Raw genomic sequence first — 226815 nt, 5'->3', positions numbered from 1 at the left:
CCGAGCCGGCCTCGACCGAGACGCGCGCCTTCACCGACGACGGCAGGACCGACTCGCGGTACGCCTCGTCCTGCTCGGCGAACCACTCCAGCGACGGGGCCGACACGACGCGGGCGTGGACGCCCTCGGCGGCCAGCGTCTCGCGCGCCTCGACGGCCAGCTGCACTTCGGAGCCGGTCGCGATGAGGATGACGTCGGGCTCGCCGTTCTTGGCCTCCGCGAGCACGTAGGCGCCCTTGACGGCGCCCTCGGCCGACGCGAACTCGTCACCGGATGCCGCGCCCTCGCCGCGCGCGAACACGGGGATGTTCTGGCGGGTGAGCGCGATACCCGCGGGCCCGGCGGTGCGGCGGAGCATCTCGAGCCACACGACGGAGGTCTCGTTGGCATCCGCGGGACGCACGAGCGCGAAGTTCGGGATGGCACGGAGGGTCGCGAGCTGCTCGATCGGCTGGTGCGTCGGACCGTCTTCGCCGAGGGCGACGGAGTCGTGCGTCCAGACGAAGATCGTCGGGATGTTCATCAGCGCGGCCAGACGAACCGGCGGGCGCATGTAGTCGCTGAAGATGAGGAACGTGCCGCCGAACGGACGGGTCGGTCCGTGCAGCACGATGCCGTTGAGGATCGCGCCCATGGCGTGCTCGCGGATGCCGAAGTGCAGCACGCGGCCGTAGGGGTCGCCCGACCACTCGTGCGTCGACCACGACGAGGGGATGAACGACTTGGCGTTCTTGATCGTCGTGAGGTTGGACTCGGCGAGGTCGGCCGATCCGCCCCAGAGCTCGGGGAGCTCGGCGGCGAGGGCGTTGATGACCGTGCCCGAGGCCGCACGGGTGGAGACGTCCTTGCCCGCTTCGAAGGCGGGGAGGGCGTCGGCGATGTCGGCGGGGAGCTCGCGGGCCTGCATGCGGTCCCACAGCTGCTTGCGCTCGGGGTGGGCAGCGGCCCACGCGTCGAACTTCTCCTGCCAGGCGGCCTTCTCTGCCTCGCCGCGCTGCACGAGCTCGCGCGTGTGGGAGATGACGTCGTCGGCGACGGCGAAGTGCTGCTCGGGGTCGAAGCCGAGCACCTCCTTGGTGGCCTTCAGCTCGTCGGCGCCGAGGGCGGAGCCGTGGATCTTGCCGGAGTTCTGCTTGCCGGGCGAGGGCCAGCCGATGATCGTCTTGAGGATGATGAGCGAGGGCTTGCTGGTCTCGCCCTTCGCGGCCTCGATCGCGGCGTGCAGCTCGGCGACGTCTTCGACGTATTGACCGGTCTTCTTCCAGTCGACCGTCTGGACGTGCCAGCCGTACGACTCGTAGCGCTTCCGGACGTCCTCGGTGAAGGCGACGTTGGTGTCGTCCTCGATCGAGATCTGGTTCGAGTCGTAGATCGCGATGAGGTTGCCGAGCTCCTGGTGGCCGGCCAGCGAGGAGGCCTCGCTCGTCACGCCCTCCTGGAGGTCGCCGTCGCCGGCGATCACGTAGACGTAGTGGTCGAAGGGGCTCTCGCCGGCGGGGGTCTCGGGGTCGAAGAGACCGCGCTCGTACCGGGCGGCGTACGCGAAGCCCACGGACGAGGCCAGGCCCTGGCCGAGCGGTCCGGTCGTGATCTCGACGCCGTCGGTGTGGCCGTACTCGGGGTGGCCGGGGGTGAGCGAGCCCCAGGTGCGCAGCGCCTCGAGGTCCTTCAGCTCGAGGCCGAAGCCGCCGAGGTACAGCTGCACGTACTGCGTGAGCGAGGAGTGACCGGCGGAGAGGATGAAGCGGTCGCGCCCGGGCCAGTGCGTGTCGGCCGGGTCGTGGCGGAGCACCCGCTGGTACAGCAGGTAGGCGGCGGGGGCCAGCGACATGGCCGTGCCCGGGTGGCCGTTGCCCACCTTCTCGACGGCGTCAGCCGCCAGGATGCGTGCGGTGTCCACCGCGCGCCGATCGATCTCGTCCCATTCGAAGTCCGACAACACGGTGCCTTTCTCGATCCTGCGCCCGATTCACGTACCGACGTCCGCGCTCGTCACCGTAGGAGTGGGAGGGGGGTGGGGTGTCGGCGCGGGGCGCGCGTTCCCCGCCAGCATAGCGAGAACGACCGAGGCCGTTGCCGTTCGTGACGGGGGGTCGACAGGCGGCCGGGGGTGTGGTGGAGATGGCCTAGAATCGACAGGGTTACATCCGCGCTACCCCGGGGGACGATGGACATCTCGACGACGTCGCACGTCATTGCGACGACCGATCGCCGCTCCGTCGGACGCACTCTTCGGGCCTACGTCGCTCTGACGAAGCCCCGCGTCCTCGAGCTCCTGCTGGTGACCACCGTTCCGGTGATGATCCTCGCGCAGGGCGGCTTGCCGAACCTCTGGTTGATCCTGGCGACCGTCATCGGCGGCTCGCTGAGCGCCGGATCGGCGGCCGCGTTCAACATGTACCTCGACCGCGACATCGACGCACACATGCAGCGCACGGTGAACCGCCCGCTCGTGACGGGAGAGGTCTCGCCGCGCGGGGCCCTCGTCTTCGCGTGGACGCTCGCGGTCTTCTCGACGGTGTGGCTGTGGGCCTTCACGAACCCGCTCGCAGCGGGGCTGTCCGCGGCGGCCATCTTCTTCTACGTCGTCATCTACACGATGATTCTCAAGCGCCGCACCGAGCAGAACATCGTGTGGGGCGGGATCGCCGGCTGCTTCCCGGTTCTCATCGGCTGGTCCGCGGTGACGGGCTCGCTGTCGTGGGCGCCGTTCATCCTGTTCGCCCTGGTGTTCCTGTGGACGCCGCCGCACTACTGGCCGCTGTCGATGAAGTACGCCGCCCAGTACGACGAGGTCGACGTGCCGATGCTCGGCGCCACGCGCAGCGGATCGCAGGTGGGCCTGCAGGTCATCCTCTACGCGTGGGCGACCGTTGCGTGCTCGCTGCTGCTGATCCCCGTCGCTCCGATGGGACTGGTCTACTCGGTCTCGGCGCTGGTCTTCGGCGGATGGTTCATCTACGAGTCGCACCGCCTCTACTCGCGTGCCGTCCGCGGTGGCGAGCCGCGGCCGATGCGCGTGTTCCACGCGTCGATCACGTACCTCACCCTGCTCTTCGTGGCCATCGCGGTCGACCCGCTACTGCCCTTCTGATCGGATCCGACCAGCGCCCGTCCCGTTCTCGGGGCGGGCGCTTCGACGTTTCCGGATGCCGGCTCTCGGCCTCGCGGGGACGCCCCGCGGTCACGGTCAGTCGGGGGACGCGGGGCCGCTCTCTCAGCCACCCGGAGTCGCCGGACCGTTCCGCGCGGATCTGCCCACCGCACGATGGAGCCGAGCAGGACATCGGCGACGCCGTTCTCGCGCCCTCGCGCGTCGGGGGTCACGGAGACGCCCGTGAGCACGGGCTCGGGGCCGTGCGCGTCGCCGAGCTGCGCGTTCAACGCGCGAAGCGCCCGCCCCCGGGTGCGTGGGGCGGGCGCTTCGCGCAGAGCGGATCAGCGACGCGTCGCGTCGTCTCCGGCGTCGAGGCGGGGCTCGTCGTGGTTCGCGGCCGCGCGGGCCTGCGGGGGAGCCGGGGCCGTCGAGGGCACCTCGACGTCGGCATCCTCCACCGCGAGGGGGGTGGCGGTCGTGGCGGGGGCGAAGGGAGCGGCGTTCTGCGGAGCCGTCTCCTCGTCGCTGGACCAGTCGATCGTCTCGACCGACACGTCGGGGCGACGCACGAGGGCGGTCGCGGCGGCGAGTGCCAGGACGGCGACGATGCCGATGGCGCCGGCTCCGAGGACGGCGGCGCCCACGACGACCCAGGACTGGCCGACGTACACCTGCACGACGGTGGCGTTGGGGTCGTCGAGCACCTGCTCCATCGCGTCGATCCCGTTGAGGACGATCGCGAGTCCACCGGCGATGGCGGCCAGGGATCCGACGACGAGCACCCAGAACGGGATGCTGGTCACCAGGCGGGGACGGGTCTTCATGGGATGTACTCCTTGTCGTTCCGGTGCGGGGGTCACCGGACTGGCGTGTCCCGACGCGGTGGCATCGGGCGGCCCGGGCGCGAACCCGGAATGTCCAGGGTGTCCCACCACCCCTCACGGGCCCTAGGGGTCGCCGATGAATGCCCTATGAGCGTATAAGGGGCCCGCGAGCGCTCACGCGTGGGCGTCGGCGGTCGCGCGTCGGCGCTCCGCGTCGGCGGCGGCGACCGGTTTCTTCAGCCGCAGGACCACGACGGTCATGGTCGCGGCGGCGAGGGCGGCGAGCACCATGTGCGTGCCCACGGCGATCTCGGGCAGGCCGTTGCGCGCCTGGTACAGGCCCACGGCGATCTGCACGAGCTCGACCGCCAGCAGCGCGGTCGCCCATCGGCGCACCGGCAGGCGCAGACGCCAGGCGGTCACCACGACGACGAGGGTGAGGGCGAAGAGGGCGTACCCGGGCCACGCGTGGACGTGCTCGAGGATCTGCGCATCGAAACCGTTGCGCACCGAGGCCTCGTCGCCGGAGTGGGGGCCGGCCCCCGTGGTGAGCACGCCGAAGACGATCGTCAGGGCGAGCACGCCGGTGGTGGCGTGCACGAGACCGGCGAACCACCGCGGCACGGCGAGGGTGCGCGCCCCCGCGGGCTGGTACATCCGCACGAGGAAGGCCGCGCACACCGCAACCAGCGACACCGAGGCGACGTAGTGGAAGCCGACGATGAAGGGGTTGAGGCCCGTGAGCACCGTGATGCCGCCCACGATCGCCTGGGCCACGATGCCGCCCAGCACGATGAGCGAGAGCACGAACAGCACGCGGCGCTCGTGCCGCATGCGCCAGACGAGCACGACGACGGCGAGGGCGAGGATGCCGACGAGACCCGTCAGTGTGCGGTTGCCGAACTCGATGATCCCGTGGATGCCCATCTCGGGGGTGTTCACGAGGGAGTCGGGCGTGCATCGCGGCCACGTGGGGCAGCCGAGGCCGGAGCCGGTGAGGCGGACGGCACCGCCGGTGCCGATGATGAGCACCTCGGCCACGAAGGAGAGCCAGGCGAAGACGCGGACCCGGCGGTCGACCTGCGCGGGCAGCCAGGCGACGACGCGCTGCAGCACCGCGGGGACGCGGGTCGAGGGGGAGGAGGACGGGGCGGAGGGCATGCGTGCGGCTTCCTGGCGTCGGGGCGGTCCCGGCGTGCGGGGGAGTGGGTCTGCCATGCCGGGAGCGGGTGTTGCCTGTAGAATCGAAGGGTCCGTGTGCAGTGCTCACGCGATCCGCACGAGAGACAGTCTAGGCGCGCAGCCAGCGCCTTCGAGCGGGCCCACCAGCGACGAACCTGGGACTTCGACCGGAGTCCGGAATGTCGGGGCGGATGACACCGTTGAGGCCCGAGAAGGAGAGTGATCACCATGTCCGATGTCCTCATCGACCGACCAGAGCTCGAGAGCCTGGGGCAATACGAGTTCGGCTGGCACGACACCGACGCCGCAGGCGCCGTCGCGCAGCGCGGCATCAACGAGGACGTCGTGCGCGGCATCTCCGCGTTGAAGTCCGAGCCCGACTGGATGCTGAAGACCCGTCTGAAGGGGTACCAGCTCTTCGGCAAGAAGCCGATGCCCACCTGGGGCGCCGACCTCAGCGACATCGACTTCGACAACATCAAGTACTTCGTGCGCTCGACCGAGAAGCAGGCGCAGTCGTGGGAGGACCTCCCGGAGGAGATCCGCAACACCTACGAGAAGCTCGGCATCCCCGAGGCGGAGCGCCAGCGTCTCGTCGCCGGCGTCGCCGCGCAGTACGAGTCCGAGGTCGTCTACCACCAGATCCGCGAGGACCTGGAGCAGCAGGGCGTCATCTTCATGGACACCGACACCGCCCTGCGCGAGCACCCCGAGTTCTTCGAGGAGTACTTCGGCACGGTCATCCCGGCCGGTGACAACAAGTTCGCCGCGCTCAACACCGCGGTGTGGTCGGGCGGGTCGTTCGTGTACGTCCCGAAGGGCGTGCACGTCGAGATCCCGCTGCAGGCGTACTTCCGCATCAACACCGAGAACATGGGTCAGTTCGAGCGGACCCTGATCATCGCCGACGAAGACAGCTATGTGCACTACATCGAGGGCTGCACGGCCCCGATCTACAAGTCCGACTCGCTGCACTCGGCCGTCGTCGAGATCATCGTGAAGAAGAACGCCCGCGTGCGCTACACGACGATCCAGAACTGGTCGAACAACGTCTACAACCTCGTCACCAAGCGCGCCGTCGCCCACGAGGGCGCGACCATGGAGTGGGTCGACGGCAACATCGGCTCCAAGGTGACGATGAAGTACCCCTCCATCTACCTGATGGGCGAGCACGCCAAGGGCGAGACGCTCTCGGTCGCCTTCGCCGGTCCCGGTCAGCACCAGGACGCCGGCGCGAAGATGATCCACATGGCGCCGTACACGCAGTCGTCGATCGTGTCGAAGTCGATCGCCCGCGGCGGTGGTCGCGCCGGCTACCGCGGCGAGGTCCGCGTCGACGCCAACGCGCATCACTCCGCGAACACGGTGCGCTGCGACGCCCTGCTGGTCGACACGATCTCCCGCAGCGACACGTACCCCGCGATCGACATCCGTGTCGACGACGTGCAGCTCGGCCACGAGGCCACGGTTTCGAAGGTCAGCGAGGAGCAGCTCTTCTACCTGCAGTCGCGTGGCCTCCCCGAAGACGAGGCCATGGCGATGATCGTGCGCGGCTTCATCGAGCCGATCGCCCGCGAGCTCCCGATGGAGTACGCGCTCGAACTCAACAAGCTCATCGAGATGGGCATGGAAGGCAGTGTTGGTTAAGTGACGACTGCGACCGAAACCCCCGCAGCCGCCGAGGGTCACATCGACCCGGCAGCCCTCGTGGCATCCGTCGTTCCGGTGCAGACGCGCTCGGAGCGGAAGACCTCGTTCGACCCGGCCGACTTCGGCACCCCCACGGGGCGCGAGGTCAACTGGAAGCTCAGCCCGATCGACCGGCTCGCGCCGCTCTTCGTCGATGAGGCCGGTCCCACCGGCGTCATGACCGTCGACGTCGAGGCGCCCGCCGCGGTCGAGCAGCTGCGTCTCGCGGCCGGCGACGCCCCGCGCGGGGAGCACTTCCGTCCGGAGGATCTTCCCGCCGCCCTCGCCTGGACGCACGAGGCCGAGGCTCCGCTGCTGCGCATCCCCGCGAACGTGGAGCTCGACGAACCCGTCGTCGTGCGCCTCACCGGCACGGGCGGCCTCGCTCACGCCCACGTCGTGATCGAGGCGCAGCCGAACTCGCGCGGCACCGTGGTGCTGCGCCACGAGGGCTCGGCGAACCACGCGCAGAACGTCGAGATCATCGTCCGCGACGGGGCCGAGCTGACCGTCGTGTCGGTGCAGCGCTGGAATGACGACACCGTGCACGCGGCCTCGCACCAGGCCCGCGTCGACCGCGACGCCAAGCTCACGCATGTCGTGGTGAGCTTCGGCGGCGGCGTCGTGCGGGTCAACCCCTCCGTGGAGCTTTCGGGTCCGGGTGCCGAGGGGCGCCTGTACGGCCTGTCGTTCTCCGACGCCGGCCAGCACCTCGAGTCGCAGGTGTACCTGCACCACAAGGGACCCCACACGGTCGGCGACGTGCTCTACAAGGGTGCGCTGCAGGGCGAGAGCGCTCGGAGCGTGTGGATCGGCGACGTGCTCATCGGACCGGATGCCACCGGCACCGACTCCTACGAGGCCAACCGCAATCTCGTGCTCACCGACGGCGCGCGCGCCGACTCGATCCCGAACCTCGAGATCGAGACCGGCGACATCCAGGGCGCGGGTCACGCCAGCGCTACGGGTCGCTTCGACGACGAGCAGCTGTTCTACCTGCAGGCCCGCGGCATCGCCGAAGACGAGGCGCGCCGCCTGGTCGTGCTCGGCTTCCTCAGCGAGATCGTGCAGCGCATCGGCATCCCCGAGCTCGAGACCGAGCTCATCGAGGCCATCGAGCACGAGCTGGCCGAGGGGGCGGCCGCGTGAGCGCGACCCGCGCCTGCGCGCTGAGCGAACTCGTTCAGGACGAGGCCCGTCGCGTCGAGATCGACGGCGTCGCGATCGCCGTCGTCCTCGACGGCAACGGTGACGTGCACGCCATCGGCGACGTCTGCACGCACGGCGACATCTCGCTCTCCGACGGTTTCGTCGAGGGCGAGACGCTCGAGTGCTGGGCCCACGGCTCGGCGTTCTCGCTGAAGACCGGCCGCCCGTTGAACCTCCCGGCCTACGAGCCGGTCCCCGTGTTCGAGGTCGTGATCGACGGAGACGACGTGCTCATCGATCCGTCCGTCACCAAGGCGACGGCCTGAGCCGCGCCCGACCCGAGACTTTACGAGTAAGGAATCACCCCCATGTCTGTCCTCGAGATCCGCGACCTCCACGTGACGGTCGAGACGGAGAACGGTACGACCCCGATCCTCAACGGCGTGACGCTGACCATGCGCACCGGTGAGACCCACGCCATCATGGGCCCCAACGGCTCCGGCAAGTCGACCCTGGCGTACACGATCGCCGGCCACCCCAAGTACACCGTCACGAGCGGCTCCATCACCCTCGACGGTGAGGACGTTCTCGAGATGAGCGTCGACGAGCGCGCTCGCGCGGGCCTCTTCCTCGCGATGCAGTACCCGGTTGAGATCCCGGGCGTGACGGTCACCAACTTCCTGCGCACGGCCAAGACGGCCATCGACGGCGAGGCGCCGGCGATCCGCAGCTGGACCAAGGACGTCAAGGGCGCCATGGAGAACCTGCGCATGGATGCGAAGTTCGCGTCGCGCAACGTCAACGAAGGCTTCTCGGGCGGCGAGAAGAAGCGCCACGAGATCCTCCAGCTCGAGCTGCTCAAGCCGAAGATCGCGGTGCTCGACGAGACCGACTCCGGTCTCGACGTCGACGCGCTGAAGATCGTGTCGGAGGGCGTGAACCGCGCGAAGGAGCAGACCGACCTCGGTGTGCTGCTCATCACGCACTACACGCGCATCCTGCGCTACATCCGCCCCGACTTCGTGCACGTCGTGGTCAAGGGCCGCATCGTCGAAGAGGGCGGCCCCGAGCTCGCCGACCGACTCGAGGAAGAGGGCTACGACCGCTTCCTCGAGCCCGGTACGCCGATCGACGCGTAAGATCGTTACATGACCGCAACGCTCGCTCCCGAGAAGTACGACGAGGTCACCGAGGCCCTGAAAGACGTCATGGACCCCGAACTGGGGATCAACGTCGTCGACCTCGGCCTCATCTACGACCTCGCGTGGGACGACGAGAACGACGCGCTCGTCATCCACATGACCCTGACCTCGGCCGGATGCCCCCTGACCGACGTCCTCGAAGAGCAGACGGCTCAGGCCCTCGACAACGTCGTGGATCGCTTCCGCATCAACTGGGTGTGGATGCCGCCGTGGGGCCCCGAGCGGATCACCGACGACGGCCGCGACATGATGCGCGCTCTCGGCTTCGCGATCTGACGACTCCTGCACGAACGCCCGCCCCTCCGGGGGCGGGCGTTCGTCGTTCGCGGCAGCGGAGGGACGTCGAGAGGGCGGCATCCGCGGTCGTCCCGGGCGGCGTCGTGTTGCGAAACGACAACACTGCCCCGCGGATCGTTGCCGTCCGGGTTCCCGGCGAGCACACTTCGCGCATGAGAACGCGTGCAACCCGAATCGCCGCGGTCGTCGTCCCCGTGCTGCTGCTCCCGGCGGTGGCATCCGGATGCACCGCCGACCCCGTTCCGGCGTCCGAGACGACGTCCGCCCCCGTCGCCGCGGACCCTCGCGTCGACGCTCTGGCGCACGTGACGGATGCCACCGTGGCGGCCGCCGTGGCCGACATCGACGCCTCCGTGAAAGCGGCGATGGACGCGACCGGGACGCCCGGTGTCGCGGTCGCCGTCGTCCACGGGGGAGAGACCGTGTTCGCCCGCGGCTACGGCGTGCGCAACCTCGACACCGGGGAGCCGGTCGACGAGGACACGGTGTTCGCGATGGCATCCGTGTCGAAGTCCGTCGGCGCGACGGTGATCGCGCGCGCGATCGACGAGGGCGTGGTCACGTGGGACACGCCCGTGCAGGAGAACCTGCCCTCTTTCGCGCTGTCGGACCCGTGGGTGTCGGCGAACCTCACGATCGGCGACCTGTACGCGCACCGGTCCGGGCTGTTCGAGCACGCGGGCGACGAGCTGGAGGAGATCGGCTACGACCGCGCCGCGGTGCTGGAGCGGCTGCGGCTCGTCCCGCTCGAGGGGTTCCGCCGCACCTACGCCTACGGCAACTTCGACATCACCGCCGCGGCCGAGTCGGTCGCCGCCGCGGCCGGTGAGGACTGGGCCGACCTCTCCGAGCGGCTGCTCTACGCGCCGCTCGGCATGACCTCCACCTCGTCACGGTTCGCGGATCTCGAGACGCGCGAGAACCGCGCCCTGGGGCACCAGCGGGTGGACGGCGCGTGGGTCGTGAGCCCCGAGCAGCGCCGGCCCGACGCGCAGTCGCCGGCCGGAGGGGTGAGCTCGAGTGTCACCGACATGGCGCGCTGGATGACGATGGTGCTCGCCGCCGGAGCGGGCGACGACGCATTCGTCAGCCGCGAGGCCCTGCTGCCCGCCGTCACCCCGCAGATCACGACGGGGCGCGACCCGGCCGTGTCGACGATGAGCCAGAGGGCGGGCTTCTACGGGTACGGTTTCAACGTCACGACGACCGCGGGCGGTCTCGTCGACGTCAACCATTCGGGTGCGTTCCGGCTCGGCACCGGCACGACGGTGAAGATGCTGCCCGCGGCCGACCTCGGCATCGTGGTGCTCTCGGACGGCGAGGCCAACGGCGTCGCGGAGGGTATCGCGGGTCGCTTCGCCGACATCGCGCAGTACGGCGCGCAGCGTCAGGACTGGCTCGGGCTGTACACCGGGATCTTCGCGGACATGGCCGCGCCGCTGGGGACCCTCGCCGGGAAGGACCGCCCCGCGGATGCGACGCCCCCGGCCGCGCTGGACCGGTACGCGGGCGTCTACCGGAACGACTACTTCGGCGACGCCACTGTGAGCATCGTCGACGGCGCGCTGCAGCTGGCGCTGGGCCCGACCGGGCGATGGACGCTGAGCCCCTGGGACGGCGACGTGTTCACGTTCGCCCCCACGGGCGAGAACGCCACCGAGGGAACGGTCTCGCAGGCGACGTTCGGCTCCGACGGCTCGCTCGTACTCGAGTACTTCGACCAGCATCGGATGGGGACGTTCCGGCGGTGAATCGCGCATGACGCAGGGTGTCGAGGGACCGCGAGGCGCCGGCGCGCCTTCGGTAGCCTCGATGACATGAGCGTCACCCCCCTGAAGGCCCTGCCCCTGGACCTCCTCCGCCAGCGCTCCAGCACGAAGTGGCGCTCGTACGGCGACGACGTGATCCCCATGTTCGTCGCCGAGACCGACTTCCCCCTCGCGCCCGCGATCACCGCGGCGCTGCATCGCGCGGTCGAGATCGGCGACACCGGCTACACCCCGCCGCGTCCGGGCATCGATCTCGACTTCGCCGCCTACGCCGACCGGCGGTGGGGGTGGACGATCGACCCGTCGCGCGTGCGGTGGACGGGTGACGTCATGATGGGCGTCGTCGAGGTGCTCCGCGCCGTGACCGCCCCCGGCGATCGCGTGGTGGTGACGCCCCCGGTCTATCCGCCGTTCTACGACACGGTGGAGGAGGCGGGCGCGGTCGTCGAGCGCGTGCCGCTGGTCGACGACGGTGACCGGTGGAGCCTCGACCTCGACGGGATCGAGAGGGCCCTGGCATCCGGGGCCCGTGCGGTGCTGCTGTGCAATCCGCACAACCCGACCGGAACGGTGCACACGCGCGACAGCCTCGCCGCCCTCGCCCGCCTCGCGGCGCGCTACGGCGCGAGCGTGGTGAGCGACGAGATCCACGCCCCCCTCACGCACGCTCCCGCGGTGTTCACGCCCTTCCTGGATGCCGGTCCCGAGGCCGCCGCGGTCGGCTACGCCGTGACGAGCGCGAGCAAGACCTACAACCTCGCGGGGCTGAAGTGCGCGGTGATCGTGACCGGGGCGGAGGAGACGGCCCAGGTCGTGCGCTCGCTGCCCTGGGAGGTGGAGTGGCGCGCGGGCCTGTTCGGCGTGATCGCCAACCGCGCGGCCTTCGCGGCGGAGAGCGACCCGTGGCTCGAGTCGCTGCTGGCGTCGCTGGACGAGAACCGACGGCTGCTCGCCGACCTGCTCGCCGCGCACCTTCCGCGCGCGCGGTATCGGATGCCGGACGCGGGCTTCCTCGCGTGGGTCGACGTGTCGGCCTACGGGTGGGGCGACAATCCGGCCCCGTTCATCCGCCGCGAGGCGCACGTCGCGCTGCATCACGGCCCGTTGTTCGGCACGGAGGGCATCGGTCACGTGCGCATCAACGTCGGGTGCGCGCCCGAGGTGCTGCGCGACGCGGTGCAGCGCATCGGGCGACTGGCCTCGAGGGCGTGAGGCTCCGAACGACGCGCGGCGCCCGGGTCGAGTGGCGTGCCGTGACGGTCGGGGTCGTGACTCTCGGCCGGTGACCGGTATGCCGTGACCGGTATGCCGTGACCGGGTGTTCGTCCACGCGTGAGGTTTCGCGCGGCGCTCGCCTGGCATCCGAGGATAGGTAAGGATATCCTTAGCGAGTGAAGACTGCCACGCGCCCCGCCTACCGTCCGTACGTCGCCGTGGTGAAGAAGGCCCGCCGCCTGTCGCCGCACTTCGCGCGCATCACCTTCACCAGCCCCGATTTCGCCGTGTTCGGCACCGACCGGCGCGACCAGCGCGTGAAGCTCGTGCTCCCCGGCTCCGACGGCCGCCTGTGCGACATCGGGCAGAACGACCCCGCGGCGATCGACGGCGGCGAGTGGTACACGCGCTGGCGCGACCTTCCCGAGGCGGAGCGGATGCCGTTCCGCACCTACACCGTGCGACGGATCGACCCCGAGGCGCTCGAGCTCGACATCGATTTCGTGCTGCACCACGACGCCGGTCCCGCGGGGACGTGGGCCGAGACGGCGGCGGAGGGGGAGAGCATCCTCGTGGTCGGCCCCGACGCGCGCAGCGAGGACTCGGCGCAGGGCATCGACTTCCACCCCGGAACGGCGCAGCGCCTGCTGCTCGTCGGCGACGAGACGGCCGCCCCGGCGATCTGCGCGATCCTCGAGGGCCTGGGTTCCGGCTTCGTCGTCGACGCCTTCGTCGAGGTGCCCACGATCGACGACGCCCTCGCGCTCGCGCCCGGGACGCTGCCCGTCACCTGGATCGCCCGCGACGACCGCCCCCACGGCGAGGCGCTGATCGACGCGGTCGAGGCGTGGACCGCGGCATCCGGGGCCGTCCTCTCGCGCGCCGCGGCGCCCCGCCCCCAGGTGCTCGAGGACATCGACCTCGACGTCGACCTGCTCTGGGACAGCCCCGCCGATTCGGAGGGTGAGTTCTACGCCTGGATCGCGGGGGAGTCGCAGACGGTCAAGACGCTGCGCCGACTGCTCGTGCAGGGGCACGGCGTCGACCGCAAGCGCGTCGCGTTCATGGGCTACTGGCGCGAAGGCCAGGTCGAGCGCACCGCCTGACGCGGCGCCGAGGGGATCGGGTCGCGCGCGCCGAAGGCAGGACCCGGGCGCCCGGTTCACGCGCGCCGCATCCGGACAGGTGTAGGCGTGCCCGCGTGCCCTCCGCGCCGAACCCCCTCAGCGAGCCGTCGCCGGCTCGTCGACGACCGTGTGGTGCCGACCGATCGGCACGATCATCGGCCGGCCCGTGAGCGGATCCGCGACGACGCGGCTGCGCAAGCCGAAGACCTCCTCGACCGTCTCCTCGGTCAGCACCTCGGCCGGGTCGCCCGCGGCGACGATGCGGCCCTCCGCCATCGCGACGAGGTGGTCGGCGTAGCGCGCCGCGAGATTGAGGTCGTGCAGCACCATCGCCACGGTCGTGCCGCGCTCGCGATTGAGGTCGGTGAGCAGGTCGAGCACGTCGATCTGGTGGCTGATGTCGAGGAACGTCGTGGGCTCGTCGAGCAGGAGTACGTCGGTCTCCTGCGCGAGGGCCATCGCGATCCACACGCGCTGGCGCTGCCCCCCGCTGAGCTGGTCGACGTGACGGTCGGCGAGGTGGGCCGTGTCGGTCGCGTCGAGCGCGCGCGCCACGGCGTCGTCGTCGGTGCGCGTCCACCGTGAGAGCGCGCCCTGGTGCGGGTGCCGACCGCGGCTGACGAGGTCGGACACGGCGATGCCGTCGGGGGCGACGGGGGACTGGGGGAGGAGCCCGAGCACGCGCGCGACCTGCTTCGTCGGCATCCGGTGGATCGCCTTGCCGTCGAGCAGCACCTGTCCGGTGGTGGGGGAGAGCAGACGCGCCATGGCTTTCAGCAGCGTCGACTTGCCGCACGCGTTCGCCCCGACGATCGCGGTGACCTTGCCCGGGGGCAGGGAGAGGTCGAGGGAGTCGACGATCGTCCGGTCTCCGTAACCGAGGGTGACGCCCTCGGCGGTCAGGCTGCGCTCAAGAGTCATCGGGTCGTTCCTTCGAGGCGGGTGGCGGCGGATGCCGAGACGGCTCGCGTCATGGCGGCTCGCGTCATAGCGACGTTCCTTCGGATCGGCTGCTGCGGATGAGCAGGAAGATGAGGTACGGCGCGCCGAGCACGCCGGTGATCACACCGACGGGCAGACGCGTGCCGAAGGCGTACTGGGCGACGTAGTCGGCCACCAGCACGAGCAGGGCGCCGACGAGGCCGGCGGGGAGGATCGGCGAACCGACGGGTCCGAGCAGGCGCACCGCAATGGGCCCGGCCAGGAACGACACGAACGCGATCGGGCCCGCCGCCGCCGTGCCGAAGGCGAGGAGACCGACGGCGGCGACGATGAGCAGCAGGCGGCTGCGCTCGACGGGGAGGCCGATCGCCGCGGCGGTGTCGTCGCCCATCCGCAGGATCTCGAGGCGCCCCGACAGGACGAGCAGCACCGGCCCGAGCACGAGCACGGCGAAGAGCACCGGGAGCGCGCGGTCCCACGTCGCGTCGTTGAGGTTGCCGGTGATCCAGCGCATCGCGGCCGGGAGGTCGTACTGCGCGGCGCGCGCGATCACGTACGACACCACCGCCTGGCACATCGCGGCGACGCCGATGCCGACGAGGATGAGCCGGGCGCCGGAGCTGCCGTCGCGATACGACAGCAGGTAGATCGCGAGAGCGGCGATCAGGGCCGCCGCCATCGCCAGGAACGACACCGCGGTCTCGCCCCAGCCCAGCACGACGATGCCGATCACCGCGGCGGCGCTCGCACCCGTGTTGATCCCGATGACGTCGGGGCTCGCGAGGGCGTTGCGCAGCATGGTCTGGAACACGACACCGCCCATGCCGAAGCACAGTCCCGTCAGCAGAGCGGTCATCGCGCGCGGCAGGCGCAGCTCGCCGACCGTGAACGACGCGCCAGCGACGCGCTGGCCGGTCACCACGCCCCACACCTCGGCGGGCGTGTAGAAGGTCTGGCCGAGCATGAGGCTCAGCACGAACGCCACGACGACGAGCGCAGCGAGCGTGCCGGTGACGGCCACCCAGCGGCGGTGGCGGCGACGTCGGCCGGAGACGACGGATGCCAGGGTGTCGGGCGCGGCGGACGCGAGGGCGCCAGGGCGGGTCAGGGACGTGGTCACAGGGCCCTCATCTTCTGGCGGCGGACGAGGGCGATGAAGAAGGGGGCGCCGATGAGCGCGGTGACGATGCCGACCTCGATCTCCTCGGGGCGGGCGACGACGCGACCGACGACGTCGGCGAGGGTGAGCAGGGTCGCGCCTCCCAGGGCCGAGACGGGCAGCAGCCAGCGGTGGTCGACGCCGACGATGAGGCGCAGCATGTGCGGGACGACGAGTCCCACGAAGCCGATGGGCCCGGCGACGGCGGTCGCGGCGCCGCACAGGACGACGGCGCCGGCGGTGGCGACGAGGCGGGCGGTGCGCACGCGGGCGCCGAGGCCCGCGGCGAGCTCGTCGCCCAGGGCGAGGGTGTTCAGCGCGGACGCGCTGGCGAGGCAGACGAGCAGACCCACGCCGAGGAAGGGCAGCACCTGCAGGATCGTCGGGAACGAGGCGCCTCCCACACCACCGATCTGCCAGAACCGGAACTCGTTCAGCACGTCGGTGCGGGGCAGCAGGATCGCACTCGTCACAGAGCTGAACGCCACCGCCGTGACGGCTCCGGCGAGGGCAAGACGCAAAGGGGTCGCCCCTCCCCGCCCGAGGGAGCCGATGGCGTACACCAGAACGGCCGCACCGGCCGCACCCAGCATGCCGGTCCAGATGTACATCGAGGGCGAGCTCAGACCCAGGAAGGCGATGCCCGTGACGATCGCGAGTCCCGCGCCGCCGTTGATACCGAGGATCTGGGGGTCGGCGAGGGGATTGCGCGTGGCCCCCTGCAGCACGGTGCCCGCAACGGCGAGCGCGGCCCCGACCAGGATGGCGAGCACTGTCCGGGGGATGCGCTTCGCGACCGCGGCGCTGGACGCCGAGTCGGTGGAGCCGTTCAGACCCGCCCAGACATCGGCGGCCGTGACATCGCGTGCGCCGAAGGTGACCGACAGGACGACCGCGACGAGCAGGAGGAGCACGAGAGCGATGACGCCGACGACGCGTCGCCGCCCCCAGCGGCGCGGGCGCGCGTCGCCGGGGGCGGAGACGGTCGGAGCGAGAGCGGTCATCGCGCCGACGGGCGGGAGGCCTGCATCAGGACGCGGCCTTCTCGGCGGCCGCGCCCACCAGGGCGATGTAGTCGTCGCCGTAGGTGGTGCCGATGTTGAGGGGGGTCGGCGTGATCGCGGACGAGAGGGTCGAGTTGTCTTCGACGACGGCGATCGCGCCGTTCTGCACGGCGGGCACCTTCGACAGCAGAGGGTCGGCCTGCATCGCGGCGATCATGTCGTCGCTGCCGTAGGCGACCATCACGTCGACGTCGGCGAACTTTTCGATCTGCTCGGTGCTGGGCGTGAACCAGAACGTCTCCGACGCGGCCGACTCCTCAGACACGTACGAGGAGGGCGCGAGCCCGAGCTCCTGCAGGTACCCCATGCGCGGGTCGAGCGTGCTGTAGAAGCCGAGGGTCGACAGGTTCGTCGGGTCGAAGTAGGTCAGCAGTGCCTTCTTGTCGGCGAGGGCGGGGTACTTCGCCGCTTCGGCGGCGATGTGCTCCTCCTTCTCCGTGACGAGCGCGTCCGCTTCGTCCTTGAGACCGAGGGCGGTGCCGTCGAGGACGGTCATCTCCTGCCAGGTGGTGCCCCAGGCCACGTTCTGGTACGTCACCACCGGCGCGATCTTGCTCAGCGTGTCGTACTGCTCCTGCGTCATTCCCGAGTAGGCGGCCAGGATGACATCGGGTCGAGCGTCGGCGATGGCCTCGTAGTCGTAGCCATTCGACTCATCCATCAGCACGGGCGTCTCGGCGCCGAGTTCGGCCAACTTGTCTTTGGTCCAGGGGAGCAGTCCGTCGCCGTCCTCGTCACCGTAGATGACCTTCGGCATGGCCACCGGCACAACGCCGAGCGCCAGGGCGACGTCCTGGTTCCCCCAGTCGACGGTGACGACGCGCTCGGGCTTGGCGTCGATCGTGGTCTCGCCGAAGACGTTCTCGATCGTGACGGGGAACCCGGCGTCGTCCGACGCGGCTTGGTCCTCTCCGGGGGCGGCCGAGGTGCCGGCGCAGCCGGTGAGGACGAGGGCGGAACCGACGGCGAGGGCCGCCAGAGCGCGGAATCGGGACACGAAGAGCCTCCTGCGTGTTAGGTAAGGATAGGCTTAGTTTAGGTCAGGCGCCGGGTGAGAACGCAAACCCGGATGCCGATGAACCGGGCGATCATCTCGACGCCGAGGTACTGGCATCCGAGGTCTCCGCCGTCGGGTGACGGCGGTCGCGCCGAGGCCGCTCGTGGCGCGCCGTATACTGGATGGCTGGCCTCTCTCGGCCTCTCACCCTTCCCCGACTGAACGGACGTTCGCTGTGCTCGCCGTGCACGACCTCGAGATCCGCGTGGGCGCCCGCGTGCTCATGTCCGACGTGGCGTTCCGCGTCTCCGACGGCGACAAGATCGGCCTCGTCGGACGCAATGGAGCCGGAAAGACCACCCTCACCAAGGTGCTCGCCGGCGACCTGCTGCCCTCGAACGGCGGCGTCGACCGCTCCGGCGAACTGGGGTATCTGCCCCAGGATCCGCGTTCGGGCGACCCCGAGATGCTCGCGCGTACGCGCATCCTCGATGCCCGCGGGCTGGGCTCGCTCGCCCTCGGCATGCACGAGGCGTCGATGGCGATGGGCGACGACGACGCCGCGGTCGCGGCGAAGGCGATGAAGAAGTACGCGCGCCTCACCGAGCAGTTCGAAGCGGCGGGCGGCTACGCCGCCGAGGCCGAGGCGGCCTCGATCGCGCACAACCTGTCGCTGCCCGACCGCATCCTCGACCAGCCGCTGAAGACCCTCTCGGGTGGTCAGCGGCGCCGCATCGAGCTCGCGCGCATCCTCTTCTCGGACGCGCAGACGATGATCCTCGACGAGCCGACCAACCACCTCGACGCCGACAGTGTCGTGTGGCTGCGCGAGTTCCTCAAGGGCTACAAGGGCGGGCTCATCGTGATCTCGCACGACGTCGAGCTCGTCGGCGAGACGGTCAACCGCGTGTTCTACCTCGACGCCAACCGCCAGGTCATCGACGTCTACAACATGAACTGGAAGAACTACCTGCGCCAGCGGGTGGCCGACGAGGAGCGTCGCAAGAAGGAGCGCGCCAACGCCGAGAAGAAGGCCACGGCGCTGCAGCTGCAGGCCGCGCGCTTCGGCGCGAAGGCCTCGAAAGCCGCGGCCGCGCACCAGATGGTCGCGCGCGCCGAGAAGATGCTGTCGGGCCTCGACGACGTGCGTCAGGACGAGCGCGTCGCCAAACTCCGGTTCCCGAAGCCCGCGCCCTGCGGCAAGACGCCGCTCATGGCATCCGGTCTGTCGAAGTCGTACGGGTCGCTCGAGATCTTCACCGACGTCGACCTGGCGATCGACCGCGGCTCGCGCGTCGTCATCCTGGGCCTCAACGGTGCGGGCAAGACGACGCTGCTGCGCATCCTCGCGGGCGTCGACCAGCCCGACACCGGCCAGCTCGAGCCCGGTCACGGCCTCAAGATCGGCTACTACGCGCAGGAGCACGAGAACCTCGACGTGAACCGGTCGGTCCTCGAGAACATGATGTCGTCGGCGCCGCACATCACGGCCACTGAGGCGCGCAAGGTGCTCGGTTCGTTCCTGTTCGTCGGCGACGACGTGCTCAAGCCCGCCGGGGTGCTCTCGGGTGGAGAGAAGACCCGTCTGTCGCTCGCGACGCTCGTGGTGTCGTCGGCGAACATGCTGCTGCTCGACGAGCCGACGAACAACCTCGACCCCGCCTCGCGCGAGGAGATCCTCGGCGCGCTCGCGCACTACGAGGGCGCCGTCGTGCTCGTCTCGCACGACGAGGGCGCCGTCGAGGCGCTCAACCCCGAGCGCGTGCTGATCCTCCCCGACGGCGTCGAGGACATCTGGGGTCGCGACTACGCCGACCTGATCACGCTGGCCTGAGCGCGAGGGGCCGAGCGAACGGTCTCGATCGCAAGAAGCGGGCGTCGCCCCGCGCGTGCGCCGGTCGGTGCGCGTCGGTCAGCGTGCGCCGGTCGGTGCGCGTCGATCAGTGCGCGTCAGTGCGCGTCGGCCAGCGCGTGCCGGTCGGCGCGCGTCGGTCAGCGCGCGCCGGTCAGTGCGCGTCGAGAAGGGCGTCTTCGTCGTCGGCGTCGCGGTCGCGCGGACGCTTGCGCGCGCGGTGCAGAGCGACCGGGTCGACGCGGCGACGGCCCGATCCGGCCGCGACGGGTTCGGCCGCGGCCTCGACCTCGGCGTCCGCGTCCGCGGCAGCGGGGGTTGCGGTGGCATCCGCGTCGTCGTCGTCTTCGGCATCCTCGCGACGGAGCTTGCGCTCGTTGATGATGACGTAGGTGATGAAGCCGAAGCCCATCACGGCGAAGAGGATCCACTGGATCGCGTACGAGAGATAGGGGCCGGGGTCGTTGCTGGGCGGGTCGACCGCGAGGGGTGCCGTGGCCGGCGCGGGGGTCTCCGACATCAGCAGTCCGTAGGCGCCCTGCTCCAGCGGCCCGGTCTGCTCGGCGACGAGGCCCAGGTTGATGGTGGGCACCTGTCCCGCCTCGGCCGTCCGGCCCGAGGTGGGCGCGGCCTCTCCCGGCCGCAGGCGCACCTCGACGACGACCTCTCCGGAGGGGGGAGCGGGGATGTCGTCGGGCTCGGACTGCTGGTTCCCGGGTGGCAGCCAGCCGCGGTCGACGAGGAAGACGCGTCCGTCGTCGAGGCGGAAGGGGACCAGCTGCTCGTATGCCGCGGAGCCCCCGTGCGCGCGGTTGCGCACCAGCAGCTGCTCCTCGGCGAGGTACTGCCCCTCGAGGCGCACGGGGCGCCACTCGTCGGAGGGGGTGAGCTGTGCTCCGGGGGAGAGCAGGTCGCCGAGGGGGACGACCGGTGCGTCGTAGTTGTCGGCCACCAGTTGCAGTTGCTCGCTGCGTTCGGCGTTGCGCGAGAACTGCCAGTTCGACAGGAACGCGCACGCGATGGCGAAGACGACGGCGATGCCGACGTAGATCGCCCAGCGTCCGGCGGCGGGCATCTCGCGGGCGCTCACGCGTCCGCCTCCGGCGAAACGTCCGCGCGCACGGCATCCGCGCGCGTCGCGATCGCGAGCGTCGCACCCGCGCGCGTCGAGGCAGCGGGCGTCGCACCCGCACCGCGCGCGTCGCGCACGATCACTCCACGCCTCGCATCCACGTCAACCAGGGTACGTCGCGTCGGCGCTCAGGCCGATTCGACCGTGAGCGCCGCGACCTCGACGGGGAAGTCGCGGGCCGCGAGGAACTCCCGCAGGTAGGCGACGTGCGCGTCGCACGCGACCCACACCTTGCGGCGGTCGGCGGCGTGGATGCGCGGATTGCGCCACCGCACGGCCCAGACGGCGACGTCGCGGCATCCTGCTCGGGAGCACTCGACGGGGGCGTCGCTCACGAGCGGTCGTCGCGGTCGCGCGCGTCGAGCCGCGGGGTCTCGGCGATGCGGATGACCACCGGGGCATCGGGTCCAGCTGCGGCGGCGGCGGGTGCGGGACGGGGAGCCTCGATCGCCCGCTCGGGGCTGATGGCGGTGGTGTCGGCGGCATCCTGGCCGACGTTGGCGACGATGACCGCGAGATACGGCAGGAAGATCGCGCCGGCGGCGAAGACGAACGTGTACCAGCCGTAGGGCGTGACGACCGCCATCGCGATGAAGCACGCGATGCGGATCCCCATCATCACCATGTACTTGGCGAAACGGTTGTCGGCGTCCTCCCGGGGAGCCTTGGGGAGCGACGTCGCGGACTGGGCGCGGTTTGTCTTCACAGTGGTCTCAGGGTACGCCCGTCCGGGGGAGGGGCGGCGCGTTCGGCGGACGGTCTTCTCGACGTCATGACAAGCGACATCTCGCCCGCCGTGGCGGTGGCGGGCGGGATGTCACCGGAGAGGGTCAGACGCCGTAGCGGGAGCCGCTCGACCCGGTGGTCACGGCGATGAGGATCGCGATCCCGACGGCGAACAGCACTCCCAGGCCGAGGCTGATGTAGCCGATCAGCAGGCCGGCGAGTCCCATTCCGCGTCCGCGTTCGCCGGTCGCCTTGATCTGCCGCAGGGAGATGTGGCCGGTCACGATGCCCACGATCTGGCCGATCACCGGGATGACGAGCAGACCGATGAGGGATGCCGCGAGCGACACGATCGAGAGGGAGTTCGTGCGCATGGAGGCCATGCCGTATCCGGAGGCTCCGTACGCGCCGCCACCGTAGGCGGGAGCACCGTAGGCGGGGGCGCTGTAGGCCGGGGCGCCGTACGCCGGGGCATCGGGCGCGGGGGGAGCGCCGTACGCGGGGGCAGCGCCGTACGCGGGTGCGTCGGGAGCGGGGGCAGCGCCGTAGGCGGGGGCAGCGCCGTACGCGGGGACCTCCTGCGATCCGGCCGTGTCGTAGGGCGGCGTCGCGGGCTGGGCCGGGGCGTCCGCCGCAGGGGCGCCGTACGGTGCGGACGACGCGCCGTACGCGGATGCCGCCGGGGCGCCGTCCACCGCGTCGCGCGCGGCGGCCGCGTCGGTGTGCGCCGCGGAGTCCGAGCCGCTCGTCTCGTCGCGAGCGCTCGTCTCGTCGCCGGCGCTCGACGCGTCGCGGGGAGCGAAGGGAGTGTCCGACGGGGACGACGCGGAGAGGGGCGTGCCGTTCTCCGTCGTGTCCTCGGGTCGATTCGAGGCGGGGGTGCGGTCGTCGCTCACGGTGTTCCCTTTCGTCGCGCTCGTTCCAGCGTTCCAGCGCCGCTCGTCCCGTGTCAAACCTCGCGGCCGCGGATCGACGGTCGTCCGACCCCCGCTCGGTAGGCTGGGGCGGTTCTGTCCCTCGCATCTCAGGAGTTCCGCCATGTCCCAGGACCGCGTCGTCGTCGTCACCGGAGGAAACCGGGGCATCGGCCGTGCCATCGCCGAGCGTTTCGTGGCGGAGGGATGGAAGGTCGCCGTCACCGCCCGCTCGGGTGAGGGCCCCGAGGGCACGCTCACGGTGCGCGCCGACGTGACGGACGCAGCCGCCGTCGACGCGGCGTTCTCGCAGGTCGAGGCGGAGCTCGGTCCGATCGCCGTCGTCGTCGCGAACGCCGGGGTGACCAAGGACACCCTCCTCCTGCGCATGAGCGAGGACGACTTCGACAGCGTGGTCAACACGAACCTCGGCGGGGCGTTCCGCGTCGTCAAGCGCGCGTCGAAGGGGATGCTGAAGGCCCGCTGGGGCCGCGTCATCCTGATCTCCAGCGTCGTGGGACTCTACGGTTCGGCGGGGCAGATCAACTACGCCGCGTCCAAGAGCGCGCTCGTCGGCTTCGCGCGTTCGCTCACCCGCGAGCTGGGCGGTCGGGGGATCACCGCGAACGTCGTCGCTCCCGGGTTCATCGAGACCGACATGACGGCCGAGCTGCCCGCCGACACGCAGGCGGAATACAAGAAGAACATCCCCGCGGGCCGGTTCGCCTCGCCCGACGAGGTCGCGGGAGTCGTCACCTGGCTCGCCGGTGACGACGCCGCGTACATCTCCGGCGCGGTGATCCCCGTCGACGGCGGTCTCGGGATGGGGCACTGACGGGCGGTCTGCACGTCGTGGCGGGGTGATTCCCGTGGGCGGTGGCCTCGGCGGGGGGCACTGACGGCGAGGTCAGCACGTCCCGGCGGGGGAGCGCTTTCCCGGCGGGCCCGTCCCGGCGCGCGCACGCGAGGGGCGCCCGCCGGCGCGCGCACGTGAGGGGCGCCCGTCGCCGCGGGGAGCGCTTGCCCGTACGGCGACTCGCGTCTTGCTCCGACACCCCGCTCCGCCCCCTCTCGTCACCGCACGGACGCCGTGAGCCTCTCCGCGAAGCGCCCCGGCTGGGAGAACTGCGGCCAGTGGCCGGAGTCGAGGTGAACCACCTCGACGTCGGCGAGACGTTCGAACTCTCGCGCGAAGGCCTCCCACTCGGCGTGCATGCGCGGCAGCGTCTCGGCGTCGAGGCGACCGGACAGGATCGTGACGGGGATGTCGTAGCGCCGATCGTCGGTCAGGGTGATCGGCGAGCTCGGGACACGTCCGGGTACGTCGACCACCTGGGCGGCGGTGCGGCGACGGGTGACATCGTCGATGTCGGAGACGTCGTCGTCGTCGAAGAAGTCCCACCCGGGGAAGTGCACGACGTCGTCGTCGACGGGGAACTCCGAGATCATCGCGCCGGGCGGGGGCACCGCGGTGTCGACGAGCACGACGCGCCGGACGCGCTCGGGGCGGCGATCGGCGGCTCCCCAGGCGACGTTGCCGCCGCCGGAATGACCGACGAGCACCACCGGGGCGTCGAGCCGGTCGATCTCGGCGACGACCGCGTCGACCCAGTCGTCGACGACGAGGTCGCCCGCGGCCGGACCGGGGAGGGTGAGGGGATGCGGGCGGTGGCCCGCGGCGCGCAGGGCCGGGAGTGCGGCATCCCAGGAGGAGGCGTCGAGCCAGAGACCGGGTACGAGGATCACGTCCATGACCGCAGCGTAGAACGCCCCTCCGACATCGTCGAGAGAACGCCCGGTCGCGGGGGATCGGCGTCGCGCCACGCCGCCGCGCCCGGTGCCGCGCCACGCGATCGCGCCCGGCGTCCCGCCCCGCTCACCGTCCCGCCCGGCGTCGCGCCCCGCTCACCGTCCCGCCCAGCGCCCCGCCTCGCCGCCGCGCCCGCCGCCCCGACGAACTCAGCGCGGCAGCAGCGCCACGACCTGTGCCAGGTCGACGTCCCCCACCACGAGATCGGCCTGCCGGCGCACCGCGGGCTTGGCGTTGAACGCGATCCCGAGCCCCGCGACCCTCATCATCTCGAGGTCGTTCGCGCCGTCGCCGATCGCGAAGGTGAGGGGCAGGGGAACGCCGAACTCGTCGGCCCACCGGTGCAGCGTGTCGGCTTTGGCCGCGGCATCCACGATCTCGCCGTCGACCTCTCCGGTGAGCGCGCCGTCGCGGACGGCGAGGCGGTTCGCGCGCCAGACGTCGACGCCGAGCGCGGGGGCGACGGTGTCGAGCACCTCGTGGAAGCCGCCCGAGACCACGCCGACCGCGCCGCCGCGCTCGTGCACCGCGGCGACCAGTTCGTCGACGCCCGGGGTCGGTTCGATCCGGGCGATCGCGCGGGCGAAGGCGTCGGTGGACACCCCGTTGAGGGCGGCGACGCGGGAGCGCAGGCTCGTGGCGAAGTCGACCTCGCCGCGCATGGCTGCCTCGGTGGCGGCGGCCACCTCGGCGCCGCGGCCGGCCTCGTCGGCGAGGAGTTCGATGACCTCGTTGCGGATCAGGGTCGAATCGGCGTCGAGGACGACGAGGAAGCGAGCGGTGTCAGGCACGCGCTCGACCCTAGCGCCTGGCATCCGGGCCCCGTGTCGCCCCGGCCGGAGCTCGCGCGAACAGCTCACCGCCGCTCGTGACGGCACCCTCGCCGTACGCCCGCACCGAGCGCCGCGCGCGGCGGCGTCGCACGGCGTCACGATCGGCGCCCGGAGGCGGGGCCGCCCGTAGGCTGGGAGTTTCCGCCGCCTCCTGAGAAGGGACCCTCCCATGGCCGACGTCGAAAGCTTCACCCTCGACCACACCGCCGTCCTGGCGCCGTACGTCCGCCTGATCGGCACCGAGTCCGGCCCCCGCGGCGACGTGATCTCCAACTTCGACCTGCGGTTGGTGCAGCCCAACGAGCAGGAGATCCCGACCGGCGGTCTGCACACCATCGAGCACCTGCTCGCGAGTCTCGTGCGCGACCGCATCGACGGTCTCATCGACATCTCGCCGTTCGGATGCCGCACCGGCTTCCACGTGATCATGTGGGGCGAGCCCGACGTCGAGGCGCTGGTTGCGGCGATCTCCGATTCGCTGCGCGCGATCGCCGAGGACGTCACCTGGGACGACGTGCCCGGCACCGACGCGTTCAGCTGCGGGAACTACCGCGACCACAGCCTGCACAGCGCGCGCGAGTGGTCGAAGGCCGTGCTCGAGAAGGGCATCTCGCGCGACGCGTTCGCGCGCGTCGGCGTCTGACCCCGGATGCCGAACGGGGCGGTGACCATGTCGGTCACCGCCCCGTCGCGTCGGCGGAATCGTCCGCTCAGGCGTGGACGTGCACGTCTTTGCCGACGACGGTGATGCCCGTCTCGGTGACGGTGAATCCGCGCGCGAGATCGCGTTCGCGGTCGACGCCGATGGTCGCTCCCGGCTCGAGGACGACGTTCTTGTCGAGGATCGCGCGGTGGATGCGCGCTCCCGCACCGACCTGCACGCTGTCGAAGAGCACCGAATCGGTGATCGTCGACCCGCCCCCGGCGAGGGCCCACGGGCCGACGACGCTGCGTTCGAGGTGGGTTCCCGACAGCACCGAGCCGAGCGAGACGATCGAGTCGATCGCGTTGCCGATGCGGCCGACCGAGTCGCGCACGAACTTCGCCGGCGGGGCGTTGAACGTCTGCGAGTAGATCGGCCAGTCGTTGTTGTAGAGGTTGAACACGGGCAGGGTCGAGATCAGGTCCATGTGCGCGTCGTAGAACGACTCGATGGTGCCCACGTCGCGCCAGTACGACTGGTCGCGCGGCGTCGAGCCCGGCACGTCGTTGCGGTTGAAGTCGTAGACGGCCGCTTCTCCGCGGTTGACGAAGTACGGCACGATGTCGCCGCCCATGTCGTGTGCCGAGGTGGGCAGTTCGCCGTCGTGGGTGACGGCGTCGACCAGGGCGTCGGCGTCGAAGATGTAGTTGCCCATCGACGCCAGCACCTCGTGCGGGGCGTCGGCGAGACCGGTGGGGTTCTGGGGCTTCTCGAGGAACTCGCGGATCTTCGTCGGGTCGCTCGGGTCGGTGTCGATGACGCCGAACTGGTTCGCGAGCGAGATGGGCTGACGGATGCCGGCGACCGTGGCCCGCGCGTCGGAGGCGATGTGGGCGTCGAGCATCTGCTTGAAGTCCATGCGGTACACGTGGTCGGCGCCGATGACGACGACGATGTCGGGCTTCTCGTCGCGGATGAGGTTCATCGACTGCAGGATCGCGTCGGCCGAACCCGAGAACCAGCGCTTGCCGAGACGCTGCTGGGCGGGGACGGATGCCACGTACGCGCCGAGCATGGGCGACATGCGCCACGTCTGCGAGATGTGGCGATCGAGGCTGTGCGACTTGTACTGCGTCAGCACGACGAGCTGGCGCAGGCCCGAATTGATGAGATTCGAGATCGCGAAGTCGATGAGGCGGTACTGGCCGCCGAAGGGGACGGCGGGTTTGGCGCGATCCGCCGTCAGGGGCATGAGTCGCTTTCCCTCGCCGCCGGCGAGGATGATTCCGAAGACCTTCGGCGCTGCAGGCATGGCACCACCCTAGGGGTCCGAGGAGGATGCGGAAACACGTCGTCGGCGCGCCCTCCGCTGTACTACCGTTCGTCTCATGCGCGTCGACATCGTGACCAAGGAGTACCCGCCGGAGATCTACGGGGGCGCCGGAGTCCACGCCACCGAACTCGTCAAGGCGCTGCGCGCCGAGGGCACCGAGGTGCAGGTGCGCGCGTTCGGTGCGGAGCGCGACGAGGCGGACACCACGTCGTACGGCGTACCCGTCGAACTGGGCTCCGCCAACGGTGCGATCCAGACGCTCGGCACCGACCTCGAGATCGTCTCCGACGTCGCGGGCGCCGACGTCGTGCACTCCCACACCTGGTACGCGAACTTCGCCGGGCACCTGGCATCCCTGCTGCACGGCATCCCGCACATCGTCACCGCGCACAGCCTGGAGCCGCTGCGGCCCTGGAAGGCCGAGCAGCTCGGCGGCGGCTACGCGGTGTCGAGCTTCATCGAGAAGACGGCCTACGAGGGAGCCGCGGCCGTCGTCGCGGTGAGCGAGGGCATGCGCCAGGACATCCTGCGCAGCTACCCGTCGTTGGATCCCGCGAAGGTGCGCGTGATCTACAACGGCATCGACACCGGGTCGTGGCATCCGGTGTCGGACGACGCGTTCCTGCGCGCGCAGGGCATCGATCCCGCGCGGCCGTCGGTCGTGTTTGTCGGCCGCATCACGCGGCAGAAGGGGCTGCCGTACCTGCTGCGCGCGGCGGAGCAGCTGCCGCCCGAGGTGCAGCTGATCCTGTGCGCCGGTGCGCCCGACACACCCCAGATCATGGCCGAGGTGCAGGAGCTCGTGCGGGGGCTCCAGGCAACCCGGGACGGCGTCGTGTGGATCGAGCGACTGCTTCCGCGCGACGAGCTGTGCGCGATCCTGACCGCCGCGACGACGTTCGTGTGCCCCTCGGTGTACGAGCCTCTCGGGATCGTGAACCTCGAGGCGATGGCCTGTGGCGCGGCGGTCGTCGGCACCGCGACCGGGGGCATCCCCGAGGTCGTCGTCGACGGCGTGACGGGGCGACTCGTGCCGATCGAGCAGGTGCAGGACGGCACCGGGACGCCCGTGGATCCCGACCGTTTCGTCGACGATCTCGCCCGCGTGCTCACGGAGGTCGTGACGGATGCCGAGACGGCTCGCGCGTACGGCGAGGCCGGGCGTCAGCGCGCCGTCGACGCGTTCAGCTGGAGCGCGATCGCGCACGAGACGGCGGCGCTGTACGCCGAGGTCGCGGGGGCGTCGCGGTAGCAGCTCCGGGTGGGCGGCGCGGGTTTCGCGTCGAGGTCGCGGGGACGCCGGTTTCGCGGCCCGTGGGGACTCCGCGCCGAGAGCGCGGGAACGCCGCCTCAGCCGTGGGGACGGGCCGTGTGGCATCCGGGTCGTGTCGTCGCGCCCGTTAGGCTAGCCACATGCCTCAGGTGCTCGAGTTCTCCGACGTCGTCGTCCGCCGGAACGCGCGGGACATCGTGTCCCACCTCGACTGGACGGTGTCGGACGACGAGCGGTGGGTGGTGCTCGGCCCGAACGGTGCCGGCAAGACCACCGTGCTGCAGCTCGCCGACACCCTGCTGCACCCTACGTCCGGGGCGGTGACGATCCTCGGCGAGCGGCTGGGACGCACGGACGTGTTCGAACTGCGTCCGCGCATCGGGTTCGCGTCGTCGGCGATGGCTCGTCGTGTGCCGCCGGAGGAGACCGTGCTCGACGTCGTGCTGACGGCCGCCTACTCGGTGGTCGGGCGGTGGCGCGAGGACTACGACGACATCGACGAGCGCCGCGCGCTGCGGGTGCTGGCCGAGTGGAAGCTCGACCACCTCGCCGACCGTACGTTCGGCACGCTCAGCGACGGCGAGCAGAAGCGGGTGCAGATCGCCCGCGCCGTGATGACCGACCCCGAGCTGCTGCTCCTCGATGAGCCGACGGCGAGCCTCGACCTCGGAGCCCGCGAGGAGCTGCTGTCGCTGCTGTCGGGGTACGCGCAGGCGCCGACGACCCCCGCGATGGTGATGGTGACGCACCACGTCGAGGAGATCCCCGTCGGGTTCACGCACGTGTTGCTGCTGCGGGACGGCGAGGTCGTGGCATCCGGGCCCCTGAGCGAGGCGCTCACGGCCGAGAACCTCTCGGCCACCTTCGGGCTCGACATCACCCTCACGCAGGAGGCGGGGCGGTACGCCGCTCGCGCGGTGTGAGCCAGGGGCGGGTCGCTCCGCCCGCTTCGGGTCGGGGGTGAGCCGTTCGGGGTGACGCCTCAACGTTCGGCTCTGGCTCTGGCTCTGGCTCTGGCTCTGGCTCTGGCTCTGGCTCTGGCTCTGGCTCGAGCCTGGTAGACTCTTCAGTTGGTGCCTCCGGCGCCGCAGACTTTGACGTCCTGGCAGAATCCAGGGCACCACTTCTCAAAGGACCTCCCATGCAGACTGACATCCACCCCACGTACAAGGCCGTCGTGTTCCGCGACCTCGGTTCGGGCGACACCTTCCTCACCCGTTCGACCGTCTCGAGCGACAAGACGATCGAGCTCGACGGCGTGGAGTACCCCGTCATCGACGTGGAGATCTCGTCCGCCTCGCACCCCTTCTACACGGGCAAGCAGCGCATCATGGACTCGGCCGGCCGCGTCGAGAAGTTCAACCAGCGCTTCAAGAACTTCGGCGGTCGTTGATCCTCAGCGGTTCCGCTTCGAGAGCCCCTCGTCCTTCGGGACGGGGGGCTCTCGTCTTTTCATGAGCGGGCCGCGGGGCCACGGGCCGCGCCCGGGGTGGGTAGGGCGGCCGGTGGGGGCGTCGAGGGGGCGGGGCGCATTGCCTTGACGACGGGGTATCTATCGGTGCGGCTCGAGGCGGCGGCGCGTGGGATAACCGATCGGTCGACGTGGGCATCCGGCTGTCGGTGCGCCTCGAGGGGGCGGCGTCGGCGCGTGGCTGATCGGTCAGTAGGCGTGGGCATCCGGCTGCTGTTGCGGCTCGAGGGGTGCCGTCGGCGCGTGGGTGGTGGGTCAGCCGACGAGGGCGTCGAGGTGCCGGTGCGGCCCGAGGGTATCGCGCCGGTCGCGCCCCATGCGCTGCTCGTCGCGCGTAGCGGCGATGATGTCGGGATCGATGTCGACGACGGCGATCCCCTCGCGCTCGTCGACGCGCGCGACGAGGCGACCGAGCGGATCGAATACGCCTGATCCGCCGATGAAGTCGTGCGGTGCGCCGACCAGGCCGCTGAAGACGACGTAGACGCCGTTGTCGAGGGCACGCGCGGCGTAGTGGAGGTCGCGGCGCCGCTCGCCGCCGGGGAAGTAGGCGCCGCTGTTGACGTACACCGTGGCTCCGGATGCCGCGGCCGACGCCGCGTGCTCAGGGAAGTTCGCGTCGTAACAGACGGAGAGGGCGATGCGGGTGTCGCCCACGTCGAAGGAACATCCTCCGTCGCCCGCGGTGAAGACGTCCCGTTCCGGGGCGTGCAGGTGCTGCTTGTCGTAGGCCGCGACGGGGACGCGGTGCGGCGCCAGGACGACGTCGGTCAGCGTGCGGCGGTCACCGCGATCGAGTGCGGTGTTGACGACCGCCACGAGACCCGCGTCATCCACGACCTTCTGGATCGGCGCGAGCCAGCGCGAGTCGGTGAGCGTAGGGAGGGGGCCGGCGAAGGCGTCGGCGTCGTACCCCGTGACGAACGCCTCCGGGAAGACCACGACAGACGCACCGGCTCGGGCCGCGCGGTCGGTGAACTCGGCCGCGCGGCGCACGTTGTGCGCGACGTCGGCGGGGCGTGCTTCAGCCTGGACGGTGGCGATGCGACAGGTCACCCGTTCATCCTGCCAGCGGAGGGGCGGGGCGTCGGCGGAGTCGTGTCGGGCGGCTGCGTTGCGGTTCGGGCGGGATGATTCCGGGATGTGCGGGGGCGCAGTTCCACGAGCGCAAGGTGGAGGGCGGTGGTCGTGTCCCGCTCCCGCTCCCGCACACGGTTCCGTTCTCGCTCCCGCTCCCGCACACGGTTCCGTTCTCGCTCCCGCTCCCGCACACGGTTCCGTTCTCGCCCCCCGATTCCGGCCCCACTTCGGGGTCCCGTTCTCGCTCCCGCTCCCGCACCGGGTCCCGTTTTTGTTCCTGCTTCCGCGCCCGTTCCCGATCCCGCTCCTCGTGTGCGCATTGCCGCACCTCCCGTGCGGTCAGAACGGTGGGGGATCGGCACCGTAGGAGCCTCCGAGGGGTGATGTCCAGGCGGCATCCTCTTCTGAGGAGGTTCGAAGCGGTGACCAGAGGGTGTCGTGACGAAGACGGTGATGATGTCGACACGTCGGCTCGAGGTTGTCGGCGTCGGTTCCCCCACCCTCGGCCCAGGCGCGTCGGTGATCCATATCGCACTCGGCCGCCCGTCGCGCGCACCCGGGGAAGGCGCAGGTGGGCGAGGTGACTCCGAGCCACCGGCGGAGCGCGACGGGCACGCGGTACGTCTTGCGATCGAGGACCAGCGGCGCGGCGGTCACGGGGTCGGTCAGCAGCCGGATCCACGAGCGAGCGTCACCGGCGAGACGACGGGCCGTGTCGAGGTCGATCGGACCGTACCCCTCGAGAACAGCGGGGTCGCTCCCGCGACCGAGAAGCGTGAGAGCGGGGACCGTCACGATGACGGTGGCCTGCACGGGGGAGGGCGTCGCGGGGCGGCCATCCGCCGCCCCGTCGCGGAACGTCTCCGACGCGGCCGAGGTCGGAGCATCCGACCGGACGATCAGATCGGCGAGCACGTCGGCGCGGAGCTGCGCGAGCGTGCGCTCTTCATCGGGCGCCGCGCGGAGATGGCGAGCGGCACGATCGAGCTGAGCCATCATGCCGCGCGCGCTCGCCGCGGGGAGCAGAGCGGAGATCGATGCCATTCCATCGAGTTCGGCGGTCATCCAGACGCCCCGATCGGCGGCCGCGCGTCGATGCCGTCGTTCGAGGGACTCGGCGTGCACCCTCTCGCGGATCGCGCGCGCGGCGACGGCGAACTTCGCGGGCACGAGACGCACCGCGCGATCGGTGACGGCGGCGTCGAAGGCGCGCCAGACCGCGTTCGCCGTGGCGGGGGCATCGGTGTCGGCGTCGCCCTGCGCGCCGTGGGAGTCGGGGGCGCCCGCGCCCTCTCGATCGGAGCCGTCCGCCGTGTCTCGGTCAGGGTCGACCGAGTCGACGGCACCAGGATGCTGCGACCCGACCGCGTCAGAAGTCTCCTCGTGAGGGTTCGGGTCCTCGCAGCCCTCCGCTGAGAGCGCCACGTCGTCGGCGGGGAGCGAATCGGCTAACCGGGACGTCTCGATCGCGTGTCGCTCGGAGATGCGCCCGGCAGCGAACGCCCGCCACGCTTCGGGGCACCGCTCCTGCAGGACCTCCGCGCGAGCGGCCCGCGCCCGGACGGTCTGCTCGGAGAGGTGCAGCCGCACGGCGATCTCGGCCACCGCCGCACGCTGGGCGAGGTCGATGCGGTCACGACGAACGGCCGCGATGGTGCGACGACGCGCGTCGCTCCACGCCCGGTCGAGCGTGGGGTCGGGGCCGACCCACGGAGTGGGATCGACGACGGCGTCGGCCAGAACCATCGCGATCAGGCGGTACTCCTCCGCCGTGGCGCGGTGCCTCTCGGCGACCACATTCTCGAGGTGACCGAGGGTCGCGTCGAGTGCGGATGCCGCGAGATCGGTCGCCGCGGGACCGGACAGGGGAACCCGGGCCCCCGCTCCTCCGGTCGTGAAAGCAGATGATGGCTCGTCCCCGAGGTGTCCGGCCTCGAATGGGTCATTCCCGACGGGAACGCCCCCGACCGTCTCGGACGCCACCCACCACTCGACGTCGGCGCTCTCGCGCAGCGCCGCCCACTCGGCGTCGAGGTCGAGCTCGTCGTCGGAGGGCCACGGAACGCCATCGCTCGCCCGGAATTCCGGCGTCGGCCGGGGCGAGGAGCGGAGGCGTCGGGTCATGCGGCGAGAGTAGCGCCGACCTCCGACATCGCCCCCGGGCGGTCGATCCGACGACCGGTCGGCGACCGTCGGATGTTCGTCGAGACTCCCATCCGCGAGCTCCGCCAGGGGTAGGGGATGTTCCGTCGATCAGCGGCCCGGCCGTGTTCCGAAGCCGGTTCCGACGGCACGGTCTTGCTCGCCGGCTCAAGCGCGCGGCGCGGGGGTCCGGGGCGTGATCTCGATCGACGGTCCGATCGCCCGTTGTCGTCCTGTTGCGCAGCGTGGTCTTGCTCGCCGATCCGAGCGGCTCCTCAGTCGTTCGCAGCGACGCGGTCTTGTTCGCCGCCTCGAGCGTTCTTCGCGGGTCATGGTCGTCGGCGTGATCGTGCTGGCCGGTTCGAGCGGCTCCGCAGTCGTTGGGGGCGGCGCGGTCTGCTCGCCGGTTCGAGCGCGCTTGACGGCTGGTTCCAGGGCGGATCCGTTGGCCGGCTCGAGCGCGCTTCGCGGCCGGTCCCGGGGCGCGGCCTCGATCGCCGGCCAGAAATCGTTCCCCCTCCGCTCACGGCGACACCGTTCTCGCCCGCCGTGACGGCGCCTCCGTTCTCGCCCTGGCGGAGGGCCTCGATCAGCGGATCGGCCACGCTCCGTCGAGCGGGGGTGCCGCGGCATCCAACCGCCCGATCTTCACGAAGTACTCGGTCAGGCTCGCGGCCTGCGCCCGTGCCCACGCGATCTGGCGCGTGTGCAGTTCGTCGAGGGTCGGTGGCATCCAGGGGCCGAACTTCTCGGCGAGGGCCAGAGCCAGACGTCCCGCGGCGACCGCGTCGGCGCAGGCTTCGTGAGCAGCGTCCAGGGGCACGGCGTAATGCTCGGCCACCACCGACAGCGTGCGCTTGCCGCGACGGTACCGGTCGAAGGTCTTGTCGACCACAAGGGGATCGATCACCGGCGACGGGGCGTGGATGGGCGCCACGCCGTGCCGCACGGCCTCGTTCTTGAGCATCGAGAAGTCGAAGGGCGCGTTGTACGCCACGACCGGGATGCCGGCGGCGAAGAGCGCCGAGAGAGCATCGACGACCTCGGCCACCACACGGGGAAGCCGGCGCGCCCTCGGCACGGGCGCGCTCGGTGGAGATGCCGTGGATCGCCGCGGCGCCGGCGGGGATCTCGACTCCGGGGTCGGCCAGCCAGTCGCGCGCGTCGACGACGTGGCCGTCGGCGTCGAGCACTCCCACGTGCGCCGTCACGATGCGATCGTTCTCGACGTCGACGCCCGTCGTCTCGAGATCGAAGACGCCGATCAGGCGCGCCCACTCGGGCGTCTGGAAGAGGGGGAGCGGCTCGGCCTGCCACGTGGTCATGCGCCCCACGGTAGAACGGGCGTCCGACATCGCCGGCCAGGCGCGCAGGGGCGGGGCCGCGCGGCCTGCCCGGGCGGCCGACCCCGGGCGGTCGGCCCGGGTGGCCAACCCCGGTGGCCAACCGGTGGCCAACCCCGGTGGCCGACCCCGGTGGCCAACCCGCGCGGCCTAACCGGGCGGCGGGAAGCCGGCGATGTCGGAGCCCCCTCGTAGACTCGACCCATGCCCAACCCCTACGCCGAGCGCCTCGCCGAGATCGCCGTCGCGCGCCGCGAGATCGACGTGCTCGGCGGCACCACGGCCTACTGGGTCTACGGAGACGACGACGCCGCGACGACGATCGTCGCCGTGCACGGGTTCCGCGGCGAGCATCACGGGCTCGATCCCGTGGTGGCCTACCTCCCCGGCATCCGGGTCGTCTCTCCCGATCTTCCGGGCTTCGGCGAGACGGCGCCGCTGCCCGGTCGGCGTCACGATCTCGACACCTACGCCGCCTGGTTGCGCGATTTCGTCGACGCCGTCGCCCCGGGTGCGGTCGTGCTCGGGCACTCGTTCGGCTCGATCGTGTCGTCCGCGGCGGTCTCGGCGGGACTCGAGACCCCGAGGCTCATCCTCGTCAATCCCATCGGCGCCCCCGCGCTCGAGGGGCCGCGCGGTGTGCTGACCCGGCTCGCGGTGTTCTACTACCTGGCCGGGGCGAGACTGCCGCGCCCGATCGGCGAGGCCCTGCTGCGCAACGGGCTGATCGTGCGCGTCATGAGCAACGCCATGGCCAAGACGCGCGACCCCGACCTGCGCCGCTTCGTGCACGAGCAGCACGACGAGTACTTCTCGCGCTTCGCCGACCGCGACGTGCTGCACGAGGCGTTCGTCACCAGCGTGTCGCACGACGTCCGCGAGTTCGCCCCGCGTATCGCTCAGCCGACGCTGCTCATCGCCGCCGAGAAAGACGACATCACGCCGATCGAGGCCGAGCGGCACCTCGCGACACTGTTCCCGGATGCCGCGCTGGTCGAGATCCCCGACGTCGGGCACCTCATCCACTACGAGACGCCCGAGGCGGCGGCATCCGCGATCAGGGAGTTCCTCGACGCGGGCTGAGGCAGGGCCCACGTTCGGCGACCCGGGGGAGGTGGGACGGTGCCTGACTGTGAGAGACCGCGCCCGGGGGTGAGTCGGGACGCTGCCCGGCGGTGAGGCGGGGCGGCGCCCGGGGGTGGCGGGGCTGTGCCCGGCCGTGAGGCAGGACAGCGCCTCGGGGCTGAGCAGGACAGATCCCGCGGGCGATACGGGACGCCACCCGGCAGCCCTGACCGCGCCCTACGCCGTCTCGGCCTTCCGCTTGCGATACGCGATGACGTTCATGCGGTTGCCGCAGTTGCCGGAGTCGCAGTAGCGCTTCGAGCCGTTCTTCGAGAAGTCGACGTAGACGCCGTCGCAGTCGTCGGCCTCGCACACGCGCACCCGGGCGTACTCGTCGGCGCGGATGACGTCGACGAACGCCATCGCCGTCTCCACGAGCATGCGCTGGGCGAGGTGGTCCGACGCCTCGGACGCGTGGATGTGCCAGTCGAATTCGTCGTGCCGCACGAGCTGGGGGAGGGCGCGTCCGTCGCGCAGCATCGCGTTGACGAGGGGGACCGCGTCGTCTCGTCCGACGCTCCACAGCTCCTGGATCCGGCGCCGGATGCCGCGCACGGCGGCCAGTTCACGGTCGTCGCGCGAGCGCGAGCCGGTGTAGGTGTGCCGCTCGGCGAAGTCGTCGAGCTCCGCCATCGTCGTGAGGGTGTCGACCCCGCTCACCTCGGTGTGGGGCAGGGTGTTGACCAGTTCGACGGTCGCGCGCAGCACCAGTTCGGTGTCACGGATGAAGACCATGTTGACTCCTGACATTCTCAGGTCGTACTGTCACGAGTGTAATCACTCTTGACCCCTGACAGCAGGCCCGCATGACCACGTCGTCCGTCACCCTTCCCCGTCCCACGCACCGCGGCTCCGGAGCCGTCACGGGACTCCTCATCGCCGTCGCCTCGGCGCTGGCCTTCTCCTCCAGCGGCCCGTTCGTGAAACCCCTCCTCGACGGGGGCTGGTCGCTCGGCGCCGTGCTCCTCGTGCGCATGGGGGTCGCGGCGCTGCTGCTCTCGCCCGCGCTCATCGCGGCGATCCGACGCCAGCGCGGATTCCTGCGGCGACACGGCCTCCTCATCGTGGCGTTCGGACTCACCGCGGTCGCTGGATGCCAGCTGTTCTACTTCGCCGCGATGCAGCGGATGCCGGTCGCGGTCGCCCTCCTGATCCAGTACATCGCGCCCGTGCTCATCGTGATCGCCGTGTGGGTGCGCACGCGCCGCGCCCCGTCGAAGGCCGTGCTCATCGGCTCGGTCGTCGCGATGACCGGGCTCGTGCTCGTCGTCGACATCAGCGGAGCGCGCTTCGACCTGCTCGGCACGCTGTTCGCCCTGTGCGCCGCCGTCTGCGCCGCCGCGTACTTCGTCATCGCCGGGCGCGCGGGCGACGACCTCCCGCCCCTCGCGCTCGCCGCCGGAGGGCTGGTCGTCGGCACGCTGCTGATGGGCGCCCTCGTGGGCGTGGGCGTGCTGCCCTTCGCCGCGCCCTCGATCACGGTGTCGCTCGCGGGGCTGCAGGTTCCCGGCATCCTGCCCCTGCTCTGGGTGGGCGCGGTCGCCACGACCCTCGGATATGCGCTGGGAGTCATCGCCGTGCCGCTCATCGGCTCGCGCCTGGCATCGTTCGTCGGGCTCAGCGAGGTGCTGTTCGCGCTCGGCTTCGCCTGGCTGCTGCTGGGGGAGACGCCGGCGCCGGTCCAGTTCGTCGGCGGGGCGCTCATCCTCGTCGGGGTGGTGCTGGTGCGCCTGGATGCCGGGAGCCCGGCCGAACCGAAGGCCGAGACCGCGAGCATCCCGGTGGTGCCGGCTCCCTAGGGAAACGCGGCGTCCGATCGCGGGGGCGGGCTCGGGGCTCGGGGCCCGGGCCGGGGTTCCGCGTCCGGCGCGCGCCCTCTAGATCTCCTCGCGGGCCAGCTGCATCAGCGGACCCACCCGGTAGCCGATGACCTCGCCCATCACGAGCGACGTCTCGGTGCGCTCCACGCCCTCGATCGCGAGGATGCGGGCGTCGGTGTCGAACAGGTGCTGCGTGTCGCGGCACGCGACCCGCACGAGCAGGTCGACCTGACCGCTCAGGCCGTGCGCCTGCAGCACCTCGGGGACCTTCGCGAGCTCCTCGCGGATCGCGGGCAGCTCGGCCTGGCGCACCGTCACCTGCAGGAACGCCTCGATCGGGAAACCGAGGGCCTCGGCCGACAGCGTGCGCTCGAAGGAGAGGAAGACGCCCCCGCGTTCGAGGCGGCTCATGCGCGCCTGAACGGTGTTGCGCGAGAGGCCGAGCTTCTCGGCGAGCGCGACGACGGTGGCGCGCGGATCGGCGGACAGGGCGCGGAGGAGGTCGAGGTCGACCGCGTCGAGCTTGCTCATGCTGCGAAACATTAGCAGTGCCTCTGTGCCGCGCAACGTGCACTGTGCTCAATATGACGGCGAGGTCTTGAGCGGGGTGCATTCCGCGCGTACGGTCGGCCTCGTCGGCGCTGTTGCCGGCACCCGGACCGCCCCCGCTCTCACGAGGAGCCCGGGCCGCACCTGGAGGGATGACGATGACGTACACCCAGACCACGCCGGAGCAGGGAGCCGCCGACCGCGGACCCACCGGCACCCGCGGCGACGTCGACGACGTCGCGCGCCTCCTCGAGCCCGACGGAACGCGCGTCCCCGACGCCGACCTCGACCCGTGGATCACCGACCTCTCGCCCCACGAGCTGCGCGCCCTCCACCGCGACATGGTCCTCACCCGGCGCGTGGACGCCGAGGGCGTCGCCCTGCAGCGCCAGGGCCAGCTCGCGCTGTGGGCACCCTGCCGCGGTCAGGAGGCCGTGCAGGTCGGCACCGCGCACGCCCTCGCCCCGGGCGACTTCGTCTTCCCCAGCTACCGCGAGCACGGCGTGCTCCTCGGCCGGGGTGCGAAGCCCGCCGACTACGTGCTGGCGTGGCGCGGCGAGGAGCACTCCGCCTACGACCACACCACCATCAACGCCGCCCCTCCCCAGATCATCATCGGCGCGCAGTCGCTCCACGCCACCGGCTGGGCGATGGGCGCCCAGCACGACGGGTCCACCGACGTCGCCGTCGCCTACTACGGCGACGGCGCCACGAGCCAGGGCGACGTCAACGAGGCGATGGTGTTCGCCTCCTCGTTCCGCGCCCCGGTCGTCTTCGTGTGCTCGAACAACCAGTGGGCGATCAGCGAACCCGTCACCGTGCAGGCGAAGTACCCGATCGCGGGTCGGGCGCCGGGATTCGGCATCCCGAGCATGCGCATCGACGGCAACGACGCCCTCGCGTGCGTCGCCGCGATGCGGTGGGCCCTCGACCGCGCTCGCCGCGGAGAGGGACCCTCGTTCATCGAGGCGGTGACCTACCGCCTGGGCCCGCACACCACGAGCGACGATCCCACGCGCTACCGCGACGCCGACGAGGTCGAGGCGTGGAGCCGCCGCGACCCCATCGCGCGCCTCGAGGCGTACCTGCGCGCCGAGGGCGTGCTCGACGACTCCGCCCTCGACGAGGTGGCCCGCGCGGCCGACGCCCTCGCCGCGGAGGTGCGTTCCGCGTGCATCGGGGCGACCACGCGCTCTCCCGAGACGATGTTCGACCACGTCTACGCCGAGCCGCACGCGGGTCTGGACCGTCAGAAGGCCGAGTACGTCGACTACCTCGCGGGGTTCGAGAAGTGACCGCGCTCACGCTCGGTTCCGCGATCAACGCGGGCCTGTCGCAGGCGCTCGAGAACGACGACAAGGTCCTGCTCATGGGCGAGGACATCGGCAAGCTCGGCGGCGTCTTCCGCGTGACGGACGGGCTGCAGCAGCGCTTCGGCGCCCAGCGCGTGATCGACAGCCCCCTCGCCGAGGCCGGGATCGTCGGCACCGCGGTCGGCCTCGCCCTGCGCGGCTACCGACCGGTCGTCGAGATCCAGTTCGACGGCTTCGTCTACCCCGCGTTCGACCAGATCGTCTGCCAGGTCGCGAAGCTCCACTACCGCAGCAACGGCCGCATCCGGATGCCGCTCGTCATCCGCATCCCGTGGGCCGGCGGCGTGGGCGCGGCCGAGCACCACTCCGAGTCGCCTGAGGCGTACTTCGTGCACACCGCGGGACTCCGCGTGGTCGCCCCGAGCACGCCGCAGGACGCCTACGTGATGCTGCAGCAGGCCATCGCGTCCGACGACCCGGTGATCTTCTTCGAACCCAAGCGCCTGTACCACTCCAAGAGCGAGGTCGACCTGGATGCCGATCTCGCCGACGCCCCGCCGATGCACCTCGCCCGCGTGGCCCGCGAGGGCACCGACGCGACGATCGTCACATACGGCGCGCAGGTGCGAACGGCTCTGGACGCAGCCCTCGCCGCGGAGGACGAGGGCCTGTCCCTCGAGGTCATCGACCTGCGCTCGCTCTCGCCGATCGACATGAACACGGTCGCGGCATCCGTCCGCAAGACCGGACGCGTCGTGGTGACCCACGAGGCCGCGCGGCAGGCGGGGGTCGGGGCGGAGCTCGTCGCGAGCATCACCGAGCAGTGCTTCGCGTACCTCGAGGCGCCCCCGCAGCGCGTGACCGGACACGACATCCCGTATCCGCCGTCGAAGCTCGAGAAGCATCACGTGCCCGACCTGGATCGCATCCTGTTCGCCGTCGACCGGGTGCTCGAGCGCGAGACGCCCGGGATGCCCGGTGGGGCGAGCGCGTCGACCGTGGAAGGGGGCGTGCGATGATCGCCGAATTCCTTCTCCCCGACCTCGGGGAGGGACTGCCCGAGGCCGAGATCGTGGCCTGGCTGGTCGCCGAGGGCGACGAGGTCGCGCTGAACCAGACCATCGCGGAGGTCGAGACCGCGAAGGCCGTCGTCGAGATCCCCTCGCCCTACGCCGGGACCGTGCAGGGGCTGCACGCCGCCGCGGGAGACGTGGTCCTGGTCGGGTCGCCCCTGGTCTCGTTCGCCGTCGGCGGGCCGGATGCCGAGGACCCGGCATCCGGAGAGGGGCGGACCGACCGTCCCGCGGAGTCGGGGTCCGGCGCGCCGGAGCGGGCGGTGCCGGCCGGTCACAGCGGCGGCGAGGTCCGCACGGCGGCGGGCGCAGCGGCGGAGGCCGCCGGGGCCGACCGTCCTGCGGAGTCGGGGTCCGGCGCGCCGGAGCGGGCGGTGCCTGTCGGGCGCAGCGGCGGCGACGTCCGCACGACGGCGGCCGCCGCCACCGAACCCGAACGCGCGACCCCCAACCTCGTCGGGTACGGCGCCGCACCGAGCTCGGGTGCGCGGCCGCGGCGGCGTGCCCGCGGGGCGGGGGCGACGACGACCCTCGACCTCGACACGGCCGTGCGCGAGGCGGCTCCGCATGACGTCGTGCGCACGGGACCCATCGACCTGCCGCTGGAGCGGCCGCGATCCACGCCCCCGGTGCGCAAGCTCGCGAAAGATCTCGGCGTCGACCTCGTGCTCGTCGCCGCGGCCCACCCGGGTGAGACCATCACCCGCGCGCACGTCGAGGAGTACGCGGCGCGCGTGTCGGCCGCAGCTCCCGCTCCCGCGTCGACGGTCCCCCCGGCCGGTGGTTCCGCGACCGGGGATCGCGTCACGCGCACCCCCATCCGGGGCGTGCGCAAGCACACCGCCGCCGCCATGGTGCACAGTGCCTTCACCGCTCCGCACGCGACGACCTTCCTCACGGTCGACGTGACCGCGACGACCGAGCTGTTGGCATCCCTCAAGACCGACCGCGCCCTCGACGGACACCGCATCGGCGTGCTCGCGATCGTCGCCAAGGCGGTGTGCCTCGCCCTCGGGCGCACGCCGGCGCTGAACGCGCGGTGGGACGAGGACGCCTTCGAGATCGTCGAGCACCACTACGTCGACCTCGGCATCGCGGCCGCGACCGATCGCGGTCTCGTGGTGCCCGTCATCCGGGATGCCGACCGCCTGCCGCTCGTCGACCTCGCCGACGCGATCGCCGAGCTCGCCGGCACCGCCCGCGCCGGACGGACGGCCCCCGCCGACATGACCGGCGGGACGTTCTCGATCACGAACGTCGGGGTGTTCGGGGTGGATGCCGGCACGCCGATCCTCAATCCGGGCGAGGCCGGGATCCTCGCGGTCGGCGCCGTGCGGCGGACGCCCTGGGAGTATCGGGGCGAGATCGCGCTGCGCGACGTTCTCACGCTCAGCCTGTCGTTCGACCATCGCGTCGTGGACGGGGCGGAGGCCGCGCGCTTCCTGACCGACGTCGCCGGCGTGCTGCGCGAGCCCGGGCGGGCGATGCTGCTGCGCTGAGACGGATCCCCACCGGCACGACACGGTGGGCTCGCGGACCGGGTGCCGGGGGAGTGGTCGCCCTCGGCACCTCCGCTGTGCCCGCGGGTGCGGGTGGTCCGATTTCGGCTGTTCAGAACACCCGGAGGCTTCTCCGGGCCCTCCGGGTGTTCTGGACACCCGAGGGGGCGTCGCTCGACGGTGACCGGGGGCGGGGCGGATGCCGGCGCTCAGGCCATCAACGCCGCGAGCGCCATGCGGGTCAGGGTCGGCCGCACGCGAGCCGCGGGCACGCCGCGCACGCTGTGCGGCGTCGAGTTGATCAGCCCGAAGCACGCGAGCGCGCGGACGCGCCGCGCGGCGGGGTCCTCGGCATCCGGGAGCGCCGCGGCGAGAGCCTCGGTCCACACGGCGACGTACGCGTTCTGCAGGGTGCGCACCGTGCGGCGGTCGTCGGGCGAGAGCCGGTCGAGGTCGCGGTCCTGTACCCGGATGACGTCGGCCTCGGCGAGCGCGAACGCCACGTGGAAGTCGACGAGCGCCCGCAGCGCCGCGGCGGGGTCTGCCGTCGTGCGGATGTCGGTTGCAACACGCCGGTCGGGGGTGGGGGGAGGCGGCGTGTCGGCGGGGAGTTCCGCGGGACGGTCGAGGGGGGATGCCGCGGCGGCGGCGACACGGCGCCCTCCTTCGAGCAGGCGCTCGCTGACGTCGACGAGGATCGCGCCGAGGAGGGCCTGCTTGCCCGTCACGTGCCGGTACACCGCGGGTCCGCTGACGCCGACGGCCTCGCCGATGTCGCCGAGGGTCACGCCGTCGAATCCGCGCTCGGCGAACAGGCGGGCCGCGGCGGCGAGCAGGGCGGCGCGCCGGTCGGCCTTGGCGCGGTCGCGCGCGGTGGCGGGGGAGCCGTCGCGCGCGGTGGCGGGGGAGCGGTCGGGTGTCGGGGAGCGATCGGGTGTCGGAAGGCGGTCGGACGTCGGGGAGCGGTCGGGCGCGACGCTGGCGGGCGGCGGATCGAGAGGTGTCGTGACGGGAGGGTCGACGGCCGCGCGGGGCGGGTCGAGGGGGTCTTCGGAAACTCTTGTCATCGGCATCCGCTCGGGTTAGCCTGGCATCTCAGTTAGCCAACATTAACTGAAACCCCTTCCCGAGGGAACGACCCCGCGGGAGACGACGGCGCCGTCGACGATGCGGCGCCGAGACGGAGCCGCCATGAGCACAGCACCGGTCACCGACCCCGCACCCGACGCCCCCGCGCGGGACACGACGCCGTCCGCACCCGCGCCGGACGCAGCACCCGCGCCGGGCGCAGCACCCGCGCCGGGCGCCACTCCCGCCCCTACCCAGCGCGACCTCGCCCAGGAACTGCGCGCCACGCTCGCGCGTACGGCCCGCGGGGGATCGGACGCGGCCCGCGCCCGCCACACGGCACGCGGCAAAGTCCTCGCCCGCGACCGCATCGATCGCCTGCTCGACGAGGGCAGTCCCTTCCTCGAGGTCGCCCCGCTCGCCGCGCACGGTCTCTACGACGGCGGAGCGCCGGGAGCCGGGGTCGTCGCCGGCATCGGCCTCGTGCACGGACGCCACGTGATGGTCGTCGCCAACGACGCCACCGTGAAGGGCGGGGCGTACTTCCCCCTCACCGTCAAGAAGCACCTCCGCGCGCAGGAGATCGCCCTCGACAACCGGCTCCCGTGCGTCTACCTCGTCGACTCGGGCGGAGCCTTCCTGCCGATGCAGGACGAGGTGTTCCCCGACCGCGACCACTTCGGCCGCATCTTCCGCAATCAGGCGCAGCTGTCGGCCCGCGGCATCCCGCAGATCGCCGCGGTGATGGGCTCGTGCACCGCGGGCGGGGCCTACGTGCCGGCGATGAGCGACGAGAGCGTCATCGTGCGGGGCCAGGGCACGGTGTTCCTCGGGGGCCCGCCGCTGGTGAAAGCCGCGATCGGCGAAGACGTCACCGCCGAGCAGCTCGGCGGCGGCGACCTGCACGCGCGCCGCTCGGGAGTGGTCGACCACCTCGCCGACGACGACGAGCACGCGCTCGAGATCGTCCGCGACATCGTCGCGACCCTCCCGCCCACGCCCGCACCGGTGTGGCAGGTCGCGGAGACCGCCGAGCCCGTCCGCGACCCGCACGATCTGTACGACCTCCTCCCCGTCGACGTCGCGCAGCCCGTCGACATGCGCGCCGTCATCGAGACCCTCGTCGACGCGGAGTCGCTGCACGAGTTCAAGGCCCTGTACGGCGAGAGCGTCATCACCGCGTTCGCGCGCCTGCACGGCCACCCGGTCGCGGTCATCGCGAACGACGGCGTTCTCTTCAGCGAGTCGGCCCTCAAGGCGGCGCACTTCATCGAACTCGCCGACCAGCGCGGCATCCCCCTGCTGTTCCTGCAGAACATCACCGGCTTCATGGTCGGACGCGACGCCGAAGCCGGGGGCATCGCGAAGGACGGAGCGAAGATGGTCACCGCGGTCGCCACCACCCGCGTGCCCAAGCTCACCGTGCTCGTCGGCGGCTCGTACGGGGCCGGCAACTACGCGATGTGCGGTCGCGCGTACGACCCGCGGTTCCTGTGGACCTGGCCCGCGAGCCGCATCTCGGTCATGGGCGGCGCGCAAGCGGCATCCGTCCTCTCGACCGTGCAGCGCGATCAGCGCTCCGCGCGCGGTGAGCAGTGGTCGGATGCCGAGCGCCAGGCGTTCGAAGACCCCATCCGCGCCCGCTACGACGAGCAGGGCAGCCCATACTACGCCACCGCCCGCCTGTGGGACGACGGGGTGATCGACCCCGTCGACACGCGCACGATGCTGGGCCTCGCGCTCGACGTCGTCAGCCGCGTCCCGCTGGCCGACCGGGGCTTCGGCCTCTTCCGGATGTGATCATGAGCCTCTCCGACTTCCGCACGTCCGACGTCACGACCCGCCGGTCGGGCGAACCGCTCTTCTCCTCCGTCCTCGTCGCGAACCGCGGCGAGATCGCCCGCCGCGTGTTCCGCACGCTCCGCCGGCTCGGCATCCGCTCCGTGGCCGTGTACACCGACGCGGATGCCGACGCCCCGCACGCCCGCGAGGCCGACCACGCCGTGCGCGTGGGCTCGTACCTCGACGTCGACGCGGTGATCGCCGCCGCGGTGTCGAGCGGGGCGGACGCCGTGCACCCGGGATACGGCTTCCTCAGCGAGAACGCCGCGTTCGCGCGCGCGTGCGCCGCGGCCGGGGTCGTGTTCGTCGGGCCGGGCGTCGAGGCGCTCGAGGTCATGGGCGACAAGATCCGTGCGAAAGAGCACGTCGCGGCGCACGAGGTGCCGACCGTGCCGGGGTTCTCGGCGGTGGGACTCGACGACGACGAGATCGCCGCGGCGGCCGCGCGCGCCGGATACCCGCTGCTCGTCAAGCCCTCGGCGGGAGGGGGCGGCAAGGGGATGACGATCGCCACCGCGCCCGCCGACCTCGCCGACGCGCTCGCCACCGCGCGCCGGGTCGCGCGCGCCGCGTTCGGCGACGACACGCTGCTGCTCGAGCGGCTGCTCGAGCGTCCCCGCCACATCGAGGTGCAGGTTCTCGCCGACGCGCACGGCACGACCCTCTCGCTCGGCGAGCGCGAGTGCACCCTGCAGCGGCGGCATCAGAAGGTCATCGAGGAGGCCCCCTCGCCCGTGGTGGATGCCGCGACCCGAGCCCTCCTCGGAGAGGCCGCCGTCGCCGCCGCCCGCAGCGTCGGCTACCTCGGCGCGGGGACCGTGGAATTCCTCGTCGCGGGCGACCGCCTCGACGAGCCGTTCTTCATCGAGATGAACACGCGCCTGCAGGTCGAGCACCCCGTCACCGAGATGGTTACGGGCGTCGACCTCGTCGAGCAGCAGCTGCGGGTCGCCGCCGGCCTCCCGCTCGAGGTCGGCGAGATCCGCCTCGACGGGCACGCGGTCGAGGCGCGCGTGTACGCCGAGACGCCCGCCCGCGGCTACCTGCCCGCGACCGGGACGGTGAGTCTCTGGCATCCGGGATCCGCCCACGTCGACGGTGCCCGCGTCGACGGTGCAGTTGAAACCGGAACGGTCGTCAGCGCCCTGTACGACCCCATGATCGCGAAGGTCATCGCTCACGGTCCCGACCGCGAGACGGCCCTCGCCCGCCTCGACGCGGCGCTCGCCGACACCGTCGTGCTCGGCATCGACACGAACCTCGCCGACCTGCGGGCCCTCCTCGCCGACCCCGCCGTGCGCGCGGGCGACCTCGACACGGGGTTGCTCGATCGCCGGGGGATCCCCGACACCCCGGAGCCGCCCCGGGCCGCGCTCGCCGCGGTCGCGCGGAGCATCGCGGATGCCGCGCCCCCGGCCCTCGAGTCGGTGTGGAGCCGCGTCGGACCCTGGCGCGCCGGGGGAGCGACGGGCGCTCGCACGGTGTTCCTCGAAGACGACGCGGGGCGCGTGCACGCGGTCGCGCCGAGCGCGGCGGAGGACGCCGTCGTGGCGGGCGGCCCGGTCGAGTACTGGGTGCACGCCGACGGAGGAGCGCACCGGCTGCGGGTGGTGTCGCGACGAGACGCGGCCGCCCGGAGCCGGGCCGCGGCGCACCGCGAGCCGGGTGCCGTCGCCCCCGACCTGCTCGCCCCTCTTCCCGGAACCGTCGTGGCCGTGCACGTCGCCGACGGCGACACCGTGGAAGCGGGTGCCCGGCTCGTCACGATCGAGGCGATGAAGATGGAGCACACGGTGACCGCGCCGCACGCCGGCACGGTGCGGCTGCGCACGACCGCGGGCGCCCAGGTCGCGCGCGACGCGGTGGTCGCGACGCTGTTGCCAGAGGTCGGTGAGCCGCGCGATCACAGCGATGATCCGGCTCCCACGCGAACAACCTCAGAGATCCGTGCAACCTCCGACGCAGATGCGGGAGGCGCGGCTGAGGATGTGCGAATCGCTGAGCCGACGCCGACGCCGAACGACCACCCCGAACCGCACGATTCCGCCGACACTCCGGCATCCGTCCCCACCCCATCCCCCGAGGAGACCCTCTCGTGAGCATTGACAGCCAGCAGGCCTTCACCGACGACGAACGCGAACTGAGCGCGATGGTGCGCGAGTTCTCCGACGAGGTGATCGCGCCGCGCTCGTACGAGGCCGACCGCGCCCACGAACTGCCCCTCGACCTCGTCGCGCAGATGGGCGAGCTCGGCCTGTTCGGGCTGCCCTTCCCCGAGGAGGTCGGCGGGCAGGGCGGCGACTACGCGAGCCTCTGCGTCGCGATCGAGGGCGTGGCCCGCGTCGACCAGTCGATGGCGATCACCCTCGAGGCGGGAGTCGGCCTGGGTGCCATGCCGATCCACCGCTACGGCACCGACGCGCAGAAGGCCGAGTACCTGCCCGACCTCGTCGCGGGTCGCGCGCTCGCCGGGTTCGGACTCACCGAGGCCGAGGCGGGAAGCGACGCCGGAGCGACCCGCACCACCGCGCGCCTCGAGGGCGGCGAGTGGGTGATCGACGGGACGAAGCAGTTCATCACCAACTCGGGCACCGACATCACCCGCTTCGTCACCGTCACGGCGGTGACCGGGCGCACCGACGCGGGCCGCCCCGAGATCTCCACGATCATCGTCCCGAACGGCACGCCCGGGTTCACCGTGGGCCCTGCCTACGACAAGGTCGGCTGGAACGCCAGCGACACGCACCCCCTCACCTTCGACGGCGTGCGGGTTCCCGAGGCGAATCTGCTCGGCGAGCGCGGGCACGGGTTCAAGAACTTCCTGCGCACGCTCGACGAGGGGCGCGTCGCGATCGCCGCGCTCGCCACGGGAGCCGCCGAGGGGTGCCTCGAGGCCGCGGTCGACTACGCCCGCAGCCGCACCGTGTTCGGCGAGCGCCTCTCGACCCGGCAGAACATGCAGTTCCTGCTCGCGCGCATGCACGCCCGCGTGCACACCGCCCGCCTCGCGTGGGTGCACGCCGCGCGCCTGTGCGACGCCGGCAAGCCGTTCTCGGTGGATGCCGCGGTCGCCAAGATCACCGCGAGCGACGCGGCCATGGCCAACGCCCGGGATGCGACGCAGGTGTTCGGGGGGAACGGCTTCATCAACGAGTACCCCGTCGCCCGGCACTACCGCGATTCGAAGATTCTCGAGATCGGCGAGGGGACGACCGAGGTGCAGCTCATGGTGATCTCGCGCGCGCTGGGACTCACCGGTACCGTGGCCGCATGATCGAGCAGCGGGGCCTGTATCTGGAGGAATTCGTCGTGGGGGAGAAGTACGCGCACCGCCCGGGGCGGACGGTGACCGACGCCGACAACGTGCTGTTCACCACCCTCACGATGAACCCGCAGGCGCTGCACCTGGATTCCGCGTACGCGGCGTCCCAGCCGTTCGGGCGGCCGCTCGTGAACTCGATGTGGACGCTGTCGACCCTCGTCGGGCTGTCCGTCGGTCAGCTCACGCAGGGCACGCTCGTCGCGCAGCTCGGTCTGACCGACGTGAGCTTCCCGGCGCCGTTGTTCGTCGGCGACACCCTGACGGCCGAGACGGAGATCATGTCGGTGCGGCCCTCGGCCTCCCGCCCCGGTCAGGGCGTCGTCGTGATGGCGCACACGGGTCGTTCGCAGAACGACGAGGTCGTCGCCACGGCGACGCGCACGGTGCTGGTGTGGGCCCAGGAGGCGGCGGCGTGAGCGTCGTCGTCACGAGCGCCGCCCGGAACGACGAGGGGCTGCGGGCATGAGCGGCGCGCACCCCGATTCCCGCGCAGGGTCGCGACCGTTCGCCCTCGGCCCCGCGCTGCTGTTCGTCCCCGCCGATCGCCCCGAGCGGCTCCCGAAGGCCCTCGAGCGGGCGGATGCCGCGATCCTCGACCTCGAGGACGCCGTCGCCGGACACGCCAAGTCCGTCGCGCGCGAGGCGATGATCGCCGCGGATCCCGACCCCGACCGCGTCATCGTGCGGGTCAACGGTCCCGAGACGCCGGAGTTCTCGCGGGATCTCGCCGCTCTCGCGCAGACCCGCATCCGCACGGTCATGGTCGCCAAGGCCGAGGACCCGGCATCCCTCGCCCCGCTGGCGGGATACGACGTCATCGCGCTCTGCGAGACGGCCCGGGGAGTGGTGCACGCGGAGCAGCTCGCCGCCGTCCCCCAGGTCGTCGCGCTCATGTGGGGAGCCGAAGACCTCGTCGCCAGTCTCGGCGGCACCTCCAGCAGGTTCGCCGACGCCACCTATCGCGACGTCGCGCGCCTCGCTCGCGCGCGCGTGCTGCTGGCCGCGGGAGCCTTCGGCAAACGCGCGATCGACGCGGTGCACGTCGACATCGGCGACCTCGAGGGTCTCTCCCTCGAAGCTCAGGATGCCGCCGCCTCTGGGTTCGCGGCCACCGCGTGCATCCACCCGGGTCAGGTCGCGACGATCCGCGAGGCCTACGCGCCGACGCAGGAACAGCTGCGGTGGGCGCGCGGAGTGCTCGCCGAGGCCGAGGGCGGGGCGTTCCGCTTCGAGGGGCGCATGATCGACGAGCCGATCCTGCGGCACGCGCGCGCGCTGGTCGCGCGGGCCGGGGCGGAGCCGGGGCGCGGATGAGCGCCTGGGGGTCAAGGCGTGAGGGCCCCGCGGAACCTCCGTGCCGCGCACGGGATCGCGGGGTCGTGCGCGCGGATGAAGCCCGCGGGTCAGCTCGCGACGCCCGCGTAGGCGAGCATCTCCCACGCGTCGCCGTCGAGGCGGAACGTCGTCGCCGAGCAGTTCGGCAGACGCTCGCCCTCGCGAGGGAACTCCCCGTCGGTGGCGAACATGATGACCTCGCGGATCAGCGCGCCGTGCGCGACGGCGATCACGTCGACGCCGTCGGGGGTCTCGGCGACGACCTCGGCGATCGCGGCCAGCGCGCGCTCGCGCACGACCGGCCACGCCTCCGCGCCCGGGACGTCGGCCGCGTGCCACGGACCGTACGTGTCGTAGAAGGTGGGTGCGTCCATGCCCTCGGCCTCGCCGTAGGAGCGCTCCTGCAGCCCCGGCATCCGTCGGCTCACCGTGGTGCCCAGGGCTGCGGCGATCACGTCGGCCGTCTCGGCCGCGCGCGACAGGTCGCTCGAGACGACGACGACCTCGCGACCGGCGTACTCCGCGGCGAGCGTCTCGGCGATGCCCTGCGCCTGGATGCGGCCCGTGTCGTTGAGGGGGATGTCGGTCGAGCCCTGGATGCGGCCCCCGTAATTCCAGGCCGTCTCACCGTGTCGCACAAGAGTCAGGATCGTCACCGTTCGAGCCTAACCGGCGGCTGGTGGTGGGGGTTTCGCGAGCCCGGACCTCTCAGGGCGCGAGGAGCGAGCGTGCGGCGTCAGAGCAGCCCCGGTAGCCGGTCGGCGAACGCCTGCAGCACCTCGGTCGTGCTCCCGTCGATCTTGACGCTCGCGCGCTGATCGGCGCGGGTCTCGCCGCGGTTGACGATGACCACCGGCAGGCGCTTGCGCCGCGCGCGCTCCACCAGGCGGATGCCGGAATTCACCACGAGCGAGGATCCGGCCACCACGAGCGCCTCGCTCGTGTGCACCAGCTGCTCCGCCTCGCGGAACCTCTCGACGGGGATGTACTCGCCGAAGAACACCACGTCGGGCTTGAGCGTCCCCCCGCACACCGAGCACACCGGCACGACGAAGCCCTCGGCAGATGCCGGGGTGACATCACCGTCGGGGCCGAGCTCGACGTTCTCGGGGAGGGTGATCCACGGGTTGTCGGCCTCGACGCGCTCCGCGAGGTCGCGGCGGTCGAACACCTGCCCGCAGTGCAGGCAGCCGACGCGGCGCATTGTTCCGTGCAGCTCCACCACGCGCCCGCTTCCGGCGCGCACGTGCAGGCCGTCGACGTTCTGCGTGACGACGCCGTTCGCGACGCCGGCCGCCTCAAGGGCCGCGAGGGCGCGGTGACCGCCGTTCGGCTCGGCCGCGGCGAACACCTTCCAGCCGAGGTGACTGCCCACCCAGTAGCGACGCCGCGCCTCGGGGCTGGAGAGGAACTGCTGCGCCGTCATGGGCGTGCGCGTGGGCGCGCCCTTGCCGCGATAGTCGGGGATCCCCGAATCGGTCGACACGCCCGCCCCGGTCAGCACCGCCACGCGACGGCCCGCGAGAACCTCGACGGCACGATCGACGGATGCCGAGAACTCGGCATCCTGCACCGTGTCGGTCATGCGCACCTCCGTCGCATCGAGTCTATGGCGGGGCGCCGACACCCCGGCCCGCCCGTCGGGCGTCGAGGTCTCGCGACGGGCGTCCCCTCCCGCGCGTCGTGGCGCGACGCCCAGTCACCGCGCCGGATCGCCCCGACCCGCGCGCGGCACCCCGATTCACCAGCGCGCCGCGCCGATACTGAGCCCATGCCCCCCACCGCTGCACCCGCCATGCTCGACGTCACCTGTCTCCGCCGCGTACGCCCCTGGGGCGCCGACCCGGTCGACATCGACATCGCCGACGGGGTCATCACCGGCATCCGCCCTGCCGGCACCACCCCCATCGGGGTACGCGAACTCGACGGCCGCGGCCTGCTCGCCCTCCCCGGGATCGTCAACGCCCACGCCCACGTCGACAAGTCGTGGTGGGGACTGCCGTGGCAGTCGTACGGGGGAGAGGGCTCCACCGAGGGTCGCATCCGCCACGAGCGCGCGCAGCGCGACGCCCTCGGCATCCCCTCGCTCGAACGGTCCGCCCTCGTGCTGCGCGAGCTCGTGCGCCACGGCACCACCGCCATCCGCACGCACGTCGACGTCGATCTCGGCGTCGGACTGGGCGGGATCGAGGCCGTCGAGGAAGCCGCCGCGGCGTACCGCGGCGCGCTCGACGTGCAGCTCGTCGCCTTCCCGCAGGACGGCGTCCTGCGCCGACCGGGCGTGCTCGAGCTGCTCCGCGAGGCAGCCGGCCGCGACAGCGTGCGCGCGATCGGCGGTCTGGATCCCGCCTCGATCGACCGCGACCCGGTGGGCCAGATCGACGCCCTCACCGCGCTCGCCGCCGAGACCGGGGTCGGCCTCGACATCCACCTGCACGACCCCGCCGAGCTCGGAGCGTTCCAAATCGAGCTGCTCGCGGAGCGCACGGCGCGGCTCGGCCTGCACGGCCGCGTCAACGTCGCCCACGGTTTCGCCGTCGCCCAGCTGGATCCCGCGCGCCGCCGCGACCTGCTGGCGGTCATGGCCGACGCCGGGATGACGATGACCACCGTCGCGCCCCTGCGCGGAGCGCAGCTGCCCCTCGCCGAGCTCGACGCGGCCGGAGTCCCGCTGGGCCTCGGCACCGACGGCATCCGGGATCTGTGGAGCCCCTACGGAACCGGGGACACCCTCGGCATCGCGTGGCAGTACGCCCGCGCCGGGGGCCTCGTGCGCGACGACGAGCTGCAGCGCGTGGTGCGCCTGGCCACGAGCGCGGGAGCGTGGGCCGTGGGCCGCGAGGTGCACGATCTGGTCGAGGGCGCGCGCGCCGACATCGTGCTGATGGATGCCGAGAACCCGATGGACGCGCTCGTGCGTCAGCCCGAGCGGGCCCTTGTCATCGCCGGGGGCAAGGCGCTGCACGTGGCGTGAGCCCCGGGGCCCGCCCCCGCGCGCCCCTGCCCCCGAGCGCCCCCCGCCGAGTGTCCGAGAAACCCGGACGCTACCGTCACCTCGCCCGGGTGTTTCGGACGTTCGATCCCGGAGGGGCGGAGGCGTGCGAGGAGGACGTGCTGCGAGGATGGGACGATGCCCGTCATCCCCCTCGACTCCGCCGACGATCCGCGCCTCGCCGACTATCGCGACCTCACCGACGTGTCGCTGCGGCGCGTGTCCGAGCCCGCGGGCGGGTTGTACATCGCCGAGTCGGCCAAGGTGCTCGACCGCGCGCTGCGGGCCGGACACCGCCCCCGCTCGGTCCTCGTGCAGGAGAAGTTCCTCTCCGACGCCCTCGCCCTCGTGGGGGAGGATGCCGAGGTCTACGTCGTCCCGGCCGAGATCGCCGAACAGGTGACGGGGTACACCGTGCACCGCGGGCTTCTCGCCTCGATGCATCGCCCGGCCCTGGTATCCGTCGCCGACGTCGTGCGCGACGCGCGGCTCGTCGTCGTACTCGAAGACATCGTCGACCACACGAACATCGGGGCGGCGTTCCGCTCCGCAGCAGCCCTCGGCGCGGATGCCGTGCTCGTCACGCCGCGCTGCGCCGATCCCCTCTACCGCCGCAGCGTGCGCGTGAGCATGGGCACCGTCTTCCAGGTGCCGTGGACGCGCCTGCCGGAGTGGTCGGATGCCGCACCGCTCCTGCATGACGCCGGATTCCACCTCGCCGCCCTCGCCCTGTCGGACGACGCGGTCACCCTCGACGCCTTCTCGGCCGCCGGCCACGAACGGGTCGCGCTGCTGATGGGATCGGAGGGAGACGGGCTCAGCCGTCACGCGCTCGCCGCGGCCGACACGGTCGTGACGATCCCGATGGCCGGGGGAGTGGACTCGCTCAACGTCGCCGCGGCGAGCGCGGTGGCGACGTGGGAACTGGGGCGCGGGAGGCGCTGACGCCGGAACAGAGCACCAACTCCCCCCACGCGGGGCACGACATTTTGCGTATTGTGCGTCGAGTGTTGTCGACCCGACTGCGCCGGGATCCGCGGAGCATCGATCAGAAACATCGGGCGCTTCGCCGAAGGGTAAGAGGTCTCACGGTCCTCAAAGTACGTTCAGGCATCCGTCCGGCAATTTCTTGGTCGAACCGTGTGGTCGCACGTACCCGTGACTGAAATGGCGGACGGGAATCCGAATCTCGAGGGAGAGAAACTCGACTTTGTGGCGGTTCCCTATCAGGGTTCGAAGAGGTCTCCGAGGCCGTCGTAGCGCCAGCCAGTCAGCGTCGTGCTGTCTGGACTGAAGATCGCAACGAACTCGTTGTTCACGGTTCGTTCCCAGAATGTGAGGCCGAGACGTCCCTCGTAGAGCGTGACGATCGCGAGATCCGCGTCGTCGTCCGGCACAGCAGCCTTCAGATGCTCGAGCTGTCGCAGTGCGTTTTGCAGGATCGGTAACACCTCGTGCGTGAGTTCTGCGGCGGATGCCGCGTACGCACAGATTCCCAGTTCGTCGGTCGTTCCCCGAAACAGATCGGCCTCGAACTCGATGAGGCCGTTGTCGGTGAGGCCTCCGCTGCCGAACGCGACGTTACGGAGCTCCACTGCGTAGTCCACGATCTTCACCGTAGCTGGCTGGCGGGGTGAAACGCGTTCGAGCAGTCTTCTCCCGTGACCGCCAGCACGCCCGGCGCTTCGGACATCACTTCTGCGTGCCAACGGTGGGGAGGGAGGCGGCTACCGTGGCACTCAATCGCTGTGTGACCTCTTCGTGAGAGGTCCTGCGCATCCGTCGTTCCGGCCGAGATCGCCGAACGGGTGACGGGGTACACCGTGCACCGCGGGCTCCTCGCCTCGATGCGTCGTCCGGCCCTGGCATCCGTCGCCGACGTCGTGCGCGACGCGCGGCTCGTCGTCGTGCTCGAAGACGTCGTCGATCACACGAACATCGGGGCGGCGTTCCGCTCCGCGGCAGCCCTCGGCGCGGATGCCGTGCTCGTGACGCCGCGCTGCGCCGATCCCCTCTACCGCCGCAGCGTGCGCGTGAGCATGGGCACCGTCTTCCAGGTGCCGTGGACGCGACTGCCGGAGTGGTCCGATGCCGCACCGCTCCTGCACGACGCCGGATTCCACCTCGCCGCCCTCGCCCTGTCGGACGACGCGGTCACCCTCGACGCCTGGACGGGAGAGGGTGACGCGCCCGGTGCGCGCGTGTGGGAGGGAAGCACGACACGGCTCCGCACGCGTGGCGGTTCGGCTCGACGTCGCCGTACGCGGCTCCGCGTGGCTCGAACCGGAGCCGCCGGAGCGACCTCGACCGGTCGCGGTCAGACCTGCGTCTCGCGTGAGCCCGCGGCATCCGGACCCGGGGCGAGCGTCACCACCGGGAGGGGATCGGGTCGCTTCGCCTGGATGTGATCGCCCGACGACTGATGGCGCAGCCGTCGTAGAACCCACGGCACGAGGTATTCGCGCGCCCACACGAGGTCTTTCTCGCGCGCGGCGCGCCATGTGGTGATCGCCTGGGTCTCGGCCTGCAGGGGCTCGAGGTCGTTGGGGACGTTGAGCGCGCGCAGCACCATGCGGGCGACCTCGTGATGACCGAGGGAGTTGTAGTGCAGGCGGTCGTCGTCGAAGAAGCGCATGTCCTGCACCTCTTTCAGCCCCCACTGGTCGGCGACGACGCAGTCGTAGCGGTCGGCGATCGCGCGGATGTTCTCGTTGTAGATCGCGACCTTGCCCCGGATGCCGCGGAACACGGGCGTGAACTCGGTGTCGACCCCCGTGAACACCACGAGCGTGGCGCCGTCGGCGCTCAGCCGCGCCACGGCGTCTTCGAACTGGCGGGAGACCGCGTCGGGATCGCTGCCGGGGCGGATCACGTCGTTGCCGCCCGCCGAGATCGTGATGAGGTCGGGCTTGAGCGCCAGGGCGGGTTCGATCTGGTCGGCCACGATCTGGCCGATGAGCTTGCCGCGCACGGCGAGGTTGGCGTACGCGAAGTCGTTGACCTGCGCACCGAGCACCTCGGCGACGCGGTCGGCCCAGCCGCGGTGTCCGCCGTCGGGCAGCGGGTCGCCGATGCCCTCGGTGAACGAGTCGCCCAGGGCGACGAAGCGGCGCCAGGGGTGGGGTCCGGCGTTGTCGGGCGAGGACGGGGTGCGGGGCGAGCGCGGATCGAGAGTCATCGAAACCTCCGTCCCCCACGCTACCCCGGGCCTCCGACATGGCGAGGGGGGATGCCGGAACGACCTGCTCCCGCGCGGTGTCGGTCGCGGCAGCCCCCACCTCGACGCCCCGATAAACGCCATTCGTGCCGAGAAACGCCGCGTCGCCGCGTTTCTCGGCACGAATCGCGTTTATGCCCGGTGGGAGGGCGATCCATCCCCAACCCGGGCGTGGCGGACTCCGCGTTCGCCTATCGTGGATGTTCGCGCTCGCGAGGGATGGAGGTTCGATGCTGGAAGAAGAAGCCCGCACCTCGAACCCCCCGCAGGCGGATGCCGCGACGGCCACGCCGCGCATCGCGAGTCCCGGTCCGGTCGCGAGTCCCGGTCCGGTCGCGAGTCCCGGTCCGGTCGCCAGCCCGGGCCCCGTCGCGAGTCCCGGTCCCGTCGCCCCTCCCGGTCCCGTCGCAAACCCCACCCCGGGCGCGGAGCCCGAGGTCGTGGCATCCGTCGCCCCTCCGTCCACCCCCCTCGACCCGTCTCACGCCACCGCCCCCGTCGCCGACGCCCCCGCCCCGGGGGCGATCCCCGACCCGGCGTTCGACGGCGCCCTCGACGGAACCGAGCCGCACTTCGGCTCCTTCGCCGCCGAGCACCTCTCCCCGTCGTTCCCGCAGCGCGCGCCGTGGGGAACCGCGCAGCGCCTGCGCGCGTGGCAGGCCGAGGCGCTCGATCAGTACTTCGGCTCCGACGGACCCGACGGCGTCGGCAAGGGCCCGCGCGACTTCCTCGCCGCGGCCACCCCCGGCGCCGGTAAGACGACGTTCGCCCTCCGCCTCGCCTCCGAGCTGATGCGTCGTCGCGTCGTCGACCGCATCGTCGTGGTCGCCCCCACCGAGCACCTCAAGACCCAGTGGGCCGAGGCGGCCGCGCGCGTCGGCATCCGACTCGATCCGTACTTCTCCAACCGGCACGCCACCCCCTCCCGGCAGTACCACGGCGTCGCCGTCACGTACGCGCAGGTCGCGGTCAAGGCCGAGGTTCATCAGCGGTTGACGATGGATGCCAGGACCCTCGTCATCCTCGACGAGGTGCACCACGGCGGCGACGCGCTCAGCTGGGGCGACGCCCTGCGCGAGGCGTACAACCGCGCGACCCGGCGCCTGCTGCTGTCGGGCACGCCGTTCCGCAGCGACACCGCGCCCATCCCGTTCGTGGAGTACCACCCCAACTCCAAGGGCATCCGCCTCTCGCGCACCGACTACGCCTACGGCTACAAGCGCGCCCTCGAGGACGGCGTCGTCCGGCCCGTCTTCTTCCTCGTCTACGCCGGGCAGATGCGCTGGCGCACCAAGGCCGGGGAGGAGATGGAGGCCCAGCTCGGCCAGGACAACACGAAGGACATCACCTCGCAGGCCTGGCGCACCGCGCTCGACCCGAACGGCGACTGGATCCCCGCGGTCCTCCGCTCCGCCGACCGTCGTCTCACCGAGGTGCGCGAGACGGTCCCGGATGCCGGGGGCCTGGTCATCGCGACCGACCAGACCGCCGCGCGCGCCTACGCCGCCATCCTCGAGGACATCAGCGGAGAGAAGGTCACCGTCGTCCTCTCCGACGAAGCGGAGGCCTCGGGCCGCATCGAGACGTTCTCGAAGGGCACGACCCGCTGGATGGTGGCCGTGCGCATGGTGTCGGAGGGCGTCGACGTCCCGCGTCTCGCCGTCGGCGTGTACGCCACGAGCGCCTCGACGCCGCTGTTCTTCGCGCAGGCCATCGGCCGCTTCGTCCGAGCACGGCGCCGGGGTGAAACCGCGAGCGTGTTCCTGCCGAACGTGCCGCAGCTGCTCGCCCTCGCCGGCGAGATGGAGGCGCAACGCGAGCACGCGCTCGACCGCGACAGCGACGCGGACGATCAGTGGAACGCCGAAGAAGACATGATGGATGCCGCCGAGCGCGAGGACAAAGCCTCCGACGCGCTCGAGCAGGAATTCGAGTACCAGGCGCTCGGCTCGCTCGCGCACTTCGACCGCGTGATGTTCGACGGGCAGGAGTTCGGCCAGCTCGCGGTGCCCGGGACGATCGAGGAGGAGGAGTTCCTCGGCATCCCGGGCCTTCTCGAGCCCGAGCAGGTGCACGAGGTGCTCATGTCGCGGGCGACACGGCAATCGCGCCACCGCTCGACCCGGGAGGCGCACGAGAAGGAGAACGGCGTCGAGCCGCCGTCGGTCGACGAGGGCGGGCTGCCCGGCCCCCTGCACCGCACGCTCAAGGAGCAGCGCCAGCTGCTCAACACGATGGTGGGGTTGTACGCCCGCCAGACCGGCGAACCGCACGGACTCGTCCACGCCGAACTGCGCCGGCTGTGCGGGGGCCCCGCCGTCTCGCACGCCACGGTCGCCCAGCTGCAGGCGCGCATCGACCTGCTGCGCAAGCGCGTGCGCTCCTGAGCCACGCGCGTTGCTGCCCCGCGCGCTGCCGCACCGGCGAGCGTTCTGCACCGCGAGACTGCATCTCGCTGACAAACCGCCGTCACGCTGCAGCCGTCTCGTCGGCGGCGCGCAGTCTCGCGCCCGAGGACGCCGCCGCACGGTCCGTGCGACCGCGGGCGGAGGGCGGCCGCGACCCGGCTTTCGCGGCCCCGAAATGCTGGCATCCGCCCCTCGGCATCCGCGTCGTTCCGGGCTTCGGAGGGCCGAAATGCTGTCAGTATCGGTCGACGCGCCCGGGGGAGGCGAGGGCCCTCATTACGGTGGGGGACGACCCGAAGGAGACCCGTGACGAACCTCGCCACACCCACCGCCCGTGATCGCCGCCGCTGGGCGCGCTATCTCGTCGACGAACGCGCCGAGGCCCGCGTCTACCGCGAGCTCGCCTCACGCCGCACGGGCGAGGAGCGCGACATCCTGCTCGAGCTCGCCGAGGCCGAGGGGCGTCACGAGCAGCACTGGATCGACCTGCTGGGGGAGACGCCGAAGCGCCTGCCGTCGCCCGGCATCGGCACGCGCCTGCTGGCGTGGATGGCCCGGCGATTCGGGTCGATCTTCGTGCTCGCCCTCGCCCAGAACGCCGAAGCGCGCTCGCCCTACGCCGACGAGCCCTACGCCACCGCCGCGATGGCCGCCGACGAGCGCGTGCACCACGAGGTCGTGCGCGGTCTCGCCGCTCGCGGTCGTCGACGTCTCTCCGGAACCTTCCGGGCCGCCGTCTTCGGCGCCAACGACGGCCTCGTGTCCAACCTCGCGCTCGTGATGGGCGTCGGAGCGACGGGCGTGGCGCCGAGCTTCGTGCTGTTCAGCGGCATCGCGGGCCTCCTCGCGGGAGCCCTGTCGATGGGCGCCGGCGAGTTCGTCTCCGTCCGCTCGCAGCGCGAACTGCTCACGGCCACCGAGGAGAGCGACTTCGCCGACTCCGCCCTTCCCCACCTCGACCTGGATGCCAACGAGCTCGCCCTCGTGTACCGCACGCGCGGCATGGACTCCGACGACGCGCTCGCGAAGGCGCGCGAGGTCGTCACGGCCGCCCAGGCCGGGTCGGCCCCGGTCGCCGCGGCACCGGGGGAGTCCTCGCACGACGTCGTCGGCAGCGCGTGGGGTGCCGCCCTGTCGAGCTTCCTGTTCTTCGCCTCGGGCGCGATCATCCCCGTGCTGCCGTGGATCTTCGGCATGAGCGGTATCGGCGCCGTGGCGCTCGCCCTCGGGCTCGTCGGCATCGCGCTGCTGGCCACCGGCGCGATGGTGGGTCTGCTCTCGGGTGCCTCGCCGCTCAAGCGCGGCCTGCGCCAGCTCGCGATCGGCTTCGGCGCCGCCGCGGTGACGTACGTTCTCGGTCTGCTGTTCGGGGTGTCGGCGGCCTGACCCCGGGCCGGGGCGCGGCGCGGTTCGCTGTGACGGCGGGCCGCGTCGCGCCCCGTGTTCCGCGCCCACCGTTGGCGTCCGGCCCGCGCAGGCCCCTTGCCTCAGCCTCGCCCCGCCGCAGCCACCCGCGCGGCCTCACGGACCGCGCCGACGTTCTTGCGTCCGGCTCGCGACCCGGCGAGCTTCGCGGCGATGTGGTCGCGCACCGTGACCGGCTCGTACACCGCGGGGGCCTCGGGCGTGACGAAGTGCGGCAGGGGACCCACCACGGCATCCGCGTTCCCGTCGTGGAAGAACGCCGCCGATCGGCGCCGCTCGATCGACCCGTCGATCACCGGGGGCTTGACCCGGTGCAGCGTCGACAGCCACTTGTCGTTGGTGAGCCGGGCGGCGACATCGCCGAGGTTGACCAGCAGGGCGCCCTCGGCGGGGACCACGTCGTTCCACGACCCGTCGAGGCCCAGCACCTGCAGCCCCGCCACGCGGTCGGCCCACAGCACCGTGACGAGGCCGAAGTCGGTGTGCTCGCCCATGCCCGTCAGCTCGGCGCCCAGTTCGATCGAGCCCGGCGGCAGGGCGTAGTTGTTCATGCGCAGCACGTCGATCGAGTGATCGGTGACGTCGCCGAAGAAGTCGTCGGGCACGCGCAGGGCCGCCGCGAAGACGCGCGTGAGGGTCTGCGCCACGCGGCGCGCCTCGCCGTAGTAGGTCGAGACGGCGGGCTCGAACAGCTCGGTGTCGTCGGGCCACGTGTTCTCGGCGTAGTCGTCGGCCGTGGCCGCGGTTCCGGGGTACTCGCGCCACGACGTGCCGACGTTGAAGGCCTCGAAGAAGTCGTTCATACGCGTGACCGGATCGACGCCGAGGCTGTAGCTCAGCGACTCGCTCTTGGGCGGGCTGTACCCCCGGTTCTCGGCCGCGGGACGTACGTAGCGCTTCTTCGCGTCGAGGGGGAGGGCGAAGAACTCGTCGAGACCGCTGCGCAGGTCGTCGATGACCGCCTGAGGGATGCCGTGACCCACCACCTGCATGAACCCGACCGTGCGGCACGCGTGGTCGACGGCCGCCACGACGGCGGCGCGGGCATCGGGCGAGCCGGGCCCGACCCAGGCCGAGATGTCGATGGTGGGGACGTGGAAGCGGGGCATGCGTGATCCGATCTGCCGGGGACGCCTCGACGCTAAGTGCGCGATGCTACGCCGGTGTTTCTGAGGCGTCACGGTTCGCGCGGCGCGCGAAGCCTCCGGCGGCGTGGGCCCGACCCCGCACGGGTTCGCAGCCCTCCCGCTCCCGCAGACGACGAAGAAGGCCCCGGATGAATCCGGGGCCTTCTTCGTTCTGTGCGCGAGGGGGGACTTTCCCCACCGCCCCTCCACCCGCCGCTGCGCGGCGCGCGGAGCCTCCGGCGGCGTGGGCCCAACCCTGCACGGGTTCATAGCCCTCCCGCTCCCGCAGACAACGAGAAAGACCCCCGGGGATGAACCCCGGGGGTCTTTCTCGTTCTGTGCGCGAGGGGGGACTTGAACCCCCACGCCCTATACGGGCACTAGCACCTCAAGCTAGCGCGTCTACCTATTCCGCCACCCGCGCATCTGGGTGTTTCGCTGCTTTCGCAACGAGGAACGACATTACCACGCCCGAAGCTCCGCCTCGAACCGACGGTGACGCCCGGGCGCGTCCGACCCCGGAACGGCACCCGTCTCACGACGACACGCGTCGGGGGAGCACCCCGGCCGCCGGTACCGTAGTGCGCATGCCCGAGCTCGAAACCGACGTCCCCGAGGTCGCCCGCATCGCATCCGATCTCATCCGTTTCGACACCTCGAACTACGGCGGGGGCCGCGCGAAGGGCGAACGCGAGGCGGCCGAGTACGTGGGCGCCTACCTCGAGGGGCTCGGGCTCGAGACCGCGTACTACGAGCCCGTCGAGCGGCGCACGAACGTCTGCGCCCGCGTGCCCGGCCGCAACCCCGACAAGCCGGCGCTGATCCTGCACGGACACCTCGACGTCGTGCCCGCCGTCGCCGAGGACTGGAGCGTCGACCCCTTCGCGGGAGAGATCCGCGACGGCATCCTGTGGGGCCGCGGAGCGGTCGACATGAAGGACATGGATGCCATGATCCTCACCTCCGTCGCCGACATCCTGCGCGCGGGGGAGCAGCCCGAGCGCGACGTGATCGTGACGTTCTTCGCCGACGAGGAGAACGGCGGCGTCGAGGGCTCGGCGCGCGTCGTGCGGGACCGGCCCGAGTGGTTCGCCGGCGCCACCGAGGCCATCAGCGAGGTGGGCGGCTACTCCATCGCGGTCGGCGACCGGCGCGCGTACCTGCTGCAGGTCGGCGAGAAGGCCCTCCTGTGGATCAAGCTCGTCGCCCGCGGTCGCGCCGGTCACGGCAGCGGATTGCACGCCGACAACGCGGTGACGAAGCTCGCGACGGCCGTGGACGCCCTCGGCCGCACCGAGTGGCCCATCCGGCTGACCGACACCACGACGAAGCTGCTGGCGGGCCTGGCGGAGATCACGGGTGATGACGCGGGCGATCCCGACGCGCTCGCCCTGCGCACCGGCGCGGCATCCAGCTTCATCCGCTCGACGCTGCGCACCACGACGAACCCCACCGGTCTGACCGCCGGGTACAAGCACAACGTGATCCCCGACCGCGCCGAGGCGCTCATCGACGTGCGCGTGCTGCCCGGCACCGAGGACGCCGCCCTCGCCGACATCCGCCGCATCGTGGGCGACGACGTCGAGATCGAGATCGTGCACCGCGACATCGGCCTCGAGGTGCCGTTCTCGGGCGACCTCGTCGACTCCATGGTGGCCCAGCTGGACCGGCACGATCCCGGCGTGCCCGTCGTGCCGTACCTCATGGGGGGCGGCACCGACAACAAGGCGCTGTCGGCCCTCGGAATCTCCGGCTACGGATTCGCGCCGCTGCGACTCCCCGCCGGTCTCGACTTCACCGGGATGTTCCACGGTGTCGACGAGCGCGTCCCCGTCGACGCGCTCGAGTTCGGTCGACGTGTTCTCGCCGACCTCCTCCGGACGTACTGAAGGACCGCATGCATATCTTCGAGGTCATCATCCTCGGGCTCGTCCAGGGCCTCACCGAGTTCCTCCCCATCTCCTCCAGCGCGCACCTGCGCATCGTGGGCGAGTTCCTCCCGTCGCAGACCGATCCCGGGGCGACGTTCACCGCGATCACCCAGATCGGCACGGAGCTCGCCGTGCTCATCTACTTCCGCAAGAAGATCGGGCGCGTCATCTCGCGCTGGTTCGGCTCGCTCACAGGCAAGGTCCCGCGCAACGACCCCGACGCCCGCATGGGCTGGCTCGTCATCATCGGTACGATCCCCATCGCGCTGCTGGGCGTGCTGCTGCAGAGCCTCATCCGCGACAACTTCCGGAGCCTGTGGATCACCGCGATCGTGCTGATCGTGTTCGGCATCCTGCTGGGTCTCGCCGACCACTACGGAAAGCGCCGTCGCGACCTCGACGACCTCACCTACCCGCACGGCATCGCCTACGGTTTCGCGCAGGCCCTCGCCCTCGTCCCCGGCGTCTCGCGCTCGGGAGCGACGACGACGCTCGGTCGCGCGCTCGGCTACAAGCGCACCGCCGCGGCGGAGTACTCGTTTCTGCTCGCCGTGCCCGCGGTCTTCGCGAGCGGTCTGTTCGAGCTGTACAAGAGCTTCGACGAGGGAACCGGCCCGTACAACCTCGGCGAGACGGCCATCGCGACCGTGATCGCGTTCGTCGTGGGCTACCTCGTGATCGCGTTTCTCATGCAGTACCTCAAGCGCGGCAGCTTCCTGCCCTTCGTGGTCTACCGCATCGCGCTGGGCCTGCTGATCATCGTCCTGCTGCTGACCGGCGTCATCCCCGCCGTGTCGACGGTCATCACCAGCTGATCCCGGATGCCACGACGGCGCCGTCCCACTCGGGGCGGCGCCGTCGTCGTGTGCGGGCGAAGGCGGAGGGTTGCGGTGGCTTCGACGAGCTCAGCCACCTCGTTCCGCGCACGCGCAACCCTCGTCACGGAGGGGAGGTCCCTGAGCCCGTCGAAGGGACCGGGCGCGGCCCGGAGCGCCGCCTAGCGACGCGGCGGGTCGTCGCGACCGGGCTTGGTGGGGCCGTCGCCGCCGCGACGCAGGTACCGCTCGAACTCCTGGGCGATGGCATCCCCCGACGCCTCCGGCGAGTCCCACGTGTCGCGGGTCTGCTCGAGCTGGCGGATGTAGTCGCTCATCTCCTCGTCGTCGGCCGCAGCGGCGTCGATCGACGCCTCCCACTGCCGCGACTCGGCCTCGAGGTCGCCGTGGGGCACGGTGATGCCGGTGATGCCCTCGAGCTTCTCGAGCAGCGCCAGGGTGGCCTTGGGCGAGGGCGTGTGGCCCGCGACGTAGTGCGGGACGCTGGCCCACAGGCTCGCGGTCGGGATGCCGACCTGCTCGGCCGCGTGGCCGATCGCGCTCAGGATGCCGACGGGCCCCTCGTACAGGCTCCGCTCGAGCCCCAGCGTCTGACGGACCGCGTCGTTGTCGCTGCCGGCGAAGACCGAGATGGGGCGGGTGTGCGGGACGTCCGACATCATCGACCCGAGGGCGACGAAGCCGGTCACGTCTTCGCGCAGGGCCACGTCGATGAACTCCGCCGCGAACGCCTGCCACGCGCGCGCGGGCTCCACGCCCACGAGCAGCCAGATCTCGGCGTCGGTGGAGCGCTCGATCGGCCGCAGCAGCTTCGCCTCCGGCCACGTCAGGGTGCGCCGCCCCTCGGCGTCGAGGCCGATCTGGGGGCGCGTGTACTGGTAGTCGAAGTAGAGCTCGGGGTCGACCGTGTGCACGACCTCGTACTCCGCGTCGGCGCGCAGCAGCGCCGCCGCGGCGGACGCGGCTTCTCCGGCGTCGTTCCAGCCGTCGAACGCGGCGACGATGATCCGGCGACCCAGTGCGTCCACGCAACCTCCTCTGCCCCGTCGGGGCTTCGTTCCAGGATAGGCGCACGCGTGCGAGGGCGGTCGGACCCCGCGGCGCCGCGAGCCGGGGAGGCCCCCGCCCCGCGGGAGCGGGGGGAAGCCCGGCCTTCCATAAGATGGAACGATGACTTCTTCCGCCCTCGCTGCGGTCCTGTGGGACATGGACGGCACCCTCGTCGACACCGAGCCCTACTGGATGGCGGCCGAGGTGCCCCTCGTCGAGCGGTTCGGGGGCACCTGGTCGCACGACCAGGCTCTCGGCATGGTGGGCCTCGCCCTCGAGGACTCCGCCCGGCTCCTGCAGAACGCCGGGGTGCCGTGGGGCGTCGACGAGATCATCGCGCACCTGACCGACGAGGTGCTGCGCCAGCTCGCGAGCACGGGCGTGCCGTTCCGGCCGGGCGCGCGCGAGCTCCTCGCCGACCTCAAGGCGCACGGCGTCAAGACCGGGCTCGTGACGATGTCGATGCGCCGCATGGCCCTCTCGATCGCCGAGCTCATCGACTTCCCGGCCTTCGACGTGGTGGTCGCCGGCGACGACGTCGAGCGACCCAAGCCGTATCCCGACCCCTACCTGCAGGCGGCGGAGGCGCTCGGCGTCGACATCCGCGACGCCGTCGCGATCGAAGACAGCCCCAACGGCCTCCGGTCGGCGATCGCCAGTGGCGCCGTCTCGCTCGGGGTTCCGCTGATGGTGCCGCTCGACGGCGTCGGGGCCCACGCCCTGTGGCCCAGCCTCGAGGGGCGGACCGCCGCCGATCTCCGCGCCCTCCACGGTGCGCACACCCCGACCCGACCCTCCGAAACGCGAGCGAACCGATGAGCGAGACCCCCCACCTGAGCGGACCCTTCCGCATCGGCGACCGCGTGCAGCTGACGGGCCCCAAGGGCCGCATGCACACGATCACGCTGCGCGAGGCGGGCGAGCTGCACACCCACAACGGCGTGCTGAAGCACGCGCTCCTCGTGGGGCAGCCCGACGGCAGCGTCGTCACCAACAGCTCCGGGCACGACTACCTGGCCGTGCGCCCCCTGCTGCGCGACTTCGTGATGTCGATGCCGCGCGGGGCGGCGATCGTCTACCCCAAGGACGCCGCGCAGATCCTCGCGCAGGCCGACGTCTTCCCCGGCGCGACGGTCGTGGAGGCCGGTGTCGGCTCCGGAGCTTTGTCGCTCTGGCTCCTGCGCGCGATCGGGCCCGCCGGCCGCCTGCTGTCGTTCGAGCGTCGCGAGGAGTTCGCCGAGGTGGCCCGCGCCAACGTCGAGACCTTCCACGGCGAGCACCCCACGACGTGGGAGGTCGTCGTCGGCGACCTCGTCGAGAGCCTCCCGGAGGCGGTGGCCCCGGCATCCGTCGACCGCGTCGTCCTCGACATGCTCGCCCCCTGGGAGTGCATCGACGCCGTCGCCGACGCGCTCACCCCCGGCGGCGTGGTGCTCTGCTACATCGCCACCGCCACGCAGCTCAGCCGCGTGGCCGAGTACATCCGCGGCACCGGCCTGTTCACCGAGCCGGATGCCAGCGAGACGATGGTCCGCGGATGGCACGTCGAGGGCCTCGCGGTGCGCCCCGACCACCGCATGGTCGCCCACACGGGGTTCCTCATCACGGCGCGACGCCTCGCGCCGGGCGCGGTCCCGCCCGAGGTAAAGCGTCGCGCCTCGAAGTCGAGCTATGGCGACGAGGACGTGGAGCTGTGGACGCCGGGCGCCGTCGGCGACCGCGAGATCACCGACAAGAACCTGCGCAAGCGCGTGCGCGAGGCGCAGAAGTCCGCCGAGGGCGTGCGGCAGTCGGTGGCCGGTGCGCCCGGGCGCGGGCAGGACGATCCCGCCTGAGCCGACCGCGCCCGTCGGGGCGGCGGGGGAGGCCCACGGGAGCGCCTAAACTGTTCCGGTGCGCAGACTCCCCGCTCTCGTGGCCGTGACCGCTCTGGCCGGATTCGGCCTCGTCGGGTGCTCGGCATCCGCCGCGTCGTCGTGCCCGACCCCCACCGACAGCGCGATCGCCTCGGTCGTCGAGGCGACCGGCGACCTCGGCTCGGCCCCGGCCGTCACCGTCCGCTCGCCCTTCGTGCCCGCCCAGGCCGGCACCGAGACCCTCGTCGAGGGCGACGGCCCGCGCATCACGAGCGACAAGCAGCTCGCGCTGGTCGACGTCACCGTGCTCGACGCCGCGACGGGCGAGCAGCTCGTCGCCACGAAGTACGACGCCGACCTCACCACGGCGACGCCCCTGCCGCGGCTGACCCAGGCCGTTCCCTCGATCGCCCCGCTGCTGGAGTGCGTGTCCGAGGGTTCGCGCGTGGCCGTGGCGATCCCCGGCTCCGACCTCGGCGCCCAGGGCGCCCAGGCCCTCGGCGTCACCGAGGGCGACGGCGCGGTGTTCGTCTTCGACGTGCGCAAGGTGTTCCTCCCGGCCGCGAACGGCGCCGACCAGTACAACGCCGACTCGGGGATGCCCTCGGTCGTGCGCGCGCCCGACGGCCAGCCCGGCGTGGTGATCCCCGCGGGCGACGCCCCCACCGAGGTGCGCTCGCAGGTCATCAAGAAGGGCGACGGCGACGTGCTGACCGCCGACTCGTCCGCCGTGATCCACGTGCAGGGCATCGCCTGGGGCGCCAAGACGACCTTCGCCTCCACCTGGAAGAACGGCGCCCCCGGTCAGGCGAAGGTCTCGGCCCTGCCCCCGGCGCTCGCTTCGGCCCTCGAGGGGCAGCCGGTCGGCTCGCAGATCCTCGTCGTCGTTCCCGCCGACCAGACGCAGCAGGACCAGCAGGCGCTGCAGGCTCCCGCGAACACCGCCCTGGTGTACGTCGTCGACATCCTCGGCACCGTCGGCTGAGCACCGACCGGTCACGACCTCCGGCACCGGCCCCGGACGCACGAGCGTTCGCGGGCCGGTGTCGTCGTTCGGGGCGGGGCCCCGGCCTAGGATGGGCGGGTGGCCGCCGCTTCCCGAAACGCTCCCGAGGAGCGTCTGGTGAACCTCGTTGTCGCGCTCATGGCGACCGAGCAGGGTCTGACCAAGGACACGATCCTCTCCTCGGTGGCCGGCTACCGCGAGCAACTCGAGGCCGGCGCCTCCAAGGATGCTCTCGAGAAGATGTTCGAGCGCGACAAAGAGAATCTCCGCGGACTCGGCGTGCCGATCGAGACCATCGGCAATCGCGCCGACCCCGACGACCTGCGCGAGGCCCGCTACCGGGTTCCGACGGCGGAGTACGCCCTCCCCGACGACATCTCGTTCAGCCCGGCCGAGGTCGCCCTGCTGAACATCGCCGGCGGCGTGTGGGGGAGCGAGTCGCTCTCGGCGGACGCGCGCAGCGGCCTGCGCAAGATCCGCGCCCTCGGCATCCCCGTCGACGAGCCGATCATCGGCTACGCCCCGCGCATCCGCGTGCGCGACTCCTCCTTCCCGGCGCTGCAGCGGGCGATCGAGCAGAACCGCGTCGTGACCTTCACCTACCTGCGCCCGGGCGAGGCGCAGCCGCGCGAGCGGCGCATCCGCCCCCTCGCGCTCGTCGAGTACGAGGCGCGCTGGCACGTGTACGGGTTCGACCTCGTCATGGACGCCGACCGTACGTTCCTGCTCTCGCGCATCGTCGGCGACGTGACCCTGCGTCGCGAGAAGTTCGCCCCCGAGCTCCTCGAGGGTGCGGGCGAGCGCGCGGTGGCGGGACTGCGCGCCGTCGCCGCCCGCCAGCGCGCCCTGCTCGAGGTGCACCCCGGCACCGAGGCATCGCTGCGCCTCGCCCGGCGCGCCCAGGAGGCGCCGCAGGATGTTCCGCAGGGGATCGTCGTGCCCTACGTCGACCTGCACGTCTTCGCCGACGAACTGGCGTCGTACGGTCCCGAAGTGCGCGTGGTCGAGCCCGCCGATCTGCGAGCCGAGGTCATCCGCCGGCTCGAGGCGACCCTCGTGCTGCACGGGGGTGCCGCGTGAATCCCGAACGCCCCGTCGCCGCCCTCGACCGGGCGGCCCTGCTGCTGCAGCTCGTGCCCTATCTCCTCGGCAAGGGCGAGGTGCCCGTTGCCGAGGCCGCGGCCGACTTCGACGTGACCGTCGACGAGATGCGCGCGATGGTCGAGCGACTCACGGTGATCGGGCTGCCCGGCGAACGCGGCTACTGGCAGTTGCCCCACGACCTGTTCGACATCGACTGGGACCTGCTCGACCGCGACGACGTCATCGCGATCACGAACACCGTGGGCCTCGAGCGCTCGCCCCGGCTCACCGCGCGCGAGGCGGCCGCCCTGCTCGCGGGTCTGCAGCTCGCGCGCAGCCTGCCGGGCTTCGGCGACAGCGAGGTCGTCACGGCGCTGCTCGCCAAGCTCGCCCGCGGGGCGGCCACCGCTCCACCGCCGGTGATCGTGGCGCCCGGCCCCGTCGACGGCGTGCGCGAAGTGGTCGACCGCGCGCTGCGCGCCCGGGTGGCCGTGACGTTCACCTACCGCGCTCCGGGGGCCGATCCGATCACGCGCACCGTGGATCCGATCAAGGTGCACATCGCAAACGACCAGTGGTATCTGCAGGGGTGGGACCACCTGCGTCGAGCCGTTCGCACCTTCCACCTCGATCGCGTCAGCGATCCGAGCGTGACCGGGATCCCGGCCGTGCACGGCGCCGACCCCGTCCCCGACCTGTTCGCACCGGGCGACGACGAGGTGGTCGCGCGGTTCCGTTTCCCGCGCGCCGTGGCACCTCTGCTCGCCGACCACCTCGAGCGCGCCGACATCGAGGATGCCGACGACGGCATGGCCGTGGCATCCCTCCGTCTGGCCGACGAGCAGAGCCTGAAGCGCCTCGCGGCGCGCCGCGGGGGAGAGGTCGAGCTGCTGGAACCGCTGGGTGCGCGTCGCGCCGCGGCGGCGTGGGCGGCGGCGGGGCTCGAACAGTACACCGGATCGACGACCTGAGTCACGCGCGGCTCGTCGTGCCCCGCAGTCGCTACCGGGATTTCCGGCGAGTCGGAACGACGCCCGTGTGCGCGGGTTAGACTGATGACTCGCCCGAACGAGACGAGGAGTTCGCATGTTCCAGGGATTGACCGGATGGCACCTGCTAGTCGTTCTGGCTGTCATCCTTCTGCTGTTCGGTGCCGCCAAGCTTCCCGCGCTCGCCAAGAGCATGGGTCAGTCCGCTCGGGTGTTCAAGAGCGAGATGAAGGAGATGAAGCGCGACGACGAGGTCGCCGCGCAGTCCTCCGAGGCTCCGCGCCCCACCGACTCCGGCACCGCGACGACCGCTGCGCCCGAACCGCGCAGGTCGACCGACCCCACCGTCTGACCCGTGGCGACGGCAGGACCGCCGCGTATCGACGTGCCCGAGGGGCCGCGGCGCGATAAGCGCATGTCGATCGGCGCGCACCTCGTCGAGCTGCGCAAGCGGCTGATGATCGCGGCCGCGGCGCTCGTGGTCGGCATGGTGGTGGCGTTCATCATCACCGACCCGATCATCCACCTCATCACCGAGCCGATCCGCGTGATCGCCGAGCGTCGCGGTGACGATTTCTCGGCGCTGAACTTCACCTCGGTGACCTCGGCGTTCGACCTGCGCATGCGCATCGCCTTCTCGATCGGCATCTTCCTGTCGGCGCCGATCTGGCTCTGGCAGCTGTGGGCGTTCATCATGCCCGGCCTCACGCGCAAAGAGATCCGCTACACGGTCGGGTTCGTGGCATCCGCGGTGCCCCTGTTCTTCGTGGGCTGCTGGGTGGGTCTGCTGATCGTCCCGCACGTGATCGAGCTCATGTGGGGCTTCACCCCCGAGGGCGGGGTCAACTTCTACAACGCCGTCGATTACTACGACTTCGTCTTCAAACTCCTGATCGTCGTGGGCGTCTCGTTCGTGCTGCCGGTGTTCCTCGTCGCCCTGAACGTCGCCGGTGTCATGAGCGGCAGGGCGATCCTGAAGGGCTGGCGCGTCGCGATCCTCATCGCCGTCATCTTCTCTGCCCTCGCCACCCCCGCGGCCGACGTCGTCAGCATGCTGATGCTCGCCGGCATCCTGATCGTGCTGTTCTTCGCCGCCGCCGGTCTGTCCCTCCTGTTCGACCGCCGCAAGGCGCGTCGCATCGCCGCGGAGATGCCGTCGGGGCCCATCGCGTGAGTTCGCCCAGCCCCGCGGAGCGTTTCGCCCGCGCGAGTGCCCGTTCGTCGCACCCGCACACGGCCGACTTCGCCGAGATGCAGCGTTTCGAGCTCGACGACTTCCAGATCGCCGGATGCCACGCCCTCGAGGACGGGCGGAGCGTGCTGGTGGCCGCCCCCACCGGGGCCGGGAAGACCATCGTCGGCGAGTTCGCGATCCACCTCGCGATGCTCGAACCCGGCGACAAGGCGTTCTACACCACGCCGATCAAGGCGCTGTCGAACCAGAAGTTCCACGAGCTGCAGGAGGTGTACGGCGACGACGAGGTCGGCCTGCTCACCGGCGACACGAACATCAACGCCTCGGCGCGCATCGTCGTGATGACTACCGAGGTGCTGCGCAACATGCTCTACGCCGACTCCCCGGCGCTGCGGGGTCTGCGATTCGTCGTCATGGACGAGGTGCACTACCTCGCCGACCGCTTCCGCGGCGCCGTGTGGGAAGAGGTCATCATCCACCTCCCGCCGTCGGTCAAGCTCGTCTCGCTGTCGGCCACGGTGTCGAACGCTGAGGAGTTCGGCGACTGGCTCGACACCGTGCGCGGCGACACCGAGGTGATCGTGTCCGAGACGCGCCCGGTGCCGCTTGAGCAGCACGTGCTGGTCCGCGGCGACCTGCTGCCGCTGTTCGACGACCGCGCGGGGGTGGCCACCGCGCAGGTCAATCAGGAGCTGCTGCGCATCCGCGGCGGTAACGCGGGCGGGTACGAGAACAACCGACGCGCGCAGGAGTACCGCTCGGCGCGGCACGCCGGGGGACCGCGACACGCTCACCAGCGCCGCGGTGGACACAAGCCGCTGCGGGCGCAGCAGGGCCCGCGCATCGAGCGAATCGACCGTCCCGAGGTGGTCGAGCTGCTGCAGCGCAACCACCTGCTGCCCGCGATCTTCTTCATCTTCAGCCGCGCCGGCTGCGACGCCGCCGTGCAGCAACTGCGCCGGGCGAACGTCCGCCTCACCTCGGCCGAGGAGCGCGTCGAGATCCGGCAGATCGTCGACGAGCTGACCTTCACGCTCAAGGACGAAGACCTTGCCGTGCTGCACTTCTGGGAGTGGCGCGACAACCTCGAGCGCGGTGTGGCCGCGCACCACGCGGGGCTCCTCCCGGCCTTCAAAGAGGTGGTCGAGGAGCTGTTCCGCCGCAAGCTCGTCAAGGTCGTCTTCGCGACCGAGACCCTCGCCCTCGGCATCAACATGCCCGCGCGGACGGTCGTGCTCGAGAAGCTCGAGAAGTTCAACGGCGAAGCCCGCGTGGCGATCACCTCGGGGGAGTACACACAGCTCACCGGTCGCGCTGGTCGCCGGGGCATCGACGTCGAGGGCCACGCCGTCGTGCAGTTCACCGAGGGGCTCGACCCGCAGTCGGTCGCCGCCCTCGCCTCGCGCCGCACCTATCCGTTGAACTCGAGCTTCCGGCCAACCTACAACATGGCCGTGAACCTCATCGATCAGTTCGGCCGGGCCCGGGCGCGCGAGATCCTGGAGTCCTCGTTCGCCCAGTTCCAAGCCGATCGCTCGGTCGTCGGTCTCGCGCGTCAGGTGAAGGATGCCGAGGAGTCGCTCTCCGGATACGAGCAGGCGATGACGTGCGATCGCGGCGACTTCCGCGAGTACTCCACCATTCGCCGCGAACTGAGCGACCTCGAGAAGATCAACCGCCGCGACGCCACGGCGCCCCGCCGCCTCCGCGATGAGCGGCAGCAGCAGATCCAGTCGCTGCGCAAGCGGATGCAGCGGCATCCCTGCCACTCGTGTCCCGATCGCGAGGCGCACGCGCGCTGGGCGGAGCGCTACTGGAAGCTCAAGCGCTCCACCGACAAGACGCGTCACCAGATCGATCAGCGCACGGGCACCGTGGCGCGCGTGTTCGACCGGGTCGTCGAGGTGCTCGCTGCGCTCGAGTACGTCGCGATCGACGACGACGGAGCGACGGTGCTCACCCGCGCGGGGCGCACCATGCGCCGCATCTACGGCGAGCGCGATCTGCTGGTCGCCGAGTCGCTGCGCCAAGGACTGTGGGCGGGTCTCGACGCCCCCTCTCTCGCTGCCCTCGCCTGCTGCCTGGTCTACGAGCCGCGACGCGACGAGGCGGGCCCGGGCGAGCGCGGACTGCCGCGCGGGGCGTTCCGGGGAGCCCTGGATGCCACGCAGACGCTGTGGCAGGAGCTCGACGACCTCGAACGCGACCACCGCCTGCCCGGCTCCGAGAGCCCCGCCTCGGGCCTGTCTCCTGCGATGCACGCGTGGGCTCGCGGACTCCCGCTCGACACCGTGCTGGGACTGGCCGATATGGCGGCCGGAGACTTCGTGCGCTGGGCGAAGCAGACGATCGACCTGCTCGATCAGATCTCCCTCGTGGCCGAACCCCCGCTCGCGAAGACGGCGCGGACGGCGTTGGACAACGTGCGCCGCGGCATCGTGGCGTACACGTCGGCATGAGCGCCGCGACCCCGGCGGCGCGGCCGCTGCTGCGCCTGGCGTTCGCGGCGCCGCTGTCGGTCGTGGCGGGCCTGCTGCTCGTCACCGCCTACCCGGCGCTGGCGTGGTGGCCCATGGCCCTGCCCGCCGTGGCCCTCGCGCTGCTGACGCTCATCGGTCGGCGGTTCTGGTCGGCGGTGCTGGTGGGCTTCCTCTTCGGGGTGGCGTTCTTCTCCGTGAACCTGCTCTTCACCGCGCGCTACCTGGGCCCGATCCCGTGGGCGGCCCTGTTCGTGCTCGAGTCCCTGCTCACCGCGGTGTTCGCGGTGCCGATCGCCCTCGCGTACCGGTGGATGCCGCGCGTGGCTCCCGGGACTCTCGGACGGCTGCTGATCCTCCCGGCGCTGGTCGCGGGGCTGTGGGTGCTGCGCGAGCAGATCGTCGGCTCGTGGCCGTACGGCGGTTTCCCGTGGGGGCGCATCGGCGTCTCGCAGGTGAACGGGCCGTTCGCCGAGGTCGCGTCGTGGGTCGGGATGTCGGGGCTGTCGTTCCTCGTCGTGCTGCTGTGCGCGATGGTGATCGAGCTCGTGCGGCATCGGCGCGTCCGACGCGGGATCGCCGTCCTGCCCGCCGCGGCTCTCGTGGCCGTGCTGCTGCTCCTGCCGCAGTTCCCGACGACGGCGGCGGGCTCGCTCCGCGTCGGTGCGGTGCAGGGCAACGGACCGGCCGGATACTTCGACCAGCGCGCGCGCAACGCCGTGCTGAACGCGCAGCTGGCGGCATCCGCCCCGCTCTTCGGCCAGCGGATGGACGTGCTGCTGTGGCCCGAGGGCGGCGTCGACTCCGACCCCACCGCGAACGGCGCCACCTCGGCGGTGCTCGAGGAGCTCTCGCGGCGCGTCGACGCCCCGCTGCTGATCTCGGCGGTCACCGAGCGGGGGTCGGAGCTGTTCAACTCCGCGCTGCTGTGGACGCCCGACGGGCAGAGCGGGCCGACGTACGACAAGCGGCATCCGGTGCCGTTCGGCGAGTACGTTCCCGACCGGGCGTTCTGGGAGCCGTTCGCCCCCGACCTCATCGGGCTGATCGGACGCGAGTACACCCCCGGCACCGCGACGCCGCTCATCGACCTGAACGGCGTCGGCGTGGGGCTCGCGATCTGCTTCGACGTGATCTACGACGACGTCGTCTGGGACGGTGCGGACGCGGGCGCCGAGGTGTACATGTTCCAGACCAACAACGCCGACTTCCGCGGGACCGATGAGAACCTGCAGCAGCTCGCGTTCGCGCAGATGCGCGCGATCGAGACGGGCCGCTCGGTGGTCAACCTCTCCACGGTCGGCACGAGCCAGGTCATCGCCCCGGACGGCTCGACCCTCGATGCCCTGCCGATCGACACGGCCGGCCACATGCTCACCGACGTGCCGCTGCGCACGGGGCTCACCCCCGCGGTCGTCATCGGTCCCGCCGTGAAGATCATCGTCGGCGCGGGGAGCCTCCTCGGTCTGCTCGCGGCGGGAGTCGTGGTCTTCGTGCGTCGCCGGGCGCACGAGAAGACGCCGGCCCCCGAGGGGACCGGCGTCTGAGTTCTCGAGACGTCCTGATCGGGACGTCAGGCGCTGAGCTTCTCGTTGCCCGCACCGCGACGCGAACGTACGAACGCGAGGCGCTCCTCGAGCAGCTCTTCGAGCTCGGGGATCGTGCGGCGCTCGAGCAGCATGTCCCAGTGCGTACGGGCGGCCTTGTCACCCGAGTGGTCGACGGTCGCGGTGCCGTCACCGATGCGCAGCAGTGCTTCTGCGCCGCACGTGCGGCACTCCCAGGACTCCGGAACCTCGGCATCGGCAGCGAAGGTCAGGACGGTGTCGCGTCCGCAGGTGCTGCAGGTGTAGGTGTGTTGTGCACGGTCGTGGAACACGACGCCGTCTTCGCTCTGGAGGCTTTGGGCGCCGAGTCGGATGCCGCGGAGACTGCGGTCTGCCATTGTGTGGTCCTCTCGTCGGTCACCATGTATAACGCTCGCACCTGTGCGCTTTATTCGAACTCCGGGCATCGCGACGGCTTTCACAGAGGATGCTCAGTCAGCCGTGGTTCCCCGGCCGTTCACCATCGCGAGGGCGGCGTCGGCGCGGTCGGTGACGAGCCCGTCGACGCCGAGATCGAGCAGTCGACGCATGTCGTCGTCGTCGTTGACGGTCCACACGTGCACCTCGACGCCGTGGGCGTGCGCGTCGCGCACGAAGCCCCGCGTGACGATGCGCAGCGGTCCCTGTCGTTCGGGGACCTGCAGGGCGTCGAGCCCGTCGAGGAGGGCGCGCACGCGGCCCCGTCGTCGCAGGGCGCGAGCCGCGACGAGCCGAGCGACCGTGGCCGACCCCGGCGAGGTCGCGGGGGGCCGGGCGGCGCCGGCCGCGCGGGCAGCTGAGAGCGCCTCGAGGCGGCGGTCGTCGGAGAAGCTCGTCACGAGCACCCGCTCGGCGTGGGCGGCGACGAGTCGGCCGACCCCCTCCGCCGCGGCGGCGGCTTTGACGTCGAGGTTGAAACGCAGGTCGGGGAACGCGTCGAGGGCCTGAGCGAGCGTGATGAGCCCGCCCCGCTCGGCCATGATCTCCTCGAGCTCGGGCAGGCGCACGTCGGCGATCGCGCGGGGGTCGTCGGCGACCCGCTGGAGGTCGTCGTCGTGGAAGAGCACGATCGTCCCGTCGGCCGTCGCGTGGCAGTCCGACTCGACGTACAGGACTCCCGCGGCGTGCGCCTCGGCGACCGCGGCGAAGGAGTTCTCGACGACGCCGAGCGCGGCGGCATCCGGAGTCACCAGCCCCCGGTGCGCGAGCACGCGCGGAGCGTCGGGCGAGAGGTACGGATGCCGCGCGGAGGAGGATGCGTTCATGGTCGCCGCCTTTCGCCGCGAACGTAGCACGCGTCCGTGGCGGCCGATGCGCGGTGGACACGCCGCCGCCCGCGGGGAACGACGCCGGGTCGATAGTCTGGTCTCTTGTCGTGGCGCCCGCGTCGGCCGGCGGCATCCGTTCCGACCACCCTCAGGAGTACTCCCGTGTCCCAGACCCTCCCGTCCGGCTCGCTGGGCGGCAAGACCGCCCTCGTCACCGGCTCGTCGCGCGGCATCGGCGCCGACACCGTCCGTTACTTCGCCGAGGCCGGCGCCAACGTGGTGATCAATTTCCGCAACAAGGCGCCCCGCGCCGAGAAGCTCGCCGCGCAGCTGCGCGAGCTCGGCGTCGAGGCCCTCGTCGTCGGCGCCGACCTCACCGACCCCGAGTCGGTGAAGGCGATGTTCGACGAGATCGAGCGCACCTTCGGCGGCCTCGACATCCTGGTGCTCAACGCCTCGGGCGGTATGGAATCGGGCATGGCCGAGGACTACGCCCTGCTGCTCAACCGCGACGCCCAGGTGAACGTGCTCGAGACGGCCCTCCCGCTGCTGAAGGACGACGCGCGCGTGGTCTTCGTCACCAGCCACCAGGCGCACTTCATCCGCACGACCCCGACCATGCCCGAGTACGAGCCCGTCGCCCTCTCGAAGCGCGCGGGAGAAGACGCGCTGCGCGAGAAGATCCCGGCGCTCGAGGAGCGCGGGATCGGCTTCACCGTCGTCTCGGGCGACATGATCGAGGGCACGATCACCGCGACCCTGCTCGAGCGCGCGAACCCGGGCGCGATCGCCGCCCGTCGCGACGACGCCGGCAAGCTCTACAACGTCGCCGAGTTCGCCGCCGAGGTCGCTCGCGCGGCCGTCGATCCGGTGCCCGCCGACAACACCCGCCTCGTCGGAGACACGGGTTCGTTCGGGGGCGAGTGAGCATGCGGCCGACCGACATCGAATCCCTGATCGGGGTCGGTCGGCCCGCGATCTCCTCCGACGGAGCGTTTGCGGTCTTCGCGTCCTCCCGTCCCGACCTCGCCGCCGACCGCGCGGTGGGGCAGCTGTGGCGGGTCGACCTCGCCGCGGGGACGACGCGCCGTCTCACGCGCGGGATGCACGATCGGTCGCCCCGGCTGTCGCCCGATGACGCCGTCGTCGCCTTCCTGCGCGAGGACGCGCGGGGGCGCGCGCAGATCTTCGTCATCGATGCCGGCGGCGGTGAGCCCGTCCCGGTCACCGACCAGCCCGGGGGAGTGACCGCCCTCGCCTTCTCCCCCGAGGGAGGGCGCCTCGCCTTCTCGGCGCGCGTGCCGGAGCCCGGGCGCTACGGCACGGTCGAGGGGAGGGATGCCGCGGCCGAACCGCCGCGCCGCATCACCGGCATCCGCTGGCACGCGAACGGCCTCGGGTATCTCGACCGCCCGGCGCAGCTGTTCGTCGTCGACGTGCCCGCCACCGACGCCGAGCCGTTCTACCCGCCCGCGCCGGCGCTCGACGAGCCGCGGGCGCGCGTCGTCGCCGGGCCGGCGACGCAGCTCACCCACGGCGACGCGGACTGGAGCGGCGTGGCCTGGACGGCCGACGGCGCCGAACTGCTCAGCGTCCCCGACGAGATCGAGTCCCGGCGCCGCGACCTGCGTGACCGCGTCGTCGCGATCGCCGTCGACGGGGGAGTGCAGCGCGACGTGCTGGGCACCGCCGAGAACCTCTCGATCGCCTCGGTCGACGTCGCGCCGGACGGCACCGTCTTCGCGCTCGCGAACGACGTGGGCGAGGGCGGCGTCGACTTCGTCGCCCCCGGTGTCGCGCTGTTCGTCGTCGAGGCGGACGGGCCGCGGGCGCTGACGGATGCCGAGACGATCGACCTCGGCGAGGTGGGCAGCCACCTGACCTTCGACGGCGACGACGTGCTCGTACAGGACCGCGCGCGCGGGCGGGTGCGCCTGCTGCGGGTGACCCGACGCGGCGCCGTGAGCGAGGTGCTCGGCGGCGACCTCGAGGTGAACGGCCACGCCGCGGCGGCGGGCCGGGTGGTGGCATCCGTCGCTTCTCCCGAGTCGTTCGGCGAACTCGTGATGGTGCACGGGCGGGAGATGCGGGCGCTCACGTCGTTCGGTGCGGCGGTGCGCGAGCGCGGTGTCGTCGTGCCGGTCGAGCGAGAGGTGACCGGCCGCGACGGGTACCCCGTGCACGGGTGGGTCGCGGTGCCCGAGGGCGAGGGGCCGTTCCCGGTCGTCCTGCAGATCCACGGCGGCCCGTACGCGGCCTACGGCGTGCACCTCTTCGACGAGACCCAGGTGCTCGTGGATGCCGGGTACGCGGTGCTGTACGCCAACCCGCGGGGGAGCGCCGGGTACGGTCGCGCCCACGGCCGGTCGATCCGTGGACGCATGGGCACCCTCGACTTCGCCGACGTCATGGACTTCTTCGACGCCGTCGTCGCGGACGACCCCCGGCTCGACGGCGACCGCGCCGGTGTCATGGGCGGCTCGTACGGCGGCTACCTCACGGCGTGGATCATCGCGCACGATCACCGCTTCGCCGGGGCGATCGTCGAACGCGGTTTCCTCGACCCCGCGGCCTTCCCCGGTTCGAGCGACATCGGCTCGTTCTTCGGTCAGGAGTACGTCGGCACCGACCCGGCGCGGATCGCCGCGCAGAGCCCGATGGCGGTGGTCGACCGGGTGCGCACCCCGACGCTCGTGCTGCACTCCGAGCGCGATCTGCGCTGCCCGCTCGATCAGGCGACGCGCTACTACGCCGCGCTGAAGAGCGGTGGCGTCGAGGCCGAGATGCTCGTCTTCCCGGGCGAAGACCACGAGCTCACCCGCGCCGGCCGCCCGCAGCACCGCGTCCAGCGTTTCGACGCCGTCCTCGAGTGGTGGAGCCGTCACCTGCCGGTGGGCTGAGAAACGAAGGGGGGGCGGATGCCGCGGCATCCGACCCCCCTTCTTTCGCGATCAGGCGGCCTTGCCGAACTGGATCGCGCGCACGATCTGGAAGACGCCGAGGATCACCAGCGAGATGCCGATCAGCAGGAACAGCGTCACGGCTCCCAGCAGCGGCGAGAACAGCAGCACGACGCCGGCGATGATGCTGACGATCGCGAAGAAGATCGTCCAGGCGCGCGCCTTCGAGCTGTGCCCGACGGTGGTGAGCGAAACGACGCCCTCGACGATCCACAGGATGCCGACCAGGGTGCCGATGAAGACCCCGAACCAGGCCGCGGTGGCCGGCAGGTTCGTGAAGGAGAAGATCCCGGCGACGATGAACAGCACGCCCAGGACGATGTAGCCGATCCGGGCCCAACCGGAGCGCCAGAACAGGCCGATCCCGATGTTCACCAGTCCGGCGATGATGACGTAGACGGCGATGATCCCGACCGCGACCTGGGCGGTGCGTCCGGGCCAGAGAAGGATCAGGAGACCGATGACGAGCGAGAGGGCGCCGCTGATGCCGAGCGCGGTGCGCACGGCTCCGACGGCGGGATTCGTCGTGGACGAGGACGACATGGCGAGCCTTTCTGTGTGATCGCTGGGAACAACGCTCACCCTAGACCCGACGGTAAGAGTCCGGCGAGCGCGCCGTGACGCGGCGTCACGCGGGGGAGTGCTCGAGCAGCAGCGCCACCGCGAACAACACGGGCAGACACCCCACGGTCGAGATGAAGACGACGTCGCGCGAGAGGATCTCGCCCACGCCGTACCGCTGCGCGAAATTGAACACGTTCTGCGCGGTGGGCAGAGCGGCCAGCACCACCACGATGAAGACCTGGTCGTCGGGCAGCCCGAACATCAGCGCGACCGCCAAGGCCACCGCCGGCATGACGACGAGCTTCAGTGCCGAGGCGATCACGACGTCGAGGCGCCGCCCGGGCTCGGTGAGGACGCGCTGGCCGTACAGCGACATGCCGTACGACATCAGCAGCACCGGTACGCACGCGCCCGCGATGAGGTGAAGGGGGTCGAAGACGATCGGCGGCAGATCGACGTCGAGCAGGGCGACGACCACTCCGAGCGCCGAGGCGATGAGCATCGGGTTCTTCGCCGTCTGCAGCACGATCCGCCCCAGATTGCGCGAGCCCGAGGTCGCGGCATCCAGGACGGCCAACGCGATCGGCATCAGCACGAGCAGCTGGAACAGGATCACGGGCGCCGAGTACGCGGCGTTTCCGAGCATGTAGAGCGAGATCGGGATGCCGATGTTGTTGCTGTTCACCTGACCGGCGGACAGCGCCGCGATCACCGTCTCGCCCACCGGCCGCCGCAGGATCAACGCCGACACGAGCACCGAGACGGCGATGATCACGGCGGCCGTGATCATCGACACCGGCAGCAGCGCGGAGAAGAGCGTCGCGACGTCGGCCTGGGCGAGCACGGTGAACAGCAGGAACGGCGACAGCACGAAGAACGTCAGCCGGCCGAGGACCGGGCGCGCGTGCGGCCCGAGCAGGTCGATGCGCGCGATGACGTATCCCACGACGACGGCGAGTCCGACGACGGCGAAACCGGTGAGGATGCCGCTCACGCGCGACCCCGCCGGGGGGAGCGGGCGCGGAACGGAGGCATCGGTTCGAGCGTAGCGGGGGAGGGCCGGTGCTCCGGACGCCTCGAGTCCGGAGCGCTCCCGGCGGCGAGGGCAAGACCCCGGTGCGGCAGAGGTCGGCGGTCTATCGTTCCGGTCATCGGCCGGTGCGGCCGTTCCCCCGATCCCCAGGAGGCCCGCGTGCCCACCTACGCTCCGAATCTCACCGCCATCCTCGATCGCGAGCCCGTCCCGGCATCCGGGATCGAATCCGGTGACGTCGCCTACGAGGCCGACGGCGTCGCGTACAGCGGCTACCTCGCACGGCCCGCGGGGGAGGGGCGGTACCCCGGTGTGATGGTGGTGCACGACTGGCTCGGGGTGACCGATTACGTGCGCATGCGCTGCGACATGCTCGCCCGGCTCGGATACGTCGCGTTCGCCGCGGACGTCTTCGGAGCGGACGTGCGCCCGAGCCCCGAAGAAGCCGCGGCTGTCGCCGGGGGCTTCTACCAGGATCGGCCGCTCTGGCGGAAGCGCCTCGTCGAGGCCTTCGCCCACCTGCGCGGCGAGCCGTCGGTCGATCCCGCTCGCACCGCGGCCATCGGCTACTGCTTCGGAGGGTCGTCGGTGCTCGAGCTCGCGCGCACGGGCGCGGACGTCGACGCGGTGGTGAGCTTCCACGGCGGCCTGCTCACGGGGCCCGAGGGCGAGGCGGCACGCATCACGGCGAAGGTGCTCGTCCTGCACGGAGCGGCCGATCCCGTCGCCCCCGACGACGCGATGCTGGCGTTCGAGGACGATCTGCGCACCGCCCCGGCGGTCGACTGGCAGCTCGTGTCGTACGCGAACGCGATGCACGCCTTCACGCTCCCGGATGCCGACGCCCCTGAGCAGGGCGCGCAGTTCCAGGCCACGGCCGAACGGCGCAGCTGGGCGGCGATGAAGGCGTTCCTGACGGAGGTGTTCGACTCCGCCCCGGCCGGGACGGGAGCACTCAGGGGGTGACGTGCGGGGCGGGGCGTGCTCGACCGTAACTGGAGTCAGGCTGCGTCGAAGGGCTCACGGATGGGCAGAGGGATGCCGCCGAGATTGCCGGTGGCCTCGTCGGCAGTGAAGGTGACGGCGGGATTGGCTCGCACGCGCCAGTGAGATCCGGCGGCGCCCGCGATGAGCGCAGCAACCCCGAGTGGGACGAAGACGAATGGCGGGGTGAAGATGACATCGCTGAACGCGACCACAGACGATCCAAGGGAGCCCGCACTGAGCAGGCTGAGGCGCAGACCGGCCAGCCTGTCCCGTGCGGCAACTGTGATCGCAGCTGCGCCGAAGAGGAGTCCCGCGATTGCACCGAAGAGGCCGAAAGGCACCCACAGCACGAGCCCCCAGGTCCACGGCCAGAGCCAACCGATGAGCCACACCACCGCCGCCGTGAGCGCCACGCCGCCGCCCACGCCGCGGGTCGACCGCCGTTCCGTCAGCATGGAAACGACGAGCGCTGCGAATCCCACAGAAAGCCCCACCCACAGCGCGGATAGCTCGGCAGCGGTTCGTCCCGCTACGAATCCGGAGAGGCCGAGGATGATCCCGGCGAGAGCAAGCGTCGCGGCACGTACGCGCGCACTCACCCGTGCCGATCTTTCCTCCATGGCCATATCTTGGCACTGGGAAAAGCCTGCCGCACGGCCGACGCCGATATCGGGATTTCGGGTGCGCTGTGAGGCTCGAGAAGCCAATTCTGCATCGTCCGAATTCCACCGCTCCGGGCCCACGCGCGCGGCGAAAGCCGGTTCGGCCGGAGCTCTCGCACCTGGAGACATTCGGGTGGGCGCAAATCCGATAATGCACATTATGTCAGGTAAAGATTGCGGGACCCCCCTCAGGGCGCTCGGCTTCGCCCGTCCGCGAGTTGATGCCGGGTTGTTCGCCCTCGGCCTTCCCGCGCTTCCCTCGGGTGATCCGGGTGGTCGTCGGCGGGAGGTGCGCCTCCGGGGGTGACCGGCGTAGGTGGATGCCCGCGATCGACTCCGCCCCGCGTGACTTCCCTACCGTTATCACTATCAATACTGATACGGTTGAGACATGAGCGACCCCTCTTCCCTTCTCCACCCGGTGCGATTGCGCGTGGTGCAGGCTCTCCTCGGTGCCGAGAGTCGAACGACTCGGCGACTGCACGAGATGCTGCCCGACGTCCCCATCGCGACGCTCTATCGCCACGTCGCGCACCTCGTCGCACACGACGTCATCGAGGTCGTCGATGAACGGCAGGTTCGCGGAGCGAGTGAGAAGGCGTACCGGCTGAGGCCGGGACTGGAGAATCCGTCCGCCGACCACGTCAGCGAACTGAGCCCCGACGAGACGCTCACCGCCTTCACCGTGTTCACCTCCGGGGTGATCCGCGATTTCGCCGCCTATCTGGCATCCGGAGATCACGACCTGCACGCCGATCGTGTGAGCTTCGCGCAAGCCCCCTTCTGGGCCAGCGCGGCCGAGGTCGACGCCTTCGGGCGAGCCCTGATGGAGGCGCTGACGCCGCTCCTCCGCAATGAGCCCACTCCCGATCGTCGTCGACGCACCCTCACCACGGTGCTCCTCCCGCAGGCGGACGAGCATGTCCCCCGTGCCGCGGAGCCCGGTGACGCGTCGTGAACCTCCTCCCCGCAGACGCGCTCCTCCCCCTCCTGCCGGTGTTCGTCCTGCTCATCCTCCTCATCGGCTGGGCGCTCGTCGACATCGCGCGAGGACCGGTGCAGCATCTGTCGAAGATCGTCTGGGCGATCGTCGTGCTGCTGTTCATCCCCGCCGGCGCGATCCTCTACCTCGTCCTCGGCCGCGGTCGCGGCCCACGACTGCGAGACGCGGACCTCCGATGAGCGCGATGATCGTCGACGACCTCACGCTCACCTACGACGGCGGCGGCGGAGTGCGCACGGTCTCAATGAAAGCCGCCGACCGAGCGGTGACCGCGGTGATCGGCCCGAACGGCGCCGGCAAGACGGTGCTCTTCAGCATCTTGGCGGGCTTGAGCTCCCCGCAGAGCGGCTCGGTGCGATTCGGGAAACCGGACGCGAGAGTCGCCTTCTGCCCCGACGTGCCCCAGTTCGAGCCCTGGCTGAGTGCATCTGAGGTGGTCCGCGCGTCGTTGGAGCTGACGCAGCGCGCTCCGCGCAGGGGCGGCGCCCGCGCAGCGGAGCGCGTCGACGCGGCGCTCGACGCGTGCGGCTTGACAGTCGTGGCGCAGCGGAGAATCGCGGCGTTCTCCCGCGGAATGCTCCAGCGTCTCGGGATCGCCGCGGCGCTGGTGACGGACCCGGACATCCTCATCCTCGACGAACCGAGCAGTGCGCTCGACCCGGTCGGACGGGCAGACGTCCGTGCGCTCGTCGAGGTCGAGAAGACGAGGCGATGCGTCGTGCTCTCCAGCCACCTGTTGAGCGAGGTGGAGGTGCTCGCCGACCACATCGTGGTCCTCGACGGTGGCACGGTCGTGGGGCAGGGAACTCCGGCGGAGCTCTTGCGTGCGGGGCAGAAGCCGGTGTGGGCCGTCCGCTTCGACGCCCCGATCTCAGAGTCGGTCTGCGAGGGGCTGACCCCTGCTCCCGGTATGAGACTCACGCGAGTCGCACGCGACCAGCTCCTCCTCGAGTTCGCGACGTTCGCGGATGCCGCTTCTCATCTCCTCCCCGTCGTGAGCGAGGTGGGCGTCCCCGTCCTCGAGATCGCTCCGTGCGGTCGCGACCTCGACTCCTTTTTCGCCCGCCTGCTCGACGGGGCCCGTGCATGACCGTCGCCCTCGTCGCCGCGCGCATCGAGATGCGACGCCTGTCCCGCTCGGGCCTGCTCATCGGCTTGGTCCTCGTCTTCGCCTTCTTCGGCCTCTCCGGACCCGTCCTGGCCGCTCACCTCCCCGACATGCTCCGTGCGGCGGCCGGAACCGAGCAGCTGACGATCTCCGCAACGCGGGCCACGCCCGAGGACGGGATAGCGCTTTTCACCCAGAGCGCGATGCAACTCGGGCTCGTTTTCGCGGTGGCCACGGCCGTCACCGCTCTCGGATGGGATGCGCGTCCGGGTTCGTCGATCTTCTATCGCACGCGCGTCCGTTCGCTCGCCGCTTTCGCGCTCCCCCGCCTCGCGGTCGTCTGCCTGAGCGTGTCGGCGAGCTACCTCGTCGGACTCCTGCTCGCCGCGGTGACGACGGCCGCGACCATCGGCCCCCTCGCCCTGGGCGCCGTCGTCAGGGTCGGCTTCGCGTCCTGCCTGTACCTCGTCATGGCGATGAGCGTGGGCCATCTGGTGATGACGTCTTCGCGACGCACGGCGTCGGCCCTGGCGATGTCGACGGTGGTAATGCTCGTTCTCCCGCTACTCAACAGCGTCGGCGCGGCGGGATGGGCGCCGACGGCGTTGCTGACCGCAGCGCGATCGGATGCCGGGAGCATCGTGATCCCCGCGATCATCGCGGCGCTGACGACGGTCGTGTGCGTGGTCGTCGCGAACGAGGTGTGCCGACGGCAGGGGTTGCGGCGCGACGCGTGATCCTCCCGATCGGTGCCGCGCGATGCGATGCGCTGCCTCCATCCGCTCACGCCACAGGCAGGCGGACCCGCTCGCGTCGACCGACCGCGCGGTTGTGCACGAAGATCGCCGCGGCGCTGGGCGCGAACACCGCCGCGAGCGGTACGGCAACCCACGGGCCGACGGCGGCGCCCACCCCCCACGGGACCGAGAAGGACACGAGCACGACGCCGAGTGATCGGAACCCGATACTCGCTCCGCGGCGTGTGGTCGGATTCGACCACACCGGGAACCGTTCGTCGGGTGCCGCCGTGGTCACGACCAGCACCGAGCCGAGGAAGGCGGTGGCGCCGAGCAGGAGCAGCGTCGTCGAGAGAACGAGAGCCATGCCTCCAGGCAACCTCAGGGGTGTCGTGAGTGCAACCATCCCCCACGCCCCGGACGTCTCGACGGGGCAGGCTCTCGCCGCGAGCTGAGGTCTCCCTACTCCTCGGACCCCTCCGGCACGACATCGACCACCCACGCGATCACCGACGTCGTCCGACGTTCGGCCGGGGGCTCCGCGTCCTCGATGGGTGGCGCCTCCTCCCCCTCCTCCCCCGTCGCCTTCCGCGGCACGCGATCCCGCGGCACGAGGGTTACGGCGCCGGGCACCGGAACGCTCTCGATCATCCACCTCGATGGCCGGGACCCGATCAGCATCCCGTTGCCCAGATCGCGACCGCTGAACGGCCACTCCTCCCCCTCCGCGGGCATCTCGGCATCCGGGGGCGCGCCGAAGCCCGGACGGCGCAGGTGGCGGGTTTCGACGTGGTCCTGGGCGACTCCGTGGATGGCGCGGACCCGACCACGCACCCGGTCCTCCCGCGTCGACGGCGTCTCCTGGTGGTGGGATTCGATCGCGTCGACCGTCGCAGCGAGCTCGGGTCCGACGCCCTCGATGAACGCCGCCGACGGCGCGCGCGTCGCGATCAGCAGATCGACCTCGTCGCCGACCCCGAACGGCTCGCCGCAGCACGCCCACTCCCACGTGTCGAGCCAGACGCGCGTGATTCCGGGCGCGGGCACGATCAGCGGATCCACTCCGACGTCACCCCGATCACCCGCGATCCGTCCAGATCGCCCAGCGACAGGCCCGCGAACCGCACGGCGGCCTCCGACGTCTGCCACCGGAACTTCGGCTGCGACGTGGTGGCCGCCTCGACAACGGTCTTCGCGGCATCCTCCGCCGACTGCGCCGCCGCGAACGACGCGGCCGTGCGGTCGAGGTAGGCCTGCTGCAGCTCGGCATAGGGACCGGCCGGAGCGCGGTGCACCGAGTCGGTGAACGACGACGCCACCGCCGCGGGCTCGACGATCGCGACGTCGACGCCGAAGGGCGCGACGACCGGGGCGAGGGACTGCATGAGCCCCTCCACGGCGAACTTCGCGCCGCAGTACGCGTCGGCGAACGGCTGGCCGACCGCTCCCCCGACGCTGGTGACCGTGACGATGCGCCCGTGGCCGCGTTCGCGCATCCCGGGGAGGACGAGGCGCGTGAGACGGGCGACGGAGAGGTAGTTGGTGTCGAGCTGGGCCTGCAGGTCGGCGTCCGACATCTGCTCGAGCGTGCCGACAGCGCCCCGCCCGGCGTTGTTGACGAGGATGTCGACGGGACCGACGGCCTCGATCAGGGCCTCGGCCGCGGCGGCATCCGTCACCTCGAGGGCGCGGATGTCGAGCTCGACCCCCGCCTCGGATGCCGCGGCGCGCAGCGCGTCGGCACGGGCGGTGTCGCGCACCGTGGCGATGACCGTCACCCCCGTCTGTGCGAGTCCGATGGCCGTGTGCAGGCCGATGCCGCTGGAGGTGCCGGTGACGATCGCGAGAGTCATGTGCTCAGTCTGCTCCCGTCCACGCGGGAGGAACATGGGGTTCTCATCCAGCGAACGCTGAGAGGCTGGCGCAATGACCATCGATCGGGGGCGAGGTCTCCGCCGCGCCGTGAAGCGCCGCCCGCGGGCCGCCGTCGCTCTCGCCGCGACCGGACTGCTCGTCCTGTGTCTCGCGGTGATCACCATCGTGATCACCGTCGGAACGCGCGGCGACGGGATGACCGAGGTCGTCGTCGGATCGTGGGATGCTGACGCGATCCTCGCCGCGACGGGACCGGCATCCGCTCTGCTCCTGCTGATCGTGCTGTGCGCGATCCGGGCTCCGCGCTGGTGGCTGCTGCTTTTCGTGCCGCTGCGCCTGGCGGCGGGCGTGGTGCTGCTGGGCGCGCTGCTGCTGGGCGCGCTGCTGCTCGCGGCCTTCAAGACGGGGGGAACCGTCGTGCCCCTCGTCGCAGACGGATGCCGGAGCGGCTACGTCGTCAGCGAACGTCGGCCGTGGGACGAGACCGTGGTGCGGGTGCTCCGGATCGACGGGCTGACCGGAACCCTTGTCGCGAGCGGGACGGCTCGCGATGGCGGGCACCCGTTCGCCGAGGGCGACTACCGGGTCGAGAGCGACGGCCAGAACCTGCGCGTGCGATCATCTCGCCTCACCGGTCCGACCTTCGTCCTTCCGGTGGTCGCCGACCCGGTATCCGCGTCGTGTGGTGTGCCGGATGGGCAGGGCCCCCTTCCCACCCCAACGGCGGAACCGGCGGCGCGACAAGCCGACGAGGGGCCCGCCCCCGTTCCGCTCCCCGGCGACACGCGCGCGGAGGTGGCCCGAATGGTGCAGGTGACTGTGGATGCCGCGGGCGCGGCGGTCACGGATGCCGCCGGAGCACCGGTGGCCGCCCCGGCGGTATCCACCCTCCCGTGCGACGGAACGACCGCGTACGACTTCGCCATCCGCACCGACGACAACGCCGCTTCGTACGCGGCAATCCTCGATGCGTGGACCGCGGAGGGCTACGCGAAGGACCGGGCCATGCAGGAGGACCTGCGGTACAACGGCGTCGTCCGCCTGTCGGCCCGCGATCGCTCGAGCATCGACGGGCTGATGCACTTCTCGCTGACCGCGGACTGCCGCGCGCCCTGAGCGTTCAGCCGCGCGGCGTGACCTCGATCCAACCCCCGCCGAACTTCGGCTGGCGTCCGTCGCCCGACGACGTACCGGTCAGACGGCGGCGCACCCAGGGGGCGACGTGCTCGCGATAGTAGGCGGTGCCCTTCAGGCGCTGCGTCTCGGGGATCTCGCGGAGGCGCCACCACTCCGACGGTGGGGTGAGGCCGACGGCCTCGATCACGCGGGCCGCGACCCGGTGGTGACCGCGCGCGTTCATGTGGAGGCGGTCGACCGACCAGAACTCCCCGCCCGCCAGCTCGCGGTCGAACCAGTTGTAGGCGGTGAGGACGTCGGGGCGCGCCGCGAGGCGCTCCTCGACCGCGTGCGACAGGCGGTCCCCGCGGGCCTCGATGACTTTGCCGAGCGGGAGTCCCGCCGAGGGGTTCGCGCCCGACAGCACGATGAGCTGCACGCCCTCCTCGTCGCAGCGGCGCACGACGTGCTCGAACAGATCGACGACGCGGCCGATCCCCGTACGCGGGCGCAGCATGTCGTTGCCGCCCCCGTTGAACGACAGGTGGGTCGGCCCCAGCGCGAGCGCCGGCTCGAGCTGCTGGGCGACGATCGGTTCGATGAGCTTGCCGCGGATCGCGAGGTTCGCGTACTCGATCGGCTCGCCCGCGGCATCCGCCCATCCTTGAGCGGCCAGGTCGGCCCACCCTCGCACGGTGCCGTCGGGCAGTTCGTCGCCGACCCCTTCGGTGAACGAGTCGCCGATCGCGACGTAGCGCACGGATGCCATGTCCCGAGCCTACGCGCGCGCGATGCTCCGTCCGTCGCCCGCCGCACCCACCGGTTCGGGGCGCATCCGGACGTTCGGGGCGGATATCGAGCTCCCCGAACGCCCCGATCCGGACACAGGCTGCGGTCCGTGCCCGCGAGGGGCTACGCCAGAGAGCGGCCGCGCTGCTCGCGCAGGAACAGAGCGGCCACCACCGCCACGGCGAAGAACGCGGCGAAGACGACGAACAGCAGGGGTGCTCCCCCGACGCCGAGCAGCGGCGGCACGGCCAGCGGCGCGAGGATCGAGGCGATGCGCCCCACGCCCGCCGCCCAGCCGGCTCCCGTGGCCCGAAGGGCCGTGGGGTACGTCTCGGGCGTCGCGGCGTACAGCGCGCCCCACGCCCCGAGGTTGAAGAACGACAGCGCCATGCCCGCGGCGACGACGCCCGCCTCGCCGGTCGCGGTGCCGAACAGCACGGCGGCCACCGCCGACCCCGCGAGGAAGGTCGCCAGCGTCGCACGCCGCCCCCACGCCTCGATGAGCCACGCGGCCACGGCGTAGCCGGGCAGCTGAGCGAGCGTGATGATCAGCGTGAAACCGAACGAGCGTACGAGGTCGTACCCCTGGGCCACGAGGATCGTCGGGATCCAGATGAAGGCCCCGTAGTACGAGAAGTTCACGCAGAACCACAGCACCCACAGGGCGGCCGTGCGCGCCCGCAGCGCCGGCGCCCACAGCGCGCTCACGCGCAGACGCGGCGCGGGAGCGGATGCCGCGACCCCCTCGGTCGACGCCTCGAGAGCGACTCGACCGGCCGCGGCCTCCAAATCGCGCACGATCACGATCGCCTCGGCGTTGCGGCCGCGCCACGCGAGCCAGCGCGGCGACTCCGGAAGACCCCAGCGCACCACGAGCGCGTAGACCGCGGGGATCGCGCCGAGGGCGAACGCCCAGCGCCATCCGTCGTCCGACGCGGGGACCACGAGGTAGCCGATCACCGCGGCCGCGGTCCACCCGACCGCCCAGAACGCCTCGAGGAAGACGATCAGCCGACCGCGCATGCGCGCGGGAGCGAACTCGCTCACGTAGGTCGACGCCACGGGCAGTTCGGCGCCGAGACCCAGGCCCACCACGAACCGCAGCACGAGCAGTGCGGCGAGACCGCCGACCAGGGCGCTCGCGCCGGTCGCGACGCCGTAGACGAGCAGCGTGAGCGCGAAGACGTGCCGCCGTCCGAACCGGTCCGCCAGCAGCCCGCCGAGGCTCGCGCCGATCGCCATGCCGGCGAAACCGGCCGAGGCGATCCACGACGCCTGCGTCGACGCCAGCTGCCATTGCACGCTGAGGGCGGCGATGACGAACGAGATGAGCCCCACGTCCATGGCATCCAGGGCCCATCCCAGACCCGATCCGCCCAGGATCCGGGCGTGCCGACGGGTGAAGGGAAGGGCGTCGAGGCGTTCGGACACCCGGACGGTGTCGGTGGTCGTGGTCACCGGATGCCGGCGGCGTCGACCGCGGCGGGCGTCTCGGCGAGCATCTCCTCGACGAGGGGGCGCACCTTCGTGCCGTACAGCTCGATGCTCGACAGCAGCCGGTCGTGCGAGATCGACCCGCTCGCGATCTTCATCTGGAAGCGCGAGTTGCCGAGCGCCCGCACGGTCGCGGCGATCTTGCGCGCGACGGTCTCGGGCGAGCCGACGTACATCGACCCCTCGGGTCCGACGTCGTGCTGGAAGCGCAGGCGGTTGTACTCCGGCCATCCGCGCTCGCGTCCGATGGTGTTGTTCAGCTCCGCCACGCCCTCGTACGCCTCTTCCCAGGCCTGCTCGTCGGTGGGGGCGATGTGCCCGGGCGAGTGCACCGAGATCGGCATCTGCGGCGTGCCGAGCTCGGCGAGCGAGCGGCGGTACAGATCGGCGTAGGGCCGGAAACGGGCCGCCGATCCCCCGATGATCGCGAGCACGAGGCCGTAGCCGTAGCGGGCCGTGCGGACGACCGACTCCGGGGAGCCGCCGACCCCGACCCAGGCCTTCAGGCCGTTCTCGGTCTTGGGATACACGTCGGCGTTCTGCAGTGCGGCGCGCGTGCGGCCCGACCAGGTGACGGGCTTTTCGTCGAGCAGCAGCGAGAACAGCTCGAGCTTCTCTTCGAAGAGCTGCTCGTAGTCGGCGAGGTCGTAGCCGAAGAGGGGGAACGACTCGATGAACGAGCCGCGGCCCAGGATGACCTCGGCGCGACCGTTCGAGATGGCGTCGAGGGTCGCGAACCGCTCGTAGACGCGCACGGGGTCGTCGCTCGAGAGCACGGTGACGGCGGTGCCGAGGTGGATGTCCTTCGTGCGCGCGGCGGCCGCGGCCAGCACGATCTCGGGGCTCGTGACCGCGAAGTCCTTGCGGTGGTGCTCCCCCACCCCGAAGAACGACAGGCCGACCTCGTCGGCGAGCACCGCCTGATCGACGACGTTGCGGATTGTCTGGGCATCGCTCAGCATCGACCCGTCGGGGCCGCGGGAGATGTCTCCGAAGGTGTCGAGGCCGAGCTCGAGGGGGCGAACGTCCATGAGGTCTCCTTGCATTCGGATGAATGAACTTTACGCGAGCCCGGGGTATTCCCCCGCATCGACGAGGGGCGCCGCCGCGGCGACGCCCCTCGGGGAGATCAGGTGGATGCCAGGGCCGCGCGCAGCGTGTCGAGACCGACGCCGCCGATGTCGAGGGCCCGCGTGTGGAACTGCTTCATCGAGAAGTCGGCGCCGCGACGCTGCTGCTCCTCCTCGCGCACCTGCTCCCAGATGCGCTGACCGACCTTGTACGACGGCGCCTGCCCCGGCCAGCCGAGGTAGCGGTTCACCTCGAACCGCACGAACTCCTCGCTCATGTTCACGTTCTTCAGCATGAACGCCAGCGCGTAGTCGTGGTCCCACGTGCCGCTGCCGTCGAGACGCGGCTTCTGCAGGTGCACGCCGATGTCGAGCACCACGCGGGCGGCGCGCATGCGTTGTCCGTCGAGCATGCCGAGACGGTCGGCGGGATCGTCGAGGTAGCCCAGCTGCTCCATGAGGCGCTCGGCGTAGAGGGCCCACCCCTCGGCGTGGCCGCTCGTGCCCGCCAGCAGGCGGCGCCACGAGTTCAACTCGGCGCGGTTGTACACCGCCTGCGCGATCTGCAGGTGGTGACCGGGAACACCCTCGTGGTACACCGTCGTGAGTTCGCGCCACGTGTCGAACGTGTCGACGCCCTCGGGGACCGACCACCACATGCGACCCGGTCGGGAGAAGTCGTCGGTGGGACCGGTGTAGTAGATGCCGCCCTCGTTGGTCGGCGCGATCATGCACTCGAGGCGGCGGATGGGCTCGGCGATGTCGAAGTGCGTGCGACCGAGCTCCGCGACGGCCTTGTCACTCGTGCGCTGCATCCACTCCTGCAGGGCCTGCGTGCCACGGAGCTTGCGCGACTCGTCCTTCTCGAGGAAGGCGACGGCTTCTTCGACGCTCGCGCCGGGGAGGATCTCGTTCGCGATCGCCTCCTGCTCGGCGACCATGCGCGCGAGCTCTTCGACGCCCCACTCGTACGTCTCGTCGAGGTCGATCTCGGCGCCGAGGAACTGCCGCGAGTGCAGGGCGTACATCTCGCGCCCGACGGCGTCGGTCTCTCCCGCGGCCGGCGCGAGCTCCGACGAGAGGAACGACGCGAGAGCGTCGTACGCCACGCGCGCGGCGTTGGCGTTGGTCGAGAGGTCGCGGGCGAGGGATGCCGGCAACTGGCCCTCTTCGGGGGCGGCGTCGCCGACGAACTCGGCGAAGAAGCCGTTGTCGGCGGTGTACCGCGCGATCTGGGTCACGACCTCGCTCACCTGACGGCGGGCCGGCACCACACCCTCGGCGATACCGCGACGCAGCGTGGCGACGTAGCCGTCGATCGCGGCCGGCAGGGCCTTCATGCGCTCCGAGATGGTCGACCAGTCGTCCACCGTGGCGGTGGGCATGAGATCGAAGGTCGAGCGGATGTCCTGCGCGGGAGAGGCGATGACGTTGAGGTCGCGCAGGTGGGTCTTGGCCTCGTGCTGCTCGATCATCAGGTCGAGCTCGCGGACCAGGTCCATCTTCGTGACCGTGTCGATCGCGTCGACGGGCTCGGCCGCGTCGAGCGCCGAGCGGGTCGCGCGGGCGTCGGACATGAGGGCCTCGGCGCCCTCGGGGCTGTAGTCGCCGAAGCGGCCGTTGTGCTCGAACCGCCCGATGTAGGTCGCCAACGTCGGGTCGTGCTCGGCCAGGGTGTCCACCCACGCGTCCGCGATCGTGTCGATCGGCGTGGGTGTGCGCTGTGCGTCAGTCATGTTCCGAGCCTAGGGAAGGCGCGGGGATGGCGCACCCCGCCCCCGGCCAGCGCACGCGTCGGGGCGAGGTGCGCCGGGATCAGTGCCCCGCCTCGTCCCAGTCGCCGCCGCGGCCGATCTGCACGTCGAGCGGCACCGACAGGTCGGCGGCATCGGCCATGCGCGCGCGAACGATCTTCTCGACGGCATCCCACTCCCCCGCCGCCACCTCGACGACGAGCTCGTCGTGGATCTGCAGCAGCACGCGCGAGCGCAGACGGTGGGCGGCGAGCTCGTCGCGGATGCGGAAGAGCGCGACCTTCATGATGTCGGCGGCGCTGCCCTGGATCGGGGCGTTCAGCGCCGCGCGCTCGGCATTCTCGCGCAGGACGCGGTTCATGCTCGTCAGGTCGGGGAACGGACGCCGACGACCGAAGATCGTCTCGGTGTAGCCGTCTTGACGCGCCTGCTCGACCGAGCCGCGCAGGTAGTCGCGCACCGCGCCGAATCGGGCGAAGTACTCGAGCATGAGCTTCTTCGCCTCGGACTGCTCGATGCGCAGCTGCTTCGAGAGGCCGAAGGCCGACAGCCCGTAGACGAGGCCGTACGACATCGCCTTGACCTTGGTGCGCATGGCGGGGGTGACGTCCTGCGGCTCGACGCCGAAGACGCGCGCCCCGACGAAGCGGTGCAGGTCTTCGCCGGAGTTGAACGCCTCGATCAGCCCCGGGTCGCCCGAGAGGTGCGCCATGATGCGCATCTCGATCTGCGAGTAGTCCGCCGTCAGCAGGGTCTCGTAGCCCTCGCCGACCTCGAACGCGGCGCGGATGCGACGGCTCTCCTCGGTGCGGATGGGGATGTTCTGCAGGTTCGGATCCGTGCTCGACAGGCGACCGGTCTGGCTGCCGGTCTGCACGTACGTGGTGTGGATGCGTCCGTCGGCGCCGGTCGCGGTGTCGAGGGCGTCGATGATCTGCTTGAGCTTCGTCGCTTCGCGGTGGCGCAGCAGCAGGTCGAGGAACGGGTGCGGCGCGCTCTCTTGCAGATCGGCGAGGGCGGCGGCATCCGTGGTGTATCCGCTCTTCGTCTTGCGCGTCTTGGGAAGCTGCAGCTCGTCGAACAGCACCTCCTGCAGCTGCTTCGGCGAACCGAGGTTGACCTCGTGCCCGATGGCCGCGTAGGCGTCGCGGGCGAGGGCGTCGGCCCGCGCGCCGAGTTCGGCCGAGAAGCTCGAGAGCTTCTCGTGCGACACCGCGACGCCGGCAAGCTCCATGTCGGCGAGGGCGGTGAGGGTGGGCAGTTCGATGTCGTCGAGGACGCTCGCGACCTTCTCGGGCATCGCCGCCCGCTGCACCTCGGCCACGCGGCGGGTGAACCACGACAGCTGGCTCGGGGTCGCGCCCTCGGTCTCGGGGACGAGCTGCGTCGGGTCGGCCACGGGCAGCTTCTCGTCGAGCTCGCGCTGAACGAGGTCGGCGAGCGTCTTGTCGGGGAAGCTCGGGCGCACCAGCCACCCGGCGAGGATGACGTCGAAGGCGACGCCGCCCACCGGGACGTCCTCGCGGGCCAGGGCCTTGATCTGGGGCTTGGCGTCGGCGAACACCTTCGGAGCATCGGATGCCATCCACCCGGCCAGTGCGTCGCGCACGGCCGGAGACCAGGTGGCCTCGACGGCCTCGTCGGCGGAGGCGAGTCCGATCGCGGTGGGGGTCGCGCCCTCGAGACCGACGGTCACGCCGATCTCGCCCGTGGCCGCCTCGGCCCAGGCCGCGAGGGCGTCGGCGTCGAGACGCGCGGGAGCCGGGGCCGTGGCGGTGGGCTTCGACTCCTCGACGATCCCGCCCTCGCCGCCCAGGGCGTCGAACACGCGCGGCAGGAGCGTGCGGAACTCCAGGCGCGCGAAGATGTCGCGCACGGCCTGGGCGTCGAGCGGCTGGACCGCGAGGTCGCCCGGACCGACCGGCAGCTCGACGTCGCGCAGCAGCCGGTTCAGCGCCCGGTTGCGCCTGACGTCGTCGAGGTGCTCGCGCAGGTTGTTGCCCACCACGCCGGTGACCTTGTCGGCGTTCTCGAGCAGTGCCTCGAGCGATCCCCACTGCGTCAGCCACTTGACCGCGGTCTTCTCGCCGACCTTGGGCACACCGGGGAGGTTGTCGCTCGTCTCACCGACCAGCGCGGCGATCTCGGGGTACTGCGCCGGCGGCAGGCCGTACTTCTCGATCACGGCGTCGGTGTCGTAGCGCTTCAGCTGCGAGACCCCCTGCACGTTCGGATACAGCAGCGTGACGTCGTCGGTGACGAGCTGGATCGTGTCGCGGTCGCCCGAGCACACCAGCACCGTGTAGCCCTGCTGCTCCCCCTGCGTGGCGAGCGTGGCCAGGATGTCGTCGGCCTCGAAGTCCTCTTTCTTCAGCACCGGCACGCCCATGGCGGCGAGGCACTCCTGCAGCAGGGGGATCTGCCCCTTGAACTCGGCGGGCGACTCGCTGCGGTTGGCCTTGTACTCCGTGTACTCGCGCGTGCGGAACGACTGCCGCGACGTGTCGAACGCGACCGCGAGGTGCGTCGGCTTCTCCGCCTTGACGAGGTTGACGAACATCGACAGGAAGCCGTAGATGCCGTTCGTGTGCTGGCCGTCCTTCGTCGAGAAATTGTCGACCGGCAGGGCGTAGAACGCCCGGTAGGCCAGCGAGTGGCCGTCGACGACGAGGAGAGTAGGCTTTTCGGCATCCGTCACTCCCCCAGCGTAACGAGAACCACGGACACTCCCCCGGCTCGGCCCGAACACGGCCGCCCGCACGGCACGACGAAGGCGACGATGAGCAGCTCCCCCACCCCCGACACCCGCAGCGGACTCGACTGGGCGCGCGAGCGCGGAATGGGCGCCCTCGCCGAGAAGATGGGCATCGAGTGGGTCGAGTTCTCCGTCGAGCGCAGCGTCGCGACGATGCCCGTCGAGGGCAACACCCAGCCGGTGGGACTGCTCCACGGCGGCGCGTACGTCGTGCTCGGCGAGTCGCTCGGCTCGATGGCCGCCAACCTCTACGCCGGGTCGGGCAAGCTCGCCGTCGGCATCGACATCAACGCCACGCACACGCGCTCGGCCACCTCGGGCATCGTCACGGGCGTGTGCACCCCGGTGCACCTGGGGCGCTCGCTGACGGTCCACGAGATCGCCGTGAGCGACGAGCAGGGGCGCCGGTGCTCGACGATCCGCATCACGAACATGATCAAGGACGCTCCCGCGGCCTGACGCTCGTCGCGCGGGCGCTGGTGGCTTCGACGGGCTCGGCCACGGGTCCGGCCCCAACGAGAAATGGATGCCACCGAAGTGGCATCCATTTCTCGAAAAGTCCTGAGGTCAGCCCTTCTTCGGGGCCAGCTGCTCGATGATCGCCTTGGCGACGTCCTGCATGGTCAGGCGGCGGTCCATCGACGCCTTCTGGATCCAGCGGAAGGCCTCGGGCTCGCTCAGGCCCATCTTCTCGTTGAGCAGGCCCTTGGCCCGGTCGACGAGCTTGCGGGTCTCGAAGCGCTCGACCATGTCGGCGACCTCGGCCTCGAGCGTGATGATCTGCTCGTAGCGGGCGAGGGCGATCTCGATCGCGGGCAGCAGGTCGTTCGGGGTGAAGGGCTTGACGACGTAGGCCAGCGCGCCGGCCTCGCTCGCGCGCTCCACGAGCTCTTTCTGGCTGAACGCGGTCAGCAGCACGACGGGCGCGATGTGGTTCTTGCTCAGCTTCTCGGCGGCGCTGATGCCGTCGAGCTGCGGCATCTTGACGTCCATGATCACGAGGTCGGGACGCAGTTCGGTGGCCAGCTGCACGGCGGTCTCGCCGTCGCCCGCCTCGCCGACGACGTCGAAGCCGTTGTCGCGCAGGATCTCGACGATGTCGAGGCGGATCAGCGACTCGTCTTCCGCGACGACGACGCGACGCGGCGCGGTCGGCGCGGTGGCGGGGGCGGCTTCTTGATCAGTCACGGGACCATCCTAGAACGTGGATTCGCGCACCCACGGGAAGCCGCGGATGCGATAGGGCGTACCGGTGGTGGGACTCGAACCCACACGTCTTTCGACAGAGCATTTTGAGTGCCCCGCGTCTGCCATTCCGCCACACCGGCAGGTGTTGCGTTCCCAATGTACCGGGCGGGAACGCGACACGACGCGCGCCGGGGTCACCGGCGCGCGTCGTGAGGGCTCAGACTTCCTGGTACCCGGGGGCCGCGCCGTGCACGGCGTCGCCCACGCGGTGCACGCGCAGGTCGTTCGTCGACCCGGCGATTCCGGGAGGGGATCCCGAGATGACGACGACCTTGTCACCGACCTTGGCGAGGTCGTGGGTGAGCAGGTAGTCGTCGACCTGCAGGAACATCTTGTCGGTGTGCGACACGTGCTCCACGAGCGTCGAGCGCACGCCCCAGGTGAGCGCCAGACGACGGCGGATGCCGGGCTCCGGCGTGAACGCGATCATCGGGATGGTCGAGCGCAGGCGCGACATGCGGCGCGCGGAGTCGCCCGACTCGGTGAAGACGCAGAGGTACTTCGCCTCGACGAAGTCGGCGACCTCGACGGCGGCGAGGGTGATGGCGCCACCCTGCGTGCGGGGCTTGTTGGTCAGCGGCGCGATGCGCTCGAGACCGTGCTCCTCGGTCGACTCGACGATTCGGGCCATGGTCTCGACCACGACGACCGGGTACGTGCCCACGCTGGTCTCGCCCGAGAGCATGACCGCGTCGGCGCCGTCGAGCACCGCATTGGCGACGTCGGAGGTCTCGGCGCGCGTGGGGACGGGGTTGGTGATCATCGACTCGAGCATCTGCGTCGCGACGATGACGGGCTTGGCCATGCGGCGGGCGAGCTCGACCGCGCGCTTCTGCACGATCGGCACGGCCTCGAGCGGAAGCTCCACGCCGAGGTCGCCGCGGGCGACCATGATGCCGTCGAACGCGTCGATGATCTCCTCGAGGTTGTCGACCGCCTGCGGCTTCTCGATCTTGGCGATGACGGGGATGTAGCGCCCCTCTTCGGCCATGATCTCGTGCACGCGCTCGATGTCCTTGGCATCCCGGACGAACGAGAGGGCGATGAGGTCGGCGCCGGCGTTCAGGCCCCAGCGCAGGTCGGCTTCGTCCTTCTCGCTCAGCGCGGGGACGTTCACGGCCACACCGGGGAGGTTGATGCCCTTGTTGTTCGACACCGGGCCGCCGACGATGACCTTGGTGGTCACGACGGTGCCGTCGGTCTCGACGACCTCGACGCGCACCTTTCCGTCGTCGATCAGCAGGAAGTCGCCGGGGCGGACGTCCTGGGGAAGGCCCTTGAACGTGGTGCCGACGATCTCTTTGGTGCCGAGGATGTCTTCGATGGTGATCTTGAAGATGTCGCCGGGCAGCAGGTCGTGGGGACCGTTCTCGAACTTGCCGAGGCGGATCTTCGGGCCCTGCAGGTCGACGAGAGCGGCGACCGGGCGACCGGCGTCCTCCGCGGCCTTGCGCACGTTGGCGAAGTTGGCGTCGTGCACGGAGTAATCTCCGTGGCTCAGGTTGAGGCGGGCGACGTCCACCCCGGCGTCGATGATGGCGCGAACCATCTCATACGACGACGTGGCGGGCCCGAGTGTTGCGACGATCTTGGCGCGTCTCATCCGTTTTCAAGCTCCGTGAGGATTTTCGGGAAGTGGCCGATCGGCCCTTGCCAGCTTAGGCGGGCAGGAGGCCGATGGCGACATCGGTCGGGCGCACCGGCGCGGGGAGCACCGTTTCGCCCATCAGGAAGGTGTCGACCTCGGCGGCGGCCGCGCGGCCCTCGGCGATCGCCCACACGATGAGCGACTGACCGCGTCCGGCGTCGCCGGCGACGAACACGCCGGGCGTCGTGGTGGCGTAGGTCGCGTCGCGCTCGAGGTTGCCGCGGTTCGTGAACTGCGTGCCGAGCTGGCTCTCGAGCAGCTCGCGCTCGGGGCCGGTGAAGCCCATCGCGATGAGCACGAGGTCGGCGGGGATCTCGCGCTCGGTGCCGCTCTTGGGCACGCGGCGTCCGTCGACGTACTCGGTCTCGGCGACGCGCAGGGCGCGCACCTCTCCCGCGGCGTTGCCGAGGAACTCCACGGTCGAGGCGAGGAACGTGCGCTCCCCGCCCTCCTCGTGGGCGGAGGCCATCTCGAAGAGGTTGGGCATCATCGGCCACGGCTGCTCGGCCGGGCGCTCGGAGGGCGGCTGCTTGCCGATCGCGAGGTTCGTGACGCTCAGCGCCCCCTGACGGTGGGCCGTGCCGATGCAGTCGGCGCCGGTGTCACCGCCGCCGATGACGACGACGTGCTTGCCCGAGGCGCTGATCTGCTGCGGGATCTGGTCGCCCGCGACGGCCTTGTTGCCCTCGATCAGGTACTCCATGGCGAAGTGCACGCCGTCGAGGTCGCGACCGGGGATGGGCAGGTCGCGCGGCACGGTCGACCCCGTGGCCACCACGACGGCGTCGTAGCGGGCGCGCAGGTCGCTCCACGAGATGTCCTTGCCGATCTCGACGCCCGCGCGGAAGCGGGTGCCCTCGGCCTGCATCTGGCGCAACCGCTGCTCGAGGTGGCGCTTCTCCATCTTGAAGTCGGGGATGCCGTAGCGCAGCAGGCCGCCGATGCGGTCGTCGCGCTCGAAGACGGCGACCGTGTGCCCCGCTCGCGTGAGCTGCTGGGCGGCCGCGAGACCGGCGGGACCGGACCCCACGACGGCGACCGTCTTGCCGGTGAGACGCTCCGGCGGCTCGGGCTCGACCCAGCCGTTGCCGAACGCCTCGTCGATGATCGAGACCTCGACCTGCTTGATCGTGACGGCCGGCTGGTTGATGCCGAGCACGCACGAGCTCTCGCACGGGGCGGGACACAGGCGTCCGGTGAACTCCGGGAAGTTGTTCGTCGCGTGCAGGCGCTCGATCGCCGCGCGGCCCTCACCGCGCCACGTCAGGTCGTTCCACTCGGGGATCAGGTTCCCGAGCGGGCACCCCTTGTGGCAGAACGGGATGCCGCAGTCCATGCAGCGTCCGGCCTGGCGCTTGATGACGGCCGAGTCGCCCGGCTCGTACACCTCTTTCCAGTCCATGATGCGCACGGGCACCGGTCGACGCTTCGGGAGCTCGCGCTCCGTGGTCTTGAGAAAGCCCTTCGGGTCAGCCACCCGTCACCTCCAGAATGCGCGTCCAGACGACGTCGCCGTCGGGGTCGAGCCCCTCGGCGACAGCCTCCTGGCGGGTCTGCAGCACGGCGGCGTAGTCGCGCGGCAGCACCCGGACGAAGTTGTCCACCTCGGCCTCGAAGTCGTCGAGCAGACGACGGGCCAGCGTGGAATCGGTCTCCGCGACGTGCTTGGCGAGCAGGTCGCGAAGGATCTCGGCATCCCCCGATCCGAGGGCGCCGAGGACGAGCTCACCGGATGCCAGGGCCTCGCGGTTCACCTTGTCGCGGTCGAGCTTGTAGACGTACGCCTGACCGCCCGACATGCCCGCGCCGAGGTTGCGGCCCGTGGCGCCGAGGATCACGGCGAGTCCGCCGGTCATGTACTCGAGCGCGTGGTCGCCCACGCCCTCGACGACCGCGGTGGCACCCGAGTTGCGCACGAGGAAGCGCTCCCCCACGACGCCGTTCAGGAACATCTGCCCCTGCGTGGCACCGTAGCCGATGACGTTTCCGGCGATGACGTTCTCACTCGCCGCGAAGGTCGATCCGCGCGGCGGGCGCACGACGATCGTTCCGCCCGAGAGCCCCTTGCCGACGTAGTCGTTGGAGTCGCCCTCGAGGCGCAGCGTGATGCCGGCGGGCATGAACGCCCCGAAGGACTGCCCGGCCGAACCCGTCAGGCGCACGTCGATCGAGTTCTCCGGCAGGCCGTGCTCGCCGTGCGCCTTGGTGACGTGGTGGCCGAGCATGGTCCCCACCGCGCGGGCGGTGTTGCGGATGGGCAGGTCGATCGTGAGCTGACCGCCGTGCGCGATGACATCCTGCGCGCGCTCGATGAGCTGCACGTCGAAGTGGTCCTCGAGCTCGTGGTCCTGATTGCGCGCGTGGCGGCGCGGCTCGTCGTCGGCGAAGCGCGGTCCCTCGAGGATCGGCGCGAGGTTGAGGCCGCGCGCCTTCCAGTGCTGGATCGCCTCGTTGGCGTCGAGCAGCTCCGCGCGGCCGACGATCTCGTCGATCGAGCGGTAGCCGAGGGCGGCGAGGTACTCGCGCACCTCCTGGGCGATGAACTCCATGAAGTTCACGATGTACTCGGCCTTGCCCGTGAAGCGCTGGCGCAGGACGGGGTTCTGCGTCGCCACGCCCACGGGGCACGTGTCGAGGTGGCACACGCGCATCATGATGCAGCCCGAGACGACCAGGGGCGCGGTGGCGAAGCCGAACTCCTCGGCGCCCAGCAGAGCGCCGATGATGACGTCGCGACCGGTCTTCATCTGCCCGTCGACCTGCACGACGACGCGGTCGCGCATGCCGTTGAGCATGAGCGTCTGCTGCGTCTCGGCGAGACCGAGCTCCCAGGGCGTGCCCGCGTGCTTGAGCGAGTTCATCGGGCTCGCGCCCGTGCCGCCGTCCTGACCCGAGACCAGGATGACGTCGCTCAGCGCCTTCGCGACACCCGCCGCGACCGCCCCGATACCCGACTGGCTCACCAGCTTCGTGTGGATGCGGGCCGAGGGGTTGGCGCGCTTGAGGTCGAAGATGAGCTGCTTGAGGTCTTCGATCGAGTAGATGTCGTGGTGCGGCGGCGGCGAGATGAGTCCCACGCCGGCGGTCGCGTGACGCGTGCGCGCCACCCACGGGTACACCTTGGTCGGCGGCAGCTGACCGCCCTCGCCGGGCTTGGCGCCCTGGGCGAGCTTGATCTGGATGTCGTCGGCCTCGGTGAGGTACAGGCTCGTGACGCCGAAGCGACCGGATGCCACCTGCTTGATGGCACTGCGCCGCGTCGGGTCGAGCAAACGGTCGACGTCTTCTCCGCCCTCACCGGTGTTGCTCTTGCCGCCGATCCGGTTCATCGCGACGGCGAGGACCTCGTGCGCCTCCTGGGAGATCGAGCCGTAGCTCATCGCCCCCGTCGAGAAGCGCTTGACGATCGCCGAGACCGGCTCGACCTCGTCGATCGGCACGGCCGGACGCGTCCCCGTGCGCAGACCGAACAGGCCGCGCAGGGTCTTCAGCTCGTGCGCCTGGTCGTCGATCAGCTGCGTGTACTCGCGGAAGATGTCGTACCGGCGCTCGCGCGTGGCGTGCTGCAGGCGGAACACCGTGTCGGGGTTGAACAGGTGCGGGGCGCCGTCGCGACGCCACTGGTACTCGCCGCCGGTCCACAGGCGCTCGTGCGCGCGCGCCGCGGCATCCTGGGGGTAGGCGTACTCGTGACGAGCGGCGTTCTCGGCGGCGATGACATCGAGTCCCACACCGCCGAGCTTGGTCTCGGTGCCGGTGAAGTAGGCGTCGATGAACTCGCGCGAGAGGCCGACGGCCTCGAACACCTGGGCGCCCGCGTACGACGACACCGTGGAGATGCCCATCTTCGACATGATCTTCAGCACGCCCTTGCCGAGGGCGTAGATGAGGTTCTTGACGGCCTTCTCGGGCGTCACGCCGGTGATGAAGCCGGCACGCACGAGGTACTCGACGGTCTCCATCGCGAGGTACGGGTTGACCGCGGACGCGCCGTATCCGATGAGAGTGGCGACGTGGTGCACCTCGCGCACGTCACCGGCCTCGACCACGAGGCCCACCTTCATGCGGGTCTCTTTGCGGATGAGGTGGTGGTGCACGGCCGCGAGCATGAGCAGCGACGGGATCGGCGCGAGGTCCTTGTTGGAGTCGCGGTCGCTGAGCACGATGAACTCGGCGCCGTCCTCGATGGCCTGGTCGACCTCGGTGCACATCTGCGTGAGGCGCTTCTGCAGGCCCTTGTGGCCGGCCTCGACGCGGTACAGGCCGCGGATCGTCACCGACGAGCGCCCCGGCAGGGCGGTGTCGATGTGCTGGATCTTGGCGAGCTCGTCGTTGTCGATCACGGGGAAGTCGAGCGTCACCGTGCGGGTGTGCTGGGGGCCCCAGTCGAGGAGGTTGCGCTCGGGGCCGAGACCCAGCGACAGCGAGGTGACGACCTCTTCGCGGATCGAGTCCAGCGGCGGGTTGGTGACCTGCGCGAACTGCTGCGAGAAGTAGTCGAACAGCAGGCGCGGGCGGTCGCTCAGGACGGCGACGGGCGCGTCGCTGCCCATCGCGCCGAGCGGCTCGGTGCCGCCCTGGCCCATCGGCGTCAGCAGGATGCGCACCTCTTCTTCGGTGTATCCGAAGGTGCGCTGGCGCCGCGTGATCGAGGCGATGGGGTGCACGATGTGCTCGCGCTCGGGGAGTTCGCTGAGCTTCACGCGGCCCTTGTCGACCCACTCGCCCCACGGCTGGAGCGCGGCGAGGTCGGCCTTGATCTCGTCGTCCTCGACGATGCGGCGCTGCGCCGTGTCGACGAGGAACATGCGACCCGGCTGCAGGCGACCCCGGCGCTTGATGCGCTCGGGCGCGAAGTCGAGCACGCCGGTCTCGGACCCGATCACGACGAGGCCGTCGGTGGTCTCGGTCCAGCGGCCGGGGCGCAGACCGTTGCGGTCGAGCGTGGCGCCCACGAGCGTGCCGTCGGTGAAGATGAGCGCGGCGGGGCCGTCCCACGGCTCCATCTGCATGGAGTGGTAGTCGTAGAAGGCGCGCAGGTCGGGGTCGATCGAGGCCTGCTTCTCGTAGGCCTCGGGCACCATCATCATGATCGCGTGCGGGAGGCTGCGACCGGTGAGGGTCAGCAGCTCGAGCACCTCGTCGAAGGATGCCGAGTCGCTGGCGCCCTCGGTGCAGATCGGCAGCAGCGGACGCACGTCGCCGATCAGCTCGGACTCGAGCTGCGACTGACGCGCGCGCATCCAGTTGCGGTTGCCCTTGACGGTGTTGATCTCGCCGTTGTGGGCGAGCATGCGCAGCGGCTGCGCGAGCGGCCACGACGGGAAGGTGTTGGTCGAGTAGCGCGAGTGCACCACGGCGAGCTCGGACGCGAAACGCTCGTCCTGCAGGTCGGGGTAGAACGGCTCGAGCTGCAGCGTCGTGACCATGCCCTTGTAGCCGAGGGTGCGGCTCGAGAGCGAGACGAAGTACGCCTCGAGCTCGTGACGCGCGCGCTTGCGCAGACGGTAGACGCGGCGGTCGAGCGCGATGCCCGACAGCGCGGGCTGGTCGCCGACCGCGGGCCGCGACACGAAGAGCTGTTCGAACGCGGGCCGCGCCTCGTAGGCGAGCTTGCCGAGGTTCTCTGTCTCGACGGGCACCTCGCGCCAGCCGAGGACCTCAAGGTTCTCGTGACGCGCGATCTCTTCGATGCCGGCCTTCATCGCGGTGCGCTCGTCGTGACCGAGCGGCAGGAACACCATGCCCGCGGCGTACTCCCCCACCGGCGGCAGGTCGAAGTCGACGACGGCGCGCAGGAACGCGTCGGGCATCTGGGTCAGGATGCCGGCGCCGTCACCGGTGCCCGCGTCGGAGCCGATGGCGCCGCGGTGCTCGAGGTTGCGCAGCGCCGTCAGCGCCAGGTCGATGATGTCGTGACCGGCTTCGCCGCGGAGAGTGGCGACCATGGCGAGGCCACAGGCGTCTTTCTCGAACGACGGGTCGTACATTCCCTGTCGGGCGGGGAATGCTCCTCCGACGGTGTCGGAGCGCAGGCTGGAAGCCATATCAACCGTCCTCACGTTGATGCTTCGAATGGGACGACGTCGGCCCAGAGAGTTAGTTCGTGGCGGGGCTGCTTGTGGCGCTCGTGCCGACGGTGTCGCTCGTCGCGGGCGGCTCGCTCACGTCGACGAAGTCAGAGGGGTCGCCTGAGTCTACAGCCCCCGGAGCCTTGGACTCGCGCCCGGGCACGTACGCCGAGGGCTCGAGACCGTGGTGGCGGCGCGACTGCACGGCGAAGATGACGATGCCGAGGATGACGCCGAAGATCGCGGCCCAGACGTTCGTGCGCAGGCCGAGGATGATGTCGCTGGGGTCGATGCGAATGGATTCCCAGACGATGCGGCCCGCGGAGTACCAGACGAGGTAAATCGCGAACTGCTTGCCCCACTGCAGGGTGAAGCGCTTTCCGACGTACAGGATCACCGCGGCGCCGAGCAGGTTCCAGATGACCTCGTAGAGGAAAGTCGGCTGGAAAAGAGTGCCGGCTGGCAGTCCGACGGGGATGGCCGGGTTGCCCGCGGCGATCTCCAGGCCCCAGGGCGCGTCGGTCGGCTGGCCGAAGAGCTCCTGGTTGAACCAGTTGCCGAAGCGGCCCATGGCCTGGGCGATGATGAGGCCCGGGGCGAGGGCGTCGGCGAAGGTCCAGAAGCGGATGCCGGTCCAGCGGCATCCGAGGATCGCGCCGATCGCGCCGCCGATGAGGGCACCGTAGATCGCGATCCCGCCCTCCCAGATGGCCCACACGGATCCCGGCTGCGTGATGTTCCACGGGTTGGAGCCGGGGCCGAAGTAGAAGCCCAGGTGGGTGACCACGTGGTAGATGCGCGCGACGATGATCGCGAGCGGCACCGCCAGGATGCAGATGTCGATGACGACCCACTTCTCGGCGCCGCGTCGCGTCAGACGGGCGTTCGTGAGGAGCACCGCGACGATGATGCCCGCGACGATGCACAGGGCATAGAAGTGGATGCGGAGCGGACCGAGGTCGACGTAGGAGATCGACGGACTCGGGATGCTGGCGAGCACGCCGGAGGCGGCGCTCGAGAGGGCGAACGTCATGCAGACGAGTCTAGGCGCGCTGAACGGCGCCCGCGGACAGCTCTCTCGCGAGCGAGGAGAGGCCCTCGACGCCGCCGTCGCGCAGCGCCTTGACCAGCGCCGTGCCCACGATCGCCCCGTCGGCGTACTCCACGACGCCGGCGACCTGCTCGGCGTTCGAGATGCCGATGCCCACGCACGCGTGCTGCGCCCCGAAGGTCCGCAGGCGCTCCACGAGACCGCGCGCGGCGGCGTCGAGCGAGGCCCGCTCCCCCGTGATCCCCATGGTCGAGACGGTGTACACGAAGCCCGTGGAGGCCTCGACGATCATCTCGATCCGCTCGTCGGACGAGGTCGGCGCGGCGAGGAACACGCGGTCGAGGCCGGTGCGCTCGCTCGCGGCGATCCACGCGGCTCCCGCGTCGGGGGTGATGTCGGGCGTGATCAGGCCCGCACCGCCCGCGGCGACGAGTTCGTCGGCGTAGCGGTCGACGCCGTACTGCTCGACGAGGTTCCAGTACGTCATGACGAGGATCGGCACCTCGGTGCGCGCCGTGACCTCGCGGATGATCGTGAAGAGGTCGCGCATGCGGAACCCGTTCGCGAGCGCCGTCTGCGTGGCCTCCTGGATGACCAGGCCGTCCATCACCGGATCGCTGTAGGGCGGGCCGAGCTCGATGACGTCGGCGCCGGCCTCGGCGAGGGCGACGGCCGCCTCGATGCTGGTGGCCACGTCGGGGTACCCGGCGGGCAGGTAGCCCACGAACGCCCCGCGCCCCTCGGCGTGGGCGGCGTCGATCGCCGCGGCGACGCGGGAGGTCACAGCTCGACCCCCGCTCCGCTGGCCGCGTCGGGCGCAGCCGTCACGTCGACCGGCGATCCCGGTGCGGATGCCACGGTCTCGGCCGCGCGCGTCTGCGCTCGACCCTCGACGGTCTCGGGGGCGTGCTCGGCGTCGTACAGGTCGAAGTACCGGGCGGCGGTGTCCATGTCTTTGTCACCGCGACCGGACAGGTTGATCGCGATCACGGCATCCGGACCCAGCTCGCGGCCGATGCGCAGGGCGCCGGCGAGGGCGTGGGCGGACTCGATCGCGGGGATGATGCCCTCGGTGCGCGACAGCAGCCGCAGGGCCTGCATGGCCTCGTCGTCGGTCGCCGGGATGTACTGGGCGCGGCCGATGTCGGCGAGCCACGCGTGCTCGGGGCCGACGCCGGGGTAGTCCAGACCCGCCGAGATCGAGTGCGACTCGGTGGTCTGCCCGTCTTCGTCCTGCAGCACGTACGTGCGCGCGCCGTGCAGCACGCCCGGGCGCCCCCGACCGATGGAGGCCGCGTGCTTGGGCGTGTCGACGCCGTCGCCGGCCGCCTCGACGCCGTAGAGGGCCACGCCCTCGTCGTCGAGGAACGCGTCGAACATGCCGATCGCGTTGGAGCCGCCGCCGACGCACGCGAAGACGGCGTCGGGGAGGCGGCCGAGCCGCTCGAGGAACTCGGCGCGGGTCTCTTCGCCGATGATCTTCTGGAAGTCGCGCACCATCGCCGGGAACGGGTGCGGACCCGCGGCGGTGCCGAAGATGTAGTTGGTCGTCTCGACCGAGGCGACCCAGTCGCGGTATGCCTCGTTGATGGCGTCCTTGAGGGTGCGCGAGCCCGTCGTGACCGGCACGACCTCGGCGCCCAGCAGGCGCATGCGCGCGACGTTGAGGGCCTGGCGCTCGGTGTCGACCTCGCCCATGTAGATGACGCAGTCGAGCCCGAACAGCGCGGCCGCGGTCGCGGTGGCGACCCCGTGCTGGCCGGCGCCGGTCTCGGCGATCACGCGTGTCTTGCCGAGGCGCTTGGTGAGCAGCGCCTGGCCGAGCACGTTGTTGATCTTGTGCGAGCCGGTGTGGTTGAGGTCTTCGCGCTTGAGGAAGACGCGCGCTCCCCCGGCGTGCTCGGCGAAGCGCGGGACCTCGGTGAGCACGGACGGGCGACCCGCGTAGTCGTGCAGGAGCGCGCGCAGCTCGGCGTGGAACTCCGGGTCGGCCATCGCCGACTCGTAGACCGCGGTGAGCTCGTCGATCGCCGCGATGAGCGATTCGGGCATGTAGCGGCCGCCGAAGTCGCCGAAGAACGGCCCCTTCTGATCGCGCAGGGTCTGGGTGGGAGCGGTGGTCATGACGTCTCCTGGAGGAACGCACGGAGGGTGGCGACCGGATCGCCGGTCACGAGGGCCTCCCCCACGAGCACGACGTCGGCTCCCGCTGCGCGGTAGTGGGCGACGTCGGCGGGGGCGAGGACGGCCGACTCGGCGATCTTGATCGCGTCGGCCGGGAAGCGCTCGGCGAGAGACCCGAACAGGTCGCGGTCGAGCTCGAAGGTGGAGAGGTTGCGGGCGTTGACGCCGATGAGCTTCGCCCCGAGCTGCGCGGCGCGCTCGAGCTCGTCGGCTGAGTGCGTCTCGACGAGGGCGGTCATGCCCAGGTCGGTGACGAGGCCGTAGAGCTCGCCGAGGGTCTTGTCGTCGAGGGCCGCGACGATGAGCAGCACCAGGTCGGCACCCGACGCGCGCGCCTCGAGCACCTGGTAGGGCGTGGCGATGAAGTCTTTGCGCAGCACCGGGACGCTCACCGAGGCGCGGACGGCCTCGAGGTCGGCGAGGCTGCCCTTGAATTTGCGTCCCTCGGTGAGCACCGAGATCGCCGACGCGCCACCCTCTTCGTACAGGCGCGCCTGCCGAGCGGGGTCGGGGATCGCCGCGAGATCGCCGCGCGAGGGGCTCGCCCGCTTGACCTCGGCGATGATCTTCACGCGATCGGCGGGGGCCAGCATGGCCAGCGCGTCACGGGCCGGGGTCTGCGCGAGGGCGTCGCGTTCGACCTCCGCGAGCGGGCGCGACTGGGCGCGCTGCTCGGCATCCTCCACCGCTCCGGCCGTCAGATCGGCCAGCACGGTCAGTGCGCCTTCGGGTTGGACTTCGCGCCGTTCGCGCCGTAACCGGCCTTGGTCATGACCCAGCCGACGATCGCACCGACGACGAGCAGACCCACCGACGCCCACACCAGAACGGGCATGTCGAACCAGAAGAACAGCGTGCCGAGCGTGATCGCGAGCAGCATGATGATCACGGCCGTCCAGGCGGCGGGCGAGTGTCCGTGGCCGGGATCGCCGATGGGGTTGCTCATGGGACTCCTAACAGTCGCGCGCGAGCGCGGGGAAAGCGTTCCCCCAGTCTATCGAAGCGCGGTGCGTGTCTCCCGCCGACGTCTCGATGTCGCGAGGTTGGGCTCTGGCGGCGGGGGTCGTCGCCGCGCTGACCGTCGAGAAACGCTGATCGGGTCGAGACACGCGGTGTCGTGGCGTGTCTCGCGCGGAACGGTGTTCCTCGCGCCGCAGCGGCCTCGGCTCAGGCGGTGGGGTCGTCGCCGCGCGAGAGGTCGTCCCACGAGTCGATCGCGTCGTGCGGGCGGTCCACGGCGACGCCGGCCTCCTCGGCCGTGCGGTACTTGCGGCTCGCGCCCGAGGCCCAGCGACGGGCGGTGACGAGCGTGAACACGGCGGCGGCGGCAAGCACGACCTGGGCCAGCAGCGTCACGGCGGGCCACGGGGTCAGCGACAGACCGCTCACGAGCGAGGCGACGGCATCCGTTCCCGAGATCCCCGTCGCCTCGGTGACCGCCGCGGCCGTCGCCGACACGGGCGTGGCGAACAGCAGCTGCGCGGTGCCGGCTCCCACGAGACCCGCGATCAGGATGCCGAGCACCCCGAACAGATAACGGAGCACGGGGCCGACGATCGACAGCGCCGCGCCCAGGGCGAGGGCGGCGAGACTCAGCGGCGTGAGCACCGGCAGGGCGTCGGCACCCGAGACCGCGATGGTCTGCTGGGCGCCGTCGTCGAGGGTGACGTCGATCCACGTCTGGGTCGACGCGATGACGCCGATCGCCCCGGCGGCCAGCATCGCCAGCACCGCCGTGGACCGGGCGCGTCGCATCAGCGCTCCCCCACGACCGGGTGCAGGTCGTCGGCGTCGAAGCAGGTGTGATCGCCGGTGTGGCACGCGGCGCCGATCTGGTCGACCTCGATCAGCAGCGTGTCGCCGTCGCAGTCGAGCCGCGCGCCCTTCACGAGCTGGATGTGGCCGGAGGTGTCGCCCTTGCGCCAGTACTCCTGACGCGAGCGCGACCAGAACGTCACGCGGCCGGAGGTAAGCGTGCGGTTCAGGGCCTCGGCATCCATCCACCCCATCATCAGCACCTCGCGCGAGTCGAACTGCTGGATGACCGCCGGCACCAGGCCGTCGGCGTTGTACGTCACGCGGTCGATGCTCATCGGCGTACCTCGATCCCTTCGGCGGCCATGGCGTCCTTCACCTGTCCCACGGTCAGCTGACCGGAGTGGAACACGGATGCCGCGAGCACGGCGTCGGCGCCGGCCTGCACGGCCGGGGCGAAGTGCTCGAGGGCTCCCGCCCCGCCCGACGCGATCACGGGGACCGCGGCGACCTGGCGCATGAGGCGGACGAGCTCGAGGTCGAATCCCTGCTTCGTGCCGTCGGCGTCGATCGAGTTGACCAGCAGCTCGCCGGCTCCGCGCTCGACGGCCTCGCGCGCCCACTCGAGGGCATCGAGGGTGGTCTCGGTGCGCCCGCCGTGGGTGGTCACGACGAAGCCGGAGGGCGTGGATGCCGCCCGCTTGACGTCGAGAGAGAGCACGATCACCTGCGCGCCGAAGCGATCGGCGATCTCGTCGATCAGGGCCGGGCGCGCGATCGCGGCGGAGTTGACGCCGATCTTGTCGGCGCCGACCGCGAGCAGGCGCGCGACATCGTCGGCGGAGCGGACTCCCCCGCCGACCGTGAGCGGGATGAAGACCTGCTCGGCGGTGCGGCGCACGACGTCGTAGGTCGTTGAGCGCTCGTCGACGGTGGCCGTGACGTCGAGGAAGGTGACCTCGTCGGCGCCCTGGTCGAAGTACAGCTTCGCCAGCTCGACCGGGTCGCCCATGTCGCGCAGGTCGAGGAAGTTGACGCCCTTGACGACGCGGCCCGCGGCGACGTCGAGGCAGGGGATGACGCGACGCGCGAGGGTCATCAGAGCCTCGCGGCGAGGATCTCGGTGACGAGGATCGCGCGCGCGCCGATCGCGTAGAGCGCGTCCATGACCTGGTTCACGTCGCGGCGCGGGCTCATCACCCGCACGGCGACCCACTCGGGGTCGCGCAGCGGCGAGATCGTGGGCGACTCGAGGCCCGGGGCCACGGCCACCGCCTGCTCGACGAGGGCGGCGGGCAGGTCGTAGTCGATGAGCACGTACTTGCGGGCGGCGAGCACGCCGCGCAGGCGCCGCAGCAACGTCTCGGTGCCCTCGGCCTCCTGGGGGCCGGCGATCAGGACGGCGTCGCTCTCGAGCAGCACGGGGCCGAAGATCTCGAGCCCCGCCTGGCGGAGCGTGGTGCCGGTGGAGACGACGTCGGCCACGGCATCCGCGACTCCGAGCTGCACGGCGGACTCGACCGCGCCGTCGAGCGGCACGATGTCGACGGCGATGCCGCGCTCGTCGAGGAAGGCGTCGACCAGGCCGGGGTAGGCCGTCGCGACGCGCAGGCCCTCGAGGTCGGCGATGTCGGTGAAGCGACCGGGGCGGCCGGCGAAGCGGAACGTCGAGCCGGCGAAGCCGAGCGACTCGATCTCGCGGGCACCGGGCATGCGGGCATCGAGCAGCAGGTCGCGGCCCGTGATGCCGACATCCAGCGCGCCGGAGCCGACGTAGGTCGCGATGTCGCGGGGGCGCAGGTAGAAGAACTCGACCTCGTTGACGGGGTCGACGGTGTACAGGTCCTTCGAGTCGCGTCGTCCGGTGTATCCGGCCTCCGAGAGCATCTCGGCGGCGGTCTCGGCGAGCGACCCCTTGTTCGGCACGGCGATTCGCAGCATGACGGGGGCTTTCGTGTGGGGTGAGCGTGTGGGCGACTCGCGCCGCGACAGGCGGCGACGAGGGGACGGAGAGCCGGGCTCAGAGATGTCGGTAGACGTCTTCGAGCGACAGGCCCTTCGCGAGCATGAGCGTCTGCAGGTGGTACAGCAGCTGCGAGATCTCCTCGGCCGCGGCCTCGTCGGACTCGTACTCGGCGGCCATCCACACCTCGGCGGCCTCTTCGACGATCTTCTTGCCGATGGCGTGCACGCCCGCGTCGAGCTGGGCCACGGTGCCGGACCCCTCGGGTCGCTCGACGGCCTTGGCGCTGAGTTCCGCGAACAGGTCGTCGAAGGTCTTCACCCCTCCAGGGTATCGGGTCGGCGGGGGTGGGGTCGTCCGCGGAGCGGCGCCGACGGTGTCCGGCCTCGAGGAACGCCGTTCCGTGCGGGAAATGCGGCGAGGCGGCGTTCCTGGGCAGGAACTCCGTTTATCGAGGAGAGTCCGACGGCGCGGGGGCTGTCGCGAGCTTCGCCGCTCCCACCCCGATAAACGCCGTTCCTCGCGAGACACGCGGCGACGCGGCGTGTCTCGGCACAAACGGCGTTTATCGAGCTCGCGGCGATGCCGTCAGTCGCGGCGGCGCATCAGTGGCGGTGGCGGGCGGCGGAGGCGCGCAGCGACTGGATCGCGCGATCGGGGTCGTCGGAGCCGAATACGGCGGATCCCGCGACGAACGTGTCGGCCCCGGCCTCGGCGGCCTGGGCGATGGTCGACTCGCCGATTCCGCCGTCGACCTGCAGCCAGACGCTCGAGCCGCGGCGCTTCGCCTCGTCGGCGAGGGCGCGCAGCTTCGGCATCGTCTCGGGCATGAACGACTGTCCGCCGAAGCCCGGCTCCACGGTCATGACGAGGATCTGGTCGAACTCGTTGAGCGAGTCGAAGAGGTTCTCGACGGGGGTCCCCGGCTTGACCGCGACGCCGGCGCGCGCGCCGATCGCGCGCAGCTGACGGGCGAGGGCGACGGGCGAGGCCGCGGCCTCGAGGTGGAAGGTGACGGATGCCGCGCCCAGCTCGGCGTACGCCGGAGCCCAGCGGTCGGGGTCGTCGATCATCAGGTGCACGTCCAGGGGCACGGGGCTCGTCTCCTGGATGCGACCCACCATCTGCGGTCCGAACGTGAGGTTCGGCACGAAATGGTTGTCCATCACGTCGACGTGGACGAAGTCGGCTCCCGCGATGCGGGCGAGCTCGGCCTCCATGTTCACGAAGTCGGCGGCCAGGATGCTCGGGTTGATGCGCGGGGCGTCGGTAGGCACCCGACCATTATGGGCGCGAGACCCCGCATGTGCCGGTTCCATCGCGTCCCGGGTCGGTGAGCGGCATCCGTGCTCGAAAATGCGTTGCGGGAGCGTTCAGGAGCACGGATGCCGCGCGGGCGCGTCAGCGCTTGCGCAGCAGGGCGATCGACATCGCATCCGTCCCGTGCCGGTGCGGCCACAGCTGGGCGCGGAGCGAGCCGTCGGCCTGGTCGGGCAGGTCGATGTCGTCCATCGCCACCTCCCGCACGACGGCGCGCGCATCGAGCTCCTCGACCGCGTCGCCGAGCGTGCGCGTCACCTCGGCGAGCACGCCGGAGGTCTCGGCCAGGTGCGGCGAGCACGTGACGTACGCCAGGATCCCGCCGGGAGCGAGCGCGTCGAACGCGGAGAGCACGAGCTCGCGCTGCAGCTCGGTCAGATCGGGCACGTCCGCCGGCGTCTTGCGCCAACGCGCCTCGGGTCGGCGGCGCAGCGCCCCGATCCCGGTGCACGGGGCGTCGACGAGGATGCGGTCGTACTCCCCCGCCGCGCGGGCCGCGCGCTCGCGCCCGTCCTCTTCGCTGACCTCGACCTCGAGGGGGACGGATGCCACGGCCTGGCGCACGAGTCCCGCTCGCGCGGGCGCGATCTCGTTGGCATCCAGTCGGGCGCCGTGGGCGAGGGCCTCCGCGGCCAGCAGCGCGGTCTTCCCGCCCGGTCCCGCGCACAGGTCGAGCCAGCGCTCCCCCGCGCGCACCGGGACGGCCCGGCTGAGAGCGAGGGCGGCGAGCTGCGAGCCCTCGTCCTGCACGCGGACGCGCCCGCCCGTTTCGCGGATGAGGTGCTCGGGGTCGCCCCCGCGCGTGGTGAACGCCGTCGGCGCGAAGCGCGCGGGAGTGGCGTCGTCGGGGACCTCCGCCAGCCCGGGCAGGGCGATCATCGCGACCCGCGGGGCGACGTTGTCGGCCTCGAGCAGACCGGGCAGCTCGTCGGCGCGTCCCTCCGCGGTCAGGGCGCGGCGCAGAGCCCGCACGATCCACACCGGGTGCGAGGTCGTGAGGCCGATGCGCTCGTCGTCGCTGCGCGCCGCCGCGGCGATGCGCTCCATCCAGTGACCCGGGTTGTCGCGCGAGACGCGGCGCAGGACGGCGTTGGCGAAGCCGGCGGCTCCGCGCCCGCCGCCGTGACGTCGGGCGAGCTCGACCGACTCGTTGACCGCCGCGTGCGAGGCCACGCGCGTGGAGAGCAGCTGGTGTACGCCCAGGCGCAGCGCGTCGAGGACCGCGGGGTCGATCCGGTCGACCGTGCGGTCGGCGGCGATCGCGATGATCGCGTCGTACGTGCCTCGGCGGCGGAGCGTGCCGTAGGTCAGCTCCGTCGCGAGGCCCGCGTCCTTGGCATCCAGGCCCTGTCGCGAGATCGCGTGCGGCAGCAGCAGATTCGCGTACGCCTCGTCTCCCGAGACGGCACGCAGCACCTCGTAGGCGGCCGCCCGGGCTCCCTGCACGCTCATGCGCCGAGCACCGGCTGGTCGACGCGCAGGCCGCGCAGCCAGTCGCCCGCGTTCATCGCGCCCTTGCCCGCGGGCTGCACGCTGTCGAGGCGCAGCGGAGCGGTGCCGGTGCCGACGAGGACCTCTTTGCCGGATGCCACCACCCGACCGGGCGGGATCGGCGGCGCGTCCGACGCCGAGGCGCGCAGCACCTTGAACCGCGCGCCCTCGAAAAGCGTGTGGGCGCCGGGCTCGGGGGTGACGCCCGCGATCTGGTGCAGCAGCGCCGCCGCATCGCGGGTGAGGTCGAGCGCCCCGTCGTCGAGGGTGAGCTTCGGGGCGAGGGTGGGCTCCCCGACCTGCGGGACGGCGACGGCGGTGCCGTCCGCGATCGTGTCGACGACGCGGGCGAGCAGTGGCGCGCCGATCTCGGCGAGGGCGTCGAGCACGTCGGCCGAGGTCGCCCCCGTCGGGACCTCGTAGCGCTCCTCGGCGAAGACGTCTCCCGCGTCGAGGGCGGCGACGAGCTGGAAGACGCTCGCTCCCGTCACGGGGTCGCCAGCCATCAGGGCGCGCTGCACCGGGGCGGCGCCCCGCCACCGCGGCAGCAGCGAGAAGTGCAGATTGATCCAGCCGTGCGCGGGCGTCGACAGCAGCGGCTCGCGCACGAGACCGCCGTACGCCACGATCACGCCGAGCTCGGGCTCGAGGGCGGCGATGCGCGCGGTCGCGTCGGCGTCGAGGCGGTCGGTCTTGACGACGGGCAGGCCGAGCTCGTCGGCGGCCTGCGCGACCGGCGAGGGGGTGAGGACGCGCTTGCGTCCGAGCGGGGCGTCGGTGCGGGTGACGACCGCGGCGACGTCGTGCGGGCCGGATGCCAGGGCACGCAGCGACGGGACGGCGACGGCGGGGGTGCCGGCGAAGACGAGGCGCATGGGTCTCCTCAGACTCTCGAGAGCGGGCGGACGGGTGCGGGCGCGCTCAGAGGTCGGGCTCGGGGATGTCGAGGCGGACTCTGAGCGTACTGCGCGGGCGCGGACCTCGATCCTTGCGGGGCTTGCGCGCGCGGAGGGCGTCGGCGATCACGCCGGCCCGCAGGGCCTCGGCGACGGCACGCCCGTGGGCGTAGTCGAAACGCACGAGCGCGCGGGCCGTCGAGGTGTCGGGGTCGGTCGAGGTGTCGACGGGACCGAGCACCGCGAGGGCGTCGAGATCGGGAACCGTCTCGCGCAGGGAGGCCAGGAGGGTGTCGACGCTCCGGGCGTGTCCGTCGACGCTCGCGACGCGCACGGCGGGCGGCATCCGCAGGGGGACGCGGTCGGAGAGCTCCGCGCGCGCGTACGCGGGCTGGGTCCAGGTCGCGAGCGCTCGCGCGACGGGTCCCGCGACGCCGACCAGGTGCACCGGGGCGCCGGGGGCGGCCAGGGCGGCTGCATTCGACCACCACCGCAGGCAGTGCTCGCCGATGCGCAGGGCCTCGTTCTGCAGCATGCGATCGCCGTCGAGGAGGATGACCGCGCGATAGCCCCCGCGAGCGAGAGGCTCGGCTCCGCGCGTGGCGATGACGAGGGCCGGTGCGGCGTCGACCTCGGCCACGGGATGCGCGCCGTCGGCCACGATCACCCGGGTGTTCGGGAAGGCGCGGCCCAGCTCGTCGGCGGTGCGCTCGCTTCCGGAGGAGGCCATGCGCAGCTTCGCCGACCCGCAGTGCCCGCACGTCCACGCGTGCGCGCTGCGTCCGCACCAGGCGCACACCGGCGTGACGCCCGGACGGGCGGCCCGCAGCGGACCGGCGCAGTGCGCGCACCGCGCGGGGCGCCGGCAGTCGGCGCACACGAGGGATGGCGCGTACCCCGGCCGGGCGACCTGAACGAGCACGGGACCGTGCTGCAGCGCCTCGCGCGCGGCGGCGAAGGCCGACGACGGCACGCGCGACTGGCGCTGCTCGCCCTCCCGCGTCGCGCTGAGCACGACGCGCGGACTGGGACGCCGAGCCTGAGGGGCCTCGCGCACGTAGCCGACGTCGACGAGACGCTGCACGTCGGTCGTGCGCGTGTGCCCCGCGAAGACGAGGGCGGAATGTTCGAGCTCCTGGCGTACGAGGGCGGCATCGCGCGCGTGCACCCCCGGCGACAGGGGTTCGGCGAGGAGGGAGTCGCCGTCGTCCCACAGGGCGACCAGGCCCGTGTCGTGTGCCGGGGCGTACACGGCCGAGCGTCGACCGACCACGATGCACGGAACGGGGGCGAGGGTGCGCAGGTACTGCGCGTAGCGCGCGGGGCCGGACTGGTCGGCGTCGTCGCGCACGATGGCGTCGGCCGGCACGAGCTCGGTCAGGGCCGCCAGCAGCTGCGCCTGATCGCGGTAGTCGGGGACGACCAGCACGGCGCTCCGGCCCCGGGCGAGCGTGCGGGTGGCGGCCGCGGCCAGCAGATCGGCCCAGGCGCCGCGCGGCAGCTCGGGATGCGGATGCGGCGGCGCGTCGACCGCGAGGCGCTCCCCCGCGTCGATCGCCGCGGCGAGGCCGGGGTAGGCGCCGAGCACGGCGTCGGCGTGCGCGCGGGCGGCGGGCACGACGTCGGGCGTCTCGGGAGCGGGGGCCGCCGCCCACGCCTTCTCGGCGCGCACCATGCGCTTGGGGACGGCGAGACGCAGCACGTCGCTGACCGAGCCCGCTGCGCGGTCGGCCACGCGCCGCGCGAGCGTGTAGAGCGAGGCGGGCAGCACGGGCGTCGTGGACACCACCGCCTCGACCGACGACAGGGGGCGTTCCGTGCCGTCGTCGGCGACGACCTCGACGACGAACGCCTCCATCATGCGACCCGCCGATCGCAGCGGGACCTTCACCCGCACGCCCGGGGCGACCTCGGCGACGAGGGGGTGCGGGACGGCGTAGTCGAAGAGGCGGTCGAGCTGGGGAACGGGCGATTCGAGCTGCACTCGCGCGACGCGGCGCTCGCTCACGAGGGAGCGCCCTGAAGGCGCGCGCGCGTCGTCGAGAGGACGTCGCCGCTCGCGCCGTCCCCGCACGCGAACCCGACGCGCGCGGGGTGCTGTCCCCCGCGCACCGTCAGAGTCCGGCGGCCGCGCGCAGCTCGTCGACGCGGTCGGTGCGCTCCCACGTGAAGTCGGGCAGCTCGCGCCCGAAGTGGCCGTAGGTCGCCGTCTGCGCGTAGATCGGGCGCAGCAGGTCGAGCTGCTCGACGATCGCGGCGGGACGCAGGTCGAACACCTCGCGGATCGCGCGCACGATGACGTCGTCGGCGACGTGCGCCGTGCCGAAGGACTCCACGTACAGGCCGACGGGGTTCGCCTTGCCGATCGCGTAGGCCACCTGCACCTCGAGGCGGTCGGCCAGGCCCGCGGCGACCGCGTTCTTGGCGACCCAGCGCATGGCGTACGCGGCGGAGCGGTCGACCTTGGACGGGTCCTTTCCGCTGAACGCGCCGCCGCCGTGGCGCGAGGCCCCGCCGTAGGTGTCGATGATGATCTTGCGGCCGGTCAGGCCGGCATCGCCCTTGGGGCCGCCGATGACGAAGGGCCCGGCCGGGTTGATGTAGTACTTCACCTCGGGCAGGTCGAGCCCGGTCTCGGCGAGGACGGGATCGATCACCGCGGCCTGCACCTCGGCGCGCAGGTCTTCCTGCGAGATGTCGGGGTGGTGCTGAGTCGACAGTACGACCGAATCGACGCTGCGCGGAACGAGTCCGTCGTAGCCGAGGGTCACCTGCGTCTTGCCGTCGGGGCGGAGGAACGGCAGCGAGCCGTCTTTGCGGACGGATGCCAACCGCTCGGCGATGCGGTGGGCGGTCCAGGCCGCCATCGGCATGAGCTGGGGGGTCTCGTTGGTGGCGAAACCGAACATGATGCCCTGGTCGCCGGCGCCCTGCAGGTCGCGCGGGTCGACGGAACCGCGCTCGCGCTGCTCGAAGGCCTTGTTCACGCCCGCCGCGATGTCGGACGACTGCGCGCCGATCGACACGCTGACGCCGCACGACTCGCCGTCGAACCCGGTGTCGCTCGAGGTGTACCCGATGCGGTTCACGACGTCGCGCACGATTGCGGGGATCTCGACGTACGCGCTGGTCGACACCTCGCCGGCGACGTGCACGAGTCCCGTCGTCACGAGGGTCTCGACGGCCACGCGGCCGGTGGGGTCGTCGGTGAGGATCGCGTCGAGGATGCTGTCGGAGATCTGGTCGCAGATCTTGTCGGGGTGTCCTTCGGTGACGGACTCGGACGTGAACAGGCGCAGGTCGGTCAAGGCGACTCCGGAGGGCTGAAGGGGCGGGGACGGGCACAAGTATGCCCCGGGCGGCGCGTGGCCGCCCGGGGCATCGTCACATCTGTGAACAGATCACTCGGCGGCGCGAAGGCGCAGCTTGTCCTCGTGGATCTCGTGCAGAGCGATGGTGAGCGGCTTGTCTTCGACGGTGGAGTCGACGAGCGGGCCGACGTTGTCGAAGAGGTTGCCCTCGTGAAGGTCGGAGTAGTAGTCGTTGATCTGACGCGCACGCTTGGACGCGTAGATGACGAGCTGGTACTTCGAGTCGACCTTGTCGAGCAGAGCGTCGATGGGCGGGTCGATGATGCCCTTGTCACGTCCGGCCATGGGGAACCTCCTGGTTCGGCGGATGGGGTGGATGCGGCGCTGGAGCGCCGAAGCATCCTCTTATTCTAGCCGACGCCCGCTCGGCCTGTGCCGAGGGGTATCGGGTGGGTCGTGCGCGCGGGTTCGGGGCGGATGACGACGCTCGGGGCGTACCTTTCACGCGCCACGCGAAGCATCCCGCTCCGAACACGGAAGGCCCGGCTCAGTGCTGCGCGGCGGCGAGAGCCACGACCTGGGCGGCGGCGTGCGCCACCTCGTCGTTGACCACGCGGTAGTCGAACTCGTTCTGGGCGGCGAGCTCCACGCGGGCCGTGCGCAGGCGTCGCGCGCGCTCCTCGGCATCCTCGGTCCCCCGGCCGACCAGGCGCTGGACGAGCTCGTCCCAGCTGGGCGGGAGGAGGAAGACGAGGGTCGCCGACGCGTCGGCCGCGCGCACCTGGCGGGCACCCTGGATGTCGATCTCGAGCAGCGCCGTGCCGCCCTCGGCGAGCACGCGCTCGATGGGCGCGCGCGGCGTGCCGTAGCGGTTCTTGTTGTGCACGACGGCCCACTCGAGCAGCTCCCCCGTCGCGACGAGTCGGTCGAACTCGGCGTCGTCGACGAAGAAGTAGTGCTCACCCTCGACCTCGCCCGGGCGCGGCGCGCGGGTGGTCGCCGAGACGGAGAGGTGGATCTCGGGGTAGTTCTCCTTGATGTGCGCGGCGACCGTGCCCTTGCCGACCGCCGTGGGACCGGCCAGCACGATCAGGCGGCTGCGGCCCTCCCGCGGGCCCGGCTCGGGCCATCGGGAGTCGAGGAAGTCGCGCAGGGCGTCGCGCTGACGCGAGCCCAGACCGCCGAGGCGCTTGACCGGAGAGATCGCCAGGGAAGCGAGGATGCGGTCGCGCTTGCTCTCGCCGATCGCGGGGATCGCCGTGAGGAACTCGGTCACGCGCATCGCCCCGGCCGCCGACAGCGGGTCGGCGAGACCGCGCCGCAGCAGCTCCTGCGGAGAGATGACGCGGGTCGACACGTCGCGCTTGAGCGCGGCGCGCTCGCGACGGGCCTCGACGGCGCGGCGCGAGGCGGCGGCGCGATCGACCTCGGGCGGACGACGGGTTTCAGCCATGCAGGGACTCCCGATAGAGCGCGGCGCGCTCGTCGATGCGGGCGGCGAGGCGGTCGGGTCCGACCGCGAGGATGCTGCGGCTCTCGTTCGCGACGACCGCCGAGGCGACGTAGCCGAACAGGCGGCCGAGGTCGGCCGGCGCGGCCCCCTGCGCGCCGAAGCCGGGTGCGAGGATCGGCATGCCGGCCAGCGCCACGTCGCCGAGCCCGAAGGCCGCGCGATCGACCGTGGCGCCGACGACGACCCCCACGGGGCCCAGGGCCCCGGGAGCGCCGATGTTCGCCTGGTTGACGTCGTGCGCCACGCGGGCGGCGACGTGCTCGTGATCGCCCACGGCGAGGGCGTCGTCGACGATCGCGCTCTGCAGCGCGCGCGCTTCCGGGTTGCTCGTCGCCGTGAGCACGAACGCGCCCTTGCCGTGGCGGACCGCGAGCGACAGCGTGTCGCTCAGCGAGTCGGCACCCATGTAGGGCGACAGGGTCACGGCATCCGCCTCGAGAGGAGAACCGGGCTCGAGCCACGCGTGGGCGTAACCCTCCATCGTGGTGCCGATGTCTCCGCGCTTGGCGTCGGCGATCACCAGCAGGCCGGCGTCGCGAGCGGCGGCCATCACGTCCTCGAGAGCGGCGAAGCCGCGCGAGCCGTACCGCTCGAAGAACGCCACCTGCGGCTTGACCACACCGACGCGGCCGCGGGCCGCCTCAACCGTGCGCAGGCCGAACTCCCGCGCGCCCTCGGCCGTGGCATCCAGCCCCCACGCCGACAACAGGGCGGCGTGGGGGTCGATGCCGACGCACAGGGCGCCGTGCAGGTCGAGGGCGGCGGACAGGCGCTGACCGAAGGTGTCGCTCACAAGCGTCCCGCGCGGTCGGTGGCGTGCTCCTGGAGGCTGCGCACCGCGAAGCCGTCCTTCATGGCGCCCAGCGCGCTGACCGCGGCGCCGAGGACGGCCATCGTGGTGAACAGCGCCTTGTCGGCGGCGACCGCGGCGGCGCGGATCTCGTAACCGTCGGCACGAGCCGTGCCGCCCGAGGGCGTGTTGACGATCATGTCGATCTCGCCGGCGTTGATCAGGTCGACCACGTTCTGCTGGCCGGAGCCCTGCGTCTCGGAGTACTTCTCGACGACCTTCACCCGGATGCCGTTGCGCGCGAGGATCTCGGCGGTGCCCTCGGTCGCGAGCAGCGAGAAACCAAGCTCCTGCAGGCGGTGGGCAGGCAGGATCACGGCGCGCTTGTCGGCGTCGGCGACCGAGATGAACACGGTGCCCGAGGTCGGCATCCCGCCGTACGCGGCCTCCTGCGACTTCGCGAACGCGGTCGGGAAGTCGCGGTCGAGGCCCATGACCTCGCCGGTCGAGCGCATCTCGGGTCCGAGGACGCTGTCGACCGTGTGACCGTCGGCGGTGCGGAACCGCTTGAACGGCAGCACGGCCTCCTTGACGGCGACGGGCGCGTCGAGCGGCACGCGGGACCCGTCCTGCGCGGGCAGCAGTCCCTCGGCGATCAGCTCGGCGATCGAGCTTCCGGCCATGATGCGGCTGGCGGCCTTCGCGAGCGGGATGCCGAGGGCCTTCGACACGAACGGAACCGTGCGGCTCGCGCGGGGGTTCGCCTCGATGACGTACAGCACGCCGGCGGAGATCGCGAACTGCACGTTCAGCAGACCCCGGACGCCGACGCCCTTCGCGATCGCGAGGGTCGCCTCACGGACGCGGTCGACCTCGGTGCGGCCGAGCGAGACCGGCGGCAGGGTGCAGGACGAGTCGCCGGAGTGGATGCCGGCCTCCTCGAGGTGCTCCATGACGCCGCCGATGTACAGGTCGGTGCCGTCGTACAGCGCGTCGACGTCGAGCTCGATCGCATCGTCGAGGAAGCGGTCCACCAGGAGCGGCAGGCCGGGGCCGATGATCGCCTGGTCGGCCACGCGCACGAAGTAGTCGCGCAGCGCCTCGGTCGAGTAGACGATCTCCATGCCGCGACCGCCGAGCACGAAGCTCGGGCGCACGAGCACCGGGTAGCCGATCTCCTCGGCGACCTGAACGGCACCCTCGACGTCGATCGCGGTGCCGTTGCGGGGCGCGACGAGTCCGGCGTCGTCGAGCAGGCGCGAGAACAGCTCGCGCTCCTCGGCGAGGTCGATCGCCTCGGGGCTCGTGCCGAGGATGGTGTAGCCGGCGGCCTCGATCCCCTTGGCCAGGCCCAGGGGCGTCTGTCCGCCGAGCTGGCAGACCACGCCGAGGATCGTGCCCGACTGCGACTCCGCGTGCAGCACCTCGAGCACGTCCTCGAGCGTCAGCGGCTCGAAGTACAGGCGGTCGCTCGTGTCGTAGTCGGTGGACACGGTCTCGGGGTTGCAGTTGACCATCACGGTCTCGTACCCGGCATCCGACAGCGCGAACGACGCGTGCACGCACGAGTAGTCGAACTCGACGCCCTGGCCGATGCGGTTCGGGCCCGAGCCGATGATGACGACCTTCGTGCGGTCGGAGGGGGTGACCTCGGTCTCGGCGTCGTACGACGAGTAGTGGTACGGCGTCAGGGCCGGGAATTCCCCCGCGCACGTGTCGACCGTCTTGTAGACCGGGCGCACGTCGAGCGCGTAACGCGACTCGCGCACCTCGGCCTCGCCGAGACCTCGGATCTCGGCGATCTGGGCGTCGCTGAAGCCGTGCTCCTTCGCGACGCGGAGGGTGTCGGCATCCAGCTCGTCGGCCTGCGCGATGAACTCGGCGACCTCGTTGATCAGCACCATCTGGTCGATGAACCACGGGTCGATCGCCGTCGCGTCGAACGCCTGCTCGGCCGTGGCGCCCTTGCGCAGCGCCTGCTGCAGCACGACGATGCGACCGTCGGTCGGGGTCTTCGCGATCTCGAGCAGTTCCTCCACCGAGCGCGACTCCTCGCCCCAGTGGAAGCTCGATCCGCGCTTCTCGAGCGAGCGCAGCGCCTTCTGCAGGGCGGTGGTGTAGTTGCGGCCGATCGCCATCGCCTCGCCCACCGATTTCATGGTGGTGGTGAGGGTGGTGTCGGCGGCGGGGAACTTCTCGAAGTTGAACCGCGGCACCTTGACCACGACGTAGTCGAGCGTGGGCTCGAAGCTCGCCGGGGTGACCTTGGTGATGTCGTTCGGGATCTCGTCGAGGCGGTAGCCGATCGCGAGCTTCGCGGCGATCTTGGCGATCGGGAAGCCCGTCGCCTTCGACGCCAGCGCGCTCGAGCGCGAGACGCGCGGGTTCATCTCGATGACGATGATGCGGCCGGTCTTCGGGTCGACGGCGAACTGGATGTTGCAGCCACCGGTGTCCACGCCCACGGCGCGGATGATGTCGATGCCGATGTCGCGCAGCCGCTGGTACTCGCGGTCGGTCAGCGTGAGCGCGGGCGCCACCGTGATCGAGTCGCCGGTGTGCACGCCGACGGGGTCGACGTTCTCGATCGAGCAGACGACCACCGTGTTGTCGGCGGTGTCGCGCATGAGCTCGAGCTCGTACTCCTTCCACCCGAGGATCGACTCCTCAAGCAGCACCTCGTTGGTGGGCGAGTCGTGCAGGCCCGCGCCGCCGATGCGGCGGAGGTCGGCCTCGTCGTACGCGAAGCCCGAGCCGAGGCCCCCCATCGTGAAGCTCGGCCGGACGACCAGCGGGTAGCCGAGCTTCTCGGCGCCGGCGAGGAGTTCGTCCATCGAGTGGCAGATGACGGATGCCGCGACGTCGGCGCCCGCCTCGATGACGAGCTCCTTGAAGATCTGGCGGTCCTCGCCGCGATTGATCGCGTCGAAGTCGGCGCCGATGAGCTCGACGTCGTACTTCTCCAGGATGCCGCGCTTGTGCAGCTGGATCGCCGCGTTCAGCGCCGTCTGCCCACCGAGCGTGGGGAGCACGGCATCCGGCTTCTCCTTCGCGATGATCGACTCGATCACCTCGGGGGTGATGGGCTCGATGTAGGTCGCGTCGGCGAAGTCGGGGTCGGTCATGATCGTCGCCGGGTTGGAGTTGACGAGGATGACGCGCACCCCCTCTTCGCGCAGGACGCGGCACGCCTGGGTGCCGGAGTAGTCGAACTCGCAGGCCTGACCGATGACGATCGGGCCGGAGCCGATGACGAGGACGGAGTGGATGTCGTCGCGCTTAGGCATTCTTCTTCGTCTCCTGGGTCGCGAGAACCATCTCGCGGAAGCGGTCGAACAGGTAGTTGGCGTCGTGCGGGCCGGAGGCGGCCTCGGGGTGGTACTGCACGCTGAACGCGGGGATGTCGAGGGCGCGCAGGCCCTCCACGACGTTGTCGTTGAGGCCGATGTGGCTGACCTCGACGCGTCCGAAGCCGGCGGGGCTGTCGACGATCTCATCGAGCGGCGCCTCGACGGCGAAGCCGTGGTTCTGCGAGGTGATCTCTACGCGTCCGGTGGTCTTGTCGAGCACGGGCTGATTGATGCCGCGGTGGCCGAACGGCAGCTTGTAGGTGCCGAAGCCGAGCGCACGGCCGAGCAGCTGATTGCCGAAGCAGATGCCGAAGAAGGGCAGGCCGTCTCCCAGCACCGCGCGCAGCAGTTCGACGTGCTGATCGGATGCCGCGGGGTCACCCGGACCGTTGGAGTAGAACGCCGCGACCGGTTTGATCGCGCGGATCTCCTCGATCGTCGCCGACTGCGGGAAGACGTGCACGTCGAAGCCGCGCGCCGCGAGGTTGGTGATCGTCGAGGTCTTCACGCCCAGGTCGAGCACCGCGAGGTTGCCGATGCGCTCGCTCGTCGCGGGGGTGACCTCGACCTCGCTGACCGAGACCTCGGCCGACAGGTTGCGGCCCGCCATGCCCGGCGCCTCGCGCACGTGGCGCAGCTGCTCGTCGGCGTCGAGGTTCGCGGCCTCGCCCGAGAAGACGCCGCCGCGCATGCTGCCCTCGGAGCGGATGCGGCGGGTGACGGCGCGGGTGTCGATGCCGGAGATGCCGACGATGCCGTCCTCGACGAGCGCCTCGTCGAGCGAGCGGTTCGCTCGCCAGTTCGACACCATGCGCGAGGGGTCGCGCACGACGTAGCCGGCGACCCAGATGCGACGCGACTCGGGGTCTTCGTCGTTCACACCGGTGTTGCCGATGTGCGGCGCGGTCTGCAGCACGATCTGGCCCGCGTACGAGGGGTCGGTGATCGTCTCCTGGTAGCCGGTCATGCCGGTGGCGAAGACGACCTCGCCGAGGGTCTCGCCGCGAGCGCCGTAGGCGCGACCGGTGTAGCGGGTGCCGTCTTCGAGCACGAGGACGGCGGGTTCCCGCGCGGAGAGCGCGGAGGGGATCAGGGAGGTCATGAGTCGCTTCCTGTCGAGGTGAGGGGGCGGATGGCGTCGGCCAGGGCTTTGGCCGAGGCCTCCTGAGGACGGAGGTAGGTGTCGACGACCGTGTCGTCGTCGAGGCGCCACGTGACGCGCGCGAGGCCGTCGCGCTCGACCACGCGGTCGATCGCGACGGTGGCCTGAGCGGCATCGACGAGGCGGTCGCGGGTGAGCGCGATGCGGGGCTGGCCCGGGAGGTCGAGGGCGACGCCGGCGGTGGTGACCGTGACGTCGACCCGGGAGCGGAAGCCCAGACCCTTCAGGGCGAGACGCTCGAGCGGCTCATCGTGACGGGTCGTGGCGACGTAGAGCCCCGAGAACACCGCCGTCTCGACGGCGTCCGCGGGCAGCTCCCCCACCGGGACGGAGTAGCGCGCATCGCGCCGCGTTCGTCGCACCCACGCCCACGCGAGCACGGCCAGCAGCACGACGGCCACGCCGATCATGACGACGAGGGCGCCTTCTCTGCTCACGCGAGCACTCCCGGAGCGTCGAGGACCGACCCGTCGACGACGGTGGGGATGCCGGCGCGCACGGTCCAGCGCACCTCGCCGGGCAGCTCCCGACCCAGGTACGGCGAGTTCGTGCTGCGCCCCCGCAGGTCGTCGAGACCGAACGTGCGCTGCGGACGCGGGTCGTAGAGCGTGAAGGTCGCGGGCTGTCCCGCGGCCACCGGCGTGCCGTGTCCGTCGAGGCGGCCGATGCGCGCGGGGGTCGCCGACATCACGCGGGCGATATCGGACCAGTCGAGCAGCCCCGTCTCGACCATGGCGTGGTGCACGACGCGCAGCGCGCTCTCGAGCCCCACCATGCCGTTCGCCGCGGCGGCCCACTCGCAGGCTTTCGCCTCGGTCGGGTGCGGGGCGTGGTCGGTGGCGACGATGTCGATCGTGCCGTCGGCGAGGCCCTCGCGCACGGCCATCACGTCTTCTTCGCGACGCAGCGGCGGGTTGACCTTGAAGCGGGCGTCGTAGTCGCGCACGAGCTCGTCGGTCAGCAGCAGGTGGTGCGGGGTGACCTCGGCTGTGACGTTGACGCCGCGCTTCTTGGCCCAGCGGATGATGTCGACCGAACCGGCGGTGCTCAGGTGGCACACGTGCAGGCGCGACCCCACGTGCTCGGCCAGCAGCACGTCGCGCGCGATGATCGACTCCTCGGCGACGGCCGGCCAGCCGGTCAGGCCCAGCTCGGCCGAGACGGCGCCCTCGTTCATCTGCGCGCCCTCGGTGAGGCGCGGGTCCTGCGCGTGCTGCGCGATGACGCCGTCGAAGGCCTTCACGTACTCGAGTGCCCGCCGCATGATCAGCGGGTCGAACACGCAGAAGCCGTCGTCGCTGAAGACGCGCACGCGGGCGCGGGAGTCGGCCATCGCCCCGAGCTCGGCGAGCCGCTCGCCCTTCTGCCCGACCGTGACGGCTCCGATCGGCTGCACGTGCACGTAGCCCGCCGCCTCGCCCAGCGCGAGCTCCTGCTCGACCACGCCGGCGGTGTCGGCGACGGGCGAGGTGTTCGGCATCGCGAAGACGGTGGTGAAGCCGCCCGCCGCGGCGGCGCGCGAGCCGGTGAGGATCGTCTCGGATGCCTCGTATCCGGGCTCGCGCAGGTGCACGTGCAGGTCGACCAGGCCCGGAAGGGCGATCAGCCCGTCGGCGTCGACGACGGTTGCGCCGGCGTGAGACAGGCCCGACCCGGCCTCGGCGATGACGCCGTCGCGGACGAGGAGGTCGGTGGCATCCCGGCCCTCGACGCGCGCGCCGCGCACCAGAAGGGTCTGGAGGGTGGCGTCGCTCATCGGAGGTCCTCTCTCTCGCTGTCGGGCCGCTCGCCCGCCAGCAGCAGGTACAGCACGGCCATCCGCACGGAGACGCCGTTCGTGACCTGCTCGAGCACCGTCGAGCGCGGGGAATCGGCGGCTTCGGCGGAGATCTCCAGGCCCCGGTTCATCGGACCGGGGTGTAGAACGATGCTACCGCCCGGCAGGGCCTGCGAACGCCGCGCGTCGAGGCCGTACCGGCGGGAATACTCCCGCTCAGTGGGGAAATACGCGGCCGACATGCGCTCGAGCTGGATGCGGAGCATCATGAGCGCGTCGGGTCCGGTCGCGATCGCGTGGTCGAGGTCGTAGTCCACCTCGACCGGCCAGCCGCTGACGTCCTGCGGGACGAGGGTGGGCGGGGCGACCAGGGTGACGTGCGCCCCGAGCGCGTGCAGCAGCCACACGTTCGAGCGCGCGACGCGCGAGTGCAGCACGTCGCCGACGATCGTCACCCGGATGTCGTCGAGGTCGCGCCCGCGGCTGGCGTCGCCGTGCAGGCGCTTGCGGATCGTGAAGGCGTCGAGCAGGGCCTGCGTGGGGTGCTCGTGCGTGCCGTCGCCGGCGTTGACCACGCCCGCGCTGATCCAGCCGCTGGTGGCGAGGGTGCGCGGGGCGCCGGACGCGCCGTGGCGGATGACCACGGCATCCGCGCCCATCGCCTGGAGCGTCTGCGCGGTGTCCTGCAGCGACTCGCCCTTGCTGACGCTCGAGCCCTTCGCCGAGAAGTTGATGACATCGGCGCTCAGGCGCTTCGCAGCGGCCTCGAACGAGATGCGCGTGCGCGTGGAGTCCTCGAAGAAGAGGTTGACGACCGTTTTGCCGCGCAACGTCGGGAGCTTCTTGACCTCGCGACGCTGGGTGTCGGCCATGTCCTCGGCGACGTCGAGGATCTCGAGGGCCTCGGCGCGCGAGAGGTGCTGGGTGTCGAGGAGGTGCCTCATGACTCGATCGTCACCTCCTCGACGCCGTCGATCTCGGCGAGGCGCACGTTGACGCGCTCGTCGCGCGCGCTGGGGAGGTTCTTGCCCACGAAGTCGGGGCGGATCGGCAGCTCGCGGTGACCGCGGTCGATCAGTGTCGCCAGGCGGACGGCCGCGGGGCGCCCGATGTCCTGCAGGGCGTCGAGGGCGGCGCGGATGCTGCGACCCGAGAACAGCACGTCGTCAATGAGCACGACGGTCTTGCCGTCGATGCCGCCGGCGGGGATCTCGGTGCGGCGCGGGGCCCGGGTGGGGTTGCGGTGCAGATCGTCGCGGTACATCGTCACGTCGAGGGACCCGACCGGGACTTGTGCGCCGCCGAACTCGCTGATCATCGGGGCGATCCGATTCGCGAGCGTGACGCCGCGAGTCGGGATGCCGAGGAGGACGAGTCCTTCCGGTCCCTTGTTGGACTCCAGGATCTCGTGCGAGATGCGCGTCAAAGCGCGGGCGATATCGGCATCGTGCATGACGGTGCGCGTATTCATCCGCCGCTCCCTTCTCCGCCTCACGGGACGGGGTTAAAGGTTGCTGTGGTTCTCCGTCGAGTCTAGCGGGTGGGGCGGGGTGAATTCTGGGCGACGGCGGATGGTGTCGTGCTCCGCCGCTGGCGGGGGGATGGGATCATTCGTACATTCGTTCTATGAACGGATCCCGGAGGAGTGCTTCGTGATCGCCGCGGCATCCGCTGCGCGCACCACCGCGGGGTGGCCGGAACGCCCGAGCCGGGTCAGTCCGCCCCCGCGACGATCTCCGCCTTGAAGCCCGCGGAGTTCTCGAGCCACCCCGCGTAGTGCGACGGGCCGCCGGCGAACGGGTACCGATCCTGATACAGCGGGCGCCACCCGTGGGCGCTCGCCGCGGCCATCACGGCATCCACCTGCCCGCGAGAGCCGCCGAGGAAAGCGAGATGGTTCACGCCCGGAGCGCGGCGGTCGTGGTCGAGCCGCGAAAGGTTCGGCGAGGTCGTCAGCGTCAGGTACGGGCCGTCACCCGCGCTCCACGTCTCGCCGTCGACCCAGTGAGCGGTTCGCTCGAAACCGACCGCGGAGAGCATCCAGCCCCACTCGGACTGCGCCGCTGTCAGGTCGCCGACCCACACCTCGACGTGATGGAAGCCGGGCACGGGTCAGCCCGCGGCGACCTCAGCGGCGGCGCGCTCTCCGCTCGGGGTGGTGCGCACGCGCGACGACCGGATCGGGTGACCCGTCGTCGTCAGGCAGCGACCCGACTCCAGGTCCCATTTCCAGTCGTGGAGCGAGCAGGTCAGCACGCCGTCCTCGATCTTGCCGGTCTTGGTGAGGTCGGCGCGAAGGTGCGGACAGCGACGCTGCACGGTCCAGCTTTCGATCTCGGCATCCTCGGTCTGATCGCTCTGCTCGGCGTACCAGTTCTCGACGTACTCGATGCGGTCGCGCGAGAGGCACTTGAGGAACGTCGTGAGGAACTCGTTGAACTTGCCCGAGCGACCGACCTCGAACTGCATCGACAGGAAGATCGAGTTCGACCAGTCGATCTCGTGGTCGCGGATGTTCGTCGACACGAGATCGGCGGGGATCGTGTACCAGTAGATGCACTCCTCCCCCGCGTACTCGCGCAGCTTCGCCTTGGGGAAGTCCACGACCATGTCGAGCTCGCCGATGCGGAAGCGCACCATGCCGCCGACGCCGTTGCGGATCGTGCGGGCGCGGCGCAGCAGCGGCTCCCACCACTCCTTCAGCGCGGCGAGCATCTCGGCCGGGGGGATGACCTCGGCGCGGGTCGCCTCTTCGGCGCGGATCTCGTCCTGGCGGCTGTCGCGCTGCTCGGCGAGGTAGTTCCACTTGTCGCCGAAGACCCGCTCGATCTCGGCGTCGGTGTACAGCGTCTGCGTCACGGTGACGTCCGACCCCTGCACCTCGACCTCGGTGCCCGGGAGGAACAGGTAGCCCTTCTGATCGGGGCGCTGCTCCGCCATGTGCGCGAGGAACTCGCGCTGGTCGGTGAAGATCGAGTCGCCCTCGAGACCCGTGCCGTTGTACCGGAACAGCTCCTCGCGCAGGAACATCGGCGGACCGGCCATCGGGAAGACGTGCTCCGCGTCGACCTTGTCGATGTAGTACATCGCGCGCTTGTTCTGCGCGTCGCGCTTGAGCTGGGCGAAGTTCTGCTTGGCATCCTGGGGCAGGTCGTAGACCATGGGCCACCAGATCGCCCCGGACACCTGCGTGAAGTACGCGTCGGGCTTGCCGAAGGCGAACAGCTTCTCGAGATCGAGGGGGTGGGAGTCGTTCTGGTTGAGAACGGATGCCGTGCCGTCGTCGAGCGACAGCGACGAGTCGCCGATCGGCCCGTCGGAGGGGGCTCGCAGCGGAGTGACCATGAGCTTGAGGTCGCCGAACTGCAGGGGGACGCCCGCCTCGGTGCGGACGAGGTTCGTGTAGCCGAGGGCGATCAGATCCTGCTCGAGGTCGTCGGTCGGGTACTCGGGCAGCAGGACCTTGATGTCCTTCGACACGTACCGCTCGAGCAGCGCCGGGTCGAAGTGATCGCGGTGGCGGTGGGAGATGTAGAGGAAGTCCGCCTTGCCGAAGCGCTCCCAGTCGAGAGCACGGTTGTCGGGGAACGGGAACCACGAGCCGAAGAAGCTCGGACCGAGGACGGGGTCGCAGATGATGCTGCCGCCGCGCGTCTCGATGAACATTCCCGCGTGGCCGAGGCCGGTGATCTTCATGCCGCTCCTGTGTCGTTGGCGAACCAGACGAGTCTACGCGGGGCTCCGGCGAGAGGCCTGGGAGCGGCGGGGGTGTCCGCGTCAAGCCGCCCGCCCGCACCATCGGCGCGGGTAACGTGCGGACCCCCACGAAAGGATTGCCATGCCCCTGGTGATGATCGACACGATCCGCGGACGCTACGACGAGACCGAACTGCGCACGATCATGGATGCCGTGCAGGATGCCGTCGTCGAGGCGTTCGGCGTCCCCGAGACCGACCGCTACCAGATCCTCACGCAGCACGAGCCGTTCGAGCTCGTCGCTCTCGACACCGGTCTGGGGATCGAGCGCAGCGAGCGCCTCGTCATCGTGCGCCTTGCGTCGAAGCAGCGCACGCAGGACGCCAAGGTCCAGCTGTACCGGCTGCTGGCGGAGAACCTGAACGACCGCGTCGGAGTGGAGGGGAACGACCTCGTCGTCAGCATCACCGAGAACGGCGACGCCGACTGGTCGTTCGGGCACGGCACGGCGCAGTTCCTCACCGGCGAGCTGGGCTGACCCGGCGAGGCGCCGCGACCGTTCACGCGGATGCCGACGGGTAGCCCCACCAGCCTTCGGCGAGGTGCAGCGTCCAGTCCGCCCGGCGCAGCACCGGCATCCCCAGGATGACGTCCAGGGGCGGCTCGCCGGGGCGTCGCATCCCCGCGAGCGGAGTGACGACGGCCGTGCTCGGCGGGAAGGAGCGTCCGCCGATCGTCACCGCCGCCATGCGGACGAGGTCCACGCGACGGCTCGCCCCGCGGGCGTCTCCCGCGTCCGCCGTGCCGAGGGGGTCGAGCAGACGTGCGTTCCGGGCGGCGAACGTCTCGTCGATGACGGTGACCTCGGCCCCGGAGTCCCACAGCACGTCGGTCTCGACCTCGCCCCACGACGCGCGGACGAACGGGTGACCGTGGGCCGATCGCATGAGCGGATGCCGGTGGGCGACCGCCGCGTCGCCGTCGAGGGTCAGGGTGCCCCGCCCGAAGCGGATGTCCAGGCGGTGGCCCCCGAGCACGTCGAGGCCGACGATCGAGCGCGCCCGAGGATCGTCCTCGACGTCGAGCAGCAGGCCGCGCACGCGCAGGTCGCCGAGCGTCAACACCCCGACTTCGACCTGGCGGCTCGCGCCGCCCGGGGCGAACGCGCCGCCCCCACCCGGGCTGCTCCGCGCCACCGTGGACGAGGTCGGCGGAAGATCGACGGCGCGAAGACCGCTGGTCGCGCCGCCCGTATCCAGGACCAGGTGTCGCGCGGTCCCGTCGACGTCGATCAGGACCTGGACGCTCGCCGCGTCGGAGATCTCGGCATCCGGGATCACCTCGATCGCCACGGATGCCGTCATCGTCCCTCCCCGGGGATCATCGCGCCACGGTCCCGTTCGTCACGGGCGAGCGGAGGTGAGCCGTGAGCATACCCGCACCGGTCCGCGGTCGTCAGCCGACGATGTCGTCGACCGGCGGCAGGTCGGCGTACGCGTGAACGACGAACGGATCGGCCGGGTAGGCGTCGTTCCGGCCCTCGATCAAACGGCGCACGCCGACCGCGCCGATCGCGGCGACGGCGACGTGCACGTCCGCGGAGCGATCGACGCAGCACATGAGCGTCACCCCGCCGACGACCGCGGTCTCGGCCGGCGACGGTCGACCGTCGACGATCAAGGTCGAGGCCTGCCACCGGGAGTCATCGTCGGCGATCCTCAGGGTCTCGACGATGGGGGTCGACGGGGCGAAGACGCGGAACGCCGAGAGCAGCAGGGCTGCCGTGGCGCGGGCCTCCGTCACCTCGTTCCATCGGGCCGAGGTCACCAGCGCGGCGCCGCGCTCGGTCCGGGCGGCGAGCGTCACATCGGTGGCGGGCGCGGTCACCAGCCCATTCCATCCGCTCAGCCACCGCCGCACTCCCCCTTCGTCGAACACCGCCTCGTACAGGGCGAAGGTGGGCGGATGGTAGCCGGGCTCGGGCCCCTCGGTTCGCGTCATGACGTCGTCCGCCTCTCCCCTCCCGTCAACCGGTGACGGAGCTCCGACCCTATCCGGGTCCGTGTCACGGCCCCAGCAACTGCCGGATGTCGTCGGCATCCAGCGCGGACGCGAACGCCTCGCCGTCGTCGATCACCGCATCGAACAGCGCGGCCTTGCGGTGCTGCAGCTCCCGCACCTTCTCCTCCACCGTTCCGGCGGCGATCAGTCGGTAGACGAAGACGCTCCGGGTCTGTCCGATGCGGTGCGCCCGATCGATCGCCTGATTCTCGGCCGCGGGGTTCCACCACGGGTCGAGCACGAACACGTACTCCGCTTCGGTGAGGGTCAGGCCGAACCCGCCCGCCTTCAGGCTGATGAGGAAGACCGGGGCCTCTCCCCCACGGAACCCCTCGATCACCTCTCCCCGCCGGGACGTCGAACCGTCGAGGTGCGCGTACGCCAGGCCCGCGGCATCCAATCGTTCGGCAGCGAGATCGAGGAACGACGTGAACTGGCTGAACACCAGGGCGCGATGCCCCTCCGCCGCGACCTCGACGAGGCGCTCCAACAGTGCGTCGAGCTTCGCGGACCCCAGGTGTGCGTCGCGCTCGTCGACGAGCCCCGGGGCCAGCGCCAGCATGCGCAGCAGCGTGAGCGAGCGGAACACGATGAACCGCTGCCGGTCGAGGTCGTCGAGAAGCCCCAGCACTTTCTGCCGCTCGCGCTGCAGGACCCGGTCGTAGAGCTCCTGATGAGCGGGCCTGAGGGCGACGACGAGCTCCTGCTCCTGCTTGGGAGGTAGATCGGATGCCACGACATCCTTCGTGCGCCGCAGCAGGAACGGCCGCACCCGCCGGCGCAGGCGGTCGAGCATCTTCTCGCGGTGCGCGCTCGCCGCGGCCGCGGACAGGGCGGTCGGCGCGTCGGAGGGCACCTGCTCGATCGCGCGGGTGTAGTCCTCGCGGAACTGCCGGATGGAGGGGAACAGTCCCGGCGCCGTGAGCGACAGCAACGCCCACAGGTCGTCGAGTCCGTTCTCGAGCGGCGTGCCCGTCGCCGCGAACACCGCGTCGGTGCGCAGCGCCGCGATCGCCCGGTGGATGCGCGTCGCCGGGTTCTTCACGAACTGCGCCTCGTCGAGGACCACGCCCGCCCAGTGCGGCACCGCGAATTCCGCGGCATCCGTCCGCACCACCCCGTAGGGGGCGACCACGACGTCGGCTTCCGCGGCGACCTCGGCGATCGACGTCGTCCGACGCACCGCGGTGGCCTCGACCACCCGCACCCGCAGGTCGGGGACGAACCGGGCGGCTTCATCGCGCCACGTCGGCAGCACGGAGGTGGGGGCGACGACCAGCCACGGACGGGCGTCGCCGCGCGAGCGCGCGTGCGCGATGAGGGCGAGCAGCTGGAGCGTCTTGCCGAGCCCCATGTCATCGGCCAGGATGCCGCCGAGCCGGTGCGCGTGCAAGAGGGCGAGCCACGACAGGCCCTCGCGCTGGTACGGACGCAGATCCGCGAGGAATCCCGGCGGGGGCGCCACCTCGGGAACCTCGCCGACCTCGCGCAGCGCCCGGGCGAGACCGCGCCACTCGACGGCGGCCTCGGATTGGTCGGCGAGGTCTTCGAACTCCGCCCACAGGGCGAGGTGGGTGCGCGGCAGGCGCGGACCGGTCTCCCACTCGTCGAGGCTCGCCGCCTCGTCGAGCAGCTCGCGCAGCCTCTGCAGCGCCGGGTGGGCGAGCGAGAACCACGCGCCGTCCGACAGCTTGATGCGCGTGCGCCCCCGGGACAGGGCGGAGAACAGCGTCCCGAACGGGATCGTGCGCCCGTCGATGGTGATGATGATCCCGAGGTCGAACCAGTCGCGGTCGGCGGATTCGACGGCGGTGATGCGCAGTCGAGGATCGCCCCGCAGCTCGCGGAACGACGGAGCGGTTCCGCTCGTGCGCACGCGCACCTCGTCGAGCACGTCGAGCGCCGGAAGCACACGGGTGGCGAAGACCGCGGCATCGGCGTCGCGCAGGGTCGCGCGCGCCGCGACCGGCAGATCGGATGCCGCCGACCACGCCGTCTCGACGCGCTCGCCGATCTGCGCCTCGGCGCGCGTGTCGCGGTCGACTCCCCCGTGGCCGCCCGTGTCGTCGGCGTCGTACGCGAGGCGGAGTCCGCCCGGGTAGACCCAGGTCAGGGCGTAGTCCACGTCGTCGTCGGCGTAGGTCACGGCCACCTCGAGGGTGGGGCGGGCGGGCGGCGGAGCGGGGACTCCCGCCCCCACCGACAGCGGGGCGCGTCGAGCGAGGCGCGGGTACATCTCGGCGACGAACTCCGCCGCCTCCGTTGGGGGCACCTCGATCGGGGGCGCCCCCAGCAGCGACGGCAGGGGGTCGGGCAGGGCGACCGGAGCGAGCACGATCGGCACGGGATCGATCTCGATCGCGAACGCGAAGAGCCCTGCGTCGCCGAGGGCGCGTGCGTGGGCGGCATCCATCGGCTGCCCGTCGATCTCGAGGTCGGCCGAGACGCGCAGGGCTCCCCCGCCGACCGCGTCGAGGGCCACGCGCGCGATCGCGCCCTGCGCGAGACGCACGCGCTGCTGGGCGTTCATGGCGACAAGAGGGATGCCGAGCGCCTCGGCGGCCGCCAGGTGGGGCCACAGCAGGGGCGAGTCGACGGCGTCGAGGGCGACGGTGTCGCCGGACGGGGCGAAGGGGCCGCTCGTGCGCAGCGCCTGCGCGAGGGCGTGCAGCTCGGCGAACCACCGCACCTGTGCGGGCTCGAATCGGCCGGCGCTGCGACGGACCGTGTCCCAGGTGGCATCCGCGCGGATCCAGGCGTCGCGGGCGCCGCGCACGAGGGGACGGGCGACGAGCTGCAGGTCGTCCTGCCGTCGGGCGAGCAGGCGCGGCGTCACGGGGACGACCGCGCGGGCCTCCCATCGGGCGGGGTCGTACGCCTCGCGTTGTCGCAGCTCGATGCCGAGGGCGAGCGCGTCGAACGTCGGCGGCGGGGTGCCGGGGAGGAGGTCGCGCCACGAGGTCACGGCAGCATCCTGACCCGGGCCTCCGACATCGGCCGGTCCGCCGCGCACGCGGGGCCGCGCCCCGCACGGCGAGGAACGCCCTCCCTGCCGAGAAACGCGGCGACGTCGTGCTTCTCTACGCGGAGAGCGTTTCTCGCGCCGCCCTCTGGCCGCGAACGGCTCCCCCGGTGACGACATCCCGCCCGCGAACGCGGCGACGCGGCCGCCGGCCGAGAGCCGGGGCCGCGTCGCACGGGGTCGAGCGCCTTCAGGACGAGCGGGCGATGCGCGCGAGCACGCCGTGCACGAACGAACCGGAGTCGTCGGTCGAGAACTCCTTCGCCAGCTCCACGGCCTCGTCGATCGCGACGGCCGTGGGCACCTCGTCGTTGTAGAGGATCTCCCACGTGCCGATGCGCAGCAGGGCGCGGTCGACCGCGGGCATGCGCTGCAGCGACCAGTCCTTCGCGAAGGTGGTGATCTGCTCGTCGATCGCGTCGCGGTTGTCGATCACGCCGTCGACGATGTCACGGGCGTACAGCCACGAGGCTTGGCGGTCGGGCTCGGATGCCGCGCGCTTGGCCTCGGTGGCCAGCATGACGGGCAGGTCCTCGCCGCGCACGTCGGCCTGGAAGAGGATGTCGAGGGCGCGCTTGCGCGCCTTTGTACGAGCACTCATTCTGTCGGGAGCGAGACGTCAGCTGATGCGGCCGAGGTACTCGCCCGTGCGAGTGTCGACCTTGATCTTGGTGCCGGTCTCGAGGAACAGGGGAACCTGCATCTCGTACCCGGTCTCGACGGTGGCGGGCTTGGTGCCGGCCGACGAGCGGTCGCCCTGCAGGCCCGGCTCCGTGTAGGTGACCTCGAGGATGACCGACGGCGGGAGCTCGATGTAGAGCGGGTTGCCGTTGTTCAGCGCGATCTGCACCTGCTGGTTCTCGAGCAGGAAGTTCGCCGCGTCGCCGACGGTGGCGGCACCCACGGTGATCTGGTCGTAGTCGGCGACGTCCATGAAGACGAAGCCCTCGCCGTCGTTGTAGAGGTAGGTGAAGTCGCGGCGGTCGACGTTCTCGAGGTCGACCTTGGCTCCGGCGTTGAACGTGCGGTCGACGACCTTGCCGCTCATGACGTTCTTGAGCTTGGTGCGCACGAACGCGCCGCCCTTGCCGGGCTTGACGTGCTGGAACTCCACGACGCTCCAGAGCTGACCGTCGATGTTCAGGACGACGCCGTTCTTGATGTCTGCGGTGGATGCCATGAGTGCCGATATTCCGTTTCGTGAGTCGAAGTGGGCGAGAGCCCGACGTCAGAGTCTACGTGATCCGCGCCCTCAGCCGTCGGCGCGGCCCGAGATCACCTCGACGAGCAGGTCGACGGCGCGCGCGTAGCCGGGCACGCCCTCGCCGATGACGTGCACGACGGCGACGTCCTCGATGTACGAGAAGTGCCGGAACGCCTCCCGTTCCTTGATGTTCGAGATGTGCACCTCGGCGACGGGGAGGTCGACGGATGCCAGGGCGTCGCGCAGCGCGACGGAGGTGTGCGTGAGTCCCCCGGCGTTGATCACGATGCCGGCGCAGTCGAGGCGGGCGGCGTGGATCGCGTCGATGAGGACGCCCTCGTGGTTGCTCTGGATCGCCCGGACCTCGAGCCCGTGCCGGCCCGCCGCCTCGGCCGCGATCCGCTCGACGTCGGCGAGCGTGTCGCGCCCGTAGATCTCGGGCTGGCGGGTTCCCAGCAGGTTGAGGTTGGGGCCGTTCACGAGCAACAGGCGGCGGGGCGTGGTCATGTCCCGCACGCTATCAGCGCCGGCCCTGCGCGCTCAGGCGCACGGGAGCCGTGCCCGCCCCGTAGCCGGCGTAGGCGTCGACGCGCTCGACGAACTCCAGGAACACCTCGCCGATGGTGCGCGTGTAGAAGTGCAGGTAGGTGCCCGCGGCATCCTGGTCGTATCCGAGGTGCAGTTCGCGCAGCTCGGCGACGTCCTCGGCGGGCAGGTCGAAGCGCGCCGCGATGTCGTCGTAGTAGTTGCCGGGCATCGACAGCGGGACGAAGCCGCGCTCGCGCGCCGCGCGGGCGAGCGCGCGCACGTCGGTGCAGCGGAAGGCGACGTGCTGGGGCAGGGCGGCCCTCTCGCCGGCGAGGATCGGGGGTGCGACGTTCAGCGGCAGGCGCACCTCGCCGCCGGGCGAGCCGAGCACGCGACTGGCCACCAGGCCCTGGGGCCCCGGCACCTCGGTGCTGCTGTCGACGCGCAGCGCGAAACCGGCGGTGTAGAACAGTGTCGCTTCCTCGATCGCCTGCCAGGGCTGCGACAGGCTGACGTGATCGACGCCCTCGACGACGGTCGGGGTCTCGGCCTCCCCGTGCTCGAACTCGGCCACCCAGACCGGTTCGCCCTCGTCGGCGGCCTGCGCCCAGTACACCTCGGTGCCGTCGGGGGCGACGGCGCCGTCGAGACGCTCCTCGGTGGCGTAGGTGCGGCGGTACGCCCGCGGCACGCGCAGCTCGTGCATGCGCAGGTCGACGGCCTCGGCGTCGTCGACCTCGAGGCCGATCGCGGCCAGCCGTGGCTCCCACCCCCTCGCGTGCTGTTCGTTCAGCACCACGCGGGCGCGTCCGGCCGTCCACAGCGTCACGGCCTTGGTGCGGTGGCGGCCGCGCGGGGTGAAGCCGAGCTGGCCGAGCAGCTCCTCGACCGCGGAGGTGTCCTCCGCCTTGATCTCGACGAAGTCGACGGCCGACGGAGCGGCGGAGTCGGGGAGCATCTGCAGTGCGTCCGGGGCGTCGGGGAGGGTGCGCGAGACCGCGTCCTCCAGCCACCGCAGCGAGCGGCGCGCGTGCAGGGCCGTGCGGCGCGGGTCGGTCTGGCGGAAGGTGTCGTTGAACACCTCGAGCGACCACGGCCCGGTATAGCCGGCATCCACGATGCGCGCGGTGAAGTCGGCGAGGTCGAACTCGCCTTCGCCGGGGAAGAGACGGTGATGGCGACTCCACGACAGCACGTCCATGCTGAGACGCGGGGCGTCGGCGAGCTGCACGAAGAAGATCTTCTCGCCCGGGATGCCGGAGATCGCGGCGGGGTCGTGTCCGCGCGAGAGGATGTGGAACGAGTCGAGGCACACCCCCACCGCCGGGTGGTCGGCGAGCTCGACGATGCGCCACGCCCGGCGGTAGTCGTCGACGAAACGGCCCCACGCGAGGGCTTCGAAGGCGATGCGGATGCCGAATCCCTCGGCGAGGTCTCCCAGACGGCGCAGCTGTGCGGCGCTGACGTCGTCGTCGTCGATCGTCGCCGTGGCGACGTTGCTGCAGCACAGCACCAGGTCGATGCCGAGACGGTTCATGAGCCGGAACTTCGCCTCCGCGCGGCGCAGGACGGCGGCGAACGCCTCGTCGTCGACGCCCTCGACGTCGCGCATCGGCTGGTAGAGGTCGAGCGTGAGACCGAGGCGGGCGGCGAGGGCCGCGATCTCCTCGGGGCTCTCGGGGGCGGCGAGCAGGTCGGGCTCGAAGATCTCGACGCCGTCGAATCCGGCCGCCGCGCACGCGTGGAGCTTGTCGGCCAGGGTGCCGCTGATGCAGACGGTCGCCATCGAGGTCTTCATGGCGGCCGAATGTACCAGTTAGTACAAACCGGGTCCACCCCGGCGGTCCAGTAGGTTGGGCCCATGGTCGAGGCACGTCGAGACGCCGAGCGCACGCGTTCCGAACTGCTCGCGGTGGCGACCGAGGTGTTCGCCGAAGACGGTTACTCCGGGGCGCGGGTCGACGAGATCGCCGCCCGCACGCGCACGACGAAGCGGATGATCTACTACTATTTCGGCGGCAAAGAGGGGCTCTACCGAGCCGTGCTCGAGGAGGCTTACCGCGGCATCCGCGAGGCCGAGCGGGCGATCGACGTCGACCATGCCGACCCCGTGGATGCCATCCGCGCCCTCGCCGAGCTCACCTTCGACCACCACGTCGGCCACGACGCCTTCATCCGTCTCGTCGCGATCGAGAACATCCACCGCGGGGTGTTCATCCGCCAGATCGAGGGGCTGCGCACGCAGTCGCAGCCCGCGAAGGGACTGCTCGACGAGATCCTCGAGCGGGGGCGCGCGGCCGGCCTGTTCCGCGCCGACGTGGATGCCATCGACGTGCACCTCGTGATCAGCTCCTACTGCGTGTTCCAGGTCGCCAACCAGTACACCTTCGGCCACCTGTTCGACGTCGACCTCTCCGCCCCCGACCGCCGCTCGCACCTGCGCTCCGTGATCGGCGACGTCGTCGTGGGGTGGCTCACGGCCCCGGCGCGCTGACCGCGGCCCCGGGCCCTTCGACGGGCTCAGGGTCCTCGCGTCCGAGGTGGCTGAGCCTGTCGAAGCCGCCGGGCCGTCGCGGGTGCCGGGCCCGTCGACGGGCTCGGGGTCCTCGCGTCCGAGGTGGCTGAGCCTGTCGAGGCCGTTCGGCCCTCGCGGGTGCCGGGCCCGTCGGCGGGCTCGGGGTCCCCGGCATCCGGAATCCGTCGTTGACACCGCGGCGCGACCGTGGTTTCCTCTGAACGTACCGGTTAGTACATAACCCGGTCGCGCGGAGACGAAGGAGTACCGTGAACGACTCGCACCCCTACCTCGTGGGCCTCATCGGCACGGGTGTGCTCCCCTCCCTCACGCCGCCGATGCACATGGCCGAGGCGCGCGCCCTCGGGCTCGCCTACGTCTACCGGCCGCTCGACCTCACCGCGCTCGGCATCGACCCCGCGCGCATCGGCGAGGTACTCGCGTGGGCCGAGCGTCTCGGCTACGACGCCGTCAACGTCACCCACCCGTGCAAGCAGAGCGTGCTGGCGCACCTTGATCGCATCGACCCCGTCGCGGCCGCCCTCGGAGCGGTCAACACCGTCCTCTTCACCCCGACCGGACGCGTCGGCCACAACACCGACACCACGGGCTTCGCCGCCGCCTTCACCGACGGGCTTCCGGATGCCGCGACCCGGCACGTCGTCCAGCTCGGCGCCGGCGGCGCGGGGTCCGCCGTGGCCGATGCCCTGCTCCGTCTCGGGACCGCCCGCCTCACGATCGTCGACCTCGACGTCGCACGTGCCCGCACCCTCGCCGACGACCTGGGGGCGCGGCATCCGCTCTCCGTCGTCGACACCGCCTCCCCCGCCGACCTCGCGGACGTGCTGAGCGACGCGGACGGCCTCGTGCACTGCACCCCGGTCGGCATGGCGGAGCACCCCGGCCTGCCGCTCGACGCGCAGCTGCTGCGCCCCGAGCTGTGGGTCGCCGACATCGTCTACCGCCCCCTCGACACCGAACTCCTCCTCGCCGCGCGCGAGCGCGGATGCCGCACCCTCAGCGGCGGGCGCATGGCGGTCCACCAGGCCGTCGACGCGTTCGCCCTCATCACCGGGACGCGACCCGATCCCGACCGCATGACCGCCCATTTCCTCGACCTGGTCGCGGCGGACGCGCCGCTCAGCCCCGTCCTTCCCTTTTAAGGAGCAGACACCCCATGTCCACACCCGCAACGACGCGGAAGACTCCCGTGAAGGCGGCCACCGCCAGCTTCATGGGCAGCGCCGTGGAGTACTACGATTTCTTCCTGTTCGGCTCGGCCGCGGCCCTCATCTTCCCGACGGTGTTCTTCCCGTCCGGAGATCAGGCGGCGCTCGTGATGTCGTTCGCCACCTTCGGCTTCGCCTACATCGCGCGTCCCGTGGGCGCCGTGATCCTCGGTCACTTCGGCGACCGCATCGGGCGGCAGAAGGTGTTGATGTTCACGCTGGTCCTGATGGGACTGTCGACGTTCATCATCGGCTGCCTCCCCGGTTTCGCGCAGATCGGCTGGTTCGCCCCGGCCTTGCTGGTGCTGTGCCGTCTCGCTCAGGGCCTGTCGGCCGCCGGCGAGCAGGCGGGCGCATCCTCGCTCACCCTCGAGCACGCCCCGGACGGGCGTCGTTCGTTCTTCACCTCGTGGACCCTCACCGGAACCCAGGGCGGCCAGATCCTCGCGGCCCTCATCTTCATCCCGGTCGTCGCCCTGCCCGACGAGATCAAGTTCTCGTGGGGCTGGCGCGTGCCGTTCTGGTTGAGCGCCGTGGTGGTCGTCGTGGCGTTCTTCATCCGACGGAGCCTGCACGAGACCCCCGAATTCGAGCAGGCGAAGGCGACCGGACAGATCGCCCGGATGCCGCTGCTCCCGCTGCTGAAGAATCACTGGCGCGATGTCCTCCGCGTCATCTGCTGCGCGTTCATCGCGGCCGTTTCGACCGTGTTCGGCACCCTCGCCATCGCCTACGGCAAGGAGCAGGGTCTCGCCGCGAGCGTCACGCTGTGGCTCGTGGTGGTCGCCAACGTCGTGGCGCTGTTCACCCAGCCGCTCTTCGGCAAGCTCGCGGACCGCGTCGGACGCAAGCCGGTGTTCATCTACGGCGCGCTCTCGTCGGCGGCGTTCATGCCCTTCTACATGCTGTCGATGGGCGCGGGGAACGACCTGGTGACCTTCGGCCTCGCCATCCTCACCTTCTCGTGCGGATACGCCGCCGCCAACGCCGTGTGGCCCTCGTTCTACGGCGAGATGTTCAGCACCCGCGTGCGTTTCTCGGGCATGGCGATCGGCACGCAGCTCGGCTTCCTCATGGCCGGTTTCGCCCCCAGCATCGTCGCCGCCCTCGGCGGGGGCGCCGCGGGCGGGTGGGTCGTCATCAGCGTCTTCACCGCGGTGATCGCGGTGATCGCCTCGGTGAGCGCGCTGACGGCCCGCGAGACCAAGGACGTCCCGACCGATCAGCTCGGTCTGGCCGCCGAACGCCGCGTGCCCGTATCGGTCTGATCGGCGCTCGCGAAGCCCCGCCTCTTCCGGGAGGCGGGGCTTCGCCGTTCCCGGAGAGGTCCTCGGGCGGGCGATGCTCGCAAAGGGGTGTGCGAGCTCGACGCGCGGCTGCGCGAACGGTGACGTCGCCGACCGCTCAGAGAGCGCGCAGCGACCGGCTCATCGCGAGTTCGTCGCCGATCGGGCCCGTGAAAGTCTCCCCCGTCGCCACGAAACCGGCGCGCCGGTACACCGCCTGGGCTCGGGCGTTGTCGACGTGGACGTCGAGAGAGAGCGTCTCGAAGCCCCGGGCGGCGCACCACCGCGCCGCGGCGTCGAGGAGCGCGTCGATCGCTCCGCTGCCGCGGTGCGCCGGGTCGACGTAGACGCCGACGACGTCCGCGCGGTTCGCCGTCGACCGTCGCCCGGTGTGGTCGAGGTCTCCCGCGCGCCGCACCAGCACCGTGCAGGTGCCGATCCAGTCGTCTCCGCTCTCGGCCACGAACATCGCCGCGGAGTCGCCGTCCGCTCCTCCCGCCGCGCGCTCGTCCCAGAACGCCTGGTCGCGCTCGAGCTCCTGCGCGAAGGTGGTGAGGAAGGCGATGGATGCCGCGGGGTCGCTCACGGCGCGCAGACGCAGCTCGCGCACCCGGGCGCCTTCCCCGGCGCGCACGCGCCGCACGGTCGGGGCGCCGGCGCGACCGTGAGTCACGAGGCGCTCCGGGTCACGCACCGACCTCCTGATAGGCCGCGAACAGCAGCGACTCGTCGGGTGCCTGCAGCACGGTGGGACGGGCGAGGTCGTCGAGCACGATGAAGCGCAGCATGCTGCCGCGGCTCTTCTTGTCGCGCTGCATGGTCGCCTTCAGCGTCTGGAACGCCCCGGCGCGGTAGGTCGTGGGGAGCCCGAGCGACTCGAGCACCGTGCGGTGACGCTGGGCGACGTCGTCCGAGAGGCGCCCGGCGAGGCGTGACAGCTCCGCCGCGAAGACCATGCCGACCGAGATCGCCGCCCCGTGACGCCAGCGGTAGCGCTCGGCGTGCTCGATGGCGTGCCCGAGCGTGTGGCCGTAGTTGAGCACTTCGCGAAGCCCCGCCTCGCGCAGGTCTTCTCCGACGACGCGCGCCTTCATGTCGATCGCGAGCTCGACGCAGCGGCGGAACGCGTCGCCGCGGGGGTCGACGATCCCGGTCGGGTCGGCCTCGATCAGATCGAGGATCTCGGGATGCCAGATGAACCCGGCCTTCACCACCTCGGCGAAGCCCGCGGTCGCCTCGTTCTTCGACAGCGTGTCGAGCAGGTCGAGATCGCACACCACGGCCACCGGGGGCCAGAAGGCTCCGACGAGGTTCTTCCCCTCGGCGGTGTTGATGCCGGTCTTGCCGCCGACCGCGGCATCCACCATTCCCAGCACCGTCGTGGGCACCTGCACGAGGGCGACCCCGCGCAGCCACGTCGCAGCGACGAATCCGGCGAGGTCGGTGACCGCTCCCCCGCCGAAACCGATGACCGCGTCCGTGCGGGTGAAGTCGGCCTGGCCCATGACCTGCCAGCAGAAGGCCGCCACTTCGACGCGCTTTCCCTGCTCGGCATCCGGGATCTCGGCGAGCAGCACCTGACGGTCGCCCATGAGCTGCGCCCGCAGCGCCTCGGCCTGGGCGGCCAGGGTCGGCGGGTGCACGATGAGCACCTTCTGCGCCGCGGGGGGCAGCTTCTCGCCGAGGGTCGCCAGCAGGCCGCGCCCGACGGTGATGTCGTAGCCGGGGTCGCCGGCGACGCTGATGGTGGTGATGTCGGTCATGATGTCTCCTCGACCTGGGGGCGACGCGCCCAGGTCACGATGTCGTCGACGACGCGGGACAGCGGCCCCGACGACGTGTCGAAGGCGATGTCGGCGGCGGCCTCGTAGATCGGCCGCCGTTCTTCGTAGATGCGCAGCCAGCGCTGCGCGGGGTCCTCTCCCCCCAGGAGCGGCCGGTCGTCGCCGTGGATGCGGGAGGCCACGACCTGCGGCGACACGGTCAGCAGCACGACGCGGTGGGCGCCGAGCCGCTCTCGCGTGAGCGGGTCGAGGACCGCTCCCCCGCCGAGGGCGACGACGCCCCCGCGGCCGAGCGCCTCGACCACCGCGTCGCGTTCGAGCGCGCGGAAGTGCGCTTCGCCGTGCGCGAGGAAGAGGTCGCGGATCGGGCCGTGGTCGCGCACGACGATCTTGTCGGTGTCGCTGAACGACGCTCCGAGGGCACGCGCGACGCGTCGCCCCACGCTCGTCTTGCCGGCGCCCATGGGACCGATCAGCACGACGGCGGGACCCACCTCGCCGCTCTCCGTCACGGGATCGCCGGCGGGGGCAGGCGCGGGCGCCCGCTCAGGCGAGGTCATGCGCGAGCAACGCGGCATCCGACGCGTCGGTCGTGCGCAGCGTCCGGGGCAGGTTCGCGAGGTACGTCTCGAGGTTGCGGCGCGTTTCGGCGACGTTGTCGCCGCCGAACTTCTCGAGCACGGCGTCGGCGAGGGTCACCGCGACCATCGCCTCGGCGACGACTCCGGATGCCGGGACGGCGCACACGTCGGAGCGCTGGTGGTGCGCCGCGGCGGTGTCGCCCGTCGCGACGTCGACGGTGCGCAGGGCCTTGGGGATCGTCGCGATCGGCTTCATGCCGGCGCGCACGCGCAGGACGGTGCCGGTGGACATCCCGCCCTCGGTGCCGCCCGCGCGGTCGGAGGAGCGCGTGATGCCGTCCTCGGTGGCGAACAGCTCGTCGTGCGCCTGCGAACCGCGGCGCGTCGTGGTGAGGAAGCCGTCGCCGACCTCGACGCCCTTGATCGCCTGGATGCTCATGAGCGCCTGCGCGAGGCGGGCGTCGAGGCGCCGGTCCCACTGCACGTGGGAGCCGAGCCCCGGGGGCAGACCGTACGCGAGTACCTCGACGATGCCGCCGAGCGTGTCGCCCGCCTTCTTCGCGTCGTCGACCTCGGCGACCATCGCCGCGCTGGTCTCGGCGTGGAAGCACCGCAGCGGGTCGGCGTCGAGACGGTCGACGTCGTCGGGCGTGGGCAGTTCCGCGTCGTCGGGAACGCGCACGGGCCCGATGGAGAGCGTGTGGCTGACGAGGCGGATGCCGAGCTCGCCGAGGAACGAGCGGGCCACCGCACCGAGCGCGACGCGCGCGGCCGTCTCGCGGGCCGAGGCGCGCTCGAGGATGGGGCGCGCCTCGTCGAAGCCGTACTTCTGCATGCCGACGAGGTCGGCGTGGCCGGGGCGGGGGCGCGTGAGGGCCGCGCCGCGACCGCGCGAGCGGTCGGACAGCTCGACGGGCTCGGGGCTCATGACCTCGGTCCACTTCGGCCACTCGGTGTTGCCGATGCGCAGCGCGATCGGGCTGCCGATCGTGAAGCCGTGCACGACACCCGTCGAGAGGGTGAGCTCGTCCTCTTCGAACTTCATGCGCGAGCCGCGGCCGTAGCCGAGCCGACGGCGCGCCAGTTCGGCGCGGATCTGGGCCGAGGAGACGGGGACACCGGCCGGCATCCCCTCCATGAGGGCGATCAGTTCGGGGCCGTGGGACTCGCCGGCGGTGAAGACGCGAAGCATTCGTCTAGTCTCCCATGAGCGCGATGCGCATTGCGGCCAGCACCTCGTCGTCGCGCCGGAGCGGCCGGGAGGCGTCGCCCGTGACGAACAGGCGCACCTGCAGCAGGGCCTGGTGCAGCAGCATGGTCAGCCCGTCGTGCGCGGGGACGCCCGCCCGCTCCCACGCGATCCCGAGGGGTGTCGGCCAGCCGCCGTAAACGACGTCGACGAGGGGCCCCGACGCGGATGCCAGGGGCCCGGCGAGAGCGCCGAGGTCGGTGCCGCCGGGAAGCGCCGCGATCGTCGCGTCGACGGAGACCGGGTCGGGGGCGTCGAAGGTCGTCGCGCGCACGGTGACGCCGAGGCGGGCGCCGATCGCCACCAGGGGCGCGGCCGCATCGGGGCGGCGGGCGCGCACGTCGATGTCGACCGCTCCGGCGCGCGCGGCCGCGACGACGGCGGAGGTCGCGGTCGCCCCCGCCCCCAGGACGCGCACGCGCTGCGGTCGCCGCACCCCGATCTCCTCGAGGGCGCGGGCGAGTCCCCCGACGTCGGTGTTGAAACCGTGCGGGCCGTCGTCGGTGAGGAGGTAGGTGTTGACGGCACCGGTGAGGCGGGCGTCGTCGTCGAGGGTCGCGGCGCGGGCCGCCGCCGCGTGCTTCAGAGGCATCGTGAGCGACAGGCCGCGCCACGTGGCATCCATCCCGTCCAGCTCCGCCGCGAAGCCGGCCTCGTCCACGCGTCGACGCCCGTACTCCCAGTCGAGCCCGAGCACGCGGTAGGCCGCGGCGTGGAGCCGGGGCGACCGCGAATGCGCGATCGGGTCGCCCCAGACCTCCAGCCGGGTGCGGTCGGTCAGCATCCGCCGTCGGGGTTGTCGCGGCACCACGCGCGGAACTGGTCCACGGCCTTCAGCTGGTCGGCGTAGGTCGTCGAGAACACCGTCTCGCCCGTGGCGAGGTTGACCGTCGTGAAGTAGTACCACGGTCCGTCCACCGGCTTCATGGCGGCGTCGATCGCGAGATCACCCGGGTTGGCGATGGGGCCCACGGGCAGACCCGGTCGGATGTAGGTGTTCCACGGGTTGTCGCTGGTGAGCGCGTTCTCGGACGACGACGACGAACCGGCATCCAGTTCTCCGGCGCCGTACTGGGCCGTCGAGTCCATCTGCAACAGACCGTGGGTCTCGGTGTTGTCGGGCTGCAGGCGGTTCTCGATCACGCGCGAGACCTTGTAGAAGTCCTCGCTGCTGCGTGCTTCGCGCTCGATGATCGAGGCGATGATGAGGATGCGTTCGCGGTCGGATGCGGGGACCCCCGCGGTGTCGAGCGACTGGATGGTGCGCTGCACCATGCGCTCGATGACCTGCTGAGCGGTGACCCCCTCGTCGAAGTCGTACGTCGCCGGGAAGATCCAGCCCTCGAGCGTGGAGGCGGGGACGCCGTAGACGGAGGGATCGGCGACGGCGGTGTCGAGGTCGGCGCGCGGGATGCTCAGCTGCTCGGAGATGACGTCGAGCGATTGCTCCAGCGTCAGTCCCTCGCGCAGCTGCACGGAGTAGTCCAGGCGGCTCGCGGGGTCGCGGAGCGCCGCGAGCACGGCCTCGGAGGTCATCTGCTGCTGCAGCTTGTAGACGCCGGGCTGGAACGTGAAGGCGACGGAGTTGTCGACCATGTATTTGTACAGCGAATTCGACGCCTTCGTGACGCCGGCGTCGAACAGCTTCGGTGAGACCGACTCCCCGGTGTCGCCCGAGACGATGGTGATGCGGGCTTCGCCGGTGGCCTGGCCCGCCTCGTAGTCGAGGGGCTCGCCGTTGCCGAGGAAGGCCTGGATGCGATCGCCGTAGGTGTTCCACACGGCCAGGCCCCCCGCCGCGGCGCCGCCGAGCAGCACGAGCACGATCGCGAGGGCGATCCAGCCGCCGACGCGACGGCGCTTCTTGGGGGCTCGCGGGGCGGTGTGCCCGATCTCGTGGGTGGTGGTCTGTCCGGTGAAGAGGTCTTCGAGAGAGCCCGACGACACGCCTCCCCCGGTCGCTCCGGTGCGCGCGGTGGCGGCGCCCACGAGAGCGGGCTCGGAGCGACGCGCGGCCTCGGCCCGCGGGCCACCGTCGGCGGGCGACGGCTGCGGCGCGGGGGCCGGCGAGGTCGTGCCGGCCGCGGCCGGCTGCGAGGTCGGGGTGCGTCGGGGGCCGGGGGCGGCGGCATCCGCTTCGCCCGCGGGGAACGGGGATGCCGCGGCGGAGGGCGCCGTGGGCTCGGTCGCGCGCGGGGCCGGGGCGGTGGTGGCCGCGGGGGGCTCGGTTGCGCGCGCGGGGGGCTCGGTCGTGCGCGCGGCCGGGGCGGGCGCGGACGTGCGGGGCGCGGCGGTCGGGGCCGCGGGGGGCTCGGCGGTGCGCGCGGGCTCCGCCGCGTTCCCTGCGCCGGAGGCGACAGCGGGCGCATCGCCCTCGCGACGCGCGGCGTCGACGCGCGGGGCCGGGGTGGCGTCGGGGGACGCCGTGCCGGTGGGGCCCGTCTGCGCGCGACGGGCTTCCCGCGCCGCTCGGCGGGAGGGAGGAGCGTCGCTCGCCGAGCCGTCAGCCGAGCGCGCACCGGTGCGCGGATCGGGAAGACGGCTGTACAGATCGGCGAAGGGGTCGTTCTCGGGGGGCTGGTTCTCGGGCATCGTCAGGCGGGCTCCTGTCCCGGTGATACGGCGGGTCCGGCCGGCTCGCCGGACTGTCGCTCCACGTCGAGCGCCTGCTGCAGCAGAACCACAGCGGCGACTTGATCCACAATGCTACGAGAGTCGCGCTGGGAACGTCCTGCCTCCCGGAGCACCCCGTGCGCGGACACGGTGCTCAGGCGCTCGTCGACGAGGCGCACCGGCATGGGCAGCGCCGCCGCGAGCTCCGTCGCGAAGCGACGCGCGTCGGTGGTCGACGGGGTGTCCTCCCCGCGCAGGTTGAGCGGGAGCCCCACGAGCACCTCGAACGCCTCGTACTCGGTCGCGAGGGCGACGATGCGGCGCACGGGCTCCCCCTTGCGGGGAACCGTCTCGACCGGCACGGCGAGCACCCCGTCGGGATCGGAGCGGGCGACGCCCACGCGGGCGCGTCCGACATCGATCCCCAGACGGATGCCGCGTCGGAACTCCGTCACGCGGTGGTCGCCCGCACGTCGGCCACGATGCCCTCCAGCGCCTGCGGCAGGGCAGCGGCATCCGTTCCGCCTCCCTGCGCGACGTCGGGGCGACCGCCGCCGCCGCCGCCGAGCGTGGCGGCCGCGGCCTTCGCGAGAGCGCCGGCGGCGAGACCGCGCTCGCGCGCGGCGTCGTTGGTGACGACAACGACCGTCGCGCGGCCCCCCGCCACCGAGCCGAGCGCGACGACGGCGGGGTCGCTTCCGAGCCTGTCGCGCACCTGCAGGGCCAGGGAGCGCACGTCGTCGGCCGACGCGCCCTCGCCGAGGCTCTGCGCCACGACCTTGACGGTGCCGACGGCCACGGCCGACTCCACCAGTTGCGGCAGTCGACCGGTCAGGGCCTGCGCCTCGAAGGCGGCGATCTTCTTTTCGGCGGCCTTGAGGCTCGCCGCGAGCTCGCTGATGCGGGTCGTGAGCTGCTCGCGCGGGGTCTTGAGCGACGTCGACAGCTGCGAGACGATCGCGCGCTCGGCGGCGAGGTCGCGGAACGCGTCGAGTCCCACGAGGGCTTCGACACGACGGTTCGACGCACCCACGGACTGCTCGCCGACGAGGTTGACCAGACCGATCTCGGAGCTGCGGGCGACGTGCGTGCCACCGCACAGCTCGCGCGACCACGGACCCCCGATGTCGACCATGCGCACGGTGTCGCCGTACTTCTCACCGAACAGCGCCATGGCGCCGGCGGCCTTGGCCTCGTCGAGCGACATCACCCGCGTGGTCACCTCGAGGTTGTCGCGCACGGCGTTGTTGGCGATGTCCTCGATCTCGGTGCGGGTCTCGCTCGACAGCGCGGACCCCCAGCTGAAGTCGAATCGCATGTAGCCGGCGCGGTTGAGCGATCCGGTCTGCGTCGCGGTCTTGCCGAGGGTGTCGCGGATCGCCGCATGCACGAGGTGCGTGGCGGTGTGGGCCTGCTGCGCGGCGTGGCGGTTGAGTCCGTCGACGACCGTCGTGGCGGGGGCGCCCACCGAGACCTCGCCGGTGGTGACCTCGACCGTGTGGCTCACGAGGCCCGGGACGGGACGCTGCACGTCGAGCACCTCGAGCTCGTAGCCGGGTCCCACGATGACGCCCTTGTCGGCGACCTGGCCGCCCGACTCGGCGTACAGGGCGGTCTCGGCGAGGATGACCTCGGCGATCTGGCCCTCCGAAGCGCGGTCGGTCCCCTGCCCCTGGACCAGGATGCCGAGCACCTTCGACTCCGTCTGCAGCTCGGTGTAGCCGGTGAACACCGTCTCACCGAGCGCGCGGAACTCGCGGTACGCGCTCTGGTCGGCGATCGCCCCCTTGCGGGCGCGGGCGTCGGCCTTGGCGCGCGTGCGCTGCTCCTGCATGAGGGTGTCGAACGCCGCGCGGTCGACGCTCAGCCCGGCCTCTTCGGCGATCTCGAGAGTGAGGTCGATCGGGAAGCCGTAGGTGTCGTGCAGCAGGAACGCCTCGGAGCCCGAGAGCGTCGAGCCGCCGCCGTTCTTGGCCTCGGCGACCGACTGGTCGAGGATGGCGGACCCCGCCGCGAGGGTGCGTAGGAATGTCTGCTCCTCGGCGATGGCATAGGCCGAGAGGCGGGCGTAGTCCGCCTCGACCTCGGGGTACGACTCTTTCATCGCGTCGCGGGAGGCGGCGAACAGCTCGGGGAAGGTCGCGCCCTCTACGCCGAGCAGGCGCATCGATCGGATCGCGCGGCGCATGATGCGCCGCAGGATGTAGCCGCGGCCCTCGTTCGAGGGGGTGACGCCGTCGGCGAGCAGCATGAGCGAGGAGCGCACGTGGTCGGCGACGATGCGCAGGCGCACGTCGTCCTCGTGGGATTCGGCGCCGTAGGCCTTGCCCGCCAGCTTCGCCGCGAGATCGAGCACGGGGCGCACCTGGTCTGTCTCGTACATGTTGTCGACGCCCTGCTTGATGAACGCGATGCGCTCGAGGCCCATGCCGGTGTCGATGTTCTTCGCGGGAAGTTCGCCGACGATGTCGAAGTCGTACTTCGAGCGCACGTTCGTGATCTCGTACTGCATGAACACGAGGTTCCAGATCTCGACGTAGCGGTCGTCGTCGGTGGCGGGGCCCCCGTCGATGCCGTAGTCCGGGCCGCGGTCGAAGAAGATCTCCGAGCAGGGGCCCGCGGGGCCCGGAAGACCCGTCGACCAGTAGTTGGTGTCCTTGCCGAGCCGCTGGATGCGGTCTTCGGGCAGGGTGCTCAGCTTCAGCCAGAGGTCGTGCGCCTCGTCATCCTCTTCGTAGACGGTGACCCAGAGATCCTTCGGGTCGAAGGCCAGGCCGCCCTCGGACTCCGGCGCGGTGAGGAGTTCCCACGCGAAGCGGATCGCGTCCTCCTTGAAGTAGTCGCCGAACGACCAGTTGCCCAGCATCTGGAAGAAGGTGCCGTGGCGCGGGGTCTTGCCGACCTCTTCGATGTCGTTGGTGCGGATGCACTTCTGCACGTCCGCGGCCCGCGGGTACGGCGGGGGAACGACGCCGCTGAGGTACGGGATGAAGGGCACCATGCCCGCCACGGTGAACAGCAGGGCCGGATCGTCGGTGACGAGCGAGGCCGACGGGACGATCGTGTGGTTCTTCTTCTCGAAGAAGTCGAGGAAGCGCTGGGCGATCTCGGCGGTTTTCATGGAGGGTCTTTCCGTGGGCGTGCGGTGGCCGCCTCCGGTCTTCGGGGGCGGGATGCCGGGGAGGTCAGTCGGTCGAAGAGGCCGCGGTCTTCGCGGAGGCGACGCCCTTGGCGTCGTCGATGATCTCCGAGAGGCGGGTCTCCTGCTGATGGTAGGCGTCGCTCATGTGGTCGGTGAATTCTCCGATCCGGGAGTCGAGCTGGGCGAGCAACTCCTGACCGCGGGGGTCCTTGTTGACGAGATGGGCGGCGACGAATCCGCCGGCGATCCCCAGCGCGAACCAGAAGAGGCTTTTCACGATCAACGACTTCTTCCTCGAGGCGACGCCGCGGTCGCGGCATCCTTCATCGTAGGCGACGGCCGTTGTGTGGCGCATGAAACCGCCCGGTGCGGTCCGCATCCGCCGTGTCCGACGGTGGGTGGCGCCGCGGGCCTTTCTCCCCCGGCGCCGAGCGTCGCCCTCCGCGATCGTCCACCCGCGCTGTCGCGCGCACAACTCCTGCATTGTGGCGGCGTACGGCCCGCAGCCGGGCCCCGTGCGCTGCTTCTGCAGGAGTTGTGCCGGGTCGTGGCGTCGGCGCGGGCCGCCGGGTGGCGGGAGCGCCGGGCTCGCCCGCGGGCGGGGCGGGGCGGGGGGACACAGCGCAGGAGTTCGTCGCGCGGTCGGGCCGGATGGCGGGGCCGGCGGCGCTGTCGCGCGCACAACTCCTGCATTATGGCGGCGCGCGGCCCACGGCCGGGCTCCGCGCGCCGGTTCTGCCGGAGTTGTGCCGGGACGTGGCGCCGCCGCGGGCCGCCGGCGGGAGGGGGCGCCGGGCCCGGCCGCGGCTACGGGTGGGGGCGATTGACCACAACGCAGGAGTTCGTCGCGCTCTTCGTGCGAATGGCGGGGGCGGCGGCGGTGTGGCGTGCACAACTCCTGCATTGTGTCGGCGTACGGCCCGGGTCCGGACTCCGCGCGCCGGTTCTGCCGGAGTTGTGCCGGTGACGGGCATCCGGCCGCGCGAGAGCGCGACCGGGAACGACATCCGGCCGCGCGAGAGCGCGACCGGGAACGACGTTCGGCGGCGCGAAGGCGTGACCGGGAGCGACATCCGGCCGCGCGAGAGCGCGACCGGGAACGACGAAGGGCGCCGGGAGAACCCGACGCCCTTCGTGTGCTCGCTGGGATCAGCGGGCGGCGTAGTACTCGACGACGAGCTGCACGTCACACGTGACGGGCACCTCGGCGCGCTTGGGGCGACGCACGAGCTTGGCCTGGAGCGTCGACAGGTCGACCTCGAGGTAACCGGGAACGGGGGGCAGCACCTCGGCGTGCCCGCCGGCGGCGGCGACCTGGAAGGGCTCGAGGCCCTCGCTCTTCGGCTTGACGTGGATCTGCTGGCCCGGCTTCACGCGGAACGACGGGCGGTCCACGAGCTGGCCGTCGACCATGATGTGGCGGTGCACCACGAGCTGGCGAGCCTGCGCGGTGGTGCGGGCGAAGCCCGAACGCACGACGAGGGCGTCCAGACGCATCTCGAGCAGCTCGACCAGGTTCTCACCGGTCAGGCCGTCGGTGCGGCGGGCCTCGTTGAACGCGATGCGCAGCTGCTTCTCGCGGATGCCGTACTGCTCGCGCAGACGCTGCTTCTCACGCAGACGGACGGCGTAGTCGCTGTCGGCCTTGCGCTTGGTGCGGCCGTGCTCGCCGGGAGCGTAGGGACGCTTCTCGAGGTAGCGGGCGGCCTTGGGGGTGAGCGCGACGCCGAGGGCGCGCGACAGACGCACCTTGCGGCGGTCCTGAGACTTCGTGGTCACGAAGTTCTCCTTCCGATGACGCGGCCGCGCCTTTCGCGGCTCGCGGGCGTATCGCCCCCTTCCGCCCGGTCCGGGGCGCACGCCGGGGCGCACCGGATGGTGATCACAGAAAGGAGGGGATGCCCGAAAACCCTGTTTCGAGCCGGTTCATGCTATCAGAGAGCCCTGCGCGCCCGCCGGGTGCTCACGGGCCGTCGAGGATGCGGCGGATCTTCTCGAGCCGCGCGGAGACGTCGCGCTCCGTGCCGTGGGTGGTCGGCTCGTAGTACCGGCGTCCGCGCAGCTCGTCGGGGAGGTACTGCTGGGCGACGATGCCGATCTCGCTGTCGTGCGCGTACTTGTAGCCCTTGCCGTGCCCGAGTCGCTTGGCCCCCGGGTAGTGGGCGTCGCGCAGATGCATCGGCACCCGCCCGAACCCGCCGGCGCGCACGTCGGCGATCGCGGCGTTGATGGCGTTGTACGCGGCGTTCGACTTGGCGGTGGTGGCGAGGTAGATCGTGGCCTCGGCGAGCGGGATGCGCCCCTCGGGCATGCCGATGAAGGCGACGGCGTCGGCGGCGGCGACCGCGATCTGCAGGGCCTGCGGATCGGCCATGCCGATGTCTTCGGCGGCCGAGATCACGAGGCGTCGCGCGATGAAGCGCGGGTCCTCCCCCGCCTCGATCATCCGCGCAAGGTAGTGGATCGCGGCATCCGCGTCGGATCCGCGCACCGACTTGATGAACGCGCTGATCACGTCGTAGTGCTCGTCGCCTTGGCGGTCGTAGCGCAGCAGCGCGCGGTCGACGGCCTGGGCGATGTGGTCGGCGGTGATGACGGGGGTCTCGGTCTCAGGAAGGACGAACGGCGATCCGTCGTCTTCGTCCTCGTCTTCGTCGTGCTCCGCCGACGGGCTGTCCGCCGACGCCGAGTCCGCCGCTCCGGCATCGTCTCCCGCGACCGACGCGGCCGCCTCGAGGGCGGTCAGGGCTCGGCGCGCGTCGCCCGACGCGAGGCGCACGAGGGCTGCACGCGCGTCGTCGTCGAGGACGACGCGGCCGGCGAGACCGCGGGGGTCGCTCACGGCGCGGTCGACGAGGGCGCCGAGGTCGTCGTCGCCGAGCGGGCGCAGCGTCAGCAGCAGCGAACGGGACAGCAGCGGGGAGACGACCGAGAACGAGGGGTTCTCGGTGGTCGCGGCGATCAGCACGACCCAGCCGTTCTCGACCCCGGGCAGCAGCGCGTCTTGCTGCGCCTTGGTAAACCGGTGGATCTCGTCGAGGAACAGGATGGTCGACTGCCCGTAGAGGTCGCGCTGGGTCAGGGCCTCTTGCATGACCTCGCGGACGTCTTTCACTCCGGCGGTGATGGCCGACAGCTCGACGAAACGGCGCCCCGACGAACGGGCGATCGCCTGCGCGAGCGTGGTCTTGCCGGTGCCGGGCGGACCCCACAGGATGACCGAGACCGCCGATCCGGATGCCGACGAGTCGGTGGTCGCGAGGGTGACCAGCGGCGAGCCGGGGCGGAGCAGATGACCCTGGCCCGCGACCTCGTCGAGACTGACCGGCCGCATGCGAACGGCGAGCGGGGTCTGGCCCTGGAAGAGCGCGGAGGAAGGGGTCACCCGTCCAGGCTAATCGCGGGTTCCGACATCGGTCGTCGTGCGGGGTGAGGCGCGAAGGCGCCCTTTGTAGGATCGGGGTGCCCGGTGACGGGCGAAGGAGGTCGATGTGGCGACGCGCGGGAAAGACCGGCAGACGCGGGAGCAGCGGGAACGTGCTCGCGCCTACCAGGTGCGGCTGGCGCTGCACGAGCGCCAGGGGCGTCGTCGCCGGCGCGACAACGTGCTCGCCGTCGTGATCGGTCTGGTCGTGATCGCGGGTGCGATCGCCACGCAGACCGTCTATTACGCCGCCGGCCCGGGAGCCCCCGCTCCGACGCAGAGCCCTGCCCCGACCTCTCCCGCGACGGACGCCCCGTCGTCCTCGCCCGCGCCGACGCCCTGATCGACGCGACCGAGAAGCCGCGCGTCCCGCGTGACGCCGCACGTCTCGGTCCTGTGAGGGCGCGGCTGCGCGTACTAGGCTCGGAGGGTCCTTCTCCCCCAGGCGGTCCTGCCGCGATGAGGTGCTACCCGTGACTTCCGTTCCCTCCCCCGAGACCTCCGACCCGCGCGACGACGCGAGCGCCCCCGAGGTCGATCCCGCCACGACAGAGGTCGTGGCCGACGCGACGGATGCCGCGGCCCCCGCGTCCGCGCCCGCCGAGACGACCGACGACACGGCGGATGCCGAGGCCCCGGCGTCCGCGCCCGTTCAGGCGGCCGACGACGCGGCGCCCGCCGAGACGCCGGCCGAGGCCCCCGCAGACGAGGCGGAGACCACCGCGGCCGAGCCGCAGGCCGACGAGCCCGCGCACGCGACCGCGTCGTCGGACGCCGACACCACGGACGCGGATGCCGCGGATGCCGACACCGCGGACGCCGATACGCCCTCCACGGCGGAGTCCACCACCGAAGCGGCCGCGGCGCCGCAGCCGGCGGCCCGCCCCGTTCCGGGTGCGCGGATCCCCGGTCCTCCCCCTGGCGCGAAGGCGTCCACGACGGCATCTGAGCCGTGGGGTCGCGTCGACGACGAGGGCACGGTCTCCGTCCGCGAGGCGGACGGCTGGCGTGTCGTGGGCCAGTACCCCGACGGCACTCCCGCGGAGGCCCTCGCCTACTTCCAGCGCAAGTTCGCCGATCTGGCCGGCGAGGTGACGCTTCTCGAGACCCGTCACCGTCGTGGTGGCGCATCGGCATCCGACCTCCGCTCCACGGCGAAGACGCTGCGCTCCAAGCTCGACGGTGCTGCCGCGGTGGGCGACCTCGCCGCGCTGATCGCCCGGGTCGACGCCCTCACGGGTGAGCTCGCCGAGGCGAGCGAGACCGAGGCGGTCGCCGCGAAGCAGGCTTCCGAGGAGGCCGTGCGCGAGCGCACGGCGATCGTCGAGGAGGCCGAGGCCCTCGCCGCGCGCGACCCCCAGTCGGTGCAGTGGAAGCAGATGACGGCCGACATGGCGGCGTTGTTCGACCGCTGGCAGGCGCACCAGCAGAACGGACCGCGCCTGTCGAAGTCCACGGCGCAGCAGCTGTGGCGTCGTTTCCGCGACGCCCGTGCGACCGTCGACCGGCACCGCCGCGAGTTCTTCTCGTCCCTCGACGAGACGCACAAGGCCGCGCGCGAGGCGAAGACCCGTCTCGTCGAGCGGGCCGAGGCCCTGGCCCCGCGCGGCGAAGACGGCATCGGCGCGTACCGCGACCTCCTCGACGCGTGGAAGGCCTCCGGACGCGCCGGCCGCAAGGTCGACGACGCGTTGTGGGCCCGCTTCAAGGCCGCCGGCGACGCGCTGTACGGCGCGCGCATCGAGCGCGAGTCGGCGGACGCCGAGGCCTCGAAGGAGAAGATCGAGCAGAAGCGCGCTCTGCTGGAGCAGGCCGCGCCGATCGTCGACGAGAAGAACCTCGCGACGGCCCGTCAGAAGCTCACCGCGATCCAGCGGCAGTGGGACGAGATCGGTCGCATCTTCCCCCGCGACAAGGAGCGCGCCCTCGACGACGAGCTCCGCAAGATCGAGCAGAGCGTGCGTACGCGCGAGGACGCCGACTGGAAGCGCAACGACCCCGAGCAGAAGGCGCGCGCGAACGACATGACGCGTCAGCTGACCGACGCGATCGACAAGCTCGAGGCCGAGCTCGCCGATGCCGAGGCCCGCGGTGACAAGCGCGCCGCGGCGCAGGCATCGGAAGCCCTCGAGGCGCGTCGCACCTGGCTGCGCGCACTCGGCGGCTGACCGCTCTCCACAGATCCGACGGTCCGCCGTCACGGGCGACACCGCCCCGCCACACTGGCGGGATGGTGTCGCCCTTCCTGTTCTTCGCCGACGAGCGCCTCTCCCTCCCCGAGCTGACCGCCGCGTGCCTCGACGGCGCCCTGGTGCCGCTCGGCGAGGGGTTCATGCCCGCCGATGCTGCCGAGACGCCCTGGATGCGCGCGCGCAGCCTGCGGCCCCTGCTCGAGGGGCGGTGGGCGGCGGTGCGGCTGTCGGCGGCGTGGGTGCACGGCGCGATCCCCGTCGAGCCGGTCGCCCATCACCTCCAGCGCGCACGTGACGCCCGCGTTCGCGCGGGGCGCGACCCGCGAGCGGTCTATCACGACGTGCGTCTGCCTCCGGAAGACACGGTCGCGATCGGCGGGGTGCCGCTCAGCACGCGACCGCGGACGCTCGCCGATCTCGCGCGATCCGCCGACGAGGTCGAAGCCGCCGTCGCGCGGGCGTGGGCGCACCGCGAGCCCGGCTTGGCTCAGGATGCCGCGGCCTGGCTCTCGCGGCATCCCCGCTTCCCGCATGTGCACCGGGCGACGCGTCTGCTGCGAGCGGCGCGGACGGAGCCGCGCGACTCGTGACGGACGGAGAACCGGCTCAGGAAGAGGTGACGCGGTAGACGTCGTACACCGCGTCGATCCGCCGCACGGCGTTGAGCACGCGGTCGAGGTGCACCGTGTCGCCCATCTCGAAGACGAACTTGCTGAGCGCCAGTCGGTCGTTCGTCGTCGAGACCGTGGCCGAGAGGATGTTGACGTGATGCTCGCTGAGCACCCGTGTCACATCGCTCAGCAGGCCCGAGCGGTCGAGCGCCTCGACCTGGATCTGCACGAGGAACACACTCTTGGTGGTGGGGGCCCACTCCACGTCAATGAGACGGTCGGGCTCCTCTTTCAGCGACCGCACGTTGGTGCAGTCGCCCCGGTGCACCGAGACCCCGCTCCCCCGCGTGACGAAGCCGACGATCTCGTCGCCCGGAACCGGCGTGCAGCACTTGGCGAGCTTCACCAGGATGTCGGGGGCGCCGCGCACGAGCACGCCCGAGTCGCCGCCGCGCGGGGCACGACTGCGCCCGACGGGAATGTCGATGGGGCCGGTGCTCGTCTCCTCGACGCTGACCAGCGCGGTGACCTTCTCGATCACGGACTGCGTCGAGACGTGTCCCTCGCCTACGGCCGCGTACAGCGCCGAGACGTCCTCGTAGTGGAACTGCCGCGCAACCTCGGTGAAGGAGTCCTGGTTCATCAGCCGCTGCAGCGGAAGGTTCTGCCGCCGCATGGCGCGGGCGATGGAGTCCTTGCCCTGCTCGATGGCCTCTTCGCGACGTTCCTTCGTGAACCAGCCGCGGATCTTGTTGCGCGCGCGCGTGCTCTTGACGAATCCGAGCCAGTCCTGGCTGGGGCCTGCGTCGGGGTTCTTCGAGGTGAACACCTCGACGACGTCGCCGCTCTGCAGCGTCGACTCCAGGGGGACGAGTCGCCCGTTTACCTTCGCGCCCATCGTGCGGTGACCGATCTCGGTGTGCACGGCGTAGGCGAAGTCGACCGGGGTGGCTCCGGTCGGAAGGCCGATCACGCGCCCCTTCGGGGTGAAGACGTAGACCTCTTTCGCGCCGATCTCGAAACGCAGCGAGTCGAGGAACTCCCCCGGATCGGCGGTCTCGGCCTGCCAGTCGGAGATGTGCGCGATCCAGGCCATGTCGGCGTCGACGGCCTTGGCATCCGCCTTGCCGCCGGCCATGCGCTCCTTGTACTTCCAGTGCGCGGCGACGCCGAACTCCGCCTGCTGATGCATCTCGTTGGTGCGGATCTGGATCTCGACGGTGCGACCGCCGGGACCGATCACGGTCGTGTGCAGCGACTGGTACAGATTGAACTTCGGCGTGGCGATGTAGTCCTTGAAGCGCCCCGGCAGCGGGGTCCACCGCGCGTGGATGGCGCCCAGCACCGCGTAGCAGTCGCGCACCGTGCCCACGAGGATCCGGATGCCGATGAGGTCGTAGATGTCGTCGAACTCGCGGCCGCGCACGACCATCTTCTGATAGACGGAGTACAGCTGCTTCGGGCGTCCCATGACGCGCCCGCGCACGCGGAGCTCGCGCAGGTCGGCGTCCACGGCTTCGATGACGTTCTGCACGTATTGCTCGCGCTGGGGGGTGCGCTGCTTGACCAGGCTGTCGATCTCGGCGTACAGCTTCGGATGCATCACGGCGAACGAGAGGTCCTCGAGCTCGCTCTTGATCGCCTGGATGCCGAGGCGGTGCGCGAGGGGCGCGTAGATCTCGAGGGTCTCGGTGGCCTTCTTCGCGGCCTTGTGCGGGGGCACGAAGCCCCAGGTCCGGGCGTTGTGCAGGCGGTCGGCGAGCTTGATGAGCAGGACGCGGATGTCTTTCGACATCGCCACGATCATCTTGCGCACCGTCTCGGCCTGGGCGCTGTCGCCGTACTTGACCTTGTCGAGCTTGGTGACGCCGTCGACGAGCATCGCGACCTCGTCGCCGAAGTCGGCGGCGAGCTCGTCGAGCGGATAGCCGGTGTCTTCGACCGTGTCGTGCAGCAGGGCCGCCGCGATGGCCTTCGGCCCGAGGCCGAGTTCGGCGAGGATCTGCGCGACCGCGAGGGGGTGCGTGATGTAGGGCTCGCCGCTCTGGCGCTTCTGCCCGTCGTGGGCCTTGTCGGCCACAGCGTACGCGCGCTCGATGATCGCGAGGTCGCCCTTGGGGTGGTGCGTGCGCACGGTGCGCAGCAGCTTGTCGACGTCGTCGCGACGGGCGGCGCGCGAGAAGATGCGCGGAACCAGGCGGCGGAGCGACGACGGCGGTGGCGCGGAGGAGGCGGTTTCGGTCATCAGCACCCCTTCTTCACGGCCAGTCGATCAATTCTACGCTTCCCCGGCGCGGCCCTGAGGTCGCGCCGGGGAGATCGCCGGGCGTCAGGCGGGGATGCCGGCCTTCTCGCGCGCGGCGCGCACGCGCGCGTCGCGCTGGGCGATCGGCTGCTCCCGCTCGCGCAGGAGGGCGTACATCGGAACGGCCACGAACAGGGTCGAATACGCGGCCACGATCGTGCCGACGAAGATCGACAGCGAGATGTCGCTCAGCGTCCGCGCCCCGAGGGGGACGCCGATGAAGAGGATCGCGCCCACCGGGAGGATCGCCACGACCGTCGTGTTGATCGAGCGGATCAGCGTCTGGTTGGCGGCGAGGTTGACGGACTCCGCGAAGGTGCGTCCCGAGATCTCGCCGTCTTCCCTCGTGTTCTCACGCACCTTGTCGAAGACGACGGTGGTGTCGTAGAGCGCGTAGGAGAGGATCGTGAGGAAGCCGATCACGGCCGCGGGAGAGATCTCGAAGCCGAAGACCGCGTAGACGCCGATCGTGATCACGAGCACGTCGACGAGGCCGATGATCGCCGCGACCGACATCTTCCACGTGCGGAAGTACAGCGCGAGGATGAGGAACGTCAGGGCGAGGAAGATCGACAGACCCCACAGCGACTGTCGCGTGACGTCCGCTCCCCAGGTGGGGCCGATGAACGAGTCGGTCACCTCCGCGGCGGGCACGTCGTAGGCCGTGGCCAGCGCTGCTGAGACGGCCTGCGTCTCGTCGCTGCCGAGCTGGTCGGTCTGCACGCGGACGGCCTGGTCGCTGATCGTCGTCACGCGCGTCTGCGCGCCGGGGACGACCGAGGTCACCGCGTTCGTCGCGATCGACTGATCGAACGAGGCGGGGTTCGACACCGTGAACTGCGATCCGCCGGTGAACTCGATCGAGAACTGCACCGGACGGAACAGCGGCACCAGGGCCGCTCCGATCACGAGGACCGCGGCGATGATGAACCACAGGCGACGACGCTGAACGAAGGGGAACGACGTCTTCCCGGAGTAGAGGTCGTTGCCGAGCTGGGACATGGAGCGGGCCATCAGTCGTCTCCCTCCTTGGTGGAGCGGCTATCGCCGCGGGCGGCGGCGAGTTCCGCCTGCTTGCGCTCGGCGATCGTCTGCCGCCGCTGGGCTTCGCCGCGCGAGCGCTTCGCGCGGCCGCTGTCGGCGACCGGGGTGCGGAACTGCGCCCGACCGCGGTAGACGGCACCGAGGGCGTTGGGATCCATCCCCGACAGCGGGTGGCCCGAGCCGAAGAAGCGCGTGCGGGCGAGCAGCTGCATCACCGGGTGAGTGAACAGGATGAAGATGAGGATGTCGATCGCGGTCGTCAGGCCGAGCGTGAACGCGAAGCCCTTCACCGTGGCATCCGCGAGGATGTACAGCACGACGGCGGCGAGGACGTTGATCGACTTCGAGATGTAGATCGTGCGCTTGGCGCGCGACCATCCGTCTTCGACGGCCGCGGTGATCGACTTGCCGTCGCGCAGTTCGTCGCGGATGCGTTCGAAGTAGACGATGAACGAGTCGGCGGTGAAGCCGATCGTCACGATCAGTCCCGCGACGCCGGCCAGCGAGAGGCGGAAGCCCGCGCGCCACGCGAGGATGCACAACGCGAGGTACGTCAGGACCGCCATGACGCCGAGCGACGCGATGATCACCGTGCCGAGCGCGCGGTAGACGATGAGCGAGTAGATCGCGACGAGGCCGAGGCCGATCAGACCGGCGATGAAGCCGACCTGCAGCTGCTGCGAACCGAGGGTGGCCGAGACGGTGTCGGAGCTGACGACCGTGAAGCTCAGCGGCAGGGCGCCGTACTTGAGCTGGTCGGCCAGGGCCTTCGACGACTCCTGCGTGAAGCTGCCCGTGATGCTCGGGCGGCCGTCGACGATGATGCCGTTCATGGACGGGGCGGAGAGCACGCTGCCGTCGAGGACGAACGCGAACTGGTTGAACGGCGCCTGCGCACCGTAGAGACGCTGGCTCACCTCGGCGAACTTCTGCGTGCCCTGGTCATTGAAGACGAGGTTCACGGCCCACTGGCCGGTGTTCTGCTCCTGGCCGTTCGTGGCGTCGGAGATGTCGTTGCCGTCGAGCTCGACCGGGCCGAGGATGTACTTCGCCTGCCCGTTCACGTCGCAGGTGATCATCGGCTGGTCGGCCGGCGCCTGCGCGGGATTGCTCGGCGGGTTGCTGCAGTCGTACGCGAGGAACTCGGCCTGCAGAGCGGGCGTGATGTACGCGGGGTCGCTCGCGTTGGTGGGCGACGCGGTCGGCGTGGCCGGCAGGCTCGGGTCGGGGGTGGGGTACGGCGTGGAGTTGCCGTCCTGTCCCACGAACGACGTCGCGGGTGCACCGGTGAAGAGCACCGGCCGCAGCTGCAGCTGCGCGGAGCTCTGGATGCGCTGACGGGTCGCGTCGTCGGCCTGGCCGGGGATCTGCACGACGATGTTGCGCCCACCCTCGGTGGCGACGTCGGCTTCGCCGACCCCGGACGCGTCGACGCGCTGGCGGATGATCGTGACGGCCTGAGCGAGCTGCTCGCTGTCGGGGGCCGCCCCGTCGGTGGTCTGGGCCTGCAGGATGATCTGCGTCCCGCCCTGGAGGTCGAGCGCGAGCTCGGGGGTCCAGGAACTGGCGTTGTAGACGTACACGCCGAGCGCGTTGATGCCGAACAGCACGCCCACGATGGCGAGCAGTCCGGTCAGCACGCGCCAGGCATGACGGACAGGGGTCGAGGGCGCCACGGAGTCGGCTTTCTGTGCGGCGGGCGGGAACGGCGGAGCGGGCGTCAGGCCTGCGGGCGGTCCTTGTCGGTCTGGTCGGTGTCGGCCGCGTGCTGACGAGCGGAACGCTGGTCGTCGCTGATCGAGGTGATGTCGCCGTCGGCGACGCCGGCGACGTACTCGGCCTCGGTCTCTTCGGCCTCGATGAACTCGTCTTCGGTGACGGCGCCCTGGGCCGGGTCGACGATGCGGAGCACGGCCTGGCTGTGCACCTTGATGACCACGCCGGGTGCGATCTCGACGAGCGCGGGCTTGTCGAGGTCTTCACCGTCGTACTCGACGATGGTGCCGTACAGACCGCCCTGCAGGAGGACCTCGGCGCCGGGGACGGTCTCGCGCGACTTCTTCTCGAGCTCCGCCTTCTGCTTCTGCATGCGGCGCCGCGAGCTGTAGAACATGAAGACCAGCAGGCCGATGAGCAGGATGACGATGCCGTAATCGGCGAAGAACCGGGCGATATCCATCGAGGCGGTGCACCTTTCGAGTCAGGCGCGCCGTGCGGCACTGCCTAGCGTGAGTCAAGCGGGGGTCGGGGAATCCCTCGCCGAGTATAGGTCATGACCCCTGACTGAACCGGAGGAGGCCGTCGGGGTGAGGGGCGCCGAGGTGGTCGTAGGCTTCGGGCGTGGCGATGCGGCCGCGCGGGGTCCGCCCCATGAAGCCGATCCGGACGAGGTAGGGCTCGACCACGGATTCGATCGTCTCGGGTTCTTCGCCGACCGTGACCGCGAGGGTGCTGAGCCCCACCGGACCTCCGCGGAAGCGGCGCACGAGCGCGTCGAGGACCGCGCGGTCGAGGCGGTCGAGGCCGATGGCATCCACGTCGTACAGGTCGAGGGCGGCGCCGACCGTGCGGACGTCGGCGTCACCGTGATCGGTCCCGGCCGACGGGCCGTGGACGACGAGGTAGTCGCGGACGCGTCGGAGGAGGCGGTTGGCGATGCGCGGGGTTCCGCGGGAGCGGCGGGCGATCTCGGAACGCGCGGTTCCGGGCAGCCCGACGTCGAGCATGGCCGCCGAGCGGGAGACGACCTGCTCGAGCTCCTCCGGCTCGTAGTACTCGAGGTGCGCGGTGAACCCGAACCTGTCGCGCAGGGGGTTCGGCAGCAGACCGGCGCGGGTCGTCGCCCCCACCAGGGTGAAGGGCGACAGATCGAGCGGGATGCTGGTGGCGCCCGCTCCCTTGCCGACCATGATGTCGATGCGGAAATCCTCCATCGCCAGATAGAGCATCTCTTCTGCGGAGCGCGCCATGCGGTGGATCTCGTCGATGAACAGCACTTCGCCCGGGGTGAGGGACGACAGCAGGGCGGCGAGGTCGCCGGCGTGCTGGATCGCGGGCCCGCTCGACAGGCGCAGCGGGCGTCCGCTCTCGTGCGCGACGATCATCGCCAGGGTCGTCTTGCCCAGCCCCGGAGGGCCCGACAGGAGGATGTGATCGGGCGAGCGCTGCTGGATGCGGGCGGCGTCGAGGAGCAGCTGGAGCTGCCCGCGCACCTTGTGCTGCCCGACGAACTCGTCGAGGGACGTGGGGCGCAGGGCGCCCTCGATCGCGAGTTCGGTCTCGTCGTCGGGCGTTCCGGCGTCGCGGACGTCAGCCACCCGCGTTCTCCTTCCGCGACGGTCCGAGCAGGGCGAGCGTGAGGCGCAGGAGGGCCTGGACCGAGGCGCGGTCGGTCTCGGAGGCGGTCTCGGCGACGGATGCCACGGCCTCGACCGCGGTGCGCTCGGTCCACCCGAGACCGACGAGGGCCTGGGTCACCTGCACGGGGACCTGCCCGCCCGGGGTCGCGGCGGCGGGAGCCGACGCCGGTTGGACGGCGAGCTTTCCGGCGAGCTGGACCACGATGAGCTTCGCGGTCTTCGGTCCGATGCCCGACACGCGACGGAACGGGGCGTCGTCGTCGTCGGCGACGGCCTGCGCGATCTGCGGGACCGTGAGCGACGACAGCACGCCGAGCGCCGACTTCGGGCCCACTCCGGTGACGCTGATCAGCTGCGTGAAGACGGTGAGCTCTTCACGCGTCTCGAATCCGTACAGCGACAGGGCGTCTTCGCGGACGATGAGGTTGGTGTGCAGGTGCACGTCGTCGCCGAGGTGCACGGTGCGCGCGAACTGTGCGGTGACGGCGACCGAGAAGCCCACTCCTCCCACGACGACCACGAGCGAATCGTCGGCGACGTGCGCCGCCGCCCCATGCAGCGAAGAGATCATGGAAGAAGCCTACGCGCCCGTTCGTACATGTGTTCGAGCGACACGGGGCTGTGGAGAACGCCGCTTCTCGGCATCCCTCCACGCCTTCTGGGCCGGCGTGAGCGTCTCCCCCGCCGGGGCGGCCGCCGCGCCGCCGCGCCAGGCGTGGCACAGCGCGATCGCGAGGGCGTCGGCGGCGTCGGCCGGTTGGGGCAGGGCGTCGAGCCGCAGGACGCGTGCGACCATCGTCTGCACCTGCAGCTTGTCGGCGGAGCCGTAACCGGTGATGGCGGCCTTGACCTCGCTGGGCGTGTGGGTCGCGGCGGTCAGCCCGTGCTCCGCGGCCAGCAGCAGCGCGATACCGCTCGCCTGCGCGGTGCCCATGACCGAGTGCCGGTTGTTCTGCGCGAAGACGCGCTCGACGGCGACCACGTGCGGTTGGTGGGCGACCAGCACCTCCCGGATGCCGGCCGCGATCGCGGCGAGTCGCTTCTCGATCGGATCGCCCGGAGCCGAGCGCGCGACGCCCACGTGCACGAGAGACGCCGTGCGGTTCGGCGACACGTCGACCACGCCGATCCCGCAGCGGGTGAGGCCGGGATCGATGCCGAGGACGCGCAGAGAACGGGACACGGCCCCCACGCTAAGCGCAGGGGCCGTGTCGCGGCGAAGGGCGCGCCCTACTCGTCGTTCTCGAGCTCGGCCTGCACCTCGGGGGTCATGTCGAAGTTCGTGTAGACGTTCTGCACGTCGTCGCTGTCTTCGAGCGCATCGATGAGGCGGAACACCTTGCGGGCGGTGTCGGCGTCGACCTCGACCTTGAGCGAGGGGACGAACTCGACGTCGGCGGAGTCGTACTCGATCCCGGCATCCTGCAGTGCGGAGCGCACCGACACCAGGTCGCTCGCCTCGGTGATGACGCCGAAGCCCTCACCGTGCGGCTCGACCTCTTCGGCGCCCGCCTCGAGGACGGCGAGCATGACGTCGTCCTCGGTGGTGCCCTCGGAGGGGACGACGATGACGCCCTTGCGGCTGAAGTTGTACGCGACGCTGCCCGGGTCGGCGAGGGTTCCGCCATTACGGCTGAGGGCGGTGCGCACCTCGGCCGCGGCGCGGTTCTTGTTGTCGGTCAGACACTCGATGAGGAACGCCACGCCGTTGGGGCCGTAGCCCTCGTACATGATCGAGGCGTACTCGACGGCCTCGCCGCCGATGCCCGCGCCGCGCTTGATCGCGCGGTCGATGTTGTCTTTGGGGACCGAGGTCTTCTTGGCCTTCAGGACGGCGTCGAAGAGGGTCGGGTTGCCCTGCAGGTCAGCGCCGCCCAGCTTGGCCGCGACCTCGATGTTCTTGATGAGCTTGGCCCACGACTTGGCGCGGCGGGCGTCGACGACCGCCTTCTTGTGCTTGGTCGTGGCCCATTTGGAGTGTCCGGACATTTCTTCAGTTTACGATGCGAGGGCGTTGATGCCGCGCCGATCGCGCACGTGGTCGAGGAACCGCGCGTGGAAGCGCGTCTCCCCCGTCGACTCAGGGTGGAACGCCGTGCCGAGCAGGGCCCCCTGCTCGATCGCCACGACGCGTCCGTCGGGAAGGGATGCCAGGGGCTCGGCATCCGGGCCCCACTCGAGAACCGCGGGCGCGCGGATGAACACGGCGTGCACCGGCGGATCGCCGAGGGCGGGGACAGCCAGGTCGGTCTCGAACGAGGCCGTCTGGCTGCCGAAGACGTTGCGCGCGACGCGCGCGTCGATCCCGCCGAAGGTCTGCTGGCCCTCGATGCCGCCGTCGATCCGGTCGGCGAGCAGGATCAACCCCGCGCACGTGCCGTACATCGGCATCCCCGCGGCGATCGCGTCCCGGATCGGGTCGAACATCCCGAACGCGCGGGCGAGCTTGTCGATGACGCTCGACTCGCCGCCGGGGAGGACGAGTCCCTCCACGGCGGCGAGCTCCTCGGGCCGACGCACGGGTCGCGCGTCGGCGCCGAGGGCGGTCAGGACGGCGAGGTGCTCGCGCACGTCGCCCTGCAGGGCGAGGACGCCGACGCGGGGGCTGTTACCAGCCACGCTCGGCCAGGCGGTGCGGCGCGGGGAGGTCGCTGACGTTGATGCCGACCATCGCCTCGCCGAGCCCGCGCGAGGCTTCCGCCACGATCTTCGGGTCGTCGTGGAACGTGGTCGCCTTGACGATCGCGGCCGCGCGCTGCGCGGGGTTGCCGGACTTGAAGATGCCGGAGCCGACGAACACGCCGTCGGCGCCCAGCTGCATCATCATCGCGGCGTCGGCCGGGGTGGCCACTCCCCCGGCGGTGAAGAGCACGACGGGGAGCTTCCCCGTCTCGGCGATCTCGGCGACGAGGTCGTAGGGGGCCTGCAGCTCCTTGGCGGCGACGTAGAGCTCGTCCTTCGTCTTCGCGCGCAGCGCGTTGATCTCGGCGCGGATGGTGCGGATGTGCTTGGTGGCCTCCGACACGTCTCCCGTTCCGGCCTCGCCCTTGGAGCGGATCATCGCCGCGCCCTCGGTGATGCGGCGCAGGGCCTCGCCCAGGTTCGTCGCTCCGCACACGAACGGCACGGTGAAGTTCCACTTGTCGATGTGGTTGACGTAGTCGGCGGGCGAGAGCACCTCGGACTCGTCGATGTAGTCGACGCCGAGCTCCTGCAGGATCTGCGCCTCGACGAAGTGGCCGATGCGGGCCTTGGCCATGACGGGGATCGAGACGGATGCCACGATGTCGTCGATCAGGTCGGGGTCGCTCATGCGCGCCACACCGCCCTGCGCGCGGATGTCGGCCGGCACGCGCTCGAGCGCCATCACGGCGACGGCGCCGGCGTCTTCGGCGATGCGGGCCTGCTCGGCGGTGACGACGTCCATGATGACGCCGCCCTTGAGCATCTCGGCGAGTCCGCGCTTGACGCGCGAGGTTCCGGTGTCGGTCATGACTGCTCCGTTCCGCGCTGAGGGGCGCGATCTATTGGCTTAGGCCAAACCGTAGCATGGCGCAGGACATAAGCTGGTCGAAAGCTTTGGGGGCGTATGACCATCGACATCACCGGCCGCTCGGCATCCGAGATCGCCGCCGGCCTTCGCACGCGCATCGAGCGCGGAGAACTGCCGCCCGGCACTCTCTTGCCTCCCGTCCGGTCGCTCGCGGGCGAGCTGGGCGTCAACCGCAACACCGTCGTCGCCGCCTATCGGCAGCTCGCCCAGGCGGGCCTCGTCGAGTCGCGCGGCCGCGGCGGCACGCGGGTCGCCGATCGCGCGACCGTGGCGCAGGAGGGATACGCCCCTGACACGGTGCTGCGAGACGTGGGAACGGGAAACCCCGATCCTGCGCTCATCCCCGATCCCACCGCGGCCCTCGCCCGCTCGGCCCGTCCGGTCCTGTACGGCGAGCCCGTGATCGACCCGGGCCTGGAGGCGTGGGCGCGCCAGTGGATGGCCGAACAACTCCCCCACGACGACATGCGCATCACCGTCACGAGCGGGGCGAGCGATGCGATCGAACGCCTGCTGGCCCAGGCGCTGCAGCGCGACGACGCGGTGGCGCTCGAAGACCCCTGCTTCCTGTCGGCCCTGCACACGGTGCGCACGGGCGGTTACCGCGCGGTGCCCGTTCCCGTGGATGCCGAGGGCATGACCGTCGAGGGGCTGCGCGCCGCGTTGGACGCCGGGGTGCGGGCCGTCATCGTCACGCCGCGGGCGCACAACCCCACCGGCGCGAGCCTCAGCGCCGAGCGCGCGGCGGCGCTGCGCGAGGTCCTCGTCGCCCACCCCTACGTGCTCGTGATCGAGGACGACCACTTCTCCCTGCTGTCGCGGGCGCCGCTGCAGTCGGTCATCGGGGCGTCGCAACGACGGTGGGCGCGCATCCGCTCGATGTCGAAGTTCCTCGGGCCCGACACGTGCCTCGCCGTCACGGCATCCGATCCCGACACCGCCGACGGCCTCGCGATCCGGCTCACTCCCGGGACCACCTGGGTGAGCCACATCCTGCAGCGGCTGACCCTGGCGCTCGTCACCGACGACGCCGTGCGCGCGCACATCGAGCGCGCGGCGGTGCACTACGCCGAGCGCAACGCGGAGTTCGCGCGCGAGCTCACCGCGCGCGGACTGCCCGTCGTCCCCGGCGACGGCCTCAACCTGTGGGTGCCGCTCACGCCGTCGGTGCCGGCTGCGCACGTGCGGGAGGACCTCATGCGTCGCGGCTGGCTCGTGCGGGAGGGGGATCCCTTCTTCCTCGACGGCGGTGGCGGCGGCGCCTCCCGTGGCTCGTTCCTGCGCCTCACCGTGCACGATCTCGACGACGTCTCGCGCCGCACCCTCGCCGACGACCTCGCCCGGGCCTGCGGTGTGCTCCGCGGTGACGCCGGAAGTGGAAGGATCGACGCATGAAGGTTCTCTCGATCCAGTCCGCCGTCGCGTACGGGCACGTCGGCAACTCCGCCGCGGTCTTCCCCCTCCAGCGCATCGGCGTCGAGGTGCTGCCGGTGTACACGGTGAACTTCTCGAACCACACCGGCTACGGCGCCTGGCGCGGACCGCTCATCTCGCCGGCCGATGTCGCCGACGTGATCGCGGGCATCGAGGACCGCGGCATCTTCCCCGAGATCGACGTGGTGCTCTCGGGTTACCAGGGCGGCGAGGGTATCGGCGACGTCATCATCGACGCCGTCGCGCGCGTGAAGAAGGCGAACCCGGATGCCGTCTACGCCTGCGATCCCGTCATGGGCAACGCCAAGTCGGGGTGCTTCGTGGCGCCCGCGATCCCCGAGCTCCTGCGCGAGCGCGTGGTGCCGGTGGCCGACATCATCACGCCCAACCAGTTCGAGCTGGGTTTCCTGACCGGCACCGAGCCCGGCAGCATCGACTCGACCCTCGAGTCGGCCGATCTCGTTCGCGCCCGCGGTCCGCGCACCGTCCTCGTGACCAGCGTGGAGCGGCCCGACCGTGAGCCCGACACCATCGAGATGATGGTCGTCGACGACGCCGGCGCGTGGATCGTGCAGACGCCGCTCATCCCGATGAAGGCCAATGGCTCGGGCGATGTGACCGCGGCGCTGTTCACCGCGCACTACCGGCGCAGCGGCGATGCCGCCGACGCTCTCGCGCGAACGGCCTCCAGCGTCTTCGACCTGCTGTCGAACACCTACGAGTCGGGCTCGCGCGAGCTGCGCCTCGTGGAGTCGCAGGAGGCGTACGCCCACCCGCGTCTGCAGTTCGGCGTCCGCCAGGTGCGCTAGCCGTTCGTCTCCCCGTAGACCTCGTTCCACGCCGCGCTCCATGACGCCCCGTCATCGGGGCAGAGGTGAACGGTGCCCGATACGAGGGTCCCGGAGAAGTCCGCCTCGGCGGCGCGTCTCTGATCCTCTGTCGCCTCGGGATCGATGAGGTACGCGAACAGCTCCGAGAACGCGACATGGTGACGCAGTAGCTCCGCGTCCACCGCATGCCCGTTGAGGATCGCGACCCCGCATCCCTCGAACGCCAGACTCAGCGCGATCGTCTGCTCGTCCGCGTTCCACTCCCAGCCGCGCTCGGTGAACATCGCGCGTTGTTCGGCGACGAAGGCGTCCTGGGCCGCCGTGGTCGGCGTCAGGGGGCTCGTCTCGTCCTCGGGATAGTTCTGCTCCGCGAAGAACGACTCGTACTCGGCCAGCACCTTCGGATCCATGGCGTCGACAGCGGCTTGGCCGTCCAGGCGTGCCGTCACCGTGGGTTCGGGGGCTCGGGCGTCGAGACCGTCCGATGCGCATCCGGCGAGACCGAGCACCCCTGCCGACACGATGACGAGGGCCGACAGGAACGAGCGGGTCATGCTCACACGTTAGCGTCCACGCGACGGAACACCGGAACGCGCGGTCAGCCCCCGTACACCTCGCGGTAGGCGGCCACCCACTGGTCGCCGTCTTCGGGGCACAAGAACGTCGTGCCGAACACCATGACGCTCGCGATCGGGGCCTCCGCCGTCGTGCGGGCGTCGCCCTCGAGGTCGGCGGGGATCAGCTGCGCGAACAGCGGCGATGTGGTGACGTGCGCGATGAGGGTCGACGCGTCAACGCGGTGCCGGCTCAGGATGGCGGTCTCGCACGCGTCCCCCGCCAGGGCCAGGGCGAGGTTCTCGTCGGAGGCCGTCCACGACAATCCCTGCTGTTCGACGTACGCCCGCTGCTGCGCGATGAAGTCCTTCTGGGCCGGGGTCACCGCGACGAGCGGGGTGCCGTCCATGGGCAGCTGCTGCGCGCGGAAGAACTCGTCGCGCTCGGCGAAGACGTCGGAGTAGTCGTCGGGGTCGACGGTCGCCTCGTCGCCCGGCGCGGTCGAGGGGGCCTCCGTCGTCACGCTGCTCGACGCCTCCGCCGCGTCGCCGCGGTCGATGGGGCTCGGGAGGGGGATGCACGCCGTGGTCGCCGCGAGGACGGCGGCGAGCATAAGCGTGAGGGCGAGAGGTCGACCGGGGGCGTTCATAGGGACACCGTAGCCACGTGCCCGCTCGCGCGAGCGAGGGTTGTGGATGACGCGGATCAGGCGTCCCACGCCTCCGACACCGCGCGGCGCACATCGCCCAACAGCTGCGGCAGGGCCTTGGTCTTGGCGATGATCGGGAAGAAGTTGGCATCCGAGGCCCACCGCGGCACGATGTGCTGGTGCAGGTGAGCGTCGACGCCCGCCCCGGCGATCGCCCCCTGGTTCATCCCCAGGTTGAACCCGTCGCAGTTCGAGACCGCGCGAAGCACCCGCATGCCCCGCTGGGTGAGAGCGCCGATCTCGGCGACCTCTTCGTCGGTCGCCTGGTCGTACGTGGCGATGTGACGGTACGGGCACACGAGCAGGTGACCCGAGTTGTAGGGGAAGAGATTGAGCAGGACGTACGCGGTCTTGCCGCGCGCGACGATCAGCCCGTCTTCGTCGCTCTTGTCGGGTGCGGCGCAGAACGGGCAGTTCTTCTCCATCGGCTCGCGACCGGCCGAGATGTACGCCATGCGGTGCGGGGTCCACAGGCGCTGGAACTCGTCGGGAACACCGGGCAGGGTCATCGCGTCGACGAGCTCGGCGTCGGTCGTCGGTGATCCGGACCCGCCGGCGGGGGCCGTCGAGCCGGTCACCGGCGACGGGCCCGCCGCGGCGGCATCCGGATCGCCGGTCACGCCAGGTCCTCCGCGGTGTTCACGAGGGTGCGAGCCGCGATCGCGCCGGTGATGCGCGCCACGGCCTCGTCGACGGGGATGCCGTTGAGCTGGGTGCCGTCTCGGAATCGGAACGACACGGTGCCGTTCGACCGGTCCTGCTCGCCGGCGATCAGCATGAGCGGCACCTTCTGCGTGGTGTGCGTGCGGATCTTCTTCTGCATGCGGTCGTCGCTCTGGTCGGCCTCGGCGCGAACGCCCTTGGACTTCAGGTCCGCGACGATGCCCTGCAGGTAATCGCCATACTCCGCGGCGACGGGCACGGCCACGACCTGCGTGGGCGCGAGCCAGACCGGGAACGCGCCGGCGTAGTGCTCGAGCAGGATCGCGAAGAACCGCTCGACCGACCCGAAGAGGGCGCGGTGGATCATGACCGGACGGTGCTTCTCCCCGTCGGGACCGGTGTACTCGAGCTCGAAGCGCTCGGGCTGGTTGAAGTCGAGCTGGATGGTCGACATCTGCCACGTGCGCCCGATCGCGTCGCGGGCCTGCACCGAGATCTTCGGACCGTAGAAGGCCGCTCCGCCCGGGTCGGGCACGAGCTCGAGGCCGGAGGCCTCGGCGACCTCGCGCAGCGTCTCGGTCGCTTCGGTCCAGAGGGCGTCGTCGCCGATGAACTTCGGGTTGCCCTCCTCCTTGGTCGACAGCTCCAGGTAGAAGTCGTTCAGCCCGTAGTCGCGCAGCGTCTGCAGCACGAAGTCGAGGCTGTGGGTCAGCTCGCCCTTGACCTGGTCGGCCGTGACGTAGATGTGGGTGTCGTCCTGGGTCATTCCGCGCACGCGCGTGAGGCCGGCGAGGGTGCCGCTCTTCTCGTAGCGGTAGACCGAGCCGAACTCGCTGAGGCGCAGCGGCAGCTCGCGGTAGCTGCGTCCGCGCGAGCGGAAGATCAGGTTGTGGAACGGGCAGTTCATGGGCTTCAGGTAGTACTCCTGGCCCTCCCGCGACACGTGGCCATCGGCATCCACGACCTCGTCGAGCACCATCGGGGGGTACATGCCGTCGGCGTACCACTGCAGGTGGCCGCTGGTCATGAACAGATCGCCCTTGGTGATGTGCGGGGTGTTGACGACCTCGTAGCCGCTCGCGAGCAGGCGCTCGCGCATGTAGCGCTCGATCTCGTAGCGGATGATGCCGCCCTTGGGGTGGAACACCGAGAGTCCGGGACCGATCTCGTCGGGGAACGAGAAGAGGTCGAGCTCTTTGCCGAGCTTGCGGTGGTCGCGCTTCGCGGCCTCTTCGAGGCGGTGCTGGTAGGCGCGCAGCTCGTCTTTGGTGGGCCACGCGGTGCCGTAGATGCGCTGCAGCTGCGGGTTCTTCTCGCTGCCGCGCCAGTAGGCACCCGCGATGCGGGTGAGGTCCCAGCCGTTGCCGATGAGGCGCGTGCCGGGCACGTGGGGTCCGCGGCAGAGATCCTTCCACGCGGTCTCTCCGTCGCGCGTGACGTTGTCGTAGATCGTCAGCTCGCCCGCGCCGACCTCGACCGAGGCGCCCTCCGCGGCCTCGGCGGATCCGCCCTTCAGGCCGATGAGCTCGAGCTTGAACGGTTCGTCGGCGAGCTCCGCGCGGGCCTCGTCGTCGGTGACGACGCGACGCACAAACCGCTGGTTCTCGCGGACGATGCGCTCCATCTCCTTCTTGATGACCTTCAGATCATCGGGGGTGAAGGGCTCGTCGACCTGGAAGTCGTAGTAGAAGCCGTCGGTGATGGGCGGGCCGATCCCCAGGTTGGCCTGGGGCTTGACACGCTGAACGGCCTGCGCGAGCACGTGCGCCGTCGAGTGGCGCAGGATCGACAGTCCGTCCGCGCTGTCGACGGTGACCGGCTCGACCTGGTCGTCGGCCGTCACGGTCGTGGCCAGGTCTTTCAGCTCCCCGTTGACGCGCAGGGCGACGACCGAGCGGTCGGGGAAGAGGGCGAAGCCATCGGCGGGGAAATCAGTCACAGAACATCTCCTGAAGGGGTCGCTTCCAGGCTACCGGGCGGTCGTGGCCTCGACGGCACGGTGCGTGCCCCATAGTGGAGCGGTGACTCTGGCCATCATCGGCGGCGTGCTGTGGATCCTCGGGATCGTCGCGCTGCTCACCGGCGCCTTCCCCGCCGACGACGCCGTCGCCGTCGCCGAGCGCGTCTGGCCCATTCTGTTGTTCGTCGTCGCCGTCACGATCGTGGCGGAGTTGGCGTCGAAGGCGGGCCTGTTCGACGTCGTGGCGGCGCGCCTCGCGCGGATCGCCCGCGGGCGCACGGCGCTGCTCTGGGCCCTCGTCGTGCTGCTGGCGACGGTGGCGACCGCCTTCCTCTCCCTCGACACCACTGCTGTGCTGCTCACGCCCGTCGTGGTCGCGATGGCGGTGGCGCGCAAGATGGACCCGCTGCCGTTCGCCTTCGTGACGGTGGTGCTGGCGAACACCGCCTCGCTGGTGCTACCGGTGTCGAACCTCACCAACCTGTTGGCATCCGAGGCCCTCGGCGGTGGTCACGACCCCGTCGCGTTCCTCGTGCTGCTCGGGCCGTCGGCGCTCATCGCGATCGCGGTCTCGGTGATCGTGCTCACGGTGGTCTTCCTGCGGCGTCTGCCGAAGACGTACCCGGATGCCGCGCCCCCGGCCGTGTCCGATCCGATCCTGCTGCGGGTGGCGGGGGTGGTGACCCTGGCCCTGCTCCCGCTGCTCGTGGTGGGGCTGGAGCCCTGGATGCCGGCCGTCGCGGCCGCCGTGGTGCTCATCGTGGCGTTCGCCCTGCGCGCGCCGAAGGCGCTCGGCATCTGTCTGGTGCCGTGGTCGCTGCTGGTGTTCGCGGGCGGACTCTTCCTCGCCGTCGGGGCTCTCGAGGCCCTCGGCAGCGGGAGGGTCATGTCGGTGCTCGCGGGGACGGGCGACGACCTCGGATCGCTGTGGCAGCTCGCGGGGGTCGGCGCGCTGGTCGCGAACGGGATCAACAACCTCCCCGCCTACCTCGCCCTCGAGTCGGTCGCGGGTTCGCCCGAGCGCCTCGCCGCGCTGCTCATCGGCGTCAACGCCGGCCCGATCGTCACCCCCTGGGCGTCTCTCGCGACGCTGCTGTGGCACGACCGTCTCGTGGCAGCCGGCATCGAGGTGCGCTGGAGCCGCTTCATCGCGCTGGGCGCCGTGATCGCCCCGCTGATCCTGCTGCTGGGCGTCCTTCCGCTCGTCCTCTGAGCGTCAGTCCTCGTACGTCCGCGACCACGCCTTGCGCGGCTCGATGAACCAGACCGCCAGCCCTTCGCGCAGTCCGTAGGGCTCGCCTGTGTAGAGCGTCGAGATGCGGTCGACGAACGGCAGCGCGGCGTCGCCGTCGATGCGTTCGACCGCCTCTCCGCGGACGAACGCCATCGCGTACGGGTTGTCGGCGCCGGTCACGGAGACGGCGACCCGGGGGTCGCGGCGGATGTTGCGGTCTTTCAGGGTGTCGACCTCGGTGAAGATCATGAGGCGATCCCCGTCGACCCCCACCCACAACGGGATGCCGTGCGGCGAGCCGTCCGGCATCAGCGTGGACAGGTGCGCGACGGCGTTCGTCTCGAAGAAGGGCTTGGCGTCGTTCCAGGCGGTCATACGGGAGGGAACGAGCGCGAGGTCGGGTGGCATTCCCGCCTCAGGTCTGCGCCGGGGCCCGATACTGCTCGTTCGGAACCTCGCGGAAGACCATCTCGGGTCGTTGCGCGCTCTCGCGCGGCGGGAAGTCGTCGGGTTCGGGGATGACGTAGAGCCCGCGTCCGGAGTTGGCGTTGTACGTGAGCGCGTGCAGCCAGGCGGGGCTCAGCTGCGGGGTGCGGCTGCCGTGGTACTTGAACACGAGCGAGACGTTGGGGTGGATGTACACGGTGGTGCGTCCTCCCCCGGTGCTGATGTCGTCCTTCCAGGTGAAGGGGAAGGACTCGCCGCGCCGGACCTTCGCCATGATCACCGCCTGGAGGTGCGCGAGGAGTCGGTCCTCGAAGTCGACTTTGATGTCGCCGTCGTAGATGAATTTGCCCATGATGACCCCCGAGGCGATCGGCCTTCCGGTGGTGCGCATCTCCAGGCGAGAAAGGCAACGCGATCGACCGGAGGCGCAACGCCGTCTCCGAGAGCACTGTCCCCCGCCGACTTCGCGCACGCAAACCCCCTTGCTTCCGCATCGTTCGGCGGGTAACGCGTGGCGCAACGCGGCCAGGGGCCGCGACCGATGCGTCAGGCGGTGCGCGAGATCCGCAGGATGACGCGGTCGCCCGGTTTGCGCTGGATGCGGCGGACGAGAGCCTCAAAGCCGAGGATCGCGCGGTACTGCAGCCCGTACTTGCGTCGCAGCGCCGTGTCGGCCCGTGCGTCGTCGGTGGCGGGGCCGGCGATGCGACCGTTCGCCTCGACGGTGATGGCGTCCGGCTCGACCGCTCCCATCCTGCTGCACGGGCGCAGCACGACGCGGGAGTCGTTGCGCAGCCGCTTGACCTTTCCGGTGGTCCGCTCGCTCGTGACGACGAGCTCGTCTCCGTCGCGCGCGATCCACACCGGTACGGCGACGAGGGCTCCGTTCTTGCGGTAGGTGCCGAAGGAGACGAAGGGTGACGAGGCGATCTCGCGCCAGTGGGTGTCGGGAACCGTCATGCCCCCACGGTATCGGCGCGGCTCTCCGGGGTCGCGGGCTTGCGCTCGATCCCGGATGTCGGGCCGCTTCGCGAAGAATGATGTGGGAGCGCTTCCATACGCACGCCTCGCGCCCATACGCTCTCCGCCATGGGGAGCTATGACGTACCGCAGGTGGGGCCTGTGATCGTGTCGCTGGAGACGTACCGGTTCGGGCTGACGAACGAGTCGCTGACGACTCTCGCCTCGGCTCGCCGGGCGGACGGGAAGGCTCTGGACAGCGTGGATCACGAGCGGGTGGCGCAGTACCTGCAGAGCATCTCCGTCATCTGACGGGGCCGACGGCGGGTCGGGGCCTGTGCGGCGCCTATGCCGAACCTCAAGGCGGGCGCAAGAAAGCCGCAACGGTGGCACAAGACAGCGAAATCGGTGTCCCCCTTTCGGTGGACATGGGTTAGCGTCGTCTCGTCCCCGCCGCCAGGCACTCCGCAGCCCCCCTTACTGGCGGCGGGGACGACCACTCCCCCCGGTTCGCCGGGGACGCTGGCGGGAGCGAGCCCCCGCGAGGCGGAGACTTCCGCCCGGTCCGGGCCCCGTGGGTGAAACCCGTCCGCGCCGTGCGAGGACGTGTTCCGCGGCGGACGAGGCCGGCGGCGGCCCCTTCTCGCAGCAGTATCGCGCGCGGCCGTTCGAGCCCTCCCCTGGCGCCCCTTCGCCCTGGTGCGCTCGAGGCGCTTGACGCGCTCTTCGCTTCGACCCGCTCAACGGATGCCGCAGGGCCGAAGCGGTCACGTGCGGCGAGGTCGTTCGCGGGCCTGCGTCGTATCGCGGTCGGCTCGGCCGGGCAGCTCGCGTCCGGCGCCCACAACGAAAGAACCCCCGGCGAGCCGGGGGTTTCATTCGGTGCGCGATACTGGGATCGAACCAGTGACCTCTTCCGTGTCAGGGAAGCGCGCTACCGCTGCGCCAATCGCGCCTATACAGGCTGTTCTATTGTGAGGCGAGGTGGCGACGGGATTCGAACCCGTGTAAACGGCTTTGCAGGCCGGTGCCTAGCCGCTCGGCCACGCCACCGTGATGTGGTTCGACCCACGTGTCGTGATCTGCCCGTCAGTGACACTGACGACAGTTCCCTCCACTCGAGCGGATGACGAGACTCGAACTCGCGACCCCAACCTTGGCAAGGTTGTGCGCTACCAACTGCGCTACATCCGCATTTCGTTCCCGGGGCTTGCCCCGAGCACTCGTAAGACATTACCCGATCTGAGCGCGGGTGCAAAACGAGGTGCGCCCCGCGCGTGTCTTCGCCCGTGGTTCGAAGCACGTCTCCGCATCCGGTACGATCGATGAGTGCCGTTCGGGATGCGGGCGATTGGCGCAGTTGGTAGCGCGCTTCCTTCACACGGAAGAGGTCATCAGTTCGAGTCTGGTATCGCCCACCGATAAGGCCCCCGGTTCTCCGGGGGCCTTCGTCGTTCTCGGGCGAGTCCGGCTCACCCCGTCCGCGTCCACGCCGCGCTCGGATGTTCTCGTCGCCACTCCTGACGGGGGCCGGTCTCGGTGACCGTGTCGTTCAGCCAGATCGTCGAGTCGGGCTCCCACCCGGCGATCACGCTCGCGTACTCGTCGTCGACGGTGATCGTGCGCGTCGCCCCGTCGAGGTATCCGAGCGTGGTCAGATGCACGGCGTCCCACTCCCGTGCGATGCGCCTCCAATCCGGCACGAGCCAGCGCCCGTCGCGTCCCGTCGTCCGGTACCAGTCGTGCCGGCGGGATGCGGTCACCTCGACCGGGTATCGACGGCACAGCTCGGCCCAGTCGACGGCCCCGGTCACTTCGAGCGTGCGCCCAAACCCCGTGACCGGGATGAGCGTCGCGACCTCGTCGCCGAACGCGTCCTCGATGAGATCGAGCGCGGCGTCTCTGCTCCCCCGCGTCGACAGGAGCCGAATGGGCACCGACCACCATTCCCCCGACACCCGCGCGATCGGGTCCGCCGGCCCGTGCAGCCGAGCATGTTCCTCTCCGGCGCGGAGCTCGTCGTCCCACTTCTCGAGCGTGGCGGTCGCTTCCGCGGTGAGGGCGCCGGCAGCTTCGCGCAGCCGCCATCGCACGGCCCACTGCTCGGTCACGCGCGGCAGAGTCCACGACTCTCCGCGGGCCGCGAGCAGGTCGCCCGCGAGCGGACGCAATGCATCGGCGACGCGCGGATCGGCGCAGAGCCGGTCGATCGTGTCCGGCTCCTGCCAGTACCGCGCGACGTCGACCGTCGCGCGAAGGGCGGCGGCGAGGGCGACGTCGTCGACGGCTGCTCCGGGCACCGAGGCCAGCGCAGCCGCCACCTCGTCTACGCCGGGGTCGGGGATCGGTGCGGGTTCCCCTCGGGTGACGGCGAGGACTCGGGACCCGCCGTCGTGATGATGGAACGCGTAAGAACTCACGAGCTGGGCGACGCGAGAATCCCGACAGGCGTACTCGAGACAGAGCCGGCGCCCCCGCGGCCCGTCGAGCAGGGCGCCGGTCAGCCTCGGCTCCAGCCGTAACGCGCGTGCAGAGCCGCGGCGACGGTGTCGAACCGCGCGCGGTCGAGGGCGGCCGCCTCGCGCCGCATGCCGGCGTCGTGCACGAGGTAGACCTGCTCGACGTCGACCCACGACGGACGCCGCTGCGGGTCCCACTCTCCCGTGCCGAGCGACAGGTACTGCCGGTCGCCGTCGTGGGGCTTGCTGGTCAGTCGCACGGCGTAGGAGCGGGTGGCATCCGCTCGACCGAGGATGAGCACGGGACGGTCCTTTCCGCGGCCGTCGCGCTCCTCGTAGGGCACCCAGGTCCAGACGATCTCTCCCCCGTCGGGAGCGCCGTCGCGCTCGGGCGCGTACGAGAGCGTCAGGCGGCGCGGAGGCGCGATCTCGACGGTCTCGGTGCCCGCCGGTGCGGCCGAGGGCGTCGCGGGCCTCGAGGGGGCCGCAGGACGCCGTGTGGGGGCCGTGGCGGGAGGGGTGGAGCGGGAGGGGGCGGTCGGGGCCGATCCGGACCGGAAGAGGCGCAGCAGCGCCGAGAGCACGCGAGAAGTCGTTCCCATGGGCCCACCCTAGACACGCGGAACGGGGCGCCACCGACGAATCGGTGACGCCCCGTTCGGGGTGAAGCGGACTCAGCCGCGCACGTCCGAGAGCACGTAGCCCTCCTCGCCGTGCACGACGGTGTCGATGCCGGCGATCTCGTCCTCGTTCTTCACGCGGAAGCCGATCGTCTTCTCGATCGCGAAACCGATGATGAAGGCGAGCACGAACGAGTAGGCCAGCACCGCGAGGGCGGCGATCGCCTGGACGATCAGCTGGTTGAACGAGCCGCTGTAGATCAGGCCGGTCGTGTTGGCGAAGATGCCCAGGTACAGGGTTCCGAGCAGACCGCCGACGAGGTGGATGCCGACCACGTCGAGCGAGTCGTCGAAGCCGAGCTTGAACTTGAGCTCGATCGCCAGGGCGCAGACGGCGCCGGCGAGCAGGCCGAGCACGATCGCCCAGAACGGCGTCAGGGCGGCGCAGGCGGGGGTGATCGCGACCAGACCCGCGACGGCACCCGAGGCGGCGCCGACCGAGGTGGGCTTGCCGTCCTTGATCTTCTCGACGATCAGCCAGGCGAGCAGCGCGGCGGCGGGAGCGGCGATCGTGTTGACGAAGGCCAGCGCGGCGGTGCCGTCGGCGGCGAGCTCCGAGCCCGCGTTGAAGCCGAACCAGCCGAACCACAGCAGGCCCGCGCCGAGGAGCACGAACGGCGGGTTGTGGGGGACGTGGGCGCCCTTCTGGAAGCCGACGCGCTTGCCGAGCACCAGGGCGAGGGCGAGAGCCGCCGCACCAGCGTTGATGTGCACCGCGGTTCCACCGGCGAAGTCGATCGCGCCGACACCGAAGATGTCCTGCATGCCGTGCGTGATCCAACCGCCGTACGAGAAGGAGCCGTCATCGGCGAGGCCGAAGTTGAACACCCAGCTGGCGACCGGGAAGTAGACGACCGTGGCCCAGATGCCCGCGAAGATCATCCACGCGCCGAACTTGGCGCGGTCGGCGATGGCGCCCGAGACCAGGGCGACGGTGATGATGGCGAACGTGGCCTGGAACGCGACGAAGGCCAGCGGCGGGTACGCGGCGCCCTCGGGGGTCTCGAGCACACCGGCGAGGCTGAAGTTCGAGGGGTCGATCGCCCAGGCGAACTGGGTGGTGCCCGCCTCGGTGGTGGGGAACGCGATCGAGTAGCCGTAGAGCACCCAGAGGACGCCCATCAGGCCCATCGCGCCGAAGCTCATCATCATCATGCTGATGACGCTCTTGGCCTTGACGAGGCCGCCGTAGAAGAACGCGAGTCCTGGCGTCATGAGCAGCACGAGTGCCGCTGCTATCAGGATGAATGCGGTGTTGCCTTGATCCATCTCGGAGGAAACCTCTCTGCAGGGACGCAGGTGTAGCGTCGGGTCCCCTCAGTGTTCCCAGTGCCGGTTACCGTCGGCGTTCGCCTCGTGTTTCGCGAACGTTACAGCCCGAGCCCCCCGGTAAACATCGCGTTTCGTGCGGATGGGAGCCGCTGATGAGACAGTCTCAGGAGTGTGTGAGGGCGACCAGGCGCGACACCGCGCGCAGGTACTTCTTGCGGTATCCGCCGGCGAGCATCTCGTCGCTGAAGACCGTGTTCAGCGGCACCCCGGTGGCGCGGATCGGGATCTGCGCGTCGTACGCGCGGTCGACGAACGCGACCAGGCGCAGCGCCGCCGACTGATCGTGCAGCACCTGCACGTCGCGCAGCCCGATCACGTCGACTCCGTCGATCAGACGGATGAAACGCGAGGGGTGCACGCGGGCCAGGTGTCCGACGAGACCGGTGAAGGAGTCGTCGGATGCCACCGCTCCCGAGGCCGCGGTGTCGATCGCGGTCCGGTAGTCGTCGTCGGAGAGCACCTTCGCCTCGCCGTCGATGGCGCGCTGGCGGAAGTCGGTGCCGTCGATGCGGATCGTGCGGAAGCTGTCGGCCATCGACTGGATCTCGCGCAGGAAGTCCTGGGCGGCGAACCGGCCCTCCCCCAGCGCGTTCGGCGGGGTGTTCGAGGTCGCGGCCAGTCGGGTTCCGGATGCCACGAGCTCGCCGAGCAGGCGCGTCATGACCATCGTGTCGCCCGGGTCGTCGAGCTCGAACTCGTCGATGCACAGCAGGTCGGATCCGCGGAACAGTTCCACGGCCTTCGCGTAGCCGAGCACGCCGACGAGGGCGGTGTACTCGATGAACGAGCCGAAGTACTTCCGGCGGGCGGGCATCGCGTGGTAGATGGAGGCGAGCAGGTGGGTCTTGCCGACGCCGAACCCGCCGTCGAGGTACACCCCGGGCTTGACCGGCGGGGTCTTCTCGGCGCGGCGGAAGAACCCTCCCTTCTTCGCCGGAGCCGACTGCTTCCCGGCGAACGCCTGGAGCAGCTCCTTGGCCTCCTGCTGCGAGGGGTAGGCGGCATCCGCCCGGTACGACTCGAACGTCGCCCCGTCGAACTGCGGCGGGGGCACGAGCGCGCTGACCATCTCGGCGCCCGAGACCGCGGGCTCGCGATCGGTGAGGTGGATGAGGCCGGTCGTGGCGGGGGTCGAGGTCATGGCCGTCCTGTGTCCGAGTCTTACGTCAGGGGTGCGTGCCCCATGACGTGGATCTAGGGTCGATGGTGCGGTGTCCACCCTATGCCGCCGCATCAGCCGACAAGACCGAGGAGCTCTCCGTGACCGTCGAGATCGACACCACGTCCCCCAAGTTCGCCGAGTACTCCGAGCCCGGACGGCTCGTCACGGGCGCGTGGCTGCAGGAGCGCCTCGGAACGCCGGGTCTCGTCGTCGTCGAATCCGACGAAGACGTGCTGCTGTACGAGACCGGGCACATCCCGGGTGCCGTGAAGGTCGACTGGCACACCGAGCTCAACGACCCGGTCGTGCGCGACTACGTCGACGGCGCCGGCTTCGCGAAGCTGTTGAGCGCGAAGGGCATCTCGCGCGACGACACGGTCGTCATCTACGGCGACAAGAACAACTGGTGGGCCGCGTACGCGCTGTGGGTCTTCTCGCTGTTCGGTCACGAAGACGTCCGTCTGCTCGACGGCGGCCGTGACAAGTGGATCGCCGAGGGGCGGCCGCTGACGACCGACAAGACCGTCGTCGAGCCCACCGACTACCCCGTCGTCGAGCGCGACGACTCCGTGCTGCGCGCGTACAAGGACGACGTGCTCGCCCACCTCGGCAACCCCCTCATCGACGTGCGCTCCCCCGAGGAGTACTCGGGCGAGCGCACCACCGCCCCGGCCTACCCGGAGGAGGGCGCGCTGCGCGCGGGACACATCCCGAGTGCGCAGAGCGTTCCGTGGGGCAAGGCCGTGGCCGAGGACGGCGGCTTCAAGTCGCGCGCCGAACTGGATGCCATCTACCGCGACGGTGCGGGACTGGCCGACGGCGACAAGATCGTCGCGTACTGCCGCATCGGCGAGCGCTCGAGCCACACCTGGTTCGTGCTCAAGCACCTGCTCGGCTTCGACGACGTGCGCAACTACGACGGCTCGTGGACGGAGTGGGGCAGCGCGGTGCGCGTGCCCATCGTCGCCGGTGCCGAGCCCGGCGAGGTCCCGGGCCGCTGAGCCCGGGAGCGGGGGGACGTGGGAGGATGACACGGATGTCCGAACACGCCCTCCCCGCCCGTCTCGCGGAGATCCGCGACGAGTTCCTCGAGCTCGACGAACCCGATCGGCTGCAGCTGCTGCTGGAGTTCTCGCAGGAGCTCCCCGAGGTCCCCGCGGAGTACGCCGACCACCCCGAGCTCGCCGAGCGGGTGGCCGAGTGCCAGTCGCCGGTCTACATCATCGTCACGGTCGACGCCGACGATCGCGTCGCGATGCACGCGACGGCCCCCGCCGAGGCGCCCACGACCCGCGGGTTCGCGAGCATCCTCGCGCAGGGCCTCACCGGGTTGAGCGCCGACGAGATGCTCGCCGTCCCCGACGACTTCCCGCAGAGCATCGGCCTCACCCGTGCGGTCAGCCCCCTGCGCATCGCGGGGATGACCGGGATGCTCATGCGCGCGAAGCGCCAGGTGCGCGCGAAGCGCGCCGCCTGAGCCCATCGCCGCCGGCGGGGTACGGGCTGCGGCCGGTCCCCCGTGCCTCCGCGCCCGGCCGGGCGCGCGGCATCCGGGTCACTCGCCCCCGGTGCGCGCGAGGCCCCGGTCGCGGACCCAACGGGCGATGGCCTCCGACCAGCGGGTCTCGTCGTAGTTCCACAGCTTGGTGTGGCGCGCGGTGGTGAACGTCTCCATCGTGACGAGGTCGGGGCGCGCCGCGGCGAGGGCGTGCGAGGCGTCGGAGGGGACGAAGCCGTCGTCGTCGCTGTGCAGGATGAGCACCGGATGCCGCAGGCTCCGCGCACGCGAGACCACGTCGAGGCGGTCGAGCGGGATCGGTTCACCCGTTCGCAGCATCGCCGCTCCCCACCCCGAACGGATGGTGCGCTGCGCCAGGGCGATCACCGGTGCCGGCAGGCGCATCGCGCGCCCCTGGAAGGACAGGACCGTGCGCCAGTCCACGACGGGAGAGTCGAGCACGAGGCCGGCGATGACGTCGCCATGCGGGGACTCGAGGGCGGCCTGGAGTGCGAGCGCGCCTCCCATCGACCAGCCCATGACGATGACGCGCCGCGCGCCCTGGCGGCGGGCGTAGCCGATGGCGGCGTCGAGGTCGCGCCACTCCGTCGCTCCCAGGGCGTAGGTGCCCGAGGGGCTCGCCGGTGCGTCGCCGTCGTTGCGGTACGACACGACGAGGCTCGTGATGCCTAGGGCGTGGAACACCGGGACGGCGCGCAGGGTCTCGGCGCGCGTCGTCCCGCGCCCGTGCACCTGGATGACCCACACGTCGGTGGGCTCGGCGGCGGGGAACTCCCATGCGGGACAGGCGCCCACCCCGGTCTCGATGTCGACGTCGCGCACGGGCAGGTGCAGCTGACCCGGCTGGTCGAAGTACCACCCGCTGAAGGCGGCCTCGGGGGCGAGATCGCCGTCGGCGGCGACGTGCGTGAGCAGCTTGCGGGTGACGGTCGTCTCGTCGTCGCCCACGATGGAACCGAGGCGCAGGTACTCGACGGAGCCGACCGTGAACAAGCCGTATCGACCGGGCAAGGCCGTGTCGGGCGTCCGGGCGAGCGTGATGGTCTGCGCCGTCGCGTCGAGGCGGACGATGCGCGTGTCGGGCCGTCGGCCGGCCGGTCGCACCACCGTTCGCGCGACGCGCAGGGAGACCGCGCCGAGCGCGCCCGCCGAGGCGGCGAAAGCGACCCCCAGGGTGGAGAGGGCGATGCGGAAACCGGTGATGCGGCGCCGCGATGCGGGGTGACCCGCGGCGCGCCTGGGAGCGTTCATCGAGGCCTCACTCTAGTCTGCTGCCGTGAGTGACCATCGCCCGGCGGAGGCCGCCGGACCGTTCGCGCGTGCCGCCGAGGAGATCCGCGCCACCACGTTCCGCGACGACCTGGTGGTCCGCGAGATCTCCTCGCCCGCCGGTCTCGCTCCGTTCTCGCTCGCCCTCGCCGGTGACGTGCGTCCCGAGGAGCACGCCACCGACTCGCCCTTCGGAACGGGCCGCTTCATCCTGCTGCACGACCCCGAGGAGCCCGAACCCTGGGGCGGGGCGTGGCGCATCGTCTGCTTCGCGCAGGCCCCCCTGGAACCCGAGATCGGTGTGGATCCGCTGCTGGCCGAGGTCGCCTGGTCGTGGTTGATCGACGCACTCGACTCCCGCGGCGCCGACCGGGATTCCGAGTCGGGAACCGCCACGAAGACCCTCTCTACCGGTTTCGGCGCCCTCGCCGCCCAGGGAGAGGGCTCGCAGATCGAACTTCGCGCGTCATGGTCGCCGCGCGGTCCCTTCCGCCCGCACCTCGAGGCGTGGGCGGAGCTCGTGTGCATGCTCGCCGGCCTCCCCCCGGGGTCGGAGGGCGTTGCCGTGTTCGGAGCCCGGAGGCCCACGCGTGGTTGAGTACATCGTGATCGAAGATGCCGCGCGGTTCCGTGCCGCGTGCGAGGCGCTGGCCGCCGGGACGGGGCCGGTCGCGGTCGACGTCGAACGGGCCTCGGGCTTCCGTTATTCGCAGCGCGCCTATCTCATCCAGGTGTTCCGTCGGGATGCCGGGGTGTTCCTCTTCGACCCCACGACGATCGAGGACTTCTCCCCCCTGCAGGAGGCGATCGGCGAGACCGAGTGGGTCTTCCACGCGGCCAGCCAGGACCTGCCGTCGCTGCGCGAGCGCGGTCTCGAGCCGCCGGTGATCTTCGACACCGAGCTGGGCTCTCGCCTCCTCGGGCACGAGCGGGTGGGGCTGGGTGCCGTCGTCGAGCAGACGCTCGGCATCACCCTCGCCAAGGCGCACTCGGCCGCGGACTGGTCGACGCGCCCCCTCCCGGCATCCTGGCTCGAATACGCCGGTCTCGACGTCGAGCACCTCGTCGACGTGCGCGACGTGCTCGTAGCCGAGCTCGACGAGCAGGGCAAGACCGAGTTCGCCCGCCAGGAGTTCCAGGCGGTGCTCGACCGCGAGCCCAAGCCCCCGCGTGACGATCCGTGGCGGCGGTTGAGCGGACTGCACACCGTGCGGGGCCGCCGCTCCCTCGCGGTCGCGCGCTCGCTGTGGCAGGCCCGCGAGGACTACGCCCGCGAGCAGGACGTGGCCCCCGGGCGGCTGGTCCCCGATCGCGCTCTGGTGGCCGCCGTGCTGGCCGATCCCGCGAGCAAGCAGGCGCTGGCCGGTGTCAAGGAGTTCAACGGCCGCGCGTCCCGAACGCAGCTGGACCGCTGGTGGAACGCGATCGTCGAGGGGCGGGAGTCGACCGATCTGCCGGCCGATCGCGTTCCCAGCGACACGCTCCCCCCGCCCCGAGCGTGGGCGGACCGCAACCCCGACGCCGACCGACGTCTGAAGGCGGCGCGGCCGGCCGTCGAAGCGCGCGCGGAGGAGCTGCGGATGCCGACCGAGAACCTCCTCACCCCCGAGACGCTGCGCCGCGTCGCGTGGGCTCCCCCGGCTGAGATCACGTCGGAGGCGATCGGAGCGGCCCTCTCGGAGCTCGGAGCGCGGCCCTGGCAGATTGAGCAGACCGCACAGGTGATCGCCGATAGCTTTGTAGCTTCCGTCAACGACGATCCGGATGCCGCGGAGGCGACTTCGTAGGTTCGGACAACCGATTCCCGGTGCTCGATCCCGCTTCCTAGGCTGGGGTGATCCCAAACTATGGAGGCAGAGTGGCCGAGATGACGGACGTCTTCTTCGTCGACGGAATGCGCACCCCCTTCGGGCGCGCCGGCGAGAAGGGCATGTACTGGAACACCCGCGCCGACGACCTGGTCGTCAAGGCGATCATCGGGTTGATGGAGCGCAACGGCGACGTGCCGAAGGACCGGATCGACGACGTGGCGATCGCCGCGACGTCGCAGACGGGTGACCAGGGCCTGACCCTGGGCCGCACCGCGGCGATCCTCGCGGGTCTGCCGATGACGGTGCCGGGTCTGGCGATCGAGCGCATGTGCGCCGGCGCCATGACGAGCGTGACGACGATGGGCGCCTCGATCGGCGTCGGCATGTACGACCTCGCCCTTGCGGGCGGTGTCGAGCACATGGGTCGTCACCCCATCGGCGGCAACGTCGATCCGAACCCCCGCTTCGTGGCCGAGAAGCTCGTCGACCCGGGCGCGCTGAACATGGGCGTCACCGCCGAGCGCATCCACGACCGGTTCCCCCACCTGACGAAGGAGCGTGCCGACCGCTTCGGCGCCGCGAGCCAGCACAAGGTGCAGGCCGCGTACGAGGCCGGCAAGATCCAGCCCGACCTGGTCCCGGTCGCCGTCAAGGACGCCGAGGGCGCCTGGGGACTCGCGACCGAGGACGAGGGCCGTCGCCCCGAGACCACGGTCGAGGGCCTCGCGACCCTCAAGACCCCCTTCCGGCCGCACGGGCGCGTGACCGCGGGCACCTCGTCGCCGCTCACCGACGGGGCGACCATCAGCCTCCTCGCCGGTGCCGACGCGGTGAAGGAGTTCGGTCTCGCCCCCAAGATGCGCATGGTCTCGTTCGCCTTCGCCGGCGTCGAGCCCGAGATCATGGGCATCGGTCCGATCCCCTCGACCGAGAAGGCGCTGAAGAAGGCCGGACTCACGATCGACGACATCGGGCTCTTCGAGCTCAACGAGGCCTTCGCGATCCAGGTCATCTCGCTGCTCGATCACTTCGGCATCGCCGACGACGACCCCCGCGTCAACCCGTGGGGCGGCGCGATCGCCCTGGGCCACCCGCTCGCGGCATCCGGTGTGCGTCTGATGATCCAGCTCGCGGCGCAGTTCGCCGAACGTCCCGACGTGCGCTACGGCCTCACCGCCATGTGCGTGGGCCTGGGCCAGGGCGGCTCGGTCATCTGGGAGAACCCGTTCTTCGACGGAAAGAAGAAGCGCAAGTGACCGACTACGCATCCATCGACTTCTCGCCCCTCGACGCCCTCACCGGCGACGAGGTGATCACCCACTCCCCCGTCCGCGACGTGCGCCTGCCCTCGGGCAACGTGCTCGCGCTCGTCACGCTCGACAACGGGCGCGACCACACGCGTCCCAACACGCTGGGCCCGGCGACCCTCGCCGAGCTCGGCGAGACCCTCGCGACGCTGAAGCGTCGCGCGGCGGCGGGAGAGATCCACGCCGTGGCGATCACCGGCAAGCAGTACATCCTCGCCGCCGGCGCCGATCTGTCCGACGTCGCGAAGCTGCCCTCCAAGGACGTCGCCCGCCTCATCGCGCAGCGCGGCCACCAGGTCATCGGCTCGCTCTCCGAGCTGGGCGTGCCCTCGTTCGCGTTCGTCAACGGCCTCGCCCTCGGCGGCGGCCTCGAGATCGCGCTGAATTCGACGTACCGCACGGTCGACGCCTCCGCGGCGGCCGTCGCGCTGCCCGAGGTGTTCCTCGGCATCATCCCCGGCTGGGGTGGCGCCTACCTGCTGCCGAACCTCATCGGCATCGAGAACGCACTCGAGGTCGTCATCTCGAACCCGCTCAAGCAGAACCGCATGCTCAAGCCCCAGCAGGCCTTCGACCTCGGGATCATGGATGCCATCTTCCCGGCGGCCAGCTACCTCGAGGACTCGCTGCGGTGGGCCGACGGCGTGCTCACCGGCCGCGTGAAGATCGAGCGCAAGAACGAGCCCGGCAAGCTCGAGCGCCTGACGAAGTGGCCCATCGCGATCAAGATGGCGCGTGGCATGCTCGAGTCGAAGATCGGCACCGTGCCCCGCTCCCCCTACGTCGCGCTCGATCTGCTCGACAAGGCGAAGAGCGGCACCAGGGCCGAGGGCTTCGCCCGCGAGGACGAGGCGCTGGCCGACCTGATCACGGGCGACCAGTTCGCGGCATCCATGTACGCCTTCGACCTCGTCCAGAAGCGCGCGAAGCGTCCTGTCGGGGCTCCCGACAAGGCGCTCGCGAAGAAGGTCACGAAGGTCGGCGTGATCGGCGCGGGCCTCATGGCCTCCCAATTCGCCCTGCTGTTCGTGCGCAAGCTCCGGGTGCCCGTGATCATCACCGACCTCGACCAGGGTCGGGTCGACAAGGGCGTGGCATCCATCCGCGAAGAGATCGGCAAGCTCGAGGCCAAGGGCCGCCTGGACGGCGACACCGCCAACCAGCTCCGCGCGCTCGTGCACGGCACGACCGATCGCAACGAGTTCGCCGACTGCGACTTCGTGATCGAGGCCGTGTTCGAAGAGGTCGGCGTCAAGCAGGAGGTCTTCCGTGCGATCGAGAAGATCGTCGCCGACGACGCGATCCTCGCGACCAACACCTCGTCGCTCTCGGTCGCCGAGATCGGCTCGGTGCTGAAGAACCCCGAACGGCTCGTGGGCTTCCACTTCTTCAACCCCGTCGCGGTCATGCCGCTCATCGAGGTCGTCAAGACGGATGCCACCTCCGACGCCGCGCTCTCGACGGCGTTCGTGGTCGCGAAGGGTCTGGGCAAGAACGCGGTACTCACCGCCGACGCGCCCGGTTTCGTCGTGAACCGCCTGCTCGCGAAGGTCATGGGCGAGGCGGCGCGCGCGGTGTACGAGGGCACGCCCCTCACGGTCGTCGAGAAGGCGTTCGCTCCGCTCGGACTGCCGATGGGACCGTTCCAGCTGATCGACCTGGTCGGCTGGAAGGTCGCGGCGCACGTGCAGGACACGATGGCGCACGCCTTCCCCGACCGGTTCTTCGCGTCGGAGAACTTCCACGAGCTCGCGGCCCTGCCGGAGGTCGTCGAGAAGGACAAGGGCGGTCGCGTGACCGGCTGGACCAAGGCCGCGCAGAAGGTGCTCGTCACCGGCAAGACCCCGGTCGCGCCCGAGACGATCCTCGCCCGCGTGCAGGACGGTCTCGCGCAGGAGATCAAGATCATGCTCGATGAGGGCGTGGTACCCGAGGTGCAGGACATCGACCTGTGCCTCATCCTCGGTGCCGGCTGGCCGTTCATCGACGGTGGGGCCTCGCCCTACCTCGACCGCGAGGGGGCGTCGCAGCGCGCCTTCGGTGACTCGTTCCACCACCCGCCTATCCGCGGCATCGGAGCCTGAGGCCCCGCACACGACGATGGCGCCGTCCCCGAGGGGGCGGCGCCGTCGTCATCTGTGCGAGGTGAGGGGCAGCGCTCCGCGACAGGAGATCGTCCGGGGACAGGACGGGGCTCGATGGGCGAGGCGTGTTCTGAAATGATCGCCTGTTCTCGCGCGGTGGGGCTCGTGAGGAAGGGGCCGGGATCTCAAGATCCCGGCCCCTTCCTCACGCCCTTACGGCCGGGACTTCTCCCACTCCTCGATCGTCGGGATCGAGCCGGTCGGAGTCTGACGGGCCATGGGGATGCGGGTACCGAGGACCTGCGCCACGACGTCATGGGCGATCTTGGACGCCGTGAGTCCGGCATCCTCGAGGATCTGCTCGCGCGTGGCGTGATCGATGAACTCGTCCGGGATGCCGAGCTCGTCGACCGCCGTGTCGACGCCGGCCTCGCGCAGCACCTGGCGCACGCGCGTGCCGACACCGCCGACGCGGATGCCGTCCTCGATCGTGATCACGAGACGGTGCTCGCGGGCCAGATCGACGATCGACGGCTGCACCGGAATGGCCCAGCGCGGATCGATCACCGTGGCGCCGATGCCCTGCGCCTTCAGTCGCTCCGCGACCTCCAGCGCGAGATGGACCATCGGCCCGATGCCGACGAGGAGCACGTCTTCGCTCGAGCCGCGACTCAGCACGTCGACGCCGTCGTGCAGACGCTCGATCGCCTCGACGTCGTCGTTGACCTTGCCCTTGGGGTAGCGCACGACGGTCGGCGCGTCTTCGACGGCGGTGGCCTCGCGGAACACCTCGCGCAAGCGAGCGGCGTCGCGGGGAGCGGCGATGCGGATGCCGGGGACCAGCTGCAGCATCGCGAGGTCCCAGATGCCGTGGTGGCTCGGGCCGTCGGGGCCGGTGACGCCGGCCCGGTCGAGCACGAAGGTCACCCCGGCCTTGTGCAGGGCGACGTCCATCATGACCTGATCGAACGCGCGGTTCATGAACGTCGCGTAGATGGCGACGACCGGGTGCAGGCCTCCGAAGGCGAGACCGGCGGCGGATGCCACCGCGTGCTGCTCCGCGATCCCGACGTCGTACACGCGCTCGGGGAAGCGCTCCGCGAACTTCTGCAGACCCGTGGGACGCAGCATCGCGGCGGTCATCGCGATGACGTCGTCGCGTTCGGCACCGACCGCGACCAGTTCGTCGGCGAACACGTCGGTCCACTGCGGACCGCCGCCCGAGCCGAGCGCCTCGCCGGTGATCGGGTCGATCTTGCCCACGGCGTGGAACTGATCGGCTTCGTCGCTCATCGCGGGCGCGTACCCGCTGCCCTTGTCGGTGATGGCGTGCACGATGACGGGCGCGCCGTACGACTTGGCCAGCTCGAGCGTCTCGATGAGCGACTCGAAGTCGTGGCCGTCGATGGGACCGAGGTACTTGATGTCGAGGTTGCTGTAGAGCGCCTCGTTGTTCGTGAAGCGCGACAGGAAGCCGTGCGTTCCGCCGCGGACGCCGCGGTACACCGCGCGCGCGGCGGGCCCCAGACGGCGGAAGAGCGTGTCGGAGCCGCGGTGCAGGGTGCGGTACGCCTCGTTCGTGCGCACGCGGTTGAGGTAGCGCGCCATGCCGCCGATCGTGGGGGCGTAGGAGCGGCCGTTGTCGTTGACCACGATGACGAGGTTGCGGTCGTTGTCGTCGCTGATGTTGTTCAGCGCCTCCCACGTCATCCCGCCGGTGAGAGCGCCGTCGCCGACGACGGCGACGACGTGGCGGTCGCGGCGACCGGTGCGGCTGAAGGCCCGCGAGACGCCGTCGGCCCAGCTGAGCGAACTGGAGGCGTGCGACGACTCGACGACGTCGTGCTCGCTCTCGGAGCGCTGCGGGTAGCCGGCGAGACCCCCGCGCGAGCGGAGCTTCTCGAAGTCCTGACGGCCGGTCAGGATCTTGTGCACGTAGGACTGGTGCCCGGTGTCGAAGATGATGGGGTCGGCGGGTGAATCGAAGACCTTGTGGAGAGCGATCGTGAGCTCGACCACGCCGAGGTTCGGTCCGAGGTGGCCGCCGGTGCGGGCCACGTTCTCGACGAGGAACGACCGCACCTCCGCGGCCAGCTGACGCAGCTCGTCGGGGGTCAGGGCGTCGAGGTCACGGGGTCCGTGGATGCCGGGTAGGAGAGCCATGTGACTCCTCTCGTGCGGTGTGCGCAGAGGTCTGCGCGTCTGTCGATTCTAGTCTCCGGGGGTGTGGAGGGCCCGGCAACGGCTTGCCGTCCGCGGCCGAGTAGTGTTCGCTCCCCCGCCCGAAACGCGAAGCGCCCCGGGAGCGCGAGGCTCCCGGGGCACCTGACGTCGATCGCTCAGACGAGCGAACGCAGCACGTACTGCAGGATGCCGCCGTTGCGGTAGTAGTCGGCCTCACCGGGGGTGTCGATGCGGACCACGGCGTCGAACTCGATGGTCTGCTTGCCCTCGGGCGAGAACTCGCTCGGCTCGGCGGTGACCTTCACCGTCTTGGGGGTCACGCCCTCGTTGAGCTGCTCGAGGCCCTGGATCGAGACGATCTCGGTGCCGTCGAGGCCCAGCGACTTCCAGCTCTCGCCGGCCGGGAACTGCAGCGGGACGACGCCCATGCCGATGAGGTTCGAGCGGTGGATGCGCTCGAAGCTCTCGGTGATGACGGCCTTCACACCGAGCAGGTTCGTGCCCTTGGCCGCCCAGTCGCGCGACGAGCCGGAGCCGTACTCCTTGCCGCCGAAGATCACCAGCGGGGTGCCCTGCGCCTGGTAGTTCTGGCTCGCGTCGAAGATGTACGACTGCGGGCCGCCCTCCTGGGTGAAGTCACGGGTGTAGCCACCCTCGACGACCGTGCCGTCGTTGACCGCCGCGGTGAGCTCGTTCTTCAGGCGGATGTTCGCGAAGGTGCCGCGGATCATGACCTCGTGGTTTCCACGGCGCGAACCGTAGGAGTTGAAGTCCTTCTGCGCGACGCCGTGCTCGGTGAGGTACTGCGCGGCGGGCGTGCCCGCCTTGATGTTGCCGGCCGGGCTGATGTGGTCGGTGGTGACCGAGTCGCCGAGCGTGGCCATGACGCGCGCGCCGGTGATGTCGCGCACCGCGTCGGGCTGCATCGTCATGCCGTCGAAGTAGGGAGCCTTGCGCACGTAGGTGGAGTCGGCATCCCATTCGAAGACCGGGCCGGTCGGGGTGGGGAGGTTCTTCCAGCGCTCGTCGCCCTCGAAGACGGTGGCGTACTGCTGGATGAACTGCTCGCGCGAGATCGACGCGTCGATGATCGTCTGAACCTGGTCGGGGGCCGGCCAGATGTCCTTGAGGAAGACGTCGTCGCCGTTCTGGTCCTTGCCGAGGGCGTCGGTCTCGAAGTCGAAGTTCATCGATCCGGCGAGGGCGTACGCGACCACCAGCGGCGGGGAGGCCAGGTAGTTCATCTTCACGTCGGGGCTGATGCGACCCTCGAAGTTGCGGTTGCCGGAGAGGACGGCCGTGACGGCGAGGTCGTTCTCGTTGATCGCCTCGGAGACCTCCTCGATGAGGGGGCCCGAGTTGCCGATGCAGATCGTGCAGCCGTAGCCGACGGTGTAGAAGTCGAGGCCCTCGAGCGCCTTGTCGAGGCCGGACTTCTCGTAGTAGTCGGTGACGACCTTCGAGCCGGGGCCGAGCGTCGTCTTGACCCACGGCTTGCGCTTCAGGCCCTTGTCGACGGCGTTCTTGGCGAGCAGGCCCGCCGCGATCATGACCGAGGGATTCGACGTGTTGGTGCACGAGGTGATGGCGGCGAGGGTGACCGCGCCGTTGTCGAGCAGGTACGACTGCCCGTCGGGGGTGGTGACCTTGACCGGGTTCGACGCGTTGGCGGGGTGGCCCGACGAGATCAGGACCTCGCTCTCGGTGACCTCTTCGTGCTCCTCACCGGGAACCGAGCCCGGGTCGGATGCCGGGAAGGTGCCGTCGACTTCGAGGTCGACGATCGAGTCGGAGACCGACGCACCGGCGTAGTTGAGGATGTCCTTCTCGAACTGGTTCTTCGCCTCGGACAGCAGGATGCGGTCCTGCGGGCGCTTCGGGCCGGCGATCGAGGGGACGACCGTCGACAGGTCGAGCTCCATGTACTCGCTGAAGACCAGCTCGCGGTCGGCGTCGTGCCAGAGCTTCTGCTCCTTGGCGTACGCCTCCACCAGCGCGACCGTCTGCTCGTCGCGGCCGGTCAGGCGCAGGTAGTCGAGGGTGACGTCGTCGATGGGGAACATCGCCGCGGTGGAGCCGAACTCGGGGCTCATGTTGCCGATGGTGGCGCGGTTCGCGAGCGGCACCGAGGCGACGCCCTCGCCGTAGAATTCGACGAACTTGCCGACCACGCCGTGCTGGCGCAGCATGTCGGTGATCGTGAGCACGACGTCGGTCGCGGTGACGCCGGCGGGGATCTCGCCCGAGAGTTTGAAGCCGACGACGCGCGGGATGAGCATCGACACGGGCTGGCCGAGCATGGCCGCCTCGGCCTCGATGCCGCCGACGCCCCAGCCGAGCACGCCCAGGCCGTTGACCATCGTGGTGTGCGAGTCGGTGCCGACGCAGGTGTCGGGGTAGGCGCGCAGGACGCCGTCGACCGACCGGTCGTAGACGACCTTGGCCAGGTGCTCGATGTTCACCTGGTGCACGATGCCCGTTCCCGGGGGGACGACCTTGAAGTCGTCGAACGCCGTCTGGCCCCAGCGCAGGAACTGATACCGCTCGCCGTTGCGCTCGTACTCGATCTCGACGTTGCGCTCGAGGGCGTTCTCGCTGCCGAAGAGGTCGGCGATGACCGAGTGGTCGATGACCATCTCGGCGGGCGAGAGCGGGTTGATCTTGTTCGGGTCGCCGCCGAGCGCCGTCACGGCCTCGCGCATGGTGGCGAGGTCGACGATGCAGGGCACTCCGGTGAAGTCCTGCATGACGACGCGGGCGGGCGTGAACTGGATCTCGGTGTCGGGGTCGGCCGTGGGCACCCACGAACCGAGCGCCTCGATCTGCTCCTTGGTGACGTTGGCGCCGTCTTCCGTACGCAGCAGGTTCTCGAGCAGCACCTTGAGGCTGAACGGGAGCTTCTCGTGACCGGCGACCGTGTCGATGCGGAAGATCTCGTAGTCGGTGCTGCCGACCGTCAGGGTGCTCTTTGCACCGAAGCTGTCAACCGTGGACACGATCGTCTCCTTCGTCGGCGAATGCGCAGGCGTGGGCCCGCATCTCTCCATCTTCCCCGCGCCGCGAGGCCGATTCCAGCAAGGTCGGCCTAACCGCTCGGGGGGACGGATTTATCTTGATGTCAAGATAATATCAGGACTCGCGCCGCGGCGAGAGAGAACGCACCACGAGCCACGTCACGGCGAGCATCGGGGCGAACAGCGGCAGGCCCATCACGATCTTCAGGGTGCCGAGCGCGGTGACGTCACCGGCGAAGTAGAGCGGCAACTGCACCACGAGCCGCGCCGCGAACAGCGCCGCCCACGCGATCGACAGCCAGGTGTAGGCGCGCTTCTTGCGCCGGTCCGCGCGCCATCCCGTTCCCTCGCCGAGGAGGTAGCCGGCGGCGAGGCCGATCAGGGGCCAGCCGATCAACGCCGACACGAGGAACGCCGTTCCGTACGCGCCATTGGTGAAGAAGCCGAGGACGAAGTTGTCCTGGCCGCGGCCGGTGACGAGGGCGAGCACGGCGGCACCGACGGTCGCCAGCAGGCCACCGATCGCGGCACTCGGCGGCGATTTCGCGATCAGGCGCGCGAGCGTGAACACCACCGCGAGCCCCACCGAGACGCCGAGGCTGAGCCACAGGTTGCCCTGCCGCGTCTCCGGGTCGATCGTGACGGTGAACAGCACGACGAACGCGAGCGACGGCAGGACGGATTCCAGGATGCCGCGCACCCCGCCCATCGCCGACCACACCGCCGCGCCGGTGCTGCCGTGCGCCGCGGGGTCGAGTCCCGCGCGCCGCGCGGCGTTGCCGAGGGCCGCCCCCACGCTGTCCGCGGCCGAGGGCGGCTGCAGGGGGACGCGCTCCGCGTCCGCGGCGGCGTCGGGGCGGGAGGACTCCTCGCTCATGCGGTGCCGGGGGTCGACGGCATCCGCAGGGGGATGAGGTCGCGCGGCGGCATGGGCGACGATCCGCGCACGACCACGATCGAACGGAAGAGGTCTTCGACCGCCGCGGCGGCCTCGACGTCGCTCGTCGCCGCTCCTCCGACCACTCCGCGCAGGAACCAGCGCGGCCCGTCGACGCCCACGAAGCGGGCGAGACGCTTTCCGGCGCCGTCGGCTCCGGCCACGACCGGCACCTCGGCGAGCAGCTCGGGACCGAGGGGACCCTCGCGCTCCTCCACGCGCCCGCCCTGCTGCTTCACCTGCTGGCGGATCTGCTCGCGCGTCTCCTCCCACAGGCCGCTCGAGCGCGGCGCGGCGAAGGGCTGCACCTGGAGGGTCGAGTCGGCGTAGTCGAGACCGACGGCGACGATGCGCTTGGTCTGCTCCTCGACCTCGAGGCGGAGGTTGAGGCCCTCGCGCGGCAGGATCTTGATCCCGCCCAGGTCGATGTAGGGGCGCACGGGGTTCGCCTCGGCCTCGTCGAAGGGGCCCGCGCTGTCGCGGTCGAGCGGAGCGCTCTTCGCGGGGGGCGCGAGCTCGGTGCCGGTCTCGTCGGCCGAGGGGCCGTCGGGTGCGGGTGTGGGCTGCGGCGCGTCGGTCATCGGGTGCTCCCTTGCAGGCTCTGGTATCCGCTCGATCCGAAACCGCCTTCGCCGCGCACGCTGTCGGGGAGTTCGTCGACGGGGACGAAGCGCACGGGCGGGACGGGCATCACGATGAGCTGGGCGATGCGGTCTCCGACCGCGATGTCGTAGGCCTCGTCGAGGTCGGTGTTCAGCAGGGCGACCTTGATCTCGCCGCGGTACCCGGCGTCGATCGTGCCGGGGGCGTTGAGGATGGTGATGCCGTGCTTCGCGGCCAGCCCGCTGCGCGGGACCACGAAGGCGGCGTACCCGTCGGGGAGGGCGATGCGCACTCCCGTTCCCACGAGAGCGCGGCGGCCCGGCTCGAGGCGGACCGCCTCGGCGGCGGTCAGGTCGGCCCCGGCGTCGCCGGGGTGGGCGAAGACCGGGGGCTCGGATGCGACAATTGGGACGTCCACCGTTTCGGTCACCCCACGAGGGTAATGCAGAAGAGGGGGTGCGGCATCCGCACCGCAGCCGAGTACCGAGAGCGCCTGAGCCCGTCGCTGTGGGCGCTCGTCGCCGCCGCCGTGTGCGGTCCGATGGCGGCGGTCGTCTTCTCGCCGCTGGACACGACCCTGGCCCTGTTCATCGGGCTGATCGTGTCGGTGGCCATCGTGGTCGCCCTGCTGGCGCTCTCCCCCGTCGTCGAGGTGCGCGACGGCGAGCTGCGCGCCGGACGCGCGCATATCCCGGTGGAGTTCCTGGGCGTTCCCTCCGGCGTCGTCGCCGAGGAGGCCCGCACGGCCCGTGGGAGTGGTCTCGACCACCGGGCCTGGCATGTCATCCGGGGTGGGATCGACGGCATCGTCACGGTTCCCGTGACCGATCCCGACGACCCGACCCCGTCGTGGGTGGTGTCCACCCGCACGCCGGATCGCCTCGTCGCGGCGATCCAGCGCGCTCAGATCAGGCTGCGCACTCCAGGCAGATGAAGCCGGGGCCGCTCTCCTCCGCGATCTGGGAGCGGTGCTTCACGAGGAAGCAGTTCATGCAGGTGAACTCGTCCTCCTGCGGGGGCAGGACGACGACATCGAGCTCGATGTCGGAGAGGTCGGCGCCGGGCAGTTCGAAGCCCGAGGGGTTGTCGGCATCCTCGTTGTCGATCGACCCCGACGCCTTGTCGGGCACGCGCTCCTTGAGGGCCTCGATCGACTCGCTGTCGTCCTCGGTCTTGCGCGGTGCGTCGTAATCGGTTGCCATGCGTGCAGGTCTCTACTTCCGGTTTTCGTGGTGCTGTGCCCCATCGGGTGCCCGATCGGGCGGCCATAGTTTGCATGACACGTCTGCGATAAGCAAATGCTCTCGGCGGTGTTCGCGTGTCGGGCGAGACGGGAAACTCGCGGCGCGCCCCGGATATTCCCGCAACCGGGCGGCGCGCATGTCAGCATGGGCGCTGACCGCAGATCGGAGGGGTGTTTCGCATGGAACAGCTCAAAGTCATCGGAACCGAAGATGACGTCCTCGTCGTGGCGACGCAGTCCGGCGAACGCTTCGCCCTCGCGCTCGACGAGGTGCTGCGCGCCGAGGCGCGCCGCGCACGTCGCGACCGCGAAGACGACGACCGCGCCCCGCGCCCCAGCCCCCGGGAGATCCAGGCCCATATCCGCGCCGGCCTGTCGGCGCGCGAAGTGGCGACTCTCCTGAACGCACGCGTCGAGGACGTGGAGCGCTTCGAGGGACCCGTTCTCGCCGAGCGCGAGCACGTCGTCGCGCAGGCCCTCGCGGTCCCCGTGCTGCTGGGCGGCACCCTCGAGCACGACGCCCCCATCACCTTCGGAGCGGCGGTGCGCGCCAAGCTGGCGGAGGCCGGCGCCTCGGCGGAGCGCTGGACCAGCTGGAAGGAGGGCTCCGGCTGGATGGTCAAGCTGGAGTTCACCGCGAACGGCATCGACCACGACGCCCGCTGGGGCTTCGAGCCGCGCCGCAGCACCCTCTCCCCCCAGAACGCCGACGCGATTCAGCTCTCGCGGCAGGGATCGCTGCCCGAGGGGCTCATCCCGCATCTGCGCGCCCTCGACAACGTCGCGAAAGACGACTCGCGTTTCGACAGCGGGGCCTTCGGCCCGCGTCGTCTCGACATCGACGACGAGCCGGGCGTGGAGGCGACCGGTCCGGTCGCCCCGGCCGTGCAGGCCGCCGCGATCAAGCGGGCTCCCGACGCTCCCGTGACCTCGTCCGAGACGGCCGACCTGCTGGAGGCGCTCCGTCGCCGCCGCGGTCAGCGCGAGCCCCTGCCCGGCGCCGCCGAGATCGAGCCCGAGCCGCGTCCGTCCGCCCCTCCGGTGGCCCTGTTCGACGCCGTCGAACCCGGTTACCGCGACGAGAGCGTCGACGACACCGTCGAGCCCGAGCGTCCGCAGCCTGACACCGCGCGACGCGCCAAGGGGCGTCCGTCGATGCCGTCGTGGGACGAGATCGTCTTCGGGGCGCGCAGCGACGAAAGCTGACGCGCGCTCTCCCGCGTCGGGCTGGACCCGTTCCCACTCGAACGCGTCCGGTGGCGGCATCCGTCGATCGGGGTGTCCGGCGACAGCAGCTGTGCGCTGCCGTCAGGCGAAGGCGCCGAGCCGCAGCAGGGGGACGGTGCGCTCCTCGTCGGTGAGCGAGCCGTGCTGGCCGACCATGCGCTGCGGACGCTTGTCGGCTTCGCGATCGTCGTAGTAGGCGAAGCGGCCGCGCGCGGCGACCACCACGTCGCCGATCCGTGGGCGCACCTCGTCGTCGACCGGCCCGAAGAGTCCCGCGTCGATCGCCTCGTCGCGCGTCAGCACCCACGCGTGCGCGGCCTCGTCGGTCTTCCAGCGCGCGGCCACGGCATCCGCCCGCCCGTCCTCCGCGTAGAGGTGGAGCATGCGGGGCTCGCCGCCGACCAGGGCGACGCCGTCGAGCAGGGGGTCGCCGTCGCGCAGCAGCACGTGCTTGTGCGCCGGGACGTCGACCATGCCGTGGTCGGCCGTCACCAGCACTCCCGTGCGCGGGCCGATCGCCTCGGACAGACGGCGGGCGGCGGCGTCGACGCGTTCGAGGGCGTCGATCCACCGGTCGGATTCCCAGCCGTCGCGGTGCCCGGCGGTGTCGAGCTCGGGCGCGTAGAGGTATGTCAGAGACCCCGGATGCCGCGCGGCGAGGTCGGCCGCGAGGGCCACGCGTTCGTCGAGGTCGTCGGAGGGGAAGAACGACGCCCCGCGGAGGGTGGCCTCGGTGAACCCCGTTCCCGTGTAGCTCGGGCGCGAGACGACGAAGGCCTCGCGGCCGGATGCCGCGTGGGTCTCGAACAGCGGGGTGCGACGCTGCCAGGAGTGCGGGTCGAGGCCGTCGGTCTCCCACCCGTGCAACTGGTTCGGCACGCGGTCGGTGCCGGGGATGCGGGCGCGGTAGCCGACGATGCCGTGGGCGCCCGGGGCGGTGCCCGTGAGCAGGCTCGTCAGCGCCGCGGCGGTGGTCGAGGGGAAGACCGTGCGGGCGACGTCCTTGCGCCCGCCGACGGATCCCAGGAATCGCGCGTGACCGCGCCGCGCGGCCAGGTTGTGGGCGCCCAATCCGTCGACGAGGAAGACGATCGCGCTCTGGGCGGGGGCGAACCACTCCGAGGCGCCCGACAGAGCGGCGATCGACTGCTCCACCACACCGGTGAGGCTCCGGGAGCGCGGCGGGTCCGCCGGTAGGCTGAGTGACATCGGAGCAAGTCTTCCACACGGCTCCCGACCCCGTCCCGACCGGACGCCCGCCCGACCCGAGGTCGTTGATATGCCCGATTCCCGTTCCTCCTCCTCCGCCGCGACCGGCTCGTCCGTGACCGAGCGCATCGAAGACGTCGACGTCTCGACCGAGATGCAGGGGTCGTTCCTCGAGTACGCCTACTCCGTCATCTACTCGCGCGCCCTGCCCGACGCCCGCGACGGGCTCAAGCCCGTGCAGCGCCGCATCCTGTACCAGATGGCCGAGATGGGACTGCGCCCCGACCGCGGCCACGTCAAGAGCGCGCGCGTGGTGGGCGAGGTGATGGGAAAGCTCCACCCGCACGGAGACGCGCCGATCTACGACGCCCTCGTCCGCCTCGCGCAGTACTTCTCGCTGCGGGTGCCCCTCGTCGACGGCCACGGCAACTTCGGATCACTCGACGACGGCCCCGCCGCCCCGCGCTACACCGAGGCGCGCCTGGCGCCCCCGGCGCTCGCGCTCACCGAGAACCTCGACGAAGACGTCGTGGACTTCATCCCGAACTACGACGGGCAGTTCCAGCAGCCCGAGGTGCTCCCCGCCGCCTTCCCCAACCTGCTCGTCAACGGAGCGACCGGCATCGCGGTCGGCATGGCCACCAACATGGCGCCGCACAACCTGATCGAGGTGGTCGCCGCGGCGACCCACTTGCTGCAGAACCCGGATGCCACGGTCGAAGAGCTCATGGAGTTCGTCCCTGGCCCCGACCTCCCCTCGGGCGGCATCATCGTCGGCCTCGACGGCATCAAGGACGCCTACACGAACGGCCGCGGCACCTTCCGGACCCGGGCGAAGGCGTCGATCGAGTCGCTCGGCCCGCGTCGGACCGGCATCGTCATCACCGAACTGCCCTACCTCGTCGGGCCCGAGCGCGTGATCGAGAAGATCAAGGACGCGGTGCAGGCGAAGAAGCTCGCCGGCATCGCCGACGTCACCGACCTGACCGACCGCAACAATGGTCTGCGCCTGGTGATCGGCATCAAGACCGGGTTCGACCCGAAGGCGGTGCTCGAGCACCTCTACCGCCTCACCCCGCTCGAGGACTCCTTCGGCATCAACAACGTCGCCCTCGTCGACGGCCAGCCGCAGACGCTCGGACTCCGCGAGATGCTGCGCGTCTACATCGACCACCGCATCCGCGTCGTCACGCGCCGCAGCGAGTACCGTCTCGCGCGCAAGCGCGAACGCCTCCACCTCGTCGAGGGCCTGCTCATCGCGATCCTCGACATCGACGAGGTCATCCAGGTCATCCGTTCCTCCGACGACGGCGAGCAGGCGCGCACCAAGCTGCAGGAGGTCTTCGATCTCTCGCACCCGCAGGCGGAGTACATCCTCGAGCTGCGTCTTCGCCGCCTGACGAAGTTCTCGCGCATCGAGCTCGAAGCCGAGCGCGACCAGTTGAACGCCGAGATCGCGCAACTGGTCGAGTTGCTCGGCAGCGAGACGCTGCTGCGGCAGCAGGTGGCTCGAGAACTGGATGCCGCAGCCGAGGCCTATGGCACGCCCCGCCGCACGATGCTGCTCAACGGCGGTCCCGTGAAGCCCCGCTCGGCCAAGGCCGCGGCGGCCGCCGACCTGCAGATCGCCGACGCACCCTGCCGCGTCTACCTTTCGGCGACGGGACGCATGGTGCGGGCCGAGCTCGTCGCTGACGTCCCCGGCGGAGGCGTGGTCGCCCCGACGCGACGCTCGAAGCACGACGCGGTCCGCTCCGCCGTCGACACCACCACGCGCGGCGACATCGGCGCCGTCACCTCGGCCGGTCGGCTCGTACGCTTCTCCCCCGTCGATCTGCCGTCGGTTCCCGCGAACTCCGTGCACCTGTCGGCCGGGACGAAGGTCGAGCAGTACCTCGCGCTCGCGAAGAGCGAGAGCGTCGTCGCCCTCGTGCCCCTGGTGGACGCCCCCACCATCGCCCTCGGCACCGCGCAGGGCGTCGTCAAGCGCGTCGCCGCGAGCGAGCTCGGCACGAAGGACGAGATCGAGATCATCTCGCTCCGCGACGGCGACCGGGTCGTCGGTGCAGCGCCCGCCGGCGACAACGCCGAGCTCGTCTTCGTCGCCAGCGACGCGCAGCTTCTTCGCTTCGACGCCTCGTCGGTGCGGCCGCAGGGGCGTTCCGCGGGTGGGATGGCCGGCATCCGCCTCTCCGACGGTGCACGCGTGATCGCGTTCGCGGTGGTCGGCGCCTCGGCCTTCGACGCGGTCGTCGTCACCGTGGCCGGATCGTCGGCGGCGCTGCCCGGAACCGACGCCGGATCGGCCAAGGTCTCGGCCTTCACCGAGTTCCCCGCGAAGGGACGTGCCACGGGTGGGGTGCGCGCGCAACGCCTGCTGCGCGGCGAGGACGCCCTCTCGCTGGCGTGGGTGGGCACGGATCCCCGAGCGGTCGGCACAGACGGATCGGTGCGGACGCTGCCCGAGACCGGCGCCAAGCGCGACGCCTCGGGTCAGCCCCTCGAGGCCGTGATCGGCGCGATCGGCACCGTGGTCCGCTGACCGCGGCGCCGACCGCGGCCGCCCGTCAGACGTCGATGCGCTCGCGCGCCAACCGGTCGCTCGAGTCGATGATGAACTCGCGGCGCGGGGCCACGTCGCTGCCCATGAGCAGATCGAACACGGATGCCGCGGCCTCCATGTCCTGCACGCGGACACGCCGCAGCATGCGGCCACCGCGATCCATGGTCGTCGTCGCGAGCTGGTCGGCATCCATCTCGCCGAGGCCCTTGTAGCGCTGCACGGGCTCCTGCCAGCGCTTGTTCGAACGCTTGAGCTTGGTCAGCAGCTGGTGCAGCTCCTGCTCGCTGTACGTGTAGATCGTCTCGTTCGGCTTCGAGCCGGGGTTCATCACGATCACGCGGTGCAGGGGCGGGACGGCCGCGAACACGCGCCCCTCTTCGACGAGGGGGCGCATGTACCGGAAGAACAGCGTGAGCAGCAGGGTGCGGATGTGAGCGCCGTCGACGTCGGCGTCGCTCATCAGAATGATCTTGCCGTAGCGTGCCGCGTCGAGATCGAACGAGCGGCCGGATCCGGCGCCGATCACCTGGATGATCGAGGCGCACTCGGCGTTCGACAGCATGTCGCTGATCGAGGCCTTCTGCGTGTTGAGGATCTTGCCGCGGATCGGCAGCAGAGCCTGGTACTCGCTGTTGCGCGCGAGCTTGGCGGTGCCGAGCGCCGAGTCGCCCTCGACGATGAACAGCTCGGAGTCGTTGACGTCGTTGGAACGGCAGTCCACGAGCTTGGCCGGCAACGACGACGACTCGAGGGCGTTCTTGCGGCGCTGCGTCTCTTTGTGCGTGCGCGCCGAGATGCGCGCCTTCATCTCGGAGACGATCTTCTCGAGCAGCTGCGCCGTCTGCGCCTTGTCGTCGCGCTTGGGCGACGCGAAGCGCGCCGCGAGTTCTCTCTGCACGACGGATGCCACGATCTGGCGGACGGCGGGAGTGCCGAGCACCTCTTTCGTCTGGCCCTCGAACTGCGGCTCGGGCAGGCGCACGGTCAGGACGGCGGACAGCCCCGCGAGGATGTCGTCTTTCTCGATCTTGTCGTTGCCCACCTTGAGCTTGCGCGCGTTCTGATCGACCTGCGTGCGCAGGACCTTCATGAGGCCCTGCTCGAAGCCCAGCTGGTGCGTTCCGCCCTTGGGCGTGGCGATGATGTTGACGAACGAGCGCGTGGTGGTGTCGTACCCGGTCCCCCACCGCACGGCGATGTCGACCTCGCACGAGCGCTCGACCTCGGTGGGGATCATCGAGCCGCCGGGCTGCAGCACGGGAACCGTTTCGGTGAACGTGCCCGTGCCGGTGAGGCGCCAGGTGTCGGTGACGGCGGCGTCGGGGGCGAGGAAGTCCGCGAACTCCGAGATGCCGCCGTCGAAGCGGTAGCTCGTCTCGATGCGCTCGTCGCCGCGGTCGTCGAGGACGACGATCTCGAGGCCCGGCACGAGGAAAGCCGTCTGACGCACGCGCTGCACGAGTTCGTCGTGGCCGAAGGCGGCGTCTTTCGTGAAGATCTGGCGATCGGCCCAGTAGCGGATGCGCGTACCGGTGACGCCGCGGGCGGCCTTGCCGACGACGCGGAGTTCGCTGCTGCGCTCGAAGGGAGTGAAGGGGGCATCGGGGCCGTCGCCGGCGAAGAGCCCGGGTTCGCCGCGATGGAACGACATCGCGTACGTCTTGCCGCCGCGATCGACCTCCACGTCGAGACGTTCCGAGAGGGCGTTCACGACCGAGGCACCGACGCCGTGCAGGCCTCCGGATGCCGCGTAGGATCCCCCGCCGAACTTGCCTCCCGCGTGGAGCTTGGTGAAGACCACCTCGACGCCGGTGAGGCCGGTGCGGGGTTCGACGTCGACGGGGATGCCGCGGGCGCGGTCGCGCACCTCGACGCTGCCGTCGGCGTGCAGCACGATGTCGATGCGGGTGCCGTGGCCGCCGAGGGCCTCGTCGACGGAGTTGTCGATGATCTCCCACAGGCAGTGCATGAGACCGCGGGAGTCGGTCGACCCGATGTACATTCCCGGGCGCTTGCGCACGGCTTCGAGGCCCTCGAGGACCTGGAGGTGATGGGCGGAGTACTCGGAGGTCACGGTTTTCAGGGTAATCGGGGCCACCGACATCGACTGCCAGACACACAGCGCGGTCGGGTCACCGTACGCGCACAGCGAAATGTGATCAAGCCGCGGCATAGGGGAAACATCCGCGTGGTTATATGTGTGGACTCGCCCACGACCACCTGAGGAGGGCACCCGAGATGACCACCACGACCGCACCCGACGCGTCTGTTCTCGACCACCGCCTGACGGCGGCGGATCGCTGCGACTCCTGCGGCGCTCAGGCCTACATCGCCGCCGAGGTGAACGGCAGCGAGCTGCTGTTCTGCGCGCACCACGGCCGCAAGTACGAAGAGAAGCTCCGCAGCGTCGCCACCTCGTGGCACGACGAGACGGCGCGCCTCACCGCCGCCGACTGACGTCCCCGTCCGAACGGGCCTCGTGCCGTCTCCCCCGGGAGCCGGACCGGGGCCCGTTCCGCGTCTCCGGCTCGGATCGCTCCGCGCAGGGAAACGCACGCCGGCGATCGAGGGAGCCCGTGACCGCCGCCCGTGATCCTTCCTGTGACGTCAGGCCGAGAGGTAGCGGCGTGGCACGGTCGGCGAGACGCGCAGCGCGATCTCCTCGCCGATCGTGTCGATGAGCTCGGCGAGGTCGGTCGCGCTGTTGCGTGCTCCCCGCCCGAACACGACGACCTCGTCTCCCGGAGCCGCCTCGGGCCACGGGGCGACCGACAGCGACGCCGGGGCAATGGCCTCGACGCGGCGCGGCCCCGCCGGGGTGTCGACGTCGAAGCGCCCCGCGAGCGTGCTCGGCAACCCGTGCAGGCTGCCGAGATCGAGGTGCACCCCCGCGGCATCCACCGCGGTCACCGTCGCCACGAGGGTCGAGATGGGTTCGATCCCCAGGTCGTCCTCGCCGGGGCCCCCGGCGGGGCGGATGCCGTACGAGAACGCTCCGACGCGCACGAGGTCCTCGCGGAACTCCCCGCGGGCGAATCCGGCGGCGCTCGCGGCAAGGTGCGAGAACCGCGGGGCGAGGCCGGCGGCGCGAGCGGCGTCGCGGCCGGCGAGGAACACCGCGCGCGCGTCGTCGTCGTCGGCATCCGATGCTTCCGAGATGTGCGACCAGATGCCCTCGAGCACCCCGCGCCCCTGCGCGACGAGCTCCGCGGTACGCGCGAGCGCCTCGTCCCAGCGTTCGGGGCGGATGCCGTTGCGGTGCAGTCCCGTGTCGATCTTGAGGTGGATCCGGGCGACGCCGGCGGGTTCGGAGAGGCCCGCGAGATCGTCCAGCAGGGCCTCGTCGCCGATGCCGAGGTCGAGGTCGGTGGCGACGCCGGCGGCGAGGTCGTCGGAACCGCCGATGAGCCACACGAAGATGCGGGCCTCCGGACCGACCACCGCGCGCACCGCCGCCCCCGTGACGACGTCGAACGCGCCGAACCAGCGCACGCCCTCGTCGAACGCGCGGCTGACGAGGGGCTCGAGGCCGTGGGCGTAGGCGTCGTCCTTGACGACCAGCATGTGGGCGGCGGGGGCGATCGCCGCGCGGACGCGGTGGAGGTTCCGCGAGAACGCGTCGAGGTCCACGCGGTACGAGGTCGTCACGCGATCACGCTCCTCTCGGCCCGCGACCCCACGGCCGCGACGATCTCGGCGGCCGTGAGTCCCGTGGCATCCGTCCACTCCTCCAGTGAGGGGTGGCCCTGGGCGGGATCGCCGAAGAAGACGACCTCTGCGCCGCGGGCGATCGGCGCCTCGCCGACGTCGACGACGCTGACGTCCATCGCGACGCGCCCGACGATGCGGTGCCGCCGTCCGTCGATCGACACCGTCGCGCGATTGCCCAGGGAGCGCACGACCCCCTGCGCGTAGCCGCCGGTCACCAGCGCGACGGTCGTGTCGTGCGGCGCGCGATGCGTGTAGCCGTACGACACCCCCTCGCCCCGCAGCAGCGGCTTGGTGCCCAGCGCTCGACCGCGCAGCGACATCACCGGGCGCGTGTGCGCCCCCGGGAGCCCGTACAGCGCGGCCGGGTCGAGCGTCGCGGCATCCCCGCCCATCTCGGCGATCACGGATGCCACCCACTCCGCGCCGTGGCCCCAAGCGTCGGCGGCGAGGGCATTCGGACCGGAGGCGGCGGGGGCGTGGGCGGCGTTCGCTCGCAGCGCCTCGGCGGACAGGAGCGCGACGGGGGCGACTCCCCCGGCCCCGGGCGCGCGGGCAGGGAGCGTGGAGGTCACCCCTTTAGACTAACGGGGTCCTTCGTCCCCGATCCCGGAGTGTGCATGCCTAGCCAGGGCTTCTCCCCCGTCACCCGTCTGCGCTACCTCGCCGGACGTGCCCGTCGCATCGACGTCGGATCCGTCGTCGAGCGCGCCAAGGAGGCGTCCGCCCAGCACGGCAAGGCCCTGCCGCTGGTCGTGGCCGACATGCTGTTCCAGGCCGGCGTGAAGAACGTCGGGTTCCAGGACTACATCGACTACGACTTCGCGATCCTCACCCCCGCGGAGCGCGCCACTTACATGACGCACCCGGTCTCGAATCAGATCTCGCAGAAGTACGACCACCCCGACTACCGCGGTCTGTTCCAGGACAAGGTGGAGTTCGACAAGACCTTCAGCGAGTTCCTCCGTCGCGACTGGATGGTGGTGGATGCCGACAACGCCGACGACCTGCGCGCCTTCGCCGAGCGCCTCGGAACCATCGTCACGAAGGAGCCCGTCGGCCAGGCGGGAACCGGCGTGCACCGCTACCACGCGGCCGAGGTCGAGGACTGGACGCAGTTCCACCGCGGTCTTCTCGAGCGCGGCGAGATCCTCGTCGAAGAGGTCATCCGCCAGCACGACGACCTCGCCGCAGTCTGCCCCGGCACCGTCAACACGACGCGCGTCACGGCGTTCTTCGACGGCTCGACGACACACATCCTCGCGATGGCGCAGAAGTTCGGCCGCGGAGCGGTCAGCGACCAGATGACCTTCGGCGGCTTCTACACGATGCTCGACGAGAACGGACGCGCCCTCGGCGCGGGTTACGACTCGCACGGGCACGTGCACGAGCTGCACCCCGACTCGGGCGCCCGCATCGCCGACTTCCAGCTGCCCATGATCGACGAGGTCACGGCGTTCGTCGACCGGGTCGCCCGCGTCGTCCCGCAGGTGCAGTACGTCGGGTGGGACATCGTCGTCGGCCCCGACGGTCCCGTGCTCGTCGAGGGCAACTGGGGCGCGGGCGTGTACGAGAACAAGCCGAGCGTGACCGGCATCCGCACCGGTCACAAGCCGCGCTACCAGGCCGCCATCGGGTTCTGAGCCCCGGATGCCGAGAGGCCCGTTCCCCGTGTGGGGCGGGAGGACCCTGAGCCTGTCGAAGGGGCCGGGGTGCGAAGGCGTCCGGTGGCTTCGACGGGCTCGGCCACCTGGGCGGGAGGACCCTGGCCCTGTCGAAGGGGCCGGGGTGCGAAGGCGTCCGGTGGCCTCGACAGGCTCAGCCACCTCGGTTCGCCGAGCGGGTGGCATCCGGAAACACGAAAGGCCCGCCCGTAACGGGGCGGGCCTCTCACGTTGAGCTCTCTCAGCCGTGGCGGACGATACCGAGCGGCGTGGACTCGTGTCCCTGACCGAGCGGGTTGTCCTTGAGGATCGCGACGAGGCGCTTCTCTCCGGCCTTGTCCATCGTCGACCCGAGGATGTTGCCCCCGAGGTCGTTGATGTCGACCACGGCCACCTGCACGTCGCCGCCGAGCAGCGACTTCAGGCGCGCGGCGACCTCGCGAGGACGCTCGGGGCCGAGCACCACCGCCTGGTTGTAGGGCGGGATCGTGCCCTTGGTGGGGCCGTCGATCGCGCGGGCCTTGTCGCCCGCGATGCGGTAGAAGTCGCCCTTGCGACCCATCGCCTTGGTCACGGCCGAAACAGCCGCGGCGAACAGGATGCGGGGCGTGCCGCACTCGCGCAGCGCCATCTCCATCGTCTCGGGCATGCCGAGACCGATGCCGTAGGGCGTGCGGGTGACGTACTTCGACAGGAACAGCGCGAGCTTGCGGGGCTTGATCGAGTCCAGCTTGAACGAGCGGCCCTGCGTGATCGCCACGATCTTCTCGGTGACGAACAGCAGGTCGCCCGGCTGCACGGCCTCCTTCGCGTACTCGAGGATGAAGGCGTCGAGGTCGTCGCCCGGCATGACGACCCGCGTGCGGATCGGGATGCGGGCGTACGAGGTTCCCTCGACGGTACGGGTGAGCGCCTTGCCGGCGTTGGCCTCGCCGCTCATTCGAGGTAGTCCCGGAGCGACTGCGAGCGGCTGGGGTGACGCAGCTTCGCCATGGTCTTCGACTCGATCTGGCGGATGCGCTCACGCGTGACGCCGAACGTGTCGCCGATCTGGTCGAGGGTCTTGGGCTGACCGTCGCCGAGTCCGAAGCGCATGCGGATGACGCCCGCCTCGCGCTCGCTGAGCGAGTCGAGGAGCGACTCCAGCTGGCGCTGCAGCATGGTGAAGCCCACCGCGTCGGCCGGAACGACCGCCTCGGTGTCCTCGATGAGGTCGCCGAACTCGCTGTCGCCGTCCTCGCCGAGGGGCGTGTGCAGCGAGATGGGCTCGCGGCCGTACTTCTGCACCTCGATGACCTTCTCGGGGGTCATGTCGAGCTCGCGGCTCAGCTCCTCGGGCGTGGGTTCGCGCCCCAGGTCCTGCAGCATCTGGCGCTGGACGCGCGCGAGCTTGTTGATGACCTCGACCATGTGCACCGGGATGCGAATGGTGCGCGCCTGGTCGGCCATCGCGCGAGTGATCGCCTGACGGATCCACCAGGTGGCGTAGGTCGAGAACTTGAAGCCCTTGGTGTAGTCGAACTTCTCGACGGCGCGGATGAGGCCGAGGTTGCCCTCCTGGATCAGGTCCAGGAACTGCATGCCGCGACCGGTGTAGCGCTTGGCGAGCGAGACCACGAGGCGCAGGTTCGCGCCGAGCAGGTGGCTCTTCGCGCGCTGTCCGTCGCGGGCGACCCACTGAAGATCGAGACCCAGCTGGCTGGTCTTCTCGGCCGCCGACATGTTCGAGAGCTTCTCTTCGGCGAACAGGCCCGCCTCGATGCGCATCGCGAGCTCGACCTCTTCGGCCGCGTTCAGCAGCGGGACTTTACCGATCTGCTTCAGGTAGTCCTTGACGGGGTCGGCCGTCGCGCCGGTGATCTGCGCGGAGTAGACCGGGACGTCGTCCTCATCGCTCGACGAGATGACGATCGCGCCGGTCGGCAGGGCCTCGGCGGGCGCCGCCGGGGTCTCGTCGTCATCGTCGTCGTCGGACTTCTTCGCGCCGGGCTTGGCCGCGTCGTCGGAGTCGTCCGCGTCGTCGCCGTCTTCGACGTCGATCTCGACATCGCCCTCGTCGTCGACGTCTTCTTCGTCGTCGAGGTCGTCGTCCTTCTTCGCCTTGGTCTTGGCCTTGGCGGGCGTCGCCTTGGCCTTGGCCGGAGCCTTCTTGGCGGGAGCCTTCTTCGCGGTCGTCGTCGTCGACGCCGTCACGGTCTCCTCGGAGTTCTCGAGCTCGGTGTCCTTCGCACTCCGGGAGCGGGTCTTGGTTGTCGTGCCTGCCACGTTTCGCCTTTCACCGGGAACGTACGTTGCACGGCCACCGGTCGTTCTCGGACACTAGTAAGACCCTTGTCAAGTCCCGAGCCGAGGAGCATGGCTCCTGGACCGGTTGACAACGGGTCAGGTTCTTCATTGTCTCACATCCCCGGACCGGGCCTTGACGCGGACCGGGCATCTATGCGTAGAGAACGTCCTGTCGGCGCTCGGCATTCCCCCACTCACGCCGCGGACCTTGCGGCGGCGCTCAGCCGAGCTTTCCGCGCCGGTCGTCGTCGCCGGGTCGGGTGGCGAGGAACCGCTCGAGCTCGGCGGCGAGTTCGTCCGCGCTGGGGAGGTCGCCCGTGTGGATGATCGGGGTCGCGTGCGTCGAGCCGGCCATATAGGAGTCGTAGCGCTCCTCGAGGCCCTCGAGCATGCGCGTGAGCTCTTCGCTGCCCTCGACCTGTTCGGCGACCTTGGCGATGAAGTCTCGGTTCTCTTCGCGCAGCACCTCGCCCGAGAAGACGAGCCCGGTCGCGACGGTGAGGCTGTCGAGCGCCGCGAGGGCGGCGGCGGGGTACTCGGTGTCGCCCAGGTAGTGCGGCACGAGCAGCGCGAAGCCGGCGACCTTGGCCCCGGCCTCGGCGAAGCGGTACTCGAGCAGGTGGCCCGCGGTGGAGGGGATCTGCGTGTGCGGACGCCACACGGAATGCTTCTCGGCGAGATCAGGTCGCGTGCCGCTGACGGTCGTGCCGATCGGGCGCGTGTGGGGAACCGGCATGGGGATCGCGTGCACCCACGTGACCGACGCCACCTGCAGGCCGGCCGCCAGCTCCAGGACGGTCTCGGCGAACGTCTCCCAGAGGAAGTCGGGCTCGTAGCCGGCGAGGAGCAGGAACGGGTGCCCGAGCGAGTCGTGCGCGAGGGAGAGCTCGAGCCGCGCAGGACGGTAGTCGGTGAGGTGGTCTTCGACGAAGGTGACGAGAGGGCGCCGCGCGCGGTAGTCGAGCAGCACGTCGTTGTCGAAGACGAAGACGGGGTTGGGCTCGAGATCGTTGCGGAAGTACTCGACCAGACGGGTGACGGCCCCGCCGGCGTCCGTGAACCCGGTGAGGGCGATCACGAGCGGCAGGCCCGACGGCACGGGCGGCGCCGCGGGGGCGCGGTCGTACAGCGGGGCGGAGGAGGGCATGACTCCACTCTACGAGCGCGCGCGCTCGACCGGCTGCGGTGCGTCCCGCTGCCAGCGAACACGCACGAACCTAGGATGGATGCCATGCCCTTCCCCTCCGTGGCGTTCACCGACGCCCCCGTACGCGAATCCGATGCCGATGCGATCCTTCTGATCGTCCCGCCCTCGACGGAGGGAGCATCCGACCCCGCCGGCTGGGAGGGATTGGGCGCGGCCCTCGCCGCCGTCGGCTTCACCGGCGCCGCGGGCTCCTTCCAGCGCGTGCACGTACCGGGCGTCGACACGCCCGTGGCCGTGGCGGGCGCCGGGGCCGGTGCCGACGAGGCGGCGGTTCGGGATGCCGCGGGCACGGGCCTGCGCCAGCTGACCGGGTTCGCGCACGTCGCCGTGCAGTCGCTCGTCGCCGCACCCTGGCGACCGATCGCCGAGGGCGCCGCCCTGGGCGGTTACCGGTTCGCCGACTACAAGAAGAAGTCGCCGAAGGCCCGCGCCGAGCGCGTGACGGTGTCGGCGGCCGAGGCGCCGAGCGATGCCGACGTCGCCGCGGTCGCCGCGATCTCGGGCGCCGTCGCGCTCGTCAAGGATCTCGTCACCACGCCCGCCGAGTGGCTGGGCCCCGCGGACTTCGCCGACGCGGCCGTCGCCGCCGTGGCGGACCTCCCCGTCGAGGTGGAGGTGCTCGACGAGACGGCCCTGCGCGAGGGCGGCTACGGCGGAATCCTCGGCGTCGGCCAGGGATCCGACCGCCCGCCCCGTATGGTGCGCCTGGAGTACTCGCCCGCGGACGCGCAGCGCCATGTCGCCCTCGTCGGCAAGGGCATCACTTTCGACACCGGCGGGCTGTCGCTGAAGCCGCCGGCATCCATGGTCGGCATGAAGTACGACATGTGCGGAGCCGCCACGGTGCTCGCGGTGCTCAAGGCCGCCGCCGAGATGAAGCTGCCCGTCAAGGTCAGCGCCTGGCTCTGCATCGCCGACAACATGCCCTCGGGCCGCGCGACGCGCCCCGGCGACGTGCTGCGCACTCTGGACGGCACCACGGTCGAGGTGCTGAACACCGACGCCGAGGGGCGCCTCGTCCTGGCCGACGGTCTCGCCGCGGCCAGCCGCGAGAACCCCGATCTGATCGTCGACGTCGCGACCCTCACCGGCGCGATCACCGTCGCCCTCGGAAACCGGCACACCGGTGTGATGGGCGAGGATGCCGCCGTCGCGTCGTACCTCGCAGCCGCCGGCCGCGCGGCCGAGCTGGCCTGGCAGCTGCCGCTGCCCGACCACATGGTCGACGACCTGGACTCCCCCATCGCCGACCTGCAGAACGCCAAGATCGGCGACCCCGCCGGCGGCTCGCTGTTCGCCGGACTGTTCCTGCGCCACTTCGTCGGTCGGGTGTCGGAGGACGCCGACGCGCCGCGCATCCCGTGGGTGCACCTCGACATCGCGGGAGTGGGCATGAACAAGTCCGCGCCGTTCGGATACACCGACAAGGGCGTCACCGGCGCGACCGTCCGCTCGCTCGTGGAGATGCTCGCCACGGACGGCGCGCGGTGACCGAGTACACCGCCGACGTCGTCGTGCTCGGTGGGGGGAGTGGCGGCTACGCCGCGGCCCTCCGTCTCGCCGAGCTCGGCAAAGACGTCGTCCTCGTGGAGAAGGACAAGCTCGGCGGGACGTGCCTGCACCGCGGCTGCATCCCGACCAAGGCTCTGCTGCACGCCGGGGAGGTCGCCGACGCCGCGCGCGGGGCGGCCGACATCGGCGTCGATGTGACCTTCGGCGGGATCGACCCGGCGCGCGTGCGCGCCTATCGCGAGGGGATCGTCGCCAAAAAGTTCAAGGGTCTCGAGGGTCTCATCTCGGCGCGCGGCATCCGTGTGGTCGCCGGAGAGGGGCGGCTCGAGGCGGGACCCGCCGTCCGTGTCGGCGACGACGTCTACCGCGGCACGGACGTCGTCCTCGCGACGGGCTCGTACAGCCGCAGCCTCCCGGGCCTCGAGATCGGCGGCCGCGTGCTCACGAGCGAGCAGGCACTCGATCTCGACGTCATCCCGGAGCGCGTGATCGTGCTCGGCGGTGGCGTCATCGGCGTCGAGTTCGCGAGCGTGTGGCGCTCGTTCGGCGTCGAGGTGACGATCGTCGAGGCGCTCCCCCACCTGCTGCCGGCCGAGGACGTTTCGTCGAGCAAGGCTCTCGAGCGGGCGTTCCGCAAGAGGGGCATCGCCTTCCAGCTGGGTCGACGGTTCACCTCGCTCTCGTCGGGCGACGACACCGTGACGGTCGTCCTCGACGACGGGAGCGAGCTGACCGCCGACTACGTCCTGGTGGCCGTGGGTCGAGGACCCGCGACCGCCGGTCTCGGGTACGAGGAAGCCGGGGTCGTGCTGGAGCGCGGCTTCGTGCAGACAGACGCGCGGCTGCGCACGGCTGCGGCGCACGTCTGGGCCGTCGGCGACATCGTGCCGGGCCTGCAGCTCGCCCACCGGGGATTCCAGCAGGGCATCTTCGTGGCCGAGGAGATCGCGGGGCTCTCCCCCGTCCTCGTCCCCGACGTCGATGTTCCGCGGGTGGCCTACTCGCACCCCGAGGTGGCCTCGGTGGGGCTCACCGAGGCGCAGGCGCAGGATCGTTACGGATCCGAGGCCGTTCGCGCGTACGAGTACAACCTGGCCGGAAACGGCCGCAGCGAGATCATCGGCACCTCGGGCATCGTGAAGATCGTCCGCCGTGTCGACGGCCCCGTCGTCGGTGCGCACCTGGTGGGCGACCGGGTCGGGGAGCTGATCTCCGAGGCGCAGCTCGCCGTCGGCTGGGAGGCGCATCCCGAAGACATCGCGCCGTTCGTCCACGCGCACCCCACTCAGAGCGAGGCGCTCGGCGAGGCCTTCCTGGCCCTCGCGGGCAAGCCGCTGCACGCACTCTGACCGACAACCGGTCACTAAGCTAGATACCGCATCCGGTACGAAGGAGACATATCCATGAGCACATCCGTCGTCCTCCCCGCTCTCGGCGAGAGCGTCACCGAGGGAACGGTCACCCGCTGGCTCAAGCAGGTCGGGGACACCGTCCAGGAGGATGAGGGGCTGTTGGAGATCTCGACCGACAAGGTCGACACCGAGATCCCTTCGCCCGTCTCGGGCGTGATCGAAGAGATCCTCGTCCAGGAAGACGAGACCGTCGAGGTCGGCGCCGTCCTCGCCAAGATCGGCGACGGTTCGGGCGCGTCCTCCAGCGACGACGCCCCGCAGGCCGCTCCCGCCGCGGCGGAATCCGCGCCGGCCGAAGAGCCGGCTCCCGCCGCCTCCGCCCCCGCCGAGCAGTCCGCTCCGGCCGAGCAGTCGGCTCCGGCCGCCTCCGGCGACGCCACCGAGGTGACCCTCCCCGAGCTGGGCGAGAGCGTCACCGAGGGCACGGTTACCCGCTGGCTCAAGGCCGTCGGAGACGACGTGGCCGTCGATGAGCCGCTGCTGGAGATCTCGACCGACAAGGTCGACACCGAGATCCCCTCGCCGGTCGCCGGCACCCTGCAGGAGATCCTCGTGCAGGAGGACGAGACCGTGAACGTCGGTGCCGCCCTCGCGCGCATCGGAAGCGGCGCCCCCGCCGCGGCGAAGGAGGAGGCGCCCGCCGCCCCGGCCGCCGAAGAGAAGCCTGCCGAGGAGCCCGCCCCCGCCGCGGAGCAGAAGCCGGCCGAGCAGGAGAAGCCGGCGGAGCAGCCCGCCCCCGCCGCGCAGCCCGCCCCCGCCGCCGAGAAGCCGGCGGAGCAGGCCCCCGCCGCGTCGTCGAACGACGACGTCACCTACGTCACCCCCCTCGTGCGTCGTCTTGCGCAGCAGCAGGGAGTCGACCTGAAGTCCGTCAAGGGCAGCGGCGTCGGCGGTCGCATCCGCAAGGAAGACGTGCTGAAGGCCGCGGAGGCGGCAGCGTCGGCTCCGGCCGCGTCCGCTAGCCCGGCTCCGGCCGCCGCAGCGTCCGCGCCGGTGGAGGTCTCGCCGCTGCGCGGAACGACCCAGAAGATGTCGCGCCTGCGCAAGGTCATCGCCGAGCGCGCCGTGGCGTCGATGCAGGCGACCGCTCAGCTCACCACCGTCGTCGAGGTCGACGTGACCAAGGTCGCGGCGCTGCGCGACCGCGTCAAGGGCGAGTTCCAGCAGAAGACGGGCGACAAGCTGTCGTTCCTCCCCTTCTTCGCGATCGCGGCCATCGAGGCGCTGAAGACCTACCCGATCATCAACTCCACGGTGGAGGGCGACGAGATCGTCTACCCCGCTCACGAGAACGTGGCGATCGCCGTCGACACCGAGCGCGGCCTGCTCACGCCGGTCGTCAAGGACGCGGGTGAGAAGAACATCGCTCAGCTCGCCCGTGAGATCGCCGATCTCGCGGCGCGCACGCGCGACAACAAGCTCAAGCCCGACGAGCTCGCGGGCGGCACGTTCACGCTGACCAACACCGGTTCGCGCGGCGCGCTGTTCGACACGCCCATCGTGTTCCTGCCTCAGTCGGCGATCCTCGGCCTCGGTGCCGTGGTGAAGAAGCCGGGTGTCGTCACGGTCGATGGGAAGGATGCCATCTCGGTGCGCTCCTACGTCTACCTGGCCCTGTCGTACGACCACCGCATCATCGACGGCGCCGACGCCGCGCGCTTCCTCGGCGCGGTCAAGGCTCGCCTCGAGGCGGCGCAGTTCGAGGGCGATCTCGGCATCTGACTCCGCTGAGCACCGGCTCATGATGGCTGGTCCGCGACCGTTTCGACGGCGCGGACCAGCCATCTGTCGTTGAAGCGGACGAGGGTGACGTACTGCGAACGGGTCGCGTCGGCGACGCGCACGACGATGACGCCGCCGAAGTCCTCGAGCAGAGAGATGTCCGCGTGCTCCGCGTCGGGCAGGAGCGATTCGCGGCGGAACGTCGAGGGTTCTTCGAGAGCGCCGCGGCACGCGAGGTCGCTTCCGCACCGGGAGATCTGCGCGAACAGCGTCCGCGCGACGTCGGTCGCATCGTCGGACAGAGGAACGCGTTCGTCGACCGGCCACGATGACGTCGCCGACGGGTGCGGAACGACCGATGTCGTCGCCGAGGCCGTCGCGGTGGGGGCGGACGAGGGCGCGGATCCGCGACCACCGGGGAGGAGCACCACCGCCGCGACGACGAGGACGACGGCCAGTGCGCCGCCGATGACCGCCGCGCGGATCCGTGACGAAGTGAGCCAGCCGTCGCGCAGCCGCGAGAGGCTCCGCTGCACGTCGTCGAGGAGGCCCGTGTCGAGCGCGTCGAACACGCCCCCGGCGAGGGACGCGGGGGCGACGACGGGCGGTTCGATCGTCGCCCTCGGTGTCAGCGGCCCCAGGACGAGGGGTTCGGGGTCCGCGTGCGCGAAGAGGCGCCTCTCCATGGCCTCCCACTCGCGAGGGGAACGAGTCGCTACCGCCTGTCCGGCCCGCGACACGAGGTCCCGCGTGGCCCGGTCGGGGGTGAGGGCGGCGAGTCGATCGAGGCCGTCCGCCGTCGTCGACACGACGTCGGGCGCGCCTGCGTCGGACACGACCACCGGTCGTCCGTGCGCCGTGAGCCACCAGGTGGCTCCCTCGTCGGTCCTGTGCGCGGATCGGCATCCGCGCAGGAGGCCGATGGTGGCGGTGACGACCTCGCCCGCGGTCAGCGCGGTGGCGCTGGCGCCTCGCCGCTGCAGGTAGGCGGTGAACGGTTCGACGGGGAGGGAGGGGGTCGCGGCGGTCATTCCCCGATCGTCGGCGAGTTCGCGACGGCGCGTGGCGGCACGGCGGCGGAATGGGGATGACGGCCGCGGTCCCCCGCCTGGGGAGGAACGGTGCGCGGCGAAGATAGAATCGGTCTCATGGCCGCTCGCACCACCACGCCCGAGAAGCGTCCGGGCTTCTTCTCGCAGCTCCGAACGCTCTACACCTTCACGCAGAAGGAGTACCGCTGGCTGCCCTTCCTGCTCGCGGGCATCGTCCTGGTGGGCATCGCCGTCGGCGTGCTCATCGGCTTCCTGATCCCGCCGCTGGCGGTGTGGAGCGTCATCCTGTGGGGCGTCACGGGACTGCTCGCCGGCATCCTGGCCGCCATGATCACCATGACGCGGCTGTCGACCACGGCGATGTACAAGAAGATCGACGGCATGCCCGGGGCGACCGGTCACGTGCTGTCGTCGTCGCTCGGCCGCAACTGGCAGGCCTCCGAGACCCCGGTCGGCGTCAACCCCCGCACTCAGGAAGCCCTCTACCGCGCGATCGGCCGCGGCGGCGTCGTGCTGATCGGCGAGGGCAATCGCAACCGTCTCACGCGGCTGGTCGGCGAGGAGCGCTCGCGCGTCCTGCGCGTCGCGGCCGGTGTGCCCGTCACGGTGCTCTACGTCGGACACGGCGACGACGAGGTGCCCATCGCCAAGCTCGCCTCGACCATCAAGGCCCTGCCCAAGAAGGTCGACCGCGCCACCATGGCCGCGGTCATCAAGCGTGTCTCGTCGGTCTCTCAGGGGCTGTCGTCGCTGCCCATCCCGAAGGGCGTCGACCCCACCAAGATGCGCGCACCGCGCCCCCGTTGACCTCGTGAAAAGGCCCCCGCTCAGCGGGGGCCTTTCTCGTCGTTCCCGGGGACCCGCGGGACGGACGCTCAGCTGCGGACGAGCACCGTTCCGACGGCCTTGTCGTGCAGGCCTCGCTGATCGGCGTCCCACACGACGGCGGGGATGATGAGGGCCAGCAGCACGGTGCGCACGATGGGCCGCCAGAATCCGACCCAGCCTCCGGATGCCAATTCGAGACGCATCCCCATGAGTCGGTGACCCGGGCTACCGCCCAGCAGCGGGATGAAGAGGATCTGCACCGCGAAGAAGATGAGGTTCGTCGCGATGGGGTTGGCGAACGGGACGCCCGTGACCGGGTCGGGGCTGGAGAAGAACGCGAAGCCGATCAGACCGGCGCTGGCGACGTCGATCAGCAGCGCCGCGATGCGGCGGCCCGGCCGGGCGATCGAGCCGCGACCCTCGCGGGGAAGGCCGAGCCGCTGGCCCGGATAGTCGTTCTCGGCGGAGACGGTCACGGCATCCAGCGTAATCGGGTCGGCGTAACATCCCGGAAACATGCGAGATATGACCGGGACACCGGTTCTGGGTAGGGTCGAGGAGGCTGGCCGAGGCCGGCATGATCCCGAATGTTCTACCTCTGGAGTCTTCATGTTCAAAGATTCGTCCGAGGTGCTGAAGTTCATCCAGGACGAGGACGTCAAGTTCCTCGACATCCGTTTCACGGATCTTCCTGGTGTGCAGCAGCACTTCAACATCCCCGCCTCGACCGTCGACGAGGAGTTCTTCACCGTCGGACAGCTGTTCGACGGCTCGTCGATCCGCGGGTTCGCGAACATCCACGAGTCGGACATGCAGCTGATCCCCGACGTCACCACGGCGTACGTCGACCAGTTCCGCGAGGCCAAGACCCTCGTCATGATCTTCGACATCTACAACCCGCGCAACGGCGAGATCTACGGCAAGGACCCGCGCCAGGTCGCCAAGAAGGCCGAGAAGTACCTCGCCTCCACCGGCATCGCCGACACCGCGTTCTTCGCGCCCGAGGCCGAGTTCTACATCTTCGACGACGTGCGTTACGAGGTGAAGCAGAACTCGAGCTTCTACTCGGTCGACTCCGAAGAGGGCGCGTGGAACACGGGCCGTGAGGAAGAGGGCGGCAACCTCGCCAACAAGACCCCCTACAAGGGCGGCTACTTCCCCGTCTCCCCCGTCGACAAGACGGCGGACCTCCGCGACGACATCACCCTCAAGCTGATCGAGGCGGGCTTCGCGCTCGAGCGCTCGCACCACGAGGTCGGCACCGGTGGTCAGCAGGAGATCAACTACCGCTTCGACACGATGCTGCACGCGGCCGACGACATCCTGAAGTTCAAGTACATCGTCAAGAACACCTGCGAGCAGTGGGGCAAGGTCGCGACCTTCATGCCGAAGCCGCTCTTCGGCGACAACGGCTCGGGCATGCACACGCACCAGTCGCTGTGGAACGACGGCAAGCCGCTGTTCTACGACGAGACCGGCTACGGCGGGCTCTCCGACATCGCCCGCTGGTACATCGGCGGTCTGCTGGCGCACGCTCCCGCGGTGCTCGCCTTCACCAACCCGACCCTCAACAGCTACCACCGCCTGGTGAAGGGCTTCGAGGCTCCGGTCAACCTGGTGTACTCGGCAGGTAACCGCTCCGCGGCCATCCGCATCCCGATCACGGGTTCGAACCCCAAGGCCAAGCGCATCGAGTTCCGCGCGCCCGACGCCTCGGGCAACCCGTACCTCGCGTTCGCGGCCCAGCTGATGGCCGGCATCGACGGCATCAAGAACCGCATCGAGCCGCACGAGCCCGTCGACAAGGACCTCTACGAGCTCCCCGCCGAAGAGGCCAAGAACATCCCGCAGGTTCCGAACTCGCTGCTCGACTCGCTCGAGGCCCTGCGCGCCGACCACGAGTTCCTGCTCGCCGGTGGCGTCTTCACGCAGGAGCTCATCGACACCTGGATCGAGTACAAGATCGAGAACGAGATCCAGCCGATCGCTCAGCGCCCGCACCCCTTCGAGTACGAGCTGTACTTCGGGGTCTGATCGCCCGATCATCACGACGACGCCCGTCCCCGCCGTTTCGCGGGGGCGGGCGCCGTCGTTTCGCGGGCGGATGCCGCGGTCGTGGCATCCGGAGGGGCCGACGCTCAGTCGGCGCGCGCCGCGCGCTTCTGCTCCTGGAACACCCGGATCGCCTCGTAGCGTTCGGCCGAACGCGCCTGCCGCTTCGCGGCCTCGACCTCGCGCACCTTCGGCGGCGCGCTGGTCACGAGATCGTCGAGCAGATGGCGCACGGATGCCGTGATCTCGGCGACGGCGCGATCGAAGACGTCCTGGTTGGCGCGCGACGGCGTCGTGGTGCCCACGATCTTGCGGACGAACTGCAGCGCGGCGTCGTGGCACTCGGCATCCGTCGGCGGGGGTGCGAAGTTGTGCAGGGGGACGATGTTGCGGCACATGCCCGACAGGGTAGGCCCCCGGCGTCAGGCGCGCGAGGTCACCGTGCGCGGCGAGCGGGGATCTCCGGCCACCGGCGGACGAGACGGCCCACCAGACCGGCGCCGTAGACGACGAACAGCACGTCCAGCGGGCCGCCGATTCCGACGACGACGACCGCGGGCATGCGGCGGCGACCGGAGCCCAGCGTGTCGGTCCACTGCAGGTCTCCCGCGGCGATCTGTGCGAGGGCGGAGAGAGCGAACGCGGCGATCACGGCGCCCATCACCAGGATCGTGAGCACCGCCAGGATCGCCCGGGCACGCCCGAGGCGCTGCAGGCTCGCGTCGAGCTGTCGCGTCCACCGCTCGGTGACGTTCTTCACGGCGCGGGGATCTCGACGAGGCGGAACCCGTCGGTCTCGGTCGACGGTCGGACGTGCACTCCCCCATCGAAACACGTTGCGTCGACTCGGCACGCCGACGCGTCCCTCGAGCGAGCCGGCTTCCCGGCATCCGCACAGGCGCCCCTCCGCTGCGATGTCGGTGGGGCACGCGAGGATGGAGGCATGCCGGACTCCCCTTACGCCTCGCGACCGTGGTCGACCTCGTACGCCGAGGGCGTGCCGCTCGAGATCGACGCCCCCTCGCAGACGCTGCCCGAGATGCTCGCCGCCTCCGTCGCGCGGTTCGGCAAGAAGACCGCGCTCGAGTTCTTCGGCGCGGCCACCACCTACCGCGAGCTCGGTGAGCAGGTCGCGCGGGCGGCGGAAGGGCTGCGCCGCCTCGGGGTCCGCGCCGACGATCGGGTGGCGCTGGTCCTGCCCAACTCGCCGCAGCACGTGGTCGGTTTCTACGCGGCACTGCGACTCGGGGCCATCGTCATCGAGCACAATCCGCTCTACACGCCGCGAGAGCTGCGCCATCAGTTTGAAGACCACGGTGCACGCTTCGCCATCGTGTGGGACAAGCTGGCCGACACGGTCGCCGAGTTCCCCTCCGACCTCGCTCTCGAGCACATCGTGAGCGTCGACATCACCGCCGCCCTGCCCCTCGCCCAGCGTCTCGCCCTCCGCCTGCCCGTCGCGAAGGCACGAGCGGCGCGCGCTCAGCTGACCGCCCGCCCCGCGTCGCGGCGTCCCATCGCGTGGAAGACGCTGCTCACTCACGGCTCGCTCTCGCGCAAGCACGCGGGGCCGGTGCTCGACGACATCGCGCTCCTGCAGTACACCAGCGGCACGACCGGAAGCCCGAAGGGTGCCGTGCTCACCCACGCCAACCTGCGCGCGAACGCCATGCAGGGGCGCGCGTGGGTCCCGGGGCTGCGCGACGGCGAAGAGACCTTCTACGGGGTGCTGCCCCTCTTCCACGCCTACGGTCTCACGCTGTGCCTCACCTTCGCGATGAGTATCGGCGCGAAGCTCGTACTCTTCCCGAAGTACGACCTCGACCTGGTCGTCGCCGCCTCGAAGAAGAGCCCGCCCACCTTCCTTCCCGCCGTGCCGCCCATCTACGACCAGCTCGCCCGCGCGGCCGCGCGCGGAGCGATCGATCTGAAGAGCGTGCGCTTCGCGATCTCGGGGGCGATGAGCCTGCCCGTCGCCACCGTCGACCGCTGGGAGGCGGCCACCGGGGGTCTGCTCGTCGAGGGCTACGGCATGACCGAGTCGTCGCCGGTGGCCCTGGGCAATCCGATCGGTCCCTCACGGCGCCCCGGCACGGTGGGTGTGCCGTTCCCCAGCACCGAGATCCGGGTGGTCGACCCCGAAGATCCGCGCGTCGACCTCCCCCTGGGCGAACCCGGCGAGCTGCTCCTGCGCGGTCCGCAGGTGTTCCAGGGCTACTGGAACCGCCCCTCCGACACGGCGGCGACGCTGCTCGCCGGCGGGTGGCTGCGCACGGGAGACATCGCCTCGGTCTCCCCCGACGGGTTCGTGACGATCGTCGACCGGTTGAAAGAGATCATCATCACGGGCGGCTTCAACGTCTCGCCGAGCGAGGTCGAAGACGTGCTCACCTCCCACCCCGACATCGCCGGTGCGGCGGTGGTCGCCCTGCCCAAATCGAGCGGCGGCGAAGACGTCGCGGCCGCGATCGTGCTGCGCGAGGGCGTGCAGGTCGAACCCGAGGCGATCCGCGACTTCTGCAAGCAGCGGCTCGCGGCGTACAAGGTCCCCCGCCGCGTGGTCGTCGTCGACGACCTGCCGCGCTCGCTCATCGGGAAGGTCCAGCGGCGCGAGGTGCGCGAGCGTCTGATGTCCTGAGGAGGCATGAGGCGACGGCCGGGCCGAGACGGCATGCTCGGGACGCGAGCGCCTCACGCACGGAGAACACCGGCGACGACCGGGACCGAACCGCGTGGCATCCATCGAGCGACGGATGCCACGCGGGCTGCTCAGCCGTAGAACAGCTTGTCGAACACGCGACGGGCTCGCCGGGTCGCGCCGAGGTAGTCCTCCTCGACCTGCGTGGCCGACCGGGGAGGGTATTCGAGGATGCGGCCGATGCCGTCGAGCCGCCCGCGGTCGACGGGGAGGATGTCACTGGTCTGACCCGACAGCAGCGTGTTGGCCGAGCGCAGGCGGCTGGCCAGGTGCCACGCGGCCGCGAGCTTCTCGCTCGCGTCGACGTCGACGAGACCCGCGCGCGTCGCAGCTTCGAGCGCGCCCAGCGTCGACGTCGTGCGCATCTCGGGCACCGTGCGCGCGTGCTGCAGCTGCAGCAGTTGCACGAGCCACTCGACGTCGCTGAGCGACCCCGGCCCGAGCTTCAGGTGACGTGCGGGGTCGGCGCCCTGCGGCAGCCTCTCGTTCTCGACGCGTGCCTTGATGCGGCGGATCTCGCGCAGCCCGTTCTGATCGGCGGAGACCGGGTACCGCACCTCGTCGGCGAGTTCGAGAAACGACCGGATGAGCTTGACGCTACCCGCGACCCCTCGGGCGCGCAGCAGCGCCTGCGCCTCCCACGACAGCGACCACCGGCGGTAGTACTCGGCGTAGGCCTCGATCGAACGCGCCAGCGGACCGCTGCGTCCCTCGGGCCGCAGCTCGGCGTCGAGGTCGAGCGGCAGACGGTGATCCTCGGACTGCTCGCGCAGGCCGGCCACGAGCTTGAGCGCCAGCTGGCTCGCGCGCTGCGGGTCGACGCCGTTCGCGCGGTAGACGTACATCACATCGGCATCCGACCCGAATCCGAGCTCGCGGCCGCCGAAGCGTCCCATGGCGATGACCGCGAAGTCGAGATCGTCGTCTTCGGGAGGCACCACGACCCGACGCACCGCGCGCAGCGTGGCCTGGATCGTCACCTCGGTGATCGTGGTGAGGGCGTCGGAGAGCTCCTCGAGCGACACGGTGCCCAGCACGGCGGCCATGGCGACCCGCAGCATCTCGCGTCGCCGCAGCGCCCGAACGGACCGCATCGCGTCGTCGATGTTCTGCCACCGGGTCTGGATCGCCCGCGCCTCGTCTTCGAGCGCCTTGCCGGAGCGCGGACGCAGGAGGGCGTCGTCGTCGAGCCACGCGACCGACTCGGGGATCCACTCCATCAGCTCGCCGATGTAGCGCGAACCCGACAGCACGCGCGTGAGGCTCTCGGCGGCGCCGGCGGAATCGCGCAGCATCCGCAGGAACCACGGAGTGTTGCCGAGCCGCTCGCTGATACGGCGGAACACGAGCAGCCCGTAATCGGGGTCGACGCCGTCGGCGAACCACCGGATCATGATCGGCATGAGGTGCCGCTGGATCGTCGCCTTGCGGCTCAGACCACTCGTGAGCGCGGCGATGTGGCGCAGGGCGCCCGCGGGGTCGCGGAATCCGATCGCGGCCAGTCGATCGCGCGCCTGCTCGGTCGACAGCGTCCGCTCCCCCTCCGGGAGGGCGGCGACCGCCGAGAGCAGCGGGCGGTAGAACAGGCGCACGTGGATGTCGCGGACCTCGCGCTTGATGCCTTCCCAGACGGCCTGGATCCCGGATGCCGAGTCGGCGAGCCGCGTCGCCCGCGCGAGCACGCGCAGGTCGTCGTCCTTCTCGGGCAGCAGGGCCGTGCGGCGGAGCCCCCGCAGTTGCAGACGGTGCTCGAGAAGGCGCAGCTGACGGTAGTTGCGGGCGAACGCCTCGGCCTCGCTCCGGCCGATGTAGCCCTCCGCGACGAGCGCGTCGAGCGCTTCGAGCGTCCCCCGCTGGCGGATGCGTTCGTCGGTCAGCCCGTGCACGAGCTGCAGCAGCTGCACGGTGAACTCGACGTCGCGGATGCCGCCGGGGCCGAGCTTGAGCTGACGGTTGACCTCCGCCGCGGGGATGTGGTCGGTCACCCGCTCGCGCATGCGCTGGACGCCCTCGACGAAGTTCTCGCGCGCCGCGCTGTGCCAGACGAGCGGCTGCACCGCGGCGACGTACTCGGCGCCCAGGGTCGTGTCGCCCGCGATCGCACGCGCCTTGAGCAGCGCCTGGAACTCCCAGCTCTTCGCCCACCGCGCGTAGTACTGCTGATGCGAGGCGAGGCTGCGCACGAGGGCTCCCTGCTTGCCCTCGGGGCGCAGGTTGGGATCGACCTCCCAGAGGGGCGGCTCGATCTCGGCGCCCGAGATGCCGCGCATCGTCTGCACGGCCAGGCGCGTGCCGATGTCGATCGCGCGCGCCTCCGACACCACGTCTTCGTCGGCGGAGCCCCCCACGAAGATCACGTCGACGTCGCTGACGTAGTTGAGCTCGCGCGCGCCGGTCTTGCCCATCGCGATGATCGAGAAGCGCGTCGCCGCCACCTGCTCACGGGGGAAGCACCCGGGCCCCGACCCCGCGACGCGCGCCCGCGCGACGCTGAGCGAGGCCTCGAGGGCCGCTCCCGCGAGGTCGGCGAGCGACGCGGAGACCACGTCGATGGCGGCCGCCGGGTCGTCCTGGCCGAGGTCGTACGCCGCGATGCGAGCGAGCAGCCGCCGGTACCTCACCCGCAGGGCCACCCAGGCGGCATCCGTCGCGTCGGCCGCGAAGCCGTCGTCGTCTCCCACGGATGCCAACAGCTCCGCGCGCATGGTCGGCTCGTCGGGCAGGGTCAGACCCGCCCCCGACAGGTGCACGAGCTCGTCGGGATGCCGGAGGTAGAACTCCGCGAAG

Annotated in this window: 204 protein-coding genes, 6 tRNA genes and 2 pseudogenes (2 of these 212 cut by a window edge); 79 read left to right on the top strand and 133 right to left on the bottom strand. The window is 71.1% G+C overall.

The genetic code is table 11. The annotated features are described in order from the left end of the window. Positions 1-1939, bottom strand: the 5' portion of a protein-coding gene (gene tkt / locus AB1K56_RS09285) for a transketolase (protein WP_371205441.1). It extends 161 nt beyond the left edge of the window; the window shows 1939 of its 2100 coding nt (coding positions 1-1939); its start codon is at positions 1937-1939; the stop codon falls past the left edge of the window. 228 nt (positions 1940-2167) lie between these two features. Here tkt and AB1K56_RS09280 point away from each other — a divergent pair, with 228 nt between their 5' ends. Next, positions 2168-3094: a heme o synthase gene (locus AB1K56_RS09280; RefSeq protein ID WP_371205409.1), complete on the top strand. Its 927-nt coding sequence runs from the start codon at positions 2168-2170 to the stop codon at positions 3092-3094. Positions 3095-3438: 344 nt separating this feature from the next. On the opposite strand, the gene AB1K56_RS09275 is transcribed toward AB1K56_RS09280, so the two are convergent. Then, on the bottom strand, positions 3439-3921 hold the full coding sequence (locus tag AB1K56_RS09275) for a hypothetical protein (RefSeq protein WP_371205408.1): 483 nt from the start codon (positions 3919-3921) through the stop codon (positions 3439-3441). A 174-nt stretch (positions 3922-4095) separates the two neighbouring features. Next, complete coding sequence (locus tag AB1K56_RS09270; RefSeq protein WP_371205407.1) at positions 4096-5082, bottom strand: heme A synthase; 987 nt, start codon at positions 5080-5082, stop codon at positions 4096-4098. Positions 5083-5331: 249 nt separating this feature from the next. Here AB1K56_RS09270 and sufB point away from each other — a divergent pair, with 249 nt between their 5' ends. The 8 genes from sufB to AB1K56_RS09230 all read left to right on the top strand — a co-directional run bounded on the left by sufB (position 5332) and on the right by AB1K56_RS09230 (position 13530). Beyond that, positions 5332-6750 (top strand): Fe-S cluster assembly protein SufB, encoded by a 1419-nt coding sequence (gene sufB, locus AB1K56_RS09265; protein WP_371205406.1) that lies wholly within the window; start codon positions 5332-5334, stop codon positions 6748-6750. Further along, positions 6751-7941 (top strand): Fe-S cluster assembly protein SufD, encoded by a 1191-nt coding sequence (gene sufD, locus AB1K56_RS09260; RefSeq protein WP_136585789.1) that lies wholly within the window; start codon positions 6751-6753, stop codon positions 7939-7941. Then, a complete protein-coding gene (locus AB1K56_RS09255; RefSeq protein WP_058625385.1) occupies positions 7938-8267 on the top strand; it encodes a non-heme iron oxygenase ferredoxin subunit in 330 nt (109 codons plus the stop codon). The genes sufD and AB1K56_RS09255 overlap by 4 nt, the downstream gene beginning before the upstream one ends. Positions 8268-8309: 42 nt before the next feature. Next, positions 8310-9080, top strand: a complete 771-nt coding sequence (gene sufC / locus AB1K56_RS09250; protein WP_371205405.1) for a Fe-S cluster assembly ATPase SufC — start codon at positions 8310-8312, stop codon at positions 9078-9080. 9 nt (positions 9081-9089) lie between these two features. Further along, on the top strand, positions 9090-9419 hold the full coding sequence (locus tag AB1K56_RS09245) for a metal-sulfur cluster assembly factor (protein ID WP_013586729.1): 330 nt from the start codon (positions 9090-9092) through the stop codon (positions 9417-9419). A gap of 173 nt (positions 9420-9592) precedes the next feature. Beyond that, positions 9593-11191, top strand: coding sequence for a serine hydrolase (locus AB1K56_RS09240; protein WP_371205404.1), 1599 nt, complete (start codon positions 9593-9595; stop codon positions 11189-11191). 66 nt (positions 11192-11257) lie between these two features. Beyond that, positions 11258-12421: a MalY/PatB family protein gene (locus tag AB1K56_RS09235; RefSeq protein ID WP_371205403.1), complete on the top strand. Its 1164-nt coding sequence runs from the start codon at positions 11258-11260 to the stop codon at positions 12419-12421. 179 nt (positions 12422-12600) lie between these two features. Then, entirely contained in the window at positions 12601-13530 is a 930-nt protein-coding gene (locus AB1K56_RS09230) for a siderophore-interacting protein (RefSeq protein ID WP_371205402.1), read from the top strand. Between the two features lie 117 nt (positions 13531-13647). On the opposite strand, the gene AB1K56_RS09225 is transcribed toward AB1K56_RS09230, so the two are convergent. The 4 genes from AB1K56_RS09225 to AB1K56_RS09210 all read right to left on the bottom strand — a co-directional run bounded on the left by AB1K56_RS09225 (position 13648) and on the right by AB1K56_RS09210 (position 17713). After that, positions 13648-14472, bottom strand: coding sequence for an ABC transporter ATP-binding protein (locus tag AB1K56_RS09225; RefSeq protein ID WP_136585785.1), 825 nt, complete (start codon positions 14470-14472; stop codon positions 13648-13650). A 64-nt stretch (positions 14473-14536) separates the two neighbouring features. Beyond that, positions 14537-15613 carry a FecCD family ABC transporter permease gene (locus tag AB1K56_RS09220; protein ID WP_371205401.1) on the bottom strand — a complete coding sequence of 359 codons (1077 nt, stop codon included), beginning with the start codon at positions 15611-15613 and terminating at the stop codon, positions 14537-14539. Then, positions 15610-16656, bottom strand: coding sequence for a FecCD family ABC transporter permease (locus tag AB1K56_RS09215; protein WP_371205400.1), 1047 nt, complete (start codon positions 16654-16656; stop codon positions 15610-15612). The genes AB1K56_RS09220 and AB1K56_RS09215 overlap by 4 nt, the downstream gene beginning before the upstream one ends. A gap of 25 nt (positions 16657-16681) precedes the next feature. Next, the gene (locus AB1K56_RS09210) at positions 16682-17713 is read right to left on the bottom strand and encodes an iron-siderophore ABC transporter substrate-binding protein (RefSeq protein WP_371205399.1); all 1032 of its coding nucleotides are present in this window, start codon (positions 17711-17713) and stop codon (positions 16682-16684) included. A 235-nt stretch (positions 17714-17948) separates the two neighbouring features. On the opposite strand from AB1K56_RS09210, the gene AB1K56_RS09205 reads away from it, so the two are divergent. Then, positions 17949-19547, top strand: a complete 1599-nt coding sequence (locus tag AB1K56_RS09205) for an ABC-F family ATP-binding cassette domain-containing protein (protein ID WP_371205398.1) — start codon at positions 17949-17951, stop codon at positions 19545-19547. A gap of 172 nt (positions 19548-19719) precedes the next feature. Here AB1K56_RS09205 and AB1K56_RS09200 read toward each other — a convergent pair whose 3' ends face one another. The 5 genes from AB1K56_RS09200 to AB1K56_RS09180 form a co-directional block, all read right to left on the bottom strand. Then, entirely contained in the window at positions 19720-20640 is a 921-nt protein-coding gene (locus AB1K56_RS09200) for an SURF1 family protein (protein ID WP_371205440.1), read from the bottom strand. 11 nt (positions 20641-20651) lie between these two features. After that, a complete protein-coding gene (locus tag AB1K56_RS09195; RefSeq protein ID WP_371205397.1) occupies positions 20652-20798 on the bottom strand; it encodes a hypothetical protein in 147 nt (48 codons plus the stop codon). A gap of 27 nt (positions 20799-20825) precedes the next feature. After that, entirely contained in the window at positions 20826-21032 is a 207-nt protein-coding gene (locus AB1K56_RS09190; RefSeq protein ID WP_136585781.1) for a hypothetical protein, read from the bottom strand. Further along, positions 21029-21403 carry a DUF3099 domain-containing protein gene (locus tag AB1K56_RS09185; RefSeq protein ID WP_371205396.1) on the bottom strand — a complete coding sequence of 125 codons (375 nt, stop codon included), beginning with the start codon at positions 21401-21403 and terminating at the stop codon, positions 21029-21031. Before AB1K56_RS09185 ends, AB1K56_RS09190 begins: the two co-directional genes overlap by 4 nt. A gap of 124 nt (positions 21404-21527) precedes the next feature. Beyond that, positions 21528-22319, bottom strand: a complete 792-nt coding sequence (locus AB1K56_RS09180; protein WP_371205395.1) for a DUF4190 domain-containing protein — start codon at positions 22317-22319, stop codon at positions 21528-21530. A 142-nt stretch (positions 22320-22461) separates the two neighbouring features. On the opposite strand from AB1K56_RS09180, the gene fabG reads away from it, so the two are divergent. Next, complete coding sequence (gene fabG / locus AB1K56_RS09175) at positions 22462-23172, top strand: 3-oxoacyl-ACP reductase FabG (RefSeq protein WP_251507436.1); 711 nt, start codon at positions 22462-22464, stop codon at positions 23170-23172. A 239-nt stretch (positions 23173-23411) separates the two neighbouring features. Here the strand turns inward: fabG and AB1K56_RS09170 are convergent, their stop codons facing one another. Further along, a complete protein-coding gene (locus tag AB1K56_RS09170) occupies positions 23412-24089 on the bottom strand; it encodes an alpha/beta fold hydrolase (RefSeq protein WP_371205394.1) in 678 nt (225 codons plus the stop codon). A gap of 207 nt (positions 24090-24296) precedes the next feature. Continuing rightward, the gene (serB, locus tag AB1K56_RS09165; RefSeq protein WP_371205393.1) at positions 24297-24938 is read right to left on the bottom strand and encodes a phosphoserine phosphatase SerB; all 642 of its coding nucleotides are present in this window, start codon (positions 24936-24938) and stop codon (positions 24297-24299) included. 211 nt (positions 24939-25149) lie between these two features. Between serB and AB1K56_RS09160 the strand changes: the two genes are divergently transcribed. Next, complete coding sequence (locus AB1K56_RS09160; protein ID WP_371205392.1) at positions 25150-25623, top strand: S-ribosylhomocysteine lyase; 474 nt, start codon at positions 25150-25152, stop codon at positions 25621-25623. Positions 25624-25690: 67 nt separating this feature from the next. On the opposite strand, the gene glgC is transcribed toward AB1K56_RS09160, so the two are convergent. Then, entirely contained in the window at positions 25691-26935 is a 1245-nt protein-coding gene (glgC, locus tag AB1K56_RS09155) for a glucose-1-phosphate adenylyltransferase (protein ID WP_136585774.1), read from the bottom strand. 76 nt (positions 26936-27011) lie between these two features. Between glgC and glgA the strand changes: the two genes are divergently transcribed. The 3 genes from glgA (at position 27012) to AB1K56_RS09140 (ending at position 29622) form a co-directional block, all read left to right on the top strand. After that, positions 27012-28208: a glycogen synthase gene (glgA, locus tag AB1K56_RS09150; protein ID WP_371205391.1), complete on the top strand. Its 1197-nt coding sequence runs from the start codon at positions 27012-27014 to the stop codon at positions 28206-28208. A 161-nt stretch (positions 28209-28369) separates the two neighbouring features. Further along, positions 28370-29152: an ABC transporter ATP-binding protein gene (locus AB1K56_RS09145; RefSeq protein ID WP_136585772.1), complete on the top strand. Its 783-nt coding sequence runs from the start codon at positions 28370-28372 to the stop codon at positions 29150-29152. Between the two features lie 218 nt (positions 29153-29370). Next, a complete protein-coding gene (locus AB1K56_RS09140; protein ID WP_055837630.1) occupies positions 29371-29622 on the top strand; it encodes a type B 50S ribosomal protein L31 in 252 nt (83 codons plus the stop codon). 333 nt (positions 29623-29955) lie between these two features. Here the strand turns inward: AB1K56_RS09140 and AB1K56_RS09135 are convergent, their stop codons facing one another. The 3 genes and pseudogenes from AB1K56_RS09135 to AB1K56_RS09125 form a co-directional block, all read right to left on the bottom strand. Then, positions 29956-30756, bottom strand: coding sequence for a carbon-nitrogen hydrolase family protein (locus AB1K56_RS09135; protein ID WP_371205390.1), 801 nt, complete (start codon positions 30754-30756; stop codon positions 29956-29958). Positions 30757-31119: 363 nt separating this feature from the next. Further along, positions 31120-32904: a DUF222 domain-containing protein gene (locus tag AB1K56_RS09130; RefSeq protein ID WP_371205389.1), complete on the bottom strand. Its 1785-nt coding sequence runs from the start codon at positions 32902-32904 to the stop codon at positions 31120-31122. Between the two features lie 607 nt (positions 32905-33511). Further along, positions 33512-34247 (bottom strand): annotated as a pseudogene (locus tag AB1K56_RS09125) (exonuclease domain-containing protein). Between the two features lie 222 nt (positions 34248-34469). Between AB1K56_RS09125 and AB1K56_RS09120 the strand changes: the two are divergent. Then, positions 34470-35348 (top strand): alpha/beta fold hydrolase, encoded by an 879-nt coding sequence (locus AB1K56_RS09120; RefSeq protein WP_371205388.1) that lies wholly within the window; start codon positions 34470-34472, stop codon positions 35346-35348. A 219-nt stretch (positions 35349-35567) separates the two neighbouring features. On the opposite strand, the gene AB1K56_RS09115 is transcribed toward AB1K56_RS09120, so the two are convergent. Next, positions 35568-36125 (bottom strand): CGNR zinc finger domain-containing protein, encoded by a 558-nt coding sequence (locus AB1K56_RS09115; protein ID WP_371205387.1) that lies wholly within the window; start codon positions 36123-36125, stop codon positions 35568-35570. A 71-nt stretch (positions 36126-36196) separates the two neighbouring features. On the opposite strand from AB1K56_RS09115, the gene AB1K56_RS09110 reads away from it, so the two are divergent. Then, on the top strand, positions 36197-37189 hold the full coding sequence (locus AB1K56_RS09110) for a DMT family transporter (protein WP_371205386.1): 993 nt from the start codon (positions 36197-36199) through the stop codon (positions 37187-37189). 78 nt (positions 37190-37267) lie between these two features. Here AB1K56_RS09110 and AB1K56_RS09105 read toward each other — a convergent pair whose 3' ends face one another. Continuing rightward, positions 37268-37741 (bottom strand): Lrp/AsnC family transcriptional regulator, encoded by a 474-nt coding sequence (locus AB1K56_RS09105; protein ID WP_136585763.1) that lies wholly within the window; start codon positions 37739-37741, stop codon positions 37268-37270. Between the two features lie 176 nt (positions 37742-37917). On the opposite strand from AB1K56_RS09105, the gene pdhA reads away from it, so the two are divergent. The 3 genes from pdhA to AB1K56_RS09090 are packed head-to-tail and all read left to right on the top strand — an operon-like array spanning position 37918 to position 41644. Beyond that, positions 37918-39054 carry a pyruvate dehydrogenase (acetyl-transferring) E1 component subunit alpha gene (pdhA, locus tag AB1K56_RS09100; protein WP_371205385.1) on the top strand — a complete coding sequence of 379 codons (1137 nt, stop codon included), beginning with the start codon at positions 37918-37920 and terminating at the stop codon, positions 39052-39054. Continuing rightward, positions 39051-40091, top strand: coding sequence for an alpha-ketoacid dehydrogenase subunit beta (locus AB1K56_RS09095; RefSeq protein WP_371205384.1), 1041 nt, complete (start codon positions 39051-39053; stop codon positions 40089-40091). The genes pdhA and AB1K56_RS09095 overlap by 4 nt, the downstream gene beginning before the upstream one ends. Then, positions 40088-41644 carry a dihydrolipoamide acetyltransferase family protein gene (locus AB1K56_RS09090; protein WP_371205383.1) on the top strand — a complete coding sequence of 519 codons (1557 nt, stop codon included), beginning with the start codon at positions 40088-40090 and terminating at the stop codon, positions 41642-41644. Before AB1K56_RS09095 ends, AB1K56_RS09090 begins: the two co-directional genes overlap by 4 nt. Before the next feature lie 209 nt (positions 41645-41853). Here the strand turns inward: AB1K56_RS09090 and AB1K56_RS09085 are convergent, their stop codons facing one another. Continuing rightward, positions 41854-42711 (bottom strand): TetR family transcriptional regulator, encoded by an 858-nt coding sequence (locus AB1K56_RS09085; protein WP_371205382.1) that lies wholly within the window; start codon positions 42709-42711, stop codon positions 41854-41856. Positions 42712-42835: 124 nt separating this feature from the next. Here AB1K56_RS09085 and AB1K56_RS09080 point away from each other — a divergent pair, with 124 nt between their 5' ends. Genes AB1K56_RS09080 through AB1K56_RS09060 form a run of 5 tightly spaced genes read left to right on the top strand, consistent with a single transcriptional unit; the run spans position 42836 to position 49190 of the window. Further along, entirely contained in the window at positions 42836-44512 is a 1677-nt protein-coding gene (locus AB1K56_RS09080) for a carboxyl transferase domain-containing protein (RefSeq protein ID WP_371205381.1), read from the top strand. 2 nt (positions 44513-44514) lie between these two features. Then, positions 44515-46653, top strand: coding sequence for a biotin carboxylase N-terminal domain-containing protein (locus tag AB1K56_RS09075; RefSeq protein WP_371205380.1), 2139 nt, complete (start codon positions 44515-44517; stop codon positions 46651-46653). Then, positions 46650-47828, top strand: a complete 1179-nt coding sequence (locus AB1K56_RS09070; protein ID WP_371205379.1) for an acyl-CoA dehydrogenase family protein — start codon at positions 46650-46652, stop codon at positions 47826-47828. The genes AB1K56_RS09075 and AB1K56_RS09070 overlap by 4 nt, the downstream gene beginning before the upstream one ends. Then, positions 47825-48292 (top strand): MaoC family dehydratase, encoded by a 468-nt coding sequence (locus AB1K56_RS09065; RefSeq protein WP_371205378.1) that lies wholly within the window; start codon positions 47825-47827, stop codon positions 48290-48292. The genes AB1K56_RS09070 and AB1K56_RS09065 overlap by 4 nt, the downstream gene beginning before the upstream one ends. Before the next feature lie 46 nt (positions 48293-48338). Then, a complete protein-coding gene (locus AB1K56_RS09060) occupies positions 48339-49190 on the top strand; it encodes a CoA ester lyase (RefSeq protein ID WP_371205377.1) in 852 nt (283 codons plus the stop codon). A gap of 89 nt (positions 49191-49279) precedes the next feature. On the opposite strand, the gene AB1K56_RS09055 is transcribed toward AB1K56_RS09060, so the two are convergent. After that, entirely contained in the window at positions 49280-49867 is a 588-nt protein-coding gene (locus AB1K56_RS09055; RefSeq protein WP_371205376.1) for a histidine phosphatase family protein, read from the bottom strand. Positions 49868-49947: 80 nt separating this feature from the next. Further along, the gene (locus AB1K56_RS09050) at positions 49948-50796 is read right to left on the bottom strand and encodes a Sir2 family NAD-dependent protein deacetylase (RefSeq protein WP_371205375.1); all 849 of its coding nucleotides are present in this window, start codon (positions 50794-50796) and stop codon (positions 49948-49950) included. A 186-nt stretch (positions 50797-50982) separates the two neighbouring features. Between AB1K56_RS09050 and AB1K56_RS09045 the strand changes: the two genes are divergently transcribed. Together AB1K56_RS09045 and AB1K56_RS09040 are read left to right on the top strand one after the other, a co-directional pair. Next, positions 50983-52185, top strand: coding sequence for an amidohydrolase family protein (locus AB1K56_RS09045; protein ID WP_371205374.1), 1203 nt, complete (start codon positions 50983-50985; stop codon positions 52183-52185). Between the two features lie 156 nt (positions 52186-52341). Beyond that, on the top strand, positions 52342-53148 hold the full coding sequence (locus tag AB1K56_RS09040; RefSeq protein WP_371205373.1) for a TrmH family RNA methyltransferase: 807 nt from the start codon (positions 52342-52344) through the stop codon (positions 53146-53148). Between the two features lie 281 nt (positions 53149-53429). Here the strand turns inward: AB1K56_RS09040 and AB1K56_RS09035 are convergent, their stop codons facing one another. Further along, positions 53430-53819, bottom strand: coding sequence for a hypothetical protein (locus AB1K56_RS09035; protein WP_371205372.1), 390 nt, complete (start codon positions 53817-53819; stop codon positions 53430-53432). A 174-nt stretch (positions 53820-53993) separates the two neighbouring features. On the opposite strand from AB1K56_RS09035, the pseudogene AB1K56_RS09030 reads away from it, so the two are divergent. Continuing rightward, positions 53994-54611: pseudogene (locus AB1K56_RS09030) on the top strand (TrmH family RNA methyltransferase); the annotation flags it as partial. Here the strand turns inward: AB1K56_RS09030 and AB1K56_RS09025 are convergent. Next, entirely contained in the window at positions 54521-55381 is an 861-nt protein-coding gene (locus AB1K56_RS09025; RefSeq protein ID WP_371205371.1) for an SGNH/GDSL hydrolase family protein, read from the bottom strand. The pseudogene AB1K56_RS09030 and the gene AB1K56_RS09025 sit on opposite strands and share 91 nt — an antisense overlap. Positions 55382-55650: 269 nt before the next feature. On the opposite strand from AB1K56_RS09025, the gene AB1K56_RS09020 reads away from it, so the two are divergent. Together AB1K56_RS09020 and AB1K56_RS09015 are read left to right on the top strand one after the other, a co-directional pair. Next, positions 55651-57807, top strand: coding sequence for a DEAD/DEAH box helicase family protein (locus AB1K56_RS09020; RefSeq protein WP_371205370.1), 2157 nt, complete (start codon positions 55651-55653; stop codon positions 57805-57807). Between the two features lie 327 nt (positions 57808-58134). Then, positions 58135-59214: a VIT1/CCC1 family protein gene (locus AB1K56_RS09015; protein WP_371205369.1), complete on the top strand. Its 1080-nt coding sequence runs from the start codon at positions 58135-58137 to the stop codon at positions 59212-59214. 101 nt (positions 59215-59315) lie between these two features. Here the strand turns inward: AB1K56_RS09015 and AB1K56_RS09010 are convergent, their stop codons facing one another. Then, on the bottom strand, positions 59316-60362 hold the full coding sequence (locus AB1K56_RS09010; protein ID WP_371205368.1) for an isopenicillin N synthase family dioxygenase: 1047 nt from the start codon (positions 60360-60362) through the stop codon (positions 59316-59318). Between the two features lie 357 nt (positions 60363-60719). After that, a tRNA-Leu gene (locus AB1K56_RS09005) sits at positions 60720-60804 on the bottom strand. Between the two features lie 163 nt (positions 60805-60967). Between AB1K56_RS09005 and AB1K56_RS09000 the strand changes: the two genes are divergently transcribed. Both AB1K56_RS09000 and AB1K56_RS08995 read left to right on the top strand, forming a co-directional pair. Further along, positions 60968-62269, top strand: coding sequence for a M20/M25/M40 family metallo-hydrolase (locus AB1K56_RS09000; protein WP_371205367.1), 1302 nt, complete (start codon positions 60968-60970; stop codon positions 62267-62269). Between the two features lie 8 nt (positions 62270-62277). After that, a complete protein-coding gene (locus tag AB1K56_RS08995) occupies positions 62278-63126 on the top strand; it encodes an undecaprenyl-diphosphate phosphatase (RefSeq protein ID WP_371205366.1) in 849 nt (282 codons plus the stop codon). Between the two features lie 182 nt (positions 63127-63308). On the opposite strand, the gene AB1K56_RS08990 is transcribed toward AB1K56_RS08995, so the two are convergent. Further along, positions 63309-64175, bottom strand: coding sequence for a PAC2 family protein (locus AB1K56_RS08990; RefSeq protein WP_136585745.1), 867 nt, complete (start codon positions 64173-64175; stop codon positions 63309-63311). Between the two features lie 142 nt (positions 64176-64317). Between AB1K56_RS08990 and AB1K56_RS08985 the strand changes: the two genes are divergently transcribed. The 9 genes from AB1K56_RS08985 to lnt all read left to right on the top strand — a co-directional run bounded on the left by AB1K56_RS08985 (position 64318) and on the right by lnt (position 74350). Further along, positions 64318-65016: an HAD family hydrolase gene (locus AB1K56_RS08985; RefSeq protein ID WP_371205365.1), complete on the top strand. Its 699-nt coding sequence runs from the start codon at positions 64318-64320 to the stop codon at positions 65014-65016. Beyond that, complete coding sequence (locus AB1K56_RS08980) at positions 65013-66032, top strand: tRNA (adenine-N1)-methyltransferase (RefSeq protein ID WP_371205364.1); 1020 nt, start codon at positions 65013-65015, stop codon at positions 66030-66032. Before AB1K56_RS08985 ends, AB1K56_RS08980 begins: the two co-directional genes overlap by 4 nt. Before the next feature lie 58 nt (positions 66033-66090). Continuing rightward, positions 66091-67038: an FKBP-type peptidyl-prolyl cis-trans isomerase gene (locus AB1K56_RS08975; protein ID WP_371205363.1), complete on the top strand. Its 948-nt coding sequence runs from the start codon at positions 66091-66093 to the stop codon at positions 67036-67038. Positions 67039-67197: 159 nt separating this feature from the next. Next, positions 67198-68139 carry a helix-turn-helix transcriptional regulator gene (locus tag AB1K56_RS08970; RefSeq protein WP_371205439.1) on the top strand — a complete coding sequence of 314 codons (942 nt, stop codon included), beginning with the start codon at positions 67198-67200 and terminating at the stop codon, positions 68137-68139. Next, positions 68136-69113: a helix-turn-helix transcriptional regulator gene (locus AB1K56_RS08965; protein WP_371205362.1), complete on the top strand. Its 978-nt coding sequence runs from the start codon at positions 68136-68138 to the stop codon at positions 69111-69113. Before AB1K56_RS08970 ends, AB1K56_RS08965 begins: the two co-directional genes overlap by 4 nt. Before the next feature lie 115 nt (positions 69114-69228). Further along, the gene (gene tatA, locus AB1K56_RS08960) at positions 69229-69483 is read left to right on the top strand and encodes a Sec-independent protein translocase subunit TatA (protein WP_371205361.1); all 255 of its coding nucleotides are present in this window, start codon (positions 69229-69231) and stop codon (positions 69481-69483) included. Positions 69484-69546: 63 nt separating this feature from the next. Continuing rightward, a complete protein-coding gene (tatC, locus tag AB1K56_RS08955) occupies positions 69547-70305 on the top strand; it encodes a twin-arginine translocase subunit TatC (protein ID WP_264631180.1) in 759 nt (252 codons plus the stop codon). Next, complete coding sequence (locus AB1K56_RS08950; RefSeq protein WP_371205360.1) at positions 70302-72785, top strand: DEAD/DEAH box helicase; 2484 nt, start codon at positions 70302-70304, stop codon at positions 72783-72785. The genes tatC and AB1K56_RS08950 overlap by 4 nt, the downstream gene beginning before the upstream one ends. After that, positions 72782-74350 carry an apolipoprotein N-acyltransferase gene (gene lnt, locus AB1K56_RS08945; RefSeq protein ID WP_371205359.1) on the top strand — a complete coding sequence of 523 codons (1569 nt, stop codon included), beginning with the start codon at positions 72782-72784 and terminating at the stop codon, positions 74348-74350. Before AB1K56_RS08950 ends, lnt begins: the two co-directional genes overlap by 4 nt. A gap of 26 nt (positions 74351-74376) precedes the next feature. On the opposite strand, the gene AB1K56_RS08940 is transcribed toward lnt, so the two are convergent. Both AB1K56_RS08940 and AB1K56_RS08935 read right to left on the bottom strand, forming a co-directional pair. Continuing rightward, entirely contained in the window at positions 74377-74748 is a 372-nt protein-coding gene (locus AB1K56_RS08940; protein WP_371205358.1) for an RNA polymerase-binding protein RbpA, read from the bottom strand. Between the two features lie 93 nt (positions 74749-74841). After that, positions 74842-75654, bottom strand: coding sequence for a glycerophosphodiester phosphodiesterase family protein (locus AB1K56_RS08935; RefSeq protein ID WP_371205357.1), 813 nt, complete (start codon positions 75652-75654; stop codon positions 74842-74844). A gap of 165 nt (positions 75655-75819) precedes the next feature. Between AB1K56_RS08935 and AB1K56_RS08930 the strand changes: the two genes are divergently transcribed. Both AB1K56_RS08930 and AB1K56_RS08925 read left to right on the top strand, forming a co-directional pair. Then, on the top strand, positions 75820-76584 hold the full coding sequence (locus AB1K56_RS08930; protein WP_371205356.1) for an SDR family oxidoreductase: 765 nt from the start codon (positions 75820-75822) through the stop codon (positions 76582-76584). Between the two features lie 2 nt (positions 76585-76586). Continuing rightward, complete coding sequence (locus AB1K56_RS08925) at positions 76587-78557, top strand: prolyl oligopeptidase family serine peptidase (protein ID WP_371205355.1); 1971 nt, start codon at positions 76587-76589, stop codon at positions 78555-78557. A gap of 51 nt (positions 78558-78608) precedes the next feature. Here AB1K56_RS08925 and AB1K56_RS08920 read toward each other — a convergent pair whose 3' ends face one another. Then, entirely contained in the window at positions 78609-79160 is a 552-nt protein-coding gene (locus AB1K56_RS08920) for an HdeD family acid-resistance protein (protein WP_136585731.1), read from the bottom strand. A gap of 85 nt (positions 79161-79245) precedes the next feature. Then, a complete protein-coding gene (locus AB1K56_RS08915; protein WP_371205354.1) occupies positions 79246-80175 on the bottom strand; it encodes an AEC family transporter in 930 nt (309 codons plus the stop codon). A 198-nt stretch (positions 80176-80373) separates the two neighbouring features. Between AB1K56_RS08915 and AB1K56_RS08910 the strand changes: the two genes are divergently transcribed. Continuing rightward, positions 80374-81180: a dienelactone hydrolase family protein gene (locus AB1K56_RS08910; RefSeq protein WP_371205353.1), complete on the top strand. Its 807-nt coding sequence runs from the start codon at positions 80374-80376 to the stop codon at positions 81178-81180. 35 nt (positions 81181-81215) lie between these two features. On the opposite strand, the gene AB1K56_RS08905 is transcribed toward AB1K56_RS08910, so the two are convergent. After that, positions 81216-81821 (bottom strand): hypothetical protein, encoded by a 606-nt coding sequence (locus AB1K56_RS08905; RefSeq protein ID WP_371205352.1) that lies wholly within the window; start codon positions 81819-81821, stop codon positions 81216-81218. A gap of 433 nt (positions 81822-82254) precedes the next feature. Between AB1K56_RS08905 and AB1K56_RS08900 the strand changes: the two genes are divergently transcribed. Genes AB1K56_RS08900 through AB1K56_RS08885 form a run of 4 tightly spaced genes read left to right on the top strand, consistent with a single transcriptional unit; the run spans position 82255 to position 84711 of the window. Further along, positions 82255-82821 carry a helix-turn-helix domain-containing protein gene (locus AB1K56_RS08900; protein WP_136585725.1) on the top strand — a complete coding sequence of 189 codons (567 nt, stop codon included), beginning with the start codon at positions 82255-82257 and terminating at the stop codon, positions 82819-82821. Further along, positions 82818-83045 (top strand): PLD nuclease N-terminal domain-containing protein, encoded by a 228-nt coding sequence (locus AB1K56_RS08895; RefSeq protein ID WP_371205351.1) that lies wholly within the window; start codon positions 82818-82820, stop codon positions 83043-83045. The genes AB1K56_RS08900 and AB1K56_RS08895 overlap by 4 nt, the downstream gene beginning before the upstream one ends. Continuing rightward, positions 83042-83956 carry an ABC transporter ATP-binding protein gene (locus AB1K56_RS08890; RefSeq protein ID WP_371205350.1) on the top strand — a complete coding sequence of 305 codons (915 nt, stop codon included), beginning with the start codon at positions 83042-83044 and terminating at the stop codon, positions 83954-83956. Before AB1K56_RS08895 ends, AB1K56_RS08890 begins: the two co-directional genes overlap by 4 nt. Continuing rightward, complete coding sequence (locus AB1K56_RS08885; RefSeq protein WP_371205349.1) at positions 83953-84711, top strand: hypothetical protein; 759 nt, start codon at positions 83953-83955, stop codon at positions 84709-84711. Before AB1K56_RS08890 ends, AB1K56_RS08885 begins: the two co-directional genes overlap by 4 nt. A gap of 46 nt (positions 84712-84757) precedes the next feature. Here AB1K56_RS08885 and AB1K56_RS08880 read toward each other — a convergent pair whose 3' ends face one another. The 3 genes from AB1K56_RS08880 to AB1K56_RS08870 all read right to left on the bottom strand — a co-directional run bounded on the left by AB1K56_RS08880 (position 84758) and on the right by AB1K56_RS08870 (position 86564). Then, positions 84758-85078 (bottom strand): hypothetical protein, encoded by a 321-nt coding sequence (locus tag AB1K56_RS08880; RefSeq protein WP_264630735.1) that lies wholly within the window; start codon positions 85076-85078, stop codon positions 84758-84760. A gap of 95 nt (positions 85079-85173) precedes the next feature. Continuing rightward, on the bottom strand, positions 85174-85773 hold the full coding sequence (locus tag AB1K56_RS08875) for a DUF6578 domain-containing protein (protein WP_371205348.1): 600 nt from the start codon (positions 85771-85773) through the stop codon (positions 85174-85176). After that, positions 85761-86564 (bottom strand): SDR family NAD(P)-dependent oxidoreductase, encoded by an 804-nt coding sequence (locus AB1K56_RS08870; RefSeq protein ID WP_371205347.1) that lies wholly within the window; start codon positions 86562-86564, stop codon positions 85761-85763. Before AB1K56_RS08870 ends, AB1K56_RS08875 begins: the two co-directional genes overlap by 13 nt. Before the next feature lie 73 nt (positions 86565-86637). Here AB1K56_RS08870 and AB1K56_RS08865 point away from each other — a divergent pair, with 73 nt between their 5' ends. Then, the gene (locus AB1K56_RS08865) at positions 86638-87702 is read left to right on the top strand and encodes a hypothetical protein (protein WP_371205346.1); all 1065 of its coding nucleotides are present in this window, start codon (positions 86638-86640) and stop codon (positions 87700-87702) included. Between the two features lie 4 nt (positions 87703-87706). Here AB1K56_RS08865 and AB1K56_RS08860 read toward each other — a convergent pair whose 3' ends face one another. The 5 genes from AB1K56_RS08860 to polA form a co-directional block, all read right to left on the bottom strand. Beyond that, on the bottom strand, positions 87707-88471 hold the full coding sequence (locus AB1K56_RS08860; RefSeq protein WP_371205345.1) for an SGNH/GDSL hydrolase family protein: 765 nt from the start codon (positions 88469-88471) through the stop codon (positions 87707-87709). A gap of 143 nt (positions 88472-88614) precedes the next feature. Continuing rightward, positions 88615-89949: an MFS transporter gene (locus AB1K56_RS08855; protein ID WP_371205344.1), complete on the bottom strand. Its 1335-nt coding sequence runs from the start codon at positions 89947-89949 to the stop codon at positions 88615-88617. After that, positions 89946-91016 (bottom strand): LLM class flavin-dependent oxidoreductase, encoded by a 1071-nt coding sequence (locus AB1K56_RS08850; protein ID WP_371205343.1) that lies wholly within the window; start codon positions 91014-91016, stop codon positions 89946-89948. Before AB1K56_RS08850 ends, AB1K56_RS08855 begins: the two co-directional genes overlap by 4 nt. Positions 91017-91114: 98 nt before the next feature. Beyond that, positions 91115-92791, bottom strand: coding sequence for a DUF885 domain-containing protein (locus tag AB1K56_RS08845; RefSeq protein WP_371205342.1), 1677 nt, complete (start codon positions 92789-92791; stop codon positions 91115-91117). Between the two features lie 79 nt (positions 92792-92870). Then, positions 92871-95507, bottom strand: a complete 2637-nt coding sequence (polA, locus tag AB1K56_RS08840; protein WP_371205341.1) for a DNA polymerase I — start codon at positions 95505-95507, stop codon at positions 92871-92873. Positions 95508-95588: 81 nt separating this feature from the next. Here polA and AB1K56_RS08835 point away from each other — a divergent pair, with 81 nt between their 5' ends. Beyond that, the gene (locus AB1K56_RS08835; RefSeq protein WP_264630743.1) at positions 95589-96023 is read left to right on the top strand and encodes a hotdog fold thioesterase; all 435 of its coding nucleotides are present in this window, start codon (positions 95589-95591) and stop codon (positions 96021-96023) included. A gap of 108 nt (positions 96024-96131) precedes the next feature. On the opposite strand, the gene AB1K56_RS08830 is transcribed toward AB1K56_RS08835, so the two are convergent. The 31 genes from AB1K56_RS08830 to AB1K56_RS08680 form a co-directional block, all read right to left on the bottom strand. Then, entirely contained in the window at positions 96132-96752 is a 621-nt protein-coding gene (locus AB1K56_RS08830) for an ANTAR domain-containing response regulator (protein ID WP_076675473.1), read from the bottom strand. Between the two features lie 59 nt (positions 96753-96811). Further along, positions 96812-96892 (bottom strand) — tRNA-Leu (locus AB1K56_RS08825). 77 nt (positions 96893-96969) lie between these two features. Further along, positions 96970-98415, bottom strand: a complete 1446-nt coding sequence (pyk, locus tag AB1K56_RS08820) for a pyruvate kinase (protein WP_264630744.1) — start codon at positions 98413-98415, stop codon at positions 96970-96972. Positions 98416-98470: 55 nt separating this feature from the next. Further along, complete coding sequence (locus AB1K56_RS08815; RefSeq protein WP_371205340.1) at positions 98471-99937, bottom strand: glutamate synthase subunit beta; 1467 nt, start codon at positions 99935-99937, stop codon at positions 98471-98473. Next, positions 99930-104507, bottom strand: coding sequence for a glutamate synthase large subunit (gene gltB / locus AB1K56_RS08810; protein WP_371205339.1), 4578 nt, complete (start codon positions 104505-104507; stop codon positions 99930-99932). The genes AB1K56_RS08815 and gltB overlap by 8 nt, the downstream gene beginning before the upstream one ends. Before the next feature lie 52 nt (positions 104508-104559). After that, positions 104560-105564 (bottom strand): prolipoprotein diacylglyceryl transferase, encoded by a 1005-nt coding sequence (lgt, locus tag AB1K56_RS08805; protein WP_371205338.1) that lies wholly within the window; start codon positions 105562-105564, stop codon positions 104560-104562. Positions 105565-105574: 10 nt separating this feature from the next. Then, on the bottom strand, positions 105575-106366 hold the full coding sequence (gene trpA / locus AB1K56_RS08800; RefSeq protein WP_371205337.1) for a tryptophan synthase subunit alpha: 792 nt from the start codon (positions 106364-106366) through the stop codon (positions 105575-105577). Continuing rightward, positions 106363-107706, bottom strand: a complete 1344-nt coding sequence (gene trpB / locus AB1K56_RS08795; protein WP_371205336.1) for a tryptophan synthase subunit beta — start codon at positions 107704-107706, stop codon at positions 106363-106365. The genes trpA and trpB overlap by 4 nt, the downstream gene beginning before the upstream one ends. After that, positions 107703-108479, bottom strand: coding sequence for an indole-3-glycerol phosphate synthase TrpC (gene trpC / locus AB1K56_RS08790; protein WP_371205335.1), 777 nt, complete (start codon positions 108477-108479; stop codon positions 107703-107705). Before trpC ends, trpB begins: the two co-directional genes overlap by 4 nt. Before the next feature lie 2 nt (positions 108480-108481). Beyond that, positions 108482-108712 carry a DUF6704 family protein gene (locus tag AB1K56_RS08785; protein WP_136585705.1) on the bottom strand — a complete coding sequence of 77 codons (231 nt, stop codon included), beginning with the start codon at positions 108710-108712 and terminating at the stop codon, positions 108482-108484. 221 nt (positions 108713-108933) lie between these two features. Continuing rightward, the gene (locus tag AB1K56_RS08780) at positions 108934-109521 is read right to left on the bottom strand and encodes a Trp biosynthesis-associated membrane protein (RefSeq protein WP_371205334.1); all 588 of its coding nucleotides are present in this window, start codon (positions 109519-109521) and stop codon (positions 108934-108936) included. Further along, entirely contained in the window at positions 109521-109859 is a 339-nt protein-coding gene (gene hisI / locus AB1K56_RS08775; protein ID WP_371205333.1) for a phosphoribosyl-AMP cyclohydrolase, read from the bottom strand. Before hisI ends, AB1K56_RS08780 begins: the two co-directional genes overlap by 1 nt. Then, complete coding sequence (hisF, locus tag AB1K56_RS08770) at positions 109856-110620, bottom strand: imidazole glycerol phosphate synthase subunit HisF (protein WP_295791165.1); 765 nt, start codon at positions 110618-110620, stop codon at positions 109856-109858. Before hisF ends, hisI begins: the two co-directional genes overlap by 4 nt. Further along, positions 110620-111462: an ATP phosphoribosyltransferase gene (hisG, locus tag AB1K56_RS08765; protein WP_371205332.1), complete on the bottom strand. Its 843-nt coding sequence runs from the start codon at positions 111460-111462 to the stop codon at positions 110620-110622. Before hisG ends, hisF begins: the two co-directional genes overlap by 1 nt. Before the next feature lie 79 nt (positions 111463-111541). Continuing rightward, complete coding sequence (locus AB1K56_RS08760) at positions 111542-111805, bottom strand: phosphoribosyl-ATP diphosphatase (protein ID WP_094732978.1); 264 nt, start codon at positions 111803-111805, stop codon at positions 111542-111544. Positions 111806-112089: 284 nt separating this feature from the next. Continuing rightward, on the bottom strand, positions 112090-112803 hold the full coding sequence (gene rpe, locus AB1K56_RS08755; protein WP_371205331.1) for a ribulose-phosphate 3-epimerase: 714 nt from the start codon (positions 112801-112803) through the stop codon (positions 112090-112092). An 82-nt stretch (positions 112804-112885) separates the two neighbouring features. Next, positions 112886-114256 (bottom strand): RsmB/NOP family class I SAM-dependent RNA methyltransferase, encoded by a 1371-nt coding sequence (locus tag AB1K56_RS08750; protein ID WP_371205330.1) that lies wholly within the window; start codon positions 114254-114256, stop codon positions 112886-112888. Then, positions 114253-115170, bottom strand: a complete 918-nt coding sequence (gene fmt, locus AB1K56_RS08745) for a methionyl-tRNA formyltransferase (protein WP_371205329.1) — start codon at positions 115168-115170, stop codon at positions 114253-114255. The genes AB1K56_RS08750 and fmt overlap by 4 nt, the downstream gene beginning before the upstream one ends. Before the next feature lie 46 nt (positions 115171-115216). Next, positions 115217-117199: a primosomal protein N' gene (locus AB1K56_RS08740; protein WP_371205328.1), complete on the bottom strand. Its 1983-nt coding sequence runs from the start codon at positions 117197-117199 to the stop codon at positions 115217-115219. Between the two features lie 106 nt (positions 117200-117305). Next, complete coding sequence (gene metK / locus AB1K56_RS08735) at positions 117306-118499, bottom strand: methionine adenosyltransferase (RefSeq protein WP_371205327.1); 1194 nt, start codon at positions 118497-118499, stop codon at positions 117306-117308. A 93-nt stretch (positions 118500-118592) separates the two neighbouring features. Next, positions 118593-118847, bottom strand: coding sequence for a DNA-directed RNA polymerase subunit omega (rpoZ, locus tag AB1K56_RS08730; RefSeq protein ID WP_055837405.1), 255 nt, complete (start codon positions 118845-118847; stop codon positions 118593-118595). A 202-nt stretch (positions 118848-119049) separates the two neighbouring features. Beyond that, complete coding sequence (gene gmk / locus AB1K56_RS08725; protein WP_371205326.1) at positions 119050-119955, bottom strand: guanylate kinase; 906 nt, start codon at positions 119953-119955, stop codon at positions 119050-119052. Beyond that, the gene (gene pyrF / locus AB1K56_RS08720; RefSeq protein ID WP_371205325.1) at positions 119948-120808 is read right to left on the bottom strand and encodes an orotidine-5'-phosphate decarboxylase; all 861 of its coding nucleotides are present in this window, start codon (positions 120806-120808) and stop codon (positions 119948-119950) included. Before pyrF ends, gmk begins: the two co-directional genes overlap by 8 nt. Beyond that, positions 120805-124092: a carbamoyl-phosphate synthase large subunit gene (gene carB, locus AB1K56_RS08715; RefSeq protein ID WP_371205324.1), complete on the bottom strand. Its 3288-nt coding sequence runs from the start codon at positions 124090-124092 to the stop codon at positions 120805-120807. The genes pyrF and carB overlap by 4 nt, the downstream gene beginning before the upstream one ends. Next, a complete protein-coding gene (gene carA, locus AB1K56_RS08710) occupies positions 124085-125257 on the bottom strand; it encodes a glutamine-hydrolyzing carbamoyl-phosphate synthase small subunit (RefSeq protein ID WP_371205323.1) in 1173 nt (390 codons plus the stop codon). The genes carB and carA overlap by 8 nt, the downstream gene beginning before the upstream one ends. Beyond that, positions 125254-125754 carry a hypothetical protein gene (locus AB1K56_RS08705; RefSeq protein WP_371205322.1) on the bottom strand — a complete coding sequence of 167 codons (501 nt, stop codon included), beginning with the start codon at positions 125752-125754 and terminating at the stop codon, positions 125254-125256. Before AB1K56_RS08705 ends, carA begins: the two co-directional genes overlap by 4 nt. Next, positions 125751-127073, bottom strand: coding sequence for a dihydroorotase (locus AB1K56_RS08700; protein WP_371205321.1), 1323 nt, complete (start codon positions 127071-127073; stop codon positions 125751-125753). Before AB1K56_RS08700 ends, AB1K56_RS08705 begins: the two co-directional genes overlap by 4 nt. Continuing rightward, positions 127070-128038, bottom strand: a complete 969-nt coding sequence (locus tag AB1K56_RS08695) for an aspartate carbamoyltransferase catalytic subunit (protein WP_371205320.1) — start codon at positions 128036-128038, stop codon at positions 127070-127072. Before AB1K56_RS08695 ends, AB1K56_RS08700 begins: the two co-directional genes overlap by 4 nt. Continuing rightward, on the bottom strand, positions 128035-128565 hold the full coding sequence (gene pyrR, locus AB1K56_RS08690; RefSeq protein ID WP_136585689.1) for a bifunctional pyr operon transcriptional regulator/uracil phosphoribosyltransferase PyrR: 531 nt from the start codon (positions 128563-128565) through the stop codon (positions 128035-128037). The genes AB1K56_RS08695 and pyrR overlap by 4 nt, the downstream gene beginning before the upstream one ends. A 242-nt stretch (positions 128566-128807) precedes the next feature. Continuing rightward, positions 128808-129203, bottom strand: a complete 396-nt coding sequence (locus AB1K56_RS08685; RefSeq protein WP_371205319.1) for a VOC family protein — start codon at positions 129201-129203, stop codon at positions 128808-128810. A 3-nt stretch (positions 129204-129206) separates the two neighbouring features. Next, positions 129207-130790, bottom strand: a complete 1584-nt coding sequence (locus tag AB1K56_RS08680; protein WP_371205318.1) for a Rieske 2Fe-2S domain-containing protein — start codon at positions 130788-130790, stop codon at positions 129207-129209. Between the two features lie 142 nt (positions 130791-130932). On the opposite strand from AB1K56_RS08680, the gene AB1K56_RS08675 reads away from it, so the two are divergent. Next, positions 130933-131328 carry a tautomerase family protein gene (locus AB1K56_RS08675; RefSeq protein WP_295854338.1) on the top strand — a complete coding sequence of 132 codons (396 nt, stop codon included), beginning with the start codon at positions 130933-130935 and terminating at the stop codon, positions 131326-131328. A gap of 22 nt (positions 131329-131350) precedes the next feature. Here the strand turns inward: AB1K56_RS08675 and AB1K56_RS08670 are convergent, their stop codons facing one another. From AB1K56_RS08670 to AB1K56_RS08640, 7 genes are all read right to left on the bottom strand, one after another. Next, positions 131351-132154 (bottom strand): retropepsin-like aspartic protease, encoded by an 804-nt coding sequence (locus tag AB1K56_RS08670; RefSeq protein ID WP_371205317.1) that lies wholly within the window; start codon positions 132152-132154, stop codon positions 131351-131353. 91 nt (positions 132155-132245) lie between these two features. Then, positions 132246-132791, bottom strand: coding sequence for a hypothetical protein (locus AB1K56_RS08665; RefSeq protein WP_371205316.1), 546 nt, complete (start codon positions 132789-132791; stop codon positions 132246-132248). A 64-nt stretch (positions 132792-132855) separates the two neighbouring features. Then, positions 132856-135816 carry a DEAD/DEAH box helicase gene (locus AB1K56_RS08660; RefSeq protein WP_371205315.1) on the bottom strand — a complete coding sequence of 987 codons (2961 nt, stop codon included), beginning with the start codon at positions 135814-135816 and terminating at the stop codon, positions 132856-132858. A 247-nt stretch (positions 135817-136063) separates the two neighbouring features. Further along, a complete protein-coding gene (nusB, locus tag AB1K56_RS08655) occupies positions 136064-136474 on the bottom strand; it encodes a transcription antitermination factor NusB (protein ID WP_136585681.1) in 411 nt (136 codons plus the stop codon). An 18-nt stretch (positions 136475-136492) separates the two neighbouring features. Beyond that, the gene (gene efp / locus AB1K56_RS08650) at positions 136493-137053 is read right to left on the bottom strand and encodes an elongation factor P (protein ID WP_076675522.1); all 561 of its coding nucleotides are present in this window, start codon (positions 137051-137053) and stop codon (positions 136493-136495) included. 72 nt (positions 137054-137125) lie between these two features. Next, positions 137126-137584 (bottom strand): type II 3-dehydroquinate dehydratase, encoded by a 459-nt coding sequence (locus AB1K56_RS08645; RefSeq protein WP_371205314.1) that lies wholly within the window; start codon positions 137582-137584, stop codon positions 137126-137128. Positions 137585-137597: 13 nt separating this feature from the next. Beyond that, positions 137598-139403: a TIM barrel protein gene (locus AB1K56_RS08640; protein ID WP_371205313.1), complete on the bottom strand. Its 1806-nt coding sequence runs from the start codon at positions 139401-139403 to the stop codon at positions 137598-137600. Between the two features lie 63 nt (positions 139404-139466). Between AB1K56_RS08640 and AB1K56_RS08635 the strand changes: the two genes are divergently transcribed. From AB1K56_RS08635 to AB1K56_RS08625, 3 genes are all read left to right on the top strand, one after another. After that, positions 139467-140099, top strand: coding sequence for a TetR/AcrR family transcriptional regulator (locus AB1K56_RS08635; RefSeq protein ID WP_264630771.1), 633 nt, complete (start codon positions 139467-139469; stop codon positions 140097-140099). A gap of 290 nt (positions 140100-140389) precedes the next feature. Beyond that, entirely contained in the window at positions 140390-141283 is an 894-nt protein-coding gene (locus AB1K56_RS08630) for a shikimate dehydrogenase (RefSeq protein WP_371205312.1), read from the top strand. A gap of 14 nt (positions 141284-141297) precedes the next feature. Next, on the top strand, positions 141298-142617 hold the full coding sequence (locus tag AB1K56_RS08625; protein ID WP_371205311.1) for an MFS transporter: 1320 nt from the start codon (positions 141298-141300) through the stop codon (positions 142615-142617). 136 nt (positions 142618-142753) lie between these two features. Here the strand turns inward: AB1K56_RS08625 and AB1K56_RS08620 are convergent, their stop codons facing one another. The 11 genes from AB1K56_RS08620 to AB1K56_RS08570 all read right to left on the bottom strand — a co-directional run bounded on the left by AB1K56_RS08620 (position 142754) and on the right by AB1K56_RS08570 (position 155389). Beyond that, positions 142754-143308: a GNAT family N-acetyltransferase gene (locus tag AB1K56_RS08620; RefSeq protein WP_371205310.1), complete on the bottom strand. Its 555-nt coding sequence runs from the start codon at positions 143306-143308 to the stop codon at positions 142754-142756. Between the two features lie 13 nt (positions 143309-143321). Further along, positions 143322-144398, bottom strand: a complete 1077-nt coding sequence (gene aroB / locus AB1K56_RS08615) for a 3-dehydroquinate synthase (RefSeq protein ID WP_371205309.1) — start codon at positions 144396-144398, stop codon at positions 143322-143324. After that, a complete protein-coding gene (locus AB1K56_RS08610; protein ID WP_240752568.1) occupies positions 144395-144883 on the bottom strand; it encodes a shikimate kinase in 489 nt (162 codons plus the stop codon). The genes aroB and AB1K56_RS08610 overlap by 4 nt, the downstream gene beginning before the upstream one ends. An 82-nt stretch (positions 144884-144965) precedes the next feature. Beyond that, a complete protein-coding gene (gene aroC / locus AB1K56_RS08605) occupies positions 144966-146192 on the bottom strand; it encodes a chorismate synthase (protein ID WP_371205308.1) in 1227 nt (408 codons plus the stop codon). Positions 146193-146196: 4 nt separating this feature from the next. Then, positions 146197-147033 (bottom strand): shikimate dehydrogenase, encoded by an 837-nt coding sequence (locus AB1K56_RS08600; RefSeq protein ID WP_371205307.1) that lies wholly within the window; start codon positions 147031-147033, stop codon positions 146197-146199. Continuing rightward, positions 147027-148841: an endolytic transglycosylase MltG gene (mltG, locus tag AB1K56_RS08595; protein ID WP_371205306.1), complete on the bottom strand. Its 1815-nt coding sequence runs from the start codon at positions 148839-148841 to the stop codon at positions 147027-147029. The genes AB1K56_RS08600 and mltG overlap by 7 nt, the downstream gene beginning before the upstream one ends. Before the next feature lie 2 nt (positions 148842-148843). Next, complete coding sequence (ruvX, locus tag AB1K56_RS08590) at positions 148844-149317, bottom strand: Holliday junction resolvase RuvX (RefSeq protein ID WP_136585670.1); 474 nt, start codon at positions 149315-149317, stop codon at positions 148844-148846. After that, positions 149314-151983, bottom strand: a complete 2670-nt coding sequence (gene alaS / locus AB1K56_RS08585; protein ID WP_136585669.1) for an alanine--tRNA ligase — start codon at positions 151981-151983, stop codon at positions 149314-149316. The genes ruvX and alaS overlap by 4 nt, the downstream gene beginning before the upstream one ends. Before the next feature lie 64 nt (positions 151984-152047). After that, on the bottom strand, positions 152048-152281 hold the full coding sequence (locus tag AB1K56_RS08580; protein WP_371205305.1) for an ATPase: 234 nt from the start codon (positions 152279-152281) through the stop codon (positions 152048-152050). 872 nt (positions 152282-153153) lie between these two features. Then, a complete protein-coding gene (gene rpsD / locus AB1K56_RS08575) occupies positions 153154-153783 on the bottom strand; it encodes a 30S ribosomal protein S4 (protein ID WP_076675537.1) in 630 nt (209 codons plus the stop codon). A gap of 184 nt (positions 153784-153967) precedes the next feature. Then, positions 153968-155389, bottom strand: coding sequence for a replication-associated recombination protein A (locus AB1K56_RS08570; RefSeq protein ID WP_371205304.1), 1422 nt, complete (start codon positions 155387-155389; stop codon positions 153968-153970). 106 nt (positions 155390-155495) lie between these two features. Between AB1K56_RS08570 and AB1K56_RS08565 the strand changes: the two genes are divergently transcribed. The 3 genes from AB1K56_RS08565 (at position 155496) to AB1K56_RS08555 (ending at position 158210) form a co-directional block, all read left to right on the top strand. Continuing rightward, positions 155496-155771: a dioxygenase gene (locus AB1K56_RS08565; protein WP_371205303.1), complete on the top strand. Its 276-nt coding sequence runs from the start codon at positions 155496-155498 to the stop codon at positions 155769-155771. A 559-nt stretch (positions 155772-156330) separates the two neighbouring features. Next, positions 156331-157596, top strand: a complete 1266-nt coding sequence (locus tag AB1K56_RS08560; RefSeq protein WP_371205438.1) for a DUF349 domain-containing protein — start codon at positions 156331-156333, stop codon at positions 157594-157596. Positions 157597-157658: 62 nt separating this feature from the next. Further along, positions 157659-158210, top strand: coding sequence for a hypothetical protein (locus AB1K56_RS08555; protein WP_371205302.1), 552 nt, complete (start codon positions 157659-157661; stop codon positions 158208-158210). Between the two features lie 16 nt (positions 158211-158226). Here AB1K56_RS08555 and AB1K56_RS08550 read toward each other — a convergent pair whose 3' ends face one another. The 10 genes from AB1K56_RS08550 to pdxS all read right to left on the bottom strand — a co-directional run bounded on the left by AB1K56_RS08550 (position 158227) and on the right by pdxS (position 168432). Further along, positions 158227-160476: a bifunctional (p)ppGpp synthetase/guanosine-3',5'-bis(diphosphate) 3'-pyrophosphohydrolase gene (locus tag AB1K56_RS08550; protein WP_371205301.1), complete on the bottom strand. Its 2250-nt coding sequence runs from the start codon at positions 160474-160476 to the stop codon at positions 158227-158229. Between the two features lie 84 nt (positions 160477-160560). Further along, the gene (gene secF, locus AB1K56_RS08545) at positions 160561-161550 is read right to left on the bottom strand and encodes a protein translocase subunit SecF (protein ID WP_371205300.1); all 990 of its coding nucleotides are present in this window, start codon (positions 161548-161550) and stop codon (positions 160561-160563) included. Further along, positions 161550-163256 (bottom strand): protein translocase subunit SecD, encoded by a 1707-nt coding sequence (gene secD / locus AB1K56_RS08540; protein WP_371205299.1) that lies wholly within the window; start codon positions 163254-163256, stop codon positions 161550-161552. Before secD ends, secF begins: the two co-directional genes overlap by 1 nt. Positions 163257-163300: 44 nt before the next feature. Then, complete coding sequence (yajC, locus tag AB1K56_RS08535) at positions 163301-163759, bottom strand: preprotein translocase subunit YajC (RefSeq protein WP_136585660.1); 459 nt, start codon at positions 163757-163759, stop codon at positions 163301-163303. Between the two features lie 91 nt (positions 163760-163850). After that, positions 163851-164897: a Holliday junction branch migration DNA helicase RuvB gene (gene ruvB / locus AB1K56_RS08530; RefSeq protein WP_136585659.1), complete on the bottom strand. Its 1047-nt coding sequence runs from the start codon at positions 164895-164897 to the stop codon at positions 163851-163853. Further along, on the bottom strand, positions 164890-165510 hold the full coding sequence (ruvA, locus tag AB1K56_RS08525; RefSeq protein WP_371205298.1) for a Holliday junction branch migration protein RuvA: 621 nt from the start codon (positions 165508-165510) through the stop codon (positions 164890-164892). Before ruvA ends, ruvB begins: the two co-directional genes overlap by 8 nt. A gap of 9 nt (positions 165511-165519) precedes the next feature. Next, positions 165520-166122, bottom strand: a complete 603-nt coding sequence (ruvC, locus tag AB1K56_RS08520; protein WP_264630788.1) for a crossover junction endodeoxyribonuclease RuvC — start codon at positions 166120-166122, stop codon at positions 165520-165522. A gap of 47 nt (positions 166123-166169) precedes the next feature. Then, the gene (locus AB1K56_RS08515; RefSeq protein WP_136585656.1) at positions 166170-166928 is read right to left on the bottom strand and encodes a YebC/PmpR family DNA-binding transcriptional regulator; all 759 of its coding nucleotides are present in this window, start codon (positions 166926-166928) and stop codon (positions 166170-166172) included. A gap of 9 nt (positions 166929-166937) precedes the next feature. Beyond that, positions 166938-167558, bottom strand: coding sequence for a pyridoxal 5'-phosphate synthase glutaminase subunit PdxT (gene pdxT, locus AB1K56_RS08510; RefSeq protein WP_371205297.1), 621 nt, complete (start codon positions 167556-167558; stop codon positions 166938-166940). After that, positions 167548-168432 carry a pyridoxal 5'-phosphate synthase lyase subunit PdxS gene (pdxS, locus tag AB1K56_RS08505; protein ID WP_136585653.1) on the bottom strand — a complete coding sequence of 295 codons (885 nt, stop codon included), beginning with the start codon at positions 168430-168432 and terminating at the stop codon, positions 167548-167550. Before pdxS ends, pdxT begins: the two co-directional genes overlap by 11 nt. Before the next feature lie 96 nt (positions 168433-168528). Here pdxS and AB1K56_RS08500 point away from each other — a divergent pair, with 96 nt between their 5' ends. Continuing rightward, positions 168529-169887 carry an aminotransferase class I/II-fold pyridoxal phosphate-dependent enzyme gene (locus tag AB1K56_RS08500; RefSeq protein WP_371205296.1) on the top strand — a complete coding sequence of 453 codons (1359 nt, stop codon included), beginning with the start codon at positions 168529-168531 and terminating at the stop codon, positions 169885-169887. Beyond that, complete coding sequence (gene pdxY / locus AB1K56_RS08495) at positions 169884-170735, top strand: pyridoxal kinase PdxY (protein WP_264630791.1); 852 nt, start codon at positions 169884-169886, stop codon at positions 170733-170735. The genes AB1K56_RS08500 and pdxY overlap by 4 nt, the downstream gene beginning before the upstream one ends. Here pdxY and AB1K56_RS08490 read toward each other — a convergent pair. From AB1K56_RS08490 to thrS, 4 genes are all read right to left on the bottom strand, one after another. Beyond that, positions 170732-171310: a hypothetical protein gene (locus AB1K56_RS08490; RefSeq protein ID WP_371205295.1), complete on the bottom strand. Its 579-nt coding sequence runs from the start codon at positions 171308-171310 to the stop codon at positions 170732-170734. The two genes, pdxY and AB1K56_RS08490, sit on opposite strands and share 4 nt — an antisense overlap. A 44-nt stretch (positions 171311-171354) precedes the next feature. Then, positions 171355-171960 carry a hypothetical protein gene (locus tag AB1K56_RS08485; RefSeq protein WP_371205294.1) on the bottom strand — a complete coding sequence of 202 codons (606 nt, stop codon included), beginning with the start codon at positions 171958-171960 and terminating at the stop codon, positions 171355-171357. 56 nt (positions 171961-172016) lie between these two features. After that, the gene (locus AB1K56_RS08480) at positions 172017-172529 is read right to left on the bottom strand and encodes an HIT domain-containing protein (protein WP_371205437.1); all 513 of its coding nucleotides are present in this window, start codon (positions 172527-172529) and stop codon (positions 172017-172019) included. 107 nt (positions 172530-172636) lie between these two features. Continuing rightward, positions 172637-174622, bottom strand: a complete 1986-nt coding sequence (gene thrS, locus AB1K56_RS08475) for a threonine--tRNA ligase (protein ID WP_371205293.1) — start codon at positions 174620-174622, stop codon at positions 172637-172639. An 82-nt stretch (positions 174623-174704) separates the two neighbouring features. Here thrS and AB1K56_RS08470 point away from each other — a divergent pair, with 82 nt between their 5' ends. Beyond that, complete coding sequence (locus tag AB1K56_RS08470; protein WP_371205292.1) at positions 174705-175856, top strand: SLC13 family permease; 1152 nt, start codon at positions 174705-174707, stop codon at positions 175854-175856. Positions 175857-175859: 3 nt separating this feature from the next. On the opposite strand, the gene AB1K56_RS08465 is transcribed toward AB1K56_RS08470, so the two are convergent. From AB1K56_RS08465 to AB1K56_RS08455, 3 genes are all read right to left on the bottom strand, one after another. Next, positions 175860-176285 carry a TIGR03618 family F420-dependent PPOX class oxidoreductase gene (locus AB1K56_RS08465; RefSeq protein WP_371205291.1) on the bottom strand — a complete coding sequence of 142 codons (426 nt, stop codon included), beginning with the start codon at positions 176283-176285 and terminating at the stop codon, positions 175860-175862. 7 nt (positions 176286-176292) lie between these two features. After that, on the bottom strand, positions 176293-176676 hold the full coding sequence (locus AB1K56_RS08460) for an ATP-dependent DNA ligase (protein ID WP_136585646.1): 384 nt from the start codon (positions 176674-176676) through the stop codon (positions 176293-176295). 194 nt (positions 176677-176870) lie between these two features. After that, complete coding sequence (locus tag AB1K56_RS08455; protein WP_371205290.1) at positions 176871-177284, bottom strand: PPOX class F420-dependent oxidoreductase; 414 nt, start codon at positions 177282-177284, stop codon at positions 176871-176873. Positions 177285-177413: 129 nt separating this feature from the next. On the opposite strand from AB1K56_RS08455, the gene AB1K56_RS08450 reads away from it, so the two are divergent. Then, entirely contained in the window at positions 177414-177596 is a 183-nt protein-coding gene (locus AB1K56_RS08450) for a hypothetical protein (RefSeq protein ID WP_371205289.1), read from the top strand. A gap of 571 nt (positions 177597-178167) precedes the next feature. Here the strand turns inward: AB1K56_RS08450 and AB1K56_RS08445 are convergent. From AB1K56_RS08445 to AB1K56_RS08435, 3 genes are all read right to left on the bottom strand, one after another. Then, positions 178168-178239, bottom strand: a tRNA-Val gene (locus AB1K56_RS08445). Positions 178240-178266: 27 nt separating this feature from the next. Continuing rightward, positions 178267-178337: transfer RNA gene (locus AB1K56_RS08440), tRNA-Cys, on the bottom strand. 68 nt (positions 178338-178405) lie between these two features. Then, positions 178406-178478, bottom strand: a tRNA-Gly gene (locus tag AB1K56_RS08435). Positions 178479-178629: 151 nt separating this feature from the next. On the opposite strand from AB1K56_RS08435, the gene AB1K56_RS08430 reads away from it, so the two are divergent. Next, positions 178630-178702: transfer RNA gene (locus tag AB1K56_RS08430), tRNA-Val, on the top strand. Between the two features lie 54 nt (positions 178703-178756). Here AB1K56_RS08430 and AB1K56_RS08425 read toward each other — a convergent pair. The 4 genes from AB1K56_RS08425 to zapE all read right to left on the bottom strand — a co-directional run bounded on the left by AB1K56_RS08425 (position 178757) and on the right by zapE (position 182896). Beyond that, entirely contained in the window at positions 178757-179605 is an 849-nt protein-coding gene (locus tag AB1K56_RS08425) for a hypothetical protein (RefSeq protein WP_371205288.1), read from the bottom strand. 179 nt (positions 179606-179784) lie between these two features. Beyond that, positions 179785-180345, bottom strand: a complete 561-nt coding sequence (locus AB1K56_RS08420) for a type II toxin-antitoxin system PemK/MazF family toxin (protein WP_371205287.1) — start codon at positions 180343-180345, stop codon at positions 179785-179787. Between the two features lie 72 nt (positions 180346-180417). Continuing rightward, positions 180418-181692 carry an ammonium transporter gene (locus AB1K56_RS08415; protein WP_136585643.1) on the bottom strand — a complete coding sequence of 425 codons (1275 nt, stop codon included), beginning with the start codon at positions 181690-181692 and terminating at the stop codon, positions 180418-180420. 166 nt (positions 181693-181858) lie between these two features. Beyond that, positions 181859-182896, bottom strand: a complete 1038-nt coding sequence (gene zapE / locus AB1K56_RS08410) for a cell division protein ZapE (RefSeq protein WP_371205286.1) — start codon at positions 182894-182896, stop codon at positions 181859-181861. A gap of 119 nt (positions 182897-183015) precedes the next feature. Between zapE and AB1K56_RS08405 the strand changes: the two genes are divergently transcribed. Together AB1K56_RS08405 and AB1K56_RS08400 are read left to right on the top strand one after the other, a co-directional pair. Beyond that, positions 183016-183918, top strand: a complete 903-nt coding sequence (locus tag AB1K56_RS08405) for a sulfurtransferase (protein ID WP_371205285.1) — start codon at positions 183016-183018, stop codon at positions 183916-183918. 35 nt (positions 183919-183953) lie between these two features. Beyond that, positions 183954-184394 (top strand): SufE family protein, encoded by a 441-nt coding sequence (locus AB1K56_RS08400; protein ID WP_136585640.1) that lies wholly within the window; start codon positions 183954-183956, stop codon positions 184392-184394. Positions 184395-184472: 78 nt separating this feature from the next. Here AB1K56_RS08400 and AB1K56_RS08395 read toward each other — a convergent pair whose 3' ends face one another. Next, the gene (locus tag AB1K56_RS08395) at positions 184473-185687 is read right to left on the bottom strand and encodes an alpha/beta hydrolase family protein (RefSeq protein WP_371205284.1); all 1215 of its coding nucleotides are present in this window, start codon (positions 185685-185687) and stop codon (positions 184473-184475) included. Between the two features lie 25 nt (positions 185688-185712). Between AB1K56_RS08395 and AB1K56_RS08390 the strand changes: the two genes are divergently transcribed. From AB1K56_RS08390 to AB1K56_RS08375, 4 genes are all read left to right on the top strand, one after another. Beyond that, positions 185713-186303, top strand: a complete 591-nt coding sequence (locus AB1K56_RS08390) for a DUF3000 domain-containing protein (protein WP_371205283.1) — start codon at positions 185713-185715, stop codon at positions 186301-186303. Continuing rightward, positions 186296-187492, top strand: coding sequence for a ribonuclease D (locus AB1K56_RS08385; RefSeq protein WP_371205282.1), 1197 nt, complete (start codon positions 186296-186298; stop codon positions 187490-187492). Before AB1K56_RS08390 ends, AB1K56_RS08385 begins: the two co-directional genes overlap by 8 nt. A 71-nt stretch (positions 187493-187563) precedes the next feature. Next, positions 187564-188772: a thiolase family protein gene (locus AB1K56_RS08380; protein WP_058625199.1), complete on the top strand. Its 1209-nt coding sequence runs from the start codon at positions 187564-187566 to the stop codon at positions 188770-188772. After that, complete coding sequence (locus AB1K56_RS08375) at positions 188769-190907, top strand: 3-hydroxyacyl-CoA dehydrogenase NAD-binding domain-containing protein (protein ID WP_371205281.1); 2139 nt, start codon at positions 188769-188771, stop codon at positions 190905-190907. The genes AB1K56_RS08380 and AB1K56_RS08375 overlap by 4 nt, the downstream gene beginning before the upstream one ends. Before the next feature lie 213 nt (positions 190908-191120). On the opposite strand, the gene dxs is transcribed toward AB1K56_RS08375, so the two are convergent. From dxs to dut, 5 genes are all read right to left on the bottom strand, one after another. Next, on the bottom strand, positions 191121-193070 hold the full coding sequence (gene dxs / locus AB1K56_RS08370; RefSeq protein ID WP_279367023.1) for a 1-deoxy-D-xylulose-5-phosphate synthase: 1950 nt from the start codon (positions 193068-193070) through the stop codon (positions 191121-191123). A 176-nt stretch (positions 193071-193246) separates the two neighbouring features. Continuing rightward, a complete protein-coding gene (gene acnA, locus AB1K56_RS08365; RefSeq protein ID WP_371205280.1) occupies positions 193247-196087 on the bottom strand; it encodes an aconitate hydratase AcnA in 2841 nt (946 codons plus the stop codon). Positions 196088-196220: 133 nt separating this feature from the next. After that, entirely contained in the window at positions 196221-196982 is a 762-nt protein-coding gene (locus AB1K56_RS08360; RefSeq protein ID WP_371205279.1) for a DUF3159 domain-containing protein, read from the bottom strand. After that, complete coding sequence (locus AB1K56_RS08355) at positions 196979-197623, bottom strand: DUF3710 domain-containing protein (protein WP_371205278.1); 645 nt, start codon at positions 197621-197623, stop codon at positions 196979-196981. Before AB1K56_RS08355 ends, AB1K56_RS08360 begins: the two co-directional genes overlap by 4 nt. After that, positions 197620-198075, bottom strand: a complete 456-nt coding sequence (dut, locus tag AB1K56_RS08350) for a dUTP diphosphatase (RefSeq protein WP_371205277.1) — start codon at positions 198073-198075, stop codon at positions 197620-197622. The genes AB1K56_RS08355 and dut overlap by 4 nt, the downstream gene beginning before the upstream one ends. Before the next feature lie 12 nt (positions 198076-198087). Here dut and AB1K56_RS08345 point away from each other — a divergent pair, with 12 nt between their 5' ends. Next, positions 198088-198579, top strand: a complete 492-nt coding sequence (locus tag AB1K56_RS08345; protein ID WP_136585632.1) for a DUF3093 domain-containing protein — start codon at positions 198088-198090, stop codon at positions 198577-198579. Here the strand turns inward: AB1K56_RS08345 and AB1K56_RS08340 are convergent. Continuing rightward, entirely contained in the window at positions 198554-198847 is a 294-nt protein-coding gene (locus tag AB1K56_RS08340) for a DUF4193 domain-containing protein (RefSeq protein ID WP_056231545.1), read from the bottom strand. The two genes, AB1K56_RS08345 and AB1K56_RS08340, sit on opposite strands and share 26 nt — an antisense overlap. 221 nt (positions 198848-199068) lie before the next feature. Here AB1K56_RS08340 and sepH point away from each other — a divergent pair, with 221 nt between their 5' ends. Continuing rightward, a complete protein-coding gene (gene sepH, locus AB1K56_RS08335; RefSeq protein WP_371205276.1) occupies positions 199069-200094 on the top strand; it encodes a septation protein SepH in 1026 nt (341 codons plus the stop codon). Between the two features lie 102 nt (positions 200095-200196). On the opposite strand, the gene AB1K56_RS08330 is transcribed toward sepH, so the two are convergent. Continuing rightward, the gene (locus AB1K56_RS08330) at positions 200197-201324 is read right to left on the bottom strand and encodes an alkaline phosphatase family protein (RefSeq protein WP_371205275.1); all 1128 of its coding nucleotides are present in this window, start codon (positions 201322-201324) and stop codon (positions 200197-200199) included. Positions 201325-201394: 70 nt separating this feature from the next. Between AB1K56_RS08330 and AB1K56_RS08325 the strand changes: the two genes are divergently transcribed. Further along, positions 201395-203866: a DNA topoisomerase (ATP-hydrolyzing) subunit A gene (locus tag AB1K56_RS08325; protein ID WP_371205274.1), complete on the top strand. Its 2472-nt coding sequence runs from the start codon at positions 201395-201397 to the stop codon at positions 203864-203866. A gap of 25 nt (positions 203867-203891) precedes the next feature. On the opposite strand, the gene AB1K56_RS08320 is transcribed toward AB1K56_RS08325, so the two are convergent. Continuing rightward, positions 203892-205991: a type IIA DNA topoisomerase subunit B gene (locus tag AB1K56_RS08320; protein WP_371205273.1), complete on the bottom strand. Its 2100-nt coding sequence runs from the start codon at positions 205989-205991 to the stop codon at positions 203892-203894. Between the two features lie 134 nt (positions 205992-206125). Here AB1K56_RS08320 and AB1K56_RS08315 point away from each other — a divergent pair, with 134 nt between their 5' ends. Continuing rightward, positions 206126-206344 (top strand): hypothetical protein, encoded by a 219-nt coding sequence (locus AB1K56_RS08315; RefSeq protein ID WP_136585627.1) that lies wholly within the window; start codon positions 206126-206128, stop codon positions 206342-206344. 150 nt (positions 206345-206494) lie between these two features. Here the strand turns inward: AB1K56_RS08315 and AB1K56_RS08310 are convergent, their stop codons facing one another. Next, the gene (locus AB1K56_RS08310) at positions 206495-207535 is read right to left on the bottom strand and encodes an alanine racemase (RefSeq protein ID WP_371205272.1); all 1041 of its coding nucleotides are present in this window, start codon (positions 207533-207535) and stop codon (positions 206495-206497) included. Next, positions 207532-208170, bottom strand: a complete 639-nt coding sequence (locus AB1K56_RS08305) for an alanine racemase C-terminal domain-containing protein (RefSeq protein WP_371205271.1) — start codon at positions 208168-208170, stop codon at positions 207532-207534. Before AB1K56_RS08305 ends, AB1K56_RS08310 begins: the two co-directional genes overlap by 4 nt. 45 nt (positions 208171-208215) lie before the next feature. Here AB1K56_RS08305 and AB1K56_RS08300 point away from each other — a divergent pair, with 45 nt between their 5' ends. Beyond that, positions 208216-209238: a sugar-transfer associated ATP-grasp domain-containing protein gene (locus tag AB1K56_RS08300; RefSeq protein WP_371205270.1), complete on the top strand. Its 1023-nt coding sequence runs from the start codon at positions 208216-208218 to the stop codon at positions 209236-209238. Between the two features lie 262 nt (positions 209239-209500). On the opposite strand, the gene AB1K56_RS08295 is transcribed toward AB1K56_RS08300, so the two are convergent. The 3 genes from AB1K56_RS08295 to AB1K56_RS08285 all read right to left on the bottom strand — a co-directional run bounded on the left by AB1K56_RS08295 (position 209501) and on the right by AB1K56_RS08285 (position 212692). Beyond that, complete coding sequence (locus AB1K56_RS08295; protein ID WP_371205269.1) at positions 209501-210199, bottom strand: coenzyme F420-0:L-glutamate ligase; 699 nt, start codon at positions 210197-210199, stop codon at positions 209501-209503. Beyond that, positions 210196-211524 (bottom strand): RNA polymerase sigma factor, encoded by a 1329-nt coding sequence (locus tag AB1K56_RS08290; RefSeq protein WP_136585622.1) that lies wholly within the window; start codon positions 211522-211524, stop codon positions 210196-210198. The genes AB1K56_RS08295 and AB1K56_RS08290 overlap by 4 nt, the downstream gene beginning before the upstream one ends. 241 nt (positions 211525-211765) lie before the next feature. Further along, positions 211766-212692: a proteasome assembly chaperone family protein gene (locus AB1K56_RS08285; RefSeq protein ID WP_264630817.1), complete on the bottom strand. Its 927-nt coding sequence runs from the start codon at positions 212690-212692 to the stop codon at positions 211766-211768. A gap of 84 nt (positions 212693-212776) precedes the next feature. Between AB1K56_RS08285 and AB1K56_RS08280 the strand changes: the two genes are divergently transcribed. Genes AB1K56_RS08280 through sucB form a run of 3 tightly spaced genes read left to right on the top strand, consistent with a single transcriptional unit; the run spans position 212777 to position 217398 of the window. After that, the gene (locus AB1K56_RS08280) at positions 212777-214243 is read left to right on the top strand and encodes a leucyl aminopeptidase (protein WP_371205268.1); all 1467 of its coding nucleotides are present in this window, start codon (positions 212777-212779) and stop codon (positions 214241-214243) included. Beyond that, the gene (gene lpdA, locus AB1K56_RS08275; protein ID WP_371205267.1) at positions 214240-215613 is read left to right on the top strand and encodes a dihydrolipoyl dehydrogenase; all 1374 of its coding nucleotides are present in this window, start codon (positions 214240-214242) and stop codon (positions 215611-215613) included. The genes AB1K56_RS08280 and lpdA overlap by 4 nt, the downstream gene beginning before the upstream one ends. A 54-nt stretch (positions 215614-215667) precedes the next feature. Next, positions 215668-217398: a 2-oxoglutarate dehydrogenase, E2 component, dihydrolipoamide succinyltransferase gene (sucB, locus tag AB1K56_RS08270; protein WP_371205266.1), complete on the top strand. Its 1731-nt coding sequence runs from the start codon at positions 215668-215670 to the stop codon at positions 217396-217398. Positions 217399-217415: 17 nt separating this feature from the next. Here the strand turns inward: sucB and AB1K56_RS08265 are convergent, their stop codons facing one another. Beyond that, positions 217416-218429, bottom strand: a complete 1014-nt coding sequence (locus AB1K56_RS08265) for a hypothetical protein (protein ID WP_371205265.1) — start codon at positions 218427-218429, stop codon at positions 217416-217418. A gap of 117 nt (positions 218430-218546) precedes the next feature. Between AB1K56_RS08265 and AB1K56_RS08260 the strand changes: the two genes are divergently transcribed. Next, positions 218547-219257: a DUF4191 domain-containing protein gene (locus AB1K56_RS08260; RefSeq protein ID WP_136585616.1), complete on the top strand. Its 711-nt coding sequence runs from the start codon at positions 218547-218549 to the stop codon at positions 219255-219257. Between the two features lie 68 nt (positions 219258-219325). Here AB1K56_RS08260 and AB1K56_RS08255 read toward each other — a convergent pair whose 3' ends face one another. Further along, on the bottom strand, positions 219326-219796 hold the full coding sequence (locus AB1K56_RS08255; RefSeq protein WP_371205264.1) for an RDD family protein: 471 nt from the start codon (positions 219794-219796) through the stop codon (positions 219326-219328). Between the two features lie 91 nt (positions 219797-219887). Here AB1K56_RS08255 and glnA point away from each other — a divergent pair, with 91 nt between their 5' ends. Next, positions 219888-221312, top strand: a complete 1425-nt coding sequence (gene glnA, locus AB1K56_RS08250) for a type I glutamate--ammonia ligase (RefSeq protein ID WP_136585614.1) — start codon at positions 219888-219890, stop codon at positions 221310-221312. 104 nt (positions 221313-221416) lie between these two features. On the opposite strand, the gene AB1K56_RS08245 is transcribed toward glnA, so the two are convergent. Together AB1K56_RS08245 and AB1K56_RS08240 are read right to left on the bottom strand one after the other, a co-directional pair. Then, positions 221417-221728, bottom strand: coding sequence for a DUF2277 domain-containing protein (locus AB1K56_RS08245; RefSeq protein ID WP_371205263.1), 312 nt, complete (start codon positions 221726-221728; stop codon positions 221417-221419). A 38-nt stretch (positions 221729-221766) separates the two neighbouring features. After that, positions 221767-222090, bottom strand: a complete 324-nt coding sequence (locus tag AB1K56_RS08240; protein ID WP_371205262.1) for a hypothetical protein — start codon at positions 222088-222090, stop codon at positions 221767-221769. A 183-nt stretch (positions 222091-222273) separates the two neighbouring features. Between AB1K56_RS08240 and AB1K56_RS08235 the strand changes: the two genes are divergently transcribed. Beyond that, the gene (locus AB1K56_RS08235) at positions 222274-223968 is read left to right on the top strand and encodes a long-chain-fatty-acid--CoA ligase (RefSeq protein WP_371205261.1); all 1695 of its coding nucleotides are present in this window, start codon (positions 222274-222276) and stop codon (positions 223966-223968) included. 131 nt (positions 223969-224099) lie between these two features. Here the strand turns inward: AB1K56_RS08235 and AB1K56_RS08230 are convergent, their stop codons facing one another. Next, positions 224100-226815, bottom strand: the 3' portion of a protein-coding gene (locus tag AB1K56_RS08230; RefSeq protein ID WP_371205260.1) for a bifunctional [glutamine synthetase] adenylyltransferase/[glutamine synthetase]-adenylyl-L-tyrosine phosphorylase. The gene runs 275 nt beyond the window's last position; only the last 2716 of its 2991 coding nucleotides appear in the window; the start codon falls outside the window, past its right edge; it ends in the stop codon at positions 224100-224102.

The sequence above is a fragment of the Microbacterium sp. BWR-S6Y genome (assembly GCF_041379845.1).
GTDB classification, from domain to species: domain Bacteria; phylum Actinomycetota; class Actinomycetes; order Actinomycetales; family Microbacteriaceae; genus Microbacterium; species Microbacterium hydrothermale.
The sequence above is the reverse complement of the archived record's forward strand: the minus strand, read 5'-3'. Positions and strand labels throughout refer to the sequence as shown.

Excerpts from the sequence above, each read along its gene's own strand:
- pdxY (WP_264630791.1), top strand. The coding sequence starts at position 169,884 with ATGAAGGTTCTCTCGATCCAGTCCGCCGTCGCGTACGGGCACGTCGGC.
- AB1K56_RS08980 (WP_371205364.1), top strand. The coding sequence starts at position 65,013 with ATGAGCGAGACCCCCCACCTGAGCGGACCCTTCCGCATCGGCGACCGC.
- tatA (WP_371205361.1), top strand. The coding sequence starts at position 69,229 with ATGTTCCAGGGATTGACCGGATGGCACCTGCTAGTCGTTCTGGCTGTC.
- AB1K56_RS08465 (WP_371205291.1), bottom strand. The coding sequence starts at position 176,285 with ATGCCACCCGACCTCGCGCTCGTTCCCTCCCGTATGACCGCCTGGAAC.
- AB1K56_RS08315 (WP_136585627.1), top strand. The coding sequence starts at position 206,126 with ATGACCACCACGACCGCACCCGACGCGTCTGTTCTCGACCACCGCCTG.
- AB1K56_RS09105 (WP_136585763.1), bottom strand. The coding sequence starts at position 37,741 with ATGAGCAAGCTCGACGCGGTCGACCTCGACCTCCTCCGCGCCCTGTCC.
- sucB (WP_371205266.1), top strand. The coding sequence starts at position 215,668 with ATGAGCACATCCGTCGTCCTCCCCGCTCTCGGCGAGAGCGTCACCGAG.
- AB1K56_RS08885 (WP_371205349.1), top strand. The coding sequence starts at position 83,953 with ATGACCGTCGCCCTCGTCGCCGCGCGCATCGAGATGCGACGCCTGTCC.
- AB1K56_RS08905 (WP_371205352.1), bottom strand. The coding sequence starts at position 81,821 with ATGGAGGAAAGATCGGCACGGGTGAGTGCGCGCGTACGTGCCGCGACG.
- AB1K56_RS09110 (WP_371205386.1), top strand. The coding sequence starts at position 36,197 with ATGACCACGTCGTCCGTCACCCTTCCCCGTCCCACGCACCGCGGCTCC.
- AB1K56_RS08845 (WP_371205342.1), bottom strand. The coding sequence starts at position 92,791 with ATGACTGACGCACAGCGCACACCCACGCCGATCGACACGATCGCGGAC.
- AB1K56_RS08460 (WP_136585646.1), bottom strand. The coding sequence starts at position 176,676 with ATGGGCAAATTCATCTACGACGGCGACATCAAAGTCGACTTCGAGGAC.
- AB1K56_RS08480 (WP_371205437.1), bottom strand. The coding sequence starts at position 172,529 with ATGACCCTGCCCGGTGTTCCCGACGAGTTCCAGCGCCTGTGGACCCCG.
- glgC (WP_136585774.1), bottom strand. The coding sequence starts at position 26,935 with ATGCCTGCAGCGCCGAAGGTCTTCGGAATCATCCTCGCCGGCGGCGAG.
- AB1K56_RS08635 (WP_264630771.1), top strand. The coding sequence starts at position 139,467 with ATGGTCGAGGCACGTCGAGACGCCGAGCGCACGCGTTCCGAACTGCTC.
- AB1K56_RS09240 (WP_371205404.1), top strand. The coding sequence starts at position 9,593 with ATGAGAACGCGTGCAACCCGAATCGCCGCGGTCGTCGTCCCCGTGCTG.
- AB1K56_RS08450 (WP_371205289.1), top strand. The coding sequence starts at position 177,414 with ATGGGGAGCTATGACGTACCGCAGGTGGGGCCTGTGATCGTGTCGCTG.
- pdhA (WP_371205385.1), top strand. The coding sequence starts at position 37,918 with ATGACGTACACCCAGACCACGCCGGAGCAGGGAGCCGCCGACCGCGGA.
- AB1K56_RS08600 (WP_371205307.1), bottom strand. The coding sequence starts at position 147,033 with ATGCTGACCGACCGCACCCGGCTGGAGGTCTGGGGCGACCCGATCGCG.
- AB1K56_RS09160 (WP_371205392.1), top strand. The coding sequence starts at position 25,150 with ATGGCCGACGTCGAAAGCTTCACCCTCGACCACACCGCCGTCCTGGCG.
- AB1K56_RS08940 (WP_371205358.1), bottom strand. The coding sequence starts at position 74,748 with ATGGCAGACCGCAGTCTCCGCGGCATCCGACTCGGCGCCCAAAGCCTC.
- AB1K56_RS09275 (WP_371205408.1), bottom strand. The coding sequence starts at position 3,921 with ATGAAGACCCGTCCCCGCCTGGTGACCAGCATCCCGTTCTGGGTGCTC.
- aroC (WP_371205308.1), bottom strand. The coding sequence starts at position 146,192 with ATGCTTCGCGTCTTCACCGCCGGCGAGTCCCACGGCCCCGAACTGATC.
- AB1K56_RS09145 (WP_136585772.1), top strand. The coding sequence starts at position 28,370 with ATGCCTCAGGTGCTCGAGTTCTCCGACGTCGTCGTCCGCCGGAACGCG.
- gltB (WP_371205339.1), bottom strand. The coding sequence starts at position 104,507 with ATGGCTTCCAGCCTGCGCTCCGACACCGTCGGAGGAGCATTCCCCGCC.
- glnA (WP_136585614.1), top strand. The coding sequence starts at position 219,888 with ATGTTCAAAGATTCGTCCGAGGTGCTGAAGTTCATCCAGGACGAGGAC.
- AB1K56_RS08395 (WP_371205284.1), bottom strand. The coding sequence starts at position 185,687 with ATGAACGCTCCCAGGCGCGCCGCGGGTCACCCCGCATCGCGGCGCCGC.
- AB1K56_RS08865 (WP_371205346.1), top strand. The coding sequence starts at position 86,638 with ATGACCATCGATCGGGGGCGAGGTCTCCGCCGCGCCGTGAAGCGCCGC.
- pyrR (WP_136585689.1), bottom strand. The coding sequence starts at position 128,565 with ATGAATACGCGCACCGTCATGCACGATGCCGATATCGCCCGCGCTTTG.
- AB1K56_RS08935 (WP_371205357.1), bottom strand. The coding sequence starts at position 75,654 with ATGAACGCATCCTCCTCCGCGCGGCATCCGTACCTCTCGCCCGACGCT.
- AB1K56_RS08285 (WP_264630817.1), bottom strand. The coding sequence starts at position 212,692 with ATGCCCTCCTCCGCCCCGCTGTACGACCGCGCCCCCGCGGCGCCGCCC.
- AB1K56_RS08500 (WP_371205296.1), top strand. The coding sequence starts at position 168,529 with ATGACCATCGACATCACCGGCCGCTCGGCATCCGAGATCGCCGCCGGC.
- AB1K56_RS09025 (WP_371205371.1), bottom strand. The coding sequence starts at position 55,381 with ATGACTCTCGATCCGCGCTCGCCCCGCACCCCGTCCTCGCCCGACAAC.
- AB1K56_RS09270 (WP_371205407.1), bottom strand. The coding sequence starts at position 5,082 with ATGCCCTCCGCCCCGTCCTCCTCCCCCTCGACCCGCGTCCCCGCGGTG.
- fmt (WP_371205329.1), bottom strand. The coding sequence starts at position 115,170 with ATGCGCCTCGTCTTCGCCGGCACCCCCGCCGTCGCCGTCCCGTCGCTG.
- AB1K56_RS08900 (WP_136585725.1), top strand. The coding sequence starts at position 82,255 with ATGAGCGACCCCTCTTCCCTTCTCCACCCGGTGCGATTGCGCGTGGTG.
- AB1K56_RS09050 (WP_371205375.1), bottom strand. The coding sequence starts at position 50,796 with ATGACCGACACGGTGCAGGATGCCGAGTTCTCGGCATCCGTCGATCGT.
- AB1K56_RS08330 (WP_371205275.1), bottom strand. The coding sequence starts at position 201,324 with ATGTCACTCAGCCTACCGGCGGACCCGCCGCGCTCCCGGAGCCTCACC.
- sepH (WP_371205276.1), top strand. The coding sequence starts at position 199,069 with ATGGAACAGCTCAAAGTCATCGGAACCGAAGATGACGTCCTCGTCGTG.
- AB1K56_RS08985 (WP_371205365.1), top strand. The coding sequence starts at position 64,318 with ATGACTTCTTCCGCCCTCGCTGCGGTCCTGTGGGACATGGACGGCACC.
- AB1K56_RS08550 (WP_371205301.1), bottom strand. The coding sequence starts at position 160,476 with ATGACCGAAACCGCCTCCTCCGCGCCACCGCCGTCGTCGCTCCGCCGC.
- hisF (WP_295791165.1), bottom strand. The coding sequence starts at position 110,620 with ATGACCCTCGCGCGTCGCGTCATCCCCTGCCTCGACGTCGCCGCGGGC.
- AB1K56_RS08860 (WP_371205345.1), bottom strand. The coding sequence starts at position 88,471 with ATGGCATCCGTGCGCTACGTCGCGATCGGCGACTCGTTCACCGAAGGG.
- AB1K56_RS09045 (WP_371205374.1), top strand. The coding sequence starts at position 50,983 with ATGCCCCCCACCGCTGCACCCGCCATGCTCGACGTCACCTGTCTCCGC.
- gmk (WP_371205326.1), bottom strand. The coding sequence starts at position 119,955 with ATGGCTGAAACCCGTCGTCCGCCCGAGGTCGATCGCGCCGCCGCCTCG.
- AB1K56_RS09225 (WP_136585785.1), bottom strand. The coding sequence starts at position 14,472 with ATGACTCTTGAGCGCAGCCTGACCGCCGAGGGCGTCACCCTCGGTTAC.
- AB1K56_RS08670 (WP_371205317.1), bottom strand. The coding sequence starts at position 132,154 with ATGACGGCATCCGTGGCGATCGAGGTGATCCCGGATGCCGAGATCTCC.
- AB1K56_RS08970 (WP_371205439.1), top strand. The coding sequence starts at position 67,198 with ATGGCGACCGAGCAGGGTCTGACCAAGGACACGATCCTCTCCTCGGTG.
- AB1K56_RS08280 (WP_371205268.1), top strand. The coding sequence starts at position 212,777 with ATGCCCTTCCCCTCCGTGGCGTTCACCGACGCCCCCGTACGCGAATCC.
- AB1K56_RS08625 (WP_371205311.1), top strand. The coding sequence starts at position 141,298 with ATGTCCACACCCGCAACGACGCGGAAGACTCCCGTGAAGGCGGCCACC.
- AB1K56_RS09280 (WP_371205409.1), top strand. The coding sequence starts at position 2,168 with ATGGACATCTCGACGACGTCGCACGTCATTGCGACGACCGATCGCCGC.
- AB1K56_RS08645 (WP_371205314.1), bottom strand. The coding sequence starts at position 137,584 with ATGACCACGCCCCGCCGCCTGTTGCTCGTGAACGGCCCCAACCTCAAC.
- zapE (WP_371205286.1), bottom strand. The coding sequence starts at position 182,896 with ATGACCTCGACCCCCGCCACGACCGGCCTCATCCACCTCACCGATCGC.
- AB1K56_RS08880 (WP_264630735.1), bottom strand. The coding sequence starts at position 85,078 with ATGGCTCTCGTTCTCTCGACGACGCTGCTCCTGCTCGGCGCCACCGCC.
- AB1K56_RS08265 (WP_371205265.1), bottom strand. The coding sequence starts at position 218,429 with ATGACCGCCGCGACCCCCTCCCTCCCCGTCGAACCGTTCACCGCCTAC.
- alaS (WP_136585669.1), bottom strand. The coding sequence starts at position 151,983 with ATGAAAACCGCCGAGATCGCCCAGCGCTTCCTCGACTTCTTCGAGAAG.
- AB1K56_RS09235 (WP_371205403.1), top strand. The coding sequence starts at position 11,258 with ATGAGCGTCACCCCCCTGAAGGCCCTGCCCCTGGACCTCCTCCGCCAG.
- carB (WP_371205324.1), bottom strand. The coding sequence starts at position 124,092 with ATGCCTAAGCGCGACGACATCCACTCCGTCCTCGTCATCGGCTCCGGC.
- lnt (WP_371205359.1), top strand. The coding sequence starts at position 72,782 with ATGAGCGCCGCGACCCCGGCGGCGCGGCCGCTGCTGCGCCTGGCGTTC.
- AB1K56_RS09115 (WP_371205387.1), bottom strand. The coding sequence starts at position 36,125 with ATGGTCTTCATCCGTGACACCGAACTGGTGCTGCGCGCGACCGTCGAA.
- AB1K56_RS08485 (WP_371205294.1), bottom strand. The coding sequence starts at position 171,960 with ATGAACGCCCCCGGTCGACCTCTCGCCCTCACGCTTATGCTCGCCGCC.
- AB1K56_RS08355 (WP_371205278.1), bottom strand. The coding sequence starts at position 197,623 with ATGACCGACGCGCCGCAGCCCACACCCGCACCCGACGGCCCCTCGGCC.
- AB1K56_RS08995 (WP_371205366.1), top strand. The coding sequence starts at position 62,278 with ATGCATATCTTCGAGGTCATCATCCTCGGGCTCGTCCAGGGCCTCACC.
- AB1K56_RS08695 (WP_371205320.1), bottom strand. The coding sequence starts at position 128,038 with ATGAGGCACCTCCTCGACACCCAGCACCTCTCGCGCGCCGAGGCCCTC.
- AB1K56_RS08415 (WP_136585643.1), bottom strand. The coding sequence starts at position 181,692 with ATGGATCAAGGCAACACCGCATTCATCCTGATAGCAGCGGCACTCGTG.
- AB1K56_RS08245 (WP_371205263.1), bottom strand. The coding sequence starts at position 221,728 with ATGTGCCGCAACATCGTCCCCCTGCACAACTTCGCACCCCCGCCGACG.
- AB1K56_RS09215 (WP_371205400.1), bottom strand. The coding sequence starts at position 16,656 with ATGACCGCTCTCGCTCCGACCGTCTCCGCCCCCGGCGACGCGCGCCCG.
- AB1K56_RS08320 (WP_371205273.1), bottom strand. The coding sequence starts at position 205,991 with ATGTCGGTGGCCCCGATTACCCTGAAAACCGTGACCTCCGAGTACTCC.
- AB1K56_RS08780 (WP_371205334.1), bottom strand. The coding sequence starts at position 109,521 with ATGCGACGCGCCCGGTCCACGGCGGTGCTGGCGATGCTGGCCGCCGGG.
- AB1K56_RS08400 (WP_136585640.1), top strand. The coding sequence starts at position 183,954 with ATGTCCGAACACGCCCTCCCCGCCCGTCTCGCGGAGATCCGCGACGAG.
- aroB (WP_371205309.1), bottom strand. The coding sequence starts at position 144,398 with ATGACCGACATCACCACCATCAGCGTCGCCGGCGACCCCGGCTACGAC.
- ruvA (WP_371205298.1), bottom strand. The coding sequence starts at position 165,510 with ATGATCTCTTCGCTGCATGGGGCGGCGGCGCACGTCGCCGACGATTCG.
- pdxS (WP_136585653.1), bottom strand. The coding sequence starts at position 168,432 with ATGACCGACACCGGAACCTCGCGCGTCAAGCGCGGACTCGCCGAGATG.
- AB1K56_RS08750 (WP_371205330.1), bottom strand. The coding sequence starts at position 114,256 with ATGAGCGTGCAGGGAGCCCGGGCGGCCGCCTACGAGGTGCTGCGTGCC.
- AB1K56_RS08235 (WP_371205261.1), top strand. The coding sequence starts at position 222,274 with ATGCCGGACTCCCCTTACGCCTCGCGACCGTGGTCGACCTCGTACGCC.
- dxs (WP_279367023.1), bottom strand. The coding sequence starts at position 193,070 with ATGGCTCTCCTACCCGGCATCCACGGACCCCGTGACCTCGACGCCCTG.
- AB1K56_RS08260 (WP_136585616.1), top strand. The coding sequence starts at position 218,547 with ATGGCCGCTCGCACCACCACGCCCGAGAAGCGTCCGGGCTTCTTCTCG.
- AB1K56_RS08345 (WP_136585632.1), top strand. The coding sequence starts at position 198,088 with ATGCAGAAGAGGGGGTGCGGCATCCGCACCGCAGCCGAGTACCGAGAG.
- AB1K56_RS09010 (WP_371205368.1), bottom strand. The coding sequence starts at position 60,362 with ATGCCCCGCTTCCACGTCCCCACCATCGACATCTCGGCCTGGGTCGGG.
- AB1K56_RS08675 (WP_295854338.1), top strand. The coding sequence starts at position 130,933 with ATGCCCCTGGTGATGATCGACACGATCCGCGGACGCTACGACGAGACC.
- AB1K56_RS08640 (WP_371205313.1), bottom strand. The coding sequence starts at position 139,403 with ATGAAGACCTCGATGGCGACCGTCTGCATCAGCGGCACCCTGGCCGAC.
- AB1K56_RS08785 (WP_136585705.1), bottom strand. The coding sequence starts at position 108,712 with ATGAGCAACCCCATCGGCGATCCCGGCCACGGACACTCGCCCGCCGCC.
- AB1K56_RS08420 (WP_371205287.1), bottom strand. The coding sequence starts at position 180,345 with ATGGGAACGACTTCTCGCGTGCTCTCGGCGCTGCTGCGCCTCTTCCGG.
- AB1K56_RS08340 (WP_056231545.1), bottom strand. The coding sequence starts at position 198,847 with ATGGCAACCGATTACGACGCACCGCGCAAGACCGAGGACGACAGCGAG.
- hisG (WP_371205332.1), bottom strand. The coding sequence starts at position 111,462 with ATGCTGCGAATCGCCGTGCCGAACAAGGGGTCGCTCGCCGAGACCGCC.
- AB1K56_RS08610 (WP_240752568.1), bottom strand. The coding sequence starts at position 144,883 with ATGGGCGCCGGCAAGACGAGCGTGGGGCGACGCGTCGCGCGTGCCCTC.
- AB1K56_RS09065 (WP_371205378.1), top strand. The coding sequence starts at position 47,825 with ATGATCGAGCAGCGGGGCCTGTATCTGGAGGAATTCGTCGTGGGGGAG.
- AB1K56_RS09245 (WP_013586729.1), top strand. The coding sequence starts at position 9,090 with ATGACCGCAACGCTCGCTCCCGAGAAGTACGACGAGGTCACCGAGGCC.
- yajC (WP_136585660.1), bottom strand. The coding sequence starts at position 163,759 with ATGGATATCGCCCGGTTCTTCGCCGATTACGGCATCGTCATCCTGCTC.
- AB1K56_RS08255 (WP_371205264.1), bottom strand. The coding sequence starts at position 219,796 with ATGTTTCCGGGATGTTACGCCGACCCGATTACGCTGGATGCCGTGACC.
- AB1K56_RS08325 (WP_371205274.1), top strand. The coding sequence starts at position 201,395 with ATGCCCGATTCCCGTTCCTCCTCCTCCGCCGCGACCGGCTCGTCCGTG.
- AB1K56_RS09090 (WP_371205383.1), top strand. The coding sequence starts at position 40,088 with ATGATCGCCGAATTCCTTCTCCCCGACCTCGGGGAGGGACTGCCCGAG.
- AB1K56_RS08700 (WP_371205321.1), bottom strand. The coding sequence starts at position 127,073 with ATGAGCGACGCCACCCTCCAGACCCTTCTGGTGCGCGGCGCGCGCGTC.
- AB1K56_RS08850 (WP_371205343.1), bottom strand. The coding sequence starts at position 91,016 with ATGGACGTTCGCCCCCTCGAGCTCGGCCTCGACACCTTCGGAGACATC.
- AB1K56_RS08870 (WP_371205347.1), bottom strand. The coding sequence starts at position 86,564 with ATGACTCTCGCGATCGTCACCGGCACCTCCAGCGGCATCGGCCTGCAC.
- AB1K56_RS08665 (WP_371205316.1), bottom strand. The coding sequence starts at position 132,791 with ATGACGCGAACCGAGGGGCCCGAGCCCGGCTACCATCCGCCCACCTTC.
- AB1K56_RS09200 (WP_371205440.1), bottom strand. The coding sequence starts at position 20,640 with ATGCCCGCCGCCGGACGCTGGGCGATCTACGTCGGCATCGCCGTCGTC.
- nusB (WP_136585681.1), bottom strand. The coding sequence starts at position 136,474 with ATGAGTGCTCGTACAAAGGCGCGCAAGCGCGCCCTCGACATCCTCTTC.
- sufC (WP_371205405.1), top strand. The coding sequence starts at position 8,310 with ATGTCTGTCCTCGAGATCCGCGACCTCCACGTGACGGTCGAGACGGAG.
- AB1K56_RS08300 (WP_371205270.1), top strand. The coding sequence starts at position 208,216 with ATGCCTAGCCAGGGCTTCTCCCCCGTCACCCGTCTGCGCTACCTCGCC.
- hisI (WP_371205333.1), bottom strand. The coding sequence starts at position 109,859 with ATGAGCATCGACCGCGTGACGTACAACGCCGACGGCCTGGTGCCGGCG.
- tatC (WP_264631180.1), top strand. The coding sequence starts at position 69,547 with ATGTCGATCGGCGCGCACCTCGTCGAGCTGCGCAAGCGGCTGATGATC.
- AB1K56_RS09170 (WP_371205394.1), bottom strand. The coding sequence starts at position 24,089 with ATGGACGTGATCCTCGTACCCGGTCTCTGGCTCGACGCCTCCTCCTGG.
- AB1K56_RS09120 (WP_371205388.1), top strand. The coding sequence starts at position 34,470 with ATGCCCAACCCCTACGCCGAGCGCCTCGCCGAGATCGCCGTCGCGCGC.
- AB1K56_RS08680 (WP_371205318.1), bottom strand. The coding sequence starts at position 130,790 with ATGAAGATCACCGGCCTCGGCCACGCGGGAATGTTCATCGAGACGCGC.
- AB1K56_RS09130 (WP_371205389.1), bottom strand. The coding sequence starts at position 32,904 with ATGACCCGACGCCTCCGCTCCTCGCCCCGGCCGACGCCGGAATTCCGG.
- AB1K56_RS08920 (WP_136585731.1), bottom strand. The coding sequence starts at position 79,160 with ATGTCGTCCTCGTCCACGACGAATCCCGCCGTCGGAGCCGTGCGCACC.
- AB1K56_RS08360 (WP_371205279.1), bottom strand. The coding sequence starts at position 196,982 with ATGAGCGAGGAGTCCTCCCGCCCCGACGCCGCCGCGGACGCGGAGCGC.
- AB1K56_RS09060 (WP_371205377.1), top strand. The coding sequence starts at position 48,339 with ATGAGCGGCGCGCACCCCGATTCCCGCGCAGGGTCGCGACCGTTCGCC.
- AB1K56_RS08925 (WP_371205355.1), top strand. The coding sequence starts at position 76,587 with ATGCGGCCGACCGACATCGAATCCCTGATCGGGGTCGGTCGGCCCGCG.
- AB1K56_RS08555 (WP_371205302.1), top strand. The coding sequence starts at position 157,659 with ATGGTGTCGCCCTTCCTGTTCTTCGCCGACGAGCGCCTCTCCCTCCCC.
- AB1K56_RS09020 (WP_371205370.1), top strand. The coding sequence starts at position 55,651 with ATGCTGGAAGAAGAAGCCCGCACCTCGAACCCCCCGCAGGCGGATGCC.
- pyk (WP_264630744.1), bottom strand. The coding sequence starts at position 98,415 with ATGAGACGCGCCAAGATCGTCGCAACACTCGGGCCCGCCACGTCGTCG.
- AB1K56_RS08835 (WP_264630743.1), top strand. The coding sequence starts at position 95,589 with ATGAGCAGCTCCCCCACCCCCGACACCCGCAGCGGACTCGACTGGGCG.
- AB1K56_RS09085 (WP_371205382.1), bottom strand. The coding sequence starts at position 42,711 with ATGACAAGAGTTTCCGAAGACCCCCTCGACCCGCCCCGCGCGGCCGTC.
- glgA (WP_371205391.1), top strand. The coding sequence starts at position 27,012 with ATGCGCGTCGACATCGTGACCAAGGAGTACCCGCCGGAGATCTACGGG.
- AB1K56_RS08515 (WP_136585656.1), bottom strand. The coding sequence starts at position 166,928 with ATGTCCGGACACTCCAAATGGGCCACGACCAAGCACAAGAAGGCGGTC.
- carA (WP_371205323.1), bottom strand. The coding sequence starts at position 125,257 with ATGACCTCCCTGATCCCCTCCGCGCTCTCCGCGCGGGAACCCGCCGTC.
- trpB (WP_371205336.1), bottom strand. The coding sequence starts at position 107,706 with ATGACCACCGCTCCCACCCAGACCCTGCGCGATCAGAAGGGGCCGTTC.
- AB1K56_RS09140 (WP_055837630.1), top strand. The coding sequence starts at position 29,371 with ATGCAGACTGACATCCACCCCACGTACAAGGCCGTCGTGTTCCGCGAC.
- AB1K56_RS09075 (WP_371205380.1), top strand. The coding sequence starts at position 44,515 with ATGAGCCTCTCCGACTTCCGCACGTCCGACGTCACGACCCGCCGGTCG.
- AB1K56_RS09000 (WP_371205367.1), top strand. The coding sequence starts at position 60,968 with ATGCCCGAGCTCGAAACCGACGTCCCCGAGGTCGCCCGCATCGCATCC.
- AB1K56_RS08455 (WP_371205290.1), bottom strand. The coding sequence starts at position 177,284 with ATGACGGTTCCCGACACCCACTGGCGCGAGATCGCCTCGTCACCCTTC.
- mltG (WP_371205306.1), bottom strand. The coding sequence starts at position 148,841 with ATGCCCGAGAACCAGCCCCCCGAGAACGACCCCTTCGCCGATCTGTAC.
- AB1K56_RS08890 (WP_371205350.1), top strand. The coding sequence starts at position 83,042 with ATGAGCGCGATGATCGTCGACGACCTCACGCTCACCTACGACGGCGGC.
- rpoZ (WP_055837405.1), bottom strand. The coding sequence starts at position 118,847 with ATGGCCGGACGTGACAAGGGCATCATCGACCCGCCCATCGACGCTCTG.
- efp (WP_076675522.1), bottom strand. The coding sequence starts at position 137,053 with ATGGCATCCACCGCAGACATCAAGAACGGCGTCGTCCTGAACATCGAC.
- AB1K56_RS09080 (WP_371205381.1), top strand. The coding sequence starts at position 42,836 with ATGAGCACAGCACCGGTCACCGACCCCGCACCCGACGCCCCCGCGCGG.
- sufB (WP_371205406.1), top strand. The coding sequence starts at position 5,332 with ATGTCCGATGTCCTCATCGACCGACCAGAGCTCGAGAGCCTGGGGCAA.
- fabG (WP_251507436.1), top strand. The coding sequence starts at position 22,462 with ATGTCCCAGGACCGCGTCGTCGTCGTCACCGGAGGAAACCGGGGCATC.
- AB1K56_RS08295 (WP_371205269.1), bottom strand. The coding sequence starts at position 210,199 with ATGAGCGGCGAGGCCAACGCCGGCAAGGCGCTCACCCGTACCGTCGAG.
- AB1K56_RS08490 (WP_371205295.1), bottom strand. The coding sequence starts at position 171,310 with ATGACCCGCTCGTTCCTGTCGGCCCTCGTCATCGTGTCGGCAGGGGTG.
- secF (WP_371205300.1), bottom strand. The coding sequence starts at position 161,550 with ATGGCCCGCTCCATGTCCCAGCTCGGCAACGACCTCTACTCCGGGAAG.
- AB1K56_RS09040 (WP_371205373.1), top strand. The coding sequence starts at position 52,342 with ATGCCCGTCATCCCCCTCGACTCCGCCGACGATCCGCGCCTCGCCGAC.
- rpe (WP_371205331.1), bottom strand. The coding sequence starts at position 112,803 with ATGGAACCGGCACATGCGGGGTCTCGCGCCCATAATGGTCGGGTGCCT.
- lgt (WP_371205338.1), bottom strand. The coding sequence starts at position 105,564 with ATGACGTTCGCCCTCTCGAGCGCCGCCTCCGGCGTGCTCGCCAGCATC.